The sequence below is a fragment of the Kitasatospora sp. NPDC034023 genome, assembly GCF_055575795.1.
The window spans coordinates 282,590-511,552 of the sequence record NZ_JBVIRY010000002.1 but is presented as its reverse complement, the minus strand read 5'-3'; the positions used below and the strand labels follow the sequence as shown (position 1 = coordinate 511,552).

The following is a 228,963-nucleotide window of genomic DNA, read 5'->3' as shown; positions in this document are numbered from 1 at the left end:
ATGGAGCGCCTGGAGCTGGCCCGGCTCGCGGAGGCGGACGACCGCGAGGCCGAGGAGATCGACAACGCGGTCGACGACCGGCCCGCGGAGGAGACCGGTGGGGACAACGGCGGGGAGCGCAGCGAGGAGACCGCCGGATTGACCGGCCGGCAGGACGGCCGGGAGCACGCGGAGCCGGCGCAGCCCCGCCCGCCGTCCCTCGCCGAGCAGCGCCGGACCGCGATCCTCGACGCCCTCCGCGAGACGGGCGCCACCCGTGTCGCCGACCTCGGCTGCGGCCAGGGCGAGCTGATCGGCGAACTGCTGAAGGACACCCGGTTCACCGAGATCCTCGGCGTGGACGTGTCCGTCCGGGCACTGCAGGCGGCCAACCGCAAGCTGCGCCTGGAGCGCCTGCCGGAGCGGCAGGCCGCCCGGGTGAAGCTGGCGCAGGGCGCGCTGACGTACACCGACGCCCGGTTGAAGGGCTTCGACGCGGCGGTGCTGTGCGAGGTGATCGAGCACCTGGACCTGCCGCGGCTGCCTGCCCTGGAGTACGCCGTGTTCGGCGCCGCCCGTCCGGGGGCCGTCGTGGTCACGACGCCGAACGCCGAGTACAACGTCCGCTGGGACACCCTGCCGGCGGGCAGTGTCCGGCACGCCGACCACCGCTTCGAGTGGTCCCGCGCCGAGTTCCGCGCCTGGGCCGAGAAGGTCGCGGCCGCCTACGGCTACACCGTGCTGCTGCGCCCGGTCGGCCCGCAGGACGGGGAGGTCGGCGCACCGACCCAGCTCGCCCTGTTCACCGCCGCAGCGTCGACCGACACAGCGACGACCGCCGCAGCCACGACGACCGACACAGCCACGACCACCGCCACGACGATGCCCGAAGGAGGCGACCCCCGATGACCGACGCCGCAGTCGACGAAACGGCCGAGAGCGCCGCCCCCGGCCGCCTCCCCGTCACCGACGTCTCCCTCGTCGTCCTGATCGGCACCAGCGGCGCGGGCAAGTCCACCTTCGCCCGCCGCCACTTCCTGCCCACCCAGGTCGTCTCCTCCGACTTCTGCCGCGGCCTGGTCGCCGACGACGAGAACGACCAGTCCGCCTCCGCCGAGGCCTTCGACCTCCTGCACTACATCGTCGGCAAGCGCCTGGCGGCCGGCCGGCTGACCGTCGTGGACGCCACCAACGTGCAGCCCGAGTCGCGCCGCCAGCTGGTCCGGATCGCCCGCGAGCACGACGTGCTGCCGATCGCGATCGTCCTGGACGTCCCGCCGGGGGTGTGCGCCGAGCGCAACCGGTCCCGTCCGGACCGCCAACTGCCCGCCCACGTCATCCCGCGGCAGAACCGCGAGCTGCGCCGCTCCTTGCGCGGCCTGGAGCGCGAGGGCTTCCGCAAGGTGCACGTCCTGCGCGGCGAGGCCGAGGTCGCGTCGGCCGGGATCGAGCTGGAGAAGCGTTACAACGACCTGCGCCACCTCACCGGCCCGTTCGACACCGTGGGTGACATCCACGGCTGCCGCTCCGAGCTGGAGACGCTGCTGACCCGTCTCGGCTACGCCCTGACCCGGGACGCCGAGGGCCGTCCGGTGGACGCCGCGCATCCCGAGGGCCGGACCGCCGTCTTCGTCGGCGACCTGGTCGACCGGGGCCCCGACACCCCGGGCGTGCTGCGCCTGGTGATGGGCATGGTGGCGGCCGGCCACGCGATCTGCGTGCCCGGGAACCACGAGAACAAGCTCGGCCGGGCGATGGACGGCAGGAAGGTCACCGTCTCGCACGGCCTGCAGGAGTCGCTGGACCAGTTGGCGGGCGAGTCCGAGGAGTTCAAGGCCCAGGTGCGTGCCTTCATGCGCGGCCTGGTCAGCCACTACCTGCTGGACGGCGGCGCCCTGGTGGTCTGCCACGCCGGGCTGCCGGAGAAGTACCAGGGCCGCAACTCGGGCCGGGTCCGCTCGCACGCGCTGTACGGGGAGACCACCGGCGAGACCGACGAGTACGGCCTGCCGGTGCGCTACCCGTGGGCGGAGGAGTACCGCGGCCGGGCGCTGGTGGTCTACGGCCACACCCCGGTGCCGACGGCGAGCTTCGTCAACAACACCATCTGCCTGGACACCGGCTGCGTCTTCGGCGGCAGCCTGACCGCGCTGCGCTACCCGGAGCGCGAGCTGGTGAGCGTCGAGGCCGAGCGCGAGTGGTACGCCCCGGTGCGCCCGCTGATCACCGACGCGCCGGGCGCCCGCGAGGGCCGTCCGCTGGACCTCGCCGACGTGGCGGGGCGCCGGATCGTCGAGACGGCCCTGCACGGGCGGGTCGCCGTCCGGGAGGAGAACGCGGCGGCCGCGCTGGAGGTGATGAGCCGCTTCGCGCTGGACCCGCGGCTGCTCGCCTACCTGCCGCCGACCATGGCGCCGAGCGCCACCTCCCGCCGGGACGGCTACCTGGAGCACCCGGAGGAGGCCTTCCGCGCCTACCGCGCGGACGGCGTGCGGCACCTCGTGTGCGAGGAGAAGCACATGGGCTCGCGCGCGGTGCTGCTGGTCGCCCGGGACGGGGCCGCGCTGGAGCGCCGCTTCGGCGTGGCCGGCCCGGGCGCGATCTGGACCCGCACCGGCCGCGCGTTCCTCGCCGACGACGGGCTGACCGCCGCCGTGCTCGACCGGGTCCGGGCGGCCGCCGAGCGCGCCGGCCTCTTCGAGGAGCTGGGCACCGGTTGGCTGCTGCTGGACGCCGAGCTGATGCCGTGGTCGCTGAAGGCGGTGGAGCTGCTGCGCCGTCAGTACGCGGCGGTCGGCGCGGCGGCGGGCGCCGCCCTGCCGGAGGTGCTGTCCGCGCTGGAGCGGGCGGCCGGGCGAGGCCTGGACCTGGCCGGGCTGACCGCCCGCCAGCGGCAGCGCTCCGCCGACGCGCGGGCGTTCACCGAGGCGTACCGGCGCTACTGCTGGCCGACCGAGGGCCTGTCGGGCATCCGGCTGGCGCCGTTCCAGCTGTTGGCCGCCGAGGGGGCGAACCTCGCGGTGCGCCCGCACGACGAGCACCTGGCCTGGATCGACCGCCTGGTGGCCGCCGACGACGCGGAGGAGCCCGTGCTGCGCCGCACCGGCCGGATCCTGGTGGACACCGAGGACGAGGCCTCGACGGCCGCCGCCACCGCCTGGTGGGAGGAGCTGACCGGGGCGGGCGGCGAGGGCATGGTGGTCAAGCCGCTGGCCTCGCTGGTGCGGACGTCGCGCGGCGAGGGCCGTCCGGGCGGGCTGGTGCAGCCCGGGGTGAAGGTGCGGGGCCGGGAGTACCTGCGGATCATCTACGGCCCGGACTACACCGAGCACCTCGACCGGCTGCGGCAGCGCGCGCTGGGCCACAAGCGCTCGCTGGCGCTGCGCGAGTACGCGCTGGGCCTGGAGGCGCTGGACCGGCTGGCGGCCGGGGAGCCGCTGTGGCGGGTGCACGAGCCGGTTTTCGCGGTGCTGGCGCTGGAGTCCGAGCCGGTCGACCCGCGCCTGTAGCGGCGGCGGCTCCGGAGCACGGGTGAGGGGAGTCCCATCGGGTGGGGCTCCCCTCACCCGCTCCGCTTCTGTATAGAAATTCCGAGTATCGTATACACTTGCCAGCCTTCCCCTCGTCCCGTCACCCCAGGAGCCCGGTATGGCCTTCAACCTCCGGAACAGGCACTTCCTCAAGGAGCTCGACTTCACGCCCCAGGAGTTCCGCTTCCTGGTGGACCTCGCCGCCGGGCTCAAGGCGGCGAAGTACGCGGGCACCGAGCAGCCCCGGCTGCGTGGGAAGAACATCGCGCTGATCTTCGAGAAGACCTCCACCCGCACCCGTTGCGCCTTCGAGGTCGCCGCCCACGACCAGGGCGCCACCACCACCTACCTGGACCCGTCGGCCTCGCAGATCGGCCACAAGGAGTCCATCAAGGACACCGCCCGGGTGCTCGGCCGGATGTTCGACGGCATCCAGTACCGCGGCCACGGCCAGGAGGTCGTCGAGGAGCTCGCCGCGCACGCGGGCGTGCCGGTCTGGAACGGCCTCACCGACGAGTGGCACCCCACCCAGATGCTGGCCGACGTGCTCACCGTCACCGAGCACACCGTCAAGCCGCTGACCGACGTCGCCCTCGCCTACCTCGGCGACGCCCGCTCCAACATGGGCAACTCGCTGCTGGTCAGCGGCGCCCTGCTCGGCATGGACATCCGGATCGTCGCCCCGCGCGCGCTCTGGCCGACGGAGGACGTGCAGAAGTCGGCGCAGGCCCTGGCCGAGTCGACCGGCGCCCGGATCACCCTGACCGAGGACGTGGCCGAGGGCGTGGCCGGCGTCGACTTCCTCTACACCGACGTCTGGGTCTCGATGGGCGAGCCCAAGGAGGTCTGGGCCGAGCGGATCGAGCAGCTCAAGCCCTACCAGGTCTCCATGGACACGGTCCGGGCCACCGGCAACCCGGCTGTGAAGTTCCTGCACTGCCTGCCCGCCTTCCACGACCTCGGCACGGTGGTCGGACGGCAGATGTACGAGGCGACCGGCATGACCGAGCTGGAGTGCACCGACGAGCTGTTCGAATCGCCGCACTCCATCGTGTTCGACCAGGCCGAGAACCGCCTGCACACCATCAAGGCGGTCCTGGTCGCCACCCTCGGCTCCTGAGCGGGCGGGCCGCTTCGGGGCACCGCCGGCTGCCGCGGTCCACGTCTCGAGAAGGCTCGAGAAGTCTCGAGAAGCTCCTGCGGGCTACTTCGCGAGCTTGACGCAGGCCACCCGGTCGCCCGCCGCGTGCGGGCCGGCCGGGGTGCCCGCGTGCAGCACCAGTGAGCGCGCCTCGCCTGGCCGCGGCTGCCAGTCCACCGCGGTCGTGGCGGTGCCCTCGCCGGCCCCGTCGGTGCGCAGTACCAGTCGCAGTTCGTTGCGCGCGTTGGCGAACGCCGGGTCGGTGGACGGCTGCACCGGGTCGGCCACGTCCTGGTAGTGCGGCCCGGAGGACGCCGGGTCGGCCCCGCAGCTGCCGGTGTGCAGGTGCGCCGGGAACTCGTGGTCGGGGGCGAGCCCGGACATCGTCAGGGTGAGCACCGTCCGCCCGGGCAGCGAGCGGTCGGTGACGACCCGGGCATGCGAGCCGTACGGCACCAGGTCGTCCGCGTAGCTGATGGCGGCCGGCGGGACGAAGGCGGTGGCCGGGTCGAAGTCGGCCTCGACGACGGAGACCGGCGAGGCGGCGGGGGCGAGCAGGGCCAGTGGCAGCAGGGCGGCGGCGAGCGGAGCGGTCATCGGTCGGGCCTTCCACGGACAGGGCGACGGTCACCCTGCTAACGGCCCCGGCCCCCGAAGGACACCGCCGGCCCGTGACGGACACCGCCGGCCGGGAGGGAGAGCCGGCCGGGAGGGAGAGGCGGCCGGGAGGGAGAGGCGGCCGGGAGGGCCGGCAACCGCCCTCAGGCCGACTCGCGCCGGATCCCCCGGATCTCGCAGCGCGGCCCGCTGGCCCGCATCAGCCGCAGGTCGGCGGTGATCAGCGGCGCCCCGTACCGTTCGGCGACCGCGACGTAGGCGGCGTCGTCCGGGGTCAGGTTGTCCTTGAGCTCCCAGATCCGGCCGAGCAGCGGCGCCACCTCGACCTTGCGGATCGCCACCGCGGCCAGCTCGCCGGTGAGTTCGGCGACCCGTTCGGCGGTCAGTTCCTTGGCGAGGTAGAGCCCGCGCAGCGACTGCATCACCTCGACCACGATGTGCTCGGGCGCCAACCACTCGCCGTCGGCGGCGAGTTCGGCCCGGGCGGCGGCCCCGCGCGGGCCCTCGTCGGCCAGCGCCAGCACCAGCGCGGACGCGTCCACCACGATCATCGAAGGCCCCCTCTGCCGGTCACGTCACGGGTCACCGTACCCGGCCCCGGACTCGGCCCGCGGAGGCGGATGTCGACAGCGGTTCAGCGTCCGAGGAGGACTCCGGGCAGGAGTCCCGGCAGGAGCCCGGGCAGGAGGCCGGCGAGCATCGAGGCGGCGTTGGCGGTGGCGGAGGCGGCCCAGGGGAGTGCGGTGCGCGGCGACAGTCCGGTGAGCGGGGTGAGCAGGGCGCCCTCGACCAGGCAGACGCAGGCCTCGCCGAGCCCGAAGGCGGTCCAGTACGCTGCGGCGGGCCCGGTGGAGTACGGCCGCAGGGAGTGCCAGAGCAGCGGGTGCGTCGCCAGGTTGACCAGGACGGCGGCAACGGCGGCGCGGGACGCCCGCAGGCCGCCGGCCCGGGTGAGCGCGACGGTGTAGACGGGGACCTCGACCAGCAGGGTCAGGGCCAGGGCGAGGGCGTAGGGCACGGCGGGGATCGTGCCACGGGGAGGGGACCATGGCCACCGAGGTCGCACCCGTACCGGTGTCGACGGCCGCGCCGGTGTGGCCCGCGCCCGGGCCGGCGGCCCGCCTGGGCGTCGCGCCGTTCGCGGGTTTCGCACTGTCGGCGGCGGTGGCGCTGACGCTGGCCCTGCGGGCACCGACCGGCCTGGCGGTGCTGGGGCTGGCCGCCTTCGGCCTGCTGCACAACGTGCTGGAGCTGCGCTACGTGGCGGGCCGTTTCGCCACTGTGCTGGCCGGCCCGCTGCTGCGGCTGCTGCTGGCGCTGGTGACCGGCATCGTGGTGTGCCGCCTGCTGCCGCCCTCCCGGGTGTCCCAGGGGGCGGAGATCCTGCTCGGGTACGGTCTGCTGGCGGCGGCCTGCCGGTACGGGCTGCGCGGTCGGCCGCGGCTGCTGGCGGGGAGCGCGGTGCTGCTGGTCGGGGCCGGCGCGGCCTCGCTGGCCTTTCCCGCGTACCACTTCGTGGTGCTGGCCCACCTGCACAACGTGGTCCCGCTGCTGTTCCTGGCCGAGTGGTCGCGCCGGCTGCGGCGGGGGCGGGCGGCGTTCCTGGTGTTGCAGGGCGTCTGGGTGCTGCTGGTGCCGGCCCTGTTGCTGAGCGGTCTGTCGGACGGCCTGTTGTCGCAGCGCCCGGGTGGTTGGACGGACCGGCTGGCGGCCGCCTACACCCCGCCGGCCTGGCTGACGCCGGAGGCGGGCCTGCGCTTCCTGGCGGTGTTCGCCTTCCTGCAGACGATGCACTACGTCGTCTGGGTCTGGTTCCTGCCCAGGTACGCGCCGGAGGCGGCGGAGCGCTTCGACGCCCGGGTGCCCGCGTTGCGCGGTGTGCGGGCGTGGGCGCTGGGTGCGGGGGCCGGCGTGCTGTTGGCGCTGCTGTTCGCGGTGGACTACGCGCAGGGCCGGTCGCTGTACGCGGCGCTGGCCGGGTACCACGCGTATCTGGAGTTCCCGGTGCTGTTGATGCTGGTTCTGGGCCTCGGCGCGGAGCAGGCGCCTACCGAGCGGAGCGCGGATGGAGGGGAGGTGAAGACATGAGGACGATCCTGCTGGCGGACATCGCCCCCTCGCCGACCGGCGGTTCCGGTGGTGAGCTTGTGGTGGTGCTGCTGATGGCAGCCGCGGTGGTGGCGGGTGCGGTCTGGCTGATCAGGCTGGAGCGCAAGCGGCGCGGCCCGGACGACGAGTGAGTCACGGCATGCACTATGGTTTATCTCGACATCGAGATAACTGCCCCTTACGATATATCTCGACATCAAGATACTTGCCGAGAGGCGCTCACCGGCGATGCGGGCAAGGTCGGCCTAAGTAAGGCTGACCTTACCACCGCGTGGCGGCCGGATATCGCACGAAGCACCCAGAAGGAGTCAGTCGTGTCCGCGAACAGCTTCGACGCCCGCAGCTCGCTGCAGGTGGGCGACGAGTCGTACGAGATCTTCAAGCTCTCCGCCGTCGAGGGTTCCGAGCGGCTGCCGTACAGCCTCAAGGTGCTGCTGGAGAACCTGCTCCGCACGGAGGACGGCGCGAACATCACCGCCGACCACATCCGCGCCCTCGGCAACTGGGACAACAACGCCCAGCCGAGCCAGGAGATCCAGTTCACCCCGGCCCGCGTGATCATGCAGGACTTCACCGGTGTCCCGTGCGTGGTCGACCTCGCCACCATGCGTGAGGCCGTCAAGGAGCTGGGCGGCGACCCGGCCAAGATCAACCCGCTGGCCCCGGCCGAGCTGGTCATCGACCACTCGGTCATCGCCGACAAGTTCGGCACCAAGGACGCGTTCACCCAGAACGTCGAGATCGAGTACGGCCGCAACAAGGAGCGCTACCAGTTCCTGCGCTGGGGCCAGACCGCCTTCGACGAGTTCAAGGTCGTCCCGCCGGGCACCGGCATCGTCCACCAGGTGAACATCGAGCACCTGGCCCGCACCATCATGGTCCGCGGCGGCCAGGCCTACCCGGACACCTGCGTCGGCACCGACTCGCACACCACCATGGTCAACGGCCTGGGCGTGCTGGGCTGGGGCGTCGGCGGCATCGAGGCCGAGGCCGCCATGCTCGGCCAGCCGGTCTCCATGCTGATCCCGCGCGTGGTCGGCTTCAAGCTGACCGGTGAGCTGCCGGCCGGCACCACCGCCACCGACCTCGTGCTCACCATCACCGAGATGCTGCGCAAGCACGGTGTGGTCGGCAAGTTCGTCGAGTTCTACGGCGACGGCATCGGCTCGATCCCGCTGGCCAACCGCGCCACCATCGGCAACATGTCGCCGGAGTTCGGCTCGACCTGCGCGATCTTCCCGATCGACACCGAGACCATCAACTACCTGCGCCTGACCGGCCGTGACGAGCAGCAGCTCGCCCTGGTCGAGGCCTACGCCAAGGAGCAGGGCCTCTGGCACGACCCGTCGGTCGAGCCGGTCTACTCCGAGTACCTCGAGCTGGACGTCTCCACCGTCGTCCCGTCGATCTCCGGCCCGAAGCGCCCGCAGGACCGCGTGATCCTGGCCGAGGCCGCGAGCAAGTTCGCCGAGGCGCTGCCGACCTACTCCGCCGAGGCCTCGAAGCCGACCGCCGTCACCGCCCCCGACGGCTCGACCTACGAGATCGACAACGGCGCGGTCGTGATCGCCTCGATCACCTCCTGCACCAACACCTCCAACCCCTCCGTCATGCTGGGCGCCGCCCTGCTGGCGAAGAAGGCCGTGGAGAAGGGCCTCACGGTCAAGCCGTGGGTCAAGACCACCCTGGCGCCCGGCTCCAAGGTCGTCATGGACTACTACGAGAAGGCCGGCCTGCTCCCGTACATGGAGAAGCTGGGCTTCAACCTGGTCGGCTACGGCTGCGTCACCTGCATCGGCAACTCGGGCCCGCTGCCCGAGGAGGTCTCGGCCGCCGTCAACGAGGCCGACCTGGCGGTCGTCTCGGTGCTCTCCGGCAACCGCAACTTCGAGGGCCGGATCAACCCCGACGTCAAGATGAACTACCTGGCCTCCCCGCCGCTGGTGGTCGCCTACGCCCTCGCCGGCAACATGAACGTCGACATCACCAAGGACGCCCTGGGCCAGGACGCCGACGGCAACGACGTCTTCCTCGCCGACATCTGGCCGACCGAGCAGGAGGTCGCCGACACCGTCGCCGGCTCCATCGACGAGGCCATGTTCGACAAGGGCTACCAGGACGTCTTCGCCGGCGACCACCGCTGGCAGTCGCTCCCGGTCCCGACCGGCAACACCTTCGAGTGGGACGCCGAGTCCACCTACGTCCGCAAGCCCCCGTACTTCGAGGGCATGGCCAAGACCCCGAGCCCGGTGACCGACATCGCCGGCGCCCGCGTCCTGGCCAAGCTGGGCGACTCGGTCACCACCGACCACATCTCCCCGGCCGGCAACATCAAGCCGGGCACCCCGGCGGCGCAGTACCTGACCGCCAACGGTGTCGAGAAGCGAGACTTCAACTCCTACGGTTCCCGTCGTGGCAACCACGAGGTGATGATCCGCGGCACCTTCGCCAACATCCGCCTGCGCAACCAGATCGCGCCGGGCACCGAGGGCGGCTACACCCGCGACTTCACCCAGGCCGACGCGCCGGTGTCGTTCATCTACGACGCTTCGCAGAACTACCAGGCCGCCGGCACCCCGCTGGTCGTCCTGGCCGGCAAGGAGTACGGCTCCGGCTCGTCCCGCGACTGGGCCGCCAAGGGCACCGCGCTGCTCGGCGTCAAGGCCGTCATCGCCGAGTCCTACGAGCGCATCCACCGCTCGAACCTGATCGGCATGGGCGTCCTGCCGCTGCAGTTCCCGGAGGGCGAGAACGCCGACTCCCTCGGCCTCACCGGCGAGGAGACCTTCTCCTTCACCGGCGTGACCGAGCTCAACGAGGGCCGCACTCCGAAGACCGTCAAGGTCACGGCCGTCGCCGCGGACGGGGCCGTCAAGGAGTTCGACGCGGTCGTCCGCATCGACACCCCCGGTGAGGCGGACTACTACCGCAACGGCGGCATCCTGCAGTACGTGCTGCGCTCGCTCATCGGCTGAGCCGACGCCTAGCGCCTGAAGGGGCCGGACCGCACACCGCGGTCCGGCCCCTTCCGCATGCCGCACCGGCCTCCGCGGGCACCACCGGCGCCGACTTCCGCGTGCCGCACCGGCCTCCGCAGGCAGCACCGCCTTGGGCACGCCATGCAGAAAGGGGGCCCACCGCACGGGTGGGCCCCCTTCGCGCGAGGACCGTCAGGCCCGGTCGCAGGCCTGCGCCCGCAGCGCGCGGGCCAGGTCGTCACGGCGCTCCAGCACCAGGCGGCGCAGCGCCGGCGCGGCCTGCGGGTGCCCGTCCAGCCAGGCGTCGGCCTCGGCCAGGGTCTGCTCGTCGGTGTGGGCGCCCGGGAAGAAGCCGGCGACGAAGCGGATCGCGATCTCGATGGTCCGATCGGCCCAGATCTTCTCCAGCAGCTTGAAGTACGGGGCCGCGTAGAGGGTGGTCAGGTCGCGGTGGGCGGGCAGGGCGAAGCCCGCGATGTTGGCCTCGACCAGGGCGTTCGGCAGCTCGTCCGAGTCGACCACGGCCGACCAGGCGGCGGCCTTGGCCTCCGGGGTGGGCCGGGCGGCCAGGCACTGGGTGTACTGGCGCCTGCCGCTCGCGGTGTTGTCGGCGGCCAGCTCGGCTGCCAGCTCCTCGTCGGTGGCCTGGCCGGCGGCGGCCAGGGCCAGCCACAGCGACCAGCGCAGCTCCTGGTCGACGTCCAGGCCGTCGATCCGGGCGCTGCCGGCCAGCAGGCCGCGGACCAGGCCGAGGTGCTCGGCGCCGCCCGCGGTCTGGGCAAGGAAGCGGGCCCAGGCCAGCTGGTGGTCGCTGCCGGGGACGGCGTCGCGCAGCTCGCGCAGGGCGCCGTCGGCGAGCAGCCGGCCGCCCTCGCCGCGCCAGGCCGGGTCGGCGTACAGGTCGACGGCGGTCTTGGCCTGGCCGTGCAGCGACTGCAGCACGCCGATGTTGCCCTCCTGGCCGGCGAAGCGCAGCACCAGGGCGACGTAGTCGCGGGCCGGCATCAGGCCGTCCCGGGTGAGGTTCCAGACGGCGGACCAGGCGAGGGCGCGGGACAGCTCGTCGTGGATGTCGCCGAGGCCGGCGCGCAGGGTCTCCAGGGAGTCCCCGTCGAAGCGGATCTTGCAGTAGGTCAGGTCGTCGTCGTTGAGCAGGACGAGCGCCGGGCGGGGGCGGCCGGCCGCCTCGGTGACGACGGTGCGGGCGCCGGTGACGTCCAGCTCGATCCGCGCGGTGCGCACCAGGGCGCCGTCGGCGTCCCGGTCGTACAGGCCGACCGCGATCCGGTGCGGGCGGAGGACATCGCCGTCCTGCAGGACCGCGAGCTCGGTGATCCGGCCCTCGGCGTCGGTGGTGACCTGCGGGGTGAGCGCGTTGACGCCGGCGGTCTGCAGCCAGGCGGCGGCCCAGGTCTTGAGGTCGCGGCCGCTGGTCTCCTCCAGGATGTCCAGCAGGTCGGTGAGTTCGGTGTTGCCGAAGGCGTGGCGCTTGAAGTAGCGGCGGGCGCCCTCGAAGAAGGCCTCCGAACCGGCGTACGCCACCAGCTGCTTGAGGACGGAGGCGCCCTTGGCGTAGGTGATGCCGTCGAAGTTGAGCTTGGCGTCCTCGAGGTCGCGGATGTCCGCGGTGATCGGGTGCGTGGTGGGGAACTGGTCCTGCCGGTAGGCCCAGGCCTTGCGCTGGTTGGCGAAGGTGACCCAGGCGGAGGAGTAGCGGGTGCGGGCGCCGATCAGGCCGTAGGAGCCCATGAAGTCGGCGAAGGACTCCTTCAGCCACAGGTCGTCCCACCAGCGCATGGTGACCAGGTCGCCGAACCACATGTGCGCCATCTCGTGCAGGATGACGTTGGCCCGGCCCTCGTAGGCGGCGTCGGTGACCTTCGAGCGGAAGACGAACTCCTCGCGGAAGGTGACGCAGCCGGGGTTCTCCATCGCGCCGATGTTGTACTCGGGGACGAAGGCCTGGTCGTACTTGCCGAAGGGGTACGGGTAGTCGAACTCCTCGTGGAAGAAGTCGAGTCCGAGCTTGGTGACGCCGAGGATCTCGTCCGCGTCGAAGTACGGGGCGAGGGACTTGCGGCACATCGCGGAGAGCGGGATCTCCAGGGTGGTGCCGTCGGCGAGTTCGCGGCTGTAGTGGTCGCGGGCGACGTGGTACGGGCCGGCGACGACCGCGGTGAGGTAGGTGGAGATCGGCTTGGTCGGCGCGAACTCCCAGGTGCGACTGCCGCCCTGCCCGGTGCCGTCCTGCCCGGTGGCGTCCTCGGCGGTGACGCCCTCGTGCGGGGCGTTGGACCAGACGTCCCAGGCGGCCGGGGCGGTCACCGTGAAGGTGAACGGGGCCTTCAGGTCGGGCTGTTCGAAGGTCGCGAACACCCGGCGGGCGTCGGCCGGCTCGTAGTGGGTGTAGAGGTAGGTCTCGCCGTCCACGGGGTCGACGAAGCGGTGCAGGCCCTCGCCGGTGCGGCTGTACGCGCAGTCCGCCTCGATGGTCAGCACGTTCTCGGCGGCGAGGCCGTCGACGTGCACCCGGGCGCCGTCGTAGGCGGTGGCCGGGTCGAGGGCGCGCCCGTTGAGGGTGACCGCGCGGACGGCCGGGGCCAGCAGGTCGAGGAAGGTGTCCGCGCCGGGCTCGGAGCAGCGGAACGTGATCGTGGTGGCGGAGCGGAACGTGGCGGCGGCCGGGTCCGGGGCCGAGGTCACGTCGAGCCGGACGCGGTAGCCGTCCACGGCCAGGATGCTGGCCCGCTGCTGGGCTTCGTCGCGGCTGAGGTTCTTGCCCGGCACGGCGGTACTCCTTTGTCCGGCTCGCACGGTGGTGCGCGGGTGGGTGGTGCGGTCTCGGTGCGCGGTGTCCTCCGCGCACGCGGGGACATCCTTTCACGCTCCTCGCCGTCGGTACCATTGCACAGACCGACGCGTCGGTACCGGAATCAGCGGCGCCGGGCGGGTGTTGAGCCTCTGGGGGAGTTCACCCCTGCCCGGATCACCTGACGAAGGACGACTCGCAGTGACGACTGCCGCTGAGCGCAAGACCGCCGACTTCTGGTTCGACCCGGCCTGCCCGTGGGCGTGGATGACCTCCCGCTGGCTGATCGAGGTTCAGCAGCTGCGCCCGGTCGACGTGCGCTGGCACGTGATGAGCCTGTCGGTGCTGAACGAGCACCGGGACCTCCCGGAGAACTACCGGGCCCTGCTGGACAACGCCTGGGGCGCGGTGCGGGTGTGCATCGCCGCCGCCGAACAGCACGGCGAGGAGGTGCTCGGCCGGCTCTACACCGAGCTGGGCCTGCGCTTCCACAACCAGGGCCTGCCGCAGAACCGGGAGACCATAACCGCCGCCCTGGTGGCTGCGGGCCTGCCCGCCGAGCTGGCCGACGCGGCCGACACGGACAAGTACGACGAAGCCCTGCGCGCCTCCCACAAGGAGGGCATCACCCTGGTCGGCGAGGACGTCGGCACCCCGGTGATCGCGGTCGAGGGCGTGGACGGCGACCGGGTCGCCTTCTTCGGCCCGGTGGTCACCCCCGCCCCGAAGGGCGAGGCCGCGGCCCGCCTGTGGGACGGCACCCTGCTGGTGGCCTCCACCCCCGGCTTCTACGAGATCAAGCGCACCCGGACGGCAGGCCCGTCCTTCGAGTAGCCCTGGCGTCGAGCAGCTCCGGCTTCGGGTAGCCCCGGCGTCGAGTGGCTGTGACGCCGGCGACGGCGACGCGACAGGGCCCGGTACCGAGCGTCGGTACCGGGCCCTGTCGCATGTGCGGGACTCAGCCGGCGGCGGCGTCCCGGCGCTGCTTGAGCAGACCGGAGACGACCAGCACCGCGACCAGTACTCCGGCCGCGTACAGCTGCTGCCGGTTGCCCTCGGTGGTGGTCATCAGCGCGAGGATGCCGGCCACGCCGGCCATCGCGACCCAGGTCAGGTACGGGTAGCCCCACATCTTCACGGTGAGCAGCTCGGGCGTCTCGCGCTCCAGCCGGCGTCGCATCCGCAGCTGGACCACGCAGATGAACAGCCAGACCACCAGGATCGCCACGCCGGTGGTGTTCATCAGCCAGGTGAACACGGTGTCCGGCCAGAACTTGGCGGCCAGGACGGCGCCGAAGCCGAACAGGCAGGAGGCGAGCACGGCCCGGCGCGGCACCCCGCCGCTGACCTTGGCCAGCGCCTTGGGGCCCTGGCCGCGGCCGACCAGCGAGTACGCCATCCGGGAGGCGCCGTAGATGTTGGCGTTCATCGCGGACAGCAGTGCGATCAGCACCACGACCTGCATGATCGCCCCGGCGCCGGGCACCCCGAGGTGGCGCAGCACGGTGACGTACGGGCCGTCGGCGACGACCGCCGGGTCCTTCCAGGAGACCAGGGTGACCACCAGGGCCATCGAGCCGATGTAGAAGATCGCGATCCGCCACACCGCGGTGCGCACGGCGTTGGCGACGTTCTTCTTGGGGTCGTCGGACTCGGCGGCGGCGATGGTGACGGTCTCCAGACCGCCGTACGCGAAGACCGAGGCGAGCAGGCCGACGATCAGTCCGCTGACGCCGGTGGGCAGGAAGCCGCCGTGGCCGGTGAGGTTGCCGGTGCCGGGGGCGCCGGGGCCGATCACCCCGGCGATGCCGAGTCCGCCGAGCACCAGGAAGGCGATGATCGCGGCGACCTTGACGGTGGCGAACCAGAACTCGAACTCGCCGAAGTTCTTCACCGCGGTGAGGTTGCTGGCGCAGAAGAAGACCATGAACAGGGCGACCCAGACCCAGGAGGAGACGCCCGGTACCCAGCCGTTGACGATCTTCCCGGCGGCGGTGGCCTCGGCGGCGACGCCGCAGCAGAGCATCACCCAGTACATCCAGCCCGCCGTGATTCCGGCCCACGGGCCGATCTCCTTCTCGGCGTGCACCGAGAACGAGCCGGAGGCGGGGCGGGCCGCGGACATCTCGCCGAGCATCCGCATGATCAGCATGACCAGCAGGCCGGAGAGCACGAAGGCCAGGATGATCGCCGGGCCGGCGGCCGCGATGCCCGCGCCGGAGCCGACGAAGAGGCCCGCGCCGATCACACCGCCGAGGGCGATCATCGACAGGTGGCGCTGCTTCAGCCCGTGGGAGAGCTGCTGGCTACCCGACGCCGGTTGGGTGGCATCGGCGGTCCCGGACGCCGGGGGCGCGGAGGTGGGGGCCATAGGGGCGGTTCCAGACTGTGCGGTATGCGGCATGAGTTGTCCAATATCCGGGGCCACCTCTGTCCATGCCAAGCACGTTCGGCCCGGGCCCACATTGCGGACCGGGCGGCCACACGGAGTGGCCGAGGCGTGACCGCGCGTCGTTTCGGGCCGGTTCCGACAACACCCGAGGGCGGGGCTTTGTCCGAAACCGTGAACGGTCGCGCAGTGGATCACCACGTAGGTTCACAGGTGTTCACTCACCCGGACCCACGGAGGAGCCCCCCGATGGCCACTGCCACCACCCCGACTGCCGGCACCTCGATAGGGCGCCGCGTCGTCCTCGCCGACCTGCTGCCCGACGCCGCCACCCGCCTCGGCGGCCAGGTCCGCGACCTGGCCCTGGTGGCCGGCGGCGCCGCGCTGACCGGCGTGGCCGCCCAGCTGTCGGTGAACGTCCCCGGCTCGCCGGTGCCGGTCACCGGCCAGACCTTCGCCGCCCTGCTGGTCGGCACCGCGCTCGGCGCCCGCCGCGGCGTGGCCTCGCTCGCCCTCTACCTGCTCGCCGGCATGGCCGGCCTGCCCTGGTTCGCCGAGGGCACCTCCGGCTGGGCGATGCCCTCGTTCGGCTACGTGCTCGGATTCGTCCTCGCCGCCGCCCTGACCGGCGCGCTGGCCCGCCGTGGCGCCGACCGCACTCCGGTGAACACCGCGGTCACCATGGTCCTCGGCAGCCTCGCCATCTACGCGGTCGGCGTCCCGTACCTGGCCCTGTCGCTGCACGTGTCGCTCGCCCGCGCCGCCGAGCTCGGCCTCTACCCGTACCTGGTCGGCGACGCCCTCAAGGCCGCCTTCGCCGCCGGCGCCCTGCCGCTGGCCTGGAAGCTCCTCGGCCGGCGCTGAAGCCCGCGTCGTCCGTCCGGTGGGCGGGCCCCGGCCCCCGTTGTCAGGCCCGGGCGCACGCGCATGCCACACTCATGGCATGCGCGTGTACCTGGGCTCCGACCATGCCGGATACGAACTGAAGAACCACCTCGTGGAGTGGCTGAAGGAGGCGGGCCACGAGCCGGTCGACTGCGGGCCGCACATCTACGACGCCGAGGACGACTACCCGCCGTTCTGCCTGCGCGCCGCCGAGCGCACCGCCGCCGACCCCGAGGCGCTGGGCATCGTGATCGGCGGCTCGGGCAACGGCGAGGCGATCGCCGCCAACAAGGTCGAGGGCGTCCGGGCCGCGCTGGCCTGGAGCACCCAGACCGCCGAGCTCGGCCGCCAGCACAACAACGCCAACGTGATCTCCATCGGCGGCCGCATGCACACGCAGGAGGAGGCCACCAAGTTCGTCGAGGTCTTCCTCAACACCCCCTACAGCGGCGAGCCGCGGCACACCCGCCGGATCGAGATGCTGAGCGAGTACGAGACCACCGGCGAGCTTCCGCCGATCCCGGCCCACCACCCCCAGGGCTGATCTCCCCCCACCCCCGTCCTCCACGGCCGGCCGCACCCTCCCGTGCGGCCGGCCGCCGCCGTCCCGGGCGCCCCGGCCCTGCCCGCCCTGTGGGATCGGCCACAGGTCGCCGGCGCGCGCACGATCCCGCGCGCGGGGCGCACGCGCCGCCCGCAGGTTTCGTCCGCCCAACGGGCGTACGCCTCCTGACGGCCCGCCCGCCACCACGCCCATCGGCCGAAACCCGCCGAGCGCCCCGCACTCCGGCGCCTCCGTCCGCGTCCGAGCCGTCGACGCCGGGCCGTGCCCGTGGATAGGGTCGTGCCCCATGGCTGGCAGACCGCCGGGCGCACCGCCCCAGACGACTGCGACGAGGCCCGGCGCCGCCCCGGCGTCCGACCCCGTGACGGCCCGGTTGCGCAAGAAGCTCCGCCGGGTCCGCCGAAGGCTGCGCACGGCCGGTGTCGACTACTTCCGCGGCGGCGCCGCCGACTGGCCGGTGCTCTGCGCGCTCGCCCTGCTCGTCCCGCTGCTGATCCTGCTCAACATCTGGCTCCCCGACTGGGCCCCGCCCACCTCCCTGGTCCTGCCGATCCTGGCCGGCGCGCTGCTGCTGCGCCCCGGCAGCCTGGTGGTGCTCTACGCGCTGGCCGCGCTCGGGCTGTCCGCCGAGTCCGTGATCCACACCGGCCAGCGGGTCGCCAGCGACAACCCGGAGGCCTACGTCTACGGCGTCACCCCGGGCGCGGCCCTGGTGGTCGGCGCCGCCGGGGTGGGCGGCCTGCTGCTGGCCCAGTTCCGGGCCCGGGTCGGCGTGCCCTGGTGGGGCGGCTCCACCATGCTCTTCGACCTGCGCGAGCGGCTGCGGGTGCAGAGCCGGGTGCCCGAGCTGCCGGACGGCTGGCACGCGGACATGGCGCTGCGCCCGGCCGGCGGCCAGTCCTTCTCCGGGGACTTCGTGGTCGCCGCCCGGACCGGCCCTGGCCGGCGGCTGCTGGAGGTGGTCCTGGCGGACGTCTCCGGCAAGGGCATGGACGCCGGCTCCCGCGCGCTGCTGCTCTCCGGCGCCTTCGGCGGCCTGGTCGGCTCCCTGCCCGCGCACGACTTCCTGCCCGCCGCCAACGGCTACCTGCTGCGCCAGTGCTGGGAGGAGGGCTTCGCCACCGCCGTCCACCTGGTGCTGGACCTGGACACCGGCGAGTACGAGCTGCTGTCGGCCGGGCACCTGCCGGGCATGCAGCGCCTCGCGGGCGCCGGCCGCTGGGAGGTCAAGGAGGCCGAGGGCCCGCTGCTCGGGATCTACGACGGCGCCAAGTTCGAGGGCGTGCGGGGCCGGCTGAACCGGGGCGACGTCCTGCTGCTGTGCACCGACGGCATGGTCGAGGCGCCGGGCCGGGACCTCACGGAGGGCATGGACCGGCTGATGGGGGAGGCGGACCGGCTGGTGCCGGGCGGCGGCGGGGGCGCGGGCGCGGGTGCCGCGGCCGGACTGATCGAGACGGTCGCCCGGGACATCAACGACGACCGCGCGGTGCTGCTGCTCTGGCGCGACTGAGCGGCTGAGCGTCCGCGCGACCGCGGGTCTCCGGGCACATGCCGCGGGCAGTGACTGTCAAGCCGGGCAGCTGATCTTCGGCCAAATCGGACGGCCCGTCGGCAGACCGGACCAGCGGCTTCCGTTCACCGCCCCCGACCGCTTCCCGGCCGCTCAGCACAGCCCCGCCGACGATCCGTCAGGACGGCTCGGCTATCGTCCCGGTCGGCGGAAACTCGTCTCGCATCGCAGGATATCGGCGTTGGGCTGACTGTCAGACCTTTACGCAATCGGCACGGTCGACCACACTGAGTCCGGGCGGGACTGTTCAGGATTCGGGGGATAGGGGGGCGGCACGTGCGGCACGACAGACAGCGGTCGACCGTGGGCTCCCTCACCGGCGGTGTGTCGGACGGTCCGCGATTCCGCCTCGGGACCGTGGGACATGCCGGGGTCCGGCTTTCGCTGGTGTCGCCGGGTGGTGGCACCCCGCTATGAAAACGAGGAAGTGAGTCCGGGTGGCACTCTCCGTCTCCGCGCTGGTCCTGTTCGCGATCCTGTGCATCATCTTCATCCGCAACAAGCAGCTGAAGATCCCGCACGCGATCGTCGCCGCCCTGTTCGGCTTCATGCTGCACGAGACCACGGTCGCGACCTCGATCAACTCCCTGCTGGCGAACCTCGCGCACAGCATCTCCAGCATCACCGGAGGCTGATCCGGGCGCATCGCCCACCCCGAGCCGAAGAGCGCGCCGGTGCCGACGACCGTCGGCACCGGATCCCGAGCGCCCGGAGGCGAGCGGGCGAACAACAGTCACCGGCCGGCCCGTCTGGCCTCCCGCCAGCGAGCGAACAGACCCCGGGCGCGCGCCGCCGCCGGGGCCGGGACACGCATCCGTGCGGGTGCCACGGCACCCGCCGACGCGGCCTGCTCCGGTGCTTCCCGTTCGGCCGTCAACAGGACGAACATCCGTGCCCAGCACAGCCGTTCGCCCCGGGGCCAGTCCAGCGCGCGCAGCGCCGCCGACGCCGCCTCCGACACCTCGCCGCCCACCCGGACCTCGGCGACGTCGTCCCCCGCCTTCCCGCCCAGGAAGAGCTTCACCCCGACCGGCCCGGGCCCGGCCAGCTCCGACCGCAGCGCGGGCGCCAGCGCCGACAGCACCCGGTTCTCGGCGAGCCAGCCCGCCAAGTGCTCGTTGCCGAAGCCGAACACCGCCGCCGGCCCCTGGACCGCGCGCCAGCCCGGGAGTTCGGGCAGGTCCGGGCGGTCGGCGTGGACCCCGCGCCCCTCCGCGAGCTCGACCAGCACCGAGGCGGTGGTGGTCGCCCACATCTTCACCGCGTTGGCGAGCTTCTCCTCCTCGGTCTTGCCGAGGCCGGCCGCGCAGTCCCACACCACCGGCGCGTCCGCCCGGCCGAGCTGCAGCACGAAGCCGAGGTCCACGTGCCCGGCGCCGCCGTCCCCCGGGTGCTCACGCACCGCCACCGCCGTGGTGCCCGGACCGCGCACCACCTCGCCGTCCAGGCGGAACACCTGGCCCAGTTGCGCCATCTCCCGGACCACACAGAGCTGTATGACGGCCAGTCGCTCGTGTGGACGCACCGGGACTCCTCCACTTCGGGAGCGCGGCTGCTGAGCTCGCGCTCGAACTGCGCTCGAACGCCGCCGAGGCTATCGGCCCGGAACCCAGCGGGGAAACCATCCGGACTCTCCGACCCTCCGGTCGCGAAAATGTCCTGAGTGCCCCACTTTGGGCAGCGGAACCCGCAAGCCTTCCGCCCGGAGAGCCCGCATGCCCCGCACCACCGACCTGACGACCCCTCCGCCCCCGGCCCGACCACTGCTGTCCGGCCCGGACGGCTCCGGCCTGGTCGCCGAGATCGAGGCCTACCTCGCCTCGCTGCCCGCCCCCGCCCGCACCCCGCTGCCGTACGTCTGCCCGTACGGCAGTGCCCCGCAGCCCTGGCACGCCGGCCACCCGGTGCCCCGGGCCACCCTGCTCGACCGGGCGCTGCGCCGCCCCGCCCGCCCCGTCCCGGTCACCGCGGCCGACCACCTCCGGCTCGCCTCCCGCTACATCGGCGCCCACGGCTGGCTGCAGGGCGCGATGTGGGACGAGGCCGGCCGGGTCTGCCTGCTCGGCGCCCAGGCCGCCGTGCTGGCGTACGGCTACGGCACCCCGGTCACCGTCCGCACCGCCCGGGTCCAGCTGATGGAGGTGCTGCACGGCACCGGCCGCCCGGCGCGCTCCCCGGACGAGTACAACGACCGCCCCACCACCCGGGAGGGCGACGTCCACCTGCTGCTCGACCGCGCCGCCGCCCGGGCCACCCGCCTCGGGCTCTGAGCCGCGCGGGGGAGGGCCGGGGGAGGCCGCGGGAGGCCCGTAAGGCCCCGGAAACGCAGCCGGCCCCGCTGCGCGGAATGCGCACCGGGGCCGGACGAGGAGCGGGCGACGAGAATCGAACTCGCGTGACTAGTTTGGAAGACTAGGGCTCTACCATTGAGCTACGCCCGCGCGATCCCCCAGCCGTGACCGGCCGGAAGTTCGGGGAACAGCGTACCTGGTCCGGCGCCCCGCGTGCACACCCCATTTCGAGCACCCCCTGCGCGCCCGCGCGGAATGTCACCGCCGTCGCGCCCGCGCGCGAATAGGCGGCGAGCCGAACAGGCCCGCCGTGTACGCTTCCTCTCGGCACCACGGGGTGTGGCGCAGTTTGGTAGCGCGTCCGCTTTGGGAGCGGAAGGCCGTCGGTTCGAATCCGGCCACCCCGACAGTGCGGCAGGGTCTCGCCAACCGTGGCGGGGCCCTGTTCTGTTCGCCGGTACGGCGGCGCCTGGCGTGCGCCTTTCGTGGTACCGGTAGGATGGGGCGCTGGCGGTAGTCCCTGCGGCGTCCACCCAGGTCAACCGCACGAGGGCGAGGAGTCAAGCTCACCGTCCACCCCACGGGAGATGCAGCTCCAACCGCCCATCGCCCGTCTCGTCCGACCCACCCGTACGGCTCCGGCCGGGCGGCGGGGGCCGGGCGGAGACAACCTGACCGCAAGCCCCTAGGAGACCTAACCGTGAAGAGCGCCGTCGAGACTCTGAACCCGACCCGGGTTCGACTCACCGTCGAGGTGCCCTTCGAGGAGCTCAAGCCCAGCCTCGACGCGGCGTACAAGAAGATCAACCAGCAGGTCACGGTTCCGGGCTTCCGCAAGGGCAAGATCCCGGCTCGCGTCATCGACCAGCGTTTCGGCCGTGGCGCCGTGCTGGAGGAGGCCGTCAACGACGCCCTGCCGCGCTTCTACACGCAGGCCGTCGACGAGGGCAAGATCGAGGTCCTCGGCCAGCCCGACATCACCAACATCGAGGGTGTCGAGCAGATCGCCGACGGCGGTGACCTGAAGTTCACCGCCGAGGTGGACATCCGCCCGGAGATCACCCTGCCGGAGTTCTCCTCCATCGAGGTGACCGTCGACCCGATCGTCGTCTCCGACGAGGACATCGAGAAGTCGCTGGAGCAGCTGCGCGAGCGCTTCTCGTCGGTCAAGGACGTCGAGCGCGCCGCGGCCGCCGACGACATCGTGGTCGTGGACCTCGTCGCGAAGGTCGACGGTGAGGTGCCGGAGGACGGCACCGCCACCGGCGTCAGCTACGAGATCGGCTCGGGCCGCCTGATCGACGGCATCGACGAGGCCGTCATCGGCCTGTCCGCCGGCGAGGAGAAGACCTTCGAGACCGAGCTCAAGGGTGGCACCCAGGCGGGCAAGACCTCCGAGGTCTCCGTCACCGTGACCGCCGTCCAGGAGAAGGAGCTGCCGGAGCTGGACGACGAGTTCGCCCAGCTGGCCAGCGAGTTCGACACCCTGGAGGAGCTGCGCGCCGACTCCCGCAAGCGCCTGGAGCGCATGAAGGAGTACGACCAGGCCACCCAGGCCCAGGAGAAGGTGCTGGACGCGCTGCTCGCGCTGGTTGAGATCGAGTACCCCGAGAAGCTCCTCAAGGACGAGATCGAGACCCGCAAGCACAACGTCGAGCACCACCAGCTCGAGCCGATGGGCCTGAACATCGAGGCCTACCTGGAGACCCAGGGCAAGTCCCGCGAGGAGTGGGACGCGGAGATCGAGGAGCAGGCGAAGAAGGGCATCAAGACCCAGTTCGTCCTGGACCAGATCGTCGCCGACGAGGAGCTGGGTGTTAACCAGGAGGAGCTGACCGAGCACCTCATCCGCCGCGCCGCCGGCTCGGGCCTCACCCCCGACCAGTTCGCGCAGCAGGTCGTCCAGGGTGGCCAGGTGCCGCTGCTGGTCGGCGAGGTCGCCCGCGGCAAGGCGCTGGCCACCGTGGTCGAGGCCGCCAAGGTCGTCGACACCGAGGGCAACGAGATCAACTTCGACGACGAGGACGAGACGGGCGAGACCGTCGAGGCCGAGGAGACCGCCGAGGAGAAGACCGAGGCCTGAGCCCCGGCAGCCCCCTGAGGCACACAGCGGGCCCGGACGCCGTCATGGTGTCCGGGCCCGCTGTCTTCCCTCCCGCGGGACGCCGCGACCCTGCGCTCACAGCGAACAGTTCTGCGTGAGGGATTCTGCGGCCGGGCCTGCGCGTTAGGGTCCTTGGACAGCAACAATCACGACGTGATACCCGGAAGCTGTGCGACATCGTGACGGCCGTGGATCGACCGTCCAAATCGACTGAGCAGGTGGCTAAGTGACGTTCCCGCAGATGCAGATGCCTGGCCCGATGGCGCCGCACGCCGCCGCTGGTGACGTACTCGGCGGCCTTGGCGACCAGGTCTACAACCGACTGCTCAACGAGCGGATCATCTTCCTCGGCCAGCAGGTCGACGACGACATCGCCAACAAGATCACCGCCCAGCTGCTGCTGCTGGCCGCGGACCCGGACAAGGACATCTTCCTCTACATCAACTCCCCGGGCGGCTCGATCTCGGCCGGCATGGCGATCTACGACACCATGCAGTACATCAAGAACGACGTCGTCACCATCGCGATGGGCATGGCCGCCTCGATGGGCCAGTTCCTGCTCACCGCCGGCGCCAAGGGCAAGCGCTTCTCGCTGCCGAACGCCAACATCCTGATGCACCAGCCCTCCGCGGGCCTCGGCGGCTCCGCCACGGACATCCGCATCCAGGCCGAGCAGCTGCTCCGCACCAAGAAGCGGATGTCCGAGCTGATCGCCTTCCACAGCGGCCAGTCCTTCGAGCAGATCACCAGGGACTCCGACCGCGACCGCTGGTTCACGCCGGAGGAGGCCCTGGAGTACGGCCTGATCGACGCGATCATGCACAGTGCCGCGGACGTCCCCGGCGGCGGCGGCACGGGCGCCTGAGCCTCGGCCCGGCCAACGAGACCACAGCCCCAACGCCCCGGAGGACAAGAACCCCCATGAACATCCCCAGCCTGTCGGCCGCCCAGGCCCGCGTCGAGGACATGCGCGCCGAGGGCCGCTACATCGTCCCGCGCTTCGTGGAGCGCACCACGCAGGGCATCCGCGAGTACGACCCGTACGCCAAGCTGTTCGAGGAGCGCATCATCTTCCTCGGCTCGCAGGTCGACGACGTCTCGGCGAACGACATCATGGCGCAGCTGCTGTGCCTGGAGTCGATGGACCCGGACCGCGAGATCCAGATGTACATCAACTCGCCCGGCGGCTCGTTCACGGCCCTGACGGCCATCTACGACACCATGCAGTACGTGAAGCCGGACATCACCACGGTCTGCATGGGCCAGGCGGCCTCCGCCGCGGCCGTGCTGCTCGCCGCCGGCACCCCCGGCAAGCGGATGGCGCTGCCGAACGCCCGGATCCTGATCCACCAGCCGTACACCGAGACCGGCCGCGGCCAGGTGTCCGACCTGGAGATCCAGGCCAAGGAGATCTTCCGGATGCGCGAGCAGCTGGAGGAGATGCTCTCCAAGCACTCCAACAAGTCGGTGGAGCAGGTGCGCGAGGACATCGAGCGCGACAAGATCCTGACCGCCGAGGAGGCCGCCGAGTACGGCCTGATCGACCAGATCATCTCCACCCGCAAGACGTCGCTGACCTCCTGAGGTCGGCTCCCTCCGCGCCCGCAGCCGGGCGGGAGGGAACCCCCGGGGCGGGGCGCGCACCCCTGGTGCGCGTCCCGCCCCAACCCGTCGGCGGGTCCGTGGCACGGCATCTGTTCGGTATCAATTCGCCCAGGGCGTAGGGCAGACCCGGCGAAGAGGACGGAATCACGGGCCCGGCAGAGTACCGTCGGATAGCGAGACCGAGCGCCGTCGGCGTTGACGGTCCACAGCACCAGGCCCCGGAACCCCTGCGGGGCCCCTGGCGAAGGGGAAGCACCTCGTGGCACGCATCGGAGACGGTGGCGACCTGCTCAAGTGCTCGTTCTGCGGCAAGTCGCAGAAGCAGGTGAAGAAGCTGATCGCCGGCCCAGGCGTGTACATCTGCGACGAGTGCATCGACCTGTGCAACGAGATCATCGAGGAGGAACTCGCCGAGACCTCCGAGGTGCGCTTCGAGGAACTCCCGAAGCCGCGCGAGATCTACGAGTTCCTGGACCAGTACGTGGTCGGCCAGGACCTCGCCAAGAAGGCGCTGTCGGTGGCCGTCTACAACCACTACAAGCGGGTCCAGGCCGGCGAGGCGGGCCGCAGCGGCGGCAACGGCCGCGAGGACGCCATCGAGCTGGCCAAGTCCAACATCCTGCTGCTGGGCCCCACCGGCTCCGGCAAGACGCTGCTGGCGCAGACCCTGGCCCGGATGCTCAACGTGCCGTTCGCGATCGCGGACGCCACCGCGCTGACCGAGGCCGGCTACGTCGGCGAGGACGTCGAGAACATCCTGCTCAAGCTGATCCAGGCGGCCGACTACGACGTCAAGAAGGCCGAGACCGGGATCATCTACATCGACGAGATCGACAAGGTCGCGCGCAAGAGCGAGAACCCGTCGATCACCCGGGACGTCTCCGGCGAGGGCGTGCAGCAGGCCCTGCTGAAGATCCTGGAGGGCACCACCGCCTCGGTGCCGCCACAGGGCGGGCGCAAGCACCCGCACCAGGAGTTCATCCAGATCGACACCACCAACGTGCTGTTCATCGTCGGCGGCGCGTTCGCCGGCCTGGAGCGGATCATCGAGGGCCGCGCGGGTGCCAAGGGCATCGGCTTCGGCGCCAACATCCGCTCCAAGCGGGAGTCGGACGCGAGCGACCACTTCCGCCAGGTGATGCCCGAGGACCTGGTGAAGTTCGGCATGATCCCCGAGTTCATCGGCCGTCTGCCGGTGATCACCAGCGTGCACAACCTGGACCGCGAGGCGCTGCTGCAGATCCTCACCGAGCCGCGCAACGCGCTGGTCAAGCAGTACCGCAAGCTCTTCGAACTGGACGGCGTGGAGCTGGAGTTCTCCCGGGACGCGCTGGAGGCGATCGCCGACCAGGCGATCCTGCGCGGCACCGGCGCGCGCGGTCTGCGGGCCATCATGGAGGAGGTGCTGATGTCCGTGATGTACGAGGTCCCCTCGCGTCAGGACGTCGCCCGCGTGGTGGTCACCGGGGACGTCGTCTCCAAGCACGCCATCCCCACCCTCGTCCCGCGCGACATGATCAAGCGCGAGCGCCGCGAGAAGAGCGCCTGACCGAGCCCGTCACGCACCGGCGCCCGTCACGCGAAGGGGCCCCGCACCGGATCCGGTGCGGGGCCCCTTCGCATGACCGGGGGGTGCTACTTGGCGACGACCATGGCGTCGCGGATCGTCCGGGTCTTGGCGGCCGCCTGCTCGGCGGTGAGCGGCTGGCCGCTGCCGCCGCTCAGGCTGACCTTGGTGAAGGAGACCCGGCCGGTGGTGGACTTGTCCGCCCACACACAGATCGTCGGGCCGGGCTTGCCGAGCATGGTCGACGTGCCGCAGGAGAGCTTCGCCGAGGAGTTGTTGGCGTCCTGTGCCGGGAAGTCGGTCATCGTCGTGGACAGGCCGTCGCCGTCCTTCTTGGAATCCTCGATGATCTGCGCGGGGTCGTTGAGGTTGCCGTAGACGCCGACCACCGAGAAGGTGTCCAGCGCGTCCGAGCCCTTGCTGTAGCTGGCCACCAGGACCTGCAGGTCGGTGCCGAACTTGGACGCCCCGGGCTTGCTCATGTCGGCGGCCTGCTCCTTGGCCGACTTCTGGACGTAGCCGTCGGCCAGGGTCTGCGGGGCGGTGATCTTGTACTTGCCGCCCGCGTCGCCGCCGAGGAACTTCCAGGCGGCGAAACCGCCGCCGCCCAGCACCAGCGCGCCGATCACCAGACCGATCACCAGGCCGCCCTTGCCCTTCGGCGGCGGCGCCACCGGGTAGCCCGGCTGCCCGTACGGCGCCTGCGGCGGCACGCCGTACGGCTGCTGGGGCGCGCCGTAGGGCTGCTGCTGCGGCGGGTAGCCGTACTGGGGCTGCGGGGCGCCGTAGGGCTGCTGCTGCGGCGGCTGGCCGTACTGCGGCGGGCCCCCGTAAGGCTGCGGCTGCGGCTGACCCTGCGGATACTGCTGTCCCTGGCCGTACATCTGCTCTGTGCTCCCCCGCCGCACCCGCGGCCTGTCGTGGTGTGGAGTCGTTCCGTGCACGTCCGGTCAACCGGACGAGTGCCCGGGCACGGTACCGCACGGTGCCCGTCCGGGGCCCGTTCGGGCGTGGCGCGTCCGCGGACCGAAAGCGGTTCGTAACCCGCCCCCCCGGTTACGTAAACTGTGCGTCGTGACCGACACGACGAACCAGCGCCCCGTGAGCACCACCGGGGACGAAGCAGCAACCCTCCCGACGACCTACACCCCCGCGGACGTAGAGGGCGAGCTGTACGAGCGCTGGGTAGAGCGTGGCTACTTCACGGCCGACGCGAAGAGCGAGAAGCCGCCGTTCACCGTCGTCATCCCCCCGCCGAACGTCACCGGCAGCCTGCACCTGGGCCACGCCTTCGAGCACACGCTGATCGACGCCCTGGTCCGCCGCAAGCGCATGCAGGGCTTCGAGGCCCTGTGGCAGCCCGGCATGGACCACGCCGGCATCGCCACCCAGAACGTGGTCGAGCGCGAGCTCGCCAAGGAGGGCAAGTCCCGCCACGACCTGGGCCGCGAGGCCTTCGTCGAGCGCGTCTGGAAGTGGAAGGCGGAGTCCGGCGGCCAGATCTCCGGTCAGATGCGGCGCCTGGGTGACGGCGTGGACTGGTCCCGCGAGCGCTTCACCATGGACGAGGGCCTGTCCCAGGCCGTCCAGACCATCTTCAAGAAGCTCTTCGACGACGAGCTGATCTACCGCGCCGAACGCATCATCAACTGGTGCCCGCGCTGCCTGACCGCCATCTCGGACATCGAGGTGGAGTACCAGGACGACGACGGCGAGCTGGTCTCGATCCGCTACGGCGAGGGCGAGAACTCCATCGTCGTCGCCACCACGCGCGCCGAGACGATGCTGGGCGACACCGCGGTCGCCGTCCACCCGGAGGACGAGCGCTACAAGCACATGGTCGGCACCGAGATCGAGCTGCCGCTGACCGGCCGCCGGATCCCGATCGTCGCCGACGCCCACGTCGACCCGGAGTTCGGCACCGGCGCCGTCAAGGTGACGCCCGCGCACGACCCGAACGACTTCGAGATCGGCCAGCGCCACGACCTGCCGAACATCGCCGTCATGGACGAGCACGCCGTCATCACCGTGCACGGCCCCTTCCTCGGCCTGGACCGCCTGGAGGCCCGCTCGGCGATCGTCGCCGCGCTGCGCGCCGAGGGCCGGATCGTCGCCGAGAAGCGCCCGTACGTCCACTCGGTGGGCCACTGCTCGCGCTGCAAGACCACCATCGAGCCGCGGCTGTCCATGCAGTGGTGGGTCAAGGTCGGCCCGCTCGCCCAGGCCGCCGGTGACGCGGTCCGCGACGGCAAGGTCAAGATCCACCCGCAGGAGATGGAGAAGCGGTACTTCGACTGGGTCGACAACCTGCACGACTGGTGCATCTCGCGCCAGCTGTGGTGGGGCCACCGCATCCCGGTCTGGTACGGCCCGAACGGCGAGATCGTCTGCGTCGGCCCCGACGAGCAGCCGCCGACCGGCGAGGGCTGGCACCAGGACACCGACGTCCTGGACACCTGGTTCTCCTCCGGCCTGTGGCCGTTCTCCACGCTCGGCTGGCCGGAGCAGACCGACAGCCTCGCGAAGTTCTACCCGAACTCCGTCCTGGTCACCGGCTACGACATCCTGTTCTTCTGGGTCGCGCGGATGATGATGTTCGGTCTCTACGCGATGGACGGCACCCCGCCGTTCCACACCATCGCGCTGCACGGCATGGTCCGTGACCAGAACGGCAAGAAGATGTCGAAGTCCTTCGGCAACGTCGTCAACCCGCTGGACTGGATGGACAAGTACGGCTCCGACGCGCTGCGCTTCACGCTCGCGCGCGGTGCCAACCCGGGCGTCGACGTGCCGATCGGCGAGGACTGGGTCCAGGCGGCCCGCAACTTCGCCAACAAGATCTGGAACGCCACCCGCTTCGCGCTGATGAACGGCGCCACCGTCGAGGGCCCGCTGCCCGCGCCGGAGGAGCTGACCGCGGCCGACCGCTGGATCCTGTCGCGGCTCAACAGCACCGTCGCCGAGGTGGACGGGCTGTACGAGGACTACCAGTTCTCCAAGCTCTCCGAGGCGCTGTACCACTTCGCCTGGGATGAGGTCTTCGACTGGTACGTCGAACTCTCCAAGACCACCCTGGCCAAGGGCGGCCCGCAGGCCGACGCCGCGCGCCGGGTGCTCGGCGAGGTCCTCGACGTCACCCTGCGGCTGCTGCACCCGATCGTGCCCTTCGTCACCGAGACGCTGTGGACCACGCTCACCGGGGCCGAGTCGGTCGTCATCGCCGACTGGCCGACCGACAGCGGCTACCGCGACGCCGCGGCCGAGGCGGAGATCGCCACGCTGCAGCAGGTGGTCACCGAGGTCCGCCGGTTCGCCGTGAGCCAGGGCCTCAAGGACCGGCAGCGCGTCCCGGCCCAGCTGGACCTCGACGGCACCGTGCTGGCCGTCCACGAGGACGCGATCCGCTCGCTGCTGCGGCTGACCGTCCCCGAGGAGGGCTTCGTGGCCACCGCCTCGCTCCCGGTCGCCGGCGCCACCGTCTCGCTGGACCTCTCCGGCACCATCGACGTCCCGGCGGAGCGCAAGCGCCTCGCCAAGGACCTCTCGGCCGCCGAGAAGGAGAAGGCGCAGACCACCGCCAAGCTCGGCAACGAGGCGTTCCTCGCCAAGGCGCCGGACGAGGTGGTCGCCAAGATCAAGGTCCGCCAGGAGGCGGCCGAGGCCGACATCGCCCGGATCACCGCCCAGCTCGCGGCGCTGCCGCAGGGCTGAGCCCGTACCGGCCCGTGAGGGGCCGCACTCCGCGACGCGCGGGGTGCGGCCCCTCGGCGTTTCGCGGTCTCCGCTGCCGGTTTTCCGCCGAGGGACGCTTTCATTACGCCTAATAGCGCAGGAACATTGCTCCCTTCCGGCGAATATTCATCCTGGACCGGGTGAGGTCCTATTCCGAGCGAATTGATTCCGGTCTTGCCCGCGCGCGTTCGCGGAAGTTTGCAGGTTCGGATGTGTACGGTGTGCACGGAGTTTCCGAAGGACGTTTCCGCTGAGCGTTCCTGCGGGGTGTCCCTGATGGGCGACGGACGGGAGGGCACGGCGTGGTGGTGACCGAGGAGTTGGCCGACGAACTGCCTGCCGAGATGGTCGAGGAGGCGAAGGCCAGGGCGGCGACCCTGCTGCTCGCCTTCCGGCACGGGAATCAGCTCGCGTTCGACCAGGAGCTGGACCTGCTGTTCGCCGAGCAGGCCGAGCGCGAGGTGACCACCCTGCTCACCTGGATCGCCGCCGAGGCCGTCCGCAAGGCGTACGCCCCCGAGGTCGGCGACAGGGTGCTGCGGGCGATGGCCCGGCGGGCCCCGGCCGACACCGGCGCGGTCGCGGTGGACGAGGAGGGCGCGGACGCCGCCCGGCTGATCGAGGCGGTGGCGGCCGGCGAGGTGGCCGAGGTCCGCGGTCTGGTCGCCTCGACGGCCGACACCACCTTCCTGCTGGGCGGTCTGCTGCAGGGCGTCGCGATGATGCTGCCGCTGCTGCCCGAGGGCGAACTGGCCGAGATCACCGCCGAGTTGCGCCGTCGGCACGGCGGCGCCGCGCACGTGCCGGAGGCCCGGGCCGGGGTCTGAGCCCCGGGCCGGGCCCGCCGCAGGCCGCTGCCTGCCGCGCCTACGGCATGGCGTGCAGGTGGGCGCCGATCGTGCCGGCGACCGGGTTGCCCGCCCTGGCGTCCCAGTTGGTGGACCAGGTCATCGCACCGCCGATGCCGGGCCAGGTGGTGTCGGGCTTGTAGCTGCCGCAGCCGGTGCCGGAGGCCAGGCAGTCCAGCGCGTTGACGACGGTGCCGGCGCCGAGGTAGCCGCCGCCCGCCGCGCTGGTCGAGGCCGGCACCCCGAGGCCCACCTGGTCGGGCCGCAGCCCGCCCTTGAGCTGGATACAGGCCAGCGCGGTGAGGAAGTTCTCGGTGCCCTGCGCGTAGACGTTGCCGTCGCAGCCGTTCATCGCGCCGGAGTTGTAGTACTGCATGTTGACGATGGTGAGGATGTCCTTCACGTTCAGCGCCAGTTTGAAGTACTCCATGCCGGTCGACTGCATGTCGATGGTCTGCGGCGCCATGGTGAGGATGAATCCGCTGCCTGCCTTCGCCGCCAGGGCGTGCAGAGCCTGGCTCATGGAGGTGGCGCTGATGCCGTTCTCCAGGTCGATGTCGATCCCGTCGAAGCCGTAACTCTGCATCAGCGCCCACGCGGTGCTGGTGAAGTTCGCGGCGGAGGCGGAGTCGCCGACCCAGACCGTGCCGTTCTGGCCGCCGATCGAGAGCACCACCCGCTTCCCGGCCGCCCGTTTGGCGGCGATGTCGGCCTTGAACTGGGCGTCGGTGTAGCCGCCGAGGCGGGAGGAGAGGGCGGGGTCGAGGGTGAAGCTCAGCCCGCCGCGGGTGGCGGTGGCGTCGGCGAAGGAGACCGCGATGACGTCGTAGGCGGCCGGGACGTCGCTGATCCGCTGGACGGTGGCGCCGTTGTCGAAGTTCTGCCAGTAGCCGGTGAGGATGTGCTTCGGCAGGTCGGGCGGCCGGCCCGTCGAGGTGGCGGTCGGGCTCCCGGTGGCGGTGGGGGTTGTGGTGCCGGTCGGGGTGGCCGTCGGGCTCGGGCTCGGGGAGGTGGTGGCGGTGGCGGTCGGGCTCGGGGAGGGCTGCGGGCCGCCGGGGCCGAGCAGCGAGACGTCGTCGGCGAGGAAGGGCGGCTGCCCGTACCAGCCGTGCAGGTAGACGGTGACGCCGGTGGTGTCGGGGCCGGTGGTGAAGCTCGTGCTCAGCCGGGCCCAGCCCGGCGAGGACGTCCAGGTGCTCGGATCGGTCCCGCCGGTGCCGCGGGCGCCCAGGTAGACGTACGAGCCCTGGACCCAGGAGCTCAGCGTGTACGACGAGGAGGGCTTCACCGCGACGGTCTGGGCGCACTCGCCGGTGTCGCCCGCGCCCGGGGTGGACTGCAGGGCGTACCGGCCGGAGTGCGCGGTCGTGCTCTGGACGGTGCCGCCGGTGCAGGTCCAGCCGGTCGGGTTCCCGGTCTCGAAGCCGCCGTTGGTGATCAGGTCGGTGTCGGCGGCGTGCGCGCCGGTGCCGCCGGCGAGCACGAGCCCGCTCAGGCCGAGGGCGACGGCGCTCGCTCCGGCGAGCAGGGAGTGGACGGCGCGCGGGCGCCGGTGTCGGGCAGGTGGCATGACTCCGTCTCCAGTGGGGGAGGCCCGGCGGCGCTTCGTGGGGGAGCGCGGTCCGGGGTGTCGATGGTGCGCGTGCGGGAGCTACCGACAACTCAAGTCCCTGTCGGGAAAGGAGACTTGCCTCACAAGGTGGAGTAGACCAATCCGGCTGTCAAGAGGGAGCTAGGCGGCCAGAAGCGGCGCCGGGGCCCCGGCGGACCCGGACCCAGGCGCGGACTCGGCGAGCGCGGCGGTCAGCGCGGCGATCCGGGCCGAGGCCAGGCCGTCGCCGTACGGGCTCGGGGTGGCCGCGAGCCGGGTGAGGCGCTCGGGGGTGTCGGAGAGCCAGGCGCGGGCCAGCCCGCCCAGCTCCTCGCCGGGCGCCACCAGCGCGGCGAAGCCGGCCGCCACCGCCTCCGGGCGCTCGGTGGAGCGGCGCACCACCAGCAGTGGACGGCCGAGCACGGTGCACTCCTCCTGCACGCCGCCGGAGTCGGAGACCAGCAGTGCCGCGTGGCTCGCCAGGCCCAGGAAGTCGGCGTAGCCGACCGGGCCGGTGACGGCCAGTCGCGCGAGCAGGCCGTCCAGGCCGAAGCGCTCGACGGCGGCCCGGGTGCGCGGGTGCATCGGGAACAGCACCGGGGAGCCGGCCCGGGCGATCCGGTCCAGCTCGGCGAGTACGGCGCCGAGCGCCTCGGCGGTGTCGGTGTTCTCCGGGCGGTGCACGGTGGCCAGGACGTACCCGTCCGGGCGCAGCCCGTACGCGGCGAGCAGCGCGGCGCGGGCGGCCTCGTCCGGCAGCTGACGGCGGACCACCTCGACGACGGTGTTGCCGGTGAGCTCGATCCGGTCCTCGGCCAGGGACTCGGCGCGCAGGTTGGCGACGTTGTCCGCGGTGGCGGCGCAGAGCAGGTCGGAGACGTGGTCGACCATCACCCGGTTGTGCTCCTCGGGCATCGCCCGGTCGAAGCTGCGCAGCCCGGCCTCGACGTGGACCAGCGGGATCTCCCGGGCGTTGGCGGCCAGTGCCCCGGCGAGGGTGGCGTTGGTGTCGCCCTGGACGACCACCGCGGCGGGGCGGTCCTCGGCGAGGGCGGCGTCCAGCTGGCCCAGGGACTGGGCGATCTGGCCGGCCCGGGGGCGGCCGCCGACGCCGGTGAGCAGTTCGGGCCGGGGCAGGTCCAGGTCGCGCAGGAAGCGGCCGGACATCGCCTCGTCCCAGTGCTGGCCGGTGTGCACCAGTCGGGTGGCGTCGCCGAGTTCGTGGATCAGCGGGGCGAGCTTGACCAGCTCGGGGCGGGTCCCGAGGACGACGGCGACGCTGGACGGGGGCAGGCACATGCTCATGCGGGGGCTCCGGTGGGGGCGTTGGGGAGGGCGCGGGGCGGGGCGGCTCGAGCGCGACGGGCTCGGGGGCGCTCAGGACTCGAGCGCGGTGGGGGCGCCGAGGGCGACCTTCTCGGCGTTGCGGCGGGTCTTGGCCCAGCCGTTGCGTCCGAGCAGCAGCCGGACGGCGGCCCGGGCGGCGACCACGAAGAGGTGGTAGGCGTAGAGCCAGACCAGGACGCCCCAGAGCAGCCCGGTGAGCCGGCCGCGGTCGGGGTGGACGGCCTTGCGGTAGGCGAGGCCCCAGAACACCATCGGCAGCGTGGCGAGGACGAAGGCGAGCAGCATCCACGGCCCGAAGCGGAGCTGGAAGTCGGCGGTCTCGGCGGGGAAGAGCACCAGCCCGGCGGTGGTGATCGCGAGCGAGAGCGGGACCAGCAGCACCAGCAGCACGCAGACCACGGGCTGCAGGAAGGTGTACATCACCTCGGCCTTGCCGGACCAGGTGTAGTGCGGGGAGCGCAGCACCCGGCCGGTGTAGCGCAGGCACTGCATGTTTCCCTGGGCCCAGCGGGTGCGCTGGGTGAGGAAGCGGCGCGGCGAGACCAGGCCCTCCTGGGAGACCTGGGTCTCGGTGACGTGGGTGAGCCGCCAGCCGGCCAGACGCAGGTCCAGCCCGGACTCGTAGTCCTCCAGCAGCGCGCGCTCGGGCCAGGGGCGGCCGGCCCGGCCCTCCTCGGCGGTCAGCGAGTCGAGGGCGGTGAGCCGGACGAACTGGCCGTTGCCGCCGAGGCCGACGCTGCCGGTGCGGCGGCGCAGCAGCTGCATGCCGGCGTTGTTGGCCTGGAACTCGACGTCCTGCATCCGTACGAGCGCGCGGGCGAGGGCGTTGGCGGCGCGGCCGCGCCCGGGAAGCGGGTGTTCGTCGTCGGCGTTGCGCATCCGGACGCCGATCTGGACGGCGCCGGTGTCGGGGCGGCCGAGTGCCTTGTCGTTGCAGACCTGGGCGAGGGTGCCCGGGTCGAGTCGGCCGTCGGCGTCGACCACGCCGATCACCACGCGGGAGCGGTCGGTGCCCTCCGGCAGCCAGGCGGAGATCTCCCGGTAGGCGGCGTTGAGGGCGGCGCCCTTGCCGATCCGGGCGTGCGGGCGGCGGCGCTGGACGAGGTGGACGCGCGGGTCGCGGGCGGCCGCGGCGAGCACGAGGTCGCGGGTGGCGTCCTCGCTGTCGTCGTCGATCACCCACAGGTGGGCCTCGTGCGCACTGGTCCGCAGGCCGTCCAGGGTCTGGGTGACCACGGCCTCCTCGTCGCGGCAGGGGATCACCAGGTGCCAGCGGAAGGCGGCGGGGTCGCCGGGCTCGGCGGGCCGGTTGTGCCGGAAGGCGTGGCGGGAGCCGGCCCAGTACACGAGGAAGCGTCCGAAGACGAGCACCATGTAGCCCACGAGGGCCAGCGAGATCAGTCCGGCGACCCAGACGATGGCGTCCTGGCGCAGCGTGATCCAGTCGTGCAGGGCGTCGGGCATGGCGCGGTGCTCCTCGTAATCAAAGGCTGGCGGCTCCCGTTGGTTGCGAATCGATGCTTCATTGCGGGTCAAACTCGCTAAATGAATAGTAAAGGGATCAAACTGGTTGGTAGTGGCAAAGACGGGTCAAAGTGGCCGTTCTCACCCCGGCCCTCACCCTGTGAGGACGGCCCGCCACCGCTCCGTAGACTGTGGTCGTGAGCGACAAGGCCGACCCGAACCCGTACACCATCCGCCCCGCCGACAGCGGCACCGGCGACGCCCTGCGCGACGTGGAGACGGAACTCTCCCAGCGCTGGCCGGAGAACAAGCTGGAGCCCTCGCTCGACCGGATCGAGGCGCTGATGGACATCCTGGGCCAGCCCCAGCGGTCCTTCCCCTCCATCCACATCACCGGCACCAACGGCAAGACCTCCACCGCCCGGATGATCGAGCAGCTGCTCAACGGCTTCGAGCTGCGCACCGGCCGCTACACCAGCCCGCACGTGGAGTCCGTCACCGAGCGGATCAGCCTGGACGGCGCCCCCATCAGCCCGGAGCGCTTCGTCGAGGTCTACCGCGACATCGAGCCCTACGTGCAGATGGTCGACGCGGCGCAACCGGTGCCGATGTCCTTCTTCGAGGTGCTGACCGGCATGGCCTACGCCGCCTTCGCCGACGCCCCGGTGGACGTCGCCGTGGTCGAGGTCGGCATGGGCGGCTCCTGGGACGCCACCAACGTCATCGACTCCGCCGTCGCCGTGATCACCCCGATCGGCCTCGACCACACCGACAAGCTCGGCGAGACCACCGGCGAGATCGCCGTCGAGAAGTCCGGGATCATCAAGTCCGGTGCCGTCGCCGTCGTCGCCCAGCAGCAGCTGGACGCCGCCCAGATCATCCTGCGCCGCGCCGTCGAGGTGGACGCCACGGTCGCCCGCGAGGGCCTGGAGTTCGGCGTGATCCGCCGCGAACTCGCCGTCGGCGGCCAGCTGGTCACGCTGCGCGGACTCGGCGGCGAGGAGTACGAGGACATCTTCATCCCGCTGCACGGCGAGTACCAGGCGCACAACGCGGCGCTCGCCCTGGCCGCGGTCGAGGCCTTCTTCGGCGTCGGCGGCGCCCGCGGCGGACAGCTCGACGTCGACAAGATCCGCCACGCCTTCTCCGGCGTCTCCTCGCCGGGCCGCCTGGAGATCGTCCGCCGCAGCCCCACGATCGTCCTGGACGCCGCGCACAACCCGCACGGCGCCCGCGCCACCGTCGCCGCCCTCACCGAGTCCTTCGGCTTCACCCGGCTCGTCGGCGTGATCGGCACCTCCGGGGACAAGGACGTGGCCGGCGTGCTGGAGGCCTTCGAGCCGATCCTGGCCGAGGTCGTCATCACCCAGAACTCCACCCACCGCGCGATGGACGTCGACGCGCTCGCCGCCCTGGCCGTCGAGGTCTTCGGCGAGGACCGCGTCCAGGTCGAGCCCCGCCTCGACGACGCCATCGCCGCCGCCGTCACCCTCGCCGAGGAGGAGGGCGACCTCGGCGGCGCCGGCGTGCTGGTCACCGGATCGGTCATCACGGTGGGCGAGGCCCGCCTGCTGCTCGGGAGGAAGTGACATGAGGACGCTCTGCTCCTCGACCTTGATCGGCGAGGCACTCCTGGTCATGTTCGCGGCGCTGGTCGCGATGCGGCTCACCGACGTCTCCACCGGGGAGATCTGGACGGTCAGCGGCATCGCGATGGCCCTGTGCATCGCGCTCTGCGGCATGATCAACCGCCCCGGCGCGGTGCAGATCGGATGGGCGCTGCAGATCGGCCTGATCGCCAGCGGCTTCGTCCTGCCGACCATGTTCGGCCTCGGCGTGGTCTTCGCCGGCCTGTGGTGGTGCTCGGTGCACTACGGCCGCAAGGTGGACGCGTTCAAGGCCGCCCGCGCCGCCGCCACCGAGGCCGCCGCCGTACCCGCCTAGGGCCCCGGACCAGCGCACCGACACGCCGTGTACGCAAGGTAATCTCTGCCGTGTCGGCCCACTCGTCGACCCGACTGTCTGCCGAACCGAATCCCCAGGAGACGCACCGTGTCCCAGCGCACTCTCGTCCTGCTCAAGCCCGACGCCGTCCGCCGCGGCCTGGCCGGCGAGATCATCAGCCGCATCGAGCGCAAGGCCGGCTGGCGCTTCGCCGCGATCGAGCTGCGCACCTTCGACCGGGCGACGCTGGAGCAGCACTACGCGGAGCACGTCGGCCGCCCGTTCTACGAGCCGCTGCTGGAGTTCATGACCTCCGGCCCGTCGCTCGCGCTGATCGTCGAGGGCGAGGAGGTCGTGCGCGGCATCCGCATGCTGGCCGGCGCCACCAACCCGCTGGAAGCCGGGGCCGGCACCATCCGCGGCGACTACGCGACGATCACCCGCGAGAACCTGATCCACGCCTCCGACTCCCCGGAGTCCGCCGAGCGCGAGATCAAGATCTTCTTCCCGGCGCACGCCTGAGTCGGGCCGGGCGACAACGCCCGGAGGACCTTGGGACTGCCCCGGTCGGGACCATTGGCCCGGCCGGGGCATTCTTATCGTGAAATAGGGAACTGGGGGGGCCGACACGGCGTCCCAATCCTCGGAGAAGCGATCACGCTCCGGACAATGGACGGTATGCCCCACGTCGACGTCCGTACCGTGCGGCGTGACTACGATGGACGCGACTCAAGGGCCCGGTAAGGCAGCTCAGCTGGTCTCCGCCCAAGCGTGGGCGCACGCAGTCGTCCACCCCTCATGAACTCCGAGCCCGGGAAGGCACCCACACCCCATGGCGAGCAACCTGTCGTTCATCGGCCGCGACTTGGCGATCGACCTCGGAACTGCCAATACGCTGGTGTACGTCAGGGGCAAGGGCATCGTCCTGAACGAGCCGTCGGTCGTCGCCGTGAACACCAACACCGGCGGCATCCTCGCCGTCGGCGCCGAAGCCAAGAAGATGATCGGCCGCACCCCGGGCAACATCGTCGCCATCCGCCCGCTCAAGGACGGCGTGATCGCCGACTTCGAGATCACCGAGCGGATGCTGCGGTACTTCATCCTCAAGATCCACCGCCGCCGCTACCTCGCCCGCCCGCGCGTCGTCGTCTGCGTCCCCTCCGGCATCACCGGCGTCGAGCGCCGCGCCGTCATCGAGGCCTCCTCGCAGGCCGGCGCCCGCCAGGTGCACATCATCGAGGAGCCGATGGCCGCCGCCATCGGCGCCGGCCTGCCCGTCCACGAGCCCACCGGCAACATGGTCGTCGACATCGGCGGCGGCACCACCGAGGTCGCGGTGATCTCCCTCGGCGGCATCGTCACCGCCCAGTCCATCCGGGTGGCCGGCGACGAACTGGACAACGCGATCGTCCAGCACATCAAGAAGGAGTACTCGCTCCTCCTCGGCGAGCGCAGCGCCGAACAGATCAAGATGAGCATCGGCAGCGCCTTCGGCCTGGAAGGCGAGAAGGACGAGCACGCCGAGATCCGCGGCCGCGACCTGGTCAGCGGCCTGCCCAAGACCGTCGTCATCTCCGCCGCCGAGGTCCGCGAAGCCATCGACGAGCCGGTCAACTCGATCATCGACGCGGTCAAGACCACCCTCGACCAGTGCCCGCCCGAGCTGGCCGGCGACGTCATGGACCGCGGCATCGTGCTCACCGGCGGCGGCGCCCTGCTGCGCGGCCTCGACGAGCGGCTGCGCCGCGAGACCGGCATGCCGATCCACATCGCCGAGAACCCGCTCGACTCCGTCGCACTCGGCTCCGGCAAGTGCGTCGAGGAGTTCGAGGCGCTCCAGCAGGTACTCGACGCACAGCCGCGCCGTTAGCACCACAGCACAACATCCGACACGACTGAACGGGCCGCCGCCCGGGCCCCACAGCCCCGGGCGGCCGCCAGGTACGAAGGGGCAGTACCAGCACCGTGAGGGACACACGAGAGAGCCGGCTACTGCTCATCCTGCTGGTGGCCGTCGCCTTCGCGCTGATCACCGTCGACATCAAGGGCGGTGAGGACTCCCCGCTCGGCCCCGCCCGACACGCGGCCGCCGGCGTCCTCGGCCCGGTCGAGCGCGGCGCCGCCACCGTCGTCGACCCGGTCGCCAACACCGTCCGGGCCTTCCGGGACGCCGCCACCAACAACGGCCGCACCGACCAGCTCGCCCGCGAGAACACCGAACTTCGGCAGAAGCTCGCCTCCTCCGACATGGCCACCGGGCGCACCAAGCAACTCGACGACCTGCTGCGCACCGCCGGCGCCGGCGGCTACACCGTCAAGGCCGCCCAGGTCATCGCGATCGGCCCGGCCCAGGGCTTCTCCTGGACCATCACCATCGACGCCGGCAGCGACGACGGCCTCACCCGCGACATGACCGTGATCAACGGCCAGGGCCTGGTCGGCCGGATCACCACCGTCGGCCCGACCACCGCCACCGTGCTGCTCGCCTCCGACCCCGGCTTCTCGGCCGGCACCCGCCTGGAGGGCACCGGCGAGATCGGCTTCGCCTCCGGCGGCGGCGACAGCCCGATGAAGGTCTCCCTCCTCAACGGCAAGGCCCAGGTCAAGGCCGGCGACCGGCTGGTCACCTTCGGCTCGCAGAGCGGCCGCCCGTTCGTGCCCGGCGTCCCGGTCGGCAAGGTCACCGAGGTCCAGGCCAACGCGGGCCAGCTGACCAAGACCGTCCTGGTCGAGCCCTTCGTCCAGTTCACCCGGCTGGACCTGGTCGGCGTGGTGGTCGTGCCGCCGCGCGCCGACCCGCGCGACGCCGTCCTGCCGCCGGCCCCCGCCCCGGGCCAGGCCCCAGCCGCGCCCACCCCGGGACAAGCCCCCGCCGCCGCGCCCGCCAAGCCCACTGGGGGGAACTGAGCCATGCGCCTCGCCCGCATCCCCGTCTCCGCCGGCCTGATCCTGTTCGGCCTGATCCTCCAGGTCAGCGTCTTCGGCCGACTCCAGCTCCCGGGAGCCACCCCGGACATACTGCTGCTCGTCGTGGTCGGCCTCGCCATGGTCTACGGGCCCACCGGCGGCTGCCTGGTCGGCTTCGCGGCCGGCCTGCTGGCCGACGTCGCGCCGCCCTCCGACCACGCGATCGGCCGCTACGCGCTCGTGCTCTGCCTGATGGGCTACGCCGCCGGGCTGCTGCGCCCCGACCACGGCCGCCAGCGCTCCGTCGCGAGCTCGCTGCTGGTGGTGGGCGCCGCGGCCGTCGCCTCCACCCTGCTGTACGCCATGGTCGGCGCCCTGGTCGGCGACACCGCGGCCCGGCACGTCGGCCTCGTCGGCCTGGTGATCAGCGCCCTGCTGTACGACCTGCTGCTGGCGCCGTTCGTGGTGCCGCTGGTGATGCTGCTCGGCCGCCGCTTCGGGCGCGACCCGGTGACCGCCGCCGACGACGACCAGAGCGGCCCGGGCCTGGGCCTCGGCTCGCTGGCCCGCTACCGCACCACCCGCGAGGTCTCGTCCGGCCCGTCCTACAAGAAGCGGCGCGTGCCCGGCTTCGCCCGCCGCCCGTAGCCGGCCCGGCCCCCGACCTCCCGACTTCCCCGCATCCTGGAGCGCACGAGACGTGAGCAACATCCCCGAGACCGGCCGCACCCGGCGGGTGACGATCCGTCTGGTGGTGCTGCAGATCCTGGTGCTGTCGCTGCTCGCCACCCTCGGCGGGCGGCTGTGGTACCTGCAGATCCGCAACGCCAAGGAGTACACCGCCAAGGCGACCGGCAACCACATCCGCGAGGTGGTCGAGCCGGCCGTCCGCGGCGAGATCCTGGACGCCTCCGGGCGGATACTGGCCGGCAACGAGACCCGGCTGGTGGTCTCGGTCAGCCGCACCTCGCTGCTGCAGCAGAAGGACGGCGGCAAGGCGGTGCTGGCCCGGCTGGCCGAGGTGCTGGGGATGCCCGCCAAGGACGTGCAGGAGAAGGTCCGGCTCTGCGACGCCAAGACCCCGCAGCCCTGCTGGAACGGTTCGCCCTACCAGCCGATCCCGGTCACCAAGGAAGCGACCACCCAGCAGGCGATGCAGATAATGGAGCGCCGCGAGGACTTCCCCGGGATCACCGCGCAGCCCACCGCCGTGCGCCGCTACACCGGAGCCGAGGGCGCCAACCTGGCCCAGGTGCTCGGCTACCTCTCGCCGGTCACCGACGACGAGGTCAGCAAGACCGCCGACAAGAGCGGCCTGGACCGCTACCTGCCGGCCGACCAGATCGGCCGGGCCGGCCTGGAGTCGGTGTACGACCGCGACCTGCGCGGCACCGCCGGCATCACCAAGCTGGAGGTGGACAACCTCGGCCGGGTGATCGGCACCGCCGGTGCCGTCGCCCCGCAGACCGGCGACAACCTGGTCACCAGCATCGACGCCCGGGTGCAGAAGGTGGTCGAGGACAACCTGGCGCAGGCCATCGCGGACGCCCGGAACACCTTCGACAAGGTCACCAACCGCAACTACGAGGCCGACTCCGGCGCCGCCGTGGTGATGGACGTGCACACCGGGCGGATCATCGCCATGGCGAGCGCCCCGACCTACGACCCGAACCTCTGGGTCGGCGGCATCAGCGGCAAGGACTACCAGTCGCTGACCAGCAAGGAGTCCAACTTCCCGCTGCTGAACCGGGCCATACAGGGTCAGTCCGCCCCCGGTTCGACCTTCAAGGTCATCTCCACCACCGCCGCCGTGCAGGCCGGCTACTCGCTGGACGGCACCTACCCGTGCCCCAAGAGCATGACCATCGGCGGCCGCGAGTTCAAGAACTTCGAGAGCGAGAGCTTCGGCTCCATCACGCTGGAGAAGGCGCTGGAGGTCTCCTGCGACACCGTCTTCTACGGTCTGGCCAACGACCAGTGGCTGAAGGACGGCGGCATCAAGCCGAAGAAGGACCCGGGCGACTGGTTCTTCAAGACCGCCCACGAGTTCGGCCTCGGCGCCAAGACCGGCATCGACCTGCCGTCCGAGGTGACCGGCCGGGTGCCGGACCGGCAGTGGAAGCAGTCCTTCTACGACAACAACAAGGACGCCTGGTGCGCGCAGGCCAAGAAGGGCGGCAACAGCTTCTCCGACCAGATCGCCCGGGAGAACTGCGTCGACGGCTACCAGATGCGCGCCGGTGACGCCGTCAACTTCGCCATCGGCCAGGGCGACACCCTCGTCACCCCGGTCCAGATGGCCCGGATCTACTCGGCGCTGGCCAACGGCGGCACCTTCTACCGGCCGACCATCGCCAAGGCGGTGATAAGCCCGGGCGGGGATCTCGTCCGCGAGATCGCCCCGCAGGCGGACGCCAAGTTCCCCGGCGACCAGAAGCTGCTGAGCTACATCAACCAGGCCACCGAGGGCGTCGTCAAGAGCGGTACGGCCGCCTGGAAGTTCTCGCAGGCCGGCTGGCCGCAGGACAAGATCGCGCTGCACGCCAAGACCGGCACCGCCGAGGTCGAGGGCAAGCAGACCACCTCCTGGCTGGCCACGTACAGCAAGGACTACGCGATCATCATGACGATCAGCCAGGGCGGCACCGGCTCCGGCGGTTCCGGTGACTCCGTCCGCCGGATCTACCAGGCGCTGTACGGCGTGGACGACAAGGGCAACATCGACAACGGCAAGGCGCTGCTGCCCGTCCCGCAGGGCGAGCTGCCGAAGTTCAACCCGGACGGCACCGCGATCATCAAGCCGGCGTCCTACACCGGCGACCCGGCCCCGGTGTCGGCCCCGGTGTCGGCCCCGGTGTCGGCCTCTGCCGACCAGGTGGCGGAAGCTTCGGCCCTGGTGCCGGCCCCGGCTTCGGCTCCGGTGCCGCTCGACGCGGCGTCGGCGCAGGCGGACCCGGCCCCGGCAGCGGCCTTCCTCGACCAGGCACCGCCGACCGACCGTCCGGCGATCTACACCGCGGCCGACGCCGCGCTCGAACCCGGCCGAAGCCCGGGAAGGGGACGGGCATGACCTCCTACGGCTCCTACCGCCAGCTGCGGCTGGCCCCGCAGCGCCGCGGGGTCTCCAAGGCCCTCGCCAAGGACTCCCCGCTCTGGCGGCTGGACTGGATACTGCTGTTGGCCGCGCTGGCCCTCTCGGCCGGCAGCTCGCTGCTGGTCTGGTCGGCCACCCGCGGACGCGACTCGCTCACCCACGGGGACCCGCAGTACTTCCTGTACCGGCACCTGACCAACTTCGTGGTCGGGCTGGTGCTGTGCGCCGTGGTGATAGCGATAGGGAGTCGTCGCTTCCGCACGATCGTGCCGTTCCTGTACGTCGCCGTGATCCTGCTGCTGCTGGCGACGCTCAGCCCGCTGGGCTCGACCATCAACGGCGCGCACTCGTGGATCCAGCTCGGCGGCGGCTTCTCGATCCAGCCCGCCGAGTTCGCGAAGCTGGGGATCGTGCTGGCGATGGCGGTCGTGCTGGCGGACCAGGTGGACGCGGGGGAACGGGAGTTCCCCTCGCACCGGGCCGTGTTCCGCGGCCTGGTCTGGGCCGGGCTGCCGATGTGCATAGTGCTGCTGATGCCGGATGCCGGCTCGGTGATGGTGATGGCCGCGATCGTGCTGGGCATCCTGCTCGGCTCCGGCGCGGCGAACCGCTGGGTCCTCGGGCTGCTGGTGATGGGCGCCGCCGGATGCGTGGCGATCTGGAAGTTCGGCCTGCTGAGCAAGTACCAGATCGACCGCTTCGCCGCCTTCGCCAACCCGCAGCTGGACCCGAACGGCGTCGGCTACAACACCGCGCAGGCCCGCATCGCGATCGGCTCCGGCGGGCTGACCGGCAAGGGGCTGTTCCACGGGACGCAGACCACCGGGCAGTTCGTGCCGGAGCAGCAGACCGACTTCGTGTTCACCGTCGCCGGCGAGGAGCTGGGCTTCGTCGGGGCACTGGCGATCATCCTGCTGGTCGGCGTGGTGCTGTGGCGGGCCTGCCGGATCGCGCGGCAGGCGACCGACCTGTACGGCACGATCGTGTCGGCCGGGGTCATCGCCTGGCTGTCCTTCCAGGCCTTCGAGAACATAGGGATGTGCCTGGGCATCATGCCGGTCGCGGGCATCCCGCTGCCGTTCGTCTCGTACGGCGGGTCCTCGATGTTCGCGAACTGGATGGCCATCGGGCTGCTCCAGGCGGTTCGCAGCCAACGGCCGATAGCGGCCTGAGCAGTCGCAGCAGTCGCACCAGTCGCAGCAGTCCGAGGGGCCTGAGCGGGTGTGCGAAGGGGCCGGTCCGGGGAATCCCGGGCCGGCCCCTTCGCGTCCTCGCGGGTGAGCCGGACCAGCGCGTTGCCGACGACGCGTCAGGTCGACTGGAGCAGGCAGTCGGCGGCGGTGAGGACGGCCCGGGTCTGGTGGGCCAGCTGCTCCTGGACCGGCACCCAGCGGGCGCCGAAGCGGTGCCGCAGCCGCTCCAGGCTGTCGGTGACGACCGCGCGGGCGCGCTCCCGGGCGGCCTCCGCGCCCGGGCCCCGGGCGTCCGCGAGCAGCCGCAGCAGGATCGACGCGACCCGCAGCGGCAGACGGGCCGCCACCAGCCCGGCGGTGGTCACCCGCGAGGACGAGAGCGGCTCGGGGCACCAGCGCTCCAGCCACTCCTCGGCCACCCGCGGGGCCACCGCCAGGCTGAACTCGGCGGTGCGCACCAGCGAGCCGTACGCCTCGTGGCCGTGCGCGGGGACCCACGGGAGCAGGGCGGTGAGCTCCTCGGCGCGTGCGGTGAGGTCGCGGGCGGCGGCGGTCACGGCCCGCGCTCCGGCCGGGTGGGGGCGGGCGTCGCCGACCGCGTCCACGGCCCACATCGGGACCTCCAGGACGGCCGTGACCGCGCCGCGTCGGGCGGCGTAGGACCAGGTGGACAGCTCGGGCTCGTCCGGCAGCGCCCGGGAGACCCCGGAACTGCCCGGGGCGGGCATCAGGTACGTGCCGGGGGCGGGGCTGGCCCAGCCGATCGCGTCGTAGGAGTCCACGTCGAGCGGGAGGCCGGCCCGTTCGGCGGAGCGCGCGAAGCGCTCGGCCAGGCCCGGCACCGGGCCGGTGAGCTGGACGAACGCGCCGCCGAAGTCCACCCCGTGCAGCGAGCACTGCAGGAACGGGCGCAGCTCGTCGATCAGGCCGGTCAGCGCCACGCTCTCCGGCATCGGCGGGCGGCCGGAGCCGGGGGCGGGCAGCAGCTCGGGCTGCTCCTCGAAGGCGGGGCGGAAGAAGTGCTCGTAGTGGCGACGCATGGAGAGCGGGCCGTCCAGCCAGCCGGCGTTGAGCGCGGCGCCGTCCGGGTCGAGGCAGAGCAGGAGGTGCCAGGAGAGGCCGGGGCGGGCGGGGCGGTCCAGCAGCAGCTCCGCCAGCCGGACCGCCCCGGCGGTGCCGACCGGCTCGTTGGGGTGCGGGCCGCCGACCACGAGCACGGCGCGCGGGCCGCGGTCGACCGAGAGCAGCAGCAGCGGGCGCCCGGCCCGGGAGCGGCCCACCTCGCGCAGCCGGCAGCGGTCCGGATGGCGCAGGGCGAGCCGCCGGGCGGCGCACTCGGCCTGGGCCGGCGTGGGGTAGCGGGCCGGCCGGGCGTCGAGGGGTCGGAGGGGGCGGATCCGCCGACCGGTGTCGGTCATGGTTCTCCTTGCGCCGGTCGTACGGATCGTACGGCCGCCGGGGCGCGGACGCGGTGGTGCGCCGCCGGGCACGGAGCGCGGGCGGAGGACGGGGCACCGCGGGCCGGGGACGGCGGCCGGGCGGACACGGGACGGGCCTGGTGAGGGTGGACGGGGCCGTGTGCGGGGGCGGGAGAGGGCAGCGCCGGGGGGAACTCCGACGAGGGCCGAGCGTACGACCCAACTCCCTTGTCCGGAAGGGGCACAGGCCTCCTTGGCGGAGCCCCGTCAGTACCGCACGGGCCGTCCGGGCATGTCAACGGCGGACGGCGCCGGGCGGCGGGCGCGCACTGCGCGTACCGGGGCGGGTGCCGAACGGCCGGTCGCGCCGGGGCACGGAGGGCCCGTGCTCCGGGGCAGACCGGCCCGTCCCCGGATTGGGCTACCCTTGAGGGTCACCCCTCCCGTGCCGACTCGCGGCACCGAATCACGTCGTAAGGGTTCCTAGTACATGACTGTCGAATCGGTCTTCCCACGCCTGGAGGCCCTCCTCCCGCACGTCCAGAAGCCGATCCAGTACGTCGGCGGCGAGCTCAACTCGACCGTCAAGGACTGGGACGCCTGCGACGTCCGCTGGGCGCTGATGTACCCCGACGCCTACGAGGTCGGCCTGCCCAACCAGGGCGTCATGATCCTCTACGAGGTGCTGAACGAGCGCGAGGGCGTGCTCGCCGAGCGCACCTACAGCGTCTGGCCGGACCTCGAGGCGCTGATGCGCGAGCACGACGTCCCGCAGTTCACCGTCGACGCCCACCGCCCGGTGAAGGCCTTCGACGTGTTCGGCCTCTCGTTCTCCACCGAGCTCGGCTACACCAACATGCTGACCGCGCTCGACCTGGCCGGCATCCCGCTGGAGGCCAAGGACCGCACCGACGAGGACCCGATCGTCCTCGCCGGCGGCCACGCGGCCTTCAACCCGGAGCCGATCGCGGACTTCATCGACTGCGCGGTGGTCGGCGACGGCGAGCAGGCCGTCCTCGACATGACCGAGATCATCCGGGCCTGGAAGGCCGAGGGCCGCCCCGGCGGGCGCGACGAGGTGCTGCTGCGCCTCGCCCGCACCGGCGGGTTCTACGTGCCGAGGTTCTACGACGTGGAGTACCTGGCCGACGGCCGGATCGCCCGTGTCGTGCCGAACGCCCCCGGTGTGCCGTGGCGGGTGTCCAAGCACACCGTGATGGACCTGGACGAGTGGCCCTACCCCAAGCAGCCGCTCGTCCCGCTCGCGGAGACCGTGCACGAGCGGATGTCCGTGGAGATCTTCCGCGGCTGCACCCGCGGCTGCCGCTTCTGCCAGGCCGGCATGATCACGCGCCCCGTGCGGGAGCGAAGCATCACCGGCATCGGCGAGATGGTCGAGCGCGGACTGAAGGCGACCGGCTTCGAGGAGGTCGGCCTGCTGTCGCTGTCCAGCGCCGACCACACCGAGATCGGCGACATCGCCAAGGGCCTGGCGGACCGCTACACCGAGGACAAGATCGGCCTGTCGCTGCCGTCCACCCGCGTCGACGCCTTCAACATCGACCTCGCCAACGAGCTGTCCCGCAACGGACGCCGCTCGGGCCTCACCTTCGCCCCCGAGGGCGGCAGCGAGCGCATGCGCAAGGTGATCAACAAGATGGTGTCGGAGGAGGACCTGATCCGCACCGTCGCCACCGCCTACGGCAACGGCTGGCGCCAGGTGAAGCTGTACTTCATGTGCGGCCTGCCCACCGAGACCGACGAGGACGTGCTCCAGATCGGCGAGATGGCGAAGAACGTCATCCAGAAGGGCCGCGAGGTCACCGGCCAGAACGACATCCGCTGCACCGTCTCCATCGGCGGGTTCGTGCCCAAGCCGCACACCCCGTTCCAGTGGGCCCCGCAGCTGTCCGCCGAGGCCACCGACGCCCGCCTGGCCAAGCTGCGCGACTCGATCCGCGGCGACCGCAAGTACGGCAAGAACATCGGCTACCGCTACCACGACGGCAAGCCGGGCATCATCGAGGGCCTCCTGTCCCGCGGCGACCGCCGGATCGGCGCGGTCATCCGCGCGGTCTACGAGGACGGCGGCCGCTTCGACGGCTGGCGCGAGTACTTCTCGTACGACCGCTGGATGGCCTGCGCCGAGAAGGGCCTGGCCGGCACCGGCGTCGACGTCGACTGGTACACCACCCGCGAGCGCACCTACGAGGAGGTGCTGCCCTGGGACCACCTGGACAGCGGCCTCGACAAGGACTGGCTCTGGGAGGACTGGCAGGACGCACTGGAAGAGGTCGAGGTCGACGACTGCCGCTGGACGCCGTGCTTCGACTGCGGCGTGTGCCCGCAGATGGACACCCAGATCCAGATCGGCCCCACCGGCAAGAAGCTGCTGCCGCTGACGGTCGTCAACAAGTAGCCGTCGGTCGTCGGCGGGCGGTCGTCGGCGGGTGACGGTTACACCCTGGACCCCAGGCCGGAACCTTCCGGCCTGGGGTCTCGGGTATGCGGCTGACCAGGGGCGGAGCGAGCAGGTCGGCGGGGCGCGTACCCTTTGAGGTGACAGAGTCCGGACAGTGGCGGGAACACGCCACGCCGGACGGGGACAACTGACTAAGGACTGAGCGACCCTGGCACGCCGTACGCCCGACGGTCCGCCGCCCGCGCCGACGGTGCAGCGGATTCGTCTCCGCTACACCAAGCGCGGCCGGCTCCGCTTCACCAGCCACCGCGACTTCCAGCGCGCCTTCGAGCGCGCCCTGCGCCGGTCCGCCGTTCCGATGGCCTACTCGGCCGGCTTCACCCCGCACCCGAAGGTCTCCTACGCGAACGCGGCCCCGACCGGGGTGGCGAGCGAGGCGGAGTACCTGGAGATCGGCCTGGCCGCCTTCCGCGACCCCGAACAGCTGCGGGCGCAGCTGGACGAGTCACTGCCGACGGGCCTGGACGTGATCGACGCGGTCGAGGTGCGGACGCCGAACTTCGTGGAACGCCTGCAGGCCTCCGAGTGGCTGGTCCGGCTGGACGGCGTCGAGCCGGACGAGGCGGCCGGCGCGGTGGCGCGCTTCCTCGCCGAGGAGCGGGTCGAGGTCGAACGCCTCACCAAGAACGGCGTGCGGGTCTTCGACGCGCGCGGTGCGGTGGCGGCGCTCGAGATCGTCCCGTCCCAGGTCGACGGCGGTGCGGACACGGAGGCCGGAACCGACCTCGATGTTCGGACCGGCCGTCCCTGTGCGATACTGCGCCTGGTAGTACGACACGCCACACCCGCCGTACGACCTGACGACGTATTGTCCGGTCTCCGTGCGACGGCCGACCTGGCGCCGCCGGTCCCCGCAGAGGTGACCAGGCTGGCGCAGGGGCCGCTCGACGAGGGGACCGGCACGGTGACCGACCCGCTGGCGCTCGACCGCGCCGCGGCCCAGGCCGGCTCGGAGCCGGGCGCCGGGCCGCGCGCTACCGCGCCCGCCTAGCGGGCGGAGGCCGGGTCCAGTGACTCACTGGACCCGATGGTCCCTCCAGGGTTCCCGCGGCTCCCCAGGGGAGCGAGCGTCGTCGCAGCACAGGCCTTGCCACCCGGGGCCTGCCGGCCAGGACGGTCGGTGGGCCCGGGGCCCCGTCCGGGAGCCACCCGGGGTTGGGGGACGGCGCAGCTTGGGAAAACCTCAGAAGACTGGTCAGAACCAGAAGACTTTCGACACCCCGCCGAGCGTGGGGCGCCGAGCGAGACTACGAGCCCCTGTGCGGCCTCGCGTCCGCGCGGCGGCACCGTGAAAGGGTCCGGCCCGAGCATCTCGCGATGCCGGCCGCCCACCGGTGTCGCGCCGTGCCCGGATGCGGAGCCCGGGGGCCTGACGGGAGATCCACCCGCATGCTCGATAACACCGATCCGCAGCAGACTGCGGCCACGGAACAGAACGAAACCGCCGCGACCGGCAGCGAGGGCGCGTCCGCCGCGCCGCCGCGCCGTCGTCGCCGCGCGGTCTCCCGCCCGGCGGGCACCCCGCAGGGTGCGGCCGCCGAGGCGGCCGAGACGGTCCTGCCGGCCGAGGCGCCGGCGGCCGAGACCGCTCCGGCTCCGGTCGCCGAGAAGCCGGTCCGGGCCCGTCGGACCCGCAAGCGCGCCGAGGCCCCGGCCGGGGCGCCGGAGGCGACCCCGATCGTGACCACCGCGCCGGAGGCCGCAGAGGCTCCCGCGGCGGAGCAGGCCGCCCCGGCTCCGGCTGCCGAGCCGGTCGCGGAGAAGCCCGCCCGGGCCCGCCGCACCCGTAAGCGCGCCGAGTCCCCGGCGGGCGCGCCCGCCGTCGAGGCGCCCGCTGCCGAAGCCCCCGTCGTCGAGGCACCGGCCGTCGAGACCCCCGCCCCCGTCGCCGCCGAGCCGGCGGCCGAGGAGGCCCCCGCCGCTCCCGCCCGCCGCCCCCGCCGCCGCCGCGTGGTCGAGGCCGCGCCGGTCGTCGAGGCCCCGGTCGAGGAGCCGCAGGCCGAGGAGCCCGCCGTCGCGGAGGAGACCGAGGAGGAGGCCGTCGAGGCCGCCGCCGCGCCGACGGCCGAGCCCGTCGCCCCGGCCCCCGTCGTCGCCCCGGCCGCCGAGGCCGAGCCGCACCACCGGGTGCGCCGCCGCGCCGTCCGCCCGGCCACCGCGGTCTTCCAGGCCCCGGTCTTCCAGGAGCCGGCCCCCTACGTCGCGCCGTCCGTGCCGTCCGCGGTGTCCGCGCCGCAGCAGCCCGCCGAGGCCGAGGCCCCGGCGCCGGTCGAGGCCCCGGCCGCCGCCGCGCACGAGGAAGACGAGTTCGAGTACAGCGGCGTCGGCCGCCGCCGCCGGGTCCGTGCCCGGGTCGAGCCGGGCCGCCGCAAGTCGGCCGCCGGCAAGCCGAGCACCGCCAGGGCAGCCGCCACCAAGCCGACCCCCGCCAAGTCGGCCCCCGCCAAGCCGGTCGCCGAGGCGCCGGCCGCCGTCGCGCCGATCGAGGCCCCGGCCGTCGAGGTGCCCGTCGTCGAGGCCCCCGCCGCCGGTCCGGAGACCGAGGGCGAGTGGGAGGAGGACGGCCGTCCGTCGCGCCGTCGCCGCCGGGGCGGCCGCCGCCGTCGCCGTGGCGAGGCCGAGGAGTTCGAGGCCGCCGAGGCCGTCGAGGTCGAGCAGCCCGCCGCCGAGGAGCCGGCCGCGGCCGACGAGGAGGACGAGGACGACGACGACCTGGCCGCCGGCCTGTCCTCGTCCCGTCGCCGCCGTCGCCGCCGCCGTCGCAGCGGTGAGGCCGGCGCCGTCGAGACCGCCGAGACCACCGAGGACGGCGTCCGCACGGTGGTGAAGGTGCGCGAGCCGCGCCGCCGCTCCACCGAGCCGTCCTTCGACCCGGACGAGGTGCAGTCCATCAAGGGCTCGACCCGCCTGGAGGCGAAGAAACAGCGCCGCCGCGAGGGCCGCGAGCTGGGCCGCCGCCGGGTGCCGATCATCACCGAGGCCGAGTTCCTGGCCCGCCGTGAGTCGGTCGAGCGCGTCATGGTGGTGCGCCAGAACGGCCAGCGCACCCAGATCGGCGTCCTCGAGGACGGCGTGCTGGTCGAGCACTACGTCAACAAGGAGCAGGCCACCTCGTACGTCGGCAACGTGTACCTGGGCAAGGTCCAGAACGTGCTGCCGTCGATGGAGGCCGCCTTCGTCGACATCGGCAAGGGCCGCAACGCGGTGCTGTACGCCGGCGAGGTCAACTTCGGCGCGCTCGGCCACGGCGGCCCGCGCCGGATCGAGTCGGTGCTGAAGTCCGGCCAGTCCGTGCTGGTGCAGGTCTCCAAGGACCCGATCGGCCACAAGGGCGCCCGCCTGACCAGCCAGATCTCGCTGCCCGGCCGCTACCTGGTGTACGTGCCCGAGGGCTCGATGACCGGCATCTCGCGCAAGCTCCCCGAGAACGAGCGCGCCCGCCTGAAGCAGATCCTCAAGAAGATCGTCCCGGACGACGCGGGCGTCATCGTGCGCACCGCCGCCGAGGGCGCCTCCGAGGAGGAGCTGACCCGCGACGTCCAGCGACTGCAGCAGCAGTGGGAGGACATCCAGAAGAAGGCCGCGACCGGCAACGCCCCGGCGCTGCTGTACGGCGAGCCGGACATGACCGTCCGGGTCGTCCGCGACATCTTCAACGAGGACTTCACCAAGGTCATCGTCTCCGGCGACGAGGCGTGGAAGACCATCCACGAGTACGTCTCCAACGTGGCCCCGGACCTCGCCGAGCGCCTCCAGCGGTGGACCTCCGAGGTGGACGTCTTCGCCACCTACCGGATCGACGAGCAGCTGATGAAGGCGCTGGACCGCAAGGTCTGGCTGCCCAGCGGCGGTTCGCTGGTGATCGACCGCACCGAGGCGATGGTCGTCATCGACGTCAACACCGGGAAGTTCGTCGGCCAGGGCGGCAACCTGGAGGAGACGGTCACCCGGAACAACATCGAGGCGGCCGAGGAGATCGTGCGCCAGCTGCGGCTGCGCGACCTCGGCGGCATCATCGTGATCGACTTCATCGACATGGTGCTGGAGTCCAACCGCGACCTGGTGCTGCGCCGCCTGCTGGAGTGCCTGGGCCGGGACCGGACCAAGCACCAGGTGGCCGAGGTCACCTCGCTGGGCCTGGTGCAGATGACCCGCAAGCGGGTCGGCCAGGGCCTGCTGGAGTCCTTCTCCGAGCCGTGCGTGCACTGCAACGGCCGCGGTGTGATCGTCCACATGGAGCAGCCGAGCGTCCACGTCCACGCCCCGTCCGCCCCGGCGGGCGAGGCCGTCTCGGGCGGCAAGCGCCGTCGCCGGGGCAAGGGCGGCGCGGGCCAGGAGGAGCCGCTGGGCGTCGAGGCCGCCGTGACCGAGGCGGTGGCCGAGGCCGCCGAGCAGGTCGCGCAGGCCGCCGTCGCGGCCGTCGCCGAGCTGCCGGCCGAGCCGGTGCGCGAGGAGATCGAGGGCCAGCTGGCCCTGGAGGTCCCGGGCGTCGAGGCCGCGGCCGAGGCTCCGGTCGCCCCGGCGCCGGTCGTCGAGGAGGCCCCGGTGGCCGCTCCGGCGGGCCGCCCGCGTCGCCGCGCGGTGCGCAAGGCGACGGCTCCGGCCGGTTCTCCGGGCAGCGCCGAGATCGTCGTGCTGCAGGCCAAGGCCGAGGCGGCGCTGGAGGCGGCCCTGGAGGCCGCCGCCCCGGTCGTCGTGGAGGCCGCCGTCCAGGCCGCCGCCGAGGCGCCGGCTGAGCCGGTCGTCGTCGCGGAGGCCGCGGTCGTCGAGGCCCCGGCCGCGGAGGCCGCCGAGGCTCCCGCCGTCGAGGCCCCGGTCGAGGAGGCCGCCGCCGAGGAGGCGCCGGCGCCGAAGAAGCGGGCCGCCCGCAAGACCGCCGCGCAGAAGACCGCCACGCAGAAGACCGCCGCCAAGAAGACCGCCGCCAAGAAGACGGCCACGGCGGCCAAGAAGACCACCGCCCGCAAGACCGCGACCAAGCGGACCAGTGCGGCGGCCAAGAAGGCCGCGGCCGCCGAGGGTGATACGGCGGCCGAGTAGTGCCCACGCCCGGGGCGGGAGCCATCCCGCCCCGGGCCGTACGGGCCGGTTTGCCCCTCGGGCTGCCGGTCCGTATTCTTGACCATCGGCGTGTCTACGCCATTGCTCCCGAGCACATCACCTTCCCGAGGTCGCCGCGTCCGCGCGGAGGGCCGGGGAGAGGCTCCTGTGTCCGTACCCAGGTGGCTGGCGTCGGGGGTTCCGACCGAGCAAGGAAAGCAGGTACCGCATGTACGCGATCGTTCGCGCAGGCGGCCGCCAGCACAAGGTCGCCGTCGGCGACGTGCTGGAGATCGACCGTATCGAGGCCAAGCCGGGTGACTCGGTCGAGCTCTCGACCATCCTCATCGTCGACGGTGACGCGGTCACCTCCGACCCGTGGGTCCTGGCCGGCGTGAAGACTCACGCCGAGGTGGTCGACCAGACCAAGGGTGACAAGATCGTCATCCTGCGTTACAAGAACAAGACCGGCTACCGCCGCCGTCAGGGCCACCGTCAGCGCCACACCGCGGTGCGCATCACCAGCATCGACTCGGTCAGCAAGTAAGGGGATAGCGAGATATGGCACACAAGAAGGGCGCAAGCTCTACCCGTAACGGCCGTGACTCGAACGCCCAGCGCCTCGGCGTGAAGCGCTTCGGCGGCCAGGTCGTCTCGGCCGGCGAGATCATCGTCCGCCAGCGCGGCACCCACTTCCACCCGGGTGCGGGCGTCGGTCGCGGTGGCGACGACACCCTGTTCGCGCTGACCGCCGGTGCCGTGCAGTTCGGCAACCGTCGCGGCCGCAAGGTCGTCAACATCGTGGCCGTCGAGGCCTGAGTCCCCGCGGACTCCCGAGTCGTATAGAGACTCACTGTGAGGGGTGGGCCGGAATTCTCCGGTCCACCCTTCACGCTTTACGCAGGTAGCAAGCAGACTCTCGCGCACTGGAGGCACACCCATGACCACCTTCGTGGACCGCGTCGAACTTCACGTCGCCGCGGGTAACGGGGGCCACGGCTGCGCCTCCGTGCACCGCGAGAAGTTCAAGCCGCTCGGCGGCCCGGACGGCGGCAACGGCGGTGAGGGCGGCAGCGTCATCCTCACCGTGGACTCGCAGGTCACCACCTTGCTCGAGTACCACCACTCGCCCAAGCGCAAGGCCACCAACGGCAAGCCGGGCGCGGGCGGCCACCGCACCGGCGCGGCCGGCGAGGACCTCGTCCTCGTCGTGCCGGACGGCACCGTGGTGCTGGACCGCCAGGGCAACGTGCTGGCCGACCTGGTCGGACACGGCACCAGCTTCGTCGCCGCCCAGGGCGGCCACGGCGGCCTCGGCAACGCCGCGCTGGCCTCGGCCCGCCGCAAGGCGCCCGGCTTCGCGCTGCTCGGCGAGCCCGGCGAGGCCCGCGACATCGTGATGGAGCTCAAGTCCGTCGCCGACGTGGCCCTGGTGGGCTACCCGAGCGCCGGCAAGTCCTCGCTGATCTCGGTGCTCTCCGCCGCCAAGCCGAAGATCGCGGACTACCCGTTCACCACCCTGATCCCCAACCTCGGGGTGGTCACCGCGGGCGAGATCGTCTACACCGTCGCCGACGTGCCCGGCCTGATCCCCGGCGCCAGCCAGGGTCGCGGCCTGGGCCTGGAGTTCCTGCGGCACGTCGAGCGCTGCTCGGTGCTGGTGCACGTGCTGGACTGCGCCACCCTAGAGCCCGGCCGCGACCCGCTGACCGACCTGGAGACCATCGAGGCCGAGCTCGCCGAGTACGGCGGCCTGGACGACCGCCCGCGCCTGGTCGCGCTCAACAAGGTGGACGTGCCGGACGGCCAGGACATCGCCGACCTGACCCGCACCTCCCTGGAGGAGCGCGGCTACCGGGTGTTCGAGGTCTCCGCCGCCTCCCGCAAGGGCCTGCGCGAGCTGAGCTTCGCGATGGGCGGGATCGTCGCCGAGGCGCGCGCCGCCAAGCCGGTCGAGGAGTCGACCCGGATCGTGCTGCGGCCCAAGGCCGTCGACGACGCCGGCTTCACCATCACCGAGGAGGAGGGCGCGTACCGCATCCGCGGTGTCAAGCCGGAGCGCTGGGTCCGCCAGACCGACTTCTCCAACGACGAGGCCGTCGGCTACCTCGCCGACCGGCTGGCCCGCCTCGGCGTCGAGGACAAGCTCTGGAAGGTCGGGGCGCACGAGGGCGACACCGTCATCATCGGCCCGGACGAGAACGCCGTCGTCTTCGACTGGGAGCCGACCATGGCCGCCGGCGCGGAGATGCTCGGTCGCCGCGGTGAGGACCACCGCATGGAGACCCAGCGCCCGGCGGTCGACCGCCGCCGCGAGAAGCAGAAGGGCCGGGACGCGGCCGAGGCCGAGTTCCTCGCCTTCGAGGCGCTGTCCAGCGGCCGCCAGGCCGCCGTCGAGGGCGACGACGACGAGGACTGAGCCGGTCGGACCGGCTGACGCGAACGGCCCCCGCCACCTGTCGAGGTGGCGGGGGCCGTTCCCGTGCTCAGGGGTGGCGCGGCGTCACTTGGTCCAGGCCGCCTGGACCTTGGAGACGTCGGTCGAGTCGCCGTAGCCGACCATCGCCGGGGAGCCGCCGGCCGGGAAGCTGACGATGTCGCAGCCCTTGAACTCGACGCCCTTGGTGGCGCCCGAGAAGCTCGGGGTGGTGCACTTGGCGATCGGGGTCGAGCCGACGGGGTTGGCGAACATCCCGAGGTTGCCGGAGGCGTCGTAGACCCTGAACTTGGAATCGGGGGCGGCGAAGGTCAGCTTGGTGTCCCCGAGGTTCTTCATGGTCCAGCTGACGTAGTACAGCGCGCGGCCGTCCAGGCCGGTGGTGTTGGCCTTGGCGTCCTGGAAGTCCTTGAGCGAGCCCGGGGCGACGCCGGTGACGTTGATCTCCAGCTTGGCGGCGGCGTTGAAGGTCTTGTCGGCGAAGTCCACGGTGGCGGGCTGGCCGAACTTCACCGAGGTGCCGGCCTGCGGCAGCTTGCCGCCACCGGCCCCGCCGCCCGCGGCGCCGGCCGTACCGGCACCGCCCGTGGCCGCACCGCCGGTCGCTCCGGCCGCGGCCGCGCCGCCGGTGGCCCCGCCGGTCGGGGCGGCGGTCGAACCGCCGCTCGCACCGCCGGTGGCCGCCCCTCCGCCGGTGGCCGCACCGCCGGCGGTGGCATCCGGGGCGCCGCTGGTCGGCGCCGGAGCGGCACCGGTGGAGCCGCCCGCCGGAGCGGCCGGGTCGGCGTTGTCCGGGCCACAGGCCGCGAGGGACAGGGCGGTGGCCACCGACAGGGCGGCGACGGTCAGCTTGGTGGTGTACGAACGCATGATGCGCTTTTCTCCTGGGCGTGCGGCCGCGAACCGTTGCCGGCCTGCCCAGTGCGGCGCCGCCGCCTTCTCGTGACACGAAGAGTCGAAGACGAAAATGGGTCCAGCGGGCAAGAAGCCGTCCCCCGATCTGGCTTTCGGTCAGGGACCATACCAGCCATCCGGATTGGCGGACGGCCTGTGGCAAGCCCGTGACCAGGCCGGGTCCAGCCGGTGAAACAGCCTGCGGGGGACCCGCACGAATCGCGTAGATTTCGGGAGTGACGACCGGGCCCGGGCCCGCCGTACCCGCACCACACCGGAAGGGCGTACAGCGAGATGAGCGAGGACTCTCTGCGGGAGGAGGTGCTGACCGCACGGCGGATCGTGGTCAAGGTCGGCTCCTCCTCACTGACCACGGCGGCCGGCGGCCTGGACGCCGACCGCGTCGACGCCCTGGTGGACGCGCTCGCCAAGGTGCGCAACCGCCCCGACGCCCCGGAGGTCGTACTCGTCTCCTCCGGCGCCATCGCCGCCGGACTCGCCCCGCTCGGCCTGGACAAGCGCCCCAAGGACCTGGCCCGCCAGCAGGCCGCCGCCAGCGTCGGCCAGGGACTGCTGGTCGCCCGGTACACCGCCTCCTTCGCCCGGTACGGCATCCGGGTCGGCCAGGTGCTGCTCACCGCCGAGGACGCCAGCCGCCGCGCCCACTACCGCAACGCCTACCGCACCCTGGACCAGCTGCTGGCGATGGGCGCGATGCCGATCGTCAACGAGAACGACACCGTCGCCACCGCCGAAATCAAATTCGGCGACAACGACCGGCTCGCCGCACTGGTCGCCCACCTCGTCCGGGCCGACCTGCTGGTGCTGCTCTCCGACGTGGACGGCCTCTACGACGGCGACCCGTCCCGCCCCGGCACCAGCCGGATCGCCCGGGTGGGCGGCCCGCACGACCTCGACGGCATCGAGATCGGCAGCGCGGGCAAGGCTGGGGTCGGCACCGGCGGCATGGTCACCAAGGTCGAGGCGGCCCGGATCGCCACCGGCGCGGGCATCCCGGTCGTGCTCACCGCGGCCAGCCAGGCCGCCGACGCCCTGGCCGGCCGCCCCACCGGCACGCTCTTCCTGCGCACCGGCGCCCGCACCTCCGACCGGATGCTCTGGCTGGCCCACGCGAGCAGCCCGCGCGGCGCCCTGCACCTGGACGCGGGCGCCGTCGAGGCGGTCGTCTCCGGCGGCGCCTCACTGCTGCCGGCCGGGGTCACCAAGGTCGACGGGGAGTTCGCCGCGGGTGATCCGGTGGACCTTCTTGCCGAAAACGGCCACATCGTGGCTCGCGGACTGGTCAACTTTGATGCGAGGGAGTTGCCCCGCCTGCTCGGCCGGTCCACCCGCGACCTGGCCCAGGAGTTCGGCGCCGCATACGAGCGCGAGGTCGTCCACCGCGACGACCTGGTCGTTCTGCGCGGCTGACCGGCCGGCGGGCCGGCACCGGCCGCCGGCCGATCGGCACAGTGCGGACGGCGGGCCGTTCCGGCCGGGAACGGCCCGGCCGCGGGCGAGGAGGGGCGCAGCCCAACCGGTCGGCCGAAGGGCCGACGGGGCCGGTGGGGACGACACGAGATCGCCGAACAGGAGGCCGCCGGTGGAACGCAGGCGCGAGGCAGCGCTGACCGGAGGGACGGCGGGCCGGCGGCTGACCAGCATCGACGGCGGACGCGGGGACGGCCCCGCCGAGCCGGCCGGTCCGCCGCTGCAGGGACCCGGCGGGTCGCGCGGACTGCGGTCCCAGCGCGCGGACGCGGCGGAGCCGCCCACCGTGCCCGAACAGGCGCGGCTGTGGCACGTGGTGCTGAGCGTGGCCGGGCAGGTCACCCCGCTGTCCTCGCTGCGCGCCTCACTGGAGCAGCTGGCGCACGACCACTCGTTCTTCCTGACCGCCCGCTACGCGGCCGACCACGCCGAGATCCGGTACTGGGAGCAGGCCCGGGACCTGCACGACGCGGCGGCGATCGCGCTGCGGCTCTGGGGCGAGCACAAGGTCACCGCCAACCTCCCGCCGTGGGAGATCGTCGGGCTGGAAGTGGTCGACCGGGCGACGTACCACAAGCGGGTCGCGGAGGGCTTCGGCACCCCGTCGCCGAAACTGGGCGGCGTCTACCCGTACTGACCGGACCACGCGTACTGACCGGACCACGCGTACTGACCGGACCACGCGTACCGACCGGACCACGCGTACCGACCGGACCACGCGTACCGACCGGACCACGCGTACCGACCGGACCTCCTCGCACGTTCGCGCGTGCGCACGGGCGGCACGTACCCGTACCGACCGGCCCTGTTCGGATGGCGAAACGCGGGCGGGCGGGGCGGGCGCAGTCGCTACCCTTGGCGGCATGACCAGCGACCTCGCCACCGCCGACAGCCCCGTCCTCGCCGTAGCGCGCCGAGCCCGGGAGGCCGCCGCGGCGCTCGCCCCGCTGCCGCGCAAGGCGAAGGACGCCGCGCTGCTGGCGATCGCGGACGCGCTGGTGGCCCGCAGCGCCGAGATCGTCGCGGCCAACGCCGAGGACGTGGCCCGGGCCCGGGAGGCCGGGACGCCCGAGTCGGTGATCGACCGGCTGACCCTGACCGGCGAGCGGATCGCCGCGATCGCCTCCGACGTGCGCGACGTGGCCGGACTGCCCGACCCGGTCGGCGAGGTGGTGCGCGGCTACACCCTGCCGAACGGCCTGGACGTGCGGCAGGTCCGGGTGCCGCTCGGCGTGGTCGGCATCATCTACGAGGCCCGCCCGAACGTCACCGCCGACGCCGCCGCGCTCTGCCTCAAGTCCGGCAACGCGGCGCTGCTGCGCGGCTCGGCCTCGGCCTACCGCTCCAACACCGCGCTGGTCGCCGTCCTGCGGGACGCCGTCGCCGCGGCCGGGCTGCCCGCCGACGCGATCCAGCTGGTGCCGGGGGAGAGCCGCGACTCCGTGCAGGAGCTGATGCGCGCCCGCGGCCTGGTCGACGTACTGATCCCGCGCGGCGGCGCCTCGCTGATCCGCACCGTCGTCGAGGGCTCGACCGTCCCGGTGATCGAGACCGGCACCGGCAACTGCCACGTGTACGTGGACGCCGACACCGACCTCGCGATGGCCGTCGGCATCCTGCTGAACTCCAAGGCGCAGCGGGTCAGCGTCTGCAACGCGGCCGAGACGCTGCTGGTCCACCAGGACGTCGCGGACGCCTTCCTGCCGCTCGCCCTGACCGCCCTCGCCGAGGCCGGGGTGACCGTGCACGGCGACGAGGCGGTGCTCAAGGCCGCCGAGGGCGGCCCGGCCGCCGTGGTGCCCGCGACCGACGAGGACTGGGGCGCGGAGTACCTCTCGCTGGACCTGGCCGCGGCCGTCGTGCCCTCGCTGGAGGCGGCGGTCGAGCACATCCGCCGCTGGTCCTCCGGCCACACCGAGGCGATCGTCACCACCTCGCAGGCCGCCGCCCGGCGCTTCACCCAGCTGGTCGACTCGACCACGGTGGCCGTCAACGCCTCCACCCGCTTCACCGACGGCAGCGAATTCGGCTTCGGCGCGGAGATCGGCATCTCCACCCAGAAGCTGCACGCCCGCGGCCCGATGGGCCTGCCCGAGCTGACCAGCACCAAGTACATCGTCACCGGTGACGGGCACGTGCGGGGCGAGGCGGCGCAGACCGTCGGCGGGGCCCCGGACGCCCGCTGAGCGGGACCCGGCAGTTGGTCCGTCACACGTGTGACGGACCAACTGCCGGGAGCCACAGACAAAACGCCCGACCGGTAATACGCTGAATCCGTGGCTGAGGATGTGGGGGGCTTGCCGTACCCCGACGGCGCCGACCACGGTGGTGCGGACGACGAGTTCGCCACCGTGGTCTTCGATGAGGCCTTCGTCCGGTCCGCCGCCGTGCACGAGCCGACCGCCAAGGAGCGGCAACTCGCCGCCGCCGAGGCCCGGTTCGAGCCGGAGACGGCGGGCCCGGGCTGGGGCTATGAGGTCTCGGCCGGCGACGGGCTCCCGCTGGAGCTGCGCCCGTACCCGAGCGGACTCGACGCGGACCACCTCTACCCCGACCCCTGGTCGGGCCCGGGCCGGTCGGCCGACCGCCGGGGCCGGCGCCGGTGGCGGCCCGGCTACGACCCGGTGCGCGCCCGCGGCCGGTACGTGGCCCAGCAGCGCTGGCACCGGCCGGTGGCCTGGGTGCTCGCCGTGATCATGGGCGTGAGCCTGGTGGCGGTCGCGGTCGCGGCGATCTACCAGGGCACGGGCGGCACCTCGGGCACGCCCCGGAGACCGGAGTCCGGCAACAGCAGCGCCGGGGTGGACCTGCGCCCCGCGCCGGCCGAGCCGTCGCTGGTGGTCGGCGCACCGGCGGGCTAGTCGCCGCCCGGGACGCCGCGCGGGCGCACGCCCGGGGCGGGTGGTCACGGAGCGTCCCCAGGAATCTGCGCAGGGGCCCTCGTGGCGGCGCGGGTGTCCGCCTACCCTGGTGTTATGGGTGACCCGCGAGAGCCTCCTGAGGGTACGCCCGAGGGCGGCTCCGGCAACGAGGACGAATTCCGGTCCGTCGTGTTCGACGAATCGTTCGTCCGGGCCGCCCGGATCCAGGAGCTGTCCGCCCGGGAGCGACTGGCGGGCTCCTTCGGCAAGGCCACCCGGAAGCGGGTGCGGCTGGGCCCGCTGGGCACCGTGCCGCGTCAGGCACTCGCCCTGCTGCTGCTCATCCTGCTCGCCTTCGGGGCCGCGGTGTACTTCGGGGTCACCTCGCCGAAGGGGCTCGCGGCGCGACCCGAGGGAAGCCAACTGACCGTCAGTCTGGTCGCGTTGAGCCCGGCTTCGGCCGTCCACCCGGTCGCCGACCCGGCGAACCCCTTCGCCGCGCTGCCGCCCGGGTACGGGGACGGCACGGTCGGGCTGAACACCCCGACCGGGGCGCCCACCGAGCACTTCAGCCGGGTCGAGGTGACCAAGGCGCTCGACACCGTCCAGCGCTACCTGGTCTCCTCCTCGCTGGCCCCGACCGCCCTGGTCCAGGGTGCCACCGCGGACGTGCGGGCCTTCGTCACACCCGGTGAGCAGGCGGAGTTCGACGCGAGCGTGACCCAGCCGGTGGACGACCGGCACCACGCGGTGACCGGCTGGCTGGTCCGGTTCGACCCCGCGCAGGTCGCACTGGCCTCGGACACCGTGAAGGTGGTCGGCGCGATGCGGATCGACGAGGCGGACAGCGGGACGCTGCAGATCACCACCGACCACACCTTCGTCTACGCGCTGAAGCCGGCCGGAGCCCCGGCCGGAGCGCCGGTCACCCTGGAGACCGTGCGGCGGCAGCTGACCTTCCAGTTCGACCGGGTCGACCTGGCCTCGGCGCAGCTGCGGCTGGTGGACTCGGTGCTGCAGGCCGGGCCGGCGCCCTGCGGCACCTCGATGGCGGGCTTCCTGCAGCCGGTGCTGGCCACCGGGCAGGGCACGGTGGTCACGCCGCCGACGGCGGTCGACCCCGGCAACCACGCCCGCCCGGCGTGGCAGGTGTGCGGGGTGCTGGCGGGGAGCTGAGGGGCCGGCGAGCTGACGGGACGGGGAGCCGGAGCCGCGGAGGCGGACGGCCGGTGACCCGGGCGGGTCACCGGCCGTCGTCGGTGCTCAGCGGTCGGCGGCCGCTGGGGTCAGCCGTCAGTTCTCGCTGTGGTCGGTCGAAGCGGTCGAAGCGGTCGAGCCGTTCGAGGCGCCGCGGTTGCCGCCGGTGAAGGTGTCGCGAAGCTTGCCGCCCACCGTCGCGGCGCCGCCGGCGACGTCCCGGAGCAGGCCCATCAGCGGGTCCTTGCTCTCCTTCACCGAGGTCGTGTAGTGGTCGGCGGCGGCCTTCCACTGCTCGCCGACCGAGGTGTCCGAGTCGTCCGCGCGGCGCGGGTAGGCGCCCGTCATGATCGAGCGGTACTCGTCGCTCTCCGCCCACTTCTTCAGCTGGGCGACCCGGACCACCGCGAAGGGGTGGGTCTGCGGCAGCACCTGGAGCAGCTTGAGCACGCCGTCGCGCAGGTCGCCGGCCCTCTCGTACTCCGCTGCCTGCTCCAGGAAGGCGTCGACGTTCATCTCGGCCAGGTTGTGCCCGCCGGCCAGCTTCATCAGGGCCCGCATGGACGCCTGGAGGTCCTGCCCGGCGAGCAGGCCGGCCCGGTCGCTGGACAGCTCCGCCTTGCGGAACCACTCCTTGAGCGCGGTGACGAGGGCCATGATCGCCAGGTTGCCGAGCGGCACCCAGGCGATCCGGGCCGCGATGTTGGTGAGGATCATCAGCATCGTCCGGTAGACGGCGTGGCCGGACATCGCGTGGCCGACCTCGTGGCCGATGACCGAGCGCAGCTCCTCCTCGTCGAGCAGCTCGACCAGGCCGCTGGTGACCACGATGATCGGGGTGTCGATGCCGATGGTGAACGCGTTGACCGTCGGGTCCTGGGTCACGTACAGGTCCGGGACCTGCTCCAGGTCGAGCACGTAGGCGGTGTCGCGCACCATGTCGTACAGCTCGGGGAACTGGCGCTCGGAGGTCTTCACCGCGGTGGCCAGGAACATCAGCCGGATCGCCCGCTCGGAGACCAGCCCGGCGAGCTTCTTCAGGATGTCGTCGAAGCCGGACAGCTTGCGCAGGGCGACCAGCGCCGAGCGGTCCGCCGGGTGCTCCCAGGCCCGGGTGGAGATCCCGGGGAAACGCTCGCGGCGGCGGCTCGGGGTCTTCGCGGTCGTGTCGGTCATGGTCTGAGTACCTCCTGGTCGACGGCGGCCGCGGCCCGCTGGCCGGCCCCCCGCTGGTCTTCGCCTGAAACGACTGTCTGTGCAACGTCCGTGGTTGCGTACTCGTCCCCGCGGGCCAGCGTACGTGCGGGCCCGGCCGCGCCGAAGGGGTCGGTGGGCGGCGCCGGTGTGAGGCCGGTTTACCCTGAATGCCCTGGACCACCGAGACCGGACCCGGCCGCGGTACCGAGCAGTTCGAGGAGCCCCGCAGATGTCCACCGACACGCTTGTCAGCCTGGCCGCGCCCATCTCCGACGAGGCCGGCCCGGGCCTCTTCCTGCGGATCATCGTGATCGCGTCCTTCGTGGGCATCGGCCTGCTGGTCTGGCTGATGGCCCGCGCCTTCCGCGGCAACTAGGCCCACGGCCTGGCTCCGGGCCCGGCCCCCGGCCTCGCTCTCGGCCGGGCATCGGTTTCTTGGTCTCCCGCCTTCCGGTGGCTCGTACCGGCTCACGTCCGGTCAGCGGCGGTGGGCCGCCGAGCGGTTGCCGTGCCACCCCCCGTACGATGACGGGTGGGCCCTCACCGGCCCGGAACAACCCCCAGGTCCGTTCAACCGAGCCGAGAAGGTCCCGACGACCATGAGCACTGCTGCCGCACTCCCCGTTCTGAACCTGCTCGCCGAGGGCGAGGGGGGCAACCACGACAGCCTGAACCCGGCCCTGACGGGTGGCGCCGCCCTGGTGATCCTGCTGCTCCTGCTCTTCATCACCACCCGTTTCAACCGGGACCGCTGAGCCCGGTTCGGGGACCGCTCGGGGAGCGTCCGGCCACCGGCCGGCCGCTCCCTCACGCATCTGCGGACAACCCCCACCGGGTCTGCGAGCAACCCCCACCCGGGCGTTCCCGCACCGTAACGGGCGTCGCGTAAGGTGTGGCGGCATGGGAGAGCAGGCCGGGAATCCCGGCGGACCGGAGCCGGTGAAGAAGCGACTCGGGGTGATGGGCGGGACCTTCGACCCGATCCACCACGGCCACCTCGTCGCCGCCAGTGAGGTCGCGAGCGCGTTCCACCTGGACGAGGTGATCTTCGTTCCGACCGGGCAGCCGTGGCAGAAGAGCGACCGCCACGTCACGCCGGCCGAGGACCGCTACCTGATGACGGTCATCGCCACCGCCGAGAACCCGCAGTTCTCCGTCAGCCGGATCGACATCGACCGCAAGGGCCCCACCTACACCGTCGACACCCTGCGCGACCTGCACGCCCTGCACCCGGACGCCGACCTCTTCTTCATCACCGGCGCCGACGCGCTCGCCCAGATCCTGTCCTGGCGCGACTCCGACGAACTCTTCTCGCTGGCCCACTTCATCGGATGCACCCGCCCGGGGCACACTCTGTCGGACGCCGGGCTTCCGGTGGGCGGGGTCTCCCTGGTGGAGGTCCCGGCGCTGGCCATCTCCTCCACGGACTGCCGCAACCGGGTCGCCAAGGGCGAGCCGGTCTGGTACCTCGTTCCGGACGGCGTGGTCCGCTACATCGACAAGCGGGCGCTGTACGCGCCGCGCGGGACCTGAGCCAGGAGCGGCGCATGACCGAACGCAGCGATGGCCAGCAGCGGCCGGAGGACTGGTCCACCGGGCAGTACCAGCAGCGGTACCAGGGGCAGGGCCACGGCCAGGGCCAGGGGTACCGGCAGCACCCGCAGCAGCAGTCGTACGAGTCGTACGAGCAGCAGCAGCCGCAGTACGACCAGTACGGGCAGCCGGTGTACACCCAGGACCCGTACGGCTACCAGCAGCAGGGGTACCAGGGGCAGCAGGGGTACGAGGGGTACCAGCAGGCCGGGCAGACCGGTGAGGCCGGTCAGGCCGGTCAGACCGGGCAGTTCCCGCAGCAGCAGTCGTACGAGTCCTACGAGTCGTACGGGCAGCAGCCGCAGTACGACCAGTACGGGCAACCGGTGTACACCCAGGACCCGTACGGCTACCAGCAGCAGGGGTACCAGGGGCAGCAGGGCTACCAGCAGCCGTACCAGGCCGCCCCGGGGGTCGCCGAGCCGCAGGCGCAGCCCGAGGCCGCCTCGCCTGTCGCCGCTGCGCCCGTCGCTCCTTCCGCACCCGTGACGCCGCGTCCGCGGGTGCCCAGGCCCGCCGCCGAGGCGGCGCCGGCCGAGCCCGCGGCGCCGTCCGAGCAGGTCGCCGGGGCGCGGGGTGGCAAGGCCGGGAGCAAGGCGCCCAAGGACAGCTACACCACGGGCGAGTTCACCTTCGTCGACGAGGAGCCGGAGGAGTCCGAGGACGTCATCGACTGGCTGAAGTTCGCCGAGTCCCGCAGCGAGGTGCGCGCCGAGCGCCGCCGCAAGCTGCGCAACCGGCTGATCGGCCTCGGCGTGGTGCTGGCGCTCGCGGCGGGCGGCGTCGGCGGTTACCTGTGGTTCAGCGGCGACAAGCCGACCGCGGCCGCCGCGGCCGGCGGGCGCCAGGTCAACGTCGTCCACCTGCGCGACCTGCAGGGCAAGGTGTCCAGCGCGCTGCTGGTCGACGACGCCTCCGGGAAGAAGGGCACCGTGCTGCTGCTGCCCGACACCCTGCGGCTGCCCGGCCCTGCCGACCCGCCGGTCACCACCGTCGGCCAGGCCATGGACGCCATCGGCGCCTCGGCGACCCGGGACGGCCTGTCCACCGTGCTCGGCGCCCCGGTGGCCGGCACCTGGCGCCTGGACACCCCGTACCTGGAACTGCTGGTCTCCCAGCTCGGCGGCGTCCGGGTGGACACCAACGCAGAGACCCACGAGGGCGGCAAGCCGGACGGCAAGCTGCTGTCCGCGGCCGGGAAGAACACCATGCTCAGCGGGAAGGCCGCGGTCGCGTACGCCACGCTTCAGAACCCCGGCGAGAGCCGGGACGTCCAGCTGGCCCGGTTCGGGCAGGTCATGGAGGCCGTGCTGCGCACCATGCCGACCGAGTTCAAGGACGCCAAGGACGACGTGCACCGGATGAACGCGGTGCTCGACCCCTCGCTGCCCGAGGACGCCCTCGCCGGGGTGCTCGCCCAGCTCGCCCAGCAGGCGAAGGAGGGCCACGTCGGCACCACCGCGCTGACCGTCAAGCCGGACGGCAGCCTGGACGAGGCGACCGCCGGCAAGCAGGTCAAGGACGTGCTGGGCGGCACCGTGAAGTCCGCGGCCGTCGGCGACGCCCCGGCCCGGGTCGCGCTGCAGGACGCCAGCGGCAACGACGCGGCGGCCGCCGCCGCGCAGGTCCAGATCGTCAACTCGGGCCTGACGTTCATCCCCGGCGGAGCCAAGACCGCCGCGCAGGCAAGCAGTGAGATCCGCTACACCGACGACGCCCGGCAGGGCACGGCGAAGTCGCTGGCGACCAGCCTCGGCCTGCCGGACACGGCGGTGAAGAAGGTCACCGGGGACACCCAGAACGCGGACCTGCTGGTCGTCCTCGGCAAGGACTACCAGGCGCCGAAGAACCAGTAGGGCCGGCGGTGGGCCGTTCGACGGCCCGGCCCGCGGTGGCGCCACGGCCGGGCGGCCCCGGAAAACGGTTCCGGGCCCGCCCTGGCGGCGTGAGATCCTGGAAGGCGACCCCGGCCCTGTGCCGGGGCGCCGCCCCACGCCGCCGAGCCGGAAGAACACCGTGACCGTCACCGACCACAGCCAGCAGCTCATCACCGTCGCCGCCCAGGCGGCGGCCGACAAGCTCGCGCACAACATCATCGCCTTCGACGTCAGCGAGGTGCTGTCGATCACCGACGCCTTCCTGATCGCCTCCGCGAACAACGACCGCCAGGTCCGCTCGATCGCCGAGGAGATCGAGGACCAGCTGCGCGAGCAGCTGGACATCAAGCCGGTGCGCCGCGAGGGCGAGCGCGACGGCCGCTGGATCCTGCTCGACTACCTGGACATCGTCGTGCACGTCCAGCACTCCGAGGAGCGCTCCTTCTACTCGCTCGACCGGCTCTGGAAGGACTGCCCCGAGCTGCCGCTGCCCGAGGACGCCCTGGCCTCCCGCAACCGCCCCGACGCGCACACCGACGAGGCCGGCAACGCGCTCGCCCCGGCCGACGACTTCGGCAAGCCCGAGGACCTGCACTGAGCCGCGGCGCGCGCGGCCCGCGCATCGTCTTCTGGCGACACGGTCAGACCTCCTGGAACCTCGAATCGCGGTTCCAGGGCACCACTGACATCGAGCTGACCGGCCAGGGCGTGTTGCAGGCCCAGCGAGCGGCCCGGCTGCTCTCCGGGCTCCACCCCGACCTGCTGATCTCCTCGGACCTCGAGCGCGCCCGACGCACCGCCGACGAGCTCGCCAAGGTCACCGGACTCGACGTGACCCACCACGAGGGCCTGCGGGAGACCTACGCGGGCTCCTGGCAGGGCCTGACCAACGCCGAGATCCGCGAACGCTTCCCGGAGGAGTACGCGGCCTGGGCGGCCGGCGAGCCGGTGCGGCGCGGCGGTGGCGGCGAACTGGCCGCCGAGGTCGCCGACCGCTCGGTGCCGGTGGTGCTGGAGGCCGCGGCCAAGCTGCCGGACGACGGCACCCTGGTCGTGGTCAGCCACGGCGGGACGATCCGCACCATGCTCGGGCGGCTGCTGGACCTGGAGCCGGCCCAGTGGGAGTGCTTCGGCGGGCTGTCCAACTGCTGCTGGTCGGTGCTGGGCCAGGGGGCGCGCGGCTGGCGCCTGCTGGAGCACAACGCGGGCACGCTCCCGCAGCCGGTCATCGGCGACGACACCTGAGGCGACGCCTGAGGCGGCCTGAGGCGACACCTGGGGCGACACCTGGGGCGACACCTGAGCGGCTCCGCCGCGGTCGTCTGACACGGGCGTGCGGGGGCCTCGAAGGGCCGGATTTCGCAGTTCCGGCCCTGACCAGCTAGAGTCTTCCTCGTTCGCACGGAAGGGAACGCGGCCCGAAAGGGAAGCGGAAGATCCGGTGAAGTGCGGGGCTGTAGCTCAGTTGGTAGAGCGCTTGCATGGCATGCAAGAGGTCCGGGGTTCAATTCCCCGTAGCTCCACTCCGCATCGGCGGTCGTGGTCATCCAGGGTCGCCCGTGTCGCGGGGCTGTAGCTCAGTTGGTAGAGCGCTTGCATGGCATGCAAGAGGTCCGGGGTTCAATTCCCCGTAGCTCCACAGGAGTTCGGAAGGCCGTCACCCATCGGGTGGCGGCCTTCCGGCGTTCCGGGCCCTAAGCCCCCGCTACACGCAGATGTGCGTCCAGTCGCCCGGCGGCAGCGAACCGAGCAGCTCGACCCGCTCCCGGTCCTCCGGGCCGGCCGGCACGTACACGACGATGTAGCACTCCGGCACGCCCGGCATCGTCAGATAGGTGGCGTTCAGCCGCAGCACCCCGAGCTCCGGATGACGGAACAACCGCAGCCAGGTCTCCGGCGGCGCGACCTCCTGGCGGTCCCACAGCTCCCGGAACAGCTCGCTGCGCGCCGACAGCTCCTGCACGTGCTGCTCCCAGGCCGGCTCGCCCACGTGCTTGCCGTAGGCCGACCGCAGCACCGCCACCATCCGCGGCAGCGCCTCGTCACGGTTCTCGCACGGGTTGCAGCACGGCGGCGCGGTCAGCATGCACCAGAGGCTGTTGAAGGCGACCCCACGGGACGGGCGCATCCGCTCGGCGCCGAACAGCGAGCGGTACGGCCCGTTGTAGCTCAGCACGTCGAAGCGGGTGTTGGAGACCGCCGCCGGCAGCGGGGCGAGCGAGTCCAGGATCACCTGGATCGACGGGCTCAGCTCCGGCGGGGCCGGCTGCGCGTGCGGCGACGGGGACATCCCGGCCAGCCGGAACAGGTGCTCGCGCTCGGTGCCGTCCAACCGCAGTGCCCGGGCCACCGCCAGCAGCACCTGCTCGCTCGCGTTGATCGGCCGCCCCTGCTCCAGCCACGTGTACCAGGTGACCCCGACCCCGGCGAGCTGCGCCACCTCCTCGCGCCGCAGCCCCGGCGTACGACGGCGCAGCCCGGGCGGCAACCCGACCTCCTCGGGAGTGACCCGCGCCCGGCAGGCCTTCAGGAAACGGGCCAGCTCGGTGCGGCGGCGGTCGCGCCCGCCCGTGGCGGTCGGCAGTTCCTCCAGGACGGTCATGGCCACCATCGTGCCGCAGGTCCGCCGGGCGATACAGGTGCTGCCAGTACCAGGATCAGCAGGCTCTAACCACCAGTACCGGCACGGCCGCAGGCTGGTGGCCATGACGGACCTTCAGATCCGGCCCAGTGTGGCCGGACGCACCATCGGGGCCCCGGCCGTACGGCCCGGTCTCCTCCTCACGCTCGTCCTGTGCGGGCAGTTCATGGCCGTCCTCGACGTCTCCATCGTCAATGTCGCGGTACCCACCATCCGGACCGACCTGGGCGCCTCCGGCGCCGCCCTGCAACTGGTGATCGCCGGCTACACCATCGCCTACGCCGTGCTGCTCATCACCGGGGCCCGGCTGGGCGCCCGGTACGGCTACAGCCGACTGTTCCAGATCGGCCTGGCCGCGTTCACCGCCACCTCGCTGGCCTGCGGCCTCGCCCCGTCCACCGGCTGGCTGATCGCCTTCCGACTGCTCCAGGGCGCCGGCTCGGCACTGATGGTGCCCCAGGTGATGAGCCTGCTGCAGCGCACCTTCACCGGCGCCGCCCGCACCCGGGTGCTCGGCCTCTACTCGGCGGTGCTGGCCGGCGGCATGGCGCTCGGCCAGGTGCTCGGCGGCGTGCTGGTCAGCGCCGACCTGTTCGGCAGCGGGTGGCGGCCGGTGTTCCTCGTCAACGTGCCGATCGGGGTGCTGCTGCTGGCCGCCGGCGCCCGGCTGCTGCCCCGGACCCCCGGCGACGCCTCGCGCGGCTTCGACATCCCCGGCCTGGCGGTGCTCGGCGCGGCACTCGGCCTGCTGGTGGTGCCGCTCGTCCTCGGCCACGAGCTCGGCTGGCCCGCCTGGGGCTGGGCGATGATCGCGGGCAGCGTGCTGCTGTTCGGCCTGTTCGTGGTGGTCGAGCGCCGGATCGCCCGCGGCGGCGGGCAGCCGCTGATCCCCGGACGGGTGCTGCGCGCCCCCGGGCTGCGGCCGGCGGCGGCCGGACTGTTCGCGATCATGGCCGCCTTCGCCGGCTTCATGTTCTCCTTCGCCCTGCACCAGCAGGCCGCGCTCGGCCACACCGCCCTGAAGGCCGGGCTCTGCTCGGCGCCCGTCGCGATCGGCTTCGGCGTGTCCAGCATGCACTGGCACCGGCTGCCCGGACGGCTGCACGCGGCCCTGCCGACGCTCGCTGCGGTGCTCCTCGGCGGTGGCTACCTGCTGCTGGGCGTCCTGCTCGGCGGCGGCGCCGAGATCGGCGCGGGACCGCTGGCCGAGATGGCCGCGCTCGGCCTGATCGCCGGCTGCGCGTACGCGCCGCTGTTCGCCCGGGCGCTCGCGGGGGTGGCGCCCGAGGACGCGGCCGACGCCAGCGGGGTCATGGTGACGGTCATCCAGCTCGGGCAGGTGATCGGGGTCGCGGTGCTCGGCTCGGTGTTCCTCGGGCAGGTCGACCTGCCCGCACCGGCCGCCGACTCCGGACACGCGCTGCAGACCACGCTGCTGGTCAACGCCGTCGCGGTCCTGGCCGCCGCGGGCTTCGCCGCGCGCAGCCGGCGGGCCGTGCGTTAGGAGGAAGGTGCCGTCGTGCATAGGGGACGGTCCTGCGGCGGGGGACGGAAGGCGGAGGGTGGAGGGTGGAGGGTGGAGGGCGGGGGGCGGGGGGCGGACTCGGGGGCGCGGAGCGCCGCTCCTCGGGAGCCCCCGCCGGGACCTCGGGAAACGGATTTCTGGAGCACGCCCCTGACCGTGTAAAGTAGTCGATGTCGCCGAGGGAAACCGGACGGAAACGGCCAAGAACCCGGTGACATCGCAGGTCAAGGGGCTGTAGCTCAGTTGGTAGAGCGCTTGCATGGCATGCAAGAGGTCCGGGGTTCAATTCCCCGTAGCTCCACAGCAGTCGAGAGCCGCCTCCCGTTTCGGGAGGCGGCTCTTCGCCGTTTCGCCCCCGCCACCGGCGGGAGCACCCGGAATCCCGCTACCGTCGTGCCATGGCCGATCTGGAGCGAAGGCGGAACGAGGAACTGGCCCGGATACTCCACCAACTCGGCTGGAGTCCGGAACGGCTCGCCCGTGAAGTGAGCCTCGCGCTGCCGCCGGGCCTGGCCATCAGCTCCACCGCCCCGTACAAGTGGCGCGACCGCGGCATGGTGCCACGCAGCCCGCACGACCAGGCGGTCTGCGAGGTCCTCAGCCGCACCCTCGGCATCGCCGTCACCTACGAGCAGCTCTGGGGCCGGATGGGCGGCCACCGCGGCGCCAAGATCCTCTCGCCCCGGCTGCTCACCGACCCGTGGACCGCCGACACCGCCCAGACCGCGCTGCGCGAAGCCGCCACCGACGCCGGACCGGTCCGCCTCACCGACCTGTTCCGCAACGCCGACCTCGACCAGGCCGCCGCCCGGCTCGCCTCCCCGCCGCCACCCGTCGGAGGCGGCGAGGGCGCGCTGCGCGTCGAAGCCGGACTGGTCGGCGAACTCGGCCTGTCCTACCGCAGCAAGCAGCGGCTCGAACGCTCCTGCGGCGGCGGCCTCGTCCTCGGCCCCACCCGGGCCGAACTCGCCATGCTGGCCAAACTGCTGGAACTCGGCGCGTACGACGAACGGCTGGGACGCGAGCTCTACGGCACGGCCAGCCGGCTCGCCCGGCTGGCCGGCTGGGCCGCGTACGACCTCGGCCACGACGCGGCCGCCCAGCGCGCCTTCGTCGCCGCCCTGCGCGCCGCCCACGTCAGCGGAGACCCCCGGCTCGGGGTCGCCGTGCTCGGCGCGCTGGTCGTGCTCGCCACCCAGGGCCCGGGCGGACGCGGCCTGGACGCCGTCTCCGCACTCGAAACCGCCCTGGAGGCCCACGGCGCCGCGCTCGGCCCCACCGGCCGGGCCCGCCAGCTCGGCCGGCTCGCCCGCGCGTACGGCCGCCGGGACGAGCCGGAGCGGGCCGAGGCCGCCGCCGCCCGCGCCTTCGCCGAACTGGACGGCGTGCCCGGCACCGAGGAGGCCCGTGCCTCCCTCGCCGGGATGGTGGGGGAAGCGTGGCTGGCGCTCGGCCGGAACCGGCTCGCGAAGGCCCTGCTCGCCGAGGCCGTGGCCGGACTCGGCCCCGGGCGGGCCCGCTCCAAGGTGCTGCTGATGGTGCGCCTCGCCGAGACCCACCGGCGGCTCGGCGACCAGCGGGAGGCGGCCCGCACGGCGGCGCTGGCGCGCTCGCTCGCGGCGGGGATGCAGTCCGAGCGGCTGGCTAAGGCGCTGCGGGACTTCGACGCGGCGGGGCGGGTGGCGGCGGCGCGGTGAGGGTGGCGGGGTGGTGGTGCGGGTGGTGGCGCGGGTGCGGGTGCGGTGGGGTGTTGGGGCGGTGGTGCGGCGGTTGGCCGCTGGTTCCGGGTGCGTGGGGCTGTCCTGGTGGGACGGTCGCCGTGGGGCTGCCGTGGTGGCGGTCCGGCTGGTCGGCGAGGCTGGTGCGGGGCGGCCGTCCCGGCGGGTATACCCGGGAGCGCGCTGAGTCGCTTGCGGTACCCTGAGCCCATGCGAACCGTGCGCCTGCTCCTTAGCCGGCCGCGCTGACCAGGACCGGCTGAGCCCTCGGGCGGTGCCGGAGTCGGCGTGGCGTCCCCTCCTGCGAGGGGCTTTTTTGTTTTCCGCCCCCGACCCCGTCCCGGGCGGGGCCCACGGGCCGGCCTCCTGCGCGGTTCGCCAACCGACATCGATGGAGCTTGAAGGACCATGAGCGAGACGACCCCTGCGTCCGGCGCGGCCGAGACCGCGACCGAGCAGTTCCGGTACAGCGCCGCGCTGGCGGCCGAGATCGAGTCCCGCTGGCAGGACATCTGGGAGAAGGAGGGCACCTTCCACGCCCCCAACCCCACCGGTGCGCTGGCCGACCCGTCGGCCGGTGACGTCGCCGCGAAGCCGCACAGCTTCATCATGGACATGTTCCCGTACCCCTCGGGCGCGGGCCTGCACGTCGGCCACCCGCTGGGCTACATCGCCACCGACGTCTTCGCCCGCTACCAGCGGATGACCGGCCACAACGTGCTGCACACGCTGGGCTACGACGCCTTCGGCCTGCCCGCCGAGCAGTACGCGGTGCAGACCGGCACCCACCCGCGGGTCTCCACCGAGGCCAACATCGCCAACATGCGCCACCAGCTGCGCCGGCTGGGCCTGGGCCACGACCCGCGCCGCTCGATCTCCACGATCGACCCGGAGTACTACCGCTGGACCCAGTGGATCTTCCTGCAGATCTTCAACTCCTGGTACGACGAGGCCGCCCGCAAGGCCCGTCCGATCACCGAGCTGGTCGCGCAGTTCGAGTCCGGCGAGCGGCAGACCCCGGACGGGCGCCCGTGGGCGTCCCTGTCCGCCGCCGAGCGCGACGAGGCGCTGAGCGAGTACCGCCTGGCGTACGCCAAGGAGGTGCCGGTCAACTGGTGCCCCGGCCTGGGCACCGTACTGGCCAACGAGGAGGTCACCGCGGACGGCCGCTCCGAGCGCGGCAACTTCCCGGTGTTCAAGTCCAACCTGCGCCAGTGGATGATGCGCATCACCGCGTACTCCGACCGGCTGATCGAGGACCTGGACCTGCTGGACTGGCCCGAGGCCATCAAGCTGCAGCAGCGCAACTGGATCGGACGCTCCGAAGGCGCCCGGGTCGACTTCGCGGTCGGCTCCGGAGAGAAGATCACCGTCTTCACCACCCGCCCCGACACCCTGTTCGGCGCCACCTACATGGTGCTGGCGCCCGAGCACGGCCTGGTCGACTCGATCGTCCCCGCCGCCTGGCCGCAGGACGTGCCCGCCGAGTGGACCGGCGGCGCCGCCACCCCCGCCGAGGCCGTCGCCGCCTACCGGGCCACCGCCGCCGCCAAGTCGGACGTCGAGCGCCAGGTCGACGCCAAGGTCAAGACCGGCGTCTTCACCGGCGCCTACGCCGTCAACCCGGTCAGCGGCGCGTCCGTCCCGGTGTTCATCGCCGACTACGTGCTGATGGGCTACGGCACCGGCGCCATCATGGCCGTCCCCGCCCACGACCACCGCGACTTCGCCTTCGCCCGCGCCTTCGCCCTGCCGATGCGCTGCGTCGTCGAGCCAACCGACGGACGCGGCGAGGACCCGACGCAGTGGGACGACGCGTTCGACACGTACGACTCCGTCATCGTCAACTCCGCCCGGGAGCAGGGCTCCGCGGGTTCCGGTGACGGGCTGACCCTGGACGGCCTGAGCGTCGTCGACGCCAAGGCCCACGTGACCGCCTGGCTGGCCGAGCGCGGCATCGGCGAGGGCACCGTCAACTACCGCCTGCGCGACTGGCTGTTCAGCCGCCAGCGGTACTGGGGCGAGCCCTTCCCGATCGTCTACGACGAGGACGGCGTCATGCACGCGCTGCCCGAGTCGATGCTGCCCGTCGAGGTCCCCGAGGTCGACGACTACTCGCCGCGCACCTACGACGCGTTCGACTCCAGCTCCTCGCCCGAGACCCCGCTGTCGCGCAACGAAGCCTGGGTCAACGTCGAGCTGGACCTGGGCGACGGGCCGAAGCAGTACCGCCGCGAGACCAACACCATGCCCAACTGGGCGGGTTCGTGCTGGTACGAGCTGCGCTACGTCGACCCGGCCAACTCCTCGGCGGTCGTCGACCCGGCCAACGAGCAGTACTGGCTGGGCCCGACGGAGACCAAGCCGGCCGGCGGCGTCGACCTGTACGTCGGCGGTGCCGAGCACGCCGTGCTGCACCTGCTGTACGCGCGCTTCTGGCACAAGGTGCTGCACGACCTGGGCCACGTCTCCTCCGTCGAGCCGTTCCACAAGCTGTTCAACCAGGGCATGATCACCGCCGACGTCTACCGCGACGAGCGCGGCTTCCCGGTGCCCGCCACCGAGGTCGAGGAGCGCGACGGCCAGTACTCCTGGCAGGGCGAGCCGGTCAAGCGCGAGGCCGGGAAGATGGGCAAGTCCCTGAAGAACGCCGTCGCGCCGGACGACATCGCCGACGAGTACGGCGCCGACACGCTGCGCCTGTACGAGATGTCGATGGGCCCGCTGGACGTCTCCCGCCCGTGGGACACCCGCGCCGTCGTCGGCTCCTACCGCTTCCTGCAGCGGCTGTGGCGCAACGTCGTCTCCGAGACCACCGGCGAACTGGTCGTCACCGAGGAGACGCCGGACGAGGCGACGCTGCGCGCCCTGCACAAGGCGATCGACGGCATCCGCGGCGACATGGCCGCGCTGCGCTTCAACACGGCCGTCGCCAAGGCCATCGAGCTGAACAACTTCCTGGTCAAGCGCGGCTCGACGCCGCGCGCCGTGGCCGAGCAGCTGGTGCTGATGGTCGCGCCGCTGGCCCCGCACATCGCCGAGGAGCTGTGGCGCCGGCTGGGCCACGGCGAGTCGCTGGCGCACACCGACTACCCGGTCGCCGACCCGGCGTACGTGGTCGACGAGTCGGTGACCTGCGTCGTGCAGATCAAGGGCAAGGTCAAGGCCCGGCTGGAGGTCGCGCCGAGCATCTCGGACGCCGAGCTGGAGGCCCTGGCGCTGGCGGACCCGGCGGTGGTCACGGCGATCGGCGGCGCGGAGGTGCGCAAGGTCATCGCGCGTGCTCCGAAGCTGGTGAACATCGTCACCGGCTGATTCCGGGGCCGGGGCTGACCGGGCGGGCGTCCTTCGGGGCGCCCGCCCGGTGCCATGTGAGGGGGAGGGGGACGGGCTCGGGGTCCTGTCGAGGGGGACGGGGACGGGCTCGGGGCCCTGTCGAGGGGGACGGGGACGGGCTCGGGCCCTCGGGGAGATCCCGGATCTGTCCCTGATCTCGGGCCGCGGGGCCCGCTCGGGCCGCCCCGGGGAGGGCTCCGGCGCTACCGTGGAACCCTCGGCGATGAGGCCCGCGTTGGGCCCGGTGGGGGCCGAAACGGTGGCGGAAGGTGGCGCACGATGGACGTGTTCGGCGTGATGATCGGCCTGGTCCTGCTCTTCGGGATCGCGGGGGTCGTCCTGGCGGTGGTCGGCACGGTCAAGGCGGCCAAGGCCGTCGGCGCGAAGATCGAGAAGCACGAGGCGAACGCCCGGCGCGCCGTGGAGACCGCCACCCTCAAGGCGAAGACGTACACCAGGATCGGCCCGCCCGCGCAGATCGCCACCGTCCGGCTCGGCCTGCGGACCTCGCTCGACGGCACCCGGCAGGTGCTCGAAGGCGGACTCGGGCAGGACGGCCAGCTCGCCGAGGCGCTCGCCCTGCTCACCCGGCTCGACGCCCACGCGGCGGAGCTCGACGGCGAGCTGCGGATGCTCGAACGCGAGCCGGACACCGCGCGGATCGCCGCCAAGCTGCCGGAGCTGCGCGAGCGGGCGGAACGGATCACGCACGCGGCGGAGACCATGCGCTGGGCGGCGCAGGACCGGATGCACCGGTTCGCCGAGGACGAGCTGAGCCGGCTCAGCCAGGAATGCGAGAGCGAGGCGGGGGCGCTGCGGCACTGGGACGGGGCCGGTCCTGCTCCCGCCGGTTCTGCTTCCGCCGACTCTGGTCGCGCCGGTGCAGGGTCCGGCTCGAGTGCCGGTGGCTCGGCGGGGGCGGCCGCGGGTACGGCCGCAGGTACAGCTCGGGCCGGGCTGACGGACGGGAAGGGGCGTGCGAGCGCGGAGGAGCTGTTGGGGCTCGCCGATCCGCTGGCCAAGCTGGCGCAGCGGCTGCGAAAGCCTTCGGCGGGGCCCTCGGCGGGCTGACTTCCCCGGCGCTCACCGGGCTCGGCTCTCTGAGCAGTTCGTGGGTTGGCTCGCGGGCGGGTCGCGGGCACCTTGCGGGCGGTTCGCGGGCACCTCGCGTCCGCGGCGCGGTGGTCCGCCGACGGCCGCTGTTCCCGCGCACGAACGGGGAGTAACCTCCGCCTCATGCCCTCCGACCTCGCGCTTGTCACCGATTCCACGGCCTATCTGCCGCAGGAGGCCCTCGACCGGCACGGGATCACGGTGGTCCCGCTGAGCGTCGCGGTCGGTGACTCGGTCCTGAGCGAGGGCGTCGAGATCTCCCCGAAAGACGTCGCCGAGGCGCTGCACGGCAAGCAGCGGGTGACCACCTCACGGCCGAACCCGGAGACCTTCGCCGCCGCGTACCGGGCGGCCGCCGAAGCCGGGGCGAAGGGGATCGTCTCGGTGCACATCTCGGGAGAGCTGTCCGGCACCGTCGAGGCCGCCCGGCTGGCGGCCGCCGAGGCGCCCGTCCCGGTGCGCGTGGTGGACAGCCGGCTGGTCGGGATGGCGCTCGGGTACGGGGTGCTGGCGGCGGCCGAGGCGATCGCGGCCGGGCAGAGCCTGGCCGGGGCGGCCGAGGCGGCGGGCCGGCGGGCGGCGGAGACCAACGGCTTCTTCTACGTCGACACCCTGGAGCACCTGCGCAGGGGCGGGCGGATCGGGGCGGCGCGGGCGCTGCTCGGGTCGGCGCTGGCGGTCAAGCCGCTGCTGCACCTGGACGGGGGGCGGATCGAGCCGCTGGAGAAGGTGCGGACGGCGTCGCGGGCGATCGCGCGGCTGGAGGAGATCGCGGTCGAGCGGTCGGGGGAGCGGGAAGTCGACATCACCGTGCACCACCTCGCCGCCGAGGACCGGGCCGAGCCGCTCGCGGAGCGGCTGCGGGCGCGGGTGCCGGGGCTGCGGGAGCTGTACGTCGGCGAGGTGGGGGCGGTGATCGGCGCGCATGTCGGGCCGGGGCTGCTCGCGGTGGTGGTCGCTCCGCGCTGACGGGGCGGGCTGGTTTCGGGCGGTTCGGGAACGGCGGGCCGAGCGCCGTGCCGGTCAACTTGTGATGGCCTTGATCGCTCGTGTGAGTGACAATTTTTGTCCACAACCCCCGGGTTATCCACAGGCTTTCGGTAATTTCGGCGCGCTCGTCGGGGGACTCCTACCGTCCTCGGCATGACGACGATGGGCCCGGGCGCGGCGAAGCGCCAAGCGATCAACGAGACGGTGCGGCTGCGGATGGCGGCGCTGCTGCCGACGGCCGACGAGCCGGTGGGCGGCCGGGGCACGGGGGGAGGCGGGGGAGGTTCCCCGGGGGCGGCTACGGCTGCGGGTGCCGCTGCGGGCGCGGTCTCGTCCGCGACGGGGGAGCTGCCGGCGACCGGGCCGCCGACGGGCGCGGCGCCGTTGCCACCGGGTGCGGGTGCGGGTGCGGGTGCGGGTGCGGGTGCGGGTACGGGTCTGGGCGCCGCCGCGGAGCCACCGGGCGCTGCTGTGGAGCCACCGGGCGCCGGGCCGCGTCCGCGGTTCGGTTCGTTCGCTCCGGCGGTGGTGCTCGACCGGCGCGCGGTGGCCGGGCTGGTCATCCTGCTGCTGTTCGCGGTCGGCTATGCCGTCCAGCACTTCTGGCTGGCCAGACCGGAGACGGTCGCCGTTCCCGCGCTGGCGGCTGCCTCGGCGCTGCCGGGGCCGGACGCGTCGGCCCCCGCCGATGCGACGTCAGGGGTCGGTGCGGTCGGTGCGGTCGGTGCCGTCGAGGCCGGTCCCGCCGTCTCGGGCGGCGCCGTGCCCGGCGCTGGTGCTGGGGTCGGCGTCGGTGCGGCCGTCGTGATCGACGTCGGTGGGCGGGTCCACATCCCCGGCCTGCACACCCTGCCCGGCGGCTCGCGGGTGGCCGACGCCCTGCGGGCCGCGGGCGGAGTGCTACCGGAGACGGACACCAAGAACCTCAACCTGGCCCGCGTCCTGACGGACGGTGAGCAGCTGCTGGTCGGCGAGCAGGCCCCTGCCCCCGCCCCGGCCCCGGCCGCCGGAACCGGCAGCGGACCCCCGGGCCCCGCCGTACCCCGGCCACCCGTCAGCCTCAACCGCGCCACCCTCGAACAGCTCGACACCCTCCCCGGCGTCGGCCCGACCCTCGCCCAGCGCATCCTCGCCTACCGCACCTCGCACGGCTCCTTCCGCTCCCTCGACCAGCTCCGGCAGGTCAGCGGCATCGGCACCCGTACGTACGCGGAACTCCGTCCGCTGCTCACCCTCTGACGCTTCCCCCATCCGTCCCCCTCGCTGCGAAGGGAGGTACCGCCGTGTCCGCAGCCACCGCATCGAACCCGCCTGCCCGCTCTTCGGACACCGACTTCCGGCTTCTGCTGCCCGCCGTCTCGGCCTGGGTGGTCACGGCGGCGCTCCTGCGCCTGGAGTCGGGATACGAGGCCTCCGTCTTCGCGATGGCGGGCGTCGCCGCGCTCGCGGCCGTTCTGCTGCTCATCCGGCCGGGCGTCCTGCGTCGGCGCGGGGCCGCGGTGACGCTGGCCGCCGCCCTGCTCACCGGAGCGGCGGCCGCGATCGCCACCCCGCTGCACACGGCCGACCTGCACCGGGGCCCGCTGCCCGAACTCGCCCGCGCGGCCGAGCACGCCGCGCCACGGTCGCCGGCCGCGCCCGCCCCCGCCCCGGCGGTGGAGGTTGAGCTGACCGTCACGGGAGACCCCAAGGTCCACACCTCCCGGGGCGGCACCACCGGCGGGCAGGCGCTCCTCACCGTGGACGCGATGGCCGACCGCGTCGTCCTGCTCCCGGACAGGCGGACCACCCGGACGCGCACACCCGTGACCGTCATGGTCCGAGGGGCAGACAGCGAGACCTGGCAGCGGCTGCTCCCGTCCGAGCGGCTGGCCGTGGAGGCCGAGGTGCAGCCGGCGGGGGAGGGCCATGACACCGAGTCCGCGGCGCTGCTGCTCGTCCACGGCCCGCCCCGGCAGCTGGCACCGCCGAGCCTGCCGCAGCGAATCGCCGGCCGGCTGCGCGAGGGCCTGCGCGCGGCCACCGAGGGGCTCCCGCCGGACGCGCGCGGGCTGCTCCCGGGCCTGGTGGTGGGCGACACCTCGCGCCTGCCCGACGACCTCGAAGACGCCTTCCGGGCCACCGACCTGGTCCACCTGGTGGCGGTCAGCGGGGCCAACCTGGCGATCGTCCTCGGCGCACTGCTCGGCGCGCCCGGCCAGGCCGGCACTGCGGAACGGCGCGGGCTGGCCGCGGTGCTGGGGCTGTCGCTGCGCACCGCCGCCCTGCTCGGCACGGGGCTGACGCTGGCCTTCGTGACCGTCTGCCGCCCCGAGCCCAGTGTGCTACGGGCGGCCGGGACGGGGCTGATCGGCATGCTGGCCCTGGCCACCGGCCGCCCCCGCCGGGCCGTGCCCGCGCTCGCCGGAGCCGTTCTGGTGCTGGTCCTGCTGGACCCGTTCCTGTCGCGCTCGTTCGGCTTCCTGCTCTCGGTGCTCGCCACGGCCGGGCTGCTCGTCCTCGGGCCGCACTGGGCCGAGGCCCTGCGGGCCCGGCGCTGGCCGCACCACCTGGCCGGCGCCTTCGCGGCGACGGCGGCCGCGCAGGCACTGTGCGCGCCGGTGACGGTGGTGCTGTCCGGGCACATCAGCCTGGTCGGCATCCCGTGCAACCTGCTGGCCGAGCTGGCGGTGGCCCCGGCGACGCTGCTCGGCTTCGGAGTGCTCGTCCTGCAGCCGCTCTTTCCGGCCCTGGCAGGCCTGCTCGCGATGCCGGCCGGGGTGCCGGCCGGCTGGCTCGCCCTGGTCGCGCGACGCGGCGCCGAGCTGCCGGGCGGCCAACTGTCCTGGCCGGGAGGTTGGTTCGGGACGGCGACGGTCGCATTGGCGGTCCTGGCGGTCTGCTGGGCGGCGCCGCTCCTGCTGCCCCGCCGGGCGGAGCCCGACATCCGGGCGCCCGTCCGCCCCCGCCCCGGGCGCCGCAGAGTGCGGGTACTGGTGACGAGCGCGTTGCTGGTGGTCCTGCTGGCCGTACTGCTGCGCCCGCCGCAACTCACCCGGATCGCCACCGGCTGGCCACCGCCGGGGTGGCGCCTGGCGATGTGCGACGTCGGCCAGGGAGACATGTTGGCCCTCGCGGCCGGTGCGCCGGACAGCGCCGTGGTGATCGATGCCGGGCCGGATCCGGACGCCGCCGACAGATGCCTGCGCGACCTCGGCATCACGACGGTGCCGCTCGTGCTGCTGACACACTTCCACGCTGACCATGTCGAGGGCGTGCCAGGGGTGTTGCGGGGGCGCAAGGTCGGCGCGGTCGAGGGCACGACGCTGGACGAGCCGCCGGGCGAGGCGGCCCGGGTGAGGGGCTGGGCCGCCGGGGCCGGAGTTCCGATGCTGAGGGCCGGCCGCGGCGAACGGCGGTCGATCGGAGCGGAGTTGGCCTGGGACGTGGTGTGGCCCGTTCCGGGGGCGGACATCGAGGCGCCCGGGGCGAACAACGCGAGCGTCGCACTGATGGTGACACTGACAGGAGGACTACGGATGGCACTGCTTGGAGATCTCGAACCACCGGCCCAGTCGGCCCTGTTGGGCCGCCTGGGGAGGGTCGACGTCCTGAAGGTCGCGCACCACGGTTCGGCCCACCAGGACTGGGACCTCGCCGGCGCCCTGCGGCCCCGACTGGCCCTCATCTCCTGCGGCGAGGGCAACGCCTACGGACACCCTTCCCCGAAGACGGTCGACCGGCTGCGCGCGCTCGGCGCGACCGTGCTGCGGACCGACCGGGCGGGCGACATCGCGGTGACCGGCGACTCTCCGGCCACTCTCGGCGTGTCCGTCCACCCGCAGCCCACCCACGCGGCCCACAAGCCGCGTGCCCGCGGCGCGAGCAACTCGGTGGTCCCCACCCGCCCCGGGCAGACCCCGGGCACACCGCGGGCCCCGCCCGCGTGACCCCCGCTTTCCTCCTCCTCCCAACCACGAAGTGGGGAAGGGAAAGGGGTTGGGGGTTGGGTTGGGGGAGGAGTGGAGGGGCGGGGCGGGGCCAGAAGAAACGTTTCGGCGCGCTCCGGGCCAAGCCCGGAGCGCGCCGAAAATAGCAGGAACAAAATTGGCCCTAACTGGCCCGCCCCACAGCACTTCGCAGAGCCGGGAGCAGGGTTCCCCGGCAAGACTCGATCCGTCAGGCCTGACGGCACGATCCGCCCGTCAGACCCGTCAGACCCGTCAGACCCGTCAGACCCGTCAGACCCGGCCGGCGAGGCCCGGCCCTCAGGCCTGCTCGCGCCAGCCCTCGTGCTCGGTGGCCAGGGCGTCGAGCGCGTGCAGCAGGGCGGGGGTCCAGCCGGTGTCCGGGGCTTCGACCACGATGAGCCACTGGGCGTCTTCGGCGTCGTCCTCGCCGGCGAGCGCGTCGCGTACGATCTCGAGCTCGCCGAGGTCGGGTTGGGTGGCGCTGAGTTCCTCGGCGGCTTCTTCGGCGGTGTCGCGGTCGGGCAGGACGAGCAGCTGCCGGGCGTGCGGGTCGTCGAGGTCCGCGAGGTCGGTGGTGTGGTTCTCGGTCACCCGGCCATTGTCCAGGCTGCCCGGCTCGGCCGACCGGGCGGGCGGGAGTGTCCGCGGCCCGTGGGATGCTGGTAGGCGATGGCCAGGAAGAGTGCACCCGACGACCTGCTCGCCCCGCTGACCCTCGCGGTCGGCCAGGAGGAGCTGCTGCTGGACCGCGCGGTCGCCCAGGTGGTGGCGGCGGCGAAGGCTGCGGACCCGGACACCGACGTACGGGATCTGCCGCCCGGCGGGCTGCAGCCCGGCAGCCTGGCCGAGCTGACCACGCCGTCGCTGTTCGCCGAGCGCAAGGTCATCGTGGTCCGCGCCGCCCAGGACCTCTCCGCCGACTCGGTGAAGGAGGTCAAGGCGTACATCGAGGCCCCGGCCGAAGAAGTGATCATGGTGCTGGTGCACGCCGGCGGTGCGAAGGGCAAGGGCCTGCTGGACGCCGGGCGCAAGGCGGGCGGCCGCGAGGTGGCCTGCGCCAAGCTGACCAAGGCGAGCGAGCGGCTGGCCTTCGTCAAGGGCGAGTTCCGCACGCTGGGCCGCTCGGCGACCCCGGAGGCCTGCCAGACGCTGCTGGACGCGCTCGGCAGCGACCTGCGCGAGCTCGCGGCCGCGTGCAACCAGCTGACCTCGGACGTCGAGGGCACGATCGACGAGACGGTGGTGGCCCGCTACTACAGCGGCCGGGCCGAGGCGACCGGCTTCGAGGTGGCCGACCTGGCGGTCACCGGCCGGGCGGCCGAGGCGCTGGAGCGGCTGCGCTGGGCCCTGGCCGTCGGCCAGCCGCCGACCGGTATCACCTACGCGCTGGCCTCCGGCGTGCGCAGCATCGGGCGGCTGGCGACCACCGGGCGGAACATGCGCCCGGCCGACCTGGCCCGCGAGCTGGGCATGCCGCCGTGGAAGGTCGACCGGGTCCGCCAGCAGATGCGCGGCTGGACGGGCGACGGGGTGGCCACCGCGCTGACCGCGATCGCCCAGGCCGACGCCGCCGTCAAGGGCGGGTCGGACGACCCGGCCTTCGCCCTGGAGCGCGCGGTGGTCGCCGTCGCCCGGGCCGCGCGGGCCGGCTCCCGCCCCGCCTACTGACGCCCCGCCTACTGACGCCCACCGACGCGGCGGGGCCATTCGACGCGGCGGGCCCGGCGGTGCCCGGCGGTGCTCGGCGGGGCTCGGCGCGGGCCGACGCGAACAGCGGGGCCGGGCCGGAGGGCTACTTCTTCATGGCCCGGACGGCGTCCTGGCCGTCGGACTGCAGGGCGCTGCGCAGGTCGTCCTTGGACGGCGGCTTGGCCTTCCCCTCGGTGTAGCTGGCGCTGTAGTTGATGTAGTACGTCATCCCGCCGTCGCGGATGTCCAGCTCCGCGTAGACGCTGTGGTACTTGTCCGAGGCGTCGTCCTTGTACAGGAAGTACGCTTCCTCGCCGATCCCGGGGACGTCGGTGACCTGGTAGCCGCGGGCCCGGTACAGCTCCTTGTTGGCCGCCAGCTCGGGCGCGGGGTTGACGGCCTTGTGCAGGTCGGCGCGCAGGTAGACCGAGGCGTACTCGCTGTCGCTGTTGCCGCCGGTCCGCTTGAGGCTCATCGAGCAGTTCATGCTGTCCAGGGCCGGGTGCCGGTCGGTGTGGTGGGTCGGTGCCGAGGTGTCCGAGACGGAGTACGTCTGCAGCAGCTTGGTGGGCTTCGCGGTGGTGCAGAAGTCGTCCGAGAGGTGGTAGCTGCCGAGGCTGCGCGGCGAGGAGTCGCTGCTGACCATGCCGGGGACGGCCACCACGGCGGCGGTCCAGCCGGCCGAGGCGAGTATGGCGCCGACGAAGGCCCAGACGGCGTTGCGCCGCAGGTTCCCTCCGGAGCGGGGCGGCGTCCCCGCGCCCGGAGCGGTCGGCATCCCGGGCGACGTGGGCAAGCCCGGCGGCGGACCGAAGCCCGCGGGCCCTGGCGCACTGGGTGCGGGCTGCGCGCCCGGTACCGGGTGCATTCCCGGCGGCTGCTGCTGCGGGAAGCCGTATCCCGGCCCGTTCGGCGCCGACGGTGGCGGTGGCGGTGGCGTCGTCATGAAGTTCCCCCCTGGGCCTGGCGTCGGGGCGCTCCCCCGCACCTCGATCGCACCTGACCGACCATAGCGGCCGGACCGTGGAACGCGACAGGCGCCGCAGTGGCCTCCGGGGAGGAGGCCGACTGCGGCGCCTGCCGTACTGCTTCGTGCACCGCACCCGCGTGGCGAACGCAGGCCGCGTGCGGTGCGAGTCTCGTGCGTCTCAGGGTCCGGGTAGAGGGCCGGATCGTCCTGGGACGATCGGGGGTCGGAACCCCCGGGGGCGTCAGGCCTGGACGGCCGTGTTGACGCGCTTGGTGATGGCCGACTTCTTGTTGGCGGCCTGGTTGGCGTGGATGACGCCCTTGCTCACGGCCTTGTCGAGCGCCTTGGAGGCGGCGCGGGCCAGCACGGCGGCCTTCTCGGTCTCGCCGGCGGCAGCGGCCTCACGGGCCTTGCGCAGAGCGGTCTTCAGCGAGGACTTGACGGCCTTGTTGCGCAGGCGCGCCTTCTCGTTGGTCTTGTTGCGCTTGATCTGGGACTTGATGTTCGCCACGAAGGAGCCTCAGTCTGTCTAAAGGTTCTGAACGGGATCACACCGGGCGGCCGTCGGTCCAGCTGAGAGGGCATGCCGAGGCCAGGTGCAGCTGACCACGCTACCAGGGGCCCGCCGCCCGCCCCAAACCGGCCGCCTCAGTGACCGGGTCACACGGGCTCGGGGGCGGCGGGAGCGCCACCCACGGGGGCGGTCGGCGCGGTCGGAGCAGACCTGCCGGACGCCGCTACGGGCCCGCCAGGCGTCGGCACGAACCCGCCAGGCGCCGGAGCAGCACCGGCGGGCACCGCTTCCGCGGCCGGAGCGCCGCCCTGGGCGGGGAGCGGAGCGCCGGCGCCCCGGGTGTCGGTCGGGCCGCCGGTGTGCCGCCGGAGCCAGGTGAGGAACCGCCGGCCGAGCCTCTGGAACGGCACCTCGACCAGCCGGTACATCAGGTAGCTGACCGCGAGCGTGATGGCGAGGAAGGTCAGGGTGAAGACGATCGCGAACTTGGTCGACTTCGGCGCCGGCGCCCCCTGGAACAGCCACGGCATGCCGTAGAGCCAGTCCATGCCGTCGATGACCAGCCAGTGCAGCAGGTACACCGAGTAGCTGACGGTGCCCAGCCAGGTGAGCGCCTTCGGGAAGCGCCGCTTCTTCAGCGCCATCCCCAGGATCAGCATGATCCAGGCTCCGGCGTAGGCGAAGGACCACGCCATCCAGCTGGTGGTCCAGGTCCGCCACAGGGCGTCCCCGTGGTTGTACATGCGCCCGCCGAGGACCCCGGCGAGGAAGACGAAGCCGCAGTAGGCGATGGCCTGGATGCGGTCGATCTGGCCGTGCTCCGCGCGGTAGATGACGGTTCCGGCGAACATGGTCGCGAAGATCATCATCGTTTCGAACAGCGCGGACCGGCTGCTGCCGAACGCCAGCAGGACGCCGAGCGCGCCGAGCAGCAGGGCTCCGGTGCGGGTGAGCTGGGAGTTGCCGCTGATCGCACAGAGCAGGCCCATGGCCGCGACGAGTCCGGTGGCCAGGACCAGGTTCTCGGTTGACAGTCCCTGCTTGGCGAGGTTCGCCGGGGCGATCACCCCGCCGAGCAGGACCGCGCAGGTGGCGAAGCCCACGGCGATCGGTCCGCTCTGCCGGTGCTTGCGGAGCACGAACAGGGCGGACACGAAGTAGTAGAACACCATCTCGTAGGTGAGGCTCCACATGATGCCGATGGCGTTGGGCACGCCCAGCAGGTCCTGGAGCAGCATGCTGTTGGCCCCGAGCGAGAGCAGCGGGCGATCGAAGACGGATCGGTCGATCAGCATGTTGTGCCCGGCCGGGAGGATCACCAGCGCCGCGACGAACCCGGCGATGAGTGCCGGGTAGATCCGGAACGCGCGGCCGACCCAGAACGCCTGCATGTCGCCTCGGCGTTCCAGGGAGGCGGGCACGATGTAGCCGCTGACCAGGAAGAACAGCATGACCCCGAACAGGCCGAGGTCGAAGTGGTGGGTCAGCGCCGTGCCGTGCGGGATGAAGAACCGCAGCCCGAAGTGGTGCATGGCCACGGCGAGGGCGGCGAGGCCGCGCAGCGCGTCCAGCCAGCCGAGCCTCGCTGGGGCCGCTGCGGCCTTGTCGTGCGGTCTGTTCCGCGCTCCGCGGCGCACGCGGCTGAGTTCGATCCGTCTCACGGCTGGGCAGATTAGCTTACCGATCGCCTGGCGGAACATATCCGCAGGCGAACCAGGTCGAGCCGACCGGGCCGGGAGGCCCCGTCCCCGACCTCAGGAGAACCTGACGGACCTCAGGAGACCTCACGGACCTCAGGACCTCACGAGTCGGGCCGGCCAGGCGTCGAGCAGGGGCTCGCCGTAGTGCTCGACCTCCGGGAACGGGCGGTAGAAGTGGTGCAGCAGGGCGCGCCAGCGCTGGTACTCGGGGGAGGTGCGGAAGCCCTCGGTGTGGTCGGCGAGGGTCTCCCATTCGACCTGGAGGAGGAAGCGCGAGCCGCGGCCCTCGTCGAGGCAGCGGCGTAGTTGCAGGGAGCGGAAGCCGCGCTGGACGGCGATCAGCGGGCGGGCCTCGGCGAAGGCGGCGAGGAATTCTTCCTCCCGGCCGGGCAGGACGTCGAGCAGGGCGCTTTCGAGGATCACGGGAGGCCATCCTGCCGCCCGGGGACGGGTGGCGGAAGGGTCGGGCGGTGCCCGAACGGCAGCACGGCCCGCGCTCGTGGGAGGATGGGAGGAACTATTTCGATCGGACGAGACTGTCCGGTCCCCGGGAAACCGGTCAGCGATGACCCGGACACCCCCGGCCCCGGACCAACGGAGAATCGGACCAAGGTGCCCGCGACCCCCAGCAATGTGCCAGAGCCCAGCCGTACCGACCCGGCGCTGATCCGCAACTTCTGCATCATCGCCCACATCGACCACGGCAAGTCGACGCTCGCAGACCGGATGCTGCAGATCACCGGTGTCGTCGACCCCCGGCAGATGCGTGCCCAGTACCTCGACCGCATGGACATCGAGCGTGAGCGCGGCATCACCATCAAGTCGCAGGCGGTCCGCCTCCCGTGGGCGCCGACGACCGGGCCGAACGCCGGGGCGACGCACATCCTCAACATGATCGACACCCCCGGCCACGTGGACTTCACGTACGAGGTGTCCCGTTCCCTCGCCGCGTGCGAGGGCACGATCCTGGTGGTCGACGCGGCCCAGGGCATCGAGGCGCAGACCCTCGCCAACCTGTACCTGGCGCTGGAGAACGACCTCACGATCGTCCCGGTGCTCAACAAGATCGACCTGCCGGCCGCCCAGCCGGAGAAGTACGCGGCGGAGATCGCGCACATCATCGGCTGCGACCCCTCGGACGTGCTGCAGGTCAGCGCCAAGACCGGTCTCGGCGTCGAAGGCCTGCTGGACCACATCGTCGACACCATCCCGGCCCCGGTCGGCGTCAAGGACGCCCCGGCCCGCGCGATGATCTTCGACTCGGTCTACGACTCCTACCGCGGCGTGGTCACCTACGTCCGGGTGGTCGACGGCCAGCTCACCAAGCGTGAGCGGATCGCGATGATGTCCACCGGCGCGACGCACGAGCTGCTGGAGATCGGCGTCATCTCGCCCGAGCCGAAGGTCGCCGACGGCCTCGGCGTCGGCGAGGTGGGCTACATCATCACCGGTGTGAAGGACGTCCGGCAGTCCAAGGTCGGTGACACCATCACCTCGATGCACAAGGGCGCGACCGAGGCGCTGGGCGGCTACAAGGACCCGCGCCCGATGGTGTTCTCCGGCCTCTACCCGCTGGACGGCTCGGACTACCCGCTGCTGCGCGACGCCCTGGACAAGCTGCGGCTCAACGACGCCGCGCTGGTCTACGAGCCGGAGACCTCGGTCGCGCTCGGCTTCGGCTACCGCTGCGGCTTCCTCGGCCTGCTGCACCTGGAGATCATCCGGGAGCGCCTGGAGCGCGAGTTCAACCTCGACCTGATCTCCACCGCCCCCAACGTGATCTACCGGGTGATCATGGAGGACGGCACCGAGCACACCGTCACCAACCCGAGCGAGTTCCCGACCGGCAAGCTCGCCGAGGTCTACGAGCCGATCGTGCGCGGCACCATCCTGGCGCCGAACGAGTTCGTCGGCGCGATCATGGAGCTCTGCCAGGCCCGCCGCGGCAACCTCCAGGGCATGGACTACCTCTCCGAGGACCGCGTAGAGCTGCGCTACACCCTGCCGCTCGCCGAGATCGTCTTCGACTTCTTCGACCAGCTGAAGTCCAAGACCCGCGGCTACGGCTCCTTCGACTACGAGCCGATCGGCGAGCAGAGCGCCCAGCTGGTGAAGGTCGACATCCTGCTGCACGGCGACGCGGTGGACGCCTTCTCCGCGATCGTCCACAAGGACAAGGCCTACGGCTACGGCGTGATGATGGCGGGCAAGCTGCAGAAGCTGATCCCCCGCCAGCAGTTCGAGGTGCCGATCCAGGCCGCGATCGGCTCCCGGGTGATCGCCCGTGAGACGGTCCGCGCGATCCGCAAGGACGTCCTCGCCAAGTGCTACGGCGGTGACATCTCGCGTAAGCGCAAGCTGCTGGAGAAGCAGAAGGAAGGCAAGAAGCGGATGAAGATGGTCGGCCGCGTGGAGGTCCCGCAGGAGGCCTTCATCGCCGCGCTGTCCACCGACGCCGAGGCGCCGAAGGACAAGAAGTAACCGAGGCGAGCCGAAGGGCCCGGGCATCCCGCCCGGGCCCTTTTGCGTTCCCGGAGGCCGTCCAGGCCGTCCAGGCCGTCGAGGCCGTCAAGGCCGCTTCGGCGGCTACCCGGGCGGCTACTTCAGCGCGCTGAAGACGGCGGAGACGATCCCGGCCTTGGCCAGCCGCCCCGCGGCGCCGGTGAACACGGTGGGCTTCATCGAGTCGTCCGCGTGGACCAGTTGGAGCAGCCCGTCCCGCCGGCCGAGGCTGACGCACTGCACGAGGTACCGGAACGAGAACGGCTTCTCCGTGCGCCCGCCGAGCAGCTTGCCGACGTACTGGCCCTGCGGCAGGGCGGTGGCGCAGCCCATCCGCAGGGTGCCGACGCCGGGGACGGTGACGGCGGCGGCGTCGCCGACCACGTGGACGTCGGGGTGCGAGACGGACCGCAGGTGGTCGTCCACCAGGGCCCGGCCGCGCTCGTCCACGGCCAGCCCGGCCTCGGCGGCCAGCGGGTGCGGCTCCAGCGAGGCGGCCCAGAGGGTGAGGTCGGCGTCGATCGGGCCGGCGGTGGTGCGCAGCCCGTCCGGGGTGACCTCGGTGACGGTGGCGTCCTCGTGGACGGCGACGCCGAGCCGGTCGAGGACGCGCCGGACGTGGGCGCGGCCCTTGGGCGAGTAGATGCCGCCGACCCGGCCGGCCGCGATGATCCGCACCCGCCAGTCGGGGTGGGCTTCGGCGAGTTCGGTGGCCAGTTCGATGCCGGTGGCGCCGCCGCCGACCACGGCAAGGGTGCCGGGCCGGGCGGCCTCGCGGATCAGGCGTCGGACCTCGGCGGCGCGCTCGACGGGGTGGGCGTTTTCGACGGCGCCGGGGACGCCGTGCCAGGCGGTGCGGCTGCCGAGGGCGTAGACCAGGGTGTCGTAGGCGAGGGTGGTGCCGTCGTCCAGCAGGACCTTGTGTCCGGTGAGGTCGAGTTCGACGGCGCGGGCCCGGTGGTGCCGGATCGTGCGGCCGCGGGCCAGGTCGGTGATGGCCGGCCAGTCGCGGCCGCGGCCGGCCGCCGCTTCGTGCTGGCGGATGCGGTGCAGGAGTCGCTCCTCGGGGGCGACCAGGGTGACGGTGTGGTGCCGTCCGGCGCCCTTGGCCGCGGTGAGTCCGGCGTATCCGGCGCCCAGGACGACGATCCGCTTCCCGGGGGTGGTGGTGCTGCTGCTCATCTCGTCCGCCTCCATTCGGTGCGCCCTCGTGGAGCGCTGCTCGGGAAGGGGACGACGCGGCCGGTCGGGATGTGACCGTGACCCGCGTCACATCGCCGCGGGTCTGGGGCGGGCCCGGGGTGGGGCTCGGGGCGGGGGTGTCGTGGGGTCGGTCAGGGGGCGGTGACCGGGCTGATCCGGCCGAGCTTCTCGGGGTTGACGACGACGTGCGCCTCGGTGATCCGCCCGTCGGCGACGGTGAAGGCGAGCACGCCGCCGACGGTGCCGGTGGCCCGGTCGTACCAGACCAGCCCGGGTTCGCCGTTGACCATCGCGTGTGCGGTCCCGATGTCGGGGGTGAACCACTTGGCGATCAGGCCGGTCACCAGGCGGGACACCCGGTCGGCGCCGCGGACGGGGCGGGCTGCGGCGCGGACGATGCCGCCGCCGTCGGCGTGCCAGACCACGTCCGGGTCGAGGACCTCCATCAGGGCGAGGATGTCCCCGCGGGTGGTGGCGGCGACGAAGGCCTCGACGGCCTGGCGGTGCTCGGCCGGGGCGGCGCCGCCGGGGCGCCGGGCGCTGTCCTTGACCCGGCGGCGGGCCCGGGAGGCGAGTTGGCGGGCGGCGTCGGGGGAGCGGTCCAGGGAGGCGCCGATCTCCTCGAAGCCGACCGCGAAGACGTCGTGCAGGACGAAGGCGGCCCGTTCGGCCGGGGTGAGCTGTTCCAGGACGGCGAGCAGGGCGAGCGAGACGGACTCGCCGCGCTCGGCGAGTTCGTCGGGGGAGTCGGGGCCGTCGGCGTAGGAGACGGCCGGCTCGGGCAGCCACTCGCCGTAGTAGGCCTCGCGGCGGGCCCGGGCGGAGCCCAGCTGGTCGTAGCAGAGCCGGGTGACGACGGTGGTCAGGAACGCGCGCGGATCGGCGTCGGTGGCGCGGTCGGCGGCCTGCCAACGCAGCCAGGCGTCCTGCAGGACGTCCTCGGCGTCGGTGAAGGAGCCGAGCAGCCGGTAGGCGACGGAGCCGAGGTAGCGGCGGTTCGCCTCGAAGGCGTCCGGGGCGGCCGGGAGCTGGTCGTCGATCACGCGCCCAAGGTAGCGCCCGGCGGCACCCATGGCGACGACCGGGTGCGCGACGGGCGGGGACGCGAAGGCGGGACGCAAAGGTGGTCACCCGCGAAGAGCATGCACACGAGGGCACGCACACGAGGGCATGCACGCGAAGGGCACGCACACGAGGGCACGCACACGAGGGCATGCACGCGAAGGGCATGCACGCGAAGGGCCGGGGCGGAAGGTCCCGCCCCGGCCCGTCATGTGGCGCTGCGTCAGTCGACCTCGGCCACGGCCTCCGCGAACTGCGCCTGGTAGAGCCGGGCGTAGGCGCCGTCGGCGGCGATCAGTTCGTCGTGCGAGCCCTGTTCCACGATCGAGCCGTTCTCCATCACCAGGATCACGTCGGCGTCCCGGATGGTGGAGAGCCGGTGGGCGATGACGAAGCTGGTGCGGCCGGTGCGCAGCCGGGCCATGGCCCGCTGGATGAGTACCTCGGTGCGGGTGTCGACGGAGCTGGTGGCCTCGTCGAGGACCAGGATGGACGGCTGGGCGAGGAAGGCCCGGGCGATGGTGATCAGCTGCTTCTCGCCGGTGCTGACGTTGGTGCCCTCGTCGTCGATGACGGTGTCGTAGCCGTCCGGCAGGGTGCGGACGAAGCGGTCGACGTGGGCGGCCTTGGCGGCCTCGACGACCTGTTCGTGGGTGGCGCCCCGGGCGCCGTAGGCGATGTTGTCGGCGATGGTGCCGCCGAACAGCCAGGTGTCCTGGAGGACCATGCCGATGCCGGAGCGCAGGTCCTCGCGGGACATCGCGGAGATGTCGACCCCGTCGAGGGTGATCCGTCCGGAGCTGACCTCGTAGAAGCGCATCAGCAGGTTGACGAGGGTGGTCTTGCCGGCGCCGGTGGGGCCGACGATGGCGACCGTGTGGCCGGGTTCGACCTTGAGCGAGAGGTCCTCGATGAGCGGCTTGTCGGGTTCGTAGCGGAAGGAGACGTCCTGGAAGGCGACCCGGCCGTGCAGGGCGTCCGGCTTCTCGGGCATGGCGGGTTCGGCGCTCTGCTCGGGGGCGTCGAGCAGTTCGAAGACGCGCTCGGCGGAGGCGACACCGGACTGCACCAGGTTGGCCATGCTGGCGACCTGGGTGAGCGGCTGGCTGAACTGCCGGGAGTACTGGATGAACGCCTGCACGTCGCCGATGGACAGCGCGCCGCTGGCCACCCGCAGGCCGCCGACGACGGCGACCAGCACGTACTGCAGGTTGCCGATCAGCATCATCGCGGGCTGGATGATCCCGGAGATGAACTGGGCCTTGTAACTGGCCTCGTAGAGTGCCTCGTTGTGCTTGCGGAAGGTCTCCGCGGACTCGCGCTGGCGGCCGAAGACCTTGACCAGGGTGTGGCCGGTGTACATCTCCTCGATGTGGGCGTTGAGCTGGCCGGTGGACTTCCACTGCTGGACGAACTGCGGCTGCGCCCGCTTGCCGACCTTGGTGGCGACGACCACCGAGACCGGCACCGAGACCAGGGCGATCAGGGCGAGCAGCGGGGAGATCCAGAACATCATGGCCAGCACGCCGACCACGGTGAGCAGCGAGTTGACGACCTGTCCCATGGTCTGCTGCATGGACTGGCCGATGTTGTCGATGTCGTTGGTGACCCGGCTGAGCACTTCGCCGCGCGGCTGCTTGTCGAAGTAGCTGAGCGGCAGTCGGGACAGCTTGGACTCGACGTCCTGGCGCAGCCGGTAGCTGGCGAGCTGGATGGCCTTGGTGGCCAGTCGGCCCTGGAAGATGCCGAGGACGGCGGAGGCGACGTAGATGCCGAGCACCCAGAGCAGGACGGAGCCGATGGCGTCGAAGTCCATGCCCTGGCCGGGGGTGAAGTCGACGGCGGAGAGCAGGTCGGCGACGCCCTTGTCGCCGTGGGCGCGCAGGCCGTCGATGACCTGGGCCTTGGAGGTGCCGGGTGCGAAGCGGGCGCCGACGACGCCGGCGAAGATCAGGTCGGTGGCGTTGCCGAGGATCTTGGGGCCGATGACGGCGCACCCGATGCCGAGGACGCCGAGGAGCAGGACGCCGATGAGGATGTTGCGTTCGGGGCGCAGCAGGCCGAGGACGCGTTTGCCGGAGCCCTTGAAGTCCATGGACTTCTCGGAGCCCTGGCCGCCCATGAAGCGGCCGGGTCCGGCGGGGCCGCGGCGGGCGGCGGCGGCCTGGGAGTCGCTGGGCAGTTCGGCGTCGGTCTTCGTCAGGTCGGCCTGCGCGCTCTCGGCTTTCGTCAGGTCGGCCGTCGTCAAGTCGGCCGTCGTCAAGTCGGCCGTTGTCGGGCCGGCCGTCGTCGGGTCGGCCTTTCCGGTGTCCTGCTCCGCCGTGGGGTTTCCGGGGGTGGTCACGCCGCCTCCTGCTCGGTGAGCTGGGAGAGCACGATCTCCCGGTACGTCGGGTTGTCGGCCATCAGTTCGTGGTGGGTGCCGGTGCCGACGACGGCGCCCTCGTCGAGGACGATGATCCGGTCGGCGTCGCGGATGGTGGACACGCGCTGGGCGACGATCAGGACGGTGGCGTCGGAGGTCTCGTCGGCGAGGGCCTTGCGCAGTCTGGCGTCGGTGGCGTAGTCGAGCGCGGAGAAGGAGTCGTCGAAGAGGTAGACGGAGGGTTTGCGGACCAGGGCGCGGGCGATGGCGAGGCGTTGGCGTTGGCCGCCGGAGACGTTGCTGCCGCCCTGGGCGATGGGGGCGTCGAGGCCTTCGGGGAGCTTTTCGACGAACTCCTTGGCCTGGGCGATCTTCAGGGCGTGCCAGAGTTCCTCGTCGGTGGCGTCGGGCCGGCCGTAGCGGAGGTTGCTGGCGACGGTGCCGCTGAACAGGTAGGGCTTCTGGGGGACGATGCCGATGTTGTCGGCGATCGTGTCGGCGGCGAGTTCGCGGACGTCGACGCCGTCGAGCAGGACCCGGCCGGAGGTGGCGTCGAAGAGCCGGGGGACGAGGCCGAGCAGGGTGGACTTGCCGCTGCCGGTGGAGCCGATGATGGCGGTGGTCTCGCCGGGGCGGGCGGTGAGGTCGATGCCGCGCAGTACGGAGGCCTCGGCGCCGGGGTAGCGGAAGTCGACGTCGCGCAGTTCGAGGTTGCCGCGGCGGAGGACCTCGGTGACGGGCGCGGCGGGCGGGACGACGCTGGAGTCGGTGCTGAGGACGTCCTGGACGCGTTCGGCGCAGACCTCGGCGCGGGGCACCATCATGAACATGAAGGTGGCCATCATGACGCTCATCAGGATCTGCAGCAGGTAGGAGAGGAAGGCGGTGAGCGCGCCGATCTGCATGGAGTGGCTGTCGATGCGGTGGGCGCCGAACCAGAGCACGGCGACGCTGGAGATGTTCACGACGAGCATGACGGCGGGGAACATGACGGCCATCAGCCGGCCGACGCGGCGGGCGACGTCGGTGAGGTCCTCGTTGGCGTCGGCGAAGCGGGCCTGCTCCTGGGTGTCCTTGACGAAGGCGCGGATGACCCGGATGCCGGTGATCTGTTCGCGCAGGACCCGGTTCACGGTGTCGATCCGCTCCTGCATGCTGCGGAACTGCGGGCGCAGTGCGCGGACCAGCAGGATGACGACGACGGCGAGGGCGGGGATGACGGCGAGCAGCAGGCCGGACAGCGGGACGTCCTGGTTGAGCGCCATGATGATGCCGCCGACGCACATGATGGGTGCGGCGACCATGAGCGTGAAGCTCATCAGGGCGAGCATCTGGATCTGCTGGACGTCGTTGGTGGTGCGGGTGATCAGGGAGGGCGCGCCGAACTGGCCGACCTCTCGGGCGGAGAAGCTCTGCACCCGGTCGAAGACGGCGGCGCGGACGTCGCGGCCGAAGGCCATGGCGACGCGGGCGCCGATGAGGACGGCGCCGATCGAGCAGATCGCCTGGACGAGGGTGACGCCGATCATGACCCCGCCGAGGCGCAGGATGTACCCGGTGTCGCCCTTGACCACGCCGTCGTCGATGATGTCGGCGTTGAGCGTCGGCAGGTAGAGCGCCGCGAGGGTGGACACCAGCTGGAGGGCTACCAGCAGGGTGATCGGTCGGGAGTAGGGGCGCAGGTACGCCCTCAGCAGTCTGATCAGCACTAGCACACTCTTGTCGTCGCCGGTCGGGTTCGCACCCCAATTCTCGTTCTTCTGTGCGGTCGTACAGGCCATTCGGCGTGTGGGAACCGGGGGTTTGCCGGGCTTTTACCGAACGGTCCGGCAGTTCGCTCGTTGGTCACCTTGCCGGGTGCGTCCGTCGGTGTGGCGTGGTCACCGGCGGTGCGGGGGGTGTGCCGACCGGCTCCGCCCCCTTACGGAATGACCGGTTTCCCCCTAGGCTGCTGATTGCCCCCTTGTTACTGACCGGTACCGTTCAGGTGAACCGGGGGCCCGGCGACCGCCCCCACGGCCGCCGCGACAATCCCTCAGACGGCCACCCGCCCCCGGAGGTCCTCGTTGAGTTCCGCGCAGTCCCTGATCGACTCCGGCCGGCCCGACCTCGTCGCCGGGCGTCCCGCCTCCGTCGCCCATTTGTTCCTGGAGCGGGTCGCCGCGACTCCGAACGGTGAGGCCTACCGCTACCCCGCCCCGGTCGACGAGCACGCCGCGGACGGCGCGCCCGGCGCGGAGCAGTGGCGCTCGCTGACCTGGGCGCAGACCGCGACCCGGGTCAAGGCGGTGGCGGCCGGCCTGATGGCGCTCGGCATCCAGCCGGAGGACCGGGTCGCCCTGGCGTCCTCCACCCGGATCGAGTGGATCATCACCGACCTCGGCGCCATGTGCGCGGGCGCGGCGATCACGACCGTCTACCCGAGCACCAACGCGGACGAGACCGTCTTCATCCTCTCCAACTCGGGCTCCCGGGCGCTGTTCGCGGAGAACGCCGCCCAGCTGGCCAAGGCCGCCGCGCAGCTCGAGCAGCTGCCCGAGCTGCGCACCGTCATCCTGTTCGACGCCCCCGACGAGGCTCCCGAGGCGGCCGGCCTCGAGGTGCTCACCCTCGCCGAGCTGGAGCAGCGCGGCGCCGAGTACCTGGAGCAGCACCCGGACGCGGTGGAGAAGGCCGTCGACGGGCTCGACAAGGAGCAGCTGGCCACCCTGATCTACACCTCGGGCACCACCGGCCGCCCCAAGGGCGTGCGCCTGGTGCACGACTGCTGGGCGTACGAGGGCCGGGCGCAGGAGGCCAGTGGGCTGCTGCGCTCCGACGACGTGCAGTTCATGTGGCTGCCGCTGTCCCACGTGTTCGGCAAGACGCTGATCTCCGGGCAGATCGCCACCGGCCACGTGATGGCGGTGGACGGCCGGGTGGACCGGATCATCCACAACCTGCCGGTGATCCGGCCGACCATCATGGCGTCCGCGCCGCGCATCTTCGAGAAGGTCTACAACGGCATCGCGGGCAAGGCCCGGGCCGAGGGCGGCGCCAAGTACAAGATCTTCCTGTGGGCGGCGAAGGTCGCCCGCGAGCACGCCCGGGCCGTCCAGGAGAGCCGCGTCGCCACCGGCACCGGCACCGCCCCGCTGGCCCTGCGGGTGCAGCACGCGCTGGCCGACAAGCTGGTGTACGCCAAGATCCGGGCCGCGTTCGGCGGGCGGCTGCGCGGCGCGGTCTCCGGCAGCGCCGCACTCGCTCCGGAGATCGGCTACTTCTTCCTCGGTGCCGGCGTGCCGATCCTGGAGGGCTACGGCCTCAGCGAGACCAGCGCCGGCTCCTGCGTCAACCGCGAGGAGGACGTGCGGATCGGCACCGTGGGCCGCCCGCTGCCCGGCACCGAGGTGCGGATCGCCGAGGACGGCGAGATCCTGCTGCGCGGCCCGGGCATCATGCGCGGCTACCACAACCTGCCGGAGAAGACCGCCGAGGTGCTGGAAGCGGACGGCTGGTTCCACACCGAGGACATCGGCGAACTCAGCCCCGACGGCTTCCTGCGGATCACCGACCGCAAGAAGGACCTGTTCAAGACCTCCGGCGGCAAGTACGTGGCGCCCAGCGAGGTCGAGGGCAAGTTCAAGGCGGTCTGCCCGTTCGTCAGCAACATCCTGGTGATCGGCAACGGCCGCAACTTCTGCACCGCGCTGATCGGCCTGGACGAGGCCGTCCTCATGCCGTGGGCCGCCGAGCACGGCCTCGCCGGCAAGTCCTACGCCGAGCTGGCCGTCGAGCCGGCCGTCCACGAGCTGATCGAGGGCTTCGTGAAGCGGCTCAACACGGGGCTGCAGCGCTGGCAGACGATCAAGAAGTTCCACCTGCTGCCGCGCGACCTCGACGTGGAGCACGGCGAGCTCACCCCGAGCCTGAAGATCAAGCGCCCCGTGGTCGAGAAGACCTACGCGGACGCGGTCGCCGCGATGTACACGGGCGCCAACGAGGCCTGACCCGGCCCGTCCGCACCCCGTCCCACCCCGTCCCGTACGGTCCGCGCAGGCTTCACGGACCGTACGGGACAATGGGGGCATGCCCTCCGCACTCCCCGACGGCGAACCGGTGCCGTCCGACGGTTCCCTGCCCGCCCACGCCCTCGACGGGCTCGGCAGCCGCCCGTTCGGTTTCTACCTGCACGTGCCGTACTGCGCCAGCCGCTGCGGCTACTGCGACTTCAACACCTACACCGCCACCGAGCTGCGCTCCTCCGGGGCCGTCGCCTCCCAGGAGACGTACGCCGACAACGTGGTCGCCGAGATCCGGCTCGCCCGGAAGGTGCTGGGCGACACCGACCTGCCGGTGCGCACCGTCTTCCTCGGCGGCGGCACCCCCACCCTGCTGCCCGCCGGCGACCTGGTGAAGATGCTCGCCGCCGTCCGCGAGGAGTTCGGGCTCGCCGACGGCGCCGAGGTCACCACCGAAGCCAACCCGGAATCCGTCGACCCGGCGTACCTGGCCGAGCTGCGCGAGGGCGGCTACAACCGGATCTCCTTCGGCATGCAGAGCGCCCGCCCGCACGTCCTCCGGCTGCTCGACCGCCACCACACCCCGGGCCGCCCCGAAGCCTGCGTCGCCGAAGCCCGCGCGGCCGGGTTCGAACACGTCAACCTCGACCTGATCTACGGCACCCCGGGCGAGTCCGACGACGACTGGCGGGCCTCCCTGGACGCCGCCATCGGCGCCGGGCCCGACCACGTCTCCGCGTACTCCCTGATCGTCGAGGAGGGCACCCGGCTCGCCGCCCGGGTCAAGCGCGGCGAACTGCCGATGATCGACGACGACGTGCACGCCGACCGCTACCTCATCGCCGAGGAGGCACTGGGCGCCGCCGGGTACCGGTGGTACGAGGTCTCCAACTGGGCCACCACCCCCGAGGGCCGCTGCCGCCACAACGAGCTCTACTGGACCGGCGCCGACTGGTGGGGCGCCGGCCCCGGCGCCCACAGCCACATCGGCGGCGTCCGCTGGTGGAACGCCAAACACCCCGCCGCCTACGCCCAGGCCCTCACCGAGGGCCGCACCCCGGGCCTGGGCCGCGAGGTCCTGGCGGAGGAGGACCGCCGCGTCGAGCGCATCCTCCTGGAACTGCGCCTGGTCGAGGGCGTCTCCCTCGATCTGCTGACCGGCACCGGCCGCGAGGCCGCCGCCCGGCACCTCGCCGACGGCCTCCTCGCCCCCGAGCCCTACGCGGCAGGCCGCGCCGTCCTCACCCTCCAGGGCAGGCTCCTGGCGGACGCGGTCGTGCGTGACCTGGTGGACTGACATTCGGTGACGTGGGTGTCAGCCGTCGGAGGGAGCGTGCGATGACCGCCATCGATGATCGGATGACCGGGGTCTTCGCGACCCGGTGGTCTTCGAGCGCGGGGTGGTCGAGGAGTACGGGCGGCTACTGCCGTCGCCTGTCGTCACCCTGGTGGTCGAGGTGGTGTCGAAGACCAGTGCCGACCGTGACTACCGGACCAAGCGGGAGCTCTACGCCGAGGGCACTGTCCCCGCGTATCTGATCGTCGACCCGATCAAGGGGGAGTGCGTGCTGCTGACCGAGCGGGGTCAGGATTCCGGGTCCGGACTCCCGAGGTACATGTCGGAGCGGACCAGCAAGTTCGGCGAGCCCGTCCCCATCGACCAGCTCGGCATCAGCTTGGACACCACGGACTTTCAGAAGTACGTCTGACCGGCCTCAGTCCGGCAGGGTCACGAAGTCGATCAGCTCCTCGACCCGGCCCAGGAGTTCGGGTTCCAGGTCCTTGAAGGTGTCGACCTTGGACAGGATGTGCTTCCAGGCGGCCGGGGTGTCCGTCGGCCAGCCGAGGCGGCGGCAGGTGCCTTCCTTCCAGTCCTCGCCGCGGGGGACGGCGGGCCAGGCGGGGATGCCGACGGCGGCGGGCTTCACGGCCTGCCAGATGTCGATGTAGGGGTGGCCGACGACGAGGACGCGGTCGCCGGTGACCCGGGCGGCGATGCGGTGCTCCTTGGTGCCGGGGAGCAGGTGGTCGACCAGGACGCCGAGGCGGCGGCCGGGGCCGGGGGCGAAGTCGGCGACGATCGCGGGCAGGTCGTCGATGCCCCGCAGGTACTCGACGACGACGCCCTCGATGCGCAGGTCGTCGCCCCAGACCCGCTCGACCAGCTCGGCGTCGTGCCGGCCCTCGACGTAGATCCGCGACTCGCGGGCGACCCGGGCGCGGGCGCCGGGGACGGCGATCGAGCCGGAGGCGGTGCGGCGAGGCGTTCGCGGCGCCGCCGGGCCGGCCGGGCGGACCAGGGTGACGGCCTTGCCCTCCAGCAGGAAGCCGCGCGGGACCAGCGGGAACACCCGGTGCTTGCCGAAGCGGTCCTCCAGGGTGACGGTGAACCCCTCGGCGGTCTTCTCACACCGCACCACCGCCCCGCAGAAGCCGGTCGCCGCCTCCTCGACCACCAGGTCCCGCTCGGCGGGCACCTCCGGGGCGGGGGCCTGCTTCTTCCACGGCGGGGTCAGGTCGGGACCGTACTGGCGGCTGCGCATACGGGTGATCATAGGGATGGCGGACGGGCCGTCAGAGGCCCGGCGCGCCCCAGACCGGGAACCAGCGGCTGAGGTCCTTCTCCAGCCGCAGGTCGTTCCCCAGCATCGCGTTGACCTGCAGCTCCAGCGGGCTGTTGCGCTTCTCCCCGCCGCCGGGCATCGGGGCGAAGGGGTAGAAGGTGCCGCGTTTGTAGAGGTAGACCAGGGCCAGGGACTGCCCCTGCGGATTGCGGAAGCCGACCAGGGAGCAGAGCAGCTGCGGCCCGAAGCCGTTCGCCTCCAGTTCGCTGTTGACCGCGTGCAGGTCGTTCACCAGCTCCGGCAGTTCCTCGGGCTGGTGCCGGGCGAGCAGCCAGGAGTAGCCGTAGTCGTCCTTGGAGGCCTCCACCGGGACGCCGCCGCGCTCGGTGTCGGCGTCCAGCAGCGCCCGTACCTGCTGTTCGACCTGGACGAAGGCCGCGCCTTCGACGGCCGCGAAGCAGACCGAGCCGAGCCCGGTGGGGGTGAACGCGGCGCCGGCCTCCAGGGTGAGTGCGGCGGACGGCACGCCGAACAGCTGGTCCAGGTCGGGCTTGACGGGCTTGGTGCGGCCGAACAGGGCGTCCAGGATTCCCACGGCGGTCCTTTCGTCAGCGGAGGTCGGCGGAGGTCGGCGGAGGGTCTGCAGGGGTCGGCGGAGGGTCGGCGGGGGTTCAGTGGCCGAGCTGCTCGGAGATCTTCGCCAGCTGCTCCAGCCGCTTCTCCAGCGTCGGGTGCGTGGAGAGCAGCTGGGAGGCGGTCTCCCGGGCGTTCAGCGCGGGGGCGAAGTAGAAGGCGTTGTAGGGCTGCGCCTGGCGCAGGTCCTTGCTGGGGATGGCCGCGATCTGCCCGGTGACCTTGGTGAGGGCCGAGGCGAGAGCGCTGGGCCGACCGGTGAGCTGGGCGGCGGCGCGGTCGGCGGCCAGTTCGCGGTAGCGGGAGAGCAGCCGGGTGAGCAGGAAGCTGATCGCGTAGACGACCATCGAGACCAGCGGGATGATCAGCGCGACGATGGCCGCGTTCTGGTCGTTGTTGTTGCGGCCGCCGCCCATGAATCCGCCGTACACGGCGATGCGGGTCATCGCGCCGGCGAGTACGCCGAGGAAGCCGGCGATGGTCATCACCGCGACGTCCCGGTGGGCGACGTGGGACAGCTCGTGGGCGAGGACGCCTTCCAGTTCCTCGGGCTCCAGGCGTCGCAGCAGGCCGGTGGTGACGCAGACGACCGCGTTCTGCGAGTTGCGGCCGGTGGCGAAGGCGTTGGGCATGTCGTTGTCGGCGACCGCCACGCGGGGTTTGGGCATGTCGGCCAGGGCGCAGAGCCGGTCGATCGTGCCGTGCAGTTGGGGGAACTCCTCCGGGGACACCGGGCGGGCGCCCATGGCCCGTTCGGTGATCTTGTCGCTGAACCAGAACTGGGCCACGAACAGCCCGCCGGAGATCAGGACGATCAGCGGCCAGGCGCCGCGCAGCAGCGCGATCAGCAGGCCGGTGAAACCGACGTACAGCAGCCCGATCACGAACATCGTCGCGACCATGCGGCCGGTCAGGCCGCGGTCGGGTGCGAAACGGGTGTGCTGGCCCGAGCTCGACATCGCTTGCTCCTCCATTCGCCGTCGCCTTCGATGCTGCCACCCGGACGGCCTCGTGGCACCACTCGCGCGCCGGGAACCCGTGACGGGAACCCGTGAACGGTGGCCGCCCCGCGGGCCGTACCTGGAACTGCGGGAAGGATCACGCCGGTCCGGCCGTTCCTGCGGCAGGACCCGGGCCTTACACTGGCAGGTACGGTTCTGGCACTCGTGTGTTCAGAGTGCCAAGGTGCCGAGGCCGGACCTTCCGGGAACGGCCGGCAGCAGCACCCGGGGACACCCAGGGACACAGACGGACAACGAGCGAAGACGGAGGTGCGTGCCCCATGGCCGGTGAGGTCCGCCAGCTGGACGACCGCAAGCTCGCCGTGCTCCGCGCGATCGTGCAGGACTACGTGGGCACCGAGGAGCCCGTCGGGTCCAAGGCCCTGGTGGAGCGGCACAACCTCGGGGTCTCGCCGGCGACCGTCCGCAACGACATGGCGGCGCTGGAGGAGGAGGGGTACATCCACCAGCCGCACACCAGCGCCGGCCGCATCCCGACCGACAAGGGGTACCGCCTCTTCGTCGACAAGCTCGCCGAGGTCAAGCCGATGAGCGCCCCCGAGCGCCGGGCGATCCGGCACTTCCTGGACGGCGCGGTCGACCTGGACGACGTGGTCGCGCGCACCGTGCGGCTGCTCGCCCAGCTGACCCGGCAGGTCGCGGTGGTGCAGTACCCGTCGCTGACGCGGTCCACCGTGCGGCACATCGAGCTGGTGGCGCTGGCCCCGGCGAAGGTGATGCTGGTGCTGATCACCAACACCGGCCGGGTCGAGCAGCGGATGGTCGACTGCCCGGGCACGGTCGGCGAGACGGTCCTGGCGGACCTGCGGGCCGCGCTCAACACCAGAGCCGCCGGCCGCCGCCTCCCGGAGGTCCCGGGGCTGCTGGAGGAACTGCCGGCGATGTTCGAGCAGGCCGACCGGCCGACCGTCAGCACGGTCCTGGCGACCCTGTTCGAGACGCTCGCGGAACAGAACGAGGAGCGGATCATGCTGGCCGGCACGGCCAACCTGACCCGCTTCGGCCACGACTTCCCGCTCACCATCCAGCCGGTGCTGGAGGCCCTGGAGGAGCAGGTCATCCTGCTCCGCCTCCTGGGTGAGACCAACGACGCCGCGATGACGGTCCGGATCGGGCGGGAGAACGCCTACGAAGGGCTGATTTCCACCTCGGTCGTGTCGGTCGGTTACGGTTCGGGCGACGAGAGCGTGGCCAAACTGGGTGTGATCGGCCCGACCCGGATGGACTACCCGGGCACAATGGGGGCGGTGCGCGCGGTGGCGCGGTACGTGGGTCAGATCCTGGCCGAGTCGTAGCAAAGACCGCGCGTCCTGGAGATGACGCGCGGTAACCAGTCGCAGCACTACTACAGGCGGAACAAGCGGAGCATTTGGTGGCCACGGACTACTACGCGGTACTCGGCGTCCGACGGGATGCGGGGCAGGACGAGATCAAGAAGGCGTTCCGGCGCCTGGCACGCGAACTGCACCCGGACGTCAACCCGGACCCGAAGACGCAGGAGCGGTTCAAGGAGATCAACGCCGCCTACGAGGTGCTCTCCGATCCGCAGAAGCGCCAGGTCTACGACCTCGGCGGTGACCCGCTGTCGCCGGGCGGCGGTGGCGCGGGCGGTTTCGGCGCCGGCGCGGCGGGCTTCGGCTTCTCCGACATCATGGACGCCTTCTTCGGCGCCGCGGCCGGCCAGCGTGGCCCGCGCTCGCGCACCCGCCGCGGCCAGGACGCCATGATCCGGCTGGAGATCACCCTGGAGGAGGCCGCTTTCGGCACCACCAAGGAGCTCCAGGTCGACACCGCCGTCACCTGCACCACGTGCAGCGGCGAGGGCGCGGCCCCCGGCACCTCCGCCCAGACGTGCGACATGTGTCGCGGCAAGGGCGAGGTCTCCCAGGTCACCAGGTCCTTCCTGGGCCAGGTCATGACCTCCCGTCCCTGCCCGCAGTGCCAGGGCTTCGGCACCGTCGTGCCGACCCCGTGCCCGGAGTGCGCCGGCGACGGCCGGGTCCGCGCCCGTCGCACCCTGACCGTCAAGATCCCGGCCGGTGTCGACAACGGCACCCGGATCCAGCTGGCCGGCGAGGGCGAGGTCGGCCCCGGCGGCGGCCCGGCCGGCGACCTGTACGTCGAGATCGCCGAGACCACCCACACCATCTTCCAGCGGCGCGGCGACGACCTGCACTGCACCGTCACCATCCCGATGACGGCGGCCTCGCTCGGCACCCGGGTGCCGCTGCAGACCCTGGACGGCCTGGAGGAGGTCGACATCAGGCCCGGCACCCAGTCCGGCCAGTCGATCCCGCTGCACGGCCGGGGCATCACCCACCTGCGCGGGGGCGGCCGGGGCGACCTGATAGTGCATGTCGAGGTGAAGACGCCCAGCAAGCTCGACGCCGAGCAGGAGGACCTGCTGCGCCGCCTCGCGGTGCTGCGCGGTGAGGAGCAGCCGTCCGGCCAGTTCGCGCCGGGCCAGCAGGGCCTGTTCTCCCGGCTGAAGGACGCCTTCAACGGCCGGTAGCCGTCCGCGCAGGGGCGCCGGGGGCCCACCCCGGCACCTCTTTCGCGTGTCCCCCCTCAGGCCGTAGGCCGCACCCGGGCCTCAGGCCTCAGCCCGCAGGCCGCACCCCGGAAAGGTTCCCCCGCATGACCGCACCCGTCTTCGTCGTCGAGACCGAGCGGATCGTCGCCGCCGCGCCCGGCACCGTCGTGCGCCTGGACGGCCCGGAGGGGCGGCACGCGGCCGCGGTGAAGCGGCTGGAGCCGGGCGAGTCGGTGACCCTGGCCGACGGGCAGGGGCTCGGCGTGGACGGGACGGTCGCCGAGGTGCTCGGCAAGGACGCGATCGACGTGGCGGTCGCTGCCGTGCGCCGCGAGCCGGAGCCCGCGCCGCGGATCGTCGTCGTCCAGGCGCTGCCCAAGGGCGACCGCGGCGAGCTGGCCGTGGAGACCATGACCGAGGTCGGCGTGGACGTGGTCATCCCGTGGGCGGCCTCGCGCTGCATCACCCAGTGGAAGGGCGAGCGCGGCGCCAAGGCGCTCGCCAAGTGGCGGGCCACCGCCCGCGAGGCGGGCAAGCAGTCCCGCCGGCTGCGCTTCCCCGAGGTCCGCGACCCGATGACCACCAGGCAGCTGGCGCCCGTCCTCGCGCGGGCCGCGTTCGCCGCCGTGCTGCACGAGGAGGGCGCCGAGCCGCTGGCGCACGCCGCGCTGCCCGAGGCCGGCGACCTCGTGCTGGTGGTCGGCCCGGAGGGCGGGGTGTCCCCGGAGGAGCTGGCCGCGTTCGCCGAGGCGGGCGCGAAGCCGTACCGGCTGGGCCCCTCGGTGCTGCGCACCTCCACCGCCGGGGTGGCCGCCGGCGCGCTGCTGCTGGGACGCACCGGCCGCTGGGCGTAGCCCGGACCGGGCCGTGGCCCGTGCACCGGGGCCGCGGCCCGTACTACGGCCGCGCGGCGCGGTCCAGCGGGCTCACCCGAGGGGCCCGACTCTTGCCGGAAAGCCCGGCGGCTCGTACGCGTACGTGCCTACGCTGGACCGCGTGACGGACTCCCTGAGCACCTCCGCGGGCGCCTATCTGCGCCACCCCCACCTGCACGGCGACCTGATCACCTTCGTCGCCGAGAACGACCTCTGGCTCGCCCCGCTGGACGGCGGCCGGGCCTGGCGGCTGACGGCCGACCACCGGCCGGTCCACGACCCCCGGTTCTCCCCGGACGGGCGGCACATCGCCTTCACCTCCACCCGGGACGGCGCGCCCGAGGTGCACGTGGTGCCGGTGGACGGCGGCCCGTCCCGCCGGCTCACCCACTGGGGCAGCGGCCAGACCCGGGTGCAGGGCTGGACGGCCGACGGCCGCCCGATCGCCACCACCACCGCCGGCCAGGCCACCCTGCGCCGCACCTGGGCGCACGCCGTGCCGCTGGACGGCGGCGAGCCCGCGCGGCTGCCGTACGGGCCGATCGGCGGGATCGCCTTCGAGCCCGGCGGGGACCGGGTGCTGCTGGCCAGTGCCGCGATCCGCGAACCGGCCTGGTGGAAGCGCTACCGGGGCGGCCGGGCCGGCAAGCTGTGGCTGGGCCGGGACGAATTCGTCCGCGTCCACGAGGGGTTGGACGGCCAGCTGTCCTCGCCGCTGTGGGTGGCCGGCTTTGCGGGCGGGCCGGGCGGGCAGGGCGGGCAGGGCGGCCGGATCGCCTTCCTGTCCGACCACGAGGGCGTCGGCGAGCTGTGGTCCAGCCTCCCGGACGGGTCCGACCTGCGCCGCCACAGCGTCGGCGCGGACGGCTTCTACGCCCGCAACGCCGCCACCGACGGCACCCGGGTGGTGTTCCACCGGGCCGGTGACGTCTGGCTGCTGGACGACCTGGCCGGCGCCGAGCCGCGCCGCCTGGACATCCGGCTGGCCGGCCCGCGCAGCGGCCGCCGCCCCCGCCCGGTGCACGCCGCGCACTGGCTGGAGGCGGTCGCCCCCGACCGCACCGGCCGGGCCAGCGCCGTCGTGGTGCGCGGCAGCGTGCACTGGCTGACCCACCGCGAGGGCCCGGCCCGGGTGCTGGACGAGACGCCGGGCGTGCGCGGGCGCCTGGTCCGGGTGGTGCCGGGCGAGGACGGCGCCCAGGGCGTGCTGTGGGTGTCCGACGCCGAGGGCGAGGACGCCCTGGAGTTCGCGCCGGCCGTGCACGGCACCGAGCGCCGCCGGCTGGCCGCCGGGCAGCTCGGCCGGGTCAACGCGCTGGCCGTCTCCCCGGACGGCAAGCAGGCCGCGCTCGGCGTGCACGACGGCCGGGTGCTGCTGGTGACGCTCGCCGACGGCACCGTGCACGAGCTGGACCGCAGCACCGACGGCGAGGTCGGCGGGCTGGTCTTCAGCCCGGACTCGGCCTGGCTGGCCTGGTCGCGGCCGGTGCCGGGGCTGGGCCCGTGGTCGCTGCGCCAGATCGTGCTGGCCAACCTGGCCACCCGCACCGTGAGCGAGGCCACCCAGCAGCGCTTCATCGACACCTCGCCGGCCTTCACCGCGGACGGCCGCTACCTGGCGTTCCTGTCGGTGCGCAACTTCGACCCGGTCTACGACTCGCACGTCTTCGACCTGTCCTTCCCCAACGGCTGCCGCCCGTACCTGATCACGCTGGCCGCCGACACGCCGTCCCCGTTCGGGCCGCAGCGGGCCGGGCGCCCGCTCGGCGGGGAGGAGGACGAGCCGCGGGCCAAGAAGGCGGACGGCGAGGACGGCGGCGCCGACACCGCGCCGGTGACCAGGGTGGACCTGGACGGCATCGCCGACCGGATCGTCCCGTTCCCGGTCGAGGGCGGCCTGTTCGGCACCCTGCGGGCCGCCAAGGACGGCGTGCTGTGGACCAGGGCCCCGCTGCTCGGCGAACTCGGCGACGAGGCGGCCTCGTTGGAGGATGACCGGCCCCGGCCGGTGCTGGAGCGCTTCGACCTGAAGAAGCGCCGGGTCGAGCAACTGGTGCACGACGTCGACGGCTTCGCGGTCAGCGGGGACGGCAGCCGGGTCGCCGTGCTGGACGAGGGCGAGCTGCGCATCGTCCCCGCCGACCACAAGGCGGCCGGCGAGGACGACGAGACCGCCGTGGACCTCGCCCGGCTGCGGGTCACCGTCGACCCGGCCGCCGAGTGGCGGCAGATGTTCGCCGAGAACGGCCGGCTGATGCGGGACAACTTCTGGCGCCCCGACCTCGCCGGCGTGGACTGGGCCGGCGTCCTGGAGCGCTACCGGCCGCTGGTGGAGCGGGTCGGCTCGCACGACGACCTGGTCGACCTGCTCTGGGAGGTGCACGGCGAACTCGGTACCTCGCACGCCTACGTCCTCCCCTACGGCGCGCACACCGACGCCGCCCGGCGCCAGGGCCTGCTCGGCGCGGACCTCGTCAAGGAGGGCGGGCAGTGGCGGATCGCCCGGATCCTGCCCGGCGAGTCCTCCGACCCGAGGGCCCGCTCGCCGCTGGCCGCGCCCGGCGCCGCGATCCGCCCGGGCGACGCGATCCTCGCGGTCAACGGCCGCCCGGTGGACCCGGTCACCGGCCCGGCCCCGCTGCTGGCCGGCACCGCCGGGCAGCCGGTCGAGCTGACCGTGGCCGGCAAGGACGGCACCGACCAGCGCCACCCGGTGGTCGTCCCGCTCGCCGACGACGAGGCGCTGCGCTACCACGACTGGGTGGCCGGGCGGCGGGCCGCCGTGCGCGAACTGTCCGGCGGCCGGCTCGGCTACCTGCACGTCCCCGACATGCAGACCACCGGCTGGGCCCAGATCCACCGCGACCTGCGCTCGGAGATGGCCAAGGAGGGCGTGATCGTCGACATCCGGGAGAACCGGGGCGGCCACACCTCGCAGCTGGTGATCGAGAAGCTCGCCCGCCGCATCGTCGGCTGGAACGTCAGCCGGGACACCGACAGCCCGGTGCCGTATCCCGGCGACGCCCCGCGCGGACCGATCGTCGCGCTCGCCGACCAGGACTCCGGCTCGGACGGCGACATCGTCAACGCCGCCATCCAGGCGCTGGGGATCGGCCCGGTCGTCGGCACCCGCACCTGGGGCGGGGTGATCGGCATCGACAGCCGCTACCGGCTGGTCGACGGCACCCTGGTCACCCAGCCCAAGTACGCGTTCTGGCTGGAGAACTACGGCTGGGGCGTGGAGAACCACGGCGTCGACCCGGACGTCGAGGTGCCGATCGCCCCGCACCACTGGGCGGCCGGCGAGGACCCGCAGCTCGCCGAGGGCGTCCGGCTCGCCCTGGCCGCACTCGCCGACACCCCGGCCCGCACGGCGCCGCCGATGCCCTGGCAGTAGCGGCGCCGCCTGGGTGCGCCCCGAAAAAAGAAGCCGAAGGGGCGCGCCGGAGGCAAGCGGGCGGGTCGCCGCGTGGGAAGTCGGGTGGGCCGACTTCCCACGCGGGGGCGTGGGTAGGATGCGGGGCTGTTTCTTGATCCACAGCTCACGGGGGAATCACCATGGCACAGGGCTACCCGCCGTCGCCGTACGGCCAGAACCCTTACGGACAACAGCAACCGCAGCCGTACCCGCCCTACCAGCAGCAACCGCAGCCGTACCCGCCGCAGGGGTACGCACCGCAGGGCTACGCGCCGCAGCCGCCGCAGCCCCAGCAGCCCCAGTACGGCCAGCCGCAGCAGTACGCCCAGCCGCAGCAGTACGGACAGCCCCAGCAGTACGCCCAGCCCGACCCGTACCCCGACCCCAACCCCTACCCGCAGCAGCCGCAGCACCCGCAGCGCGCCGCGACGCTGCCGCCCCCCAAGGAGGCGGGCGGCGGCCGGCGCTTCCTGGCGATCGTGCTCGACTTCTTCCTCGCGGTCGGCCTCGGCTTCGCCGCCGCCGACGCCGCGAGCCGGCCGAAGGTCAGGAACGTGGCGGGCCACTCCGTGCAGAGCGGCGGCCCGGCCGTGCCGTACGTCGTGGCGCTGGTCGTCGTCGGCCTCCTCGTGTCCTTCCTGAACCAGGTCGTGCTCGCCCGCCTCGCCGGCTTCAGCGTCGGCAAGGCGATCCTGGCGATGCGGGTGGTGCGCACCAAGCGGGTGATGCGCCCGAACACGTGGCGGCTCACCAGGCGCTGGCTGCTCGGCTTCGTCTTCCTCGCGGTGACGATCCTCTCCGAGGACTTCGACCTCGACGACGGCGACATCGTCGGCATGCGCGCGGTGCGTTGGAAGCACCTGCGGGAGTACCAGCAGGCCGCGGCCGGGCTCGGCTAGGCTGCGCCCGTACGGCCCCATCACCCGACGTACCGATCCCGAGGAGTAGCCGATGGCCGGCGAGGCGCAGCCCGACTGCCTGTTCTGCAAGATCGTGGCGGGCGAGATCCCGGCGACGGTGGTGCGCAAGACCGAGCGCGTCCTCGCCTTCCGCGACATCGCCCCCAAGGCCCCCGTGCACGTCCTGGTCATCCCGCACGTCCACTACCCGAACGCGGCCGCGCTGGCCGCCGCCGAGCCGGAGATCGCCGGTGAACTGCTCGCCGAGGCGGGCCGGGTGGCCGAGGACGAGGGCATCGAGGACTACCGGCTGATCTTCAACACCGGTGCGGGCGCCGGGCAGACGGTCTTCCACGCCCACGTCCACGTGCTCGGCGGCAAGCGCATGACCGAGAGCATGGTCTGATCCCAGGTGTCCCAGCGCGAACTCGTCGTCCTCGGCACCGCCAGCCAGGTGCCCACCCGGCACCGCAACCACAACGGCTACCTGCTGCGCTGGGACGGCGAGGGCCTGCTGTTCGACCCCGGCGAGGGCACCCAGCGGCAGATGCTGCACGCCGGGGTCACGGCCACCCAGATCACCCGGATCGCGGTCACCCACTTCCACGGCGACCACTGCCTGGGCCTCGCGGGGGTGATCCAGCGGATCAACCTGGACCGCGTCCCGCATCCGGTGGACGTCTACTTCCCGGCTTCCGGCGAGGTCTACTTCGAGCGGCTGCGGCACGCCACCGCGTACCACGAGACGGCCGTGCTGCGGCCCCGGCCGATCGACGAGCCGGGCCCGCTGCCCGCGCCCGGCGCCCGCTTCGCGCTGGACGCCGTGCGGCTGGACCACCCCGTGGAGTCCTTCGGCTACCGGCTGGCCGAGCCGGACGGCCGCCGGCTGGTGCCCGAACGGCTCGCCGCTCTGGGCGTCTCCGGGCCGGCGGTGGGCCGGCTGCAGCACGAGGGCGCGATCGAGGCGGACGGCCGGCGGGTCACCCTGGACGAGGTCAGTGAGCCGCGGCCGGGCCAGAAGTTCGCCTTCGTGATGGACACCCGGCTCTGCGAGGGCGTGTACGCGCTCGCCGAGGGCACCGACCTGCTGGTGGTCGAGGCCACCTTCACCGACGCCGACGCCCGTCTCGCCGAGGAGCACGGCCACCTCACCGCCGGGCAGGCCGCCAAGGTCGCCGCCGAGGCGGGCGCGCGCACCCTGGTGCTGACCCACTTCTCACAGCGCTATCCGGACCTCGGCCAGCATCTGGCCGACGCCCGCAAGCACTTCGACGGGGAGCTGGTGCTGGCCGCCGACCTCGCCCGGGTGCCCGTGCCCGTGCGCCGTCAGCCGTGAAGCCGCCTTCGCCGGCCGTGAACCCGCCGTCGTCGGCTGTCAACCCGCCTTCGTCGGCGGTGAACCGGCCCGCGTCGGCCGTGAACCCGCCCGCGCCGGGTACCCGCGGAAAAAAGGGCTCGCGCCGTCCCGCGAACTGCCGCAGCATCGACGGGTGCGGCCCCGCCGCCCGCCGCGGCGATCACGCTCGCGGCGTACCCTGGTGCCCCGGAGACACCGAGCGGCACACGACACCACGGATGGGATGAGGCAGGCCCCAGCGCCGACCTATGAGTGACACATCGCAGACCCGTACCAACGGACAGTCGCGTTCCGAACCGGCCGACGACGGCCGTGTCAGCGCCCGGTTCGTCATCCCCGAGAAGCACCCGATGGTCACCCTGCTCGGCACCGCGGACTCGCTGCTGCGCGTGATCGAACAGGGTTTCCCCGCCGCCGACATCCACGTCCGGGGCAACGAGGTGACCGCCACCGGGGCGCGCGCCGAAGTCGCCCTCGTGCAGAAGCTCTTCAACGAGATGATGCTGGTGCTGCGCACCGGCCAGCCCCTGACGGAGGACTCCGTGGAGCGCTCCATCGCCATGCTCCGCAGCCAGGAGCAGGACCCGGACAGCCCGGCGCCGTCCCAGGTGTTCACCGCGAACATCCTGTCCAACCGCGGCCGCACGATCCGCCCCAAGACCCTCAACCAGCAGCGCTACGTCGACGCGATCGACAAGCACACGATCGTCTTCGGCCTCGGCCCGGCCGGCACCGGCAAGACCTACCTGGCGATGGCCAAGGCCGTGCAGGCCCTGCAGGCCAAGGAGGTCAACCGGATCATCCTGACCCGCCCGGCGGTCGAGGCGGGGGAGCGGCTGGGCTTCCTGCCCGGCACCCTCTACGAGAAGATCGACCCGTACCTGCGCCCGCTCTACGACGCGCTGCACGACATGATGGACCCGGACTCCATCCCGCGCCTGATGGCGGCCGGCACCATCGAGGTCGCGCCGCTCGCGTACATGCGCGGCCGCACCCTCAACGACGCCTTCATCATCCTCGACGAGGCCCAGAACACCTCGCCCGAGCAGATGAAGATGTTCCTCACCCGCCTCGGGTTCAACTCCCGGGTGGTCGTCACCGGCGACACCAGCCAGATCGACCTCCCGGGCGGCACCAGGAGCGGCCTCAAGGTCGTCCAGGAGATCCTGGCCGACGTGCCCGACATCCATTTCTCCGTCCTCACCAGCACCGACGTGGTCCGCCACAAGCTGGTCGGCCGGATCGTGGACGCCTACGAGCGCTGGGACGCCCGCCAGGAGGCCGAGGAGGGCACCACCCCTCCCCGCAAGCCCGCCCAGCGGCGCCCGGGCAAGACCACGGCGCCCCGAGCACCCCGCCAGTCCCATCGCACCGAAAGCTGAGCACACAGCCCGTCATGTCGATCGACATCGCCAACGAGTCCGGTTGGGACGCCGATGAGGAAGCCATCCTCGACGTCGCCCGCTTCGCCCTGGACAAGATGCGGATCCACCCGCAGTCCGAACTGTCCGTGATCCTGGTGGACGGAGCGGCGATGGAGGAGCTGCACATCCAGTGGATGGACCTGCCCGGGCCCACCGACGTGATGTCCTTCCCCATGGACGAGCTGCGTCCCGGCAAGGAGGGCGAGGAGCTGCCGCAGGGCCTGCTCGGCGACATCGTGCTCTGCCCCGAGGTCGCCGAGCAGCAGGGCAAGTCCGCCCCCTCGAAGCACTCGATGGACGAGGAGCTGCAACTGCTCACCGTGCACGGCGTGCTGCACGTCCTCGGCTACGACCACGAGGAGCCCGAGGAAGAGGAGGAGATGTTCGCCCTCCAGAAGCGCATCCTGGACGACTGGCGGGCGGGCCGCGGCCTCGGCGGCATCTCCCCGGCCCCCACCACCCACTGAGCGCGGAGCCCGACCCCTGTGAGTGGTGAGAGTACGAGCTTCATCCTCGGTGCCGTGCTGCTCGTCGTCCTCGGCTGGCTGGCCGCGTGCGCCGAGGCGGGCATCTCCCGGGTCTCGCGGTTCCGGGCGGAGGAGGCCGTGCGGGTCGGCCGGCGCGGCTCCGCGCGCCTGCTGACCCTCGCCTCCGACCCGATCCGCTACCTCAACCTGGCGACCCTGATCCGGGTGGCCAGCGAGATGGCGGCGGCCGTCCTGGTCACCGTGGTGTGCGTGCGCAACCTCACCCCGACCTGGCAGGCCGTGCTGCTGGCGTTCGGCGTGATGGTGCTGGTGTCCTTCGTCGCGGTGGGGGTCTCGCCGCGCACGATCGGGCGCCAGCACCCGCTCACCACGGCGACCGCGGCCTCCTTCGTGCTGCTGCCGCTGGCCGCCGTGCTCGGCCCGATCCCGCGATTGCTGATCCTCCTCGGCAACGCGCTGACCCCGGGCAAGGGCTACCGGGAGGGGCCGTTCGCCTCCGAGGCGGAACTGCGGGCCCTGGTGGACCTCGCCGAGAAGGACGACCTGATCGAGGACGAGGAGCGCCGGATGGTGCACTCCGTCTTCGAACTGGGCGACACCATCGTGCGCGAGGTGATGGTGCCGCGCACCGACCTGGTGATGATCGAGCGGCACAAGACCGTCCGGCAGGCCCTCACCCTGGCGCTGCGCTCCGGCTTCTCGCGGATCCCGGTGGTCGGCGACAACGAGGACGACGTGGTCGGCATCGTCTACCTCAAGGACCTGGTGCGGCGCACCCACATCAACCGGGAGGCGGAGGCCGAGGAGGTCGGCGCGGTGATGCGCCCGGCCGTGTTCGTCCCGGACTCCAAGCCGGCCGGCGACCTGCTGCGCGAGATGCAGCAGCGCCGCTCGCACGTGGCGATCGTGATCGACGAGTACGGCGGCACGGCCGGCCTGGTCACCATCGAGGACGTCCTGGAGGAGATCGTCGGCGAGATCACCGACGAGTACGACCGGGAGATCGCGCCGGTGGAGGACCTCGGCGACGGCTCGTACCGGATCACCGCCCGCCTGCTGGTCGAGGACCTGGGCGAGCTGTTCGGCATCGAGCTGGAGGACGAGGACGTCGAGACCGTCGGCGGCCTGCTGGCCAAGCACCTCGGCCGGGTGCCGATCCCCGGTTCCGCCTGCGAGATCCCGCTGCCGGAGCCGGCCACGGACGGCCTGACCGGCATCCTGCTGACCGCCGAGTCCTCGGCCGGCCGCCGCAACCGGATCGGCTCGATGGTCGCCACCCCGGTCCGCAAGGGCGACGAGGCCGAGGAGTTCGCGGGCGAGTAGCGGGTGGGCTGCCGCCGAGCGACCATGGAGGGCATGACGCACAAACTGCGCGCGGAGTACGGCCCGCAGGGGGTGGCCGGCGGAGTCAGGTCCTGGCACGTGGTGCGGGACCGGGACCTCTCGACGGCGCTCTGCGGCCGGACCATGCCCGACGACGCCGAGACGCGGCCCGAGCAGGAGTGGGGCACCGGGCTGCGCTGCTGCCAGCAGTGCGGCTCGCTCTACATGCACGAGACGCCCCACATGCAGGGGAGCCACCCCTACAGCTAGGCCATGGCTGAGCTCTGGAGGTCGCCATGAAGCTGCAAGACGAACTGCCCGTCGACCACAAGCTCCTCATGGTCTGGCGGATCGGAGCGGGGCTCGGAGGAGTCTTCCTGATCGTGTTCGGGGCCCTCGGGCTGGCCGACCACCCGGGCTTCCTCGACACCCGGGGCGATCAGGTCGCGGGGCTGTCGACCAACGGCGCGCTGGCCGTCCTGTCCATCGTGGCGGGCGCGATCCTGGTGATCGGGGCGGTGATCGGCGGGAACTTCGCCGCCAACCTGAACATGGCGGTGGGCGTGCTGTTCGTCCTGTCCGGTTTCTACGGCCTGACGGTGCTCGGACGGCCGGAGGCCAACATCCTCAACTTCCGGATGTCGAACGTGCTGTTCGCGTTCGTCTTCGGGGTCGTCCTGACGACATTCGGGATGTACGGCCGGGTGAGCAGCCATCTGCCGCACGACAACCCGTACTGGCGCCATCGCGCCGAGAACGAGGAGCCGATGCCGTCCGGGCCGAAGACCTTCGTCAAGGTCCTCCGCCCGAACCCGGGCCCGACCCACCCGGTCGGCCACTGAGCCGCTGCTACTCGCCCGCTCGCCTCCGGGGCGCTCGCGATCCGGTGGCGACGGGCGGCGGCCTATGCTCGGCGGCATGAGTGACATCGTCGAGCTCGACCCCGAAGACAAGAAGATCATCACCCTGGCCCGCTCGGCCCGCGCCCGCAACGGCGTCCCCGAGGGGGCCGCGGTGCGTGACGAGACCGGCCGGACCTACGTGGCCGGGACGGTCGCCCTGGAGTCGCTGCGGCTGAGCGCGCTGCAGACGGCGGTGGCGATGGCGGTGGCCAGCGGCGCCAAGTCGCTGGAGGCGGCGGCCGTGGTGAGCGAGGCGGAGCAGCCGGCCGAGGCCGACCTGGCGGCGGTGCGGGACCTGGGCGGGGCCGGGACGCCGGTGCTGCTGGCCGGTCCGGACGGGGCGCTGCGGGTGGCGGCCGAGGCGCGCTGAGCGGCGCTGGGGGGCTGCCGAGGGGGCACGGAGGGGCTCTGGGGGGCTGTTGAGGGGCGGCCAGGGCCCTTGCGGGGCCTTCTCGGCCCGGCACCACCCGGCGTGGCGGCCCCCACGAGTTCTGCAGATAATCTCACCGGGGGAGTGGACTCGGTGAGGGGGGCTGGGACATGGGGGCGGTGGCGTTCTTCGCCGGGCTGCTGCTGTTCGTGATGGGGCTGGGGAAATGGCAGGAGACCGGTTCGCAGGGCTGGCTGTTCGGCTCGCTCGGATTCCTGCTGGTGCTGGTGGTGGTCTCGCTGATTCCCGGGAACGCCAAGGGCGGAAAGCAGGGCTGAACGCGCCCGGGGGCGACCCCGGGCAGCGGGGCTCCGGTGATCAGGGAGAATGGAGCCCATGAATGCCCCTTCCTCCTCGTACCGCTCCGGGTTCGCGTGCTTCGTCGGCCGGCCCAACGCGGGCAAGTCGACCCTGACCAACGCCCTGGTGGGGACGAAGGTCGCGATCACCTCCGACCGCCCTCAGACCACCCGGCACACCGTGCGCGGCATCGTGCACCGCCCCGACGCCCAGCTCGTCCTGGTCGACACCCCCGGTCTGCACAAGCCGCGCACGCTGCTCGGCGAGCGCCTCAACGACCTGGTCCGCAGCACCTGGGCCGAGGTCGACGTGATCGGTTTCTGCCTGCCCGCCGACCAGAAGATCGGCCCCGGCGACAAGTTCATCGCCAAGGAGATCGCCGGGATCAAGAAGACCCCGAAGGTCGCCATCGTCACCAAGACCGACCTGGTCGACTCCAAGCGCCTGGCCGAGCAGCTGATCGCCATCCACCAGCTCGGCATCGAGCTGGGCTTCGAGTGGGCCGAGATCATCCCGGTCTCCGCGGTCGGCGACAAGCAGGTCGAACTGGCCGCCGACCTGCTCACCAAGCTGCTGCCGGAGGGCGACCAGCTCTACCCGGACGGCGACCTCACCGACGAGCCCGAGCAGATCATGGTCGCCGAGCTGATCCGCGAGGCCGCGCTCGAGGGCGTGCGGGACGAGCTGCCGCACTCGCTGGCCGTCGTGGTCGAGGAGATGCTCCCGCGCGAGGGCCGCCCGGCGGACCGCCCGCTGCTGGACATCCACGCCAACGTCTACATCGAGCGGCAGAGCCAGAAGGCGATCGTGATCGGCGCCAAGGGCTCGCGGCTGAAGCACGTCGGCACCACCGCCCGCAAGCACATCGAGGCGCTGCTCGGCACGCCGGTCTACCTCGACCTGCACGTCAAGGTCGCCAAGGACTGGCAGCGCGACCCGAAGCAGCTGCGCAAGCTCGGCTTCTGAACCGGGGCCCCTGAACCGGGGCCCCTGACCGGGGAGTTCGAGCGCCGGTCGCCGCTTCCGCCGCCGTCGCTGGTGCTACGCGCCCTCGCGCAGCACCAGCGACACCAGCTCCCGCTGCGAGTCGGTGAGCTTCGGGTCGGCGCAGTACACCGTCCGGCCGTCGACGGTGATCTCGTAGTGGAAACCGTCCGGCACCCCGTACGAGGGGGCGCGCAGCCCGCCCGCGACGGCCTCGCGGGCGAGGGCGTGGACGTGCGGGGCGTCCGTGCGCTCGGCGCTGTCGAGCTCCGCGTGGCGGACGATTCCGGCGAAGCCGCCGGTCCGGGTCACCTGGATACGCATGGTGTCCATGGTGGTACGCAGGGAAGGCTTTTGCGGCGCTTTTCCCGGACCGTGACCTTAAGCGCACCTCAACCCGGTCTCAGCCGGTCTCGGCTCCTCTGCCCGGCCGTACGGTGATGAGGTCATCCGGTCACCCCGGGCTGATCCCGACCTGCGCCCAGGAAGCCGTGACGGTGTCCGCGACCGAGGACTGGTCGGGGTAGCGGGCCTTGGCGGCGGCCACGGTGGCCCGGGCGAAGGCGGTGAAGTCGGCGTCGGCGGGCAGTGTGCGGCCGGTCAGCGCGTCGTACCAGATCCGCCCGGCGCGCTCCCAGGCCGAGCCGCCGAGGGCGGTGGCCAGCAGGTAGAACGCGTGGTTGGGGATGCCGGAGTTGATGTGCACGCCGCCGTTGTCCTCGGCGGTGTTCACGTAGTCCCGCATGTGCGCGGGCTGCGGGTCCTTGCCGAGCCGGGGGTCGTCGTAGGCGGTGCCGGGCGCCTTCATCGAACGCAGCGCCACGCCCTGGACGCCGGGGGCGAGCAGTCCGGCGCCGATCAGCCAGTCGGCGTCGGCGGCGCTCTGGCGCAGCGCGTACTGCTTGACCAGCGAGCCGAAGACGTCGGAGACCGACTCGTTGAGCGCGCCGGGCTGGTCCTGGTAGTCGAGTCCGGCGGTGAACTGGGTGACGCCGTGGGTGAGTTCGTGGCCGATGACGTCGATGCAGGCGGTGAAGTCGCCGAAGATCTCGCCGTCGCCGTCGCCGAAGACCATCTGGTGGCCGTTCCAGAAGGCGTTGTCGTAGTTGCGGCCGTAGTGGACGCTGGCGTCCAGCCGCAGGTTGTGGTCGTCGATGGAGTGCCGGCCGAAGGCGTCGGCGTAGAGCGCGAAGGTGGCGCCGAGGCCGTCGTAGGCGTGGTTGACGGAGGCGTCGGCGACCGCCGCCTGGCCCTCGGTGCGCGCGGTGCGGCCGGGCAGCCGCTGGCCGTGGGCGGCGTCGGAGATCACCCGGTTGAGGCCCGGGGCGCCGCCGGTGGGCGGGGGCGGGGAGAGGCGGGCCGCGCGGTGCGCGGCGTCGAGTGCGAGGGAGTGGACGGCGGCTTCGTGACCGGCCTCGGCGAGGCGGTCCAGGACGTACGGCGGGACAATCGCGCAGATCGGTACTGCTGCAGTCATGTGGCCCAGGGTGAGGCCTCGATGACCGAATGTCACCACCCTTGACATGACCGGTCGGCGTCTCAAGGAGTGGAACGGGAGCCCGGATCACTTCGGGGGCGCGCGGCGCTGGGTTACGCTGGGGCATCATGCGCAACGGGCTGCTTCTTCTTAGCTGCCGCGTCGAGGGCCTGTAGTCCACTGGGGCCGGCTCCCTCGCCGCGGGGAACGAGCTGTGCGCGGAATCGGCGATCCAATGGCGGGTCGCGAGCGGCAGCAGAGGCCGGCCAGTCGGTGTTGATCCCTCCCGACCCGCCCGCACCACGCATCCACAGGAAGCCGAGAGTCACCTCCATGACCGAGCAGACCTCCGCCGCGTCCATCCCCGCCGCTCGCGCCTTCGTCGACCGGCCCACCCCGATCACCGCCGCCGCCGTGCGCCAGCAGCCCTCCGGCATGCGGTACGGGCGCTACCTGCCGTTCGGCACCGTGGACCTGCCGGACCGCACCTGGCCGGACTCCGTGATCACCAAGGCGCCGCGCTGGCTCTCGACCGACCTGCGGGACGGCAACCAGGCGCTGATCGACCCGATGTCCCCGGCCCGCAAGCGCAAGATGTTCGACCTGCTGGTCGGCATGGGCTACCAGGAGATCGAGGTCGGCTTCCCCTCCTCCGGTGCCACCGACCACGCCTTCGTACGGTCGCTGATCGAGGAGGGGGCGATCCCCGAGGACGTCACCATCTCGGTGCTGACGCAGGCCCGGGAGGAGCTGATCGAGAAGACCGTCGAGGCGCTGGTCGGCGCCCCGCGCGCGACCGTCCACCTGTACAACGCGACGGCGCCGCTGTTCCGCCGGGTGGTGTTCCGCAACGACAAGGCGGCCACCAAGGCGATCGCCACCGACGGCACCCGGCTGGTGATGGAGTACGCGGAGAAGCTGCTGGGCGAGGACACCGTCTTCGGCTACCAGTACTCGCCGGAGATCTTCGTCGACACCGAGCTGGACTTCGCGCTGGAGGTCTGCGAGGCGGTCATGGACGTCTGGCAGCCGGGCGAGGGCCGCGAGATCATCCTGAACCTGCCGGCCACCATCGAGCGGGCCACCCCGAACGTTCAGGCCGACCAGTTCGAGTGGATGTCGCGCAACCTGTCCCGCCGCGAGTTCGTCTGTCTGTCGGTGCACCCGCACAACGACCGCGGCACCGCCGTCGCCTCCGCCGAGCTTGCCTACATGGCGGGCGCGGACCGCATCGAGGGCTGCTTGTTCGGGCAGGGTGAGCGGACCGGCAACGTCGACCTGGTGACGCTGGGGATGAACCTGTTCTCGCAGGGCATCGACCCGCAGATCGACTTCTCCGACATCGACGAGGTGCGCCGCACCGCCGAGTACTGCAACCAGATGGAGGTGCACCCGCGCCACCCGTACGCCGGTGACCTGGTGTACACCTCCTTCTCCGGCTCGCACCAGGACGCCATCAAGAAGGGCTTCGACGCCCTGGAGGCCGACGCCAGGGCGGCGGGCGTGCCGGTGGAGGAACACACCTGGGGCGTGCCGTACCTGCCGATCGACCCGAAGGACGTCGGCCGCACCTACGAGGCGGTCATCCGGGTCAACAGCCAGTCCGGCAAGGGCGGCGTCGCGTACGTCCTGAAGAACGACCACAAGCTGGACCTGCCGCGCCGGATGCAGATCGAGTTCTCCCGGATCATCCAGGCCAAGACCGACGCCGAGGGAGGCGAGGTCACCCCGGCCGAGATCTGGCGGGTCTTCGAGGACGAGTACCTGCCGACCACCGACAACCCGTGGGGCCGGGTGGCGCTGAGCGGCTCGCGCACCCTGACCACCGAGGACGGCCGGGACGCGCTGACCGCCGAGGCCGTGGTGGACGGCACGCCGGTGGCCCTGAGCGGTGCCGGCAACGGCCCGGTCTCGGCCTTCGCGGACGCGCTGGCCCGGATCGGCTTCGACGTGCGCGTCCTGGACTACGCCGAGCACGCGCTGAGCGAGGGCGGCGACGCCCAGGCCGCCGCGTACGTCGAGTGCGCGGTGGACGGCCAGGTGCTGTGGGGCGTGGGCATCGACGGCAACACCGTGCTGGCCTCGCTGAAGGCCATGATCAGCGCCGTCAACCGGTCGCAGCGCGGGTAGTTCGTACGAGTGGCACACGGCGGGGCCGTCCTGCGGGGCGGCCCTTCGCCGTACCCAGGCACCTGCGCGGGGGCGCTGTGTCCTGCGCCACATTTTTTGGGATCGGAAGCCGTTCGAGGTACTGACACGTGCCGGTAACCATGGCAACATCGATCCACCGGAAAGCCGGGTCGGTGGGACGGCTCGGTGTCCGGTCGCGTGACCTGCCCATCGTCGAGCAGGCCGCCTGCCATGTCTGGGGAGTGGCGCCGTGACCAGGTTGTGGGGTGTTCGCCCGCGGTGGCGGACTGACGTTCTCGGTGACTTCTTCTGCCCGGGCTGCGGCGGGGACCGCAACTACCGCCGGCAGCACGGCCGGCGGTGGCTGCGGTTGCTCGGCACCCCGGTGCTCCCGCTCGGACCGGTGATCGGCAGCGTGCAGTGCACCAGTTGCCACGGTCGGTACGGCGTCGAGAGCCTCGAACAGCTGACCTGCGTACGCCTCGGCGCGATGCTGCGGGACGCCCAGTACACCATCGCGCTGGCCCTCCTCGCGGCCGGCGGCACCGCCCACCGGGAGGCGCGCGACGCGGCCTGCGCGGCGGTGCGCGAGGCCGGGTTCGAGGACTGCGGCGAGGCCCAGGTGCTGGCCGCGCTCGCCGCGCTCTCCGGACTCGGCGGCGAACTCTACGACGCCCACGGCATGGCCGGCGGCCTGGCCGTCGAACTGCACGCGGTGCTCGAACCGCTCACGCCGCACCTCGCCCACCACGGCCGCGAACGGCTGCTGCTGCAGGGCGCGGCGATCGCCCTGGCCGACGGGCGCTACCTGCCGCAGGAGCGCGAGGCGCTGACCGCGGTCGGGCGCTGCCTGGACCTGCCGCAGGCGCGGGTCGGGGCGCTGCTGGAGGCGGCGACCCGGGCACCGTACAAGTAGCCGGCACGAGCAACCGGTACACGTAGCCCGTACACGTAGCCCCTCGTCGCCGCTTCACCCGTCGACCATCTCCGAAATCCCCCACAAACGGGCCCGAACCCCCTCCGGGCCCGCCGTGACCCGCACCGCAGTGGTCCTCCCCCACGGCCCCGGTGCGGGCAACACGGCTGTCCGGCGCTGTCCGCCCGCGGTGCGTCGCCGCCCGCGGCCGTCCGCCGCTGTCGGCGGCTGGGGGAGAATGGTCGGCATGAGTCTTTTCCGGGACGACGGCGTCGTGTTGCGGGCGCAGAAGCTCGGCGAGGCCGATCGGATCATCACCCTGCTGACCCGCCAGCACGGCAAGGTGCGGGCGGTGGCGCGCGGGGTGCGCAAGACCAAGTCCAAGTTCGGTGCCCGCCTGGAGCCGTTCTCGCACGTGGACGTGCAGTTCTTCAGCCGGGGGAGTGAGCTGATCGGCCGCGGGTTGCCGCTCTGCACCCAGGTCGAGACCATTGCGCCGTACGGCGGTTCGATCGTCACCGACTACGGCCGCTACACCGCGGGCACAGCGATGCTGGAGACGGCCGAGCGCTTCGCCGAGAACGAGGGCGAGCCCGCCGTCCAGCAGTACCTGCTGCTGGTGGGCGGGCTGCGCACGCTGGCGGCGGGGGTGCACGAGTCGCACCTGGTGCTGGACGCCTTCCTGCTGCGCTCGCTCGCGGTGAACGGGTACGGCGCGAGCTTCACGGACTGCGCCAAGTGCGGTCTGGAGGGGCCGAACCGTTTCTTCTCGCTCGCCGCAGGCGGGGTGCTCTGCCCGGACTGCCGAGTGCCGGGATGTGCCGTACCCTCCCCTGAGACACTGGTACTGCTCGGGGCGCTGCTGTCAGGGGACTGGCGGACGGCCGACGCCTGCGAGCCGCGGTACTGGCGGGAGGGCAGCGGCCTGGTCGCGGCCTATCTGCAGTGGCACCTGGAGCGGGGCATCCGCTCGATGAGATACGTGGAGAAGTGAGCACATGGCAGCGCGACGGCTCTTCGGCGGCGGCAAGCAGCGGGCGTACGCGCCCCCGACCCCGCACCCCAGCGGCGCACAGCCCCCGAAGATCCCCGGCGAGCTGGTGCCCGAGCACGTCGCCATCGTGATGGACGGCAACGGCCGCTGGGCCAAGGAGCGCGGGCTGCCCCGCACCGAGGGCCACAAGGTCGGCGAGTCCGTGGTGCTCGACGTCCTCGCGGGCGCCATCGAGCTCGGGGTCAAGAACATCTCGCTGTACGCCTTCTCCACCGAGAACTGGAAGCGCTCGCCCGACGAGGTGAAGTTCCTGATGAACTTCAACCGGGACGTCATCGCCCGCCGCCGCGACGAGATGGACGCGATGGGCGTGCGGATCCGCTGGGCCGGCCGGATGCCCAAGCTGTGGAAGAGCGTCGTCCAGGAGCTGCAGGTCGCCGAGGAGCAGACCAAGGGCAACGACGCCGTCACGCTCTACATGTGCGTCAACTACGGCGGCCGGGCCGAGCTGGCGGACGCGACGCAGGCGATCGCGCGGGAGGTCGCGGCCGGGCGGCTGGACCCGAAGAAGGTCAACGAGAAGACCCTCGCCAAGTACATGTACCACCCGGACATGCCGGACGTGGACCTCTTCCTGCGCCCCAGCGGTGAGCAGCGCACCTCCAACTTCCTGCTCTGGCAGTCTGCTTACGCCGAGTTCGTGTTCCAGGACGTGCTCTGGCCGGACTTCGACCGCCGCGACCTGTGGCGCGCCTGCGAGCAGTACGCGCGGCGCGACCGGCGCTTCGGCGGGGCGATCCCGAACGAGCTCCCCGCGCCGCGGCCGTCCCAGCGCTGACGCGCTCCGTACGCGACGGAAAGGACCCACCGGGCAGATCCCGGTGGGTCCTTTCCGTCGCGTATGGCTGCGTACGGCTTCGTACGACCGGTACGGCAGGTGTGCCGGTCGGCCGGCTCAGAGCTTCTTGGCGCACTCCGCGCAGGTGCCGAAGATCTCCAGCGTGTGCGCGATGTCGCTGAAGCCGTGCTCGGCGGCGACCGAGTTGGCCCAGCGCTCCACCGCGGGGCCCTCCACCTCGACGGTCGCGCCGCAGTGCCGGCAGACCAGGTGGTGGTGGTGCCCGCTGCTGCACCGGCGGTAGACGGCCTCGCCGTCGGCGGTGCGCAGCACGTCGACCTCACCGGCGTCCGCCAGCGACTGCAGGGTGCGGTAGACCGTGGTCAGACCGACGGAGTCCCCGCGGTGCTTGAGCAGGTCGTGGAGCTCCTGTGCGCTGCGGAAGTCCGCGATCTCGTCCAGGGCCGCCGAGACGGCGGCACGCTGCCGGGTCGATCGGGCACGCGGCGACGGGCCTGCGGTGGTCACCGGGGGTCCTCCTGGGGTCGTGGTCGGCTCGCACCTCATTGTGCCAGCCCGGCCCGCCCGTCAGGGGTGGTCGTGTCGGAGGAAGTCCGCTCCGGCGACTGGAGCGGCAGTTCGACGTCGCAGACCTTCGGTCCGTGGTCGGTGTCGGCGCGGTGGCGGTGGCGGCGGCGGGCGAGCGGTGCGGCGAGCGCGCTGAACACCGCGAAGACCGCGATGGCGAGCAGCACGATGGCCGGGCCGGAGGGCACGTCGAGCTGGTAGGAGCCGGTGACGCCGGCCAGCGAGACCACCACGCCGAGCGCGATCGAGGCGGCCTGGGTGGCGGCGAAGGATCGGGTGAGCTGCTGGGCGGCGACCACCGGGACCACCATCAGGGCGCTGACCAGCAGCAGGCCGACCACCCGCATGGCGACGGTGACGGTGACCGCGGCCATCACGGCGAGCAGCAGGTTGAGGGTGCGCACCGGCAGGCCGGTGACCCGGGCGAAGTCCTCGTCCTGGCAGATCGCGAACAGCTGGCGGCGCAGGCCGACGGTGACCGCGATGACCACCGCGCCGAGCACCGCGATCGCGGCCAGGTCGGCGGGGGCGACGGTGAGGATCGAGCCCCACAGGTAGCTCTCCAGCGAGCCGGCGCCGGCCTGGGCGGAGAGCGAGACGAGCAGCTTGCCGCAGGCCATGCCGCCGTAGAAGAGCATCGCGAGGGCGATGTCGCCGCGCTGGTTGCCGCGCGAGCGGACCAGCTCCATGGTGACGGCGCCGAGCACGCAGACCAGCACGGCCATCCAGACCGGGCTGGTCTGGAAGATGAAGCCGAGGCCGACGCCGGTCATCGCGACGTGGCCCATGCCGTCGCCCATCAGGGCCTGGCGGCGCTGCACCAGGTAGATGCCGACGGCCGGGGCGGTGATCCCGACCAGGACGGCGGCGAGCAGGGCGCGCTGCATGAAGTCGTAGGACAGCATCTCGGTCATGCGAGCAGCCTCGGCGGGGTCAGGTCGGCGTGCGGGTGGACGTGGTCGTGGCCGGGCAGCGCGTGCAGGCCGGTGTTGGGCACGGGCGGGCCGTCGTGCGCGACGCAGCCGTCCCGCAGGACGACGGCGCGGTCGATCAGCGGTTCCAGCGGCCCGAGTTCGTGCAGCACGAGGAGGACGGCGGCACCGCGGCCGACCTCGGCGCGCAGCGTGTCGGCGAGCACCTGCTGGCTGGCGGAGTCCACGCCGGCCATCGGCTCGTCCATGATCAGCAGGTCGGGGGAGCCGACCAGGGCGCGGGCGATCAGCACCCGCTGCTGCTGGCCGCCGGACAGGTCGGCCACGCCGTCCCCGGCCCGCTCCAGCATGCCGACGGCGGCCAGCGCGCGGTCCACCGCCTCGCGGTCCTTGCGGCGGAACGGCAGCAGCCGGTGCTGCGGCAGTCGTCCGGTGGAGACCACCTCGCGCACGGTGGCCGGGACGCCGGAGGCGGCGGTGGTGCGCTGCGGGACGTACCCGATCCGGTGCCAGGCGCGGAAGGAGCCGTACGGGGCGCCGAACAGCTCCAGGGTGCCGTGCTCCAGCGGGACGGAGCCGATCACGGTCTTGACGGTGGTCGACTTGCCGGAGCCGTTGGCGCCCAGCAGGGCGACGACCTCGCCGGGCCGGACGGTGAGGTCGACGCCGCGCAGCACCGGCCGGCCGCCGCGCGAGGCGACGGCGGCACGGAGGCGGACGGCCGGGGGGATCGGGTGGGTCGTCATGGTGTTCCGTCCCGTCAGCTGGTGGCGGCAGGGGTGGTGGCGTCGGGGGTGGGGGCGTCGGCTCCGGCCGGGGTGGCAGGCGTTCCGCTGCCGGCGGGGGCGCCGAGGGCGGCCTGGAGGTTGGCCAGGTTCTGCTTCATGACGGTGAGGTAGTCGTCCTTGGCCGGGTCCTTGACGCCTTCCAGCGGGTCCAGGACGGCGGTCTTGAGGCCGAGGTCCTTGGCGACGGTGTCGGCGAGCTTGGGGCTGACCAGGGTCTCGAAGAAGATCGTGGTGACGCCGTTGTCCTTGGCGGCCTTCTGTACGGCGGCGAGGCGGGCCGGGGTGGGCTCGGACTCCGGGTCGACGCCGTTGATGGCGACCTGGGTGAGGCCGTAGTGGTCGGCGAGGTAGCCGAAGGCGGCGTGGCTGGTGACGAAGGTCTTGGTCTTGGTGTCCTTCAGTCCGGCCCGGAAGTCCTGGTCGAGCGCGGTGAGCTTGGTGACCAGTTCGTCGGTGTTCTTCCGGTAGTCCTCGGCGTGGGTCGGGTCGGCCTTGGCGAACTCGTCGCCGACGCTCTTGGCGATCGCCGCGTAGCGGGTCGGGTCGAGCCAGATGTGCGGGTCGCCGGCCGGGCCCTCGTGCTTGTGGCCGTCGGCTGCGTTGCCGTCGCCCTCGGAGCCCTCGTCGAGGTGGTGGTCGACCAGCGGGCTGGCGGCGGTGGCGTCGATCCTGTGCTTGCCGGAGGACTGCGCGACGGCCTGGTCGACGGTGGGCTGCAGGCCCTTGAGGTAGAGGATCGCGTCGGCCTTCTGGACGGTGCCGACCTGCTTGGCGGTGAGCTCCAGGTCGTGCGGCTCGACGCCGGCGGCGGTGAGATCGGTGACCGCGACGTGCTCCTTGCCGATCTGCTGGGCGAGGAACTCCATCGGGTAGAAGGAGGCGACGACCTTCAGCTTGCCGTTGCCGCTGTCGGCGCTGCTGCTGCCTCCGCAGGCGGTGAGGACGAGGGGCGCGGCGAGCGCGGTGGCGGCGATGGCTATGGAGCGGCGGGTCCGTCGTCGAGGCAGTCCGATCATCATGACAATCATTCTCATCTAAGATGGAAATGATTGTCAACTCACTCGGACGGGTGAACGGGGGGTGGCGAAGAGTGGGGGCGGCCGGACGATACCGATTTGAATCACGTACCCATATGGCCGGTAACCTGAGGTATTCGGGTACGCGCAACCAGCCGTGCCCTGACCGTGCCGTACGTACTGAAGAGAGCACTGTGGCCGCCGACAAGATCGACACGATCGTCAGCCTGAGCAAGCGCCGTGGCTTCGTCTACCCCTGCAGCGAGATCTACGGCGGCACGCGTGCCGCCTGGGACTACGGACCGCTGGGTGTCGAGCTCAAGGAGAACATCAAGCGCCAGTGGTGGCGCGCGATGGTCCAGGCCCGCGAGGACGTCGTCGGCCTCGACTCGTCGGTGATCCTGGCCCGCGAGGTGTGGGAGGCCTCCGGTCACGTCGCGACCTTCAACGACCCGCTGACCGAGTGCCTCTCCTGCCACAAGCGCCACCGGGCCGACCACCTGGAAGAGAAGTACGAGGCCAAGCACGGCTTCCCGCCGCCGAACGGTCTCAAGGACGTCAACTGCCCCGACTGCGGCACCAAGGGCCAGTTCACGGAGCCCAAGGACTTCTCGGGCATGCTGAAGACCCACCTCGGCGTCACCGAGGAGGCCAGCGGCCTCGCGTTCCTGCGCCCCGAGACGGCGCAGGGCATCTTCACCAACTTCAAGGCCGTCCAGACCACCTCGCGCAAGAAGCCGCCGTTCGGCATCGCCCAGACCGGCAAGAGCTTCCGCAACGAGATCACCCCCGGCAACTTCATCTTCCGCACCCGCGAGTTCGAGCAGATGGAGATGGAGTTCTTCGTCAAGCCGGGCGAGGACGAGCAGTGGCACGAGTACTGGCTCCAGCAGCGCTGGGACTGGTACGTCGACCTCGGCCTGCGCACCGAGAACATGCGCTTCTTCGAGCACCCGAAGGAGAAGCTCTCCCACTACGCCAAGCGCACGGTGGACATCGAGTACCGCTTCAACTTCGGTGGCAGCGAGTTCTCCGAGCTCGAGGGCGTCGCCAACCGCACCGACTACGACCTGCGGGTGCACAGCGAGGCGTCCGGCCAGGACCTGAAGTACTTCGACCAGGAGTCCGGCGAGCGCTACTTCCCGTACGTCATCGAGCCGGCGGCCGGCCTCAACCGCGCCATGCTCGCCTTCCTGATCGACGCCTACTTCGAGGACGAGGCGCCCAACGCCAAGGGCGTCATGGAGAAGCGCGTCGGCATGCGGCTCGACCCGCGCCTGGCCCCGGTCAAGGTCGCCGTCCTGCCGCTGTCGCGCAACGCCGACCTCTCCCCGAAGGCCCGCGGCCTCGCCGCCGACCTGCGCACCGCCTGGAACGTCGAGTTCGACGACGCCGGCGCGATCGGCAAGCGCTACCGCCGCCAGGACGAGATCGGCACGCCGTTCTGCGTCACCGTCGACTTCGACACCCTCGAGGACAACGCGGTGACCATCCGCGACCGCGACACCATGTCGCAGGAGCGCGTCTCGCTGGACCAGGTCAAGGCGTACCTGGGTGCGCGCCTGATCGGCTGCTAGGACGGGTCCGCCTGTTCGGGGAGCCCCCGACCGCCCTGATCTCGGGGCGGTCGGGGGCTCCTCGCTGTGTGCGGCCTCGCTGCGGTGGCAGCCGTTACCTGCGTCCCCAGCGGGAGCGGGGAGCCGTGGGCGGGGTGGTCGGCAGGCCGGCCGCGCGGAGGGCGGCGAGGGTGGTGCGGTGGCGGGGCCCGCCGGCGCGAAGTGCGTCCAGCAGCTCGCCGTACAGGTTCCGGCTGCCGGCGCCGTCCAACGCGGCCGCCAGGCGCACCAGTTCGACGGGCGGGCGGAGCGCCGCCAGTTCCTGCAGCAGGTCCGTGGCGAGCGCCGGCGGCAGCTCGGTGACGAGGTCGGCGAGGTCGGCGGTGGGACGGCCGGCCGCCTGGCGCAGCAGCGTCCGGACGTCGCCGGGGCGGCCGTGCTGCTGGAGGCAGGCGGCGAGGGACGTCAGCTCGGGCGTCGGCGCCGAGCCCCACTCCCACAGGAGCGTCGCGCCGTCCGCGTTCTGCCCCGCCTGCTCCAGCGCAGAGAGGAGCCCCGGGACGGAGGCGGCCGGGTAGGCCCAGAAGGCGTGGAACAGTTCGGCCGCCTCCTCGGCCAGGCCCAGCTCGCGCAGCTCCGCCAGGACGGCGACGGCGTGCTCGGGCGCGGCCTGCGCGGTGCTGCGGGCGAGGTGGAGGGAGGCGCCGGTCGGGCCGTACTGGGCGAGCATGCCGACCAACAGTGCGGCGTCGGCGGGCTCCAGGCGGGCCGCCGCCTGGTCGAGCAGCTCCTCGGCCTCGGTGAGGGCGCCGGTGCGGTGGAGGGTGGAGATCCGCTCGGTGAGGGCGCCGATGTCGGGGCGGGCGGGGGAGGGCGGGGCCTGCCGGGGCGAGGGTTGCGGCTGCGGCTCCGGCTGATGCGCCGGTTCCGGCTCCGGTCGGTACTGCTGGTGGTACTGCTGGTGTGGGTCCTGCTCTCCGTGTCTGAGTCGTGTCTCCAAGGCCTCCAACCGGTCGCTGAGTTGGAGGCACCGGGCGCCCAACCCCTCGCGGAGGGTGCGGGCCTGGGCGAGTTGCCGCAGCAGGTCACCGTCCGGCCGCTGGCGCCCCGGGCTCGCCCGGATCGCCTCGTTCAGTCGCCGTTCACGCTGACTCGCGTAACGGCTCGCACGGAGTAATTCGTCCAGCTCTGCGCGGAGTTCGGCGGCTTGTCGCTCGCCCCCCAGCTGTTGGCCTGCGGGTTGTGCCGTCGGCCGCATGCGCATGATCGCCCCAACCTGTCCATCCAGACCCTGACTGCAGGACATCCTGGCGTTGGTATGTGGCTGGGGAGTTAAGAGCGCACGACCAGTCGTGTCCGAGTGGTGTCAAGGAGCGCGCAGAGGGCGGTCATTGCAAGAAGTGCGCCGGTCGCGCTCCGTAGGAGGGTCGCCTCGTAGTACGGGCCGGGGGCGAGGACGGCGACGGCATACCCGACCACGGCACCTGCGGCCGCGGGCAGGAGAAGGCACAGGGTGTCCCGCCGGGCTGCCGATCCGATCACCAAGAGTCCAGCGAGCGCGGCGAGTTGGGGTGTGCCGAAGGTCTCGGCGTAGCGGATCGCCAGGGCTGGGACGAGGAAGAGCGTGAGCGCCCGGCCGATGGTCTCGGTGAGGGTGGCGGTGCGGGGGGCGGCCGGCGGTGTGACGGAGCGGGCCGCGAGGCGGGCGGCCGTGTGGCGGGTGGCTGCGAGGCGGCTGTCGGCGAGGCGGGTGCCGACGAGAACCGTCAACGCGACTGCGGCGGAGAGGAGATGGCCGCCGATCCGGGCGAGGTTGTAGAGCAGCGCGGTGTCGTACAGCACCAGCATCAACTGCCCGTACGCCCACAGGTCGAGCGCGAAGAGGAACAGGTGGCGGCGGGCGGGGCGGTCGCCGGCCGGTTCGCGCCGGGCCAACCAGGCGATCAGCGGCGGTGTGACGGCGGCGGAGAGCACGCGCAGGGCGAGGTCGTCCATGGTGTACGGATTCCGCAGGTCCCACTCGACCGCGCAGAACGCCACGGTGTACGAGACGGCGGCGAGCGGGACCAGCGGCGAACGGGCCAGCCGGACGTACGGCTCGCGGTCCAGCCGCCGGACGACCGACACGAACGCCAGGAGGACGAGCGGCAGTTCGAGGAACGCCTGCACCCGCAGGACGGACGGCGCCAACAGCTCCGGCGCCGGGAAGCGGGCGGCGAGGGAGTCGAGGGCGCTGAGGCGGGGGACATCGAACCAGCCGGGCGGCAGGTAGTGGGCGATGAAGGACGGGTCCCCGCCGTGGACCCGGTTCACGTAGACGGCGACCAGGAGCTGGTTGAGGTAGATGAGCGCGACGATGGCGGCCAGTACCGCCTCCGGCCCGATCGCGCCCCGGCGGCTGGGCCGGGCCCTGGCCCGCAGCACCGGCACCTCTGGCGTCTTCGACGCCTTCGGCACCCCCGGAGCCAGGAGCAAGGCGGTGGCGGCCGAAGCCACCACCGTCCCGTCCAGCAGCGGAGCGACCGTGCTCATGCGGCCAGCCGCGCCCGCGCCTCCATCAAGGCGAAGCCGAGCAGGTTCAGCCCGCGCCACTCGCTGGGCTGCTGCGCCCGGATGTCGTCGGCCGCGAGCCCGATACCCCAGATCCGGTCCACCGGACTGGCCTCGACCAGCACCCGGCTGCCGGTGCCCAGCAGGTACGCGCGCAGCGACTCGTCCTGCCCGAACTTCGCGACGTTGCCCGCCACGACCAGCTCGAACCGCCCGGCCACCCAGACCTCGTCGTCGAAGTCCTTGACCAGCCGCCCCAGCTTCTTCGCCTCGGCGGGCGTCCGGGCCTTCAGCACCTGCTGCGCGATGTCCTCGTCCCCGAACATCCGGGCCTTGCCGGCCATCATCCAGTGCTCGGCGGAGGCGTACGTCACCCCGTCGACGGTGAACTCGCCGGGCCACCACTGGCTCATGCACTCCTGCCGGGTGCCGCCGTCCTTGCGTGCGGTGTGCCCCCAGAACATCACCCACTTCGGGTGCACCCCGTCGGCCATCAGCGCAGCCAGCTCCTCACGGCTGCGGACGGCGGCAGGGTTCCCCACGTGCATCTCGCTCATATCGTCATAGTGACACAAAGGGTCTGGTGCTCGCGAACCGTTTGATCGCGGCGTATCACCTTGAGCAGAACTGACCAGCGGGGTGGGTCGGCCCCGTTCGCTCTCCTGCCTCGTGGCGACGGCCCGCCGGGCCCGCCTGCCCATCGCCGAGACTGTGAACTGGCTACGCGAACTCGGAGTCGAAATCCCCGAAGCCGCCGACAGCATCCGCGCAGCCCTGGCCCGGGTGCCTCGGGAGATCCCGTCAGCCGGCTGCGGCCAGCTCCAGGAACCGTAGCCCGACCGCCGTCACCTCGTCCGCCGTCCACCCCTGGGCCGGTCCGCCGAGGCTGACCTCGGCCATGGCGAGGCCGGGGGCGGCGTCCTGCCAGTAGCCGATGAACCAGGTGTCCTCCTGCTCGGCGAGGGTCAGGTGGGCGGCGTTCAGTGCCTCGGCCGGGTGCGGCAGCCAGAGCTGGAACTCGTGGGTCGGCGGGACCTCCGGGTAGAGGCGGGCGCCCGGGAGTGCGGCGAGGGCCTGGGTGAGCGTCGCAGCATGGCGGGTGTAGTCGGCGAGGTGGGGGAGGACGGTGTCCATGCCGTGGAGCGCGGCGAGGGCGGCCGGCCACTGCTGGAAGAGCTGGCCGCCGTAGCGGTGGCGCCAGGTGCGGGCGTAGGCGGTGAGGGCGGCGTCTCCGGCGAGAGCGGCCCCGCTCATGCTGCCGAGGTCCTTGTAGTAGGAGACGTAGACGCTGTCGGCGAGGGCGGCGATCTCGTCGAGCTGCCTGTCGAAGTGGACTGTGGTGTTCCAGAGGCGCGCGCCGTCGAAGTGCACCCGGGCGCCGGTTTCGCGGGCGGCGGCGACGAGTTCGGTCAGCTCGTCCCAGGTGGGGAGGAGGTAGCCGGGGTCGCGCAGCGGGAGTTCGACCGTGAGGGTGCCGAAGGGCTCGCCGAGCGCGCGGAGTTCCTCGGCGGTCGGCTGGCGCTGCTCGGTGGTGGGCCAGAGGCCGCGCAGGCCGGTGAGCTGGGTGTAGGCGTGGCGCTCGTGGCGTTCGATGTGGCTGAGCGGGTGGAGGACGACGGCGGGGTTGCCGGTGCGTTCGGCGTGGTAGCGCAGGGCGACCTGCTGCGCCATGGTGCCGGTGGGGAAGAAGACCGCGTCTTCCTTGCCGAGCAGAGCGGCGGTCCGTTCCTCCAGTTGTCGCACCGGGCCGTCGCTGCCGTAGAAGTCGGGGAAGACGTCCAGGCCGTCCAGGGCGGTGAGTTGGGCGAGGCGCTCGCGGATGCTCATGATGCGGTCGCCGGAGAGGAACCGCTTGCAGGACATGCTGGCCGCGCGTCGCCGGTGGATCTTGCTCTGGTCATCGGTCATCCGGGGATTGTCAGGCCGATGGCGGGGTCGGACCAACTGGTTTTCGGGCCAACCGGTTTTCCCGGCACCGGGCCCGGCCGGGGTCGTGGCGGCGCAGCGGACGGGAGTCGACGGCCCCCGCGCCCGCCCCGGTCGCGACCGAGGATGCTGCGGCGGCGAGCAGGGAGGTGCGGGGGCGGGTCGGTAACGTCATGAGGTGCGAGCAGGGGGAGGGTCGACGTCGTCGGGGCGGGCCGTCCGCTCGATGCCGCCGTGCGGCGGGCGGAGGTGGGAGCGGCCGCATCCCGTCGTCCGTTGGCCGGTGGCTACCGGTCCGCGGTGAGCTTGCCGGCCGCAGCCCAGTTCTCGGCCGGGTACTCCTGGATCCACACGAACACGCTCTCGGCGGGGACCTCCAGGGCCTCCACGAAGGCCTCGGTGACCTTCTTGACCAGCTCGCGCTTCTGCTCGACCTCGCGCGGGCCCTGCTGAATGGTGACGATCGGCATCTTCGGCTCCTGACCGGTTTCCTGTGGGGTGTTCCTGCCGGGTTTTCCGGCTGAGAACAGTCCACCCGATCGGGCCGCCCGCACCCAGACCCGAATCGCTCTGGCAGCGATCACGAATCCTGATCGTCCCTGGTCAGGCTGGTCGGGCTGGTCGGGCTGGTCGGGCTGGTCACGGCCGTCTGGCGGCAGGCTTGCAGGAGCAGCCGGGGGAGCGGGGCGGAGCGTCGTACGGCGATCGAGGTCGGGAGGGTCAGCGGGGTTCGGCAGGGGCGGAAGGCGATCCGGTGGGTGTTCGTCATCCGGGCGTTGGCGGCGTACACCACCGTCCACATCGGGGTTCCGGTGCCGATCGCGGCGAGGGTGTCCTGGAGGGTGCCGCCGTGGGCCGGGCCGAGGACCGGCTGGAAGCCCGCCTGCGCGCAGGCGTCCGTCACCAGGTCCACCAGCGCCGGGTGGTTGCGGCGTTCGGTCAGCCGCAGGGGCAGGGCGGCGAGGTCCGCGAGGTCGATGTCGGGCTGGTCGGCGAGGGCGTGCCGGGCGGGGAGGGCGAGCACCAGCTCGTCCTGCCAGACGGGCAGGAAGCGGAGTTCGGTGTTGCTCTCGGGGATGGCGCCGCGCACGAAGGCGGCGTCGAGGCGGCCGTCCGCCAGTCGGGCGAGCCGTTCCCGTACCGGGGCGGAGTGGAGTTCGACGCGCACGCCGGGGGCCCGCCGCTGGTAGGTGTCCAGGATCAGGTCGAGCCGCTCGCCGAGTCCGGTGATGGTGCCGAGCCGGAGCACGGCGGGTGTGGCGGCCTCGGCGGCGAGGTCGGCGGCGAGGGCGCGGGCGGCGTCCTCGGCGGCCAGGACGTCCCGGGCGGCGGGCAGGAAGCGGTCGCCGGCCGGGGTCAGCCGGACGTACCGGGGCGAGCGGTCGAACAACGTGACCTTCAACTCCCGTTCCAGGCGCCGGACCTGTTGGCTCACGGCGGGCTGGCCGAGCAGCAGCTGCTCGGCGGCCCGGCCGAAGTGCAGTTCCTCGGCGACGGCGACGAAGCAGCGCAGCTGCCGTAGCTCCATGCGGTCCGGTCCCCCTGCTCGATGTGCCGACGGGCCCATGGTCGCAGGTCGGGGTCGCGCGGAAAATGCGGTGGCCGTCCGCTCGGCTTCCCTGTCACGATCCCGCGGTGACTACGTTGTTCCTGATGGTCGGCCTGCCAGGGGCCGGAAAGACCACGATGGCCCGGCAGCTCGCCGAGGAGCAGGGCGCGCTGCGGCTGACGCCCGACGACTGGATGATTCCGCTGTTCGGCGCATCGGAGGCGGACGGGAAGCGAGACGTGCTGGAGGGGCGCATGCTCTGGCTCGCCTTGGAGGCGGTCAGGCTGGGCACCAACGTCGTGGTGGACTACGGCTGTTGGTCGCGGGAGGAGCGGTCCGCGATCCGCTGGCTGGTGGAGTCCGAGGGGGCGTGCTTCCGGATGCTCTACCTGCCGGTGGACGACGGGACCCAGCGTGCCCGGATCGCCCATCGCTGGGCGACCACTCCCGAGGAGACGTTCCCGATGACAGAGGCGGACATCCTGGCCGGGCGGGCGCACTTCGAGGAGCCGGACGCGGCGGAGCTGGAAGGCCTCGGGGTCGCTGCCGGCCTGCCGCCCGGCTGGGCGGACTGGCGGGAGTGGGCCGCGAACCGGTGGCCGTCGTTCGCGTGACCGTTCTATCGCGACTGTTCCCCAAGGGTCCGCCCGCCGTGTGCAAGCGCCGCCGTCCCGTACGGCGCCTCCGCGAAGGCGAAGGTACTGGGCGGGACGGTGAACCCCCTGGCCGGGTCAGGCCGCGAGCAGTTCCAGGACCAGTCGGACGGCCTCCGGCACCTCGACGTGGTCGTCCGGGGTGGCTCCGAAGTGGCCGCCGGTGGGCGTCACGACGGCGGTGGCGCCGAGGCCCTCGACGAACAGCCGGACGTGCTCGGTCGGGTCGGGCTGGTTGACCGGGTCGTCCATGGCCTGGAGGATCCGGAAGTTCCGGGCCGAGCGGCGGATGCGCGCCCAGTCGAACTCGTCCTCGAAGAAGGAGGCGAGTGCGTCGTACCCGACCTCGTGGGCGGAGGCCGCGACCAGCAGGACGCCCGCGAACACCCCGTTCGTCTCGTGGTCGTGCTGTTCCAGGAAGCGCAGCACGTTGACGCCGCCGATGCTGTGCCCGACCAGGACGGTGGACTCGGCGGGGCCGGCGGCGAGCGCCGCGTCGCCGTAGGCCTTGCGCCACGGCTCCAGGCTGGGCGCTTCGGTCTCCGGCAGTCGGGGCACGGTGACCCGGTGGCCGGCGTCGGCCAACTGCCGGGTCAGGTACGGGAACCAGACGCTGTCGTCGCTCGCGCCGTAGCCGTGTGCCACCACGATGTCGCTCATGATCGATCCACTCCCCTGAATTCAAACGATCCGTCGCGTTTCGATTAAAGGTAGCACGCTGCTAGCGTGAGGAGGTGTCTTCCGGAGAAACCCACAGCGGAGAACCCCGCCACAGTGGAGAAACCCACAGCCGCCGCACGGGCGGCCGGATCCGCAGCCAGGACGCCCATGACGCCGTCCTGGCCGCCGCGATCGAACTCGTCGAGGAGCTCGGCTACCAGGCCGTCACCATCGAACGCATCGCCGCCCGCGCCGACGTCGCCAAGAGCACCATCTACCGCTGGTGGAAGTCGAAGGCGATCCTCGTCATGGACGCCTACCGCACGGCGGTCGAGCAGCGGATGCCCGAGCCCGACACCGGTTCACTCGCCGGCGACCTGACCGCCTTCGCCACCGCCCTGTACGGCGTCACCGCGCACCCCGTCCGGGTTCGTACGCTGCGCGGCCTCATGGCGGAGGCCCAGCTCGACCCCGGCTTCGCCGGGCCGTTCCGGGAGTGGGTGGAGAGTCGGCGCGCCGTCGTGCTCGGCCTGCTCTCCCGGGGTGTCCAGCGCGGCGAACTCCCGCCCACCGCCGACCTGCAGGCCGCCACCGACCACTTCTTCGGGCTCTTCTGGTACCGCCTCCTGGTCGAGCACCAGCCCCTCGAACCCGCCCTGGCCGCCGCCCACGTCGACCAGCTCCTGAACGGCCTCCTCGCGGGCGGATCAGCCGTTCGAGTGGTTTGAATAGCGCGTCGCGTTGGTGCGGGCCGTCGGCGCACCAGACTGGGCGGGCGTTGCCGTGCTCAACTCCCCTTGTCGCCCACGGAGGTTCCGATGTCCGGTTGGGACTACACGAACGACGGTTCGCCGACGGACCCGTTGCAGATCAACGGCATCACGGTCACCCCGGACCCTCCCGCCCCGGGGCAGACCAGTGTCTTCACCATCGACGCGACGGTGCAGGAGCCGATCGCGGACGGCGCCTACGTCGACGTCACCGTCAAGCTGGGTCTGATCAAGGTGCTGACCAAGCAGTTCGACCTCCTCGCCGAACTGCGCGGTGAGGGCAGCCTCAAGCTGGCCTGCGGCACCAGCGACGGCAAGAGCCCGATCCCGAAGGGCGACACGAGGCTGACCCTCACCCTGGACCTGCCGCGGGAGACCCCGCAGGCGACGTTCAACATCGCTCTTCGCGGCTTCACGGTGGATGACGACGATCTGCTGGCGCTCGACGTCAAGGTCGACTTCCTCAAGAGCCGTTGAGATCTCGTTCCGAACGATCAACGGGGCCGGTAGTAGGCCTCGATGGGGGCCCGGGCTTCCCCGTGCAGCGCCGGGCCCTCCTCCGCCACCACCGGCCACGCCCCCGACTCCGGGTTGAGCTCCACGAGTTGCTCCGTCGACAGCGCGTACACCACCCGGCCGATGCCCGAGCGGACGAGGCCGCCGCCGCACATCCCGCACGGCTGGCAGCTGGTGTACATCGTGGTGCGGGCGGCCGTCTCCGGGTCGAGTTCGCGGGCCGCCCAGCGGGCCAGCTTCAGCTCCGGGTGGGCCGTGATGTCGTTGTCGCGCCGCACGGTGTTGTGGGCCTCGGCGAGGATCTCGCCGTCCGGACCGGCCAGCAGGGAGCCGTACGGGGCGTCGCCCAGGGTGATGGCGCGGGCCGCGATGGCGATGGCTCGGCGCAGGAGGGTCTCGTCGGCTTCGGTGATCACGAGGTTGCTGCCTTCCAGTGGGTGGCCACGGTGGTGAGGGCCTGCCAGGCCGTCTGCGGCCGGCGGGTCTCCTCCGGGTCGCCGTGGTAGGGGTCGAACACGACGGTCTCGGCGCCGAGATCACGCAACTGCCGCAGATCGTCGAGGATCTGCTCGATGGTGCCGACACCGGCCGGCCGCTCGAGGCCCTCGACCGGGGCGGTCGTCAGCCGCAGGGCGATGCGGGGCGCGAAGCCCGGCATCGGGTGCCCGGCCAGCACCTCCTGCATCCGGGCCAGCGGCAGCCGCAGCGGGTGCCAGGCGTCGCCGAACCGGGCCGCCCGTCGGAGCGCCGCCTCGCTGTGGCCGCCGACCCACACCGGTACGGACCCGTTCCGCCCGCCGTCCTGCCCGCCGTCCTGCCCGCCCCAGGCGTCCCGCAGCGTGCCCAGGTACTCGTCGGTCAGCCGGCCGCGCGCGGTGAACGGCACCCCGAGCGCGTCGAACTCCTGCCGCGCCCAGCCGACCCCCACGCCGAGGACGAACCGGCCGCCGCTGAGCCGGTCGAGAGTACCGGCCATGCGCGCCACCAACAGCGGGTTCCGGTAGGGCAGGATGAGCACGGTCGTGCCAAGCCGTAGGCCGGTGGTGATCCCGGCCAGCCAGGACAGCGTGGTGAACGGCTCGTAGAACGGCTCCGGGTACCGCTCGGCCACGTCCGGGGTCACCGCCACGTGGTCCGACACCATCAGGAGGTCGAAGCCGAGCCCCTCCACGGTCCTGGCCCACTCGCGCAGCACGCCGGGATCGGTCCCGGGCCCGAAATTGGGTACGTTGACGCCAAGTTGCATGCTTCGAGGCTATCCCCGTGATCATGGCGACCGGAACGGAGTCTTCCCGGTACTGGGCGGCGGCCGCCGCGATTCTCCCGGTAGATTCGCCCCATGGCCGTGAATCTTGACGACACCGACTGGGCGATCATCGAGCAGCTGCAAGGGGAGGCCCGCATCTCCCTCAGCGAGCTGGGGCGGCGGGTGAGCCTCAGCGCGTCCGCCACCACCGAACGCGTCCGGAACCTGGAGTCGCTGGGCGTCATCACCGGCTACCACGCGTCGGTGGACCTCGCGGCGGTCGGCTACCCCGTACTCGCCGTCGTCCGGCTGAAGTACCCGGGCAACCGCCACGAGCCGCTGCGCCGGCTGCTCGCCGAGCGGCGGGAGATCCTCGAGTGCCTGCGCACCACCGGTGACGACTGCTACACCCTGAAGGTCGCGGCGACCTCCATGGAACACCTGGAGACCCTCGTCGACGAACTGGCCGGCTTCGGCAGTACGACCACGAGCGTCGTCTACAGCCGGACCCTGCCGCTGCGCGGGCCCGCCAGGCCCTGAAGGCGAGGGCGATGGCGAATGCGAGAGGCGAGGGCGAAGGTGCTCCCTCGATCGGGGGAGGTCGTCGGCGAACCGTGCGACCAGACTGGCGATCGTGACCAGGGAGGCCCTACTCCCCACGACCCCAGAGGAGTTCACTCATGCGTCAGCGCTTCCGCCACATGGCCCTCTCGCTCTCGGCCGTGGTCGCGGCGACGGTCGCGGCCGGCGTCCTGGCGGCACCCGGCGCCTCCGCCGCATCCGGCGCCTCCGCCGGCGCCCGGCCGGACCCCGTACAGCGGGGACTGAGCGCGCTGGTGCAGGCGGACGGTGTGCCCGCCGCGCTCGCGACCGTACGGGACCGCGACGGCCGGATCCGCCACTACACGGCGGGAGTGGGGGACCTGGCCGGCGGGGCGAAGGTGCCGGTCGACGGGCAGGTGCGGATCGGCAGCAACACCAAGACCTTCACCGCCGTTGTCGTGCTGCAGCTGGTGGCGGAGGGGAAGATCGACCTCGACGCCCCGGTCGACACCTACCTCCCCGGCGTGGTCCGCAGCGAGGGCATCGACGGACTGCACCTCACCGTCCGCCAACTCCTGCAGCACACCAGCGGGTTGGCCGACTACGAGGGTCTCCTTGACGAAGCCTCGCTCCGGGACCGGTACTTCGAGCCCCGCGAACTCCTGGACCTCGCCCTCCGGCAGAAGCCCGACTTCGCGCCCGGGGAGAAGTTCGGCTACAGCAGCACCAATTACGTGCTCGCCGGCCTGATCGTCCAGAAGATCACCGGCCGGCCGCTCGCAGAGGAGATCGACCGGCGCATCATCCGGCGCGTCGGACTGCGCCACACCTACTTCCCCGCCGTGGGCGACCGGACCATCCGGGAGGCCCACCCCAAGGGCTACCGGAAGGACACCGCCGACGGTCCGCTGCGCGACTTCACGGAGATGGACCCCTCGGCGGGCTGGGCCGCCGGGCAGATGATCTCCACCGACTCCGACCTCAACCGGTTCTTCTCCGCGCTGCTCGCCGGACGCCTCCTCCCGCCGGCCCAGCTCGCCCAGATGCGCACCACCGTCCCGGTCGGAGACACCGGCGTGGGCGCCGGGCTGGGGATCTTCAGTCGGCCGCTCTCCTGCGGCGGGGTCTACTGGGGTCACGGCGGCGACATCCCCGGGTACGAGACCCGGGGCGGTGCCACCGACGACGGCCGCGCCGTCAACATCGCGGTGACCACCGTCCCGACCGACTACGGCGTGACCCGGCACCTGGAGAGCGTCGTGGACACGGCGCTGTGCCGCTGAGCCGGGCCGGAGGCTTCATGCCGCCCCTGGTCGGGTGTCAGGAGTGGTACCGGTGCACCTCGTCGGTCACCAGGGCGGTGCCGTTGTGGAGGGACACACTCGAATAGGTCGCCCGCATGCGCGTGGCCCGGACGGTCAGCTACTGCTCGATCAGCATCCCCGCCACGTCATCCGAGTGGAGCCGCCGCGCCCGCTCCCGGCGCACCAGGAACAGCGTGATGCCGGCGATGGCGGCGACGAGCGCGAGCAGGAACAGCAGGACGAAGCTCATGGCGTCAGTCTTCTCTGATCGCGAACGGACCACCGGCCCGGGTCCGCAGAAGCCGGCGCCCTGGCGAAGGATCATGCTGGGCCGGCGCCCGGCACCGCCCCCGGCGAGGCCACCGGAAGGTCCCGTTCGTCGGCTGCCTCGGCCAGGCGCTTGTCGTACGTGACGAACCCCGTGAGCGCGTGTTCCAGGTGCTCGGCACTGGCCAGGTGGACGGCATCGAGTGCACGCAGGTGCCGGGTGGGGGACTGTCGTGCGGCTCGGAGGATCGGGTCGGAGAGCCGGACCCGGAGCAGCCGGTCGAGCAGTTCCTCCGAAGCATCGAGCAGCTCCCGGGGCGCGCCGACTCGGATGAGCGCCCGCGGGACCTCCACCTGGGCCAGCGCACTGGTCGCATGGCCCTCGGAGCCGTGTGAGGAGAGGTAGGTGCGCAGCGCGTCCGACTCCTCCTCCGGGACCAGGAGTTTGAGGATGGCGCAGGAGTCGAGGTAGATCACCGGTCCTCCTCCTCGCGCATGGCGTGGAGGGCGTCGGCGGCCGAGCCGAGGCGGACGTCGAGCACCGGTGGGGACCAGTCGGCCAGGCCACGGGCGGTGGCGGCGTTCTCCGGGTCGATGGTGCCGTCACGAACGAGGTCCTCCAGCACCCGCTGCTCGGGGTCCGGCGGCGCGAGTACGGCGATCAGCCGCCCGTTGCGGGTGATCTCGATGCGCTCGCCGGCCGCGACCCGGTCGACCAACTCGCTGGCGTGCTGCTGGAGCTGTCGGATGGGGACTCTGGCTGTCATGCGACTCACGGTAGGGCGGACCGTGCGGCGATTGCGAGGAACGTGCGTCGACTTCACGCGAACGGGTGGCACGCCCCGCCCGGGGCGGACCGGCGGTCGGCTCGACGGGCCGCACCGCCGGAAACCGGCAGCGCAACGCCGAGGGCCGCATGGCCAGAAACCCGGCAGCGCAACGCCGACGGCCCCGCGATCGGTGTGCGATCGCGGGGCCGTCCGCCGCCGCCCGGGGCCCGGAGGCCCTGGGGGTCAGCCGATGGAGCGGGGGAGCCGGGTGGTCAGGTAGAGGATGGTGAACGAGCCGAGGAGCTGGATGCCCAGGCAGAGGGCGAGCGTGCGGCCCATGCCGAGGCTGGGGGAGAGCGACAGGTACAGGGTGCCGAGGGTGGCGACGCCGAGGGCGAGGCTGGACTGCTGGCCGGTGGCCAGGACGCCGCTGCCGACGCCGGCGCGGGTGGCGGGCACCTTGGAGAGGACGACCCGGAACAGCGGGGTGCCGATCAGGCCCTGCCCGATGCCCGCGAGGGCGACGCCCGGGGCCATCCGCAGCGGGGAGAAGTGCGCCCAGTCGGCGAGGACGGTCAGGGCGAGGGTGGCGAGGCCGGCGGCCTGGATGACGGCGCCGGCGCTGAGCACCCGGCTGCCCCAGCGGCCGATCAGGCGCGGGCCGGCGAGCGAGGCGCTGAAGTAGCCGACGGCCATCGGGACGAGCGCCCAGCCGGCCGCGATCGGGCCGAGCTTCAGGCCCTGCTGGAGGGCGACCGCGATGACGAACATGAAGCCGCCGAAGCCCGCGAAGTAGGGGAGTGCGATGCCGAGGCCGTGCCGCATCTCCGGGATGCGCAGCAGGGTCGGCGGCACCAGCGGGGTGTCCCCGCGCTGCTCGGCGCGGCGCTCGACCAGGGCGAAGGAGGCGGCGAGGACGGGGAACAGTGCGAGCAGCACCCAGGACCACAGCGGCCAGCCGGCGGCCCGGCCCTCCATCAGCGGGATGAGCAGGGAGAGCAGCGTGCCGGTGAGCAGGACGGTGCCGGGCACGTCGACCCGGGCGGCCTGGGGGGCCCTGCTCTCCGGGACGTAGCGGACCGCGAGCACCACGGCGAGCAGCGCGAACGGCACGTTGAGCAGGAACACCGAGCGCCAGCCGGTGCCGAACAGGTCGGCGGCGACGAGCATTCCGCCGAGCACCTGCCCGATCACCACCGAGATCCCGCCGACCGCGCCGTACACGCTGAGCGCGCGGCCGCGCCGGGCGCCGTCGGTGGCGGCGGTGATGGTGCCGAGGACCTGCGGGATCAGCAGCGCGGCCGAGGCGCCCTGGGCGGCCCGGGCGGCGACCAGCGACCAGGCGTCGGGGGCGAGGCCGCAGGCCAGTGAGGTGAGGGCGAAGGTGGCGGCGCCGACGACGAAGAGCCGGCGGCGGCCGAAGATGTCGCCGAGGCGTCCGCCGAGGACGAGCAGCACGGCGAAGGCGATGCCGTAGCCGGCGGCGACCAGCTCCAGGACGGCGGGCCCGGCGGCCAGGTCCTTGTCGATGGTGGGCAGGGCGACGTTGACGATGAAGAAGTCGAGCATCGGCAGGAAGGCCCCGAGCAGGACGGTGACCAGCCCGGCGGTGCCGAGGGTGGGCGCGGCAAGGGTGGGAGTGCCGGTTCCGGGTGCGGAGGTGCGGGGGGCCGCGGTGCCGGGGGTGGTGGCGGTGCGGTGCGGGGTTGGGGCGACGGCGAGTTGTTGGGTCACGGGTCATACGATGCGCCGCTCCGTACCCTGGTACCAGAGTGTGGTTATCCAGGTATAAGAAGTACCTGGCAACAGGCTGACGGTTGCCGCATGCTGGGGAGCATGAGCCTGATGACCCCCGCCGCGCAAGCCCGTCCGACCCAGGCCCGCACCGGCTCCGCCGGGCCGCACCCGGCCGCGCCGGGCACCCCGGTCAATCCCGGCGACGCCCGCCGGCACGAGTTGGCCGCGTTCCTGCGCAGCCGCCGTGAGCGGATCGCGCCCGAGCAGGTGGGCCTGCCGATGACCGGGCGCCGCCGTACGCCGGGGCTGCGGCGGGAGGAGGTCGCGCAGCTCGCCGCGGTCGGGGTGACCTGGTACACGTGGCTGGAGCAGGGGAGGGACATCCAGGTGTCCACCCAGGTGCTGGACGCGGTGGCCCGGGCGCTGCTGCTGGACCCGAGCGAGCGCGCGCACCTGTTCACCCTGGCCGCCGCGGACGACCCGGCACCGGTCAAGGAGTGCCCCTCGGTGACCCCGAGCGTGCGGCTGGTGCTGGATCAGCTGGCGCCGTACCCGGCTCTGGTGGTCAACTCCCGGTACGACGTGCTGGCGTACAACGCGCAGTACACCGGGATCGTCGGCGACCTCGCCGCACTGCCGCCCGAGGACCGGAACCTGATGTGGATGGCTTTCACGCCCTCGCGGTTCCGCGACGTGCTGGTCGACTACCGGACCGAACGGCTCGGCATGGTGGCCCGGTTCCGCTCGGCGATGGCCGACCACAGCGCGGAGCCGGCCTGGAAGGTGCTGCTGGCCCGCGTGCTCAAGGCCTCGCCGGACTTCGCGGAGCTCTGGCAGCGGCACGACGTGATGCGGCCGGGCAACGGCATCAAGCGCTTCCAGGTGCCGGGTGTCGGCCTGCTGAGCTGCGAGTACACCAACTTCTGGCTCAGCCCCGCGCTCGGCACCCGGATCATCACCTACACCCCGCTGGACGACGGGACCCGCGCCCTGATGGACCGGCTGCCCACCGGGGTCTAGGCGCGGACGGCCGCGTCCCGCCCGAGCAGCAGGCACACCACGGCGAGCGGCAGCTCGACGCAGCCCGCCATGGCCAGCGCCGCGAGCACCGCGTGCCCCGGTCCGGCGCAGGCGATGTCGGCCAGCGCGTCCGAGGTGAGCATCAGGGCCACCGCCGCGCCCGCCCACAGCGCGGCGGGGCTGCGCCGGCGCAGCAGCGCGTCCAGCGAGAGCAGGGCGGAGAACTCCACCAGGTCGAGCACGACCCACGGGGTCTCGTGGCAGACGGCGAGGATCGTCAGCCAGGGCAGCAGGGCGACCGCCGCCATGACGGGCACCCGGGCGAAGCGCACGGGCAGGACGAACGAGGAGGCCGAACCGGCGAACGGGGCGCAGAGGCCGACGGGCCGGGCCGAGAGGACGGCGGTGCTCACGCCGCGCCCCCGACCCGACGGGCCGGAACCCGCTCCAGCGGCAGCCGCTCGGCCGGCCCGCCTGCCGGGTGTTCGGCCAGCACCGTGTCGAACGGGCCCTCGGCCCAGGCGAGCCAGAACCGCCCGGCCACCGTGACCACTTCGGCCGCGACGGCGGACCGGACGGACCGGACCGACCCGGCGGACCGGACCGGCCGGAACGCCCGCCGCCCGGCGAACACCACCGAGGGCGCCGTACCGTCGGCCGCCAGCCGGCCCCAGGCGAGCACGTGCCAGGCCCGCCCGCCGGACGGGCTGCGCCGCGCCCCGCGCAGGAGCTGCGGGGTGAGCCGGGCGGCGACCAGGACGTCGGCCAACTCGCCGTGCTGGTACAGCTCCAGCGCGGCCCGGCCGCGGCCGGACCCGACGCTGCGGACCGACCAGGGCCCGGCTCCGGCGGACAGCGCCCCCTCCGGCTCCGACGCCGGGAGGAGCGCGCCCCCGGGAGCACCCCCGTGGTTCCCGGGGACGGGCCGCCCGTGCGGCGGAGTGGCGGAGTGCGATGCGGTGCTCGTCATGGGCTCAAGCTTTCCGTCGGGCACCCCCTCCTGTCGGTGGTGTCCCGCCCCGGATTGGGGGTGTATCCAGGTACACCCCTACCGGGTACCCCCCTTCATGGCGGCTGATGATCACCGGGCCCTACGCTGTCGGCCATGCCCTCCACCACGTTGCGCCGAGCACTCGTCAGGAGCCTGCGGCGCCCCTCGTGGTTGCCCGGGGTCTGGCGGGACACCCGTTTCATAGCCGCCGGAATACCGTCGGCCCTGCCGGTCTGGCTGGCCGTCACCGAGTCCAAGCTGGTCTTCCCGGTGCTCGCCGCCGTCCTGGTGTGCACCCGCCCGTTGACCGCTCTCCAGCGCGGGCGGCTGCGTGCCCTGCGCGGGGTGGAGGTGCCGCCGCCGCGCCCGCTCGCCGGGCGCCGGATCTGGCTGCTGGGCGTGACGTGGCGCCAGACCCTGCACCACCTGGTGGTCGGCCCGCTGCTGGCGGCGGCCGCGCTGGTGGTGGTGTGGGTGTGGGGCGCCGCCCTGGTGCTGGCCACCGTGTACGGCTGGATCTGGCTGATGCCCGCCGGTACCACGCTGCGTTCGGACCTGGCCGGGCTGGACGTCCTGCTGACGATCGGCGGGGTGCTGCTGCTGGTGGCGATGGCCTGGCCGGCGACTCTGATGGCCCGCCTGGAGGTGTGGGCGGCGCTGCTGCTGCTCGGTCCCGGCCGGGCGGAGGCGTTGGAGCGGCGGGTCGAGGAGATCGCCGAGAGCCGGGCGGGGCTGGTCGACGCGGTGGACGCCGAGCGCCGCCGGATCGAGCGCGACCTGCACGACGGCGCCCAGCAGCGCCTCACCTCGCTGGCGATGAACCTGGGCCTGGCCCGGCGCACCCTCAAGGACGTCCCGCCCGAGGTGATGCAGGTGATCGTCGACGCGCACGAGGAGGCCCAGGCGGCCATCGACGAGCTGCGCGACCTGGTCCGCGGCCTGCACCCGGCGGTCCTGGAGGACCGCGGCCTGGACGCGGCGCTGTCCGGCATCGCCGCGCGCGCCCCGCTGCCGGTGCGGCTGGACGTCGACCTCTCCGAGCCGATCGCCCCGACCGTCGAGGCGGTCGCCTACTTCACCGTCTCCGAGGCGCTCACCAACGTGGCCAAGCACGCCCGGGCCAACCGGGTCGACCTCGCGGTGCGGACGGCCCGCGGCCGGCTGCGCCTGGTCATCAGCGACGACGGCGTGGGCGGCGCGGACCCCTCGCGCGGCACCGGGCTGACCGGTCTGCGCAAGCGCGCCGCCTCGGTCGACGGCACGCTGTCCGTTCTCAGCCCCCTCGGGGGCCCCACCACCATCACTGTGGAGTTGCCGTGCGCGCTGTGATCGCCGAGGACTCGGTCCTGCTGAGGGTCGGCCTGGTCAAGGTCCTGGAGGCGGTGGGCTTCGAGGTCGTGGCAGCCGTCGGGGACGCCACCGAACTGCTGGCCGCGGTCGAGGAGCACCGCCCCAAGGTGGTGGTCGCGGACGTCCGGATGCCTCCGGGCTTCCACGACGAGGGCGTGAAGGCCGCGATGGTGATCCGTCGCCAGTGGCCGGACACCGCCGTCCTGCTGCTCTCCCAGTTCGTGGAGGAGCGCTACGCCGCCGACCTGCTGTCGACCAACACCAGCGGGGTCGGCTACCTGCTCAAGCAGCGGGTGGCCAATGTGGACGACTTCGTGGACGCGCTGCAGCGGGTCGCCGAGGGCGGGACCGCCCTGGACCCGGAGGTGGTCGCCCAGCTGCTGGTGCGCCGCCACCGGGACCCGCTGGAGAAGCTGACCCCGCGCGAGCGGGACGTGCTCTCGCTCATGGCGGAGGGCCGTTCCAACGCCGCGATCGCCGGCTCGCTGGTGGTCAGCGAGAGCGCGGTGGCCAAGCACATCAACTCGATCTTCACCAAGCTCGACCTGCCGCCGGCCGAGGACAGTCACCGCCGGGTGATGGCGGTGCTGCGGTTCCTGGAGGTCGGGTAACGGTGGGCGTGGCGAAGGCTTGGCGCGTCACCGGGACGCTCGCGGCCGTCCTGGTCATGGCCGTCGGTGGACTGCAGACCTGGGCGACGGCGGCGCAGCAGCAGTCGAACTCGACCCGGTCGTACGACGACGTCACGATCCACCGGTTGACGCTGGAGACCGGCAGCGCCTCCGTCAAGGTGAGGGTGGGCCGGGAGAGCCGGGTGGTGGTCCACCAGCGGCTGGACTGGATGGTGCGCAAGCCGGTGGTGTCGACCGTCCTCGCCGACGGCGTCGTCACCGTCGGCGTGCACTGCCGGCAGATCCTGCCGGTCGCGGACGTCGGCTGCGGCGCCGACCTCGAGCTGGAGGTGCCGGCCGCCACCGAGGTGACGGGGTCGGTGGACTCCGGCTCGGTCCAGGTGGAGGGCCTGAGCGGAAACGTGGACCTGAGGCTCACCTCCGGCGAACTGCTGCTGGTCGACACCTCCGGGGACGTGAAGGCGCACGCCACCTCCGGGCTGATCCAGAGCGCCGACCTGAGCGCACGGCGGGTGGAGGCCCAGACCACCTCGGGCTCGATGGAGCTGCACTTCGCCAAGGCGCCGCAGCAGGTGGACACCAGGTCCACCTCCGGCTCGCTGACGATGACCCTGCCGAAGGGCAGCCGCTACGCCTTCTCCAGCGACATCGGCTCCGGCAGCGGCCGGATCGATCCGCAGCTGGCGGACTCCGGCAGCCCCAACCGCATCCACGCCACGGTCACCTCGGGGTCGATCACCATCAATCCGTCGTAGCGCTCGCCCCTCGCGCGGACCGGCCCGGCGGCGTCCCGGTCCCGCCGCCGGGCCGGCCGCTCACCCTGGTGGGGGACAATGGAGAGTCCCGTCCCCTCGACCCGAGGTCAGCCGCGCATGACAGCCACGCCCGCACCCACCGCGCCCGACACCGAGTTCGCGCCGCTCGACATCGGCCCGATCCAGGTGTGGCCGCCCGTCGTGCTGGCACCGATGGCCGGCATCACCAACGCGCCCTTCCGCACCCTGTGCCGCGAGCAGAGCGGCGGCAAGGGCCTGTTCGTCTCGGAGATGATCACCACCCGGGCGCTGGTCGAGCGCAACGCCAAGACCATGCAGCTGATCACGTTCGACCCGAGCGAGAAGCCGCGCTCGATCCAGCTGTACGGCGTGGACCCGGTGACCGTCGGCAAGGCCGCCCGGATGATCGCGGACGAGGGCCTGGCCGACCACATCGACCTCAACTTCGGCTGCCCCGTGCCCAAGGTGACCCGCAAGGGCGGCGGCTCGGCGCTGCCGTACAAGCGCAACCTGCTGCGGGAGATCCTGCGCGAGGCCGTCGCCAACGCGGGCGACCTGCCGGTGACCATGAAGATGCGCAAGGGCATCGACGACGACCACCTCACCTATCTGGACGCCGGCCGGATCGGCGCCGAGGAGGGCGTGGCCGCGATCGCCCTGCACGGGCGCACCGCCGCCCAGCACTACGGCGGGACGGCCGACTGGTCGGCGATCGCCCGGCTGCGCGAGTCCGTCCCGGCGCACGTCCCGGTGCTGGGCAACGGCGACATCTGGTCGGCCGACGACGCGCTGCGGATGATGCGCGGGACCGGCTGCGACGGCGTCGTGGTGGGCCGCGGCTGCCTGGGCCGGCCGTGGCTGTTCAAGGACCTGGTCGCGATCTTCGAGGGCGACGTCGACTACGCCCGCCCCGACTTCGGCTACGTGGCGCGGGCGATGGTGCGCCACGCGCAGCTGCTCGGCGAGTGGATCGGGGACGAGGCGCGCGGCGTGATCGACTTCCGCAAGCACGTCGCCTGGTACACCAAGGGCTTCTCGGTCGGCTCCGAGCTGCGGGTGCGGCTCGCCAATTCGTCCTCGTTGGCCGAACTGGCCGAAACCCTGTCCGAGGTGGAGCAGTCGCAGGGCTGGCCGGCCGGCGCGGACGGCCCGCGCGGGCGGACCAGCGGCAACGGCCGGGTGGTCCTGCCGGAGAACTGGTTGGACGATCCGTACGACTGCGCCCGCCCGGGTGAGGACGCCGAATCGGACACCTCCGGCGGATGATCTATACGGACCGGCAAAATGGGCCCTCGCGGTCCGATTGCCACTAGGTCCCAGCCCTCTTGTCCATTCTGGACAGGAGGGCTCCTTTTCGGCGTCCGGATGTCACGGAACGGGCACGTTTCTGGACGCTGTGCGACGATCGGCGGAGGCCATCTACGCTCGAGCGGTGAGACACGCTGGTGACGCTTGCCACACGCCGCGGGGGCTGATGTCGGGTCAGTGGACGAAATGGACAGGTCGGCCGTGAATCGCTTCCCGAAGCCGTCATCCGGGGATCGGCCGATCCGGGTGCAGGAAATCAAGCCGGGGCAACGCGACGGACCCGCGGTCGCTACACAGCGTCCGAATCGTGCGATCTTCGGGTTTCGTTGTCTTCAAGAGTTGAACGCTGGCTAGCGTCAGGCGGACGATTTCACCAACAGAGGTGAACGCCTTTATGTGCATTCGATCTAGCGGGTTACCTCTCGGTACCGGCCTCGGGTGGCCTATTCAGGGCAGAGAAGTGCCTTCGAAATGGGTATGTTCTCCGACGTCAGGGCAACCGCGTACGAGGAGACCGACCCGTGCCGTCCCAGCAGAAGTTTGTTTACTCCTTCACCGAAGGAAACAAGGACCTCAAGGATCTTCTTGGCGGCAAGGGCGCGAACCTGGCCGAGATGACCAACCTGGGACTCCCCGTCCCCCCGGGATTCACCATCACCACCGAGGCCTGCAAGGTCTTCCTGGAGACCGGTAGCGAGCCCTCCTCCCTCCACGAGGAGATCAGCGCCCACCTGGAGGCCCTCGAGCAGCAGATGGGCAAGAAGCTCGGCCAGGCCGACAACCCCCTCCTGGTCTCGGTGCGCTCCGGCGCGAAGTTCTCCATGCCCGGCATGATGGACACCGTCCTGAACATCGGCCTCTCCGACGCCTCGGTGGTCGGCCTCGTCGCCCAGTCCGGCAACGAGCGCTTCGCCTGGGACTCCTACCGCCGCCTGGTCCAGATGTTCGGCAAGACCGTCCTGGGCGTCGACGGCGAGCTGTTCGAGGAGGCCCTGGAGGAGGCCAAGCACGCCAAGGGCACCGTCAACGACCTGGACCTGGACGCTTCCGACCTCCGGGAACTGGTCGAGGTGTTCAAGGGCATCGTCGAGCGCGAGACCGGCCGGGCCTTCCCGCAGGACCCGCGCGAGCAGATGGACCTCGCCGTCCACGCGGTCTTCCACTCCTGGAACGGCGACCGCGCCCGGCTGTACCGCCGCCAGGAGCGCATCCCGAACGACCTCGGCACCGCGGTCAACATCTGCTCCATGGTCTTCGGCAACCTCGGCGAGGACTCCGGCACCGGCGTCGCCTTCACCCGCGACCCCTCCACGGGTGCCCAGGGCGTCTACGGCGACTACCTGTCCAACGCCCAGGGCGAGGACGTCGTCGCCGGCATCCGCAACACGCTGCAGCTGTCCGAGCTGGAGAAGCTCGACAAGAAGTCGTACGACGAGCTGATGGCGATCATGCAGAAGCTCGAGAACCACTACCGCGACCTCTGCGACATCGAGTTCACCATCGAGCGCGGCAAGCTCTGGATGCTGCAGACCCGGGTCGGCAAGCGCACCGCCGCCGCCGCCTTCCGGATCGCCGTCCAGCTGGTCGACCAGGGCCTGATCGACCTGGACGAGGCCCTGATGCGCGTCACCGGCGGCCAGCTGGCCCAGCTGATGTTCCCGCGCTTCGCCCCGACCCCCGAGTCCAAGCAGATCGGCTGGGGCCTCGCCGCCTCGCCGGGCGCCGCGATCGGCAAGGTCGTCTTCGACTCGTACACCGCCGTCAAGTGGTCCCGCTCCGGCGAGAAGGTCATCCTGGTCCGCCGCGAGACCAACCCGGACGACCTGGACGGCATGATCGCCGCCGAGGGCATCCTCACCTCGCGCGGCGGCAAGACCTCGCACGCCGCCGTCGTCGCCCGCGGCATGGGCAAGACCTGTGTCTGCGGCGCCGAGGAGCTGGAGGTCGACACCAAGGCTCGCAAGTTCACCACCGCCGACGGCCTGGTGGTCCACGAGGGCGACATCGTCTCCATCGACGGCGCCAGCGGCAAGGTCTACCTCGGCGAGGTGCCGGTCCTGCCGTCCCCCGTGGTCGAGTACTTCGAGGGCACCCTGCACGCCGGCGCCGACGTCCAGGGCGGGCTGGTCCAGGCCGTCCACCGGCTGATGTCGCACGCCGACGGCCGCCGCCGCCTGGCCGTGCGCGCCAACGCCGACAACGCCGAGGACGGCGGGCGCGCCCGCCGCTACGGCGCCCAGGGCATCGGCCTGTGCCGCACCGAGCACATGTTCCTCGGTGAGGAGCGCCGCAAGGAGGTCGAGCACCTGATCCTCGCGGACAACGACAAGGACCGCGAGCAGGCCCTCTCCACCCTGCTGCCGCTGCAGAAGAGCGACTTCCTGGAGCTGTTCCAGGCGATGGACGGGCTGCCGGTCACCGTCCGCCTGCTCGACCCGCCGCTGCACGAGTTCCTGCCGGACATCACCGAGCTGTCGGTGCGCGTCGCCCTCGCCGAGGCCCGCAAGGACCCGAACGAGAACGACCTGCGGCTGCTCCAGGCGGTGCACAAGCTGCACGAGCAGAACCCGATGCTGGGCCTGCGCGGCGTCCGCCTCGGCCTGGTCATCCCCGGCCTGTTCGGCATGCAGGTCCGGGCCATCGCCGAGGCCGCCGCCGAGCGCAAGCTGGCCGGCGGGGACCCGCGCCCCGAGGTGATGATCCCGCTGGTCGGCACCGTCCAGGAGCTGGAGCTGGTCCGCGACGAGTGCGAGCGCGTGCTCGCCGAGGTCGCCCAGTCCACCGGCGTCCAGCTGGACATCAAGCTCGGCACCATGATCGAGCTGCCGCGCGCCGCGGTCACCGCCGGGCAGATCGCCGAGGCCGCCGAGTTCTTCTCCTTCGGCACCAACGACCTGACCCAGACGGTCTGGGGCTTCTCCCGGGACGACGTGGAGGCCTCGTTCTTCACCGCCTACCTGGAGAAGGGCATCTTCGGGGTCTCCCCGTTCGAGACCATCGACCGCGACGGCGTCGGCGCGCTCGTCAAGCACGCCGTCGAGGCCGGCCGGGCCACCCGCCCCGACCTCAAGCTCGGCGTCTGCGGCGAGCACGGCGGCGACCCGGAGTCGGTCCACTTCTTCCACGAGGTGGGGCTGGACTACGTCTCCTGCTCCCCCTTCCGGATCCCGGTGGCGCGCCTGGAGGCCGGCCGCGCCGCCATCGAGACGGCGGGCAGCGACTCGCGCTGAGGGAGGGAAGGCATCCCCTCCTCACGCGCGGGCACGACTGACCGCTCTTCCTCCCACCGGGAGGGCGTACACCGGAGCTCGGCGCAGGAGAACCGGCGTACGTAACACGGCCGAGCGGGAACGGACAACGGCGTCCGTTCCCGCTCGGCCGTACGTCTGCGCCCGGCCGCATGCCTGTACCCGGCCCTACGGCTGCGCCCGGCCGTACGTCCGCGCACCGGCGGGTGTGGCGGCGACCACGTGTGCGGCTCGCCGGGCGGGGCCCGGGCGCCTGCCAAGCTGGGGCGCATGACCAGTCGCAAAAACCCGCTCGTCGTCGTGGCCGTGCTGATCCTGGCCCTCCTGGCCGGGGCCGGGTACCTCCTCGCCGACAGGGGGAGCAGCCGCTCCAAGGCCGCCGCGAGCCCCACGGCGGCCGCCGCCGCGGGTTCTTCGACGTCCACGTCCTCGGCTCCCAAGCCCTCGGCCCCCAAGCCGTCCCCACCGGCCGGCGGCGCCCCCTCCGCGGCCGGCACCTGGGTCCCCGCCGACCCCGCGCTGGCCGACGTCTGCCGCACCAAGCTCCCCAGCCAGGCCCAGGACACCCTCGGCCTGATCGCCAAGGGCGGGCCCTACCCGTACAGCCGTGACGGCATCGTCTTCGAGAACCGCGAGAGCCGCCTCCCCAAGAAGGCCGGCGGCTACTACCACGAGTACACCGTGGTCACCCCGGGCTCCGACGACCGCGGCACCCGCCGCGTGGTCACCGGCACCGCCGGCGAGCAGTACTGGTCCGGGGACCACTACGCGACGTTCCAGGAGATCGACCCCCGCTGCTGAGCCGGCCTCCCGGCCCCGTCCTTCCGGCCCGACCTGGCCCGACTCGACCCGACCTGGCTCGGCTGATGGAAAGTACTTTCCATCCCGGAAACAGGGTGCCATGGTGGACGCTCTCGAAGAGGCCGGGTACGTCGCCGTGAAGAAGGGCTACGTCGGCAAGCGCCCCCGCACCTGGCTCGCCGCCACCAGGGCGGGCCGCAAGGCCCTGGCCGCCCACCTCGCCGAACTCCAGCGCCTGGTGACCGCCGCCGAGGCGGCCTCCGCCCGGCATGCCGGGCATGCCGGGCGGACCGTCAGTGGGCCCGGCGCCACGTGATCCGGCCGTGCGGGCCGTGCGGGCCGGTGGTGACCAGGGCGGTCAGTTCGTGCAGCACCGGTGCCGGGTCGCGGCGGAGCTGGACCGGCGTGGTGCGGACCACCGGGAGGCCGGTGGCGGTGAGCCGGTTGGCGCGGGCCAGGCCGCGCTCGTGATCGGCCGGGCGCAGGTGCCAGGCGCGGGAGTCGATCTCCAGGGCCACGCAGGCGTGTGGCCAGTAGGCGTCCGGGACGGCGAGGAAGCGTCCGTCCAGGAAGAGCACCGGATTCCACAGCGGTTCGGGCAGGCCCGCGTGTGACAGCAGCTCGTGGGCCTCGCCCTCGACCACCGAGCGCACCCCCGCGGTGAGGTCCTCCACCACCCGGGCCACGTGCGGCAGTCCGAGCACGCCCGGCCGGGTCAGCAACTGGTCCAGCAGTTCGCCGAGTTCGCAGTGCCGCCGCTGGACGGCCTCCGCGCACAGCGCCCGGAACCGACGCTGCCCGGTCTCCCTCGGGGCGAGGTCCGCCAGCGCCCGCGCGACCGTGGTGCTCCACAGCCCGTCGTCCCGCTCGAAGCCGCCCGGCATCGCCCCGCCGGCCCGGTGGATCCGGACGAACTCCCGTTCCCCGACGCGGCGTTGGCGTGGAATCAGGACGTCGACCGCGTCTAGGTCGGCCGGGTGCCCGGCGCTCGGCAGCCCGGCGTCGGCCAGTACCGCGAAGCCGGTCAGCAGCACCTCCCCCGGCTGCGGCTCGTGCCCCTTCGGCGTCGCATAGGCCAGGGCGGCCCGCAGTTTCTGATGGGCCGTCAATCTCCCGCTCTGCAGGCAGATCACCCGGGGCAGCACCTGCTGCCAGGGTCCACCCGGCCGCAGCCGGTGGGCGATGGTGCCGGAGGGCACCCCGAGCCGGCGCAGCTGCGCCCGGGTGGCGATGTGCTGCTGGTCGGCGCCGAGCAGGGCGACCGGGTCGAGCGGGTTCGCGCGGGTCATGTCAGGGTGCTGCCCGCCCCGATCGGAGGTATGCGAAACATCCCTCGTCGGGGGCGTTCCGGCAAACGTGTTGACGAAACGGCGGCCGACCGGCTGAGCTGGCGCCCATATGACAACTCCACACACCGGCCCGGCGCTCGACGCGCTCCGGGGCCTCTCCGTCGGCGACGCCCTCGGCGCCCAGTTCTTCGTCCCCGAAACCGCCCGCGCCCACCTCGCCGACCGCACCGACCCGCCCGGCCCCTGGCCGTGGACCGACGACACCGAGATGGCCTGCTCGGTGCACGCCGCCCACACCGAACGCGGCACGATCGACACCTTCGACCTCACCCACGCCTTCGCCCGCCGCCACGACTTCGACCGCGGCTACGGCCCGGCCGCCAACCGGATGCTGCGGCTGATCCGCGAGGGCGGCGACGCGAAGCGGCTCGCCGCCGAACTCTTCGACGGCCAGGGCTCGTACGGCAACGGCGCCGCGATGCGGGTCGCCCCGCTCGGCGCCGCGTACGCCGAGGACCTGGACGAGGCCGTCCGGCAGGCGGCCCGGACTGCGGTGGTCACCCACACCCACCCGCAGGCGGTGGACGGCGCGATCGCGGTCGCGGTGGCGGCGGCTCTCGCGGTCCGGGCGCGGACCGAGACCATGACGCCGAAGACCTTCCTGGGCAGGGTCGCCCACCACACTCCGCTGGGCGCCGTCCACGACGGCCTGACCGAGGCGATCGGGCTGCTCGCCGAACCGGACCTCCGGGTCGCCGCCCACGTACTCGGCAACGGCAGCCGGACGTCGGCTGCCGACACCGTCCCCTACGCCCTGTGGTGCGCCGCCCGCCGGCTGACCGACTACCGGGCCGCGGTGTGGGAGGCGATCGCAGCGGGCGGGGACATGGACACCGTCGCGGCGATCACCGGGGGAGTGGTCGCCGCCCGCACCGGCACGCGCGGCATCCCGGCCGCGTGGACGGCCGCGCGCGAGCCGCTGCCCGGTTGGGCGTTCCCGGAGCCGGACAGCATCCCCGACGGCCGGGGCCGTGAGGAGATGCTGGTGCCGCGTCTCTTCCCGGTCCCGGACGTGGTGTGGACCGACGAGCAGTGGCAGCGCATCCGGACCGGGTCCGATCCGGCCGCGATGGACCACCGCTGGCAGGTCCTCACCTATGAGGGCACCCTGCGGCTGTGCCACCCGGACGGCCCGGCCCGCTGGGAGGTGACCGTCGCCCGCGTCCGGAACGGCTGGCGCCCGGTCTCCGCCGTCGCCGAGACGGCCCACCACCGGTTCCCGACGGACGCGGACCGGAGCCCCCTGCTCCTCGCTCGGCTCCTGAGGAACGCCGCCGACGGTGAGTGGTCCCCGGTCAGGCCGTGATCATCAGCTGCCCGGCGCCGCTGCCGCCCTGTCTAAGGCACTCCTGGTTGATCGCCGGATCCGGGGCGCTCGGCGAGGTGGCGGCGGCGATCCGCATCTCGATGATGTCCCGGACGGCCGGCCACTCGGCGTCGAGGATCGAGTAGAACGCGGTGGACCGGACCACCCCGTCCAGCCCGCGCGAGTGGGCCCGGCGCACGCCCTCGCCCGTCGCGCCGAGCCGCTCGATCGCGGCGCGCGAGCGCAGGTTGCGGGCGTCCGCGCGCAGGGAGATCCGCTGCACGCCCCAGGTTTCGAAGGCGTGGCGCAGCATCAGCAGCTTGGCCTCGGTGTTGATGCCGGTGCCCTGGGCGCGCGGCGAGAGCCAGGTGTTGCCGATCTCGGCGGCGTCCGGGACGGCCGTGGCGGGATCGCCGAACGGCACACCGGGCACCGGCGGCCACACCATCGGGCCCTGCCAGTAGTCCAGTTCCAGGAACCGGGTGGAGCCGACCACCCGGCCGTCGGCGACGTTCACCGTCGCGAACGGCAGCGACCGTCCCGAGGCCTGGTCGGCGAGGGCCCGCGCGATGTAGTCGCGGGCCGCTTCCAGGCCGTGCGGAACGGGGGTGAAGGCGTAGGTCGTACGGTCCTCGGCGCCGGCCTTGGCGATGGCCTCGGCGTGGTGCGCGGCGAGGGGCTCCAGCCGCACGGTGCGGCCGGTGAGGATGACAGGTACGGGCACGGAACCTTCGGTCCTTCATCGGTCGGAGGGCGCCTCCCGGGCCGGGGTGCGGCTCGGGATGCGGTTTCGGGGTTCGCCCCGGCCCGGGTCCGTCCGCCCGGGTAGCCGTGCGCGCCGGAGGATCCGGTCGGGCGGGGCGGGGGCGGCGGCCCGGAACGGGCGGCGCGGGGTGCCGGAACGGACACGGGTCCTCGGACCGGTCCGGCGGGAAGTGCGAGGGGACAGTGTGCGTCCGCGAAATGGCCGAGAAGGAAACGAGAGCGCGAAGGGAAGCAGGCGGCCAGGTGAAGGCAAGATGCGTCGTGGGTGGCTGGCCGAGCACCGGACCGGGACGTGGCCGACGGCGTTACGGACGACGTGACGACGACGCGACGATGCGAGGCAGCGAGAGGACGATACCCGCCAGAAGGCGGTGCGTCACTTCGCGGCGCGCGAATGGCGGCGCGGCCTGTTGCGGCGCACCTCGGAACGGGCCCTCGCAGGCCTGTGACCAGGGGATCTTCCGTCGGGTGCGATCATGGTCCGGAGGGGTCGGCCGAGGCTCCGGACGAGTCGTCCGGCGTGGCGGGAATTCCGGCGGTGCCCGGCACGCTGGACAGGACGAGAAGCCGGTGGGACGACGAGCAGAGAACGGGGTTGGGTGCGCGGTGCGTGACTTCCAGGCGCTGTACGAGCTGGATCAGCAGGGCGTGGCCGCGGTGGCCACCGCCACCGCGCAGTTGCGCGACACCGGCGCCGGCTTGGTGCTGCTCCAGCACTTCGAGGGCTTCATGGACGCCGGCGAGGCCGGCGGCCAGGTGGTGGCCCACCTGCTGGAGACGGGATCGCCGCAGGTGGTGGCCCGTTTCGACCACGACCGGCTGGTCGACTACCGGGCCCGCCGTCCGGCGATGGTGTTCGACCACGACCACTGGACGTCCTACGACCCGCCGGAGATCCTGCTCCAGCTCGTCCACGACGCCGCCGGCGCGCCGTTCCTGCTGCTCACCGGCCCCGAGCCGGACGTGGAGTGGGAGCGCTTCGCGCGCGCCGTCCGCGAGCTGGTGGAGCGCTTCGAGGTCCGCCTGTCGATCGACTTCCACGGCATCCCGATGGGGGTGCCGCACACCCGCCCGGTCGGCCTGACGCCGCACGGCAACCGGCTCGACCTCGCGCCCGGGTACCCGCAGTGGTTCGAGCAGGCCCAGGTCCCGGGCAGCGCGCAGGCGCTGCTGGAGTACCGCCTGGCCGAGGCCGGGCACGACGTCCTGGGCTTCGCCGTGCACGTCCCGCACTACGTGGCCCGCTCGGCCTACCCGGCGGCGGCCGTGCTCGTCCTGGAGGCGGTGCAGTCCGCCACCGGGCTGGTGCTGCCCGGCACCCGGCTGCGCGAGCGGGTCGGCGAGGTCTACGCCGACATCGAGGAGCAGCTGACCCACGGGGACGGCGAGTTGCGTTCGGCGATCCGCGGCATGGAGGGCCAGTACGACGCGGTGGCGGGCTCCGAGGACCGGGAGAGCCTGCTGGCCGAGCCGGTCGACCTGCCGTCGGCGGACGAACTGGGTCGGCGCTTCGAGCAGTTCCTGGCCGAGCACGAGCGCGGCGCGGAGTAGTCGGGAGCGGGCGCGGAGCCGGCTCCTCCGGCGCGGCCCCGGGGGCCCTGACGGGAACGCGGATTCCCCTTGGGAGGATTTCGCGAAGGCGGGAGTCATCGTCGACGGCCGCTCGTTGGAGCCCGAGGTGCCCGGGGGACGGGCTGCCGTGAGGAGCCGACCGTGACTCGTCGTACCCCCGGGGGGATGCCATGCCCAGGACCACACGCCCGACCGTCGCCCTGACGGCCGGGCTGGCCGCGCTGCTGCTGGCCGGATGCACCGGCGGAGGCGGTTCGGACAGCCAGGGGAAGGACCTCGCAGGCGCGGTGCCCGGCCGTGCGAAGGCCGGCGCGACCCCGTCGCCGACACCCACCCCGCCACCCACCGGCCCGTACGTCGCGCTCGGCGACTCGTACACGGCCGGCATGCAGATCCCCCCGCAGACCGGCGAGCCGCGCGGCTGCTCCCGCTCGGCGGTCAACTACCCGTCCCTGGTGGCCAAGGGCCTCGGGGTGGCGTCCGGGCAGTTCCGGGACGTCAGCTGCACCGGCGCCACCACCGTGGACCTGACCGCGGCGCAGGACACCGGCAACGGCAGCAACCCGGCCCAGCTGGACGCGCTGAGCGCGGACACCCGGCTGGTCACCCTCGGGATCGGCGGCAACGACGCCGGTTTCATGGAGGTCGTGACCGAGTGCGCCAAGGACAACCTGATGGACGTGGTGAAGGGCGTGATCAAGCAGACCCGCGCCGCCTCGCCCTGCCGTGACCACTACTCCTCCGCCGACGGCGCCGACGAGGTCCAACACAAGGTGGACGCGGCCGGCGACCGGCTCGGCGGGATCCTCCAGGACATCAAACGGCGCTCCCCGCAGGCCCGGGTGTACGTGATCGGGTACCCGACGCTGCTGCCGGTCGAGCCGTCGGGCTGCCTGCCGGTGCTCGGCAAGACCGTGGCCGTCTCCGACCTGGGCTTCCTCTCGGAGAAGGAGCAGCAGCTCAACGGCATGCTCAAGAAGCACGCGGAGGCCGCCGGAGCGGTGTTCGTGGACACGGCCGGACCCTCGGCCGGGCACGACATGTGCGCGGGGGAGGACCAGCGCTGGGTCGAGCCCCCGTTCCCGGCCCGCGGAATGGCGCCGATCCACCCGAACGCCAAGGGGCAGGAGGCGGTGGCCGGCGTCGTCCTCAAGGCGCTCCGGGGCTGAGCCGTCCGGGTGAGGAGGATTCACCGGGACGGGCACCCGCGCGCCGCGCGGCGTTCACGCCCCGGCCCGCGCTCCTTCGCGCGCGGCATACCCCGCGTGTCAGGGGCGCGGCGTACCGTGAGTGCCATATGGATGACACCACGCACCGCCTCGCCGCCCCGATCCCGTACGACCACGCCGCCGAGGCCCGCTGGGTCCCCGAACCCGACAAGCGCCCGGGCCGTACGGCGTTCCAGCGCGACCGCGCCCGGGTGCTGCACTCGGCGGCGCTGCGCCGGCTGGCCGGCACCACCCAGGTGGTCGCCCCGATGCGCAGTGACTTCCCGCGCACCCGGCTCACCCACTCCCTCGAATGCGCCCAGGTCGGGCGGGAGTTGGGCGCGGCCCTGGGCTGCGACCCGGATCTGGTGGAGACGGCCTGCCTGGCCCACGACATCGGCCACCCGCCCTTCGGCCACACCGGCGAGGAGGCCCTCGACCAGGCCGCCGAGGAGTGCGGCGGCTTCGAGGGCAACGCCCAGTCGCTGCGCATCCTGACCAGGCTCGAACCCAAGCGCTTCGCCCCCACGGAGGAGCCGTCGACCCGGCTCGCCCCCTGGCCCGGCCGCAGCGTCGGCCTCAACCTGAGCCGCGCCGCGCTCGACGCCGCCACCAAGTACCCGTGGACCAAGGGCACCCACCCGAGCGACCCGGCCTCGCCCAAGTACGGCGTCTACGCCGACGACCTGCCGGTCTTCCGCTGGCTGCGGGCCGGATCCCCGGCCGGGCGCAAGTGCTTCGAGGCCACCGTGATGGACTGGTCCGACGACGTGGCCTACTCCACCCACGACGTCGAGGACGGCCTCCAGGCCGGCCACATCGACCCGGCCGTGCTGCGCGCCCCGAGCGAGCGCGCCGAGCTCTTCAAGGTCGCCGAGCGCTACGCCCCCGACGCCGAGCCGGAGGAGCTGGCCGCCGCCCTGGACCGACTGCTCGCCCAGGAATGGTGGCCCCGCTCGTACGACGGCACCGCGCGCGACCGGGCCGGGCTCAAGGACCTCACCAGCCAGCTGATCGGCCGCTTCTGCCTGGCCGCCGAGCAGGCCACCCGCGCCCGCTACGGCCCGGGCCGGCTCACCCGCTACGCCGCCGAGCTGGTGGTGCCGCGGGACGTCCGGCTGGAGTGCGCGGTGCTCAAGGCGGTCGCCGTCCGCTTCGTCATGCAGCGCGACGAGCAGGCCCAGCTGCGGGCCCGCCAGCGGATCGTGATCGCCGAGCTGGCGTACGTCCTCACCCAGCGCGCCCCCGAGGGCCTGGACCCGGTGTTCGCCGCGATGTACCGCGAGGCCGAGGACGACCGCGCCGCCCTGCGCACGGTCATCGACCAGATCGCCACCCTGACCGACGCCTCGGCCCTGGCCCTGCACGCCAAGCTCGTCGGCGCGGCCTGGGCGTAGCCGGTCCGCCGTTCGACCCGACCCCTCAACCCGGCTGGTTAACCCGGCCGGTTAACCCGGCCGCCCCAGTAGACTTCCGGGGTGGCCGGGCGGATCAGGGACGAAGACGTACAGGCGGTGCGCAGCGCACTGCCGATCGACGCGGTGGTCGGCGACTACGTACAGCTGACCAATGGTGGCGGTGGCGAGTACAAGGGCGTCTGCCCCTTCCACGACGAGAAGTCCGCCTCGTTCTACGTGAACCCCGCCAAGGGCGTGTTCCACTGCTTCGGCTGCCAGGAGAACGGCGACACCATCGCCTTCCTGATGAAGATCGAGCACTTCACCTTCGCCGAGGCCGTCGAGCGGATGGCCGCCCAGGCCGGCATCACACTGCGCTACGAGGAGGGCGGCTACAGCCCCCGCCACCAGCAGGGCGAGCGCACCCGCCTGGTCGAGGCGCACAAGGTGGCCGCCGCCTACTACCGGGAGCAGCTGACCTCGCCGGAGGCGGAGATCGGTCGCCGCTTCCTGGCCGAGCGCGGCTTCGACGAGGAGGCGGCCGCGGCCTTCGGCGTCGGCTACGCCCCGGTCGGCTGGGAGCACCTGGTCCGCTACCTGCGCGGCAAGGGCTTCACCGACAAGGAGATCCTGCTCGGCGGCCTGGCCTCGCAGGGCCAGCGCGGCGGCCTGATCGACCGTTTCCGGGGCCGGCTGGTCTGGCCGATCCGGGACATCGCCGGCGAGGTGGTCGGCTTCGGCGCCCGCCGCCTGCGCGAGGACGACAACGGCCCGAAGTACCTGAACACCCCCGAGACGCCGATCTACAAGAAGTCCCACGTGCTGTACGGCATCGACCTGGCGAAGAAGGAGATCGCCAAGTCGGGCCGCGCGGTGGTGGTCGAGGGCTACACCGACGTGATGGCCTGCCACCTCGCCGGGGTCACCTCGGCGGTGGCCACCTGCGGCACCGCCTTCGCCGAGGACCACATCAAGATCATCCGTCGGCTGCTGATGGACACCTCGCAGTACCGGGGCGAGACGGTCTTCACCTTCGACGGCGACGCGGCCGGCCAGAAGGCCGCCCTGCGGGCCTTCGAGGACGACCAGAAGTTCGCCGCCAAGACCTCCATCGCGGTGAGCCCGGGCGGCATGGACCCGTGCGAGCTGCGCTTGGCCCAGGGCGACGAGGCGGTCAAGCAGCTGATCGACAACCCGGTCCCGCTGTTCGAGTTCGCACTGACCTCGGCGGTGGCCCGGCACCGGGTGGACACCCCGGAGGGGCGCTCGGCGGCACTGGAGGAAGCGGCCCCGATCGTCGCCAAGATCAAGGACCGCTCGATCCAGCACGAGTACGCCGTCCGGCTGGCCGGCATGCTCGGCATCCTGGACGAGCCCTTCGTCGTCCGCAGGGTCTCCCAGCTGGCCCGCTGGGACCGCGAGCGCCAGCAGAATCCCCGCGGTGCCGCGCAGCGCCGCCCCGAACCGGTACAGCCGCCGCGCCCCGCGCAGCAGGCCTTCCGGCTCAACCCGCGCAACCCGGCCCAGTTCGTCGAGCGCGAGCTGCTCAAGTTGGCCCTGCAGCACCCGGACCTGGTCAGCCCGGCCTTCGACCACTACGGCGACGACGAGTTCCCGACCCCGCCGTACACCGCCGTCCGGCAGGCCGTCGCCAAGGCCGGCGGGGCCGCGTACGGGGCGACCCTGCCGGACTTCACCAGCGCGGTGCGCGAGGCGTCCCCGGACGACCGGGTGCGCTCGCTGGTCACCGAGCTGACCGTCGAGCCGGTGCGCTCGCGCCGCAAGGTGGACGCCGTCTACGCGGGGGAGTTCCTGGTCAAGCTCCGCCTGCTGGCCGTCGACCGCAGGATCGCCGAGGTCCGCGGCTACCTCCAGCGGCTCGGCCACCGGGCCGACACGGAGCAGCTGCACGCGGTGCAGACCGAGCTGTGGCAGCTCCAGCAGTACGGCGATCAACTGAAGAGCCGGGGCGCCGCCGCCCTGTAGCACTCGCTGCACAGAAAGTCGGCGCACGAGTCTCGGCCACGGAGTGTGGCGTACCGCACACTGGAGGGCGTCTCACCTCCGTACAGCGCGGGTCCGCCAGAGTCGCGCCCGCCCCGAGGGGATGCCCGTGGAGCAAGGCCTCGCCGCAGCGACCACCACCAGCACGAGAGCGAACCCCGCCGAACCGGCGGGGGAGCAGGAGACCGACCACGGCCGGGCCGGGGCAGCGCCCCCGGACGGCGCGCGCGTCCCTGCCCAGGGCCTGCCGGAAGGCCACCCGGACAGCCCGGAGCCCGAGCCGGAGCCCGAGCCGGAGCCCGAAGCGGACACCGGCGGCGATGCCGAGCGCCCTGCCGACCACGATGCCGACGCGGCGGACGAGCGCCGCGAGCCGGCCGACAGCAGCGGGCCGGGCGCCGACCTGCTGCGCCAGTACCTGCGCGAGATCGGCCGGATCCGCCTGCTCACCGCCGCCGAGGAGGTCGAGCTGGCCCGCCGGGTCGAGGCCGGCCTGTTCGCCGAGGAGCGGCTGAACGGGGCCCCGCCGTCCGACCCGTTGGCCGGGCAGCTGGACACCCTGGTGGTGCGGGGCCGGATCGCCAAACGCCGGCTGATCGAGGCCAACCTGCGCCTCGTCGTCTCCGTCGCCAAACGCTACGTCGGACGCGGGCTGACCCTGCTGGACCTGATCCAGGAGGGCAACCTGGGCCTGATCCGGGCGGTGGAGAAGTTCGACTACGCCCGCGGCTACAAGTTCTCCACCTACGCGACCTGGTGGATCCGCCAGTCGATGAGCCGGGCCCTGGCCGACCAGGCCCGGACGATCCGGGTGCCGGTCCACGTGGTCGAGCTGATCAACCGGGTGGTCCGGGTCCAGCGGGGCCTGCTGCAGGAACGCGGCCTGGAACCGACGGCGGCCGAGATCGGCGCCGCCCTGGGACTGACCGAGGAACGGGTGCGGGAGCTGCTCCGGCTGGCCCAGGAGCCGATCTCGCTGCACACCCCGGTCGGCGAGGAGGACGACGTCGCGTTCGGCGACCTGATCGAGGACGCCGACGCCGCCTCACCCGCCGAGTCCGCGACCTTCCTGCTGCTGCGCCAGCACCTCGACGCGGTGCTGGCCACCCTGGGCGAACGGGAACGCCAGGTCGTCCAGCTCCGCTACGGGCTGGACGACGGCCGCCCGCGCACGCTGGAGGAGATCGGCGCGGTGTTCGGCGTGACACGGGAGCGGATCCGTCAGATCGAGTCGAAGACGCTGGTCAAGCTCCGCGACCACGCCTTCGCCGAGCAGCTGCGCGGGTACCTCGACTAGGACGGTGTCGGCGAGTCGCTCGGGGCTGCCGGGGCCGTCGCCGGGGTCGTGGCCGGTGTGGTGGCCGCACCCGCTCCGGTGCCCGGCGGCGGCGAGGCGGGGCCGATCGGGATCGGGGTCGAGGCCACCACGGCGGCCAGGTCGAAGATCTCCTCGGTGCAGCGGTCTCCGCCCGGCTGGTGTCCGCAGAGGTGGAAGCCGATCGTCGGGTCCGCCGCGTTCAGCATGTTCGAGTAGTTGTCGTAGCCGTAGTGGATGAGGGCCTGCTCGCTGTCACCCGTGCTGTTGATGATCGTCGCGAAGTCGTTCGGCTCGCCCTCGGTGATCGCGGCCCACGCGGCCTGGCACGTCTGGCTGTACCGGAGGTAGATGACCACCTTGCCGATGACGTCGGTGTACAGGGTCCGCGCGTCCTTGCCGCAGCCGGTGTACTTGGGGTCCCGGTGGTCGCAGCCGAGGGCCTGGCAGGTGGGAGCGGCGGGGATGGGCTTGCCGGTGGCGCCGGTGGCGCCGGTGGTGCCGGTGGCGGCCGGGGACGTGGTCGGGACCGGTTCGGCGACCGCCGTCGGCTGACCCTCGTGCCGGGCGGCGCGCAGGCCGACCAGCACCAGCAGGGCTGCCAGCACCGCCGCGCCGGAGACCAGCGCCGCCGGGCGCCGCCACCAGACGACGGGGGCGGGCTCCGGATCCTGGCCGGTCACCAGCGCCTCGTCCGGTTCCCCGGCGGACGCCTCGCCGTGCGACGCCTCGTCGGAGGTCACACCGGGCTCGTCGGAGGACGGCACACCGGTTTCGCCGGGGGACGGCCCACCGGGCGGCGGCTCCGCGGCCGGGGAGTCCTGCGCCGACGGCTCGGCCGGTTCCCCCGGCACCGCCGCCCGCTCCCACAGCGCCCGCAGCGCGGCCCCGTCGCAGTCCACTGTCCCGATCAGCGCGTCCAGTGCCTGCTCGGTGACGACCCGCTTGCCGTTCAGCCAGCGCTCCCAGGAGGCCCGGCTGTAGTGCGTGCGGGTGGCCAGCTCGGACAGTGAGAGTCCGGCGGCGTCCTTGATGGCCCGGAGTTCCTCGGCCAGGCTTCTGGCGGGCTCGGACAGCTCCTCGGGCAGGTTCTTCCAGGCGGAACCCATGCGGCCTTCCAAAGATCAGGGACGGAACGGGGGAGGGAGACGGGCGGAACGGGCTCCGGCCCGGGCCGTTCGGGTGTCTCCGTTGTCTCCAACCTCATCGGCCTGGCGTCTCAATCCCCTGGTCATGGCGCTGAGACGGACGGAAGTGTCTCACAAGCCCCGGAGACGCTCGAACAGTTATCCGGCCATCGTGCAGAGTTCTCTCACCGGAGCGGTTGGCCGCCCGGTGGGTTCGTCGGATACCGGACGGTCACGTGCCGTTCGTCCGAAATCCGTCCCGGTTCCCCCACCGAGCCGGGGCAGCCTCGCGGGGGGAGGCTGCCCCGGCCCGTCCGGGACAGTCCGGCGGGAGGGCGCTTCACTGCGCCCTCCCGCCGTGACGTTCCCGTGGTGTTCCCGTCGATGTCCCGCGGCGTTCGCTCAGTGGTGGAAGCCCGACCGGGCCGGCACCCCGAGCTCCTTGAGCGGGACGGGCTGGCGCCGCAGTTCCGGCACCAGCCGGTGGAGGTCGGCCAGCAGCAGGTCGCCGAGGTCCCGGGAGAAGCCGTTGCGGCAGACCACCCGGAGCACCGACAGGTCCTCCCGGTTCGCCGGGAAGGTGTACGCGGGCACCTGCCAGCCGCGCTCGCGCAGCCGCCGCGAGACGTCGAACACGTCGAACGGGACGTCCCCTTCGGTGGTGAAGGCGAACACCGGCAGCTGGTCGCCGCGGGTCAGCAGCCGGAAGCAGTCCAGCGCGCCGATCTCCCCGGCCAGGTAGGTGGCGACATCGCGGGAGGCGCCCTGGACGGCCCGGAAGCCCTCCCGGCCGAGCCGCAGGAGCACGTAGTACTGGGCGATCACCTCGGCGCCGGGACGGGAGAAGTTGAGCGCGAAGGTCGGCATCTCGCCGCCGAGGTAGTTGACCCGGAAGACCAGTTCCTCCGGCAGCGCCGCCTGGTCGCGCCAGAGCGCCCAACCCACGCCCGGGTAGACCAGGCCGTACTTGTGCCCGGAGGTGTTGATCGAGGCCACCCGGGGCAGCCGGAAGTCCCACACCAGCCCGGGGTCGAGGAAGGGCGCCACCATGCCGCCGGAGGCGCCGTCCACGTGCACCGGGACGTCGATGCCGGTGCGCTCCTGGAACGCGTCCAGGGCCGCGCAGATCTCCGCGATCGGCTCGTACGAACCGTCGAAGGTGGAGCCGAGGATGCCGACCACGCCGATGGTGTCCTCGTCGCAGAGCGCGACCGCCTGTTCGGCGTCGAGGTGGAAGCGCTCGCCCTCCATCGGCGCGGTGCGCGCCTCGACCTCCCAGAAGTTGCAGAACTTTTCCCAGCACACCTGCACGTTGACGCCCATCACCAGGTTGGGCCGGGCCCCGGCCGCGTAGCGGTCGGGGTTGCGGCGCATCCAGCGGCGCTTGAGCGCCATGCCGGCCAGCATGCAGGCCTCGCTGGAGCCGGTGGTGGAGCAGCCGACCGCGGTGTCCGGGTCGGGGGCGTGCCAGAGGTCGGCGAGGATCGCCACGCAGCGCCGCTCCAGTTCGGCGGTCTGCGGGTACTCGTCCTTGTCGATCATGTTCTTGTCGAGGCACTCGGTCATCAGCCGGTTGGCCTGCGTCTCCATCGACGTGGTGACGAAGGTGGCCAGGTTCAGCCTGGCGTTGCCGTCCAGCATCAGCTCGTCGTGGATCAGCTGGTACGCGGTCTCGGCCGGCACGGGGCCGTCGCCGAGCCGGTGCAGCGGCGGGGCCAGCTTCATCGCGCCCAGCGGGTCGGCGGCGGCCGTGAACGGAGCGACGCTCAGCCGGCGGTCCCCGGCGGCTCCCTTGTGCAGCGCCATGGCATCCTGCCGCCCTTCGTGTCGGTGGTTGTGTCCCGTCCCACGCTGCCACCGGGCGCCGGGTGACGCATCTTCACCGGCTGCCACCCCGAACGGCGGTCAGGCGCCACCCCGGCGGGCGGTCAGGCCGCCGTCTCCGGGTGGATCTGGCCGCGGGCGGCCCGGTACTGCCGGCGCACCGCCGAACCGATCGCCAGGTCCTGCTCCCCGTCGGGCTCGACGGTCTCGGCGTCCGGCAGCTCCCACTCCGGCGGCTCCGGGGTGCCCGCCAGCGCCCAGGCGGCCTGCCGGGCGGCCCCGCGGGCGGCGTGCGCGCCCGGCGGCGGCACCACGACCGGGACGCCGAACAGCATCGGGGCGATGTGCCGGACGGCGGGCAGCCGCCCGGCCGTGCCGAGCAGGAACACCCGGTTGATTCCGACGCCCTGGGCGCGCAGCACGTCCAGCGCGTCCGCGATGTTGCACAGCATGCCCTCGACGGCGGCCCGGGCCAGGTGCTGAGGGGTCATCGCGTCGGCGCGCAGGCCGGTCAGGGTGCCGGCCGCGTGCGGCAGCGCGGGGGTGCGCTCGCCGTCCAGGTACGGCAGCAGCACCAGCCCGTACGCGCCGGGGGAGGAGTGCAGGGCGAGGTCGCTCAGGCCCTCCAGTTCCAGGCCGAGCATCGCGGCGGTGGAGCGCAGCACCTGGGCCGCGTTGAGGGTGGCGACCATCGGCAGGTGCCGGCCGCTGGCGTCGGCGAAGGAGGAGACCAGGCCGGAGGCGTCCACCACGGCCTCCTCGTGCACCGCGAAGATCGTCCCGGCGCTGCCGAGCGAGACCACCGCGTCGCCCGGGCGCAGGCCCAGGCCCAGGGCGGCGGCCATGTTGTCGCCGGTGCCGGCCGAGATCAGCAGGCCCTCGGGGGTGTGCCCGGCGGGCTCGGCGGGGCCGAGGACGTCGGGCAGCTTGAGTTCGTGGCCGAGGGCCAGTTCGACCAGGTCCTGGCGGTACTCGCCGGTGATCGGCGACCAGTAGCCGGTGCCGGAGGCGTCGCCGCGGTCGGTGGTGCGGCGCTTGGGGTGGCCGAGCAGCTGCCAGACCAGCCAGTCGTGCGGCAGCAGCACCTCGGCGACCCGGCGGGCGTTGGCCGGCTCGAACTCGGCCAGCCAGCGCAGCTTGGCGATGGTGTACGTCGGGGCGGGCACGGCGCCGATCGCGGCGGTCCAGCCGGCCGGGCCGCCGAGGGCGTCCAGCAGCTTGGCGGCGGCGCCGCTGGAGCGCGGGTCGTTCCACAGGATCGCGGGCCGGACCTGTACCCCGCCCGCGTCCAGGCCGATCATGCCGTGCTGCTGCGCGCTGACGCCGATCGCCCGGACGCCCTCCAGCAGGCCGCCGGCCGCGGCGTCGCCGAGCGAGTGCAGCCAGACCTGCGGGTCGGCCTCGCCGGGGCGCAGGTCCTGGTCCTCGGGGACGGGGTGCGGCGCCTTGCCGGAGCGCAGGACGGCGCCGGTTTCCGTGTCGCACGCGACGATCCGGGTACGGCTGGTCGAGCTGTCTATCCCCGCGACGATGGCCATGTCGAGATCATGCCTCAGCCCGGCCCGGGACGCGTCCGGGCCGGGTGAGCCGTTGCCGCTTCGCGACCCCGCGTTGGGGCGCGCTTTGCCGTGGCATCACCGCCCCGTCACGGGCGGAAGGTACCCCAGCCGTCGTCCTCCGTCCGGGCCCGGTTGAAGTACGGCACCCGGTCGGTGACGGCCGACGGCAGCCGGTCGCCGACCCGGTCGGCGACCGCGCCCGCGGCCTTCCCGGCCACCGCGCCGGCCTGGTGCTTCGCCCGGTCGGCGGCGCCCTGCACTGTGGGGTTCTCGGCGATCTGCCGGGTGACCTTGGCGATCTGCTCGTAGCGCTGACGCCCGGCTCGCGAGCCGAGTACGTAGCCGGCCGCGAACCCCGCGGCCAACGACAGCTTCCACATGGTCGGATCCACCCTCTCCTGGCGGCCTTCTGCCGCATTGCCCTACCCGTCCGTCGGGACGGCGAACCGTCGTCCGCGTCCCCAGCATCCCCGGGAGCGGCTGCGGGCGCGCGCGGGGCACGCCGGGCGGCAACCCCGGGGCAACCGGCGAAAGCGATTGGCGGACCACCCCCCCGAGTGCGCTAATGTATGTCCCGCAGCGAGCGCCACGGAGTCCGGGAAACCGGAGGCCGGGGCGGAAGCCGATCCCCCATAGCTCAATTGGCAGAGCAGCCGACTGTTAATCGGCAGGTTATTGGTTCGAGTCCAATTGGGGGAGCTCGGGACGAGGCCCTCCGGGTCCTCTGCCCGCCCGTGGTACGGAAGTCGAGTGCCGCGATCCCGCATAGCTCAATTGGCAGAGCAGCCGACTGTTAATCGGCAGGTTATTGGTTCGAGTCCAATTGCGGGAGCTGCACCGGGTGCGCCCGGTGACTGCTCAGAGCGAAGGCCCCTCGGTCGACCGGGGGGCCTTCGTGTTGCCGCCGCCCGGTGTCGCGTACGTCACACCGTGACGGCCGCCCCGGCGGGCCCCGGAATCAGGTGGTCGCCTTCCGGTAGAGGTCGGTCACCCGCTGGTCGAAGGCGACGCTGTACGAGGTGCCCGGGGTGTCCCCGCCCTCCTGGTAGCCGCCGATCACGCCGACCACCGTGCCCTTCTCGGTCACCCACGGGCTGCCGCTGGTGCCGTCGGTGTAGCCGCCGCAGTCGAAGCGTTCCTGGGTGGCGCTCTGCGAGCGGGTCCGGACCGAGCAGGTGATCGGCTCGTCGCTCTGGTTCGGGTAGCCGGTCACCGAGACGGACAGCCCGAAGCCCTGCCCGGTGCCGATCGGGTTTCCGCCGACCGCGTCCTCGACCTGCCGGCCGTCCACCGTGCCCACCGTGACGAACGCCACGTCGTACTCCGGGTCGTCGTCGGACGCCCAGCGCGGGTCGACGGTGACCGACCGCACCGGCCAAGTCCCGTACGGGGTGGACCCGTTGCGGTAGCCCGGGGTGAACACCAGGCCGTCCAGCAGGCCGATCCGGCGGCTCTGCACACAGTGCGCCGCCGTCACCAGCAGGTTGTGCCGGGGGCTCTGCACGACACTCGCGGTGCACGCCCGGGGGCCCTGCGCGGTGTGGATGGAGAGCGTGCCGATCCGGTCCCGCGCGGGGCTCTGCTGCGCGACCTCGGCGGTCGGCGCCCCGTCCTGCCCGCCGCACGCGGTGCCGGCGGCGAGCAGCAGGGCGGCCAGCGCGGCCGTACGAACCGGGCGCGCGGGCCGTACCGGGCGGGGGGCCATCGGGGCTCCGTCTCGTTCCTCGGGGCGGGCACCGGGCCGTGCGTTCCGCCGTTCGTGAGGAAGATCTACCAGGCCGTGCCGGGCGGCGCCACCGTCGGGTTCCCGGTGCGGCGCCGGTCAGCCGGTGGCGCGGTCGTACAGCGCCTGGACGCGGTCGCCGAAGTAGCTGCTGTACGAGGTGTCCGGGCTGTCGCCGCCCTCCTGGTAGCCGCCGATCACGCCGACCACGGTGCCGGTCCTGGTGGTGGGGTCGAAGTCGGTGACCCAGGGGCTGCCGCTGGTGCCGCCGGTGTAGTCGGGGCAGTCGATCCGCAGCTGGGTGGGGCTCTGTTCGGAGGTGGTGTTGGAGCAGGTGATCGGGACGTCGCTGCTGCCCGGGTAGCCGGTGACCTTCACCGGGACCCGGTAGCCGCGGTTGACGCCCAGTCGGTTGGCGCCGAGCACCTGCTGGACCTGCTGCCCGTTCTGGGCCTGGACGACCGCGAAGGCGACGTCCATGTCCGGGTCGGCGTGGTCCTTCCAGCCGTCGTCGACGGTGACCGCCAGCAGCGGCCAGACGCCGCTGGGGGTGTCCCCGTCCCGGTAGCCGGGGACGAAGACCAGGTCGGCGCGCTGACCGAGCTTCGGGTCCCAGACGCAGTGGGCGGCGGTGACGATGAGGTTGAGCCCGGCGCTGTCGACCACGCTGGCCGTGCAGAAGTGGTCGCCGTCGGCGTTGCGGGTGAACACCGCGCCGACCAGGCCGTTGAGGACGCTGGGCTTGGCGGTGCGGGTGACTCCGGTGCGCCGGCCGACCGCCCCCTTGAACCGCTGCCTGCTCCAGCCGTGGCTGCTCCCCGAGGCGGCCGTGGCCGGTGCCGAGGTGACCGTGGGGACGCCCCCGCCGGGCCCCGCCGAGGTCGTGCAGCCCGCCGCGGCCAGCACCGTCGCGAACAGCCCGGCCACCACCCCCGCCCTACGTATCGTCATCCGCCCAGGCTGCCCCGGACGGGCGTCGCGCCGCCACCCGGGCTGCGCCGCCCGGAGAGGCGCGCGCCGTCCCGCACCCAGGTGCGCCCCCGGCGCGCACCACGGGTGATCGACCGGCTATGCTGCCCGGGACGGCCTCGCTGGGGCCGTCTGCTGCTGCCGTGGCCGATCGACCGGCGCGCGGCGAACCGGGGCGGTAGCTCAGCCGGTTAGAGCAGGGGACTCATAATCCCTTGGTCGTGGGTTCGAGTCCCACCCGCCCCACCTTCTCGATGCGCGACGAGTGCCGTACGAGCGCGTATGACCGTCCGCGGGCAGGCCCTGAGCCGGAGCTCCGCCGCCTGCGACGACGCGAGTCTAGGACGCGGCCACTCCCTTTCCCCGGGTGGCGCGCCGGAATTCACCCGCCTGTGGGCATCGGCCCCGGCGTCCCCTGGTGGCTCCCCGGCCCTGTGCCCCGTCGGCGCCCTGTCGGCGGCGCGTCGGTGTTCCCGGTGTCGGCCCCCTGGTGCGGTGCGCGGAAAAAGTGATATCACTTTGCCATCGGATGCGGACGCTCGTTGGAGGAGTCGGTCTCATGGCCACACCGCGTTTCACCGTCGAAGACGGACCTGCCCTGGACCTTCCGGTCCCCAAGATCACCGAGCGGCTCATCACCGGGGCCGCCGGGTTGCCGGTGCTCTTCGGTGCGCTGCTCGGCCTGGTCGCGGGGGCCGGGTCGATCATCGGCGGAGGGGTCCAACTGGCGGACGGGCAGCAGGGGTTGGGTGCCGGACTGATCGTCGTCGGGCCGCTGCTGCTGCTGGGCTCGCTGCTGACGCTGTGCGGGCTGACGGTGGTCTCGCCCGGTCAGGCCCGGGTGGTGCAGTTGCTCGGGCGCTACCGCGGCACGGTCCGTGCCGAGGGCCTGACCTGGATGAACCCGTTCACCAGCCGTCGGCACATCTCCCTGCGGATCCGCAACCACGAGACCGAGACCACCAAGGTCAACGACGCGGACGGCAACCCGATCGAGATCGCCGCCGTGGTGGTCTGGCAGGTCGAGGACACCGCGATGGCCATGTTCGAGGTGGACGACTACACCGACTTCGTCGCCATCCAGACCGAGACGGCCGTGCGGCACATCGCCAGCAGCTACCCGTACGACGCCCACCAGGAAGGGCAGTTGTCGCTGCGCGACGGGGCGGACGAGATCGCCCGCAAGCTCTCCGCGGAGATCGCCGCCCGGGTCGCCTCGGCCGGGGTTCGGGTCGTCGAGTCCCGGATCTCCCGGCTCGCCTACGCGCCGGAGGTCGCCCAGGTGATGCTGCAGCGTCAGCAGGCCGGGGCCGTGGTGGCCGCGCGCAGGCTGATCGTCGAGGGCGCCGTCGGTATGGTCGAGGAGGCGCTGGACCGGCTCGCCGAGCGCGACGTGGTGGAGTTGGACGAGGAGCGCAAGGCCGCCATGGTGAGCAACCTCCTGGTGGTGCTCTGCGGCGACCGCGGCACCCAGCCCGTCGTGAACACGGGCTCCCTCTACCAGTAAGGCGCGGCATTGGCGACGGAACGGAAGAAGATCCTGTTGCGACTGGACCCTTCAGTTCACGACGCACTCGCCCGCTGGGCCTCGGACGACCTGCGCAGCACCAACGCGCAGATCGAGTTCCTGCTCCGCCGCGCCCTCACGGACGCGGGCCGGATGCCCGGCGGTGCGAACCGGATTCCCCGGCGCGGACGCCCGCCCAGGGAGAGCCCGGAGGACGGCGAATCCGACGCCGAATGATCGGACGGTTCCACCCCACTGCCCACAGCTTTGGAGTCCACCATGGACGTGCCCGCCAATCTGCCGGAGAAGCTGTACCTGCTCGCCTACGACCCCGAGCGTGAGCGGCTCACCGCCACCGACCGGCTCGACCTGGTGCTGCGGGCGTCGGCGCTGGTCGAACTCCTGCGGCGCGGACTGATCCGGGACGACGGCCGACACCCGGCCGCCGTCGAGGGGGTGCAGGCCGAAGGCCTCGACCCGCTCTCCGCCGCCCTGCTGGAGCAGATCCGGCAGGGGCGTCGGCGCAGCTGGCGGAGCTGGGTCGGCCGCAACCAGGGCTCGACGGCCCGCGCCGCACGGGTCGTCCGGAACGGCCTGGCGGCGGCGGGCCGGATCCGGATCGAGGAGCGCCGGGTGCTCGGGCTGTTCCCGTTCTCCCGGGTGATCCTGCCGGAGCCCCGGCTGCGCAAGTCGGTGATGGCGTTGGTCGGTTCGGCGCTGAAGGGCCCGCTCAGCCGGGTCGAACCGGCGGACGCCGCACTGGTCGCGCTGGTCGACGCCGCCCGGCTGGGCTCGGCCCTGTCCTGGCGCCGGCGCCGCGAGTTCCGGGCCCGGATCGACAAGCTCGCCCCCGCGGCGGGCCCCGTCCCGCGCGCCCTGCGCCGGGCGGTCAACGCCAGCCGTGCCGACGGTTCGACGGGGGGCTGACCCACCCCTGCGCCGTGAGCCCGGTCGCCGATCCGGCGGTCGGGCTCCACGCTGCCCGGGGGCTACCCGCTGCCCGCACGCCCGGCCCGTACGCCTGGCCCGTACGCCCGGCCCGTTCGCCTGGCTCGTTCGGGCCGGCCCGTAAGCTGGCCGGGTGCTCGAACCCGCCCTGCTGCCGACCCCGCTGGTGGACTGCACCGACGAGGCGTTCGCCCGGGCCGGGGTGGAGCTGCGGCTCAAGCGGGACGACCTGCTGCACCCGACCGTTCCCGGCAACAAGTGGCGCAAGCTCGCGCCCAACCTGGCCGCCGCCGTCGAGCGGGGCCACACCCGGCTGCTGACCTTCGGCGGCGCGTACTCGACCCACCTGCGGGCCGTCGCGGCCGCCGCCGGGGCACTCGGGCTGGAGAGCGTCGGACTGGTTCGCGGCGAGGAGTTGGCGGACCGGCCGCGCAACTGGTCGCTGCGGGCCGCCGAGGCGGCGGGGATGCGGCTGGAGTTCCTGACCCGGGCCGCGTACCGGGAGGCCACCGGCCGAGCCGGCAGCGCGGACCCGACGGACGACGGCGCCCCGGACGACGGCGGTACGGACGACGGCGGTACGGACGACGGCGGTACGGACGACGGCCTGCAGCGCCGCTGGGGCCCCTGCCTGGTGCTCCCGGAGGGCGGCTCCAACGCCCTGGCCGCCGTCGGCGCGGCCGCGATCCCGGCCGAACTGCCCGATCTGGGCGCACGCGACGTGGTCTGCTGCCCGGTCGGCACCGGCGGCACGCTGGCCGGCATCGCGGCGGGCCTGCCGCCGGGCGCTCGGGCGCTCGGCGTGGCCGTGTTGCGCGGCGGCGAGGGGTACCTGGAGGCGGAGGTCGCCCGGCTCCATCTGGCCGCGTACGGACGCGAGTTCGACAACTGGCGGATCGACCACGCGCACCACGGCGGCGGCTACGGCCGGGTCCCGGCGGACCTGGCGGCCTTCGCCGAGCGGTTCGAGCGCCGCCACGGCGTCCCGGTGGAGCGGCGCTACGTCGCCAAGCTGCTCGCCGGGCTGGCCGACCTGGCCGGGGCGGGCGCCTTCCCGCGCGGCACCCGTCTCACCGCCGTGGTCACCGGGCTGCCGGACCCCGAGTAGCCGGGACCCCGGGTCCGGTGGCCGGTCAGCCGAAGGACAGGTTGGCGCACGGGTCGGTGTCGGCGTTGCGGGTGTTCTCCGCTATGCCGGTCGGGACGCCCCCGGTGGGGACGCCGCCGGTCGGCGCGCCGCCGGGCGTGCCGTCGGCCGCGGCACCGGGGGTCGCGGCGCCGGGGGTCGGGATCGGGGAGGACGCCGAGTCGATCCGGGTGCCCGCCGGCCGGTAGTCGGCGCCGAGCGTGACGGTGATCGACTCCGAGCCGGGCTCCTCGACCGCCTGGGCGCCGGGGAAGAGCGCCACCACCTGGTCGGCGGTGGCCTTCAGCGCGGGGTCGTACGCGATCCGGGTGACCTGGTGTCCCGGGGAGTTGGAGCCGAGCGTGACGTTCCGGAAGCCCCTCCCCTTGAGGGTCTCGCCGCCGGAGCCCGCCAGACCGGGGGTACCGACGCCGTTGACCACGGTGATCGGCGCCGCGGCCTGCTCGGGGGTCAGCGGCGTGTCGGTGCCGGCCGTCGCGCCCGGGCCGGCGGTGGGGGAAGAGGTCACCTGGCCCGTCCCGGCGGTGCTCTGCCCGTCCAGGGTGCGGTCCTCGCGCAGCAGCTTCCAGAGGGTGTCGGCGTCCGGCTGGACCAGCCGGATCCGCTCGCCGGCGAAGCGCCAGGGCGCGGTGACGAAGGTGACGTCGGACAGCTTGATGTCCTGCACCGAGCGGGCGAAGTCCACCAGCTTCATCGCGGTGCCCAGCCCCTCGTCCACGGTGAGCGACTTGGTGGCCGCGTCCGCCAGCGGCAGCAGGGTGGGCAGCGAGAAGCCCTGGCTCTGGACCTTCTTGATCATCGAGGAGAGGAAGGCCTGCTGGCGCTTCATCCGGCCTATGTCGGAGTTGTCGCCGATGCCGTGGCGCGCTCGCAGGTAGTCCACCGCGGACTGCCCGGAGAGCTTCTGCAGCCCCTTCTTCAGGTGGATGCCGAACTCGTTGACGTCGTTGGGCACGCAGGCCTCGACGCCGTCGACGGCGTCGGCCATCGCGGCCGCGCCCTTGAAGTCGACCACGACGGTGTGGTCGATCCGCAGCCCGGTGAGCTTCTCCACGGTGTTCTGCGTGCAGGCCGGGTTGCCCTTGGCGTCCTCGCCGACGGTGAAGGCGGAGTTGAACATCTGGTCGTTCTTGGGCGCCGTCCAGGCGCCGCTCGGCAGCCGACAGGACGGGACGGTGACCAGGGTGTCGCGGGGGATGGAGACGCCGACGGCGTGCTTGTGGTCGGCGTAGATGTGCAGCACGATCGCGGTGTCCGAGTGGCCGACGCCCTCGTCGCCGCCGCCCAGCGCGTTGTTGCCGTCGCCGCGGGTGTCCGAGCCGAGCAGCAGCACGTTGACCGGCACGGAGGCGCCCGGGGTGGCCGGAACGGGGGACGGCGGGCGCTCGGTGGCGACGCCGCCCGCGTCGAAGGTGGTGATGTTGCTGTCCAGCCGGTGGTAGAACCAGGCCCCGGCACCCACGACCGACAGCACCAGAACGGCGGCCAGGCCGATGGCGGTCCGCAGGTAGCGGCGTCGGCGCGTGCTGCTGCTCATCCTCTGTGCCCCCCGTCTTCAGGTTTCTCGCGTTCGACGATTCGAACGTTAGACGTTCCGGGGGGCGGTTCGGTTACCCCCGATGGGCGAACGGATCGCCCGTCGGGCCTGTGATGCTGGTCACGCCCCGGGGCCGGCGGCGCCCGCGAGCATCCGCCGGAGCAGGTCGCGCAGGACCGTCCGCTCGTCCGGGCCGAGCGCGGCCAGCGGCTCGCGGGCGAAGTTCAGCGATTCGCGCAGCTCGGCGGAGGCCGCCGAGCCGGTGTCGGTGGCGGCGACCAGCTTGACCCGGCGGTCCTGCCGGTCGGCCTCGCGGGTGACGAAGCCGCGGGACTCCAGCCGGTCGACGATGCCGGTGATGTTGGACGGCTCGCAGCTGAGCGTCTGGGCGATCTGGCGCATCGGCATCGGTCCGCGCCGCAGCAGTGCGAGCACCTTGGCCTGGGCGCCGGTGAGCGAGCGGGCGGCGGCGGCGTCCTCGTACTCGCGGTGGAAGAGCGCGACCAGGTTGGCCATCAGGTCGACGACGTCGCGGGTGATCTCGTCGGGCTGCGGCGTGGCGTCCTGGGCCGGCTGAGTGTCCATGGTGCAGAGTCTACCTGAAAAGTTGACAAGATGAACCTTTCATGCCCATCGTTACTTAAGTTTCTCAACCTTTCATGCACCTGAACCGTAAGGAGCACGTCCCATGGCAGAGCAGGCCGCCCCCGCCACCGCCCGTGAATGGCACCTCGCCGCCCGCCCGGAGGGCTGGCCGGTGCCGACCGACTTCGCCCTGGTCGAGGCCCCGGTCCGGACCCCGGGTCCGGGCGAGATCCTGGTCCGCAACGTCTACCTCTCGGTGGACCCGTACATGCGCGGCCGGATGTCGGCCCGCAAGTCCTACGCGGAGCCGTACGAGCTCGACAAGCCGATGCAGGGCGGGGCGGTCGGCCAGGTCGTCGCCTCGCAGGCGGAGGGCTTCGCCGAGGGCGACTACGTGCTGCACTTCTTCGGCTGGCGCGAGTACGCGACGTTCGACGCCAGGACGGCCGTCAAGGTGGACCCGAACGCCGCGCCGCTCTCCACCTACCTCGGCGTGCTCGGCATGCCGGGTCTGACCGCGTACGCGGGGCTGACGCGGATCGCGGAGATCAAGGCCGGCGACGTGGTGTTCGTGTCCGGCGCGGCCGGCGCGGTGGGCGGCATCGTGGGCCAGATCGCCAAGCTGAAGGGCGCGGCGCGAGTGATCGGCTCCGCCGGCTCGGACGAGAAGGTCAAGCTCCTCGTGGAGGAGTACGGATTCGACGCCGCGTTCAACTACAAGAACGGTCCGGTGGTCGAGCAGCTCCAGGCGGCGGCCCCCGACGGCATCGACGTGTACTTCGACAACGTGGGCGGCGAGCACCTGGAAGCGGCGATCGAGGTGATGAACCTGCACGGACGCATCGTGGTGTGCGGCATGATCTCGCAGTACAACGCCACCGAGCCCACTCCGGCCCCGCGCAACCTGGCGCAGATCATCGCCAAGCGCTTCCGCATGGAGGGACTGCTCGTCGGCGACCACTACGACCTCCAGCCGAAGTTCGTCGAGGAGGTCTCGGCGTGGGTGCGCTCGGGTGAGCTGGAGTACCGCGAGACGGTGACCCAGGGCATCGACAGCACCGCGGACGCCTTCCTCGACCTGCTGCGCGGCGGCAACACCGGCAAGATGATCGTCCGCCTGGACGGCTGACGCCGCGTCAGGACACCGACCGCCCCGCCGCCCCGACCGGGCACGCGGGGCGGTCTGTCGTCAACGGCTCGTCGTCAGCGGTTCGCCGTCAACGGTTCGCAGTCGGGCGCAGGGGATCCGGTCGCACTACCGCATTCCGGCCGGATCCGAAAGTGCGTCAGCCATCCTGCGGGGCGGCGCGGTACGGTGGTTCCGCCCGGCGATGGGGCCGTTCGGGGGAGAGATCCGGCCGAGGGGTAGACCTCGTTGAGGATTCGACTAGCATTGAGCGAAAGCCTGTCCGTTTTGCTCAATTTAGTGACTTAATGTCGGCTAACGTGGGTAACTGTGGATCAACTGCAGGCACGAGGCAGCTGGGGAAGGCGACCCTCGTCCACAGCCTGGAGGTCCCGGTGACGACACGTGGAGTTCTGTACATCCACTCCGCGCCCCGCGCGCTGTGCCCGCACGTCGAGTGGGCCGTCGCGGGGGTGCTCGGTGTGAGGGTGAGCCTGGACTGGATCCGCCAGCCGGCCGCACCCGCGCATTGGCGTGCCGAGCTCTCCTGGCAAGGGGAGCCCGGCACGGCCTCGAAGATCGCCTCCGCGCTGCGCGGCTGGCAGCTGATGCGGTACGAGGTGACCAGCGAGCCCTGCGCCACGGCGGAGGGGGAGCGGTACAGCAGCACGCCCACGCTCGGCATCTTCCACGCCGTCACGGGCATCCACGGCGACATCCTCATCCCCGAGGACCGGCTGCGCGCCGTCCTGCTGCGCGCCCGCAGCGAGGGGGCCGACCTGGAGGCCGAGATCGCCCGGCTGCTCGGCAAGCCCTGGGACGACGAGCTGGAGCCGTTCCGCTACGCGGGCGAGGGCGCGCCGGTGCGCTGGCTGCACCAGGTGGTCTGAGACCGGAGGGTACGACGAAGGGGCCGGCGCTCGCGGAGAGCGCCGGCCCCTTCGTACGGGCTGTTCGGGGCAGCGGGTGTCAGCGGGTGCGGAAGGCCAGCACCACGTTGTGGCCGCCGAAGCCGAACGAGTTGTTCAGCGCCGCGATCCGGCCCTCGGGCAGCTTGCGGGCCTCGCCGCGCACGATGTCCGCGTCCACGTCGTCGTCCAGGTCGTCGACGTTGATGGTCGGCGGGGCGAGGCGGTTGTACAGGGCCAGCACGGTGGCGACGGTCTCGACGCCGCCGGCGCCGCCCAGCAGGTGACCGGTCATCGACTTGGTGGCCGAGATGGCGATGTGGTCGAGGTCGTCGCCGAGCTCCTTGCGGAGCGCCTTCAGCTCGGCGGTGTCGCCCTGCGGGGTCGAGGTGGCGTGCGCGTTGACGTGCACGATCTCGGCCTTGTCCAGCTCGTTGCGCTCGAACAGGTCGGCCAGCGCGCGGGCCACGCCGGCGCCGGTCGGCTCGGGCTGGGCGATGTGGTGGGCGTCCGAGGACAGGCCCTGGCCCACGGCCTCGCAGTAGATCCGGGCGCCGCGCGCCTCGGCGTGCTCGACCGACTCCAGGACGACCACGCCGGCGCCCTCGCCCAGCACGAAGCCGTCGCGGGCCTTGTCGTACGGGCGGGAGGCGTGCTGGGGGTCGTCGTTGTTCTTGGACATCGCCATCATGCTGGCGAACGCGGCGATCGGCAGCGGGTGGATCGCCGCCTCGGTACCGCCGGCCACCACGACGTCGGCGCGGCCGGTACGGATCATCTCGATCGCGTAGCCGATCGCCTCGGCGCCGGAGGCGCAGGCGGAGACGGGGGTGTGCACACCCGCGCGGGCGCCGACCTCCAGGCCGACGTTGGCCGCCGGGGAGTTGGGCATCAGCATCGGGACGGTGTGCGGGGAGACCTTGCGGGCACCCTTCTCCCGCAGCACGTCGTACTGGTCGAGGAGGGTGGTCACGCCGCCGATGCCGGAGGCGATGACGGTGCCCAGGCGCTCGGGGGCGAGCTTGGAGGACTCGTCGGTGGCGGGGGTCTCGTAGCCGGCGTCGGCCCAGGCCTCGCGGGCGGCGATCACGGCGAACTGGGCCGAGCGGTCCAGCTTGCGGGCCAGCGGGCGGGGCAGGATCTCGCCCGGCTCGACGGCGGTGCGCGCGCCGATCCGAACCGGCAGTTCTTCGGCCCACTCCTCGGTCAGGGCCGCCACACCGGACTTACCGGCGACCAGGTTCTCCCAGGTGCCGGCGGCGTCGGCGCCCAGCGGCGTGAAGGCGCCGATACCCGTGACGACCACGGTGCGATTTTCAGCGGTCACTGGTTTCTTCTTCTCTCACGTGTGCGGGGGGTCGGCGGGAGCCGAGGACGGGCCCGGCCGGGCGCCCCGGTGGGGCGTCCCGGCCGGAGGGTCGGTCCGGCTCGGCGAGCCGGACCGACGGGTCAGCCGTCCGAGGTGCTCAGGGCACCTCGGACGGGCTGGCCGAAGCGAACGAGTCGATCGCTCAGGCGCTGGCGTTGGCCAGGATGTAGTCCACGGCGTCGCCGACGGTCTTCAGGTTCTTGACCTCGTCGTCCGGGATCTTGACGTCGAAGCGCTCCTCGGCGGCCACGACGACCTCGACCATGGACAGCGAGTCGACGTCCAGGTCGTCGGTGAACGACTTGTCGACCTCAACGTCCTCGACCGGGATGCCGGCGATCTCGTTGACGATGTCGGCGAGACCGGACAGGACCTCGTCCTTGGTAGCCATACTGGCTGCTCCTCTACGGTGTTGAACGTGTCCGGCCGGCGGCCGGACACAGGCTTGTGGATGAGTGGGCGAAACGCGCCTAGGGGAGCGTAACGACTGCCGCGGCGTACACGAGACCCGCCCCGAAGCCGATGATCAGCGCCAGGTCGCCGCTGTGGGCCTCGCCGGTCTCCAGCATGCGCTCCATCGCGAGCGGAATGGAGGCCGCGGAGGTGTTGCCGGTCTCCGCGATGTCACGGGCAACCGGCACCGACTCCGGCAGCTTGAGCGCCTTGATCATGGCGTCGGTGATCCGCATGTTGGCCTGGTGCGGGATGAACGCGCCGAGCTGGTCGGCGGTCACCCCGGCGGCGTCCAGCGCCTGCTGGGCGACCTTGGCCATCTCCCAGACCGCCCAGCGGAAGACCGGCTGGCCGTCCATCCGCAGGAACGGCCACTTGGTGTCCTCGCCCGGCCCGTTGATCGCGTCGGGCTTGGCGAAGGCGGTGTCCCAGGCCTCGGTCTGGGTGATCACGTCGGCCTGCGAGCCGTCCGAACCCCAGATCAGCTTGCCGATGCCCGGAGTGTCGGACGGGCCGACGATCGCGGCGCCGGCGCCGTCGCCGAAGATGAAGGCGGTCGAGCGGTCCGACTTGTCGGTCAGGTCACTGAGCCGCTCGACGCCGATCACCAGCACGTACTCGGCGTTGCCGCCGCGGATCATGCCGTCGGCCAGGCCCAGGCCGTAGCCGAAGCCGGCGCAGGCGGCCGAAATGTCGAAGGCCGGGGCGGTGCCGCAGCCGAGCCGCTCGGCGATCTCGGTGGCGATCGCCGGGGTCTGCTTGAAGTGCGAGACGGTCGCGACGATCACGCCGCCGATCTGCTCCGGGGAGATCCCGGCCTGGGCGATGGCCTTGCCGGCGGCCTGCACCGACATCTCGGAGACGGTCTCCTCCGGGCCCGCCCAGCGGCGCTCGGTGATCCCGCTGCGGGTGCGGATCCACTCGTCCGAGGAGTCGATCCACTCCAGGACCTCGGCGTTGGGAATCACCCGGACCGGGCGGTAGCCGCCGACGCCGTGGATGCGCGAGTACTGCGCACCGCCGGCGGGGCGGATCTGGGGCTTGGTCATGCGGTGGTCTCCTGCTCCTGACCGCCGTGCTCCGCGATGAGCTCGCGGGCCTTGTCCAGATCGGCGGGGGTCTTGAGGGCGAGCGTGGCCACACCCTTGAGGTTGCGCTTGAGCAGCCCCGTGAGGGTGCCCGCGGGGGACAGCTCGATCACGGCCGTCGCACCCAGCTGCCCGAGGGTCTCCATGCACAGGTCCCAGCGGACCGGGTTGGATACCTGCGACACCAGGCGCGCGAGCACCTCGGCGCCGGAGTCCACGACCCCGCCGTCCCGGTTGGAGACGTAGCGGACCTGCGGGTCGGCCGCGGTCAGGGTCGGGGCCAGCCCGGCCAGCCGCTCGACGCCGGGCGCCATGTGCTCGGTGTGGAACGCGCCGGCCACCTTCAGGGCGATCAGCTTGGCGCCGGCCGGCGGGTCCGCCTTCAGCGCCTCCAGCTGGGCCAGCGTGCCGGCGGCGACGATCTGGCCGCCGCCGTTGTTGTTGGCCGCGGTCAGGCCGTGCTTGTCCAGCGCCGCCGCGACGACCTCGGGGTCGCCGCCGAGCACGGCGGTCATGCCGGTCTCGGTGACGGTGGCGGCCGCGGCCATGGCCCGGCCGCGCTCGCGGACAAAAGTCAGGGCGTCATGGGCGCTGAGCACCCCGGCGCCGGCGGCGGCGGTGATCTCGCCGACGCTGTGGCCGGCGACGGCGCCGACCAGCTTGCGGGCGGCGTCCTCGTCCGGGAACAGCTCCCGGGCGGTCACCAGACCGGCCGCGACCAGCAGCGGCTGGGCGACGGCGGTGTCCTTGATCTCCTCGGCGGACGCCTCGGTGCCGGCGTGCACCAGGTCGAGCCCGGCGACGTCCGACCAGCCGCGCAGGCGGTCGGCGACACCGTCCAGCTCCAGCCAGGGGCTGAGGAAACCGGGGGACTGGGCACCCTGTCCAGGGGCGACGATTACGAGCACGGTTCAACCCTCTCTCGCCAGGCGCCCGGGGGCGGGTAGGCGACGGTAACGAAGAAAACCATCCGGGATTGTATGGTCCCTACACTCCGGCTCAGCTGGGCTCGCCCACGGCGGTCAGCCGGCCGAGGGCCAGTGCGATCCGCAGAGTGAACGCCGAACGCACGTCGGAGGGGGCGTACCCCGTGACGTCGGTCACACGTCGTAGCCGGTAGCGCACCGTGTTGGGGTGGACGAAGAGCATCCGGGCCGCGCCCTCCAGGGAGGAGGCCTGCTCCAGGTAGACACTGAGCGTCTCCAGCAGTGCCGAGCCCGCCTCATCCAGGGGTGTGTAGATCTCCTCCACCAACTGGTGGCGCGCAGCCTGGTCGCCGGCCAGTGCCCGCTCGGGCAGCAGGTCGTCCGCCAGCACCGGGCGGGGAGCGTCCGGCCAGGCGGCGCAGGCGCGCAGCCCGGCCGCGGCGGCGTGCGCCGAGCGGGTCGCGGACAGCAGGTCCGGCACGGTCGGGCCGACCACCACCGGGCCCGGCGCGAACTGGCCGATCAGCGCCTTGGCCGCCTGCACCGGCTCCTTGTTGCCGCCGACCACCACCACCAGGCGCCTGCCCAGCACCCCGGTCAGCACGTGCAGCTTGGCGTACCGGGCGGCCCGGCGGATCGCCTCCACCACCAGCTCGCTGTCGCCGTCCGGCGCGCTGCCCATCACCACCCGGATCTGGCTGGGCTGGCCCCAGCCGAGCGCGGCGGCGCGGGAGAGCACGCCCTCGTCGGCGTCGCCGGACATCAGGGAGTTGACCACCAGCGCCTCCAGCCGGGCGTCCCAGGCGCCGCGCGCCTCGGCCGCCTGGGCGTACACCTGGGCGGTCGCGAAGGCGATCTCCCGGGCGTAGACCAGCACCGACTCGCGCATGTCCGCCTCGTCGCCGGGGGCGGCCACCTCCTCGATGGCCTCCTCCATCACCTCGATCGTGGTGCGGATCAGCTCGACGGTCTGGCGCAGGGTGATCGCCCTGGTCAGCTCGCGCGGGGCGGTGCCGAAGACGTCGGTGGAGATCGCCTTCGCGGCCTCGGGATGGCGGTACCACTCGGTGAAGGCGGCGATACCGGCTTGGGCGACCAGGCCGATCCACGACCGGTGCTCCGGCGGCATCCGCCGGTACCAGCCGAGCTGGTCGTCCATCCGCGAGATCGCGGCGGTGGCCAGCTTGCCCGAGGACTTCTCCAGCCGCTTGAGCGTCGCCGCCCGGCGCTCGGCGCGCTCGGCGGCGTTTCTGCGCTCCTGCGCCGTCAGGCGGGGCGCGGCACGGCCGGGACGGTCGCGCCCGGACCGGGGAGCCGGGCTCTTCCCGGTCGGTTCGGGTACGGGACTGGGTTCGCTCTTGGAGTTCGCGGAAGCGGCTGGCACAAGGACAAGACTGCCTCACGTGAGTGACTGCTCGTGCACACCCCCCGGCACAGCGGCGCGGTGGCAAGGGGCACAACCATTACGGTGGGCGCGTGACCGACGCCGCTGACCGCCCCCGCGCCGACCTGCGCCGCACCGCCGAGCGCTACCGCTCCGCTCCTGCCGAGGGCATCGAGACCCGCCACGCGTTCTCCTTCTCCGGCCACTACGACCCGAAGAACACGCACTTCGGCGCGCTGCTCGCCTGCAACGAGGAACTCCTCGCCCCCGGCGCCGGGTTCGAGGAGCACAAGCACCGGGACACCGAGATCCTCACCTGGGTGCTGGAGGGCGCGCTCGCCCACCGGGACTCCCACGGCCACGGCGGGGTGGTCCGCCCCGGAATGGTCCAGCACCTCAGCGCAGGCTCCGGCGTCACCCACACCGAACGCAACATCGGCGGCGCCACCGGCCCGGTCCGCTTCGTCCAGATGTGGCTCCAGCCGGACGAGTTCGACGCGGCCCCGGCGTACGGGCTGCGCAAGGTGGAACCGGCGGACGGCGGGTTGACACTGCTCGCCTCCGGCCTGGAGCGCGACGCCGGAACGGAGGCCCTGCGGCTGCGCCGCAGCGACGCCGCGCTCTGGCTGGCGACCGCCGGGCCGTGGCAGCCGCTGCCGGAGCTGCCCGCCGCCCCCTGGCGGTACGTCCACCTGACGGCGGGCTCGCTGGGCTACCGGACGATCCCGGGGCCCAAGGGCGGCGGCCGCTCGATGGCCCCGGGCGACAGCGTGCGGATCACCGGCGAGGCCTTCGCCGACCCGGCCGCGGGCGAGACCGGCGCGGAACTCCTGCTGTGGGAGATGCACTCGCCGGTCTCGTACGGCTGAGACCTTCTCGGAAAGGCCTCGGTGGAGCTCGGCCCTCAGCGGAGCTCGGCGAGGACCGCGTCCGAGAAGGCCGGCCAGGCCTCGACCGCCCACGGGCCGAAGTCCCGGTCGGTGAGCGCGACGCAGGCCACGCCCGCCTGCGGGTCGACCCACAGGAAGGTGCCGGACTGGCCGAAGTGGCCGAAGGTGGCCGGGGAGTTGGCCGTGCCGGTCCAGTGCGGGCTCTTGCCGTCGCGGATCTCGAAGCCGAGGCCCCAGTCGTTCGGGCGGCGGTGGCCGTAGCCGGGCAGCACGCCGCTGGTGCCGGGGAAGGCGACCTCGCGGGTGGCCCGCAGGACGGTGGACGGGTCCAGCAGCTTGGGCGACTGCAGCTCGGCGGCGAACCGGGCGAGGTCGGCGACGGTGGACAGGCCGCCGGCGCCGGCCGGGGACTTGTGCGCGGTGTGGATCAGGGTGTCGGCCATGCCGAGCGGCTCGAACACCGCCTCGGCGAGGTAGCGGGAGAACTCGATCCCGGCGGCCCCGGACAGCGCCGACGCCAGCGCGTCGAAGCCCGCGTTGGAGTAGAGCCGGCGGTTGCCGGGCTCGGCGAACACCCGGTCCTCGTCGAAGCCCAGGCCGGAGGTGTGGGCGAGCAGGTGGCGGACGGTCGCACCGGGCGGCCCGGCCGGGTCGTCCAGCTCGAACACGCCCTCCTCGACCGCGATCAGCGCCGCGTACGAGGTGAGCAGCTTGGTCACCGAGGCCAGCGGGAACAGGTGTTGCTGCGGCCCGTGCGCCCCCAGCACCGCGCCGTCCGCCCCCCGGACCACCGCCGCCGCGGCGTGGGGCACCGGCCAGTTCTCGATCACACGCAAGCTCTCCATGGATCCCGACTGTAGCCGGGGCGGGCGAGGGGCGGCGGGGCACCCTGCGGTCAGCCGGGTGGCGGGGGCACCCGGCTGTCGGGCCGGTCGGGCTTGCTTGGAGTGCACTCCAACTCGGTAGCGTCGTTCCCGTCGCACAGGACAGGGGGAAACGTTCGATGGCCACACCCGCACGAATCGAGATCGACCTGCGCAGCTGCTCCGAGGTGTTCGGCCGCCCGGTCGGCGATCCGGACCGGACCCCGCGGCACACCATCAGCGAGGTCGCCGCGGCGAGCGGGCTCACCGCCCACACCCTGCGCTGGTACGAGCGGATCGGCCTGCTGGACCCCGTCGACCGCGCGGCCGGCGGCCAGCGCCGCTACTGCGACGCCGACCTGCACCGGTTGGCCTTCCTGGGCCGGCTGCGACTGACCGGCATGTCCGTGGCGGACATGCTCAAGTACGTGGACATGGCCCGACAGGGCGAGCAGACCTACGAGGGGCGGCGCCTGCTGCTGGAGGCCCAGCGCGAGGAGGTCCGGCAGAGGATCGTCGACCTCCAGGCCACCCTCGTCGTCCTCGACTACAAGATCGATCTCTATGCCGGGAAGATCGCCGACGCCGCCGGCACCCCGGCCCAATGCCAGTACTACCGCGTAGAGGAAGAGCAGAGCGCATGACTCACCCCGTCCTTCCCACCGCCGAACTCGGCACCGACGGCCCGCTGGTGGGCGTCCAGGGCCTCGGCTGCATGGGCATGAGCGAGTTCTACGGCCCGGCCGACGCCGGCGAGTCGCTCGCTACCCTGGACGCCGCGCTGGAGGCCGGTGTCACCTTCTTCGACACCGCTGACGCCTACGGCTACGGCCGCAACGAGGAGTTCATCGGCCCGTTCGTCCGGGCCAACCGGGACAAGGTGGTGCTCGCCACCAAGTTCGCCCTCGTCCGCAAGGAGGAGGACCCGGGCTACCGCGGCATCAGCAACGACCCCGCGTACATCCGGGCCGCCGTGGACGCCTCGCTGCGCCGCCTCGGCGTGGACGAGATCGACCTCTACTACATGCACCGCCGCGACCCGGCCGTGCCGCTGGCCGACTCGGTCGGCACCATGGCCGAGCTGGTCAAGGCCGGCAAGGTGCGCCACCTCGGCCTGTCCGAGGTGACCGGGGCCGAGCTGCGCGAGGCGCACGCGATCCACCCGATCGCGGCGCTGCAGTCCGAGTGGTCGGTGTTCGCCCGCGACGTCGAGCGCTCGGCGGTGCCGGTCGCGGCCGAGCTGGGCGTCGCCTTCGTGCCGTACTCGCCGCTCGGGCGGGGCTTCCTGACCGGTTCCTTCCAGGCCGCCGAGCAGCTCGCGGCGGACGACGTGCGGCGCACCCAGCCGCGCTTCACCGGTGCCAACGCGGCGGCCAACGCCGAACTGCTGGCGCCGATCCGGGAGATCGCGACGGCCCGCGGGGTGACCCTCGCGCAGATCGCGCTGGCCTGGGTGCACCAGCGGGCCGAGGTGCACGGGCTGACCGTCGTGCCGATCCCGGGCACCCGCAAGCGCAGCCGCCTCGCCGAGAACGCCGCTGCGGCGACGCTGCGGCTCACCGCGGCGGAGCTGGCGCTGCTGGAGCCGGTGGCCGGCCAGGTGGCGGGGGAGCGCTACGCGGACATGAAGTTCACCTCGGTCGGCCGGGAGTAGCCGGCAACAGCCGGTCGGGCCCGGGAAGTCGCCGACTTCCCGGGCCCGACCGGCTGCCGTGCTCATCCGGCCGGCTTCAGCCGTGCGGCCCGGCTCAGGCTGTGCGGCCCAGCCAGGCGGCCAGCTTCGCGTGCACGTCGGCGTCCTCGGCGACCGGCTGGACCGCGGCGAACGGGACGCCCTCGACGCGGCTCTCGGGCGGCAGGACGGTCTCGGCGATGCCCAACGCGGTCCGCGCCAGCGCGTCGTCCAGCGCGAAGCCGTTGCCGAGGCTGGTGGCGATGTCCCCGGTGTGGGTGACCGCCTCCATCAGGTAGCCGCCGACCGCGGCCCCGCCGGGGACCTCGCCCCAGGGTGCGAAGGTCGGGCGGCCGAGCTTGGCGTCGTCCGCCCAGGCGGCGGTCACCCGGGCGCGGGCCCGGCCCAGCGCGGCCGGCCAGCCCTCGTCCGACGGGTCCTCGATGGCGGGCACGATGTCCTCGAAGCGGCCGCCCTCCCCGAGGTACGCGAGGCGGTGGATGCCGCCGACCACGTGGTTCAGCAGCCGGCGCAGCGTGAACTCGGTGCAGGGGGTGGGCCGGTCGAGGTCAGCCGGGGTGATCGTGGCGAACAGCTTCTCCAGCTGGTCGAGGGCGAGCAGGTACTGCGGGCGGGCGTCCTGGACGGCGTTCATGTGCGGTCAACTCCCCGTGGTCGGGCGGGCTTTCGGGCTCGGAACGCAATCTCCCAGTAAAACCTGACAGGTTCCGTCAGGATTGCTGGGATTCTTGGCCCATGAAGGCCGACCGCCTGCTCTCCGTCCTCCTGCTGCTGCAGACCCGCGGCCGGGTGTCCGCCACCGAACTCGCCGCGCGGCTGGAGGTGTCCGTGCGCACCATCTACCGCGACGTGGAGTCGCTCTCCGCCGCCGGGGTGCCGGTGTTCACCGAGCGCGGGCGGCACGGCGGCATCGGCCTGCTGCCCGGCTACCGCACCGACGTCACCGGCCTGACCGCGGACGAGGCCAGGGCGCTGTTCGTCCTCTCCGCCCAGGGCGCGCACAGCGACCTCGGGCTGGACGGCGCGCTCGGCTCGGCGCTGCGCAAGGTGATGGCGGCGCTGCCGGCCCCGCACCGGCCGGCCGCCGAGCGGATCAGCGAGCGGATCCTGGTCGACCCGGCCCGCTGGATGCAGGGCGGCCCGCCCGCGGCCGCGCCGGGCCCGGACCTGGGCGAGCTGCAGTACGCGGTCTTCGCCGACCGGCGGCTGCGGCTGCGCTACCGGCACAGCGGCACGCCCGCGCCGGTGGAGTACACCGTCGACCCGTACGGGCTGGTGAGCAAGGCCGCGGTCTGGTACCTGGTGGCCGATCTGCACGGCGAGCCGCGGCTGTTCCGGGCCGACCGGGTGTTGGCCGCCGAGACCACCGAGGAGGCGGTGCGCCGCCGAGCCGGGGTGGGGCTCGGTGACGTGTGGGCGGCGCTGCGCGAGCAGGTGGAGCGGCTGCCGAAGGAGCTGCCGGTGCGGGTGCGGATCCGGCGCGGGCGGCTGGACCAGTTCCTGCGCATCCACGGCGGCCGGGTCACCGCGCCGCCGCCGGAGGCGGGCATCGGGCCGGCCGAGGACTGGGTCGAGGTGGCGATGGCCTTCCCGGCTCCGGCGGCGGTCCGGTCGCTGCTGGCCTTCGGCGCGGAGGTCGAGGTGCTGGCCCCGCCGGCCGCCCGGCGCGAGCTGGCCCGGGCGGCGGCGGACGCCCTACGGCTGTACCAGGACCAGCCGTCGTAGCCGCACCGGCGTGGCCCGGTCGGGAGTCGGGCCGGTCGGGTGTTGCCCCGGTCGGGAGTCCGGCCGGGCGGGAGTCGGGCCGTCAGGAGTTGGGCTCGGTCCGGACCACGTCCCGGTAGTGGCCGAGCGAGATCGCCGCGAAGTTGTGCAGGCTGTCGGTGCCGTCGGTGAGGTAGCCGGTGTGGCCGACCGCGCGGGCCGAGGAGATCTGCTCGGCGCCGAAGCCGCCACCGGTCGGGTCGGCGCCGTGGCCGAGCTTGCCGACCTCCAGGAACGGGACGTTGCCGATCCAGTCACCGGGGTTGCGGGCGGCCCAGACGTGCACGCCACCGCCCAGCTCGGCGGCGTTCTGCACGCCCATGCCGGGGGAGCCGAACACCACCATGTCGGTGATGCCCGAGGTGTCGGACGGCGAGGCGGCCGCGCGGAGGATCTTCGGGGCGGCGGTGCCGCAGACCACCGAGCCGTACGAGTGGCAGAGCAGCGACGGGGGCGCGTCCGGCCGGGTCGTCTCCTTGAGGCCGGCGAGCAGTCGCTCCAGCCGGGGCGCGGCGACGTCGGCGAGCCGGGAGGTGGCCGCGTCCGGGCCGAGGCCGGAGGGGGTGACGTAGCCGGTCCAGGAGACCACGGCGGTCCGGGTGCCCGGGGCCTGACGCTGCTCCTCGGCGTAGAGGGCGCGGGCCATGCCGGCCGGGGAGCGCAGCGGCTCGGCGGTCTGGTCGAAGTGGCCGAGGTCGGCGTCCGAGCCCGGGACGAGGACGGAGATCCGCTCGGCGTCGGCGAGGTCGCCCCACACCTCGGTGACCAGGCCGCGGCCGCGCGGGTCGAAGGCCAGGATCTGTCGGCCGGGGGCGAGCAGGTGCTCGACGTCGTTGGCGCGGGAGACGGCCAGCGCGCGGGTGTCGGAGTCGAGCCTGTGGTCCTCGGCGCGGGCCCGGGCCGTGTCGCGTTCGACGGCCAGGGCGATCCGGTTGGCGCGGTAGCGCAGGTCCAGCGGGGCGCCGTCGTAGTTGCCGACGACCAGCGGGTAGTCCCGGATCAGTCGGTCCAGCTCGGTGGGCGCGAGCGAGGCGAAGAACTCGGCGGCGGCGGCCGGGGAGGTGGTGGCCGGGTCGGGCAGGGTGCGGCCGAAGGAGTGGTCCTGGATCCAGGCGGCGCTGCCGGCCGGGGGCGTGGAGATCGCCAGCTGCTCGGAGGAGACCGCGGCCGCGGCCGCCGAGGCGCCGGCGTCGGCGAGCACGGCGCAACCCGCGAACGCCCCGATCAGTACACGCTTCCAGCGTCGACGGTTGCGCACCGCACCAACTCCCTTGGGGCCCGTCACCGTTTCGCGGGCGGTGCCCGGAGGGTGCATTAGAACTGCTGATTCCCTGCGCAAGCCTAGGGGGCCCGACGGGGTGGCGGGCGTGCCTAAACTGTGGGATGGATCACATGGACCGGGGGTGTCCTGCCGACGTCTCCCCGTGGTGCGGGCCGTGACCCGCAGGGCCGTTCGCTCAGGCGTCGAACTCCCGGACCAGCCGCTTCGGCGCCGTCCGCCGCCAGGCCTCGGTGACCAGGTCGCGCAGTTCGTCCGGGTCCACCAGGTCCAGCCGGACGCTCACCCAGCCGTGCCGCCCGACGTAGGGGGCGGAGGAGAACACCTCGGGCTCGGCGGCGAGCAGCTCGGCCTGGTCCTCGGGGGAGGCCTTGACGGTGACCCGGTCGCCGTCGGGCGAGCCCATCGTGAAGATCCGGCCGCGGACCCGCAGCGTCTCGATGTCCCAGGTCGGCTCCTGGGCGGTCTCCGGCAGGGCCAGCGCCATCGCGCGGAACTCATCGAACGTCACCATGGCGGCAGGTTAGAGCAGGGCGCTGACAACGCGCCCCCGGCGCGCGCGATGGCGCACCGGGGGCGCGTGGGTGCCAGGTCTGCCCGGTCAGGCGGGCCCGGTCAGGAGAGCGAGGACCAGCCGTCGCAGGAGCGGTCGGCGGAGACCAGCCGGTCCGGGTGGCCGCTGCCGTCGGAGATCGAGATCCTGCGGTACTTCTGGCCGCTGAACACCCAGTACTCGCTGTTCCCGCCGACCCGCTGCTGGTCCGGGACGGGCAGGAAGCAGTCCACCCGGTCCAGGCCGCTCAGCGAGCCCCACTGGGAGAGTTCGCGGTCGGTGCGCTCGCGCACGTCGGTGTGCGAGGAGCCGTCGGCGATCGAGATCAGCCGGTACTGCTGGCGCCCGGCGGTGGTGTGGAAACACCAGTACCAGCTCTTGCCGCCGACCCGCTGCTGGTCCGGGACGGGCAGCCAGCAGTCCACCTGGCCGACGCCGCTGAGCGAGCCCCAGAGGGTGAGGTCGCGGTCGGAGCGTTCGAGCGCCGTGGTGTACCGGCCTCCGCCGCAGGTGATGGAGACCAGCCGGTACTGCTGGCGCCCGGCGGTGCTGTGGAAGACCCAGTACCAGCTCTTGCCGGCCGGGTCCTGCTGGTCCGGTACGGGCAGGACGCAGTCGACCCGGCCGACGCCCTGCAGACAGGACCAGGTGGTCAGCCAGGTGTCGTCCTCGACCTTGCGGTCGGTGTGGGCGGATCCGTCGGCCACCGAGATCAGCCGGCAGCGGTCGCCGTGGAACGCCCAGTACTGGCTCTGCCCGCCTCGGCGGAACTGGTCCGGGACGCCGATGAACTCGTCGCACGGGTACGCCTTCACCGGCTGCGGCTTGGGCTGCGGCTGTCCGCCGGTGCCGGGCTGCGTGGTGGTGCCCTGGCCGTTGCCGCCCGGCTGCGTGGTGGTGCCCTGGCCGCCGACCGGGGTGAGCCGGCCCTCGCAGAGCCCGCGCAGGATGCTCAGGGAGGGCATGAAGGCGTACACCGAGCCGGTGGTCTGGACGAACTGCCGGAAGCTCACCGGGGTGTGCGTGATCAGGCCGCTCGCGTCCCGGCTCTCGAAGTCGACGTCGGGGGCCTCCTGGGTGACCGGGTCCTTGCCGGGTACCGGCCTGGGGTTGGCGTGCCCGGGCGGGACGCTCCCGCCGCTGTCCCGGTTCGGCGGGAAGTTCGGCTGGTCCATCCAGTCGGCCTGGATGAACTCGAACTGCCGCTGGATGTCCGCCTGGTAGCAGATGAACAGCAGGCCGCGCGGGTCGTCGGGGCCGCCCGGGCCTTCCGAGGCCGGGTCGAACGGGGCGCCGTACGGGGTGCCGCGGCGCATGATCCGTCGGCCGTTGAGGTCCTTGGCGGGGAACGGGTCCTTGTCCGGGCTCTCCTGCAGGCCGGCCCGCGGCTCGGTCTTGCGCAGGTGCGACCAGAGCGGGGTGACCAGGCCCTCCGGGTCGTCCCGGAAGTCGAAGTCGTTGTCCGAGGCGGCGCTCGGGTTGTTCGGGACGTCGTTGAGCTGGTGCTTGCAGACCGGGGCGCCGGAGCGCCACCGGCCGACCATCCGGGCGGCCAGCCACTCGGTGGTGGCGGTGTCCGGGACGGCCTTGGCCTGCTTGAGCTCCCTCAGCTTCACCGCGACCTGTGACCACCAGCCGGGGACGTCCTGGGCGAGCCGGCGGACCACCTGGAAGGAGCCGTTGCGCGCCCACACGGGGTACTGGTCCTTGGGGAAGCTGAACTGGTCGTTCTCCAGGCCGCAGACGAACTCGCCGGCCGGGATGAGCCGGGTGCCCGGGTGGCCGTCGACCTCGTCCGGCCTGGCCGGGTTCGGCCGGTCGAAGCCCTTGATGCCGGGCTCGCTGATGCCGTCCTTGAAGCCGAAGTGCTCCTTGCCGCGGCGGCTGCCCAGCAGGGTCTGGGCGTTCTGCTGGTAGGCGATCAGGACCCGGCACTCGGCGGCGGCGATCCGCTGCGCCTCGACGGCCGCCTGGAGGTCCCGCTCGGTGTCCGCGGAGATCTTCAGCACGGCGTGGACCGACTGGGTCCGGCCGTTGCCGAAGAGCCAGTTCTCCGGGGAGTTGTCGCCGGTGTCGCCGAGCGCGCCGGCCCGTTTGGCCGAGCCCTCCTTGAAGGCCTCCAGGCCGCTGCCGACCGGCGGGGCGGTCGCGAACGGGTCGGTGGCGGAGAGCATACGCAGGCCCTCGTAGGTGAAGCTGATGCCGAGCCAGGTGGCGGTCAGCGACTTGGGGTCGTCGCCGCCGGAGGCCTGTCTGGCGTCGCTGAACGCCTCGTTGAACTGGGCGACCTGGCGGGTGGTGGAGATCTGCGGGGTCAGCTTGCGGAGCCAGTCGCGGGCCCGGGCGGCGTCCTCGAACTTGAGGAACAGGAGGCTGACGTTGTCCTTCTTGAATCCGGCGAGGATGTCGCCCTGGATCTCGTCGCTGTCGCGCAGGCTCAGATCCGTTGCCATGGGAGGTCCTTTTCTGGGGTGGGGTGGGGGATCAGGCCGAGGAACTGAGCTGGACCCACTGAGCGACGCTGGGCACGCCCTTGTCGCTGAGCAGGAAGAGCATGTACCAGCCGGGCGGGGCGGCCTTGGCGTCCGGCGGGGCCTGGAACTCCAGCCGGTTGCCGGCCCGGCCGGTGAGCCGCAGGTCGATGTGGCGCTGGCTGGTGTTGACCGAGTGGGTGGAGGTGGTCGGCGCCAGCAGGACGGCCTTGGCGGCGAGGCCCGGGGTGGTGCTGGTGACGGTGAACCTCTTGTCGTAACCGACCGGTGTGGTGGGCGGGTTGGCCAGCGCGGGCCGGTCACCCTGGTGCAGGTAGGACGGCTCGTAGATCTCGATGGTGCCGTTCATGGTGACCGGCCCGGAAGTGCCCGGGATGCCGCTGACCGTGCCGTTGATGTCCGTGTTGTTGGCCATCTGCTGGAGCTCGTCGCCGGTCACCAGGACGCGTCCGTCCGGCAGCACGACGGCGTTGGAGTGGTAGCCGCGCGGCAGTCGCTGGACCGGGCCGAGCTGCCAGTTGCCCTGGTCGTCGCGCAGCTCGATCTGGCGGTACTTGAGGTCGGCGTTGGGGTTGTACGGGCCGTTGCCGTAGTCGCGGATGTCGTAGGCGCCGTTGACGGTCAGCAGCCGGCCGGTGGGCAGCAGGACGGTGTCGTCCTGGGTGCGGCCGAAGGCGCGGGACTTCTCGGCGGTCCAACTGCCGTTGGAGAAGCGCATCGTGCTCGGGTTGTCCCGGTCGCCGCCGAGGACCAGCGCGGAGTCCGGGCCGTTGACGCCGTTGGGGAGCATGACGGCGGAGCCGTAGTTGCGCCTGCGGCCGTCCGGGCGGGCCGCCAGGTCGGTGCGGGTCTCGGCGGCCGGGTCGAACTTCCACTGCTCGCCGGGCTGGCGGCCGAAGCCGTAGACGCTGCCGTCGTTGAGCGAGAACAGGTGCGGGTAGTCGGTGCTGAACGGGGCGTCCACCTTGAACCGCTCCACCGGGGTGTCCTTGGGGACGTCGGTCTTCTTCACCGGCACCGGGAAGGACTTGGCGGGGAAGCGCTCGACCACCGGGGTGGGGGTGCCGTAGCCGAGCTCGGACTGGCCGGACATGATCAGCTGGCGGCCGTCGGCGCCGGTCACCACCGAGGGGTACCAGCGGCCGACCGACATGTCGGGGTTGCGGGTCCAGGTCTCGGTCCACGGGTCGAAGACCAGCGAGAGCTTGGCGCCCGTCCCGCCGTTGCCGCCCAGGTTGCCGCCGAAGACGCCGAGCATCCCGTTGGGCAGGAACGAGTGGCCGGAGCAGAAGAACGGGACCGGGCGGGGCTCGCCCAGGCCGTCCGGCATGTCCGAGACCGGCGGGTTGACCTGCTTGAAGGCGTTTGGGCCGGTGCCCCTGGCCGGGTCCCAGAGGAAGGCGCGGCCGGCGTTCTCCTTGCCGATGGTCTGGGTGGGGGCGGGCTCCTTCTCCGGGTTGGTCTCGATCCGCTCGAAGGAGAACAGCAGCACCTTGCCGGTCGGCAGCAGCGCGACGTGGTCGCCGAAGTCGGGGGAGGGGAAGTACTGGTTGAACGCGCCGAAAGTTGCCGGGTCGAAGGCCTTGTTGTGATCGGCCTGGGAGGCCGTCAGCGCGTTGTACCGGTTGGTGCGGGTGGTCTGCGGGTAGTCGCCGATGCCGCGGACGGCGGCGCGCATCCGGGCGTGCTCCTCGGCGTGCTCCTGGCCGAGCGCCGCGACCTCGTCCTCCCGCAGCTCGGCCATCACCCGGGGCGAGTCGACGTGCGGGGTGAGGCCGTCCGCCCCGGGGGCGGCCGGTCCGCCGTGGGCGACGGCCGGGGCGACGGCGCCCAGCAGGGTGCCGGCGGTCACCGCGAGGACCACGGCGGTGCCCGGCAGCCGTCGGCGGGCCCGTCGCCGCGGCTGGGGACGGGGTGGGGACAGGGACATGGCACTCCTCGGGAGCGTGGGGTGGTGGGGAGGAGCGGCGAATGCGGACGGACGGGCCGTGGGCGGGCGCGGTCCTGCGATGGTCGCCGACCGTCACAGGACATCACGGCGCGTGGTGGTTCGCATGCGGGTGCATCCCCTCGGGCGCAGCCTCCCGGGAGGGTCACACCACGCCCAGCGCGTACGCCGCGAACAGCGCCGCCGCGGCGCCGGCCGCCGCCTTCCCGGCCCGGGAGAAGGACGTCCACGGCCCGTCGAACCGTCGGGTGAACCACCCGATCGCCACCAGGACGGCTCCGAACAGCGGAAGCAGCGCCAGCCGGGCGGCCACCCAGCCGAGCGAGTCCGGCGCGGTGGTCAGGCCCGGCACGGCGCCCAGGCCGGCCGCGCCGGGCACCGCCACCGCGAGCATCGCGCTCTGGTGCCAGCAGAAGATCGTCATCGCCGACAGGTTGACCGCCACCACCGGCAGCCACAGCAGCGGACGGCGCGTCAGCAGCCGGCCCAGCCGCTCCCGCAGCAGCACCGCGGCGCCGCACTGGAACGCCGCCAGGGCGAGCACCAGCAGGGACGGCGGGTGGGAGTTGGTGCGCTCGGCCCCGGGCACGCCGACCATGCTGGCCGGGTAGTGGAACACCAGCAGCAGGACGGCGAACAGCGCCCCGCCGCCGAGCAGCAGCACCCGGGCCGCCGGGCGGCCCAGCCGGCCCTGCGCCCAGAGCACGCCCAGCTGGTAGCCGAACAGCCAGCCCGGCAGGATGTTCAGCAGCGCGACCCAGGACGGCACCGCCTGCGCCCACGGCCCGTACCGCAGCAGGTCCACCGTGGCGACCGAGGCCACCAGCAGGCCCGCCGACCAGCCGCCCAGTCGGCGCCCGGCGGCCACGCAGAGCGGGGTCAGCGCGGTCAGCCCCAGGTAGACCCCGATGTACCAGAGCGGTTGCACCACCAGTGTCGCGCCGGTGCGGACGGTGTCGGCGGGGACGCCGAGCGCGGGCAGCAGCGGGAGCAGCAGGGCCCACACGGCCGTGACCCCGAGCACCGGGCGCAGCAGCCGGACCGTACGGGCGCGCAGCCAGCCGCCGTACGACTCGCCCCGGGCGCGGGCCCGGTCCAGCGAACGGACCGAGGAGTGGCCGCCGACCAGGAAGAACACCCCGAGCATCTGGAGCCCCCAGCTGATCGGGGCGAAGAAGCCGAGCGAGGAGAGCGGGCTGGCGTTGTGCAGCGCGCCGTCGGGGGAGCGGGTGAAGCCGCCGAGCATCCAGTGCCCGACCGGCACGGCGAGCAGGGCGAGGGCGCGCAGCCCGTCCAGGGCGCGGTCGCGGGTGGCGGGGGTCTTGGCGTCGACCCGGCGGGCGGCGTGGCGCAGGGCGGTGAGGGGGTGGGCCATGGTGGTGCTCCTTCCGGTGCGGGCGGTCAGGCGCGGCCGAGGGCGACGGCGGCGTAGGCGGCGAGCGAGGCGGTGCCGGGGGCGAAGTAGCCGGTGTGGCCGTGGGATCCGGTGGCGGGCAGCGGGCGGGCGCCGAAGCCGGACGCGGTCGGGTCGGCGCCGTGGCCGAGGCCGAGCAGCCGGACGTTGGGCACGTCGCCGATCCAGTCGGAGCCGTTGCGGGTGGTGGCCCAGAGCGGGACGCGCCGGTCGAGGTCGGCGGCCGAGTCGACGCCCATGCCGGGGGAGCCGAGCACCACCACACCGGAGGCCTGGGCGGGGGTGGGGCGGGCCAGGCCGCAGACCACCGAGCCGTAGCTGTGGCAGAACACGGTGGCGGGGGCCTGCGGGCTGGTGCTGACGGCGAGTCCGTCGAGCAGTCGGGTGAGGCGGGTGGCGCCGACCCGGGCGAGGTCCTCGGTGGCGGCGTCCAGGCCGAGGCCGACCGGGGTGGTGTAGCCGGCCCAGGCGATCACGGCGGTCTGCCGGTCGGTGGCCTGGTGCAGCGCGCGGGCCATGCCGGCGGGGGTGCCGTACGGGTCGGAGGCACGGTCGAAGCCGGACAGGTCGATGTCCGAGCCGGGGACGATCACGGCGGTGCGGCGGGCGCCGGCGAGGTCGCCGTACACCTCGGCGACCTGCCCGCGGCCGCGCGGGTCGAAGGCGAGGATCTGCCGGCCGCCGTCCAGCAGGGTGCGGTAGCGCTCGGCGCGGGTGCGGGCGGCCTCGTGGTCCTGCGGGGCGAGGGCGGGGTCGGCGGCCCGGGCGAGTTCGCGGGTGCGTTCGGCGGCCAGGGCCAGGGCGTTGGCGCGGTACCGGAGGGCGACCGGGGCGCCGTCCAGGTTGCCGACCACCAGGGGGTGCCGGACGGCCAGCGCGTCCTGCGTGCTCGGCGCCAACCCGGCGAAGAAGGCGGCGACTTGGGCCGGGGCGGCGGTGGCCGGGTCGGGCAGCCGCAGGCCGAGCGAGGTGTCGGCCGTCCAGGCGGCACTGCCGGGCGGCGGGCCGGTGACGGGGGTCTGGGTGTCGGCGGCCCAGCCGCCGGCGCCGAGCACCGCTGCCAGTGCCACCGCGGCGGCGGCGAGCGCCCGTCCGGCCCGAAACTTGCGCATGTCCCTGATCTCCCTCGTCCGTTCGGCTTGCGACAGAGAGGAAGGTAGGAACGCGACGGCCCCGCGGACGTCACACCGCGGGGCCAACTCCCGGGTGCTACCGGGGTATCAGGCCAGCTCCGAGCGGAGGCGAGCGGACGCGTAGCGAGCGGGGGAGTAACAGCCGCTACTGACCGGGGGTCACCAGGCCCGACTCGTAGGCCAGCACCACCGCCTGGGCGCGGTCGCGCAGGTCGAGCTTGGCGAGGATGCGCCCGATGTGGGTCTTCACGGTCTGTTCGGCGAGCACCAGCTTCGCGGCTATCTCCTGGTTGGACAGGCCGCGGGCGATCAGCTCCAGCACCTCGGTCTCGCGCGGGGTCAGGCCGTTGAGCCGCACCTTGGGGTCGTGGCGCTTGGCCGGACGGGTGCGGGCGAAGTCCTCGATCAGCCGGCGGGTCACCGAGGGGGCGAGCAGTGCCTCGCCGGCCGCGACCACGCGGACCGCGGCGATCAGGTCGGCCGGCGGGGCGTCCTTGAGCAGGAAGCCGCTGGCCCCGGCGCGCAGCGCCTCGTACACGTAGTCGTCCACGTCGAAGGTGGTCAGCATCAGCACCTTGGGTGTGTGCGCGCCCGGCACGGCGGGGTCGAGCAGCCGCCGGGCGGCTTCCAGGCCGTCCATCACGGGCATCCGGACGTCCATCAGCACCACGTCCGGGTGGGTGCGGCCGACGACCTCCAGGGCCTGGGCGCCGTCCGCCGCGTCCCCCACCACGTCGATGTCGCTCTGGACGCCCAGCAGGGCGGCGAAGCCCGCGCGGACCATGGCCTGGTCGTCGACGATGATCACGCGGATGGTCATGCGGTGGTCTCCCGAGGGGTGCTGAAGGTGCCGAGGGGCAGCACGGCGGCCACCTTGAAGCCGCCGTCCGGCAGCGGGCCGGTGTCCAGCTTGCCATCGACCAGCCGGACGCGTTCGCGCATTCCGACCAGGCCGTGCCCGGTGCCCTCGACCGAGGCCTCCAGCGACTCGGTGCGCTCCGGCGGGGGCGCGTTGACCACGGTCACCAGCAGTGCCGGGCCGTCCGAGGAGAGCGACACCCAGGTCTGCGCGCCGGGGGCGTGCCGCACCACGTTGGCGAGCGCCTCCTGGACGATCCGGTACGCGGAGAGGCCGACGGCCTGCGGCACCGTCTCCACCAGCCCGTGGTCCACCGCCAGCTCGGCCGGGACCCCGGCCCGCCCCACCGTCTGGACCAGCTGGGCGAGTTGGCCGACCCCGGGCTGCGGGGCCTTCTCCCCGCGGGACTCCTCGCTGCGCAGCACGCCCAGCAGCCGGCGCATCTCGGTGAGCGACTCGCGCGCGGTGCCGGCGATCGCGGTGAACTCCTCGGCGGCCGCGGCCGGCATCTCGGGGATCCGGTACGGCGCGCTGGCGGCCTGCACCGCGATCACCGACATGTGGTGGGCCACCACGTCGTGCAACTCCCGTGCGATCCGGGCGCGTTCCTCCAGCAGGGTGCGCCGTTCGCGTTCGACCTCGCTGATGTGCTCCTGCTCGGTGAGCAGCCGGCGCGCCTCGGCGCGGTCCCGGACGGCCCAGCCGAGCAGCAGCACGGCGCCGCTGAGCGCGATCAGCAGCACGGTGGTGCCGTCGCCGGAGCGGGGCAGGCCGAGCGCGGTGGTGAGCACGGTGAGCAGGACGGTGGCGAGCCAGACCGCGACCAGGGTGGGCCGGCTCTCCCGCAGTGCGAGGGCGATCAGCAGGAAGAGGTACGCGAGGATCATCGGCGCGGTCCACGGCCAGGTACCGCCGTGCAGGTCGTAGTGCGCGGAGATGGTGGCGGTGGCGACGAGGGTGGCGGCGCTGATCCACCAGGCGGCCAGCGGCCGGGTGATGGCGAGCAGCAGCGGCGCGGTCTGGGCGACGGTGAGCGCGCCGGCCACCGGCAGCACCAGGCCGTAGGAGTCGACCAGCACGGCGATCCCGGAGGGGATCAGCGAGGACAGCAGGATCAGGGCGACGGCGTACGGCAGCCGTCGCAGCCAGGACCTGGGCGACTCCCCGAGCAGCGGGGTGTGGCCGCCGGTCGGGGTGATGAGGTGGTGGTGAAGGGAGCGCAGCAGGCGGCCGGCGTACCTGCGGAGGTCGGCGGGGGTGAGGTTCTTCATCGTGGGCCAGCCTAGGAGGCCGGGGCCCGCCGGGGCGTCGCACCGGAGCGCGAACTTCCGGGTGCTGCCGGGGTGTCGGGTGCTACCCCGGTATGACCCGGGGGTGCTACCCGGGCGTTACTCGGGGCGCTGTGCGGGGGTGCGCCAGTGGCCGGCCAGGGCCGGGCCGAGCTGGTCGAAGTGGCTCTCGATCAGGGCGATCATGCCCTCCGGGCCGTCGGGTTCGCGGTCGGCCGTCCAGGACAGGTGGGCGGCGCGCAGCACGCTGCCGAAGACGGCGGCGAGCACGGTGGGGCGCAGGTCCTCGCGCGGGTCCAGCCCCTCGCGTTCGGCGAGCACCCGGACGACGATCCGTTCCTGCTCGGTGACCCGGCGCAGGTGGGCGGCGAGCAGGGTGGGCGCGTCCTCGATCATCCGCATGAGTTCGAGGGCGCTGGTGATCGAGCCGGGGCCGGAGGCCTTGGCGTTCCCGAGGTCGCGCCAGGCCTTGACGATCGAGGCGCGCAGGGCCTGCAGCGGGGTCTCCTCGGCGGGGCGGTGGCGCAGGCACTCGATGAAGTAGTCCTCGGCTTCGGCCATGACGGCGAGCGCGACCTCGTCCTTGTTGGCGAAGTAGCGGAAGAAGGTGCGCTGGGAGACGTCGACGGCGGAGGCGATCTCGTCGACGGTGGTGCGGGCGAAGCCCTGGCTGAGGAAGAGCATGTGGGCGGCCTGGACCAGGGCGTACCGGGTCTGCTGCTTCTTTCGCTCACGCAGCCCGGGCGTCCGCCCGAGGTCCTCCGGGGTGTCGGCGGGGCGGGGGGTGTGAGCGGCCATGGCGGGGGCCTTCCGGGGCTCTGGTGTGGCGGGTGGGAGCACAACCTTAGCGTTCTGACAAATGTCAGTAATGGCCAGAAGTCACTGTTTGCCGAATGTCAGCGGCTGACATAATCTCCGGCGAGTGGCGCCCGTCGGGCCGGGGCACCTGTGGGGACGGGTGGGCCGGGGCGCCACGACCACGTTCCGAACGAGCCACGCCCCCGGAGGGCCCAGATGAGCCAGTCCGTCGTCAAGAACTCCGAGGCGGACGCCCCGCCGCTGCCACCGCCCGGGGGCGGCCTCAAGGGGCACCCCTGGCTGACCCTGCTGACCGTCGCGGTCGGCGTCATGATGGTCGCGCTGGACGGCACGATCGTCGCCATCGCCAACCCGGTGATCCAGGAGAAGCTGCACGCGGCGCCCTCCGAGATCCAGTGGGTCACCAGCGGCTACCTGCTCGCCCTGGCGGTCTTCCTGATCACCGCCGGCAAGATCGGCGACCGTTTCGGCCACAAGTCCACCTTCCTGGTCGGCGCCGTCGGCTTCGCCGCCACCTCGGCCGCGATCGGCTTCGCGGGCAACATCCAGACCGTGATCGCCTTCCGGGTGCTCCAGGGCCTGTTCGGCGCGCTGCTCCAGCCGGCCGCGCTCGGCCTGCTGCGCGGGGCCTTCCCGGCCGAGAAGCTCAACATGGCGATCGGCATCTGGGGCGGCGTGATCGGCGCCTCCACCGCGGCCGGCCCGATCGTCGGCGGCCTGCTGGTCGAGCACGTCAGCTGGGAGTCGGTGTTCTTCATCAACATCCCGGTCGGTCTGATCGCGCTGGCGCTCGGCCTGTGGGTCCTCAAGGACGTGCGGGCCGAGAACGCCGCCAAGTCCTTCGACGTGCCCGGCATCGTGCTGCTGTCGGTGGGGATGTTCGCGCTGGTCTTCGGCATCATCAAGGCCCCCGAGTGGGGCTGGGGCGACACGAGGACGCTGCTGTTCCTGGGCGGCGCGGTGGTGCTGATGGCGCTCTTCGCGTTCTGGCAGGGCAAGGCGCGCGAGCCGCTGATCCCGCTCAGCCTGTTCCGCTCGGTGCCGCTGTCGGCGGGCGTCCTGCTGATGGCGCTGATGGCCTTCGCGTTCTTCGGCGCGATCTTCTTCGTGACCTTCTACTTGCAGAACGTGCACGGGATGAAGCCGGTCGAGGCCGGCGTCCACCTGCTGCCGATGACCGGCATGATGATCGTCGGCTCGCCGGTGGCCGGCATCGCGATCGGCAAGCTCGGCCCGCGGATCCCGATCGTGGCCGGCATGCTGATCACCACCACCGCGATGTTCGGGATGTCCACCCTGGACACCGGCTCCGGCACCGGTGTGATGTCGCTCTGGTTCGTCCTGATGGGCCTCGGCATCAGCCCGGTCATGGTCGGCGCCACCGAGGTGATCGTCGGCAACGCCCCGCTGGAGCTGTCCGGCGTGGCCGGCGGCCTCCAGCAGTCCGCGATGCAGGTCGGCGGCAGCCTCGGCACCGCGGTACTGGGCGCGCTGATGGCCGCCAAGGTCGGCGACGTGCTGCCCGGCAACTGGGCCAAGGCCGGCCTGCCGCCGGTCGAGGGCCCGCAGGCCGACGGCCTCAAGCAGGCCGCCCAGCTCGGCATCGCCCCGCCGGCCCCGCCCGGCACCCCGCAGCAGGCGGTGGACGCGATGGCCGGGGCCGTCCACGAGTCCTTCGTCAGCGGAATGTCGCTCGCCTTCGCGGTCGCCTCCGTGGTGGCCTTCGCCGCCGCCGTGCTCGGCCTGCTCACCCGCCGCGGCACCACCGACGCGGGCCCCGCCGTGCACATCTGACGCGCGCCCGTACGCGACGGCCCCGGACTCGGCGGAGTCCGGGGCCGTCGTGGTGTCCGGCGGCGCACGTCGTGGGCGCTCCTCACGCGCGGGTGAGGGCGACCAGCGGCGAACCGGACGACGAAGGGCCGGACTCCGGGGGAGTCCGGCCCTTCAGTGCCCAGCGGGTGATCAGGCGTCGCCGCCGGCGGCGCCCGGGTCGGCCGCGGTGACGTCCAGCAGCTGGTAGCGGTCGATCGCGTCCTTCAGCGCCGAGCGGTCGATCTTGCCCTGCTTGGCGAGCTCGGTGAGCACCCCCAGGACGACCGACTGCGCGTCGATGTGGAAGAAGCGACGGGCCGCGCCACGGGTGTCGGCGAAGCCGAAGCCGTCGGCGCCCAGCGACTGGTACTGGCCGGGCACCCAGCGGGAGATCTGGTCCGGCACCGCGCGCATCCAGTCGGACACCGCGACGACGGGGCCCTCGGCGCCCTGGAGCTTCTGGGTGACGTACGGCACGCGCTGCTGCTCCTCGGGGTGCAGCAGGTTGAACTCCTCGGCCTCCACCGCGTCGCGACGCAGCTCGTTCCAGGAGGTCGCGGACCAGACGTCGGCCTTGACGTTCCACTCCTCGGCGAGGATGCGCTGGGCCTCCAGGGCCCACGGCACGGCCACGCCGGAGGCGAGGATCTGGGCCGGGATCTGGCCGGCGGTGCCCGGAGCGTACTTGTGCAGACCCTTGAGGATGCCCTCGACGTCCACGTTCTCGGGCTCGGCCGGCATCTTGATCGGCTCGTTGTACACGGTGAGGTAGTAGAAGACGTCCTCGCCGTTCGGGTGCTCGGCGCTGGAGCCGTACATCCGGCGCAGACCGTCCTGGACGATGTGCGCGATCTCGAAGCCGTACGCCGGGTCGTACGCGACGACGCCCGGGTTGGTCGAGGCCAGCAGGTGCGAGTGGCCGTCGGCGTGCTGCAGGCCCTCACCGGTCAGGGTGGTGCGGCCGGCGGTGGCGCCGATCACGAAGCCGCGGGCCAGCTGGTCGGCCATCTGCCAGAACTGGTCGCCGGTGCGCTGGAACCCGAACATCGAGTAGAAGACGTACACCGGGATCAGCGGCTCGCCGTGGGTGGCGTAGGAGGAGCCGGCGGCGATCAGCGAGGCGGTGCAGCCCGCCTCGGAGATGCCGTCGTGCAGCATCTGGCCGGTCGGCGACTCCTTGTAGGCGAGGAGCAGGTCCCGGTCGACCGACTCGTAGGTCTGGCCGAGCGGGTTGTAGATCTTCGCCGACGGGAAGAGCGAGTCCATGCCGAAGGTGCGGTACTCGTCCGGCGCGATCGGCACGAAGCGGTTGCCGATGCCCTTGTCCCGCATGAGGTCCTTGAGCACCCGGACGAACGCCATGGTGGTGGCGATGGTCTGGTTGCCGGACCCCTTCTTGACCGCCTTGTACGCGTCGTCGCCGGGCAGCTCCAGCTTGCGCGGGCGCACCTTGCGGGTCGGCACGTAGCCGCCGAGCTCCTGCCGGCGGTCGTGCATGTACTGGATCTCTTCCGAGTCGCGGCCCGGGTGGTAGTAGGGCGGGTAGCCCTCGTCGAGCTGCTTGTCGGTGATCGGCAGGTGCAGCCGGTCGCGGAAGCGCTTCAGGTCCTCGACCGTCAGCTTCTTCATCTGGTGGGTGGCGTTGCGGCCCTCGAAGTTGGGGCCCAGCGTCCAGCCCTTGACCGTCTGGGCCAGGATGACCGTCGGCTGGCCCTTGTGCTCGCGGGCCGCCTTGAACGCCGCGTAGATCTTCTTGTGGTCGTGGCCGCCGCGACCCAGGTGCTGGATCTGCTGGTCGGTCATGCTCTCGACCATCTTGCGCAGGCGCAGGTCGGAGCCGAAGAAGTGCTCGCGGATGTACTCGCCGGTCTCGGTGGCGTAGGTCTGGAACTGGCCGTCCACCGTGGTGTTCAGCTTGTTGACCAGCACGCCGTCGCGGTCCTGCGCGAGCAGCGGGTCCCAGCTGCGGTCCCAGACCAGCTTGATCACGTTCCAGCCGGCGCCCCGGAACTGGGACTCCAGCTCCTGGATGATCTTGCCGTTGCCACGGACCGGGCCGTCGAGGCGCTGCAGGTTGCAGTTCACCACGAAGGTGAGGTTGTCCAGGCTCTCGCGGGCCGCCAGGGACAGCTGGCCGAGCGACTCGGGCTCGTCCATCTCGCCGTCGCCGAGGAAGGCGTAGACCTGCGAGTCGGAGGTGTCCTTGATGCCGCGGTGCTCCAGGTACCGGTTCATCCGGGCCTGGTAGATCGCGCCGAGCGGACCGAGGCCCATCGAGACGGTCGGGAACTCCCAGAAGTCCGGCATCAGCCGCGGGTGCGGGTAGCTGGACAGGCCGTACGGGGCCTTCGACTTCTCCTGGCGGAACGCGTCGAGCTGCTGCTCGGTCAGTCGGTCCAGGAGGAAGGCGCGGGCGTAGATGCCGGGGGAGGCGTGACCCTGGAAGAAGATCTGGTCGCCGGACTCGCCCTCGGCGTCCTTGCCGCGGAAGAAGTAGTTGAAGCCGACGTCGTAGAGCGACGCGGAGGAGGCGAAGGTGGCGATGTGCCCACCGACGCCGATGCCCGGGCGCTGCGCCCGGGAGACCATGACGGCCGCGTTCCATCGCGTCGCGTTGAGGATCTTGCGCTCGATCTCCTCGTTGCCGGGGAAGAACGGCTCGTCCTTGGTGGCGATGGTGTTGACGTAGTCCGTGCTGCGCATCTCGGGCACGGCGACACGCTTCTCGCGGGCGCGCTCGATCAGCCGCAGCATCAGGTAACGGGCACGCTCACGCCCCCGCTCGTCGATGGCCGCATCGAGCGACTCCAGCCATTCCGCGGTCTCCTCGGGATCGAAGTCCGGGACCTGACTCGGAAGGCCGCCAATGATGATCGGGTTGCGATCGGATCCGGAAGCCACGCTGTTCCTTCACTGTCGGTCGAAACTGAGGTGTGTCGCGCCGCCTCCATCGTGCTACCGCGCTCGGAGATCCGTCATCTCTACCGATCGGTAACCGTTCCGCCTGGTGGGCGGGCCGGTCTGGTGGTGCGTGGCGCGGGCGTGTCCGTCCGCTCCGTACACCCCCGGGTGTTACGAAAAGAGGTGGTCCGACCTGGTGTCCCGTCCGCCCGATGGCGGGCGGCCGGGGTGAGGGCCAACAGGAGACTCTACGCCCGCGCACGCGCGGACCCCGAATGCCGTTCGCATCTCGGGCACACGTACGGCCTGTGGGCCGGGACCACCCGAAGCATCGTTGTCCTATGCAGAGAAGGGCAAATCGGTGTGATTCCCGACACGTCGGAACGGCGTGTTCCGGTGTGGCGCGTCAACCTTTGGAGGGGATCGGGGGTCGGGTACTTGCGCGAACCGCCGCGCCCGTGTGGACTACGGCCACAGCCTTGGCATGGATGCCGAGCCGAATACTGGAGGTTATTCCCGTGAGCGCGACCGCGGACCCCGCGGACAAGTCCAACCCGGCGACCCGTCTCGGCTTCGAAGAGGGCCAGATCATCCAGGAGCTGGGGTACGACGACGACACTGACCAGGAGCTCCGCGAAGGCATTGAGGAGCTCACCGGGACGGATCTCGTCGACGAGGACTACGACGACGTCGCCGACGCCGTCCTGCTCTGGCACCGCGACGAGGACGGGGATCTCACCGATGCCCTCGTCGACGCCCTGGAGTACCTGGCCGAGGGCGGCATCATCTGGCTGATGACGCCCAAGACCGGGCGGGACGGCCACGTCGAGGCCTCCGAGATCAACGACGCGGCCAAGACCGCCGGCCTCTCCCAGACCAGCTCGATCAACATCGCCAAGGACTGGGCGGCCACCCGGCTCGCGACCAAGTCCACGGCGAAGCCGGGCGGCAAGCGCTGAACGGGTTCTGAAGCCCCGCGCCGGGCCCCCTCGGAGTCACGCTCCGACGGGGCCCGGCGCCTTTTCGTGCTCTTCGGCGTCCGGAGGCGGCCTGGGGGCGGCGGCCCGGGGGGCCCGGAGGGGACTCTCCGGAACCCGGCCGAGGGGTGGTGGCGCGTTCGCCCAGGGCGAAAGGAGACGGGCGCCGGGCGGCCCCGCGTCATCCGTTCGGCCGAACGTGCGTCGACGAATGGCAGGATGTGGCCTGCCGCGCCCGCCGCGCGGCGCGGTCGCGCGTCAGAAAGGTCCTGTCCATGGCCATCGAGGTCGGCACCCGGGCTCCGGACTTCGAGCTCAACAACCAGCACGGGGAGACGGTCCGGCTCGCCGAATTCCGCGGCGAGAAGAACGTCGTGCTGGTCTTCTACCCGTTCGCCTTCACCGGCGTCTGCACCGGCGAGCTGGGCGCGATCCAGCGCGAACTCGCCGGGCTGCAGAACGACGACGTCCAGGTGCTCGGCCTCTCCTGCGACTCGCAGTTCTCCCAGCGCGTCCTCGCCGACCGCGAGGGCCTGGAGTTCCCGCTGCTCGCCGACTTCTGGCCGCACGGCGAGGTCACCCGGGCGTACGGCGTCCTCGACGAGGAGCGCGGCTGCCCCCTGCGCGGCACCTTCGTGATCGACAAGGCCGGCACGGTGCGCTGGAGCGTCGTCAACGGCCTCCCGGACGCCCGGGACGAGCAGGAGTACCTGAAGGCCCTCGCCGCGCTCTGAGCCGCCCCCGCCGCGCTCTGAGCCCCCGCCCCCGCCGCTCGGGTGCCCGACGGCCGTGTCCGACGGTCGTGTCCGAGCGGAACCGCGCTGCCGACGGGAACCGCGTACTACGCTCGGGCCGTTGGCGGAGTGGGGTGCGGGAGCAGGTGCGCTCCCGGAGCCCCGGACCGCACCACCGGGGGCACCACAGGGCGTGCCTCCCGATTCTTGGAGGACACGTGGGAGTCAGCCTCAGCAAGGGCGGCAACGTCTCGCTCACCAAGGAGGCCCCCGGGCTCACGGCCGTGGTCGTCGGCCTGGGCTGGGACGTCCGGACCACCACCGGGACGGACTTCGACCTGGACGCCAGCGCACTGCTCTGCAACGCCCAGGGCAAGGTCGCCTCGGACGGCAACTTCGTGTTCTTCAACAACCTGAAGAGCGCGGACGGCTCGGTCGAGCACACCGGCGACAACCGCACCGGTGAGGGCGAGGGCGACGACGAGGCGATCAAGGTCAACCTGGCCGGCGTCCCGGCGGACGTGGAGAAGATCGTCTTCCCGGTGTCGATCTACGACGCCGAGAACCGCGGCCAGAGCTTCGGCCAGGTGCGCAACGCCTTCATCCGCGTGGTGAACCAGGCCGACAACACGGAGCTGGCCCGCTACGACCTCTCCGAGGACGCCTCCACCGAGACCGCGATGGTCTTCGGCGAGCTGTACCGCAACGGCGCCGAGTGGAAGTTCCGCGCCATCGGCCAGGGCTACGCCTCCGGCCTGCGCGGCATCGCCCAGGACTTCGGCGTCAACGTCTGAGTCCTCGTCGGCGCCCGGCGGCGCGCTTCACCCGGGGCGGCCCGGACCCGCGGAGGTCCGGGCCGCCCCGTTTCGTGCCGGCCGTTCGCGTGGCTTCCCGTGCGGCCTCTCGTACGGCCGTTCGCGCGGCGGTTCGTGTGGTGGTTCGCGCGGCGGTTCGGGGCGCCGTTCGCGCGGGCGGGCGCGGGCCGGTCGGGAGTTCGTCCGACCCGGTGCCGCGGTGGCCCGCCACGCTGCGAGGATGTGAGTTCAGGAAGTTCAGCCGACCAAAGCCGGTCGGCCGGGGCCGCGGGGGATACACCTGGAAGGCGCCCCGGGAGAAACAAGGGAGGAACAACGTCATGGTGGTCACGCTCGCCAAGGGCGGCAACGTCTCGCTCACCAAGGCCGCGCCGAACCTGACGCAGGTCCAGATCGGCCTCGGCTGGTCCGCCCGTTCGACCACGGGCGCCCCGTTCGACCTCGACGCGAGTGCCCTGCTCTGCGGTGGCGGACGCGTGCTCGGTGACGAGTACTTCGTCTTCTACAACAACCTCAAGAGCCCCGAGGGCTCGGTGGAGCACCAGGGAGACAACCTCACCGGCGGCGACGACACGGGTGACGACGAGGTGGTCCTGGTCAACCTGGACCTCGTCCCGGCGCAGGCGGAGAAGGTGGTCTTCGCGGTCTCGATCTACGAGGCCGAGGCGCGCCTGCAGAACTTCGGGCAGGTCCGCAACGCCTACATCCGGGTCGTCAACTCGGTCGACGGCCAGGAGATCGCCCGCTACGACCTGTCCGAGGACGCGTCCAACGAGACCGCGATGATCTTCGGCGAGCTGTACCGCTACGCGGGCGAGTGGAAGTTCCGCGCGGTGGGCCAGGGGTACGCCTCCGGCCTGCGCGGCATCGCACTCGACTTCGGCGTGAACGTACAGTAGGGGCGGAAATCGGACCATCGCACCCGACCCGATCATGAGAACTGAGGGCAGTGCGGGGGTGACCTGACCGGGCCCGGCCCGGTCAGGGCGTCTCGGGGACGAGGCCGCCCCCGGCACGGCCAGAACCCGAAAGGTAGCCAACTCCCGTGTTCCTCCGCACATTCGGCTGGTCGTTCGCGATCACCGCCATCGGCCTGGCTGCGGCCGGACTGCTCTGGGGAGCCCAAGGCTTCGGCATCGTGCTGATCCTCTCCATCCTGGAGATCTCCCTGTCGTTCGACAACGCGGTGGTCAATGCCACGGTGTTGAAGCGGATGAACCCGTACTGGCAGAAGATCTTCCTGACCGTCGGCGTGCTGATCGCCGTCTTCGGCATGCGCCTGGTCTTTCCGCTGCTGGTCGTCGGACTCACCGCGAAGCTCAACCCCGCGACGGTCATCGACCTCGCGCTGCACTCCGACAAGACCTACGACGGCCTGACCTACGGCCAGTACCTGGAGGCGGCCAACCCGGCGATCGCCGCCTTCGGTGGCGTCTTCCTGCTCATGATCTTCCTGGACTTCGTGTTCGAGGAGAAGGACTACAACTGGCTGTCCTGGATCGAGCGCCCGCTGGAGAAGGTCGGCAAGCTGGAGGCCTTCTCCACCGTCGTCGCCCTGGTCGCCCTGCTGCTGGCCTCCAACTTCTTCGCCGGGGAGCACGCCGAAACCGTTCTGCTCGCCGGTGTCCTCGGCCTGGTCACCTACCTCGTCGTCGGCGGCCTGTCCTCGATCTTCGAGTCCGGCCTGGAAGAGGAGTCCGAGCGCGAGGAGGAGGCGGAGAAGTCCGGCAAGTCGGTCGTCCAGGTCGCCGGCAAGGCCGCGTTCTTCCTGTTCCTCTACCTGGAGGTCCTGGACGCGTCGTTCTCCTTCGACGGCGTGGTCGGCGCGTTCGCCATCTCCAGCGACATCTTCCAGATCACCCTGGGCCTCGGCATCGGCGCGATGTACATCCGCTCGCTGACCGTCTTCCTGGTCCGCAAGGGCACCCTGGACGACTACGTCTACCTGGAGCACGGCGCGCACTACGCGATCGGCGCGCTGTCCGTGATCCTGCTGGTCGGCATCAAGTACCACATCCCGGAGATCGTCACCGGCCTGATCGGCGTCGCCTTCATCGGCCTCGCGCTCGGCTCGTCGATCCTGCGCAACCGGCGCCAGGGCGCGGACGAGGAACCGGAGCTGGTCGGCTCCGACACGTAGCCGCCGCCGGCAGGACATGCGAAACGGCCGCCTCCGGGAAATCCCGGGGGCGGCCGTTTCGCGTTGTGCGTCGTGTGTTGTGCGTCGTGTGGTGCGCGTTTTGAGTTGTGCGTTCCGAGTTGTGCGTCGCGCGTCGTGCGGGGGTGGGGTCAGCCGAGCTGCTGCTCGATCGCGCGCAGCTTGCGCTCCAGCGAGTCCAGCTTCGGCATCGACAGGGTGTCGTCGTCGGCCGACAGGTCGATGGACGAGCCGCGACGGGACGAACCGAAGGTGTCGGCCGAGGAGCTCGAGGAGCTCGAGGAGGACGAATAGGCCGAGGACGACGAGTAGTCCGAGGACGACGAGTAGCCCGAGGAGGACGAGGCGGACGAGTACGTCGAGGGGGACGAGTACGAGGAGTACGAGGAGCCCACGGCGGCGCGGGGGCGGCGGCCGCTGTCCAGGGCGGCGGGCTCCGCCGAAGCGGTGGAGGTGTGCGAGGTCGAGGAGGTGGCGTCAGTCTCCGCGGCTAGGGCAGGCTCCGTAGCGCTCGGGCCGTCTCCGGCAGCCGTGAGGGCGGGCACCTGGCGGCCACCGCGGGCCCGGGCCAGCATGCCGCCGCCCTGGCGGGAGATGGCCTTCAGCTCGGCGCGCTCGCGGCGGTCGGCGGTGCGGGCGCGGACCTTGGCGTCCAGCTTCGCCTGGCGCTCCTCGCGCACCTCCTCGACCGCCTCGTCCAGGCTGCGGACGTTCTCCAGCAGCATCAGCGACCAGGCCGCGTAGGTCTCACGCGGGGCGCGCAGCCAGCGGACGATGCGGATCTGCGGCAGCGGGCGGGGCACCAGGCCCTGCTCGCGCAGCGCGGCCTTGCGGGTCTGCTTCAGCGCGCGGTCGAACAGGATTGCCGCCGAGATCGACATGCCGGAGAAGAACTGCGGGGCGCCGGCGTGGCCGAAGCCGCGCGGGGCGTGCACCCAGTTGAACCAGGCCGAGGCGATCGCGAACACCCAGACCAGCAGCCGGGAACCGAGCGCGGCGTCACCGTGGCTGGCCTCGCGGACGGCGAGCACCGAGCAGAACATCGCGGCGCCGTCCAGGCCGAACGGGACGAGGTACTCCCAGCCGCCGGCCAGGCCCAGGTTCTCCTTGCCGAAGCCGACCAGGCCGTGGAAGGACAGCGCGGCGGCGACACCGGCACAGCAGAACAGCAGCGTGTACGAGGAGATGCCGTAGATCATCTCCTTGCGGCGGCGACGCTCCTCGCTGCGCTCCCAGGAGTCGCCGGCCTCGTCCTTCTTCGTGTTCTTGAAACGCAGCGTCGCCATCAGGACGGAGACGAACAGCAGGGCTGCGCCGCCGACGACGGTCCAGACCAGCTGTATGGAGGTCAGGTTCATTGCGGGTCGGGCCTCGGGTTTCCGCAGGGGACAGGTTCACAGTGCGACACAGGCGGTCAGGTTCCGCCGCGCGGGCACTGCCTGACGGTTTGTTCGTCACCGCACGGCTGCCCCACCGCGCCCGCGCAGGGGCGGGCGGGACACCTGTGCGGCTAGACGATATCGCGTCCGAAGGGGCGGCATGTTACGGGAGGGCGGCTTGCTCCGGCCAATCGACCCGCCGGTTCGGCTGTGGTTCGCCCGTGGTTCGCCTGGCGGGGTAGGGGAGGGCGTGGACGGGGTATCCGTCGGCCGGGCCGATGCCCGATCATTGGTCGGCGGAACGTCAGATCGCCTGGCGGGAGCAGGGGGAGAGGACGGGATGGTCTCGATCTGGGAGTACCTGCGCGGGGACCGGAGCTACACCTTCGACAACCCGGGCGGTCAGCACAAGGTCATACTCACCAAGTCGGCCCCGCAGCACGCGATCACCGGGTCGGCCGCCACCACCGGCTACCTCTACGTCAACCTGCACTGGTCGATGCGCGCCGGCACCGGCCGTTCGAGCACCCGGGACACGGTCAAGCGGTTCTTCAGCCCGCGGATCCTCAGCCCGCGGGAGCCGGACTCCCCGCAGGGCAACGAGCCGATGAACGTCGACCTCGACCTGGCCTGCATGTACGAACTCTCCGACGGCTCCACGGGCGTGGTGCAGCCGCTCGGCGGCCTCTTCGGCGACCTCCAGAACGCGCCCTACGTCAAGCTCAGCGGCGACGACCAGTACGGGGCGCCGTCGGGCGAGACGATGTACGTCAACCTGGAGAAGAAGGACAAGTTCAAGCGGCTGCTGATCTTCGTCTACATCTACGACGGCACGCCGGCCTTCGAGCAGTCGCAGGCGGTGGTGACGATCGTGCCGCAGACCGGTCCTCGGATCGAGATCAAGCTGGAGGAGCGGGCCCGGGCGGCGCGCTCCTGCGCCGTGGTGCTGATCGAGAACGCCGGGGACAACCAGCTGACGGTGCGCCGCGAGGTGCGGTACGTCAACGGGTTCCAGTCGGACATCGACCGGCTGTACGGGTTCGGGATGCAGTGGCAGCGCGGCTACAAGAACCAGCCGGGCGGCGACTGACGGACGCCGCGCGTTCGGGGCGGGGCCGCCGGTGTCGGGCGGCCGCCGCCCCGGACGGGTGTCAGCGGGGCTGGAACTGCGGGCCCTGCGGGGGCAGCGCGAACTCCTCGCCGGTGGGTGCCGGGGACTGGCCGGCGGGAGGCTGGCCCGTCGGAGGCTGGGGCGGGACGGGCGGCTGCTGGCCGGTGCCGGGCGGCGGGTAGCCGTAGCCGCCCGGGTGCGGCTGCGGCGGGACGGGCTGGTTCGGCGGGGGGTAGCCGTAACCGGCGGCCGGCTGCTGCTGGTACGGCTGGGTGGGCTGCGGGTATCCGTAACCGGTCCCGGGCTGCGGGTAGCCGTACCCCGTGCCGGGCTGCGGCGGGGGGTAGCCGTAGCCGGTGCCGGGCTGGTGGCCCGGTGGCGGGGTGGGCGGCGCCGGCGGGACGGCCGGGGGCGCGGTGGGCGGGGCCGCCGGCGGGGGCGTCATGGTCGGTGGGGTCGAGGGCGGCGGCGGTGCGGTGAGCGGTGCGCCCGTCGGTGCGCCCGTCGGTGCGCCCGTGGTGGCGCCGACCGGGGTCGGGGAGGCCTGCGGCTGCGGCTGGGGGACGGCCGGGGCCAGGGTGAAGGTGCCCGGCTCGGGGGCGGCCGAGCGCCGGTCCGGCAGCGGGGTGCTGCGCGGGTCCACCGCGCCGGTGGGCGAGCCGGTGGAGACCGGCGCCGGGGTCGGCGCCGGACCGGGTGCGGCGCCCGCCGCCTCGTCCTCGACGGTGATGCCGAAGTCGGTGGCCAGGCCGATCAGCCCCGAGGTGTAGCCCTGGCCGATCGCCCGGAACTTCCACGACCCGGACCGCCGGTACAGCTCGCCCGCGACCAGCGCGGTGACGCTCTCGGCGTCGCTGATCCCGAACTCGGCCAGCGCGGGCGCGCCCTCCCCGGCCGTGGCGTCGAACAGCAGCAGCCGCAGGCCCGGCACCGCGCGGAAGGGTCCGCCCTCGGAGGAGCCGGCCAGCACCACGCGGTCCACCTCGGCGGGCAGCTTGCCGAGCTCGACCTCGATCGTGTCGATGATCTCGGCGCCGCCGGAGGTCTGCTGCTTGGGCAGGTGGCGGACCAGGCCGGAGGGGTGGCGCGGCTGGTTGTAGAAGACGAAGTCGGCGTCCGAACGGACCCTGCCGGTGGCGCCGAGCAGCAGCGCGGACGCGTCCACGTCCGGCGCACCGGGCGTGGCGCTCCAGCGCAGCACGGCGCGGACCGCCGCCGCCGGCAGTGCGATGTTGGCGCCCTTGGCCATCACGTGCGTCATAGCGGACCATCCTGCCTGTTCGCCACCCCTTCGGACAACGTGACCGGACCGGTCCCCGCCGGGTCGGACTTTGCCAAGACTTGCGCTTCCTGGGGTTTGGCGCCGCCGAACCCATGATCGTCCAAGTGGACCGGGATGTTCCGGGAGTTCAGTGCCGGGGAACCGGGGGCGGCCGGATCCCGTCCGTACGATGGGCGGTCGTAGGCCCCCCGGGGGGTTCGGCGGAGGGACGTCCACCGGTGGCGCGACCGGGGAACCATGGCACCCGGTCGGCCGGTTGACCAGGGTGTCGGCCGGTTGACGGCGGCCTCGGCCGGTCGGCGGCGACGCCGTCCGGTCGACAGGGGCGTCGTCGGCAAGGGGCCGAGGCCCGTCCACATTCTGGAGGAGAGCACCTTGCGCCATTTCGGCCACCTCGCCGAGGACGTACGCGGCCGGCTCTTCCTGGAGCAGCCCCGCGCGTTCACCGCGCAGAGCGAGCCCGAGGTGCTCGCCACCGCGCTCGGCGGCACCCTCTACAGCCCGGCCACCAGGCCCGCACTCGCCGCCGACATCCGCAAACAGGCTGCTCGGGGCGTGGTGTCGATGGTGCTCTGCCTCGAGGACGCGATCGCCGACCACGAGGTGGACGCCGGGGAGCGGAACCTGGTCGAGCAGTTGAATGACCTGGTCAAGGATTTCACCGACTGCGCACAGAGTCACCCACTGCTCTTCATCAGAGTCCGCGCTGCCGCCCAGATTCCCGACCTGGCCCAGCGGCTCGGTCCGGCCGTCGAGCTGCTCAGCGGCTTCGTGCTGCCCAAATTCACCCCGGAGAACGGCGGCGCCTACCTGGCCGCACTCGCCGCCGCCGAGGCCGCCACCGGGCGACGGCTCTTCGCCATGCCCGTCCTGGAATCGCCCGAGCTGGCCCACCTGGAGACCCGGCGCGAGCAGCTCTTCGGCATCGCCGAACTGCTCGCCGGACACCGGGAGCGGGTACTCGCCGTCCGCCTCGGCGTGACCGACCTCTGCTCCGCTTACGGCCTGCGACGCTCGCCCGACCTGACCGCGTACGACGTCGCGCTGGTCGCGGCGGTGATCGGGGACGTGGTCAACGTGCTCGGCCGGGCGGACGGCACGGGGCACACCGTCACCGGCCCGGTCTGGGAGTACTTCCCCGTGCAGGAGCGGATGTTCAAGCCGCAGCTGCGCCGCACCCCGTTCACCGAGGCCTCGTTCGGCGCCGCCGTCGGGACCGTCCGAGCCTCCGGCGAGGAAATCCGCCGCCGGATCATCGAGCACGACCTGGACGGGCTGATCCGGGAGGTCGAACTCGACCGGGCCAACGGCCTGCTCGGCAAGACCTGCATCCACCCCAGCCACGTGCCCGCCGTGCACGCACTCTCCGTGGTCACACACGAGGAGTACTGCGACGCCCGTGACATCCTCCGCCAGGAGCAGGACGGCGGCGGGGTACTGCGCTCGGCGTACACCAACAAGATGAACGAGGCCCGGCCGCACCGCGCCTGGGCGGAGCGGGTGCTCCTGCGGGCGGAGGTGTTCGGGGTGGCCCAGGAGGACGTGAGCTTCGCGGAGCTGCTGTCGGCCTGCTTGTGCGGCTGAGGCTGTTCGCGTGGCTGAGCGCGAGCCGTCGCCTCCCGTTTCCTTACGGCGGATAGGACGAGTTTCCGTACGGCGGACAGGACGAGCCGTGGATGACGGGCCATGGACGACGGGCCGTGGACGACGGGCCGTGGACGACGGGCTATGGACGACGGGCTATGGATGACGGGCCAGAAAATGACGAACGCACCATCGCACCACCGAAGGCAGGACCAGCAGTGACAGCAACACCGCAGACGTGGACCGGCCGTTGGGTCGCCGACCGGGCCGGGATCACGCTGACCGGCTCCGAGCGCCTCCCCGAACTCGTCGGCCTGGCCCTCCGGGAGAACCGCAAGCGCGCACACCTGCTGGTCTCCAACGTGCTCGGCAAGCACGTGCCACAGCGGCCCTCGGTGGTCCACGGTGCCGGACTCGAACTCGGCCGCCGGGTCCGCGAACTGCTCGGCGAGGAGACGGCCGCGCGGGCCGTCGTCCTCGGCTACGCGGAGACCGCCACCGGCCTCGGCCACAGCGTCGCCGACGGCCTGGACGCCCCCTACCTGCACTCCACCCGCCGCCCGGTGCCCGGGATCCCCCCGCTCGGCGGCTTCGAGGAGGAGCACTCGCACGCCACCTCGCACCTGCTGCTCCCGGCCGACCCCGACCTGTTCGCCGGGGACGGGCCGCTGGTGCTGGTGGACGACGAGTTCTCGACCGGCCGGACGGTGCTCAACACCATCCGCGAACTGCACGCCCGCCACCCGCGCGACCACTACGTCGTGGTCGCCCTGGTCGACCTGCGCTCCGCCGCCGACCGGGACCGGCTCACCGACGCCGCCGCCGAACTCGGCGTCCGGCTCGACCTGGTGGCCACCGCGAGCGGCGGCGTCGAGCTGCCCGAGGACATCCTGGACCGGGCCGAACGGCTGATCGCGGCGGCGACGGCGGGCGAGGTGGCCCCGGGGGGTGATGCGTCTGCGGTGGGCGACGTGCCTCCGGTGGGCGGCGTGCTTTCGGTGGCCGACCCCGCGCCGCTGGTCCGGGTCGAGCTGGACTGGCCCGCCGGACTCCCGGACGGTGGCCGGCACGGCTTCACCGTCCGCGACCGCGCCCGGCTGGACGCCGTACTGCCCCGGCTGGCCGGGCAACTGGCCGAGGCCCTGCCCGCCGAGGCGCAGCGGGTGCTGGTGCTCGGCTTCGAGGAGCTGATGTACGCGCCGCTGCGCCTGGCCGACACCCTGTCCGAGCAGCTCGGCGGCGACCGCGTCCGGTATTCCACCACCACCCGCTCGCCAGTCCTGGCGGTGGACGACCCCGGCTACGCCATCCGTACCCGGCTGGCCTTCCCGGCCCACGACGACCCGCAGGACGCCGCCTCGCGCGAGCGCTACGCGTACAACGTCGCCCCCGGCACCGACCCGGCGCGGCGCTTCGACGCCATCGTGCTGGTGGTGGACGACGTCGCCGACACCCCGGCGCTGCACCGGGGCGAGCGGGCACTGCTGGCCCGGCTGCGGGAGGTCACCGACCGGGTGGTGCTCGCGGTGTTGCCCTCGCACCGACCGGTGGCGTTGCCGGCCGGGGCGGGCGGGTCAGGCGGGTCGGGCGGCTCGGCGGGGTCAGACGGGTCGGGCGGGTCGGCGGGGTCGGGCGGGTCGGCTGCTGCTCTGCCGACGCCGCTGTACGGGCCGGAGTTCTCCTCGTACCGCGCCGAGGAGGTGGCCTGGCTGCTGAAGGACCTCACCGAGGTCGCCCTGGAAGCCCCCACCGAGGAGCGCGAGGAGGCCGTGCAGAACGGCGGCGCGCACTACGCCGAGTCGCTGCCGGTCGAGTACCAGCCCAGCCCCGAGTACCAGGAGCTGTTCCACCAAGCGCTGCACGGCTCCGCTCGCCGGATCGCGCTCGCCGTCGGCACCGTCGCCGAGACGCTGCTGCGCGAGCGCGGCCCCGGGTTGGTCCTCGCCTCGCTGGCCCGGGCCGGCACACCCGTCGGCATCCTGATCCGCCGCTGGCTGACCTTCGCCCACGGCCTGTCCGTACCGCACTACGCCGTCTCGATCGTGCGGGGCCGCGGCATCGACCCCGTCGCGCTGCGGTACCTGGCCGCCCACCACCGGGCCGAGGACGTGGTGTTCGTGGACGGCTGGACCGGCAAGGGCGCGATCACCCGCGAACTCGCCGACGCGCTGGCCGGCACCCGCTTCGACCCGGACCTCGCGGTGCTCGCCGACCCCGGCCGCTGCGTGCGCACGTACGGCACCCGGGACGACTTCCTGATCCCGTCCGCGTGCCTCAACTCCACGGTGTCCGGGCTGGTTTCGCGCACCGTCCTGCGGGCCGGGCTGATCGGGCCGGACGACTTCCACGGGGCCAAGCACTACACCGGGCTGGCCGGCAGCGACGTCTCGGCGGCCTTCCTGGACGCCGTGGCCTCCTGCTTCGGCGACGTGCGCGCCTCGGCGGTCGAGAGTGCGGACCGGCTGTCCGCCGACCCGGACCGGGCGCCCGACTGGGCCGGCTGGGCCGCCGTCGAGCGGATCAGCACCGAGTACGGCATCGACAACGTCAACCTGGTCAAGCCCGGCGTCGGCGAGACCACCCGGGTGCTGCTGCGCCGCGTCCCCTGGCGGATCCTCGCCCGTCGCGGCGCCGGTGCGGACCTGGACCACGTCCGGCTGCTCGCCGCCCAGCGCGGCGTCGAGGTCGAGGAGGTGGACGGCCTGCCGTACACCTGCGTCGGCCTGATCCACCCCCGCTACAGCCGCGGGGCGACCGGGGCCGACGGGCGGTCCGTGGCGTCCGAGGTGCCCGAGGTGCCCGAGGTGCCCGAGGTGCCTGACGTGTCTGTGGTGTCTGTGGTGTCTGTGGTGTCTCCGACGTTCGAGGTGTCCGAGGTGTCCGCGACGGAGGGGAATTCCTGATGGGTGTTCTGGTGGCCAGTGACCTCGACCGGACGCTGATCTACTCCGACCGGGCCCTCGCCCTGGACATTCCCGACCGGCTCGCGCCGCGGCTGCTCTGCGTCGAGGTGTACCAGGGCCGGCCGCTGTCCTACATGACCGAACGGGCCGCCGGACTGCTCGCCGACCTCGCCCGGCAGGCCCGCTTCGTCCCCTCCACCACCCGGACGCCGGAGCAGTACGAGCGGGTCAAGTTGCCCGGCCCGACCGCGGGTTGGGTCCCCGAGTACGCGATCTGCGCCAACGGCGGGCAACTGCTGGTGGACGGCGTGCCGGACCGGGACTGGCGCACCGAGATCACCGCGCGGATCGCCGCCGGCTCGGCCCCGTTGGAGGAGGTCGTCCGGCGGCTCGCGCTGTGCGCCGACCCGGAGTGGACGCACAAGCGGCGTGTCGCCGACGAACTGTTCGCCTACCTGGTGGTCGAGCGCCCTGCGCTGCCGGCCGGCTGGCTGGAGGAGCTGACCGGCTGGTGCGCCGAGCGCGGCTGGGCGGTCTCGTTGCAGGGCCGCAAGGTGTACGCCGTCCCGGCGCCGCTCACCAAGAGCGCCGCCCTCGCCGAGGTCGTACGGCGCGGCGGCGCGACCACCGTGCTCGCGGCCGGGGACTCGCTGCTCGACGCGGACCTGCTGCTCGCGGCGGACGCGGGGTGGCGGCCGGGGCACGGCGAACTGGCGGACAGCGGTTGGACGGCCCCCGGCGTCACCGCCCTCGAAGAGGTGGGGGTGACGGCGGGGGAGGAGATCGTCCGACGGTTCCTGGCGGGGGCTACAGCGGGTTAGCCGTCCTGGGCAGCGCGCTCTGGCCAGTGCTGTGGCCGACGCTTTGGCCAGCGCCTTGGCCAGCGCCTTGGTCGGCGCCCTGGTCAGCCCCCGCAGCAGCCGCCGCCACAGCAGCCGCCCCCACCCCCGCCGCTGGGGGCGGGGGCCGGTCGGCCGGCGGCCGCGCCGGTGACGGCGACGGTGGACAGCAGCTTCACGGTGTCCTCGTGGCCCTGCGGGCAGACGGCGGGGTCGCCGGACTGCGCCATCGGACGGCGGAGCTCGAAGGTGGCGCCGCAGGAGCGGCAGCGGAAGTCGTAGCGTGGCATACCGGCAGGGTACCGAGGTGACCCCGCCGGTTTCCCGCGGTCACCGGCTAGTGGTGTCCGCCCAGGTCGCCGCGGATCAGCCCGATCACCTGCGCGGCCGTCTCCCGCACCGCCGCCAGCTCGGTGAGGAAGACCCAGTAGTCGGGATGCCGGCCGGCCGACTCCAGCGTGGCCACCGCGCGGTCCAGCCGGGCCACCGCCTCGTCCAGCGGGGCGGCGTGCCGTGGGTCCGGCGCGCTGCGCCCGGCCATCGCCAGCCGCTGCGCGTCCCGGATGGCGAAGCGAGCCCGCTCGATCTCCCGGTTGGGGTCGTGCTGCACCTCGTTCAGCTGCCGCAGCCGGTCGTTCACCGCGACCACCGAGCCGTCCGCGGCGTCCAGCAGCGCGCGAACCGTCCCGATCGCGGCCGTGGCGTCCGCCCAGCGCTGCTCGTCCCGGGCACGGGCGGCCTCGGCGAGCTTGCGCTCGGCGGCGCGCCCGGTCTCCGCGACCTGGTTCGGCACCCGCTGCAGATCCTGCCAGCAGGCGGTGCTGAACCGGCGGCGCAGCTCGCTCAGGGCGGGCTCGACCGTCGTGGCCTTGGTCTCCAGCGCCTGGATACGGGTCCGCAGGCTCGCCACCCGCCGGTCGATCTCGCGCGCCCGCTCCGGCAGCTGCGCGGCGTCGGCGGCGATCGCCTCGGCGCGCTGCTTCACGTCGTCCGCGCGCTGCAGCGTGCCGGCCACCCCGTGCCGGGCCGGGCCCTCGTTCAGCCGCCCCAGCTCCGGAGCCAGCTCGGCCAGCCGGGCCGCCAGGTCGTCCGCCCGCAGGCCGGCGCCGCGCGCCTCGTCCAGCGCGTTGGAGGCCGTGAGCAGCGCGCGCTTGGCCTGCTCGACCGCCGGGGTGACCCGCATCAGCTGCTGCTCGGCGTGCTGGATGGTCGGCTGCAGACGGCGCAGGAAGTCGTTCAGTTCGGCGCGGGCGGAGCCGAGTTGGCCCTTCACGTCCTCCAGCTGGCGCCTGGCCTGCGCGGCCGCCCCCGCGTCCAGGGTCTCGCTGTCCAGGTTGTGGGCGTCGAGCGCGCCCAGGTAGTTCACGGTGACCTGGTCGACCCGGCCGGAGATCGCCGCCAGATCGGCCAGCGCGCGCTGCGTCGTCGGCCCGTCCTCCGCCGCACGGACCGTCTCCACCGCGAGCTGCACCTCGCGCTGGGTCTCCTCCAGCTCGTAGAACGCCTCCTGCGCCGCGGCCCGGGCCTCCCTGGCCCCCGCCCGTACGCCCTCCCCGCCGCCGCGCCGGCCCCACCAGCCGCCGGTCCCGGCCGACGCCAGGCCGACCGCCCCCAGCGCACCCGCCAGCACCACGGGCAACACCAGCGCGTCCGCCAGCGCATTCCCCGCCCGACGCCGCCCCCGCCCGCTCCCGCCGGCCACCGTCACTGCGCGCTCCCTGCTCCGACCCGCTGATCCGGCCCCCATTCTCCCCGATCACCCCGCCGACCCGTCACCCCCTCCCACCCCTTTCGCCCCCGCCTCCCCGCCCGTGCCCCGCCCCCTTCACACACCACCCGGACTCCCCACCGCCGCCGCCACCACGGCCCCAGCCCCGTACCGCCCACCCCCACCCCACCCGGGCGCCTGGCCCCCACCACCCCCCGGGACCAGGTACCCTAGGCACTCGTCGTGCGCCCACCGGGCCACGACCGGGGGCGCGTAGCTCAGCGGTAGAGCGCTGCTCTTACAAAGCAGATGTCGGCGGTTCGAAACCGTCCGCGCCCACCAGTGCGCCGAGGGCCGGTCCGGGAGGTACTCACCTCCGGGGCCGGTCCTCGGGCGTTGTCGGTGGCGGGGGTTGCGGTCGGCCTGGTGCGGCCGGTTGCCGGGAGATCCAGCTCCGTAGGGCAGCTGCCCCCCGGTCTTTCCGGGGGCCGGGGGAGACCCTGGCCCAACTGTCGGCCGGGGTTTGCCGAGGGCCAAGAGTTGGGCCCCGTCAGCGCCGGCCGCACCCCGCACCCCGTACCCCGGTCTCGGGGTGCGGTGCTGCTGCTGGTAGGGAGGCGGGATGACTGCCAGGGCGTTTGATGCGGTGCTGTGTGACGTGGACGGTGTGATCCGGTTCTTCGACGGGGCCGGGGTGGCGGCGTTGGAGCGGGCGGCGGGGGTGGGGGAGGGGAGTACGGCGGGAGTCGGGTTCGCGCCGGAGAACGACCTGCCGCTGTTGCTGGGGCGGATCGGCAAGGCGGAGTGGGTGGAGTCGATCGCGCGCGGGCTGCTCGGGCGGGTGTCGGAGGCGCAGGCGCGGGGGCTGGCGGAGGCGTTCGCGAACTCGCCGTTCTGGGCGGACGAGGTTGCGGTGGGGCTGCTGCGGCAGGTGCGGGAGCACTGCCGGGTGGTGCTGGTGACCAATGCGACGGTGTGGCTGGACGAGGACCTGGCGCGGCTGGGGCTGACGGAGCTGGCGCACGAGGTGGTGAACAGTTCCCTGGTGGGCAGTGCCAAGCCGGAGCGGAGGATCTACGAGATCGCCGCGGAGCGGGCCGGGGTGGCGCCGGAGCGGTGCCTGTTCGTCGATGACCGGCAGGAGAACGTCGATGCGGCGGTGGCGCTGGGGATGACCGGGGTGCTCTACCGGGGACCGGAGGATCTACGGCAGGCGTTGGCGCCTGTGTTGGGCCGGCGGGTGGTGCGGCCCGGCCGTTGACGCGCGGTGTCCGGTCGGCGGGGTGGCGGGGCGGTGGGTGGTGGGTGAGGATCGGGGGGTCGGTCAGGTGTCGGGGAGTGGTGGGCGATGGCTGGGCAGGCCGGGGAGACACGGGCGGAGTTGTCGGCGCGCCTGAACTGGCTGCGGGCGGCGGTGCTGGGGGCCAATGACGGCGTGGTGTCGACGGCGGGCATCGTGACGGGTGTGGCGGGCGCGACCGGTTCGCGGACGGCGCTGCTCGCGGCGGGGGTGGCCGGGTTGTTGGCGGGGGCGATGTCGATGGCGGCCGGCGAGTACGTGTCGGTCAGCACCCAACGGGACACCGAGCGGGCCGCGTTGGCGAAGGAGCGGCGGGAGCTGGCGGACGACCCGGAGGGGGAGCTCGACGAACTCACCGACTACTACCGGGGCAGCGGGCTGACGGACGACCTGGCCCGGGACGTGGCGGTGGCGTTGACCGAGCGGGACGCGCTCGCGGCCCACGCGCAGACCGAACTCGGCATCGACCCGGAGGCGTTGACCAATCCGTGGCAGGCGGCGCTGGCCAGCGCGGCTGCGTTCACGCTGGGCGCGCTGGTGCCGCTGCTGGCGGTGCTGCTGCCGCCGCAGGCGTGGCGGCTGCCGGTGACGGTGGTGTCGGTGGTGGCCGCGCTCACGCTGTCGGGCTGGGCGAGTGCCCGGATGGGCGGGGCCGGTCCGGCCCGGGCGGTGGGGCGCAATGTCGCGGGCGGGCTGCTGGCGATGGCGGTGACGTACAGCGGCGGTGTGCTGCTGGATCGTTTCACCGGCTGACGGCTGACGGCTGACGGCTGACGGCTGACGGCTGACGGCGGGCCGCTGACGGCGGCCGTGGGAGGCACTGTCCGACTCGACAGGCGCGGTCGCACGGCCTGTGTTTGTGTGGCTGCAAACCGCTTGGGAAAGGTGAATCGCCGTGACCATGCCCCCGTTCGGATCGAACGATCCGTTCTCCGATCTCCTCAGCCGGTTCTTCGGAATGAGCCCGCTGGCTTCCCCGCCCGCCGTGCAGCGGGTGCCGATCGGGCGGCTGCTCAGCGAGTCCTCGCAGGAGTTGCTCGCACTGGCCGCGCGGCGCGCGTCCGAGGACGGTTCCAGTGACCTCGACACCGCCCACCTGGCCTGGGCGGCCACCCAGGTGGACCCCTCGCGGCGGATGCTGGAGCGCGCGGGCATCGACCCGGACCAGCTGTCCGGCGATCTGGAGCACGCCCTGCCGGTCGGCAACCCCGACGCGGTGGACGGGCAGCCGGCGCTCACCCCTTCGGCCAAGCGCGCGCTGCTCGCCGCGCACGCCCGCTCGCAGGCGGCCGGTGCCTCGTACATCGGGCCGGAGCACATCCTCGGCGCGCTGCTGGACCAGGAGCGTTCGGGTGCGGGCGTGGCGCTGCGCAAATCGGCGCCCTCGCAGGAGGTGCTGAAGTCGGTGCTGGAGGGGCGCGGTACCGGTGGCGAGCGCAGCAGTACGGGCGCGCACCCGAGCGAGACGCCGACGCTGGACGAGTACGGGCGCGACCTCACCGCGGAGGCGCTCTCGGGCCGGCTGGACCCGGTGGTGGGGCGGGCCGAGGAGATCGAGCAGACCGTTGAGATCCTCTCCCGGCGGACCAAGAACAATCCGGTACTGATCGGTGAGCCGGGCGTCGGCAAGACCGCGATCGTCGAGGGCCTGGCCCAGCGGATCGTCTCCGGGGACGTGCCGCGGAGCCTCAAGGAGAAGCGGGTGGTCGCCCTCGACCTGACCGCGCTGGTGGCGGGCTCCAAGTACCGGGGAGAGTTCGAGGAGCGGCTGAAGAACGTGATCGACGAGGTCACGGCCGCCGAGAAGAGCGTGATCCTGTTCCTGGACGAGCTGCACACCGTGGTCGGCGCGGGCGGTGGCGGCGAGGGCTCGATGGATGCCGGCAACATCCTCAAACCGGCGCTCGCGCGCGGCGAGTTGAGCGTGGTCGGCGCGACGACGCTGGACGAGTACCGCAAGCACGTGGAGAAGGACGCCGCGCTGGAACGGCGCTTCCAGCCGGTGCTGGTGCCCGAGCCGAGCGTCGAGGAGACCATCGAGATCCTGCACGGGCTGCGCGACGCCTACGAGGCGCACCACCAGGTGCGGTTCACCGACGAGGCGTTGGACGCGGCGGCGGCGCTCTCCGACCGGTACGTCAGCGACCGCTTCCTGCCCGACAAGGCGATCGACCTGTTGGACCAGGCCGGCGCGCGGGTGCGGCTGCGCAGCCTGAGCGGGTCCACCGAGGCGACCGGGGTGCAGGACCGGATCACCAAGCTGAAGCGGGAGCTGGACGAGGCCGTCGCGGACGAGGAGTTCGTCCGGGCCGCCAACCTGAAGACCGAGCTGCGGCAGACCGAGGACGAGCTGGCGGCGGTCGCCGAGTCCCGCGAGGAGGTCGTCGACGTGACGGCCGACGACATCGCGCAGGTGCTGTCCTCCCGGACCGGCATCCCGGTCGCGGAGCTGAACGCGACCGAGAAGGAGCGGCTGCTCAAACTGGAGGAGCACCTGCACGAGAAGGTGATCGGCCAGGACGAGGCGGTCACCGCCGTCGCCCAGGCGGTGCGCCGCGGCCGGGCCGGGATGGGCGACCCGGAGCGGCCGACCGGTTCCTTCCTCTTCCTCGGCCCGACCGGCGTCGGCAAGACCGAGTTGGCGAAGGCGCTGGCGGCGCTGCTGTTCGGCGACCCGGACCGGATGATCCGCTTCGACATGAGCGAGTTCCAGGAGAAGCACACCGTTTCCCGGCTGGTCGGCTCCCCGCCCGGGTACGTCGGCTACGACGAGGCCGGGCAGCTGACCGAGGCGGTGCGCCGCAAGCCGTACAGCGTGCTGCTCTTCGACGAGGTGGAGAAGGCGCACCCGGACGTCTTCAACCTGCTGCTCCAGGTGCTGGACGACGGGCGGCTGACCGACTCCCAGGGGCGTACGGTCGACTTCCGCAACACCGTGGTGATCATGACCAGCAACATCGGCTCGCAGCGGATCCTGGACCACTCCGGGAACGTGGACCAGATCAGGGACGACCTGATGCGGGACCTGCGCGGGCACTTCCGGCCGGAGTTCCTCAACCGGATCGACGAGGTGATCGTCTTCCACGGGCTCACCCGGAAGGACCTGCTGTCGGTGGTGGACCTGCTGCTGGAGCGCAGCCGGCGGCGGCTGCGGGCACAGGACGTCCGGCTGGACGTCACCGAGGCGGCGAAGGAGTTCCTGGTCAACCGCGGGTACCAGCCGGAGTTCGGGGCCCGGCCGCTGCGCCGGACGATCCAGTCGGAGCTGGACAACCGGATCTCCAACCTGCTGCTGGACGGCTCCGTGCGGGAGGGGGACACGCTGATCGCGGACATGAGCGACGGGGAGCTGGTGGTCACGCTGGCGCGGCCGGAGGCGTCGGCGACTTTCGAGAAGGCGGAGGAGGAGGCGCGGGCTGCCACCGAGGACCGCTAGACCGCCAGACCGTTGAGACGGGCAGAGCGGGGGGAGCAGAGGGGAGCAGAGGGGGCAGAGTGGGGGGCAGGGCGGGGGAGTAGGGCGCCTTCGGATGTACTCCAGCGGGAGTACGCCCGAACGCCACCCGTGGAGGACGCGTGGGGGCGGGGCGCGGGTCTAGCTTGTGGGCATGATGCCGCCCATGTCCCAGCCGCCGGAGCCGCCTGCGGAGGAACCGCCGGAGCCGTCCGCGGAGGATCCGGCCGCGCCGGAGCCGCCCGAGCCGTGGCGCCCGCCGTGGGTGCGCGCGGCCAAGGCGGGCCTGCCGCTGGGGCTGGCGGTGGCGGTCGCGGTGGTCCAGCTGGTCGGCTCGCGGTTCGCCGCGCACAACCAGCCCGGGCGGGCGCCGCTGGACGCGTTCGGCTACCTCCTGCTGCTGCTCGGGCCGGCCCTGCTGGTGCTGCGCTGCCGCCGTCCGGTCGCGGTGGTGGCCGGCACCTCGGTGGTCACCGCCGGGTACCTGGCCGCCGGGTACCCGTACGGGCCGGCGTTCCTGAGCTGGCTGATCGCCTGCTGCGCCGCGATCGCCGCCGGGCACCGCCGGGCGGCCTGGGCCGGCCTGGGCGGGGTCTACCTGGTGCACGTGCTCGTCACCTTCGTGCTGCCCGCGAACTGGCAGCGGGCCGCCCCGCCGTCCGGCACCGCCTGGCTGCAGGAACTCGGGCTGCTGGCCTGGCTGCTGCTGGTGCTGGCGATCGCCGAGATCGTCCGGTTCCGGCGCGAGCGGATCGCCGCCCACCGGGCCTTCCGCCAGCAGCTGGAGGAGCGCCGGGCCAACGAGGAACGGCTCAAGATGGCCCGGGAGTTGCACGACATCCTGGCGCACAGCCTGTCACTGATCAACATCCAGGCGGGGGTCGCGCTGGCACTGCTCGACCGGCGGCCGGAGGAGGCCCGCACCGCGCTGGTCACCATCAAGTCGACCAGCAAGGAGGCGCTCGGCGAGGTCCGCCAGGTGCTGGCGACGCTGCGCGGGCCCGGGGCGGCGCCGCGCGGCCCGGCCCCCGGGCTGGACCGGCTGGACGAACTCACCGAGCAGGCCGACCGGGTGGGACTGGAGGCCGAGGTGCACGAGCGCGGCGAGCGCCGCGCGCTGTCCGCCACCGTCGACCTCACCGCCTTCCGGATCGTCCAGGAGGGCCTCACCAACGTCATCCGGCACTCGGCGGCCCGGCAGGCGGTCGTGGTGCTGGACTGGACGGACCCCGCCCTGCTGGTGGTCCGGGTCGAGGACCCGGGGCCGACGGTGGTCTCCGACGCCGGCGGGTCCGGCAGCGGGCTGGTCGGGATGCGGGAACGCGCGGCCGCGTTCGGTGGCACCATCACGGCGGGGCCGCTGCCCGGCGGCGGCTTCCGGGTCCGGGCGGAGCTGCCGACACCGAAGGCGGGGAATGAGTGATTCGGGTACTGCTGGCGGATGACCAACTGCTGGTCAGGGCGGGCTTCCGGGCCCTGCTGGACCTGCAGGACGACCTCACGGTGGTCGGCGAGGCGGACGACGGGGAGGCGGCGCTGCAGCTCGCCCGCGAACTCGTGCCGGACGTCGTGCTGATGGACATCCGAATGCCGAGGATGGACGGGCTGGAGGCGACCAGGAGGATCGCCGAGGACCCTGCGCTGTCCTCCGTACGGGTGGTCGTGCTGACCACCTTCGAGCTGGACGAGTACGTCTTCGAGGCGCTGCGCTCGGGGGCGGCGGGCTTCCTGGTCAAGGACACCGAGCCGGCCGACCTGCTGCGGGCGATCCGGGTCGCGGTCGCGGGGGACGCGCTGCTCTCGCCGGGGGTGACCAGACGGCTGATCGGCGAGTTCGCCGCCCGGTCCAAGGCCCCCGAGGCGGCGCCGAAGGGGCTGACGGACATCTCGACGCTGACCGAGCGGGAGCGCGAGGTGCTGGCGCTGGTCGGGATGGGGCTGTCCAACGAGGAGATCGCCCGGCGGCTGGTGGTCAGCCCGCTGACGGCGAAGACGCACGTCAGCCGGGCGATGGTGAAGCTCGGGGCGCGGGACCGGGCGCAACTGGTGGTGCTGGCCTACGAGTCGGGGCTGGTGCGGCCGGGTTGGCTGGGCTGAGCGGCGGATTCCGTCCCGGCGCGGACGCTCCCGGTGTGGCTACTCCCTGCGTGCCTACGCCCGGGCGTGCCTACTCCCTGCGTGCCTACGCCCGGGCGCGGGCGTTCCCGGGTGCGGCTACTCCCGGCCCGGCGTGTCACCGGCCGCTCGTACTCTCCCGGGAGTATCCCGACTGCCGCTGCTGGTAGGACGCGTGATGAGACCCCTCGGCGGGACGCTTCGGACACCTCGGGAACCGCCCGAGGTCCTGAAGGCCCACGGCCGAGGAGATGAACCACCATGTACACGCAGCTCGCCGACTGGCACGGGCCCGGACCCTGGATCCTGCTGATCCCCCTGGTCTGGATCGCCGTGGTGTTCCTGGTGATCGTGGTGCTGCGCCGCACGGTCTGGCGGCGCCGCGGCTGCGGCTTCGGGTACGGGGCCGGATCCGCCGCGGAGCACCCGCTGGCCGTCTTGGGCCGCCGCTACGCCGAGGGCGACATCGACGCCGAGGAGTACCGCGCCAAGCGGGCCGTGCTCAGCGAACCGCCGCGAGACGACGCCCGGGGAGGTGGCGCCAAGTGACCACCCTCGACGTCGTACGCGGCACCGCCGCGCGGGTCGCCGACGCCGTGAAGATCCACGGCGTCGGCGGCACCGAGGTCCGGGCGCTGGACCACGTCACGGTGGAGTTCCCGTCCGGGCGCTTCACCGCGATCATGGGCCCCTCCGGCTCGGGCAAGTCCACCCTGATGCACTGCGCGGCCGGGCTGGACACGCTCACCGCCGGCAGCGCCTG

Annotated in this window: 199 protein-coding genes and 9 tRNA genes (2 of these 208 only partly in view); 129 read left to right on the top strand and 79 right to left on the bottom strand. The window is 72.7% G+C overall.

Annotated features, from left to right (window positions below; translation table 11 throughout):
* The 3 genes from ACZ52R_RS05200 to argF form a co-directional block, all read left to right on the top strand.
* Positions 1–888: the 3' portion of a 3' terminal RNA ribose 2'-O-methyltransferase Hen1 gene (locus ACZ52R_RS05200; RefSeq protein ID WP_465620046.1), read on the top strand. 756 nt of this gene lie to the left of the window's left edge; only the last 888 of its 1,644 coding nucleotides appear in the window; the start codon falls outside the window, past its left edge; its stop codon occupies positions 886–888.
* Complete coding sequence (locus ACZ52R_RS05195; protein WP_465752759.1) at positions 885–3,488, top strand: polynucleotide kinase-phosphatase; 2,604 nt, start codon at positions 885–887, stop codon at positions 3,486–3,488. Before ACZ52R_RS05200 ends, ACZ52R_RS05195 begins: the two co-directional genes overlap by 4 nt.
* 139 nt (positions 3,489–3,627) lie before the next feature.
* Positions 3,628–4,629, top strand: a complete 1,002-nt coding sequence (gene argF, locus ACZ52R_RS05190) for an ornithine carbamoyltransferase (protein ID WP_465620050.1) — start codon at positions 3,628–3,630, stop codon at positions 4,627–4,629.
* A gap of 84 nt (positions 4,630–4,713) precedes the next feature.
* Here the strand turns inward: argF and ACZ52R_RS05185 are convergent, their stop codons facing one another.
* From ACZ52R_RS05185 to ACZ52R_RS05175, 3 genes are all read right to left on the bottom strand, one after another.
* On the bottom strand, positions 4,714–5,247 hold the full coding sequence (locus ACZ52R_RS05185; RefSeq protein WP_465620052.1) for a superoxide dismutase family protein: 534 nt from the start codon (positions 5,245–5,247) through the stop codon (positions 4,714–4,716).
* 164 nt (positions 5,248–5,411) lie between these two features.
* Positions 5,412–5,819 carry a type II toxin-antitoxin system VapC family toxin gene (locus tag ACZ52R_RS05180; RefSeq protein WP_360504064.1) on the bottom strand — a complete coding sequence of 136 codons (408 nt, stop codon included), beginning with the start codon at positions 5,817–5,819 and terminating at the stop codon, positions 5,412–5,414.
* 83 nt (positions 5,820–5,902) lie between these two features.
* Positions 5,903–6,286, bottom strand: a complete 384-nt coding sequence (locus ACZ52R_RS05175) for a hypothetical protein (protein ID WP_465620053.1) — start codon at positions 6,284–6,286, stop codon at positions 5,903–5,905.
* 29 nt (positions 6,287–6,315) lie between these two features.
* On the opposite strand from ACZ52R_RS05175, the gene ACZ52R_RS05170 reads away from it, so the two are divergent.
* The 3 genes from ACZ52R_RS05170 (at position 6,316) to acnA (ending at position 10,352) form a co-directional block, all read left to right on the top strand.
* On the top strand, positions 6,316–7,356 hold the full coding sequence (locus ACZ52R_RS05170; RefSeq protein ID WP_465752757.1) for a hypothetical protein: 1,041 nt from the start codon (positions 6,316–6,318) through the stop codon (positions 7,354–7,356).
* Entirely contained in the window at positions 7,353–7,508 is a 156-nt protein-coding gene (locus ACZ52R_RS05165) for a hypothetical protein (RefSeq protein ID WP_360504070.1), read from the top strand. Before ACZ52R_RS05170 ends, ACZ52R_RS05165 begins: the two co-directional genes overlap by 4 nt.
* 183 nt (positions 7,509–7,691) lie before the next feature.
* The gene (gene acnA / locus ACZ52R_RS05160) at positions 7,692–10,352 is read left to right on the top strand and encodes an aconitate hydratase AcnA (protein WP_465620056.1); all 2,661 of its coding nucleotides are present in this window, start codon (positions 7,692–7,694) and stop codon (positions 10,350–10,352) included.
* Positions 10,353–10,547: 195 nt separating this feature from the next.
* Here acnA and pepN read toward each other — a convergent pair whose 3' ends face one another.
* Complete coding sequence (pepN, locus tag ACZ52R_RS05155) at positions 10,548–13,142, bottom strand: aminopeptidase N (protein ID WP_465620058.1); 2,595 nt, start codon at positions 13,140–13,142, stop codon at positions 10,548–10,550.
* A gap of 223 nt (positions 13,143–13,365) precedes the next feature.
* Here pepN and ACZ52R_RS05150 point away from each other — a divergent pair, with 223 nt between their 5' ends.
* A complete protein-coding gene (locus ACZ52R_RS05150; RefSeq protein WP_360504076.1) occupies positions 13,366–13,998 on the top strand; it encodes a mycothiol-dependent nitroreductase Rv2466c family protein in 633 nt (210 codons plus the stop codon).
* A gap of 124 nt (positions 13,999–14,122) precedes the next feature.
* Here ACZ52R_RS05150 and ACZ52R_RS05145 read toward each other — a convergent pair whose 3' ends face one another.
* Complete coding sequence (locus ACZ52R_RS05145) at positions 14,123–15,535, bottom strand: amino acid permease (RefSeq protein ID WP_465664748.1); 1,413 nt, start codon at positions 15,533–15,535, stop codon at positions 14,123–14,125.
* 267 nt (positions 15,536–15,802) lie between these two features.
* Here ACZ52R_RS05145 and ACZ52R_RS05140 point away from each other — a divergent pair, with 267 nt between their 5' ends.
* The 4 genes from ACZ52R_RS05140 to ACZ52R_RS05125 all read left to right on the top strand — a co-directional run bounded on the left by ACZ52R_RS05140 (position 15,803) and on the right by ACZ52R_RS05125 (position 19,211).
* The gene (locus tag ACZ52R_RS05140; RefSeq protein WP_465620063.1) at positions 15,803–16,417 is read left to right on the top strand and encodes a biotin transporter BioY; all 615 of its coding nucleotides are present in this window, start codon (positions 15,803–15,805) and stop codon (positions 16,415–16,417) included.
* Positions 16,418–16,496: 79 nt separating this feature from the next.
* On the top strand, positions 16,497–16,982 hold the full coding sequence (locus tag ACZ52R_RS05135; protein WP_360504080.1) for a ribose-5-phosphate isomerase: 486 nt from the start codon (positions 16,497–16,499) through the stop codon (positions 16,980–16,982).
* A gap of 307 nt (positions 16,983–17,289) precedes the next feature.
* Positions 17,290–18,516: a PP2C family protein-serine/threonine phosphatase gene (locus ACZ52R_RS05130; RefSeq protein WP_360504082.1), complete on the top strand. Its 1,227-nt coding sequence runs from the start codon at positions 17,290–17,292 to the stop codon at positions 18,514–18,516.
* A 497-nt stretch (positions 18,517–19,013) separates the two neighbouring features.
* The gene (locus ACZ52R_RS05125; RefSeq protein WP_360504084.1) at positions 19,014–19,211 is read left to right on the top strand and encodes a hypothetical protein; all 198 of its coding nucleotides are present in this window, start codon (positions 19,014–19,016) and stop codon (positions 19,209–19,211) included.
* A 98-nt stretch (positions 19,212–19,309) separates the two neighbouring features.
* Here the strand turns inward: ACZ52R_RS05125 and ACZ52R_RS05120 are convergent, their stop codons facing one another.
* The gene (locus tag ACZ52R_RS05120) at positions 19,310–20,101 is read right to left on the bottom strand and encodes a DUF6348 family protein (RefSeq protein WP_465752755.1); all 792 of its coding nucleotides are present in this window, start codon (positions 20,099–20,101) and stop codon (positions 19,310–19,312) included.
* 190 nt (positions 20,102–20,291) lie between these two features.
* Here ACZ52R_RS05120 and ACZ52R_RS05115 point away from each other — a divergent pair, with 190 nt between their 5' ends.
* Complete coding sequence (locus ACZ52R_RS05115; RefSeq protein WP_465620068.1) at positions 20,292–20,846, top strand: DUF6197 family protein; 555 nt, start codon at positions 20,292–20,294, stop codon at positions 20,844–20,846.
* A gap of 100 nt (positions 20,847–20,946) precedes the next feature.
* Here the strand turns inward: ACZ52R_RS05115 and ACZ52R_RS05110 are convergent.
* Positions 20,947–21,017 (bottom strand) — tRNA-Gly (locus ACZ52R_RS05110).
* A gap of 183 nt (positions 21,018–21,200) precedes the next feature.
* Between ACZ52R_RS05110 and ACZ52R_RS05105 the strand changes: the two genes are divergently transcribed.
* The 5 genes from ACZ52R_RS05105 (at position 21,201) to clpX (ending at position 26,125) form a co-directional block, all read left to right on the top strand.
* A tRNA-Pro gene (locus ACZ52R_RS05105) sits at positions 21,201–21,274 on the top strand.
* A gap of 293 nt (positions 21,275–21,567) precedes the next feature.
* Positions 21,568–22,950 (top strand): trigger factor, encoded by a 1,383-nt coding sequence (tig, locus tag ACZ52R_RS05100; RefSeq protein WP_465620070.1) that lies wholly within the window; start codon positions 21,568–21,570, stop codon positions 22,948–22,950.
* 268 nt (positions 22,951–23,218) lie between these two features.
* The gene (locus ACZ52R_RS05095) at positions 23,219–23,836 is read left to right on the top strand and encodes an ATP-dependent Clp protease proteolytic subunit (RefSeq protein ID WP_380303373.1); all 618 of its coding nucleotides are present in this window, start codon (positions 23,219–23,221) and stop codon (positions 23,834–23,836) included.
* Between the two features lie 56 nt (positions 23,837–23,892).
* Positions 23,893–24,555, top strand: coding sequence for an ATP-dependent Clp protease proteolytic subunit (locus tag ACZ52R_RS05090; protein ID WP_218204740.1), 663 nt, complete (start codon positions 23,893–23,895; stop codon positions 24,553–24,555).
* Between the two features lie 280 nt (positions 24,556–24,835).
* The gene (gene clpX, locus ACZ52R_RS05085; protein WP_045696864.1) at positions 24,836–26,125 is read left to right on the top strand and encodes an ATP-dependent Clp protease ATP-binding subunit ClpX; all 1,290 of its coding nucleotides are present in this window, start codon (positions 24,836–24,838) and stop codon (positions 26,123–26,125) included.
* A gap of 86 nt (positions 26,126–26,211) precedes the next feature.
* Here the strand turns inward: clpX and ACZ52R_RS05080 are convergent, their stop codons facing one another.
* Positions 26,212–27,027, bottom strand: coding sequence for a hypothetical protein (locus ACZ52R_RS05080; RefSeq protein ID WP_465664750.1), 816 nt, complete (start codon positions 27,025–27,027; stop codon positions 26,212–26,214).
* A 190-nt stretch (positions 27,028–27,217) separates the two neighbouring features.
* On the opposite strand from ACZ52R_RS05080, the gene ACZ52R_RS05075 reads away from it, so the two are divergent.
* Together ACZ52R_RS05075 and ACZ52R_RS05070 are read left to right on the top strand one after the other, a co-directional pair.
* Positions 27,218–29,854 (top strand): valine--tRNA ligase, encoded by a 2,637-nt coding sequence (locus ACZ52R_RS05075; RefSeq protein WP_465752753.1) that lies wholly within the window; start codon positions 27,218–27,220, stop codon positions 29,852–29,854.
* Positions 29,855–30,177: 323 nt separating this feature from the next.
* Positions 30,178–30,702 carry a hypothetical protein gene (locus tag ACZ52R_RS05070; protein WP_360504096.1) on the top strand — a complete coding sequence of 175 codons (525 nt, stop codon included), beginning with the start codon at positions 30,178–30,180 and terminating at the stop codon, positions 30,700–30,702.
* A 40-nt stretch (positions 30,703–30,742) separates the two neighbouring features.
* Here ACZ52R_RS05070 and ACZ52R_RS05065 read toward each other — a convergent pair whose 3' ends face one another.
* From ACZ52R_RS05065 to ACZ52R_RS05055, 3 genes are all read right to left on the bottom strand, one after another.
* Positions 30,743–32,293, bottom strand: a complete 1,551-nt coding sequence (locus ACZ52R_RS05065) for a chitinase (protein WP_465752751.1) — start codon at positions 32,291–32,293, stop codon at positions 30,743–30,745.
* A gap of 162 nt (positions 32,294–32,455) precedes the next feature.
* Complete coding sequence (wecB, locus tag ACZ52R_RS05060; protein WP_465752749.1) at positions 32,456–33,619, bottom strand: non-hydrolyzing UDP-N-acetylglucosamine 2-epimerase; 1,164 nt, start codon at positions 33,617–33,619, stop codon at positions 32,456–32,458.
* 72 nt (positions 33,620–33,691) lie between these two features.
* Positions 33,692–35,125 carry a glycosyltransferase family 2 protein gene (locus tag ACZ52R_RS05055; RefSeq protein WP_465620077.1) on the bottom strand — a complete coding sequence of 478 codons (1,434 nt, stop codon included), beginning with the start codon at positions 35,123–35,125 and terminating at the stop codon, positions 33,692–33,694.
* A gap of 197 nt (positions 35,126–35,322) precedes the next feature.
* On the opposite strand from ACZ52R_RS05055, the gene folC reads away from it, so the two are divergent.
* From folC to rodA, 8 genes are all read left to right on the top strand, one after another.
* Positions 35,323–36,714 carry a bifunctional tetrahydrofolate synthase/dihydrofolate synthase gene (gene folC / locus ACZ52R_RS05050; RefSeq protein WP_465620079.1) on the top strand — a complete coding sequence of 464 codons (1,392 nt, stop codon included), beginning with the start codon at positions 35,323–35,325 and terminating at the stop codon, positions 36,712–36,714.
* 1 nt (position 36,715) lies between these two features.
* Positions 36,716–37,069 carry a DUF4233 domain-containing protein gene (locus ACZ52R_RS05045; RefSeq protein WP_360504106.1) on the top strand — a complete coding sequence of 118 codons (354 nt, stop codon included), beginning with the start codon at positions 36,716–36,718 and terminating at the stop codon, positions 37,067–37,069.
* A gap of 108 nt (positions 37,070–37,177) precedes the next feature.
* A complete protein-coding gene (gene ndk, locus ACZ52R_RS05040; protein ID WP_360504108.1) occupies positions 37,178–37,591 on the top strand; it encodes a nucleoside-diphosphate kinase in 414 nt (137 codons plus the stop codon).
* Between the two features lie 322 nt (positions 37,592–37,913).
* On the top strand, positions 37,914–38,939 hold the full coding sequence (locus tag ACZ52R_RS05035; protein WP_360504176.1) for a rod shape-determining protein: 1,026 nt from the start codon (positions 37,914–37,916) through the stop codon (positions 38,937–38,939).
* A 95-nt stretch (positions 38,940–39,034) separates the two neighbouring features.
* The gene (gene mreC / locus ACZ52R_RS05030; RefSeq protein WP_465620082.1) at positions 39,035–39,976 is read left to right on the top strand and encodes a rod shape-determining protein MreC; all 942 of its coding nucleotides are present in this window, start codon (positions 39,035–39,037) and stop codon (positions 39,974–39,976) included.
* 3 nt (positions 39,977–39,979) lie between these two features.
* Positions 39,980–40,624 (top strand): rod shape-determining protein MreD, encoded by a 645-nt coding sequence (mreD, locus tag ACZ52R_RS05025; protein ID WP_360504112.1) that lies wholly within the window; start codon positions 39,980–39,982, stop codon positions 40,622–40,624.
* Positions 40,625–40,676: 52 nt separating this feature from the next.
* Positions 40,677–43,046, top strand: a complete 2,370-nt coding sequence (gene mrdA / locus ACZ52R_RS05020) for a penicillin-binding protein 2 (protein WP_465620084.1) — start codon at positions 40,677–40,679, stop codon at positions 43,044–43,046.
* Positions 43,043–44,242 (top strand): rod shape-determining protein RodA, encoded by a 1,200-nt coding sequence (rodA, locus tag ACZ52R_RS05015; protein ID WP_360504116.1) that lies wholly within the window; start codon positions 43,043–43,045, stop codon positions 44,240–44,242. The genes mrdA and rodA overlap by 4 nt, the downstream gene beginning before the upstream one ends.
* Before the next feature lie 137 nt (positions 44,243–44,379).
* Here the strand turns inward: rodA and ACZ52R_RS05010 are convergent, their stop codons facing one another.
* The gene (locus tag ACZ52R_RS05010; protein ID WP_465620086.1) at positions 44,380–45,681 is read right to left on the bottom strand and encodes a M14 family zinc carboxypeptidase; all 1,302 of its coding nucleotides are present in this window, start codon (positions 45,679–45,681) and stop codon (positions 44,380–44,382) included.
* A gap of 490 nt (positions 45,682–46,171) precedes the next feature.
* On the opposite strand from ACZ52R_RS05010, the gene ACZ52R_RS05005 reads away from it, so the two are divergent.
* The 6 genes from ACZ52R_RS05005 (at position 46,172) to obgE (ending at position 55,622) form a co-directional block, all read left to right on the top strand.
* Positions 46,172–48,100: a TIGR03960 family B12-binding radical SAM protein gene (locus ACZ52R_RS05005; RefSeq protein ID WP_465620088.1), complete on the top strand. Its 1,929-nt coding sequence runs from the start codon at positions 46,172–46,174 to the stop codon at positions 48,098–48,100.
* Positions 48,101–48,353: 253 nt separating this feature from the next.
* Positions 48,354–49,154, top strand: coding sequence for a TIGR03936 family radical SAM-associated protein (locus tag ACZ52R_RS05000; RefSeq protein ID WP_360504154.1), 801 nt, complete (start codon positions 48,354–48,356; stop codon positions 49,152–49,154).
* Positions 49,155–49,552: 398 nt separating this feature from the next.
* Positions 49,553–53,203: an Rne/Rng family ribonuclease gene (locus tag ACZ52R_RS04995; RefSeq protein ID WP_465752747.1), complete on the top strand. Its 3,651-nt coding sequence runs from the start codon at positions 49,553–49,555 to the stop codon at positions 53,201–53,203.
* 229 nt (positions 53,204–53,432) lie between these two features.
* Positions 53,433–53,750 (top strand): 50S ribosomal protein L21, encoded by a 318-nt coding sequence (rplU, locus tag ACZ52R_RS04990; protein ID WP_360504158.1) that lies wholly within the window; start codon positions 53,433–53,435, stop codon positions 53,748–53,750.
* A gap of 14 nt (positions 53,751–53,764) precedes the next feature.
* Positions 53,765–54,022 carry a 50S ribosomal protein L27 gene (gene rpmA / locus ACZ52R_RS04985; RefSeq protein ID WP_030233756.1) on the top strand — a complete coding sequence of 86 codons (258 nt, stop codon included), beginning with the start codon at positions 53,765–53,767 and terminating at the stop codon, positions 54,020–54,022.
* A gap of 121 nt (positions 54,023–54,143) precedes the next feature.
* Positions 54,144–55,622, top strand: a complete 1,479-nt coding sequence (gene obgE / locus ACZ52R_RS04980; RefSeq protein WP_360504160.1) for a GTPase ObgE — start codon at positions 54,144–54,146, stop codon at positions 55,620–55,622.
* An 84-nt stretch (positions 55,623–55,706) separates the two neighbouring features.
* Here the strand turns inward: obgE and ACZ52R_RS04975 are convergent, their stop codons facing one another.
* Positions 55,707–56,510 (bottom strand): hypothetical protein, encoded by an 804-nt coding sequence (locus ACZ52R_RS04975; RefSeq protein ID WP_360504162.1) that lies wholly within the window; start codon positions 56,508–56,510, stop codon positions 55,707–55,709.
* Positions 56,511–56,828: 318 nt separating this feature from the next.
* Here ACZ52R_RS04975 and proB point away from each other — a divergent pair, with 318 nt between their 5' ends.
* From proB to ACZ52R_RS04950, 5 genes are all read left to right on the top strand, one after another.
* On the top strand, positions 56,829–57,965 hold the full coding sequence (gene proB / locus ACZ52R_RS04970) for a glutamate 5-kinase (protein ID WP_360504164.1): 1,137 nt from the start codon (positions 56,829–56,831) through the stop codon (positions 57,963–57,965).
* 172 nt (positions 57,966–58,137) lie between these two features.
* Complete coding sequence (locus ACZ52R_RS04965; RefSeq protein ID WP_360504166.1) at positions 58,138–58,662, top strand: hypothetical protein; 525 nt, start codon at positions 58,138–58,140, stop codon at positions 58,660–58,662.
* 226 nt (positions 58,663–58,888) lie between these two features.
* The gene (locus tag ACZ52R_RS04960; RefSeq protein WP_465620096.1) at positions 58,889–60,211 is read left to right on the top strand and encodes a glutamate-5-semialdehyde dehydrogenase; all 1,323 of its coding nucleotides are present in this window, start codon (positions 58,889–58,891) and stop codon (positions 60,209–60,211) included.
* Positions 60,212–60,313: 102 nt separating this feature from the next.
* Entirely contained in the window at positions 60,314–60,886 is a 573-nt protein-coding gene (locus ACZ52R_RS04955) for an SCO2584 family spore wall biosynthesis protein (RefSeq protein ID WP_465620294.1), read from the top strand.
* Positions 60,887–61,000: 114 nt separating this feature from the next.
* The gene (locus ACZ52R_RS04950) at positions 61,001–62,062 is read left to right on the top strand and encodes an SCO2583 family membrane protein (protein ID WP_360509515.1); all 1,062 of its coding nucleotides are present in this window, start codon (positions 61,001–61,003) and stop codon (positions 62,060–62,062) included.
* A 117-nt stretch (positions 62,063–62,179) separates the two neighbouring features.
* On the opposite strand, the gene ACZ52R_RS04945 is transcribed toward ACZ52R_RS04950, so the two are convergent.
* Complete coding sequence (locus ACZ52R_RS04945) at positions 62,180–63,259, bottom strand: M48 family metallopeptidase (protein WP_465662699.1); 1,080 nt, start codon at positions 63,257–63,259, stop codon at positions 62,180–62,182.
* A gap of 250 nt (positions 63,260–63,509) precedes the next feature.
* Between ACZ52R_RS04945 and ACZ52R_RS04940 the strand changes: the two genes are divergently transcribed.
* The 8 genes from ACZ52R_RS04940 to ACZ52R_RS04905 all read left to right on the top strand — a co-directional run bounded on the left by ACZ52R_RS04940 (position 63,510) and on the right by ACZ52R_RS04905 (position 68,389).
* On the top strand, positions 63,510–63,656 hold the full coding sequence (locus tag ACZ52R_RS04940) for a hypothetical protein (protein ID WP_360509512.1): 147 nt from the start codon (positions 63,510–63,512) through the stop codon (positions 63,654–63,656).
* Positions 63,657–63,879: 223 nt separating this feature from the next.
* On the top strand, positions 63,880–64,035 hold the full coding sequence (locus tag ACZ52R_RS04935; RefSeq protein WP_224284513.1) for a hypothetical protein: 156 nt from the start codon (positions 63,880–63,882) through the stop codon (positions 64,033–64,035).
* A gap of 145 nt (positions 64,036–64,180) precedes the next feature.
* Positions 64,181–64,813, top strand: coding sequence for a nicotinate-nucleotide adenylyltransferase (nadD, locus tag ACZ52R_RS04930; protein ID WP_360509510.1), 633 nt, complete (start codon positions 64,181–64,183; stop codon positions 64,811–64,813).
* A 14-nt stretch (positions 64,814–64,827) separates the two neighbouring features.
* Complete coding sequence (locus tag ACZ52R_RS04925; RefSeq protein WP_465620102.1) at positions 64,828–66,729, top strand: LCP family protein; 1,902 nt, start codon at positions 64,828–64,830, stop codon at positions 66,727–66,729.
* 160 nt (positions 66,730–66,889) lie between these two features.
* Positions 66,890–67,348, top strand: coding sequence for a ribosome silencing factor (gene rsfS / locus ACZ52R_RS04920; RefSeq protein ID WP_360509506.1), 459 nt, complete (start codon positions 66,890–66,892; stop codon positions 67,346–67,348).
* The gene (locus ACZ52R_RS04915; protein ID WP_465620296.1) at positions 67,345–67,995 is read left to right on the top strand and encodes a histidine phosphatase family protein; all 651 of its coding nucleotides are present in this window, start codon (positions 67,345–67,347) and stop codon (positions 67,993–67,995) included. The genes rsfS and ACZ52R_RS04915 overlap by 4 nt, the downstream gene beginning before the upstream one ends.
* 205 nt (positions 67,996–68,200) lie before the next feature.
* A tRNA-Ala gene (locus ACZ52R_RS04910) sits at positions 68,201–68,273 on the top strand.
* A 43-nt stretch (positions 68,274–68,316) separates the two neighbouring features.
* Positions 68,317–68,389, top strand: a tRNA-Ala gene (locus tag ACZ52R_RS04905).
* Between the two features lie 66 nt (positions 68,390–68,455).
* Here ACZ52R_RS04905 and ACZ52R_RS04900 read toward each other — a convergent pair.
* A complete protein-coding gene (locus ACZ52R_RS04900; RefSeq protein WP_465752744.1) occupies positions 68,456–69,352 on the bottom strand; it encodes a helix-turn-helix transcriptional regulator in 897 nt (298 codons plus the stop codon).
* A 103-nt stretch (positions 69,353–69,455) separates the two neighbouring features.
* On the opposite strand from ACZ52R_RS04900, the gene ACZ52R_RS04895 reads away from it, so the two are divergent.
* From ACZ52R_RS04895 to ACZ52R_RS04860, 8 genes are all read left to right on the top strand, one after another.
* A complete protein-coding gene (locus ACZ52R_RS04895; protein ID WP_465752742.1) occupies positions 69,456–70,895 on the top strand; it encodes an MFS transporter in 1,440 nt (479 codons plus the stop codon).
* A gap of 249 nt (positions 70,896–71,144) precedes the next feature.
* A tRNA-Ala gene (locus ACZ52R_RS04890) sits at positions 71,145–71,217 on the top strand.
* A 97-nt stretch (positions 71,218–71,314) separates the two neighbouring features.
* A complete protein-coding gene (locus ACZ52R_RS04885) occupies positions 71,315–72,613 on the top strand; it encodes a hypothetical protein (protein ID WP_360509500.1) in 1,299 nt (432 codons plus the stop codon).
* A gap of 429 nt (positions 72,614–73,042) precedes the next feature.
* Positions 73,043–75,949, top strand: coding sequence for a leucine--tRNA ligase (gene leuS / locus ACZ52R_RS04880; protein WP_465620109.1), 2,907 nt, complete (start codon positions 73,043–73,045; stop codon positions 75,947–75,949).
* Between the two features lie 300 nt (positions 75,950–76,249).
* On the top strand, positions 76,250–77,041 hold the full coding sequence (locus ACZ52R_RS04875; RefSeq protein ID WP_465662703.1) for a hypothetical protein: 792 nt from the start codon (positions 76,250–76,252) through the stop codon (positions 77,039–77,041).
* Positions 77,042–77,206: 165 nt separating this feature from the next.
* Positions 77,207–78,052 (top strand): DegV family protein, encoded by an 846-nt coding sequence (locus tag ACZ52R_RS04870; protein WP_465620113.1) that lies wholly within the window; start codon positions 77,207–77,209, stop codon positions 78,050–78,052.
* A 174-nt stretch (positions 78,053–78,226) separates the two neighbouring features.
* Entirely contained in the window at positions 78,227–79,312 is a 1,086-nt protein-coding gene (locus ACZ52R_RS04865) for a ComEA family DNA-binding protein (RefSeq protein WP_465752740.1), read from the top strand.
* A gap of 44 nt (positions 79,313–79,356) precedes the next feature.
* Positions 79,357–82,002 carry a ComEC/Rec2 family competence protein gene (locus tag ACZ52R_RS04860; protein WP_465620117.1) on the top strand — a complete coding sequence of 882 codons (2,646 nt, stop codon included), beginning with the start codon at positions 79,357–79,359 and terminating at the stop codon, positions 82,000–82,002.
* A gap of 318 nt (positions 82,003–82,320) precedes the next feature.
* On the opposite strand, the gene ACZ52R_RS04855 is transcribed toward ACZ52R_RS04860, so the two are convergent.
* A complete protein-coding gene (locus tag ACZ52R_RS04855) occupies positions 82,321–82,614 on the bottom strand; it encodes a hypothetical protein (RefSeq protein ID WP_360510192.1) in 294 nt (97 codons plus the stop codon).
* 78 nt (positions 82,615–82,692) lie between these two features.
* Between ACZ52R_RS04855 and holA the strand changes: the two genes are divergently transcribed.
* Positions 82,693–83,691 carry a DNA polymerase III subunit delta gene (gene holA, locus ACZ52R_RS04850; protein WP_465620120.1) on the top strand — a complete coding sequence of 333 codons (999 nt, stop codon included), beginning with the start codon at positions 82,693–82,695 and terminating at the stop codon, positions 83,689–83,691.
* A 124-nt stretch (positions 83,692–83,815) separates the two neighbouring features.
* Here the strand turns inward: holA and ACZ52R_RS04845 are convergent, their stop codons facing one another.
* From ACZ52R_RS04845 to ACZ52R_RS04830, 4 genes are all read right to left on the bottom strand, one after another.
* Positions 83,816–84,490 (bottom strand): hypothetical protein, encoded by a 675-nt coding sequence (locus tag ACZ52R_RS04845; protein WP_465620122.1) that lies wholly within the window; start codon positions 84,488–84,490, stop codon positions 83,816–83,818.
* A gap of 433 nt (positions 84,491–84,923) precedes the next feature.
* Positions 84,924–85,193: a 30S ribosomal protein S20 gene (rpsT, locus tag ACZ52R_RS04840; RefSeq protein WP_045938443.1), complete on the bottom strand. Its 270-nt coding sequence runs from the start codon at positions 85,191–85,193 to the stop codon at positions 84,924–84,926.
* A gap of 149 nt (positions 85,194–85,342) precedes the next feature.
* Positions 85,343–86,857: an acyltransferase family protein gene (locus ACZ52R_RS04835; RefSeq protein WP_465752738.1), complete on the bottom strand. Its 1,515-nt coding sequence runs from the start codon at positions 86,855–86,857 to the stop codon at positions 85,343–85,345.
* A 132-nt stretch (positions 86,858–86,989) separates the two neighbouring features.
* Complete coding sequence (locus ACZ52R_RS04830; RefSeq protein WP_465620127.1) at positions 86,990–87,319, bottom strand: antibiotic biosynthesis monooxygenase family protein; 330 nt, start codon at positions 87,317–87,319, stop codon at positions 86,990–86,992.
* A 189-nt stretch (positions 87,320–87,508) separates the two neighbouring features.
* Here ACZ52R_RS04830 and lepA point away from each other — a divergent pair, with 189 nt between their 5' ends.
* Positions 87,509–89,377, top strand: a complete 1,869-nt coding sequence (gene lepA / locus ACZ52R_RS04825) for a translation elongation factor 4 (protein WP_360504336.1) — start codon at positions 87,509–87,511, stop codon at positions 89,375–89,377.
* A gap of 117 nt (positions 89,378–89,494) precedes the next feature.
* Here the strand turns inward: lepA and ACZ52R_RS04820 are convergent, their stop codons facing one another.
* From ACZ52R_RS04820 to ACZ52R_RS04805, 4 genes are all read right to left on the bottom strand, one after another.
* On the bottom strand, positions 89,495–90,580 hold the full coding sequence (locus tag ACZ52R_RS04820) for an NAD(P)/FAD-dependent oxidoreductase (protein WP_465752736.1): 1,086 nt from the start codon (positions 90,578–90,580) through the stop codon (positions 89,495–89,497).
* A gap of 152 nt (positions 90,581–90,732) precedes the next feature.
* Entirely contained in the window at positions 90,733–91,644 is a 912-nt protein-coding gene (gene sigJ, locus ACZ52R_RS04815) for an RNA polymerase sigma factor SigJ (protein ID WP_465752734.1), read from the bottom strand.
* Positions 91,645–91,886: 242 nt separating this feature from the next.
* Entirely contained in the window at positions 91,887–93,785 is a 1,899-nt protein-coding gene (locus ACZ52R_RS04810) for an ABC transporter ATP-binding protein (RefSeq protein WP_465752775.1), read from the bottom strand.
* Positions 93,786–94,003: 218 nt separating this feature from the next.
* A complete protein-coding gene (locus ACZ52R_RS04805; RefSeq protein ID WP_465620133.1) occupies positions 94,004–95,737 on the bottom strand; it encodes an ABC transporter ATP-binding protein in 1,734 nt (577 codons plus the stop codon).
* Positions 95,738–96,094: 357 nt separating this feature from the next.
* Here ACZ52R_RS04805 and ACZ52R_RS04800 point away from each other — a divergent pair, with 357 nt between their 5' ends.
* The 3 genes from ACZ52R_RS04800 (at position 96,095) to ACZ52R_RS04790 (ending at position 99,738) form a co-directional block, all read left to right on the top strand.
* On the top strand, positions 96,095–98,017 hold the full coding sequence (locus ACZ52R_RS04800; protein WP_360504328.1) for an AMP-dependent synthetase/ligase: 1,923 nt from the start codon (positions 96,095–96,097) through the stop codon (positions 98,015–98,017).
* Positions 98,018–98,096: 79 nt separating this feature from the next.
* Complete coding sequence (gene hemW, locus ACZ52R_RS04795; RefSeq protein ID WP_360504326.1) at positions 98,097–99,326, top strand: radical SAM family heme chaperone HemW; 1,230 nt, start codon at positions 98,097–98,099, stop codon at positions 99,324–99,326.
* Between the two features lie 85 nt (positions 99,327–99,411).
* Complete coding sequence (locus ACZ52R_RS04790) at positions 99,412–99,738, top strand: Uma2 family endonuclease (RefSeq protein WP_465752732.1); 327 nt, start codon at positions 99,412–99,414, stop codon at positions 99,736–99,738.
* Between the two features lie 6 nt (positions 99,739–99,744).
* Here the strand turns inward: ACZ52R_RS04790 and ACZ52R_RS04785 are convergent, their stop codons facing one another.
* The 3 genes from ACZ52R_RS04785 to htpX all read right to left on the bottom strand — a co-directional run bounded on the left by ACZ52R_RS04785 (position 99,745) and on the right by htpX (position 102,185).
* Positions 99,745–100,572: a DUF3097 domain-containing protein gene (locus ACZ52R_RS04785; RefSeq protein ID WP_465752730.1), complete on the bottom strand. Its 828-nt coding sequence runs from the start codon at positions 100,570–100,572 to the stop codon at positions 99,745–99,747.
* Positions 100,573–100,603: 31 nt separating this feature from the next.
* A complete protein-coding gene (gene pspAB, locus ACZ52R_RS04780) occupies positions 100,604–101,188 on the bottom strand; it encodes a PspA-associated protein PspAB (protein ID WP_360504322.1) in 585 nt (194 codons plus the stop codon).
* 76 nt (positions 101,189–101,264) lie between these two features.
* Positions 101,265–102,185: a zinc metalloprotease HtpX gene (htpX, locus tag ACZ52R_RS04775; RefSeq protein WP_465620139.1), complete on the bottom strand. Its 921-nt coding sequence runs from the start codon at positions 102,183–102,185 to the stop codon at positions 101,265–101,267.
* Positions 102,186–102,508: 323 nt separating this feature from the next.
* Between htpX and hrcA the strand changes: the two genes are divergently transcribed.
* The 15 genes from hrcA (at position 102,509) to era (ending at position 117,163) form a co-directional block, all read left to right on the top strand.
* Positions 102,509–103,543, top strand: coding sequence for a heat-inducible transcriptional repressor HrcA (gene hrcA, locus ACZ52R_RS04770; protein ID WP_360504318.1), 1,035 nt, complete (start codon positions 102,509–102,511; stop codon positions 103,541–103,543).
* A gap of 77 nt (positions 103,544–103,620) precedes the next feature.
* Positions 103,621–104,760, top strand: a complete 1,140-nt coding sequence (gene dnaJ / locus ACZ52R_RS04765; protein ID WP_360504316.1) for a molecular chaperone DnaJ — start codon at positions 103,621–103,623, stop codon at positions 104,758–104,760.
* Positions 104,761–104,885: 125 nt separating this feature from the next.
* Positions 104,886–105,635, top strand: coding sequence for a 16S rRNA (uracil(1498)-N(3))-methyltransferase (locus tag ACZ52R_RS04760; RefSeq protein ID WP_465662718.1), 750 nt, complete (start codon positions 104,886–104,888; stop codon positions 105,633–105,635).
* Positions 105,636–105,777: 142 nt separating this feature from the next.
* A complete protein-coding gene (locus tag ACZ52R_RS04755) occupies positions 105,778–109,053 on the top strand; it encodes a S41 family peptidase (RefSeq protein WP_465752728.1) in 3,276 nt (1,091 codons plus the stop codon).
* 161 nt (positions 109,054–109,214) lie between these two features.
* A complete protein-coding gene (locus ACZ52R_RS04750) occupies positions 109,215–109,973 on the top strand; it encodes an RDD family protein (RefSeq protein ID WP_465752726.1) in 759 nt (252 codons plus the stop codon).
* 52 nt (positions 109,974–110,025) lie between these two features.
* Positions 110,026–110,379, top strand: a complete 354-nt coding sequence (locus tag ACZ52R_RS04745; protein WP_360504308.1) for a histidine triad nucleotide-binding protein — start codon at positions 110,026–110,028, stop codon at positions 110,377–110,379.
* A 6-nt stretch (positions 110,380–110,385) separates the two neighbouring features.
* Positions 110,386–111,309, top strand: coding sequence for a ribonuclease Z (locus ACZ52R_RS04740; protein WP_360504306.1), 924 nt, complete (start codon positions 110,386–110,388; stop codon positions 111,307–111,309).
* Between the two features lie 269 nt (positions 111,310–111,578).
* A complete protein-coding gene (locus tag ACZ52R_RS04735; RefSeq protein ID WP_396287807.1) occupies positions 111,579–112,712 on the top strand; it encodes a PhoH family protein in 1,134 nt (377 codons plus the stop codon).
* Positions 112,713–112,726: 14 nt separating this feature from the next.
* On the top strand, positions 112,727–113,221 hold the full coding sequence (gene ybeY / locus ACZ52R_RS04730) for an rRNA maturation RNase YbeY (RefSeq protein ID WP_465620148.1): 495 nt from the start codon (positions 112,727–112,729) through the stop codon (positions 113,219–113,221).
* Between the two features lie 18 nt (positions 113,222–113,239).
* On the top strand, positions 113,240–114,565 hold the full coding sequence (locus ACZ52R_RS04725) for a hemolysin family protein (RefSeq protein ID WP_360504304.1): 1,326 nt from the start codon (positions 113,240–113,242) through the stop codon (positions 114,563–114,565).
* A 33-nt stretch (positions 114,566–114,598) separates the two neighbouring features.
* Positions 114,599–114,835, top strand: a complete 237-nt coding sequence (locus ACZ52R_RS04720; RefSeq protein WP_465620149.1) for a hypothetical protein — start codon at positions 114,599–114,601, stop codon at positions 114,833–114,835.
* A 26-nt stretch (positions 114,836–114,861) separates the two neighbouring features.
* Positions 114,862–115,407, top strand: coding sequence for a DUF4383 domain-containing protein (locus ACZ52R_RS04715; RefSeq protein ID WP_465620151.1), 546 nt, complete (start codon positions 114,862–114,864; stop codon positions 115,405–115,407).
* Between the two features lie 76 nt (positions 115,408–115,483).
* Positions 115,484–115,837, top strand: a complete 354-nt coding sequence (locus tag ACZ52R_RS04710) for a cytidine deaminase (protein WP_465620152.1) — start codon at positions 115,484–115,486, stop codon at positions 115,835–115,837.
* Positions 115,838–116,007: 170 nt separating this feature from the next.
* Positions 116,008–116,175 carry a hypothetical protein gene (locus tag ACZ52R_RS04705; protein ID WP_360504296.1) on the top strand — a complete coding sequence of 56 codons (168 nt, stop codon included), beginning with the start codon at positions 116,008–116,010 and terminating at the stop codon, positions 116,173–116,175.
* Positions 116,176–116,233: 58 nt separating this feature from the next.
* A complete protein-coding gene (gene era, locus ACZ52R_RS04700; RefSeq protein ID WP_360504294.1) occupies positions 116,234–117,163 on the top strand; it encodes a GTPase Era in 930 nt (309 codons plus the stop codon).
* A 75-nt stretch (positions 117,164–117,238) separates the two neighbouring features.
* On the opposite strand, the gene ACZ52R_RS04695 is transcribed toward era, so the two are convergent.
* Both ACZ52R_RS04695 and ACZ52R_RS04690 read right to left on the bottom strand, forming a co-directional pair.
* Entirely contained in the window at positions 117,239–117,505 is a 267-nt protein-coding gene (locus ACZ52R_RS04695) for a protealysin inhibitor emfourin (protein WP_360504292.1), read from the bottom strand.
* A gap of 130 nt (positions 117,506–117,635) precedes the next feature.
* On the bottom strand, positions 117,636–118,658 hold the full coding sequence (locus tag ACZ52R_RS04690; protein WP_360504290.1) for a M4 family metallopeptidase: 1,023 nt from the start codon (positions 118,656–118,658) through the stop codon (positions 117,636–117,638).
* A 333-nt stretch (positions 118,659–118,991) separates the two neighbouring features.
* On the opposite strand from ACZ52R_RS04690, the gene leuA reads away from it, so the two are divergent.
* The 4 genes from leuA (at position 118,992) to ACZ52R_RS04670 (ending at position 123,536) form a co-directional block, all read left to right on the top strand.
* The gene (gene leuA / locus ACZ52R_RS04685; protein ID WP_465752724.1) at positions 118,992–120,788 is read left to right on the top strand and encodes a 2-isopropylmalate synthase; all 1,797 of its coding nucleotides are present in this window, start codon (positions 118,992–118,994) and stop codon (positions 120,786–120,788) included.
* Positions 120,789–121,038: 250 nt separating this feature from the next.
* Entirely contained in the window at positions 121,039–121,704 is a 666-nt protein-coding gene (locus ACZ52R_RS04680) for a TerB family tellurite resistance protein (RefSeq protein WP_465620156.1), read from the top strand.
* A gap of 247 nt (positions 121,705–121,951) precedes the next feature.
* A complete protein-coding gene (gene recO / locus ACZ52R_RS04675) occupies positions 121,952–122,698 on the top strand; it encodes a DNA repair protein RecO (protein WP_360504284.1) in 747 nt (248 codons plus the stop codon).
* A gap of 4 nt (positions 122,699–122,702) precedes the next feature.
* Complete coding sequence (locus tag ACZ52R_RS04670; protein ID WP_360504282.1) at positions 122,703–123,536, top strand: isoprenyl transferase; 834 nt, start codon at positions 122,703–122,705, stop codon at positions 123,534–123,536.
* A gap of 117 nt (positions 123,537–123,653) precedes the next feature.
* Here the strand turns inward: ACZ52R_RS04670 and ACZ52R_RS04665 are convergent, their stop codons facing one another.
* The 4 genes from ACZ52R_RS04665 to ACZ52R_RS04650 are packed head-to-tail and all read right to left on the bottom strand — an operon-like array spanning position 123,654 to position 126,863.
* Positions 123,654–124,064, bottom strand: a complete 411-nt coding sequence (locus ACZ52R_RS04665; RefSeq protein ID WP_360504280.1) for a Fur family transcriptional regulator — start codon at positions 124,062–124,064, stop codon at positions 123,654–123,656.
* Between the two features lie 35 nt (positions 124,065–124,099).
* Positions 124,100–125,038: a metal ABC transporter permease gene (locus ACZ52R_RS04660; RefSeq protein WP_465752722.1), complete on the bottom strand. Its 939-nt coding sequence runs from the start codon at positions 125,036–125,038 to the stop codon at positions 124,100–124,102.
* Positions 125,035–125,802 (bottom strand): metal ABC transporter ATP-binding protein, encoded by a 768-nt coding sequence (locus tag ACZ52R_RS04655; RefSeq protein WP_465620160.1) that lies wholly within the window; start codon positions 125,800–125,802, stop codon positions 125,035–125,037. The genes ACZ52R_RS04660 and ACZ52R_RS04655 overlap by 4 nt, the downstream gene beginning before the upstream one ends.
* 14 nt (positions 125,803–125,816) lie before the next feature.
* Positions 125,817–126,863, bottom strand: a complete 1,047-nt coding sequence (locus tag ACZ52R_RS04650) for a metal ABC transporter substrate-binding protein (RefSeq protein WP_465620162.1) — start codon at positions 126,861–126,863, stop codon at positions 125,817–125,819.
* Between the two features lie 191 nt (positions 126,864–127,054).
* Here ACZ52R_RS04650 and ACZ52R_RS04645 point away from each other — a divergent pair, with 191 nt between their 5' ends.
* Complete coding sequence (locus ACZ52R_RS04645) at positions 127,055–128,437, top strand: glycine--tRNA ligase (protein WP_360504275.1); 1,383 nt, start codon at positions 127,055–127,057, stop codon at positions 128,435–128,437.
* Positions 128,438–128,531: 94 nt separating this feature from the next.
* Here the strand turns inward: ACZ52R_RS04645 and ACZ52R_RS04640 are convergent, their stop codons facing one another.
* From ACZ52R_RS04640 to ACZ52R_RS04615, 6 genes are all read right to left on the bottom strand, one after another.
* Entirely contained in the window at positions 128,532–129,416 is an 885-nt protein-coding gene (locus tag ACZ52R_RS04640; RefSeq protein WP_465752721.1) for a hypothetical protein, read from the bottom strand.
* A gap of 332 nt (positions 129,417–129,748) precedes the next feature.
* Complete coding sequence (locus ACZ52R_RS04635; RefSeq protein ID WP_465752720.1) at positions 129,749–130,948, bottom strand: hypothetical protein; 1,200 nt, start codon at positions 130,946–130,948, stop codon at positions 129,749–129,751.
* Positions 130,945–131,523, bottom strand: coding sequence for an NADAR family protein (locus ACZ52R_RS04630; protein ID WP_465620167.1), 579 nt, complete (start codon positions 131,521–131,523; stop codon positions 130,945–130,947). The genes ACZ52R_RS04635 and ACZ52R_RS04630 overlap by 4 nt, the downstream gene beginning before the upstream one ends.
* 244 nt (positions 131,524–131,767) lie before the next feature.
* Positions 131,768–132,874 carry a threonine aldolase family protein gene (locus ACZ52R_RS04625; RefSeq protein ID WP_465752718.1) on the bottom strand — a complete coding sequence of 369 codons (1,107 nt, stop codon included), beginning with the start codon at positions 132,872–132,874 and terminating at the stop codon, positions 131,768–131,770.
* A 305-nt stretch (positions 132,875–133,179) separates the two neighbouring features.
* On the bottom strand, positions 133,180–133,362 hold the full coding sequence (gene dmpI / locus ACZ52R_RS04620; protein ID WP_465620171.1) for a 4-oxalocrotonate tautomerase DmpI: 183 nt from the start codon (positions 133,360–133,362) through the stop codon (positions 133,180–133,182).
* Positions 133,363–133,472: 110 nt separating this feature from the next.
* A complete protein-coding gene (locus ACZ52R_RS04615; protein WP_465752717.1) occupies positions 133,473–134,420 on the bottom strand; it encodes a LysR family transcriptional regulator in 948 nt (315 codons plus the stop codon).
* Positions 134,421–134,527: 107 nt separating this feature from the next.
* Between ACZ52R_RS04615 and ACZ52R_RS04610 the strand changes: the two genes are divergently transcribed.
* Complete coding sequence (locus tag ACZ52R_RS04610; protein ID WP_465620174.1) at positions 134,528–135,055, top strand: P-loop nucleotide/nucleoside kinase family protein; 528 nt, start codon at positions 134,528–134,530, stop codon at positions 135,053–135,055.
* A 117-nt stretch (positions 135,056–135,172) separates the two neighbouring features.
* Here the strand turns inward: ACZ52R_RS04610 and ACZ52R_RS04605 are convergent, their stop codons facing one another.
* The gene (locus ACZ52R_RS04605) at positions 135,173–135,754 is read right to left on the bottom strand and encodes an RBBP9/YdeN family alpha/beta hydrolase (RefSeq protein WP_465620176.1); all 582 of its coding nucleotides are present in this window, start codon (positions 135,752–135,754) and stop codon (positions 135,173–135,175) included.
* 74 nt (positions 135,755–135,828) lie between these two features.
* Between ACZ52R_RS04605 and ACZ52R_RS04600 the strand changes: the two genes are divergently transcribed.
* Together ACZ52R_RS04600 and ACZ52R_RS04595 are read left to right on the top strand one after the other, a co-directional pair.
* Positions 135,829–136,482, top strand: a complete 654-nt coding sequence (locus ACZ52R_RS04600) for a TetR/AcrR family transcriptional regulator (protein ID WP_465620178.1) — start codon at positions 135,829–135,831, stop codon at positions 136,480–136,482.
* 90 nt (positions 136,483–136,572) lie between these two features.
* Entirely contained in the window at positions 136,573–137,001 is a 429-nt protein-coding gene (locus tag ACZ52R_RS04595; protein ID WP_465620180.1) for an ML domain-containing protein, read from the top strand.
* Between the two features lie 17 nt (positions 137,002–137,018).
* Here the strand turns inward: ACZ52R_RS04595 and ACZ52R_RS04590 are convergent, their stop codons facing one another.
* Positions 137,019–137,456 carry a nucleoside deaminase gene (locus ACZ52R_RS04590; protein ID WP_465620182.1) on the bottom strand — a complete coding sequence of 146 codons (438 nt, stop codon included), beginning with the start codon at positions 137,454–137,456 and terminating at the stop codon, positions 137,019–137,021.
* Positions 137,453–138,286, bottom strand: coding sequence for a TIGR03619 family F420-dependent LLM class oxidoreductase (locus ACZ52R_RS04585; protein ID WP_465620184.1), 834 nt, complete (start codon positions 138,284–138,286; stop codon positions 137,453–137,455). Before ACZ52R_RS04585 ends, ACZ52R_RS04590 begins: the two co-directional genes overlap by 4 nt.
* 93 nt (positions 138,287–138,379) lie before the next feature.
* Here ACZ52R_RS04585 and ACZ52R_RS04580 point away from each other — a divergent pair, with 93 nt between their 5' ends.
* Together ACZ52R_RS04580 and ACZ52R_RS04575 are read left to right on the top strand one after the other, a co-directional pair.
* Positions 138,380–138,826: an Lrp/AsnC family transcriptional regulator gene (locus tag ACZ52R_RS04580; RefSeq protein ID WP_465620186.1), complete on the top strand. Its 447-nt coding sequence runs from the start codon at positions 138,380–138,382 to the stop codon at positions 138,824–138,826.
* Between the two features lie 140 nt (positions 138,827–138,966).
* Positions 138,967–140,112, top strand: coding sequence for a serine hydrolase domain-containing protein (locus ACZ52R_RS04575; protein WP_465620187.1), 1,146 nt, complete (start codon positions 138,967–138,969; stop codon positions 140,110–140,112).
* Between the two features lie 139 nt (positions 140,113–140,251).
* Here ACZ52R_RS04575 and ACZ52R_RS04570 read toward each other — a convergent pair whose 3' ends face one another.
* The 4 genes from ACZ52R_RS04570 to ACZ52R_RS04555 form a co-directional block, all read right to left on the bottom strand.
* Positions 140,252–140,383 (bottom strand): hypothetical protein, encoded by a 132-nt coding sequence (locus tag ACZ52R_RS04570; protein WP_465620189.1) that lies wholly within the window; start codon positions 140,381–140,383, stop codon positions 140,252–140,254.
* A gap of 71 nt (positions 140,384–140,454) precedes the next feature.
* Complete coding sequence (locus ACZ52R_RS04565) at positions 140,455–140,877, bottom strand: type II toxin-antitoxin system VapC family toxin (RefSeq protein ID WP_465620190.1); 423 nt, start codon at positions 140,875–140,877, stop codon at positions 140,455–140,457.
* Positions 140,874–141,167, bottom strand: a complete 294-nt coding sequence (locus ACZ52R_RS04560; RefSeq protein ID WP_465620192.1) for a type II toxin-antitoxin system Phd/YefM family antitoxin — start codon at positions 141,165–141,167, stop codon at positions 140,874–140,876. Before ACZ52R_RS04560 ends, ACZ52R_RS04565 begins: the two co-directional genes overlap by 4 nt.
* 246 nt (positions 141,168–141,413) lie before the next feature.
* On the bottom strand, positions 141,414–142,904 hold the full coding sequence (locus ACZ52R_RS04555) for an MFS transporter (RefSeq protein WP_465752716.1): 1,491 nt from the start codon (positions 142,902–142,904) through the stop codon (positions 141,414–141,416).
* Between the two features lie 102 nt (positions 142,905–143,006).
* Here ACZ52R_RS04555 and ACZ52R_RS04550 point away from each other — a divergent pair, with 102 nt between their 5' ends.
* On the top strand, positions 143,007–143,927 hold the full coding sequence (locus ACZ52R_RS04550; RefSeq protein ID WP_465620195.1) for a helix-turn-helix transcriptional regulator: 921 nt from the start codon (positions 143,007–143,009) through the stop codon (positions 143,925–143,927).
* Here the strand turns inward: ACZ52R_RS04550 and ACZ52R_RS04545 are convergent.
* Together ACZ52R_RS04545 and ACZ52R_RS04540 are read right to left on the bottom strand one after the other, a co-directional pair.
* Positions 143,924–144,340 carry a hypothetical protein gene (locus ACZ52R_RS04545; RefSeq protein ID WP_465620197.1) on the bottom strand — a complete coding sequence of 139 codons (417 nt, stop codon included), beginning with the start codon at positions 144,338–144,340 and terminating at the stop codon, positions 143,924–143,926. The genes ACZ52R_RS04550 and ACZ52R_RS04545 overlap by 4 nt on opposite strands.
* Positions 144,337–144,897 carry a hypothetical protein gene (locus tag ACZ52R_RS04540; protein WP_465752714.1) on the bottom strand — a complete coding sequence of 187 codons (561 nt, stop codon included), beginning with the start codon at positions 144,895–144,897 and terminating at the stop codon, positions 144,337–144,339. The genes ACZ52R_RS04545 and ACZ52R_RS04540 overlap by 4 nt, the downstream gene beginning before the upstream one ends.
* 135 nt (positions 144,898–145,032) lie before the next feature.
* Here ACZ52R_RS04540 and ACZ52R_RS04535 point away from each other — a divergent pair, with 135 nt between their 5' ends.
* The 7 genes from ACZ52R_RS04535 to ACZ52R_RS04505 all read left to right on the top strand — a co-directional run bounded on the left by ACZ52R_RS04535 (position 145,033) and on the right by ACZ52R_RS04505 (position 153,349).
* Positions 145,033–146,247 carry a sensor histidine kinase gene (locus tag ACZ52R_RS04535; protein WP_465662726.1) on the top strand — a complete coding sequence of 405 codons (1,215 nt, stop codon included), beginning with the start codon at positions 145,033–145,035 and terminating at the stop codon, positions 146,245–146,247.
* Complete coding sequence (locus ACZ52R_RS04530) at positions 146,235–146,879, top strand: response regulator transcription factor (RefSeq protein ID WP_360504237.1); 645 nt, start codon at positions 146,235–146,237, stop codon at positions 146,877–146,879. The genes ACZ52R_RS04535 and ACZ52R_RS04530 overlap by 13 nt, the downstream gene beginning before the upstream one ends.
* Before the next feature lie 8 nt (positions 146,880–146,887).
* Positions 146,888–147,655, top strand: a complete 768-nt coding sequence (locus ACZ52R_RS04525) for a DUF4097 family beta strand repeat-containing protein (RefSeq protein WP_360504235.1) — start codon at positions 146,888–146,890, stop codon at positions 147,653–147,655.
* 117 nt (positions 147,656–147,772) lie between these two features.
* Complete coding sequence (dusB, locus tag ACZ52R_RS04520; protein ID WP_360504233.1) at positions 147,773–148,942, top strand: tRNA dihydrouridine synthase DusB; 1,170 nt, start codon at positions 147,773–147,775, stop codon at positions 148,940–148,942.
* Between the two features lie 563 nt (positions 148,943–149,505).
* Entirely contained in the window at positions 149,506–152,214 is a 2,709-nt protein-coding gene (ppdK, locus tag ACZ52R_RS04515; RefSeq protein WP_465620202.1) for a pyruvate, phosphate dikinase, read from the top strand.
* 288 nt (positions 152,215–152,502) lie between these two features.
* Positions 152,503–153,033: a ribonuclease gene (locus ACZ52R_RS04510; RefSeq protein ID WP_465752712.1), complete on the top strand. Its 531-nt coding sequence runs from the start codon at positions 152,503–152,505 to the stop codon at positions 153,031–153,033.
* Between the two features lie 100 nt (positions 153,034–153,133).
* Complete coding sequence (locus ACZ52R_RS04505) at positions 153,134–153,349, top strand: transcriptional regulator (RefSeq protein WP_465620206.1); 216 nt, start codon at positions 153,134–153,136, stop codon at positions 153,347–153,349.
* On the opposite strand, the gene ACZ52R_RS04500 is transcribed toward ACZ52R_RS04505, so the two are convergent.
* The gene (locus ACZ52R_RS04500; protein WP_465752711.1) at positions 153,327–154,322 is read right to left on the bottom strand and encodes a hypothetical protein; all 996 of its coding nucleotides are present in this window, start codon (positions 154,320–154,322) and stop codon (positions 153,327–153,329) included. The genes ACZ52R_RS04505 and ACZ52R_RS04500 overlap by 23 nt on opposite strands.
* A gap of 109 nt (positions 154,323–154,431) precedes the next feature.
* On the opposite strand from ACZ52R_RS04500, the gene ACZ52R_RS04495 reads away from it, so the two are divergent.
* Entirely contained in the window at positions 154,432–155,688 is a 1,257-nt protein-coding gene (locus ACZ52R_RS04495) for an ADP-ribosylglycohydrolase family protein (protein WP_465662730.1), read from the top strand.
* Here ACZ52R_RS04495 and ACZ52R_RS04490 read toward each other — a convergent pair.
* Entirely contained in the window at positions 155,678–156,412 is a 735-nt protein-coding gene (locus ACZ52R_RS04490; protein ID WP_360504220.1) for a GNAT family N-acetyltransferase, read from the bottom strand. The two genes, ACZ52R_RS04495 and ACZ52R_RS04490, sit on opposite strands and share 11 nt — an antisense overlap.
* 647 nt (positions 156,413–157,059) lie before the next feature.
* Between ACZ52R_RS04490 and ACZ52R_RS04485 the strand changes: the two genes are divergently transcribed.
* The 5 genes from ACZ52R_RS04485 (at position 157,060) to ACZ52R_RS04465 (ending at position 163,931) form a co-directional block, all read left to right on the top strand.
* Positions 157,060–158,004, top strand: coding sequence for a PAC2 family protein (locus ACZ52R_RS04485; protein ID WP_360504218.1), 945 nt, complete (start codon positions 157,060–157,062; stop codon positions 158,002–158,004).
* 191 nt (positions 158,005–158,195) lie between these two features.
* Complete coding sequence (locus ACZ52R_RS04480) at positions 158,196–159,194, top strand: SGNH/GDSL hydrolase family protein (RefSeq protein WP_465752709.1); 999 nt, start codon at positions 158,196–158,198, stop codon at positions 159,192–159,194.
* A gap of 128 nt (positions 159,195–159,322) precedes the next feature.
* The gene (locus ACZ52R_RS04475) at positions 159,323–160,630 is read left to right on the top strand and encodes a deoxyguanosinetriphosphate triphosphohydrolase (RefSeq protein ID WP_360504214.1); all 1,308 of its coding nucleotides are present in this window, start codon (positions 159,323–159,325) and stop codon (positions 160,628–160,630) included.
* A gap of 81 nt (positions 160,631–160,711) precedes the next feature.
* Positions 160,712–162,616 (top strand): DNA primase, encoded by a 1,905-nt coding sequence (gene dnaG, locus ACZ52R_RS04470; protein ID WP_465752707.1) that lies wholly within the window; start codon positions 160,712–160,714, stop codon positions 162,614–162,616.
* A gap of 121 nt (positions 162,617–162,737) precedes the next feature.
* The gene (locus ACZ52R_RS04465; RefSeq protein WP_465662734.1) at positions 162,738–163,931 is read left to right on the top strand and encodes an RNA polymerase sigma factor; all 1,194 of its coding nucleotides are present in this window, start codon (positions 162,738–162,740) and stop codon (positions 163,929–163,931) included.
* On the opposite strand, the gene ACZ52R_RS04460 is transcribed toward ACZ52R_RS04465, so the two are convergent.
* The 4 genes from ACZ52R_RS04460 to ACZ52R_RS04445 form a co-directional block, all read right to left on the bottom strand.
* Positions 163,928–165,058 (bottom strand): helix-turn-helix domain-containing protein, encoded by a 1,131-nt coding sequence (locus tag ACZ52R_RS04460; RefSeq protein ID WP_465752705.1) that lies wholly within the window; start codon positions 165,056–165,058, stop codon positions 163,928–163,930. The genes ACZ52R_RS04465 and ACZ52R_RS04460 overlap by 4 nt on opposite strands.
* A gap of 420 nt (positions 165,059–165,478) precedes the next feature.
* Positions 165,479–166,882: a glutamate decarboxylase gene (locus tag ACZ52R_RS04455; protein ID WP_465620220.1), complete on the bottom strand. Its 1,404-nt coding sequence runs from the start codon at positions 166,880–166,882 to the stop codon at positions 165,479–165,481.
* A gap of 122 nt (positions 166,883–167,004) precedes the next feature.
* On the bottom strand, positions 167,005–168,438 hold the full coding sequence (locus tag ACZ52R_RS04450; protein ID WP_360504204.1) for an FGGY family carbohydrate kinase: 1,434 nt from the start codon (positions 168,436–168,438) through the stop codon (positions 167,005–167,007).
* A 107-nt stretch (positions 168,439–168,545) separates the two neighbouring features.
* A complete protein-coding gene (locus ACZ52R_RS04445; protein WP_396287800.1) occupies positions 168,546–168,851 on the bottom strand; it encodes a hypothetical protein in 306 nt (101 codons plus the stop codon).
* Between the two features lie 234 nt (positions 168,852–169,085).
* Here ACZ52R_RS04445 and ACZ52R_RS04440 point away from each other — a divergent pair.
* Positions 169,086–169,158 (top strand) — tRNA-Asn (locus ACZ52R_RS04440).
* Between the two features lie 60 nt (positions 169,159–169,218).
* A tRNA-Asn gene (locus tag ACZ52R_RS04435) sits at positions 169,219–169,291 on the top strand.
* Between the two features lie 126 nt (positions 169,292–169,417).
* On the opposite strand, the gene ACZ52R_RS04430 is transcribed toward ACZ52R_RS04435, so the two are convergent.
* Positions 169,418–170,164: a trypsin-like serine peptidase gene (locus ACZ52R_RS04430; RefSeq protein WP_465620221.1), complete on the bottom strand. Its 747-nt coding sequence runs from the start codon at positions 170,162–170,164 to the stop codon at positions 169,418–169,420.
* 117 nt (positions 170,165–170,281) lie between these two features.
* Positions 170,282–171,133 carry a trypsin-like serine peptidase gene (locus ACZ52R_RS04425; RefSeq protein ID WP_465662740.1) on the bottom strand — a complete coding sequence of 284 codons (852 nt, stop codon included), beginning with the start codon at positions 171,131–171,133 and terminating at the stop codon, positions 170,282–170,284.
* A gap of 190 nt (positions 171,134–171,323) precedes the next feature.
* Between ACZ52R_RS04425 and ACZ52R_RS04420 the strand changes: the two genes are divergently transcribed.
* The 5 genes from ACZ52R_RS04420 to ACZ52R_RS04400 all read left to right on the top strand — a co-directional run bounded on the left by ACZ52R_RS04420 (position 171,324) and on the right by ACZ52R_RS04400 (position 174,714).
* Positions 171,324–171,397 (top strand) — tRNA-Ile (locus tag ACZ52R_RS04420).
* Between the two features lie 313 nt (positions 171,398–171,710).
* Positions 171,711–172,658: an SPFH domain-containing protein gene (locus tag ACZ52R_RS04415; protein WP_465620224.1), complete on the top strand. Its 948-nt coding sequence runs from the start codon at positions 171,711–171,713 to the stop codon at positions 172,656–172,658.
* Positions 172,659–172,667: 9 nt separating this feature from the next.
* Entirely contained in the window at positions 172,668–172,895 is a 228-nt protein-coding gene (locus ACZ52R_RS04410) for a type II toxin-antitoxin system antitoxin (RefSeq protein ID WP_360504194.1), read from the top strand.
* A 42-nt stretch (positions 172,896–172,937) separates the two neighbouring features.
* Positions 172,938–173,585 (top strand): GOLPH3/VPS74 family protein, encoded by a 648-nt coding sequence (locus tag ACZ52R_RS04405; RefSeq protein WP_465620226.1) that lies wholly within the window; start codon positions 172,938–172,940, stop codon positions 173,583–173,585.
* 154 nt (positions 173,586–173,739) lie between these two features.
* Complete coding sequence (locus tag ACZ52R_RS04400; protein WP_465620227.1) at positions 173,740–174,714, top strand: 1-aminocyclopropane-1-carboxylate deaminase/D-cysteine desulfhydrase; 975 nt, start codon at positions 173,740–173,742, stop codon at positions 174,712–174,714.
* A gap of 25 nt (positions 174,715–174,739) precedes the next feature.
* On the opposite strand, the gene ACZ52R_RS04395 is transcribed toward ACZ52R_RS04400, so the two are convergent.
* A complete protein-coding gene (locus tag ACZ52R_RS04395; RefSeq protein ID WP_465752703.1) occupies positions 174,740–176,290 on the bottom strand; it encodes an LCP family protein in 1,551 nt (516 codons plus the stop codon).
* A gap of 120 nt (positions 176,291–176,410) precedes the next feature.
* The gene (locus ACZ52R_RS04390; protein WP_360504186.1) at positions 176,411–176,875 is read right to left on the bottom strand and encodes a MarR family winged helix-turn-helix transcriptional regulator; all 465 of its coding nucleotides are present in this window, start codon (positions 176,873–176,875) and stop codon (positions 176,411–176,413) included.
* A gap of 103 nt (positions 176,876–176,978) precedes the next feature.
* Between ACZ52R_RS04390 and ACZ52R_RS04385 the strand changes: the two genes are divergently transcribed.
* Both ACZ52R_RS04385 and ACZ52R_RS04380 read left to right on the top strand, forming a co-directional pair.
* Positions 176,979–178,004, top strand: coding sequence for an NADP-dependent oxidoreductase (locus tag ACZ52R_RS04385; RefSeq protein WP_360504184.1), 1,026 nt, complete (start codon positions 176,979–176,981; stop codon positions 178,002–178,004).
* 392 nt (positions 178,005–178,396) lie between these two features.
* Positions 178,397–178,891 (top strand): DUF3145 domain-containing protein, encoded by a 495-nt coding sequence (locus ACZ52R_RS04380; protein ID WP_360504182.1) that lies wholly within the window; start codon positions 178,397–178,399, stop codon positions 178,889–178,891.
* Positions 178,892–178,970: 79 nt separating this feature from the next.
* Here the strand turns inward: ACZ52R_RS04380 and fabF are convergent, their stop codons facing one another.
* The 5 genes from fabF to ACZ52R_RS04355 all read right to left on the bottom strand — a co-directional run bounded on the left by fabF (position 178,971) and on the right by ACZ52R_RS04355 (position 184,015).
* Positions 178,971–180,236, bottom strand: coding sequence for a beta-ketoacyl-ACP synthase II (gene fabF / locus ACZ52R_RS04375; RefSeq protein ID WP_465620232.1), 1,266 nt, complete (start codon positions 180,234–180,236; stop codon positions 178,971–178,973).
* Positions 180,237–180,420: 184 nt separating this feature from the next.
* A complete protein-coding gene (locus ACZ52R_RS04370; RefSeq protein ID WP_360493006.1) occupies positions 180,421–180,669 on the bottom strand; it encodes an acyl carrier protein in 249 nt (82 codons plus the stop codon).
* A 79-nt stretch (positions 180,670–180,748) separates the two neighbouring features.
* Complete coding sequence (locus tag ACZ52R_RS04365; RefSeq protein ID WP_360493003.1) at positions 180,749–181,780, bottom strand: beta-ketoacyl-ACP synthase III; 1,032 nt, start codon at positions 181,778–181,780, stop codon at positions 180,749–180,751.
* Complete coding sequence (locus ACZ52R_RS04360; RefSeq protein ID WP_465620234.1) at positions 181,777–182,727, bottom strand: ACP S-malonyltransferase; 951 nt, start codon at positions 182,725–182,727, stop codon at positions 181,777–181,779. Before ACZ52R_RS04360 ends, ACZ52R_RS04365 begins: the two co-directional genes overlap by 4 nt.
* Before the next feature lie 91 nt (positions 182,728–182,818).
* Positions 182,819–184,015, bottom strand: coding sequence for a PucR family transcriptional regulator (locus tag ACZ52R_RS04355; RefSeq protein WP_360493031.1), 1,197 nt, complete (start codon positions 184,013–184,015; stop codon positions 182,819–182,821).
* 206 nt (positions 184,016–184,221) lie between these two features.
* On the opposite strand from ACZ52R_RS04355, the gene ACZ52R_RS04350 reads away from it, so the two are divergent.
* The gene (locus ACZ52R_RS04350; RefSeq protein ID WP_465620235.1) at positions 184,222–184,998 is read left to right on the top strand and encodes a pirin family protein; all 777 of its coding nucleotides are present in this window, start codon (positions 184,222–184,224) and stop codon (positions 184,996–184,998) included.
* A 35-nt stretch (positions 184,999–185,033) separates the two neighbouring features.
* Here ACZ52R_RS04350 and ACZ52R_RS04345 read toward each other — a convergent pair whose 3' ends face one another.
* On the bottom strand, positions 185,034–185,864 hold the full coding sequence (locus tag ACZ52R_RS04345) for a serine hydrolase domain-containing protein (RefSeq protein ID WP_465620237.1): 831 nt from the start codon (positions 185,862–185,864) through the stop codon (positions 185,034–185,036).
* A gap of 158 nt (positions 185,865–186,022) precedes the next feature.
* Between ACZ52R_RS04345 and ACZ52R_RS04340 the strand changes: the two genes are divergently transcribed.
* Complete coding sequence (locus ACZ52R_RS04340; RefSeq protein ID WP_465620238.1) at positions 186,023–186,526, top strand: MerR family transcriptional regulator; 504 nt, start codon at positions 186,023–186,025, stop codon at positions 186,524–186,526.
* Positions 186,523–187,536, top strand: a complete 1,014-nt coding sequence (locus ACZ52R_RS04335) for an aldo/keto reductase (RefSeq protein WP_465620240.1) — start codon at positions 186,523–186,525, stop codon at positions 187,534–187,536. Before ACZ52R_RS04340 ends, ACZ52R_RS04335 begins: the two co-directional genes overlap by 4 nt.
* Before the next feature lie 94 nt (positions 187,537–187,630).
* Here ACZ52R_RS04335 and ACZ52R_RS04330 read toward each other — a convergent pair whose 3' ends face one another.
* Positions 187,631–188,209 carry a TIGR03086 family metal-binding protein gene (locus ACZ52R_RS04330; RefSeq protein WP_465620242.1) on the bottom strand — a complete coding sequence of 193 codons (579 nt, stop codon included), beginning with the start codon at positions 188,207–188,209 and terminating at the stop codon, positions 187,631–187,633.
* Between the two features lie 101 nt (positions 188,210–188,310).
* On the opposite strand from ACZ52R_RS04330, the gene ACZ52R_RS04325 reads away from it, so the two are divergent.
* Positions 188,311–189,300, top strand: coding sequence for a helix-turn-helix transcriptional regulator (locus ACZ52R_RS04325; RefSeq protein ID WP_465752701.1), 990 nt, complete (start codon positions 188,311–188,313; stop codon positions 189,298–189,300).
* A gap of 82 nt (positions 189,301–189,382) precedes the next feature.
* Here the strand turns inward: ACZ52R_RS04325 and ACZ52R_RS04320 are convergent, their stop codons facing one another.
* From ACZ52R_RS04320 to ACZ52R_RS04280, 9 genes are all read right to left on the bottom strand, one after another.
* Positions 189,383–190,597, bottom strand: coding sequence for an alpha/beta hydrolase (locus ACZ52R_RS04320; protein ID WP_465620246.1), 1,215 nt, complete (start codon positions 190,595–190,597; stop codon positions 189,383–189,385).
* Positions 190,598–190,796: 199 nt separating this feature from the next.
* On the bottom strand, positions 190,797–191,132 hold the full coding sequence (locus ACZ52R_RS04315) for an MmcQ/YjbR family DNA-binding protein (protein WP_465620247.1): 336 nt from the start codon (positions 191,130–191,132) through the stop codon (positions 190,797–190,799).
* Between the two features lie 101 nt (positions 191,133–191,233).
* Positions 191,234–193,624, bottom strand: a complete 2,391-nt coding sequence (locus tag ACZ52R_RS04310) for a Dyp-type peroxidase (protein ID WP_465620248.1) — start codon at positions 193,622–193,624, stop codon at positions 191,234–191,236.
* A 31-nt stretch (positions 193,625–193,655) separates the two neighbouring features.
* Positions 193,656–195,593, bottom strand: a complete 1,938-nt coding sequence (locus ACZ52R_RS04305; RefSeq protein ID WP_465752699.1) for a galactose oxidase-like domain-containing protein — start codon at positions 195,591–195,593, stop codon at positions 193,656–193,658.
* Positions 195,594–195,756: 163 nt separating this feature from the next.
* Positions 195,757–196,986: an acyltransferase family protein gene (locus tag ACZ52R_RS04300; RefSeq protein WP_465620252.1), complete on the bottom strand. Its 1,230-nt coding sequence runs from the start codon at positions 196,984–196,986 to the stop codon at positions 195,757–195,759.
* Positions 196,987–197,012: 26 nt separating this feature from the next.
* Positions 197,013–198,137 (bottom strand): alpha/beta hydrolase, encoded by a 1,125-nt coding sequence (locus ACZ52R_RS04295; protein WP_465662754.1) that lies wholly within the window; start codon positions 198,135–198,137, stop codon positions 197,013–197,015.
* A 166-nt stretch (positions 198,138–198,303) separates the two neighbouring features.
* Positions 198,304–198,978 (bottom strand): response regulator transcription factor, encoded by a 675-nt coding sequence (locus ACZ52R_RS04290; RefSeq protein WP_360492963.1) that lies wholly within the window; start codon positions 198,976–198,978, stop codon positions 198,304–198,306.
* Positions 198,975–200,288, bottom strand: a complete 1,314-nt coding sequence (locus ACZ52R_RS04285; protein WP_465620256.1) for a histidine kinase — start codon at positions 200,286–200,288, stop codon at positions 198,975–198,977. The genes ACZ52R_RS04290 and ACZ52R_RS04285 overlap by 4 nt, the downstream gene beginning before the upstream one ends.
* 117 nt (positions 200,289–200,405) lie before the next feature.
* Positions 200,406–201,104 carry a TetR/AcrR family transcriptional regulator gene (locus tag ACZ52R_RS04280; protein WP_465620258.1) on the bottom strand — a complete coding sequence of 233 codons (699 nt, stop codon included), beginning with the start codon at positions 201,102–201,104 and terminating at the stop codon, positions 200,406–200,408.
* Between the two features lie 216 nt (positions 201,105–201,320).
* Between ACZ52R_RS04280 and ACZ52R_RS04275 the strand changes: the two genes are divergently transcribed.
* Entirely contained in the window at positions 201,321–202,919 is a 1,599-nt protein-coding gene (locus tag ACZ52R_RS04275) for an MFS transporter (RefSeq protein WP_465752697.1), read from the top strand.
* Between the two features lie 171 nt (positions 202,920–203,090).
* Here ACZ52R_RS04275 and aceE read toward each other — a convergent pair whose 3' ends face one another.
* Positions 203,091–205,841: a pyruvate dehydrogenase (acetyl-transferring), homodimeric type gene (gene aceE / locus ACZ52R_RS04270; RefSeq protein ID WP_465620262.1), complete on the bottom strand. Its 2,751-nt coding sequence runs from the start codon at positions 205,839–205,841 to the stop codon at positions 203,091–203,093.
* 518 nt (positions 205,842–206,359) lie between these two features.
* Between aceE and ACZ52R_RS04265 the strand changes: the two genes are divergently transcribed.
* From ACZ52R_RS04265 to ACZ52R_RS04245, 5 genes are all read left to right on the top strand, one after another.
* Positions 206,360–206,800, top strand: a complete 441-nt coding sequence (locus ACZ52R_RS04265; protein ID WP_360492949.1) for a DUF3052 domain-containing protein — start codon at positions 206,360–206,362, stop codon at positions 206,798–206,800.
* Between the two features lie 293 nt (positions 206,801–207,093).
* Positions 207,094–207,552, top strand: a complete 459-nt coding sequence (locus ACZ52R_RS04260) for a peroxiredoxin (protein WP_465620264.1) — start codon at positions 207,094–207,096, stop codon at positions 207,550–207,552.
* A gap of 218 nt (positions 207,553–207,770) precedes the next feature.
* Complete coding sequence (locus ACZ52R_RS04255) at positions 207,771–208,346, top strand: TerD family protein (RefSeq protein WP_465752695.1); 576 nt, start codon at positions 207,771–207,773, stop codon at positions 208,344–208,346.
* 341 nt (positions 208,347–208,687) lie between these two features.
* Positions 208,688–209,266 (top strand): TerD family protein, encoded by a 579-nt coding sequence (locus tag ACZ52R_RS04250; protein ID WP_360492940.1) that lies wholly within the window; start codon positions 208,688–208,690, stop codon positions 209,264–209,266.
* A 146-nt stretch (positions 209,267–209,412) separates the two neighbouring features.
* Positions 209,413–210,507: a DUF475 domain-containing protein gene (locus ACZ52R_RS04245; protein ID WP_360492937.1), complete on the top strand. Its 1,095-nt coding sequence runs from the start codon at positions 209,413–209,415 to the stop codon at positions 210,505–210,507.
* Positions 210,508–210,656: 149 nt separating this feature from the next.
* Here the strand turns inward: ACZ52R_RS04245 and ACZ52R_RS04240 are convergent, their stop codons facing one another.
* Complete coding sequence (locus tag ACZ52R_RS04240; protein ID WP_465620268.1) at positions 210,657–211,883, bottom strand: DUF2637 domain-containing protein; 1,227 nt, start codon at positions 211,881–211,883, stop codon at positions 210,657–210,659.
* Positions 211,884–212,244: 361 nt separating this feature from the next.
* On the opposite strand from ACZ52R_RS04240, the gene ACZ52R_RS04235 reads away from it, so the two are divergent.
* Positions 212,245–212,994 (top strand): Tellurium resistance, encoded by a 750-nt coding sequence (locus ACZ52R_RS04235; protein ID WP_360492932.1) that lies wholly within the window; start codon positions 212,245–212,247, stop codon positions 212,992–212,994.
* A gap of 61 nt (positions 212,995–213,055) precedes the next feature.
* Here ACZ52R_RS04235 and ACZ52R_RS04230 read toward each other — a convergent pair whose 3' ends face one another.
* On the bottom strand, positions 213,056–214,276 hold the full coding sequence (locus ACZ52R_RS04230) for a TerD family protein (RefSeq protein WP_465620271.1): 1,221 nt from the start codon (positions 214,274–214,276) through the stop codon (positions 213,056–213,058).
* 396 nt (positions 214,277–214,672) lie between these two features.
* Between ACZ52R_RS04230 and ACZ52R_RS04225 the strand changes: the two genes are divergently transcribed.
* The 3 genes from ACZ52R_RS04225 (at position 214,673) to ACZ52R_RS04215 (ending at position 219,605) form a co-directional block, all read left to right on the top strand.
* A complete protein-coding gene (locus ACZ52R_RS04225; protein WP_465620273.1) occupies positions 214,673–215,881 on the top strand; it encodes an HpcH/HpaI aldolase/citrate lyase family protein in 1,209 nt (402 codons plus the stop codon).
* 158 nt (positions 215,882–216,039) lie between these two features.
* Entirely contained in the window at positions 216,040–218,784 is a 2,745-nt protein-coding gene (locus ACZ52R_RS04220) for a phosphoribosyltransferase (protein WP_465752693.1), read from the top strand.
* On the top strand, positions 218,784–219,605 hold the full coding sequence (locus ACZ52R_RS04215; RefSeq protein WP_465752691.1) for an HAD family hydrolase: 822 nt from the start codon (positions 218,784–218,786) through the stop codon (positions 219,603–219,605). Before ACZ52R_RS04220 ends, ACZ52R_RS04215 begins: the two co-directional genes overlap by 1 nt.
* Before the next feature lie 83 nt (positions 219,606–219,688).
* Here ACZ52R_RS04215 and ACZ52R_RS04210 read toward each other — a convergent pair whose 3' ends face one another.
* Together ACZ52R_RS04210 and ACZ52R_RS04205 are read right to left on the bottom strand one after the other, a co-directional pair.
* A complete protein-coding gene (locus tag ACZ52R_RS04210; RefSeq protein WP_465620279.1) occupies positions 219,689–219,913 on the bottom strand; it encodes an FmdB family zinc ribbon protein in 225 nt (74 codons plus the stop codon).
* Positions 219,914–219,960: 47 nt separating this feature from the next.
* Complete coding sequence (locus ACZ52R_RS04205) at positions 219,961–221,370, bottom strand: coiled-coil domain-containing protein (RefSeq protein ID WP_465752689.1); 1,410 nt, start codon at positions 221,368–221,370, stop codon at positions 219,961–219,963.
* Between the two features lie 228 nt (positions 221,371–221,598).
* Here ACZ52R_RS04205 and ACZ52R_RS04200 point away from each other — a divergent pair.
* The 8 genes from ACZ52R_RS04200 to ACZ52R_RS04165 form a co-directional block, all read left to right on the top strand.
* Positions 221,599–221,673 (top strand) — tRNA-Val (locus tag ACZ52R_RS04200).
* 280 nt (positions 221,674–221,953) lie between these two features.
* On the top strand, positions 221,954–222,592 hold the full coding sequence (locus ACZ52R_RS04195) for an HAD family hydrolase (protein WP_465752687.1): 639 nt from the start codon (positions 221,954–221,956) through the stop codon (positions 222,590–222,592).
* Positions 222,593–222,679: 87 nt separating this feature from the next.
* Complete coding sequence (locus tag ACZ52R_RS04190; protein WP_465620285.1) at positions 222,680–223,384, top strand: VIT1/CCC1 transporter family protein; 705 nt, start codon at positions 222,680–222,682, stop codon at positions 223,382–223,384.
* 148 nt (positions 223,385–223,532) lie between these two features.
* The gene (locus ACZ52R_RS04185; protein ID WP_465752773.1) at positions 223,533–226,067 is read left to right on the top strand and encodes an ATP-dependent Clp protease ATP-binding subunit; all 2,535 of its coding nucleotides are present in this window, start codon (positions 223,533–223,535) and stop codon (positions 226,065–226,067) included.
* 184 nt (positions 226,068–226,251) lie between these two features.
* Positions 226,252–227,508 (top strand): sensor histidine kinase, encoded by a 1,257-nt coding sequence (locus ACZ52R_RS04180; protein ID WP_465623718.1) that lies wholly within the window; start codon positions 226,252–226,254, stop codon positions 227,506–227,508.
* Complete coding sequence (locus ACZ52R_RS04175; RefSeq protein WP_360492898.1) at positions 227,505–228,182, top strand: response regulator transcription factor; 678 nt, start codon at positions 227,505–227,507, stop codon at positions 228,180–228,182. Before ACZ52R_RS04180 ends, ACZ52R_RS04175 begins: the two co-directional genes overlap by 4 nt.
* 279 nt (positions 228,183–228,461) lie before the next feature.
* Entirely contained in the window at positions 228,462–228,749 is a 288-nt protein-coding gene (locus tag ACZ52R_RS04170; protein WP_360492895.1) for an SHOCT domain-containing protein, read from the top strand.
* On the top strand, positions 228,746–228,963 hold the 5' end (the start) of the coding sequence (locus ACZ52R_RS04165) for an ABC transporter ATP-binding protein (protein ID WP_465623716.1). The gene runs 538 nt beyond the window's last position; 218 of the gene's 756 nt are visible here — the first part of the coding sequence; its start codon is at positions 228,746–228,748; its stop codon lies beyond the right edge, outside the window. The genes ACZ52R_RS04170 and ACZ52R_RS04165 overlap by 4 nt, the downstream gene beginning before the upstream one ends.

Bases quoted from the DNA above. Each gene is read 5' to 3' on its own strand.
- ACZ52R_RS05195 (WP_465752759.1), top strand. From the start codon at position 885: ATGACCGACGCCGCAGTCGACGAAACGGCCGAGAGCGCCGCCCCCGGC.
- argF (WP_465620050.1), top strand. From the start codon at position 3,628: ATGGCCTTCAACCTCCGGAACAGGCACTTCCTCAAGGAGCTCGACTTC.
- ACZ52R_RS05185 (WP_465620052.1), bottom strand. From the start codon at position 5,247: ATGACCGCTCCGCTCGCCGCCGCCCTGCTGCCACTGGCCCTGCTCGCC.
- ACZ52R_RS05180 (WP_360504064.1), bottom strand. From the start codon at position 5,819: ATGATCGTGGTGGACGCGTCCGCGCTGGTGCTGGCGCTGGCCGACGAG.
- ACZ52R_RS05170 (WP_465752757.1), top strand. From the start codon at position 6,316: ATGGCCACCGAGGTCGCACCCGTACCGGTGTCGACGGCCGCGCCGGTG.
- ACZ52R_RS05165 (WP_360504070.1), top strand. From the start codon at position 7,353: ATGAGGACGATCCTGCTGGCGGACATCGCCCCCTCGCCGACCGGCGGT.
- ACZ52R_RS05145 (WP_465664748.1), bottom strand. From the start codon at position 15,535: ATGGCCCCCACCTCCGCGCCCCCGGCGTCCGGGACCGCCGATGCCACC.
- ACZ52R_RS05140 (WP_465620063.1), top strand. From the start codon at position 15,803: ATGGCCACTGCCACCACCCCGACTGCCGGCACCTCGATAGGGCGCCGC.
- ACZ52R_RS05135 (WP_360504080.1), top strand. From the start codon at position 16,497: ATGCGCGTGTACCTGGGCTCCGACCATGCCGGATACGAACTGAAGAAC.
- ACZ52R_RS05130 (WP_360504082.1), top strand. From the start codon at position 17,290: ATGGCTGGCAGACCGCCGGGCGCACCGCCCCAGACGACTGCGACGAGG.
- ACZ52R_RS05115 (WP_465620068.1), top strand. From the start codon at position 20,292: ATGCCCCGCACCACCGACCTGACGACCCCTCCGCCCCCGGCCCGACCA.
- ACZ52R_RS05095 (WP_380303373.1), top strand. From the start codon at position 23,219: ATGCCTGGCCCGATGGCGCCGCACGCCGCCGCTGGTGACGTACTCGGC.
- ACZ52R_RS05090 (WP_218204740.1), top strand. From the start codon at position 23,893: ATGAACATCCCCAGCCTGTCGGCCGCCCAGGCCCGCGTCGAGGACATG.
- ACZ52R_RS05080 (WP_465664750.1), bottom strand. From the start codon at position 27,027: ATGTACGGCCAGGGACAGCAGTATCCGCAGGGTCAGCCGCAGCCGCAG.
- ACZ52R_RS05065 (WP_465752751.1), bottom strand. From the start codon at position 32,293: ATGCCACCTGCCCGACACCGGCGCCCGCGCGCCGTCCACTCCCTGCTC.
- wecB (WP_465752749.1), bottom strand. From the start codon at position 33,619: ATGAGCATGTGCCTGCCCCCGTCCAGCGTCGCCGTCGTCCTCGGGACC.
- ACZ52R_RS05055 (WP_465620077.1), bottom strand. From the start codon at position 35,125: ATGCCCGACGCCCTGCACGACTGGATCACGCTGCGCCAGGACGCCATC.
- ACZ52R_RS05045 (WP_360504106.1), top strand. From the start codon at position 36,716: ATGAGGACGCTCTGCTCCTCGACCTTGATCGGCGAGGCACTCCTGGTC.
- mreD (WP_360504112.1), top strand. From the start codon at position 39,980: ATGCGCCTCGCCCGCATCCCCGTCTCCGCCGGCCTGATCCTGTTCGGC.
- rodA (WP_360504116.1), top strand. From the start codon at position 43,043: ATGACCTCCTACGGCTCCTACCGCCAGCTGCGGCTGGCCCCGCAGCGC.
- ACZ52R_RS05010 (WP_465620086.1), bottom strand. From the start codon at position 45,681: ATGACCGACACCGGTCGGCGGATCCGCCCCCTCCGACCCCTCGACGCC.
- ACZ52R_RS05005 (WP_465620088.1), top strand. From the start codon at position 46,172: ATGACTGTCGAATCGGTCTTCCCACGCCTGGAGGCCCTCCTCCCGCAC.
- ACZ52R_RS04995 (WP_465752747.1), top strand. From the start codon at position 49,553: ATGCTCGATAACACCGATCCGCAGCAGACTGCGGCCACGGAACAGAAC.
- rplU (WP_360504158.1), top strand. From the start codon at position 53,433: ATGTACGCGATCGTTCGCGCAGGCGGCCGCCAGCACAAGGTCGCCGTC.
- rpmA (WP_030233756.1), top strand. From the start codon at position 53,765: ATGGCACACAAGAAGGGCGCAAGCTCTACCCGTAACGGCCGTGACTCG.
- obgE (WP_360504160.1), top strand. From the start codon at position 54,144: ATGACCACCTTCGTGGACCGCGTCGAACTTCACGTCGCCGCGGGTAAC.
- ACZ52R_RS04975 (WP_360504162.1), bottom strand. From the start codon at position 56,510: ATGCGTTCGTACACCACCAAGCTGACCGTCGCCGCCCTGTCGGTGGCC.
- proB (WP_360504164.1), top strand. From the start codon at position 56,829: ATGAGCGAGGACTCTCTGCGGGAGGAGGTGCTGACCGCACGGCGGATC.
- ACZ52R_RS04960 (WP_465620096.1), top strand. From the start codon at position 58,889: ATGACCAGCGACCTCGCCACCGCCGACAGCCCCGTCCTCGCCGTAGCG.
- ACZ52R_RS04950 (WP_360509515.1), top strand. From the start codon at position 61,001: ATGGGTGACCCGCGAGAGCCTCCTGAGGGTACGCCCGAGGGCGGCTCC.
- ACZ52R_RS04945 (WP_465662699.1), bottom strand. From the start codon at position 63,259: ATGACCGACACGACCGCGAAGACCCCGAGCCGCCGCCGCGAGCGTTTC.
- ACZ52R_RS04940 (WP_360509512.1), top strand. From the start codon at position 63,510: ATGTCCACCGACACGCTTGTCAGCCTGGCCGCGCCCATCTCCGACGAG.
- ACZ52R_RS04935 (WP_224284513.1), top strand. From the start codon at position 63,880: ATGAGCACTGCTGCCGCACTCCCCGTTCTGAACCTGCTCGCCGAGGGC.
- nadD (WP_360509510.1), top strand. From the start codon at position 64,181: ATGGGAGAGCAGGCCGGGAATCCCGGCGGACCGGAGCCGGTGAAGAAG.
- ACZ52R_RS04925 (WP_465620102.1), top strand. From the start codon at position 64,828: ATGACCGAACGCAGCGATGGCCAGCAGCGGCCGGAGGACTGGTCCACC.
- ACZ52R_RS04900 (WP_465752744.1), bottom strand. From the start codon at position 69,352: ATGACCGTCCTGGAGGAACTGCCGACCGCCACGGGCGGGCGCGACCGC.
- ACZ52R_RS04895 (WP_465752742.1), top strand. From the start codon at position 69,456: ATGACGGACCTTCAGATCCGGCCCAGTGTGGCCGGACGCACCATCGGG.
- ACZ52R_RS04885 (WP_360509500.1), top strand. From the start codon at position 71,315: ATGGCCGATCTGGAGCGAAGGCGGAACGAGGAACTGGCCCGGATACTC.
- leuS (WP_465620109.1), top strand. From the start codon at position 73,043: ATGAGCGAGACGACCCCTGCGTCCGGCGCGGCCGAGACCGCGACCGAG.
- ACZ52R_RS04875 (WP_465662703.1), top strand. From the start codon at position 76,250: ATGGACGTGTTCGGCGTGATGATCGGCCTGGTCCTGCTCTTCGGGATC.
- ACZ52R_RS04870 (WP_465620113.1), top strand. From the start codon at position 77,207: ATGCCCTCCGACCTCGCGCTTGTCACCGATTCCACGGCCTATCTGCCG.
- ACZ52R_RS04865 (WP_465752740.1), top strand. From the start codon at position 78,227: ATGACGACGATGGGCCCGGGCGCGGCGAAGCGCCAAGCGATCAACGAG.
- holA (WP_465620120.1), top strand. From the start codon at position 82,693: ATGGCCAGGAAGAGTGCACCCGACGACCTGCTCGCCCCGCTGACCCTC.
- ACZ52R_RS04845 (WP_465620122.1), bottom strand. From the start codon at position 84,490: ATGCCGACCGCTCCGGGCGCGGGGACGCCGCCCCGCTCCGGAGGGAAC.
- ACZ52R_RS04820 (WP_465752736.1), bottom strand. From the start codon at position 90,580: ATGAGCAGCAGCACCACCACCCCCGGGAAGCGGATCGTCGTCCTGGGC.
- ACZ52R_RS04810 (WP_465752775.1), bottom strand. From the start codon at position 93,785: ATGGGCGGCCAGGGCTCCGAGAAGTCCATGGACTTCAAGGGCTCCGGC.
- hemW (WP_360504326.1), top strand. From the start codon at position 98,097: ATGCCCTCCGCACTCCCCGACGGCGAACCGGTGCCGTCCGACGGTTCC.
- ACZ52R_RS04785 (WP_465752730.1), bottom strand. From the start codon at position 100,572: ATGCGCAGCCGCCAGTACGGTCCCGACCTGACCCCGCCGTGGAAGAAG.
- htpX (WP_465620139.1), bottom strand. From the start codon at position 102,185: ATGTCGAGCTCGGGCCAGCACACCCGTTTCGCACCCGACCGCGGCCTG.
- hrcA (WP_360504318.1), top strand. From the start codon at position 102,509: ATGGCCGGTGAGGTCCGCCAGCTGGACGACCGCAAGCTCGCCGTGCTC.
- ACZ52R_RS04760 (WP_465662718.1), top strand. From the start codon at position 104,886: ATGACCGCACCCGTCTTCGTCGTCGAGACCGAGCGGATCGTCGCCGCC.
- ACZ52R_RS04750 (WP_465752726.1), top strand. From the start codon at position 109,215: ATGGCACAGGGCTACCCGCCGTCGCCGTACGGCCAGAACCCTTACGGA.
- ACZ52R_RS04745 (WP_360504308.1), top strand. From the start codon at position 110,026: ATGGCCGGCGAGGCGCAGCCCGACTGCCTGTTCTGCAAGATCGTGGCG.
- ACZ52R_RS04735 (WP_396287807.1), top strand. From the start codon at position 111,579: ATGAGTGACACATCGCAGACCCGTACCAACGGACAGTCGCGTTCCGAA.
- ybeY (WP_465620148.1), top strand. From the start codon at position 112,727: ATGTCGATCGACATCGCCAACGAGTCCGGTTGGGACGCCGATGAGGAA.
- ACZ52R_RS04720 (WP_465620149.1), top strand. From the start codon at position 114,599: ATGACGCACAAACTGCGCGCGGAGTACGGCCCGCAGGGGGTGGCCGGC.
- ACZ52R_RS04715 (WP_465620151.1), top strand. From the start codon at position 114,862: ATGAAGCTGCAAGACGAACTGCCCGTCGACCACAAGCTCCTCATGGTC.
- ACZ52R_RS04710 (WP_465620152.1), top strand. From the start codon at position 115,484: ATGAGTGACATCGTCGAGCTCGACCCCGAAGACAAGAAGATCATCACC.
- ACZ52R_RS04705 (WP_360504296.1), top strand. From the start codon at position 116,008: ATGGGGGCGGTGGCGTTCTTCGCCGGGCTGCTGCTGTTCGTGATGGGG.
- era (WP_360504294.1), top strand. From the start codon at position 116,234: ATGAATGCCCCTTCCTCCTCGTACCGCTCCGGGTTCGCGTGCTTCGTC.
- ACZ52R_RS04695 (WP_360504292.1), bottom strand. From the start codon at position 117,505: ATGCGTATCCAGGTGACCCGGACCGGCGGCTTCGCCGGAATCGTCCGC.
- ACZ52R_RS04690 (WP_360504290.1), bottom strand. From the start codon at position 118,658: ATGACTGCAGCAGTACCGATCTGCGCGATTGTCCCGCCGTACGTCCTG.
- leuA (WP_465752724.1), top strand. From the start codon at position 118,992: ATGACCGAGCAGACCTCCGCCGCGTCCATCCCCGCCGCTCGCGCCTTC.
- recO (WP_360504284.1), top strand. From the start codon at position 121,952: ATGAGTCTTTTCCGGGACGACGGCGTCGTGTTGCGGGCGCAGAAGCTC.
- ACZ52R_RS04670 (WP_360504282.1), top strand. From the start codon at position 122,703: ATGGCAGCGCGACGGCTCTTCGGCGGCGGCAAGCAGCGGGCGTACGCG.
- ACZ52R_RS04660 (WP_465752722.1), bottom strand. From the start codon at position 125,038: ATGACCGAGATGCTGTCCTACGACTTCATGCAGCGCGCCCTGCTCGCC.
- ACZ52R_RS04655 (WP_465620160.1), bottom strand. From the start codon at position 125,802: ATGACGACCCACCCGATCCCCCCGGCCGTCCGCCTCCGTGCCGCCGTC.
- ACZ52R_RS04650 (WP_465620162.1), bottom strand. From the start codon at position 126,863: ATGATGATCGGACTGCCTCGACGACGGACCCGCCGCTCCATAGCCATC.
- ACZ52R_RS04635 (WP_465752720.1), bottom strand. From the start codon at position 130,948: ATGAGCACGGTCGCTCCGCTGCTGGACGGGACGGTGGTGGCTTCGGCC.
- ACZ52R_RS04630 (WP_465620167.1), bottom strand. From the start codon at position 131,523: ATGAGCGAGATGCACGTGGGGAACCCTGCCGCCGTCCGCAGCCGTGAG.
- ACZ52R_RS04625 (WP_465752718.1), bottom strand. From the start codon at position 132,874: ATGACCGATGACCAGAGCAAGATCCACCGGCGACGCGCGGCCAGCATG.
- dmpI (WP_465620171.1), bottom strand. From the start codon at position 133,362: ATGCCGATCGTCACCATTCAGCAGGGCCCGCGCGAGGTCGAGCAGAAG.
- ACZ52R_RS04615 (WP_465752717.1), bottom strand. From the start codon at position 134,420: ATGGAGCTACGGCAGCTGCGCTGCTTCGTCGCCGTCGCCGAGGAACTG.
- ACZ52R_RS04605 (WP_465620176.1), bottom strand. From the start codon at position 135,754: ATGAGCGACATCGTGGTGGCACACGGCTACGGCGCGAGCGACGACAGC.
- ACZ52R_RS04595 (WP_465620180.1), top strand. From the start codon at position 136,573: ATGTCCGGTTGGGACTACACGAACGACGGTTCGCCGACGGACCCGTTG.
- ACZ52R_RS04585 (WP_465620184.1), bottom strand. From the start codon at position 138,286: ATGCAACTTGGCGTCAACGTACCCAATTTCGGGCCCGGGACCGATCCC.
- ACZ52R_RS04580 (WP_465620186.1), top strand. From the start codon at position 138,380: ATGGCCGTGAATCTTGACGACACCGACTGGGCGATCATCGAGCAGCTG.
- ACZ52R_RS04575 (WP_465620187.1), top strand. From the start codon at position 138,967: ATGCGTCAGCGCTTCCGCCACATGGCCCTCTCGCTCTCGGCCGTGGTC.
- ACZ52R_RS04570 (WP_465620189.1), bottom strand. From the start codon at position 140,383: ATGAGCTTCGTCCTGCTGTTCCTGCTCGCGCTCGTCGCCGCCATCGCC.
- ACZ52R_RS04560 (WP_465620192.1), bottom strand. From the start codon at position 141,167: ATGACAGCCAGAGTCCCCATCCGACAGCTCCAGCAGCACGCCAGCGAG.
- ACZ52R_RS04550 (WP_465620195.1), top strand. From the start codon at position 143,007: ATGAGCCTGATGACCCCCGCCGCGCAAGCCCGTCCGACCCAGGCCCGC.
- ACZ52R_RS04540 (WP_465752714.1), bottom strand. From the start codon at position 144,897: ATGACGAGCACCGCATCGCACTCCGCCACTCCGCCGCACGGGCGGCCC.
- ACZ52R_RS04535 (WP_465662726.1), top strand. From the start codon at position 145,033: ATGCCCTCCACCACGTTGCGCCGAGCACTCGTCAGGAGCCTGCGGCGC.
- dusB (WP_360504233.1), top strand. From the start codon at position 147,773: ATGACAGCCACGCCCGCACCCACCGCGCCCGACACCGAGTTCGCGCCG.
- ACZ52R_RS04510 (WP_465752712.1), top strand. From the start codon at position 152,503: ATGACCAGTCGCAAAAACCCGCTCGTCGTCGTGGCCGTGCTGATCCTG.
- ACZ52R_RS04505 (WP_465620206.1), top strand. From the start codon at position 153,134: ATGGTGGACGCTCTCGAAGAGGCCGGGTACGTCGCCGTGAAGAAGGGC.
- ACZ52R_RS04500 (WP_465752711.1), bottom strand. From the start codon at position 154,322: ATGACCCGCGCGAACCCGCTCGACCCGGTCGCCCTGCTCGGCGCCGAC.
- ACZ52R_RS04495 (WP_465662730.1), top strand. From the start codon at position 154,432: ATGACAACTCCACACACCGGCCCGGCGCTCGACGCGCTCCGGGGCCTC.
- ACZ52R_RS04480 (WP_465752709.1), top strand. From the start codon at position 158,196: ATGCCCAGGACCACACGCCCGACCGTCGCCCTGACGGCCGGGCTGGCC.
- ACZ52R_RS04475 (WP_360504214.1), top strand. From the start codon at position 159,323: ATGGATGACACCACGCACCGCCTCGCCGCCCCGATCCCGTACGACCAC.
- ACZ52R_RS04465 (WP_465662734.1), top strand. From the start codon at position 162,738: ATGCCCGTGGAGCAAGGCCTCGCCGCAGCGACCACCACCAGCACGAGA.
- ACZ52R_RS04460 (WP_465752705.1), bottom strand. From the start codon at position 165,058: ATGGGTTCCGCCTGGAAGAACCTGCCCGAGGAGCTGTCCGAGCCCGCC.
- ACZ52R_RS04455 (WP_465620220.1), bottom strand. From the start codon at position 166,882: ATGGCGCTGCACAAGGGAGCCGCCGGGGACCGCCGGCTGAGCGTCGCT.
- ACZ52R_RS04450 (WP_360504204.1), bottom strand. From the start codon at position 168,438: ATGGCCATCGTCGCGGGGATAGACAGCTCGACCAGCCGTACCCGGATC.
- ACZ52R_RS04430 (WP_465620221.1), bottom strand. From the start codon at position 170,164: ATGGCCCCCCGCCCGGTACGGCCCGCGCGCCCGGTTCGTACGGCCGCG.
- ACZ52R_RS04425 (WP_465662740.1), bottom strand. From the start codon at position 171,133: ATGACGATACGTAGGGCGGGGGTGGTGGCCGGGCTGTTCGCGACGGTG.
- ACZ52R_RS04415 (WP_465620224.1), top strand. From the start codon at position 171,711: ATGGCCACACCGCGTTTCACCGTCGAAGACGGACCTGCCCTGGACCTT.
- ACZ52R_RS04405 (WP_465620226.1), top strand. From the start codon at position 172,938: ATGGACGTGCCCGCCAATCTGCCGGAGAAGCTGTACCTGCTCGCCTAC.
- ACZ52R_RS04395 (WP_465752703.1), bottom strand. From the start codon at position 176,290: ATGAGCAGCAGCACGCGCCGACGCCGCTACCTGCGGACCGCCATCGGC.
- ACZ52R_RS04390 (WP_360504186.1), bottom strand. From the start codon at position 176,875: ATGGACACTCAGCCGGCCCAGGACGCCACGCCGCAGCCCGACGAGATC.
- ACZ52R_RS04385 (WP_360504184.1), top strand. From the start codon at position 176,979: ATGGCAGAGCAGGCCGCCCCCGCCACCGCCCGTGAATGGCACCTCGCC.
- ACZ52R_RS04370 (WP_360493006.1), bottom strand. From the start codon at position 180,669: ATGGCTACCAAGGACGAGGTCCTGTCCGGTCTCGCCGACATCGTCAAC.
- ACZ52R_RS04365 (WP_360493003.1), bottom strand. From the start codon at position 181,780: ATGACCAAGCCCCAGATCCGCCCCGCCGGCGGTGCGCAGTACTCGCGC.
- ACZ52R_RS04345 (WP_465620237.1), bottom strand. From the start codon at position 185,864: ATGGAGAGCTTGCGTGTGATCGAGAACTGGCCGGTGCCCCACGCCGCG.
- ACZ52R_RS04340 (WP_465620238.1), top strand. From the start codon at position 186,023: ATGGCCACACCCGCACGAATCGAGATCGACCTGCGCAGCTGCTCCGAG.
- ACZ52R_RS04335 (WP_465620240.1), top strand. From the start codon at position 186,523: ATGACTCACCCCGTCCTTCCCACCGCCGAACTCGGCACCGACGGCCCG.
- ACZ52R_RS04330 (WP_465620242.1), bottom strand. From the start codon at position 188,209: ATGAACGCCGTCCAGGACGCCCGCCCGCAGTACCTGCTCGCCCTCGAC.
- ACZ52R_RS04325 (WP_465752701.1), top strand. From the start codon at position 188,311: ATGAAGGCCGACCGCCTGCTCTCCGTCCTCCTGCTGCTGCAGACCCGC.
- ACZ52R_RS04315 (WP_465620247.1), bottom strand. From the start codon at position 191,132: ATGGTGACGTTCGATGAGTTCCGCGCGATGGCGCTGGCCCTGCCGGAG.
- ACZ52R_RS04310 (WP_465620248.1), bottom strand. From the start codon at position 193,624: ATGGCAACGGATCTGAGCCTGCGCGACAGCGACGAGATCCAGGGCGAC.
- ACZ52R_RS04305 (WP_465752699.1), bottom strand. From the start codon at position 195,593: ATGTCCCTGTCCCCACCCCGTCCCCAGCCGCGGCGACGGGCCCGCCGA.
- ACZ52R_RS04300 (WP_465620252.1), bottom strand. From the start codon at position 196,986: ATGGCCCACCCCCTCACCGCCCTGCGCCACGCCGCCCGCCGGGTCGAC.
- ACZ52R_RS04295 (WP_465662754.1), bottom strand. From the start codon at position 198,137: ATGCGCAAGTTTCGGGCCGGACGGGCGCTCGCCGCCGCCGCGGTGGCA.
- ACZ52R_RS04290 (WP_360492963.1), bottom strand. From the start codon at position 198,978: ATGACCATCCGCGTGATCATCGTCGACGACCAGGCCATGGTCCGCGCG.
- ACZ52R_RS04285 (WP_465620256.1), bottom strand. From the start codon at position 200,288: ATGAAGAACCTCACCCCCGCCGACCTCCGCAGGTACGCCGGCCGCCTG.
- ACZ52R_RS04280 (WP_465620258.1), bottom strand. From the start codon at position 201,104: ATGGCCGCTCACACCCCCCGCCCCGCCGACACCCCGGAGGACCTCGGG.
- ACZ52R_RS04275 (WP_465752697.1), top strand. From the start codon at position 201,321: ATGAGCCAGTCCGTCGTCAAGAACTCCGAGGCGGACGCCCCGCCGCTG.
- ACZ52R_RS04260 (WP_465620264.1), top strand. From the start codon at position 207,094: ATGGCCATCGAGGTCGGCACCCGGGCTCCGGACTTCGAGCTCAACAAC.
- ACZ52R_RS04250 (WP_360492940.1), top strand. From the start codon at position 208,688: ATGGTGGTCACGCTCGCCAAGGGCGGCAACGTCTCGCTCACCAAGGCC.
- ACZ52R_RS04240 (WP_465620268.1), bottom strand. From the start codon at position 211,883: ATGAACCTGACCTCCATACAGCTGGTCTGGACCGTCGTCGGCGGCGCA.
- ACZ52R_RS04235 (WP_360492932.1), top strand. From the start codon at position 212,245: ATGGTCTCGATCTGGGAGTACCTGCGCGGGGACCGGAGCTACACCTTC.
- ACZ52R_RS04230 (WP_465620271.1), bottom strand. From the start codon at position 214,276: ATGACGCACGTGATGGCCAAGGGCGCCAACATCGCACTGCCGGCGGCG.
- ACZ52R_RS04220 (WP_465752693.1), top strand. From the start codon at position 216,040: ATGGATGACGGGCCAGAAAATGACGAACGCACCATCGCACCACCGAAG.
- ACZ52R_RS04215 (WP_465752691.1), top strand. From the start codon at position 218,784: ATGGGTGTTCTGGTGGCCAGTGACCTCGACCGGACGCTGATCTACTCC.
- ACZ52R_RS04210 (WP_465620279.1), bottom strand. From the start codon at position 219,913: ATGCCACGCTACGACTTCCGCTGCCGCTCCTGCGGCGCCACCTTCGAG.
- ACZ52R_RS04205 (WP_465752689.1), bottom strand. From the start codon at position 221,370: ATGGGGGCCGGATCAGCGGGTCGGAGCAGGGAGCGCGCAGTGACGGTG.
- ACZ52R_RS04195 (WP_465752687.1), top strand. From the start codon at position 221,954: ATGACTGCCAGGGCGTTTGATGCGGTGCTGTGTGACGTGGACGGTGTG.
- ACZ52R_RS04190 (WP_465620285.1), top strand. From the start codon at position 222,680: ATGGCTGGGCAGGCCGGGGAGACACGGGCGGAGTTGTCGGCGCGCCTG.
- ACZ52R_RS04185 (WP_465752773.1), top strand. From the start codon at position 223,533: ATGCCCCCGTTCGGATCGAACGATCCGTTCTCCGATCTCCTCAGCCGG.
- ACZ52R_RS04180 (WP_465623718.1), top strand. From the start codon at position 226,252: ATGTCCCAGCCGCCGGAGCCGCCTGCGGAGGAACCGCCGGAGCCGTCC.
- ACZ52R_RS04170 (WP_360492895.1), top strand. From the start codon at position 228,462: ATGTACACGCAGCTCGCCGACTGGCACGGGCCCGGACCCTGGATCCTG.